Origin of the sequence: Paenarthrobacter sp. YJN-5 (assembly GCF_015040095.1) — a bacterium.
Classification (GTDB): domain Bacteria; phylum Actinomycetota; class Actinomycetes; order Actinomycetales; family Micrococcaceae; genus Arthrobacter; species Arthrobacter ureafaciens.
The window spans coordinates 3,829,440-4,060,125 of sequence record NZ_CP053544.1 but is presented as its reverse complement, the minus strand read 5'-3'; the positions used below and the strand labels follow the sequence as shown (position 1 = coordinate 4,060,125).

Here is a 230,686-nt window from a genome sequence, read left to right as displayed (position 1 = left end):
TGTGAATCAGATTGCCTTCTTCGTCGCCGGCGCTGACCTCACGGTTACCATGGCGGCGGACAACGGGCAGTTGCAGCTAAACGCCTTTGAACCATCCATTGCACACGCCTTGCTGCAATCCCTCGGATGGCTGGCCCAAGGCTGCGAGGTGCTTCGGAGTTTGTGCATTGAGGGGATAGAAGCGAACGAAGGGCATCTTAGGAAGCAAGCGGACATCTCTACTGCCCAGGCAACGGCACTGCTGCCGCTGATTGGTTATGCCGCGGCAGCGGATATCGCGCACAGGGCGTCCGCCAGCGGACAAAAGGTTGTGGACCTGGCCGTCAAGGAAGGGCTCCTGTCCGCATCGGATGCGGAACCTTTCCGGGCCACGCGGTAGCCGGGCAAAGCGTCGGGACTTAATCATCATCCCTCCCGCGGTACTTGGATAACCCGGATCCAAGTACCGCGGGTCCGGGGGTCCTAAGTAGACGTCCTGTCGATCACCGTCGACAAAGACAAAGCCGTGGTGATGTCCCGAACACCCGGAAAAGCCGAAACTTGCTCCCATATCTGCTGGATACGGCCGGCGTCAGTGGCCTCAACGCGGACTACCAAGTCAAGTTCGCCGCTGACCACATCACAAATTACTACTTCCGGAATCGCCCTGAGGCCGGCAATCACCTCCGAGCCCCGCATCCTGTCCTGCCGATACACAAGCATGACTGCGCTGACTCGCGGACGATCACCATCAACCGCTTCCCTGATGGTGTAGCCGCGAATGAAACCGTCGCGCTCCAACCGTTCGATGCGCTGCCGCACCGCGTTGCGTGAGAGGAGCACGCGTTCCCCGAGGCGGGCGAGGCTGATCCTTGCATTCTGACGAAGTTCCGCCAGGATCTGACCGTCTATGTCGTCGGTGGGACTCCGTCGCACTTGGTGTTCCTCTCTGACGAATAAATAGCTACCTGGTTTGAGAGCCGTTGGCACCGCACTGCGGGCAGTGAGAAGCTAGGAATGCATAAGGATTAGCTAAATCGTCGCTTTAGTAACATGTCGTTGGCTTATCATTTCCCTGTTTATACCATTGAATCAGCGAGCTGCCGGATGAGCGGCCGACCAGCCGCTCGGAACACCGCCCTGCGGAGAACCGCAGGTGCCGGAGCTACATACTAACGCCAGGTCGAGGCCCGGAGTCCGCCTGGGTCTCAGCGGATGAGAGACCACAATGCAAAGCCTCGCAGGAGCAACAGCAATGTCGAGCCACCTAGATGCAACTGATGAATTAATTCTGCAAATTCTCGAAGACGACGCACGCCTACCCCTGGAAGCACTCGCACTAAGGGCGGGCCTTGACGCCAACGCCCTGTCGAAGAGGATGGAAAATCTCCAGCGATCCGGCCACATTTCGGCGTTCACGATCGTCCGGGCCTACCCTGACAGTGACGCTGCTCCCATGTCAGCAATAGTGATCATCCGGCCCGACCCGCAGAGAAACGGGCAGGATCTGTACCGTGGTCTTGAATCAATACCCGAAGTCGTGACTGCAGAGAAGCTGGACAGCGACGGTTCGATCCTGATCAGGCTTCAGATCCATGATGGCGACCGCCTCGATGCAATCACTGCGCGACTCAGAAACCAAGCTTCCGTGCGTTCGTTGGAGATCACCACCACAACACCGCTCCTGACGCACTTGCCGTGGCGGCCCCCGATCGGAAGCTAGATCTCTGCGGTCGTCACACTGCCCGGTTTCCGCTTCATCAGGACTCGTCTTCCAAATCAGGACTCGTCTTCCAACCTGGTCTTAAGGAGCCGTTGCGCCGTGCCCTGAAGGATCTCCAAGGATTCCTTGATCAAGGGCGAGCCGATGCTGCCCCGTCGCACCGCTGCCACAATCCGGCGGGCCGGCTTTCCCTTGCCCGTGATGCGCAGTCGAACGACGTTCTCCGCGTTGTGCAGGGGTGCCAGCCGCGGAAGCAGGCCGACGCCCAGGCCGGCCCCCACAAAGGCGATCTGTGTCTCCCATTCAACGGCTTCATGGGCTATCCGCGGCGTGACTCCCACTGCGGTGAAGGCGGCGGTAAACAGTGCGTGGTAGGTGGATCCGGCAGTTTCGGTGATCCACGGCTCCGATGCCAGTTCTTCCAAGGTGACTGTTTCCCGGGAGGCCAACGGATGGTCGCCGGGAATGATGACGTCCAAGGGGTCATCCAACAGGAACGTTTGCTCGAAGCGCGGATCGTCCTCCCCGTAGCTATCGGATTGCATGGCGACGATCACGGCCAGGTCGATCCGTTCTGCCACGAGCAAATCAAAGCAACGCGACGGGTCTGCCTCGAGTACCTGGACTTCCAACAGCGGCCGCGTCGAGCGCAATGTCGCGGCGAGGGGCGCCAGCAACTGGGCTGCCGCCGTCGAAAACCCCCCGAGTCCAAAATGGGACTGGACCTGGTCGCCGGCGGCCATGGCGGCGGCACGCAGGCTTTCCCACTCGGCAACCAGGCCATCCGAACCGGCAACCAGGAAGCGGCCCGTGGCGGTGAGTCGCACCCCGCGGCCGTCCTTTGTCAAGAGCTGCATTCCCAGTACGCGCTGGAGCTCCCGCAACTGTGCGGAGACGGCGGAAGGGGAGTAGCCGGTGAGTTCGGCAGTAGCCCCCACGGTGCCGCAGCGGGCAAAGACGCGAAGGGTGTGGAGCCGTGGATCGATCATGAATCAATCATGCACAGAAAGTGCACGGTTATCTCCTAAATATTGCGCTTTTGTTGCAGTTCAATCGTCCCTAATCTCGTACTACGAAGACTTCGACAAAGGCGGTTGCGATGACGCACCGCGGTCCCCATGAACTACTTAATGACCCAGCCTCCCGGGAGGAAACCCATGACTGCTCCAGTGAACGTCGCTCCTGCATCACGCGGAAAGATCGTTTCATCATTGCCTGCCGATCAGCTGGCTGAAATCAGCGCGTTGTTTGAGTTCCGGCGCACGGGCTATTCCCTTGATGCCCCGTTCTACACGGATCCGACCATCTTCAAGGTGGACATGGAGGCCATCTTCGGCCAGCACTGGATCTACGCGGGCAGTGTTGCCGAACTGCCCGAGCCGGGCGACTACATCACCGTGGACTACGGACCCTACTCGCTGATCGTTCTCCGCAACGATGACGGCGAAGTCAACGTCCTGCACAACGTGTGCCGCCACCGCGGTGCGCGCGTCCTGACGGAGTCGGCTGGTTCCACCGGAAACCTGGTCTGCGGCTACCACTCCTGGACCTATTCGCCCGAGGGCAACCTGATCCACGCTTCCGCTCCCGGCGAGGCCAAGTTCGACAAGAACTGCTTCGCCCTCAAGCGCGCCCACAGCCGCGAGGTTGCCGGACTCATCTTCGTTTGCATCGCCGACGAGCCGCCAACAGACTTTGATGAGACCTCCAAGATCTTTGAGCCCTACCTGGCGCCGCACGATCTGTCCAAGACGAAGATTGCCTACCAGCAGAACATCATCGAAGAGGGCAACTGGAAGCTCGTCATGGAGAACAACCGTGAGTGCTACCACTGTGACGGCCACCCGGAACTTGCCTGCTCCCTGTTCCCCACCTGGGGCCTGACCGAGGGCCTTATCCCCACCCACCTCGAAGAAGTCTGGGACCGCAACAAGGAAGCTCAGGCCTCCCTCGAAGAGCGTTGCCGCCGCTACGGCCTGCCCTATGAGGTAGTGGAAGAGCTGGACACCCGCATTGCAGGTATCCGCATCTCCCGCGAATCCCTCGACGGCGAAGGCGAATCGTTCTCGGCCGACGGACGCCGCCTGTCCAAGAAGCTGCTCGGCGACTTGCCCGACTTCCGCCTGGGCCGTTGCTCGATGCACCTGCAGCCCAACAGCTGGTTCCACTTCCTGGGCGACCACGTCATCACCTTCGGCGTCTTCCCCATCAACGAACACCAGTCCCTGGTCCGCACCACGTGGCTGGTTGCCGACGACGCCGTGGAAGGCGTGGACTACGATCTGGACAAGCTCACCTACACCTGGAAGCAGACCAACCTCCAGGACAAGGCCTTCGTTGAGCTGTGCCAGACGGGTGCAGGCAGCCCCGCCTACGAACCCGGCCCGTACATGAAGAGCGAGTACCAGGTTGAGGCCTTCATCAACTGGTACGTGCAGCGCGTCCAGGAGCACTTGGCATGACGGAACTCCTCACCGAAACGGCCGTCCAGGAGCCACAGCGCATCCGCGGACTCGAGATGCCGTGGAACAGGGTGATGGGCAGCAGCGACGCCCCCGCCCGGGCAGCCCGCGCCCTGGGTCCCTGGCACCCCCAGGAGTTCACGGCCGAATGCGTGGAGACCATCCCGGAAGCGGGCGGCCTCATGACGTTCGTGTTCCGGCGCTGCGACGGCGCACCCCTTGCTTTCCGTGCCGGGCAGTACGTCAACATCGCGTTCCCCGTGAACGGCGAGGAGCACGAACCTGTGGACCGCAGCTATTCGTTGTCCAGCTCGCCTACCGAGCCGTGGACCTTCAGCATCAGCGTCAAGCGCGACGCCGGCGGCCTGGTCTCGCCGTGGGTGCATGAGAACGTCAAGCCGGGCACTGTGCTGGAGATGCTCGGGCCGGTCGGCGCCTTCCACTTGCCGGATGCGGACCGGCGCGCCCGTTACCTGCTGCTCGCAGCCGGGGCCGGCATCACGCCCATCATGTCCATGGTCCGGACCATCCATTCCCTGCCGGGCCACGCGGATGTCGTGGTGCTCTACCACGGCGCGGAAGCCGGCGGCTTCGCCTTCCACCGGGAGCTCGCCTACATCGCTTCCGTGGACTCGCGGATCCGGGTCTTCTACTCCCTGGGTGACCGCAGCAAGCCCGACGGTTGGGATGGCCTCACCGGACGGTTGACCTCGGCCATGATTGACGAGGTGGCCCCTGACGCCAACGGACGCCAGGTCTACGCCTGTGGTCCCGAGGGCTACCTGAACACCGCCACGGAGCTCCTGAAGAAGGTCGGCGTGGACGACACCTCCATCTACATGGAGTTCTTCTCCGGTGACCGCCAGACGCTCCTTGAATACGCGGCCGAAGTGGCCCTCGCCACGGACATCGCAGAAGAAATTGCCGAGGAAATCGCCGACTCCGCCGAGGATTACTTCGAGAGCCAGCCTGCGGCTTTCGGTCTCTACGAGCCGAGGTACGACGCAGACGGCACCTTGGAAGCCACGGGCCTGCCGCTCGAAGCGGTCGACGCCGACGCGACGTCCGGTGCGGAAGCCAACGACGGCGGTTCGGGCACCTCGCCGGAGGCCGAAGCGGAGACTCCCGATGCTTCGAGCTTCGACACGGTGGGAACCGGGAGCCTCACGTTGTCCTTCATGCGCACCGGCATCAACGTGCGGATCGACCCCACGGAGCCCATCCTCGAGGTGGCCCAGCGTGCGGGTGTCAGGATCGGCGCCAACTGCAAGGAAGGAATGTGCGGTTCCTGCAAGGTGGTCAAGTTGTCGGGCGACATCGACATGAACCACCAGGGCGGGATCCGGAAACGCGAAATCGATGCGGGCAAGTTCCTGCCCTGCTGTTCCACGGCCAAGACGGATATGGTGATCGACGCTTAGAGGGCTTGTCTCCTCAAGCTAGGCGGGTGCATCGCCCCGGTTTGCCGCATCACCGGAGCGATGCAGCGTGTCCGGCCGCCACAGTTGCGGCTGTTCAACCAACTCGGACATCCAGGGGCGTTGTCCGCGGTAGACAGTGAGGCCCTCGGGGATGCCGCGGACCGTGGCGTCGGTGCCTGAAGCATCGATCGTGATCCGCGCATCCCCCATGGGGGCGTTGCTGATGTGGACATCCCCGAAGTCGTTTGGCAGGACCGGATCCAGCCATATGCCGCCCAGCGAAATGTGGGTGTCGTACCGCATCAGGCTGGTCACTACGTGGATGGGCGTGGTCGCGGCCCAGGCTTGGGGTGAACAGGCGGTGGGGTAGGGCACCGGCTCGGTGAACCTGGCCCGGTCGAAGCCGCAGAAAAGCTCGGGAAGCCTGCCGTCCGAATACTCCGCGGCTTCCAGGAGTGCTGTGCCGATCCTCTGTGCTTCTTCGATGTAGCCGTAGCGCAGGAGCCCGGACATGATGATCGCATTGTCGTGCGGCCACACTGAGCCGTTGTGGTAGCTGGCCGGGTTATAGGCGGCCATGTCCGTGGCCAGGGTCCGCACGCCCCAACCGCTGAACATCTTCGGAGACATCAGGTGCTCCACGACCGAGGGAACCTTGTCTTCGTCCATGAGCCCGAACCACAGGCAATGGCCCATGTTCGAAGCGCAGGCATCCACTTGGCGCTTGTCCTTATCGAGGGCAACAGCGTAGTAGCCCTTGTCCGGCATCCAGAAGTCCTCATTGAATTTCTGTTTGAGCCGGTCAGCGCGTTCCCGCAGCTCCGAGGCCAAGGCGAGGTCGCCGTCGTCGTAAGCCATCCAGGCGCGCGCCACGTAGGCGCCGTGCACGTACGCCTGTACCTCGGCCAAGGCGATAGGCGCCTCAGCGAGGGTACCGTCAGCGAAGTTGATGCCGTCCCAGGAGTCTTTCCACCCCTGGTTGATGAGGCCGTGCTGGTTGGGGCGGCCATATTCCACATACCCGTCGCCGTCCCGGTCGCCGTAGTGACGGATCCAGTCGAGGGCGCGGTCGGCGTTGGGCAGGAGTTCGGCGATGGTGTCCTTGGCGAAGCCCCAGCGGCTCACGGACCCCACCGCAACCATGAAGAGGGGAGTGGCGTCGACGCTGCCGTAGTAGGCCGAACTGCCCCGCAAGGCCTGGCCGCTGCTGACGTCCAGGCGGACCTCGTGGAGGATCTTCCCGGGTTCCTCTTCCGTGTCAGTGTTTACTTCCTTGCCTTGCCGGTCGGCCAACGTGCGGAGCGTGCCCAGGGCGAGGGAAGGATCCACCGGCAACGCCATCTCCGAGGCCCACAAGGAGTCCCTGCCGAACAACGTCATGAACCACGGAGCTCCCGCAGCCACCACCACCCTCTCCGGGTGGTCCGGGTCCTGGATGCGCAGGGCCCCGAGGTCCTCATAGCTCCGGCGCAGGGTGCGCTGGATGGAACGGTTGCCAATCTGCAGGACGGGAATCTTGGCCACCCATTCCTGCCGGCGCCGGTCGCTGGGCGACAACTCACCCCGTGACGGATGGCTGAAAGGCTTGCCCTCTGCCGCCGGGAGCACGCTGACCCGGGTGTTCCATTGCCCGAACGCCGGGATGGTGACCCTGAAGCCGAGGGCCTTGGAACCGGCCCCGGCGCCTTCGCCCCGAATGATCACCGACTTCCGGAACCCTTCCCACTGACCCCTGATCTCCAGGGAGTCGTTCTCCACCCGCCGGGTTTCCTTCCATACGCGGGTGATACGGGCTTCCTTGACTTCGAAGAGGTCTGCGAAGTCCGCCTCTGCGGTGAGGGTGATGGTGCAGCGGGCAGGTTGCCTCGAGTAGTTCCGGACGGTGATTTCTTCCAGGATCCCCGCCCCCACTTCGCGCAGACGTTCCACCAGGAGCGGGCTGTCTGCGTAGCCGTCGGGACGGGGAACCCGGCAGGCGAAGAGGGCGCGGTACGGTTCCTTCAGTTCGGCCGCCAGCGGCTCCAAGGGCTGATCGTTGATGCGGAGCTGCCAGCGGGAAAGGATCCGGGTGTCCAGGTGGAAGACGCCTTGGGGCAGGTCCGGGTGGATGTCCCCGTTGGGTCCGGAGATGCAGAAGGACGAGCCTTCCACGAGCGTGATGGTCCCGGCGCCCAGCGGTCCGGCAGCCGTTTCCGTATTCCAACCGGTCATGGGATTGTCCTTCGAACAGCGCGGGCCGGGATGTAGTTGACGGTACGCCGGAGGGCTGTGGGACACCAGAGCCTGGGATGTCCGGCGCCGGTTGCGGCATCCACCCTGATGCCCGTCAGGCACCCGATCGGGCACCAGCCAGGCACCCGTCAGCCACCTGAAGTAAACCCGGAGTTCACCGTGAACCCTCTTATCCGAAGCGAATGGCGGTTACAATGAGAGTTGCAGTATTCGCTGATGCAGACCGGCGGTTGTAAAGAAGTACGCCGGAGGACTCTGTAATGACGGACACCCAGATCGGCGCGTTCCTTCGCGAATGCGTTATATACGAAGAAGACAGCGAAGAAGGCCTGGACTTCGAGGCCTTGTACGGCCTCTACATCAGTTGGTGCGTCCTTGGAAACAAGGTTCCCGTTCCGGACAGTGCATTCCGCACGTCCGTGCGCACCAGCGGAGTAAAACACGAGAAGCGCGATGGCGTGCGGTATTACCCGGGGCTCCGGATGATTGGCGACGCCGCCCGCGACTACGTACTCAACAGCATCCCGGACGAAGTAGTGGAAGTAATCGTTCCGCCGATTCCCGTGACGGAAGTCGAAGATGGCGGGGACGTCGTCCTGCCTGCCAAGGCCGTCTAGGTTTATCTTCAGCTGATGCCCTTAGGATTCGTTCCTAAGGGCATCAGCCATTTAAGCAGTCGGTGTACCGGCGGTAAGGGGCGCAAGTGAAACCATCCATCGTCTGGTTCCGCGACGACCTCCGGGTCAGGGACAACCCGGCCTTGCGGGCCGCCGTCGACGATGGAGCGGCAGTGGCGCTCTACGTCCTGGACGAGGAGTCGCCGGGCATCCGGCCGCACGGCGGAGCAGCAAAATGGTGGCTGCACCATTCCCTGCTCGCCCTCCGGCAGGACCTGGACGCGTTGGGAATACCCCTTCTCTTGCGCCGCGGACCCGCTGCTGAGGTGGTGCAGAAAACCACGACGGCGGTGGGTGCGGGCGCGCTGTTCTGGAACCGGCGGTACGGCGAGATGGAACGGACCATCGACGCCGGGATCAAGGGCTGGGCGGTTGAGGCCGGGCTGCACGTGGAGAGTTTCCAAGCCACCCTGCTCCACGAGCCGTGGAAGGTCAGCACCAAGACCGGCACCCAGTACAAGGTGTTCACCCCGTTCTGGAAGGCGGTGTCTGCTCAGGAATTCCGCGAACCACTGCCGCTTCCCGCTCGTGGCCATGGGTTCACCGGCACGCTTCCGCGGTACGACTCCCTGGAGAGTTGGCAGTTGCTGCCCATCAAACCGGATTGGTCCGGAGGGTTGGCCGCCCGGTGGACTCCCGGGTCCGCAGCCGGCCATGCCCGCCTGAAGGAGTTCGTGGGCAACGGGCTGGATTCCTACAGTGAAGGGCGGAACCGTCCGGACACCGATGGCAGCAGCAGCCTGTCGCCGTACCTGCGCTGGGGTGAACTCAGCCCCTTCGAGGTGTGGCAGGCAATATCTTCCAAGCGGTCCGAAAGTGCCACGATCTTCGCGTCGGAGTTGGGCTGGCGCGAATTCTGCTGGCACCAGTACTTCCACAACCCGACCTTGGCCACGGCCAACCTGCGCAGCGAGTTCGACAGGTTCCCGTGGGCTTGGCCTGGAGCGTCTACCGGCGCTTCTGTCGGAGCGTCTGCCGGCGCTTCTGCCGGCGACGACGCTCGGCACCCCGGGCATGAGTCGGCCCCGGAAGAGCTCCGGGCATGGCAAAAGGGGCGAACGGGGTTCCCCCTGGTTGATGCGGGACAGCGGCAACTGTGGGAAACCGGCTGGATGCACAACCGGGTACGTATGGTGGCCGCGAGCTTCCTTGTGAAGAACCTGGGGATCCATTGGCAGCTGGGCGAGCAATGGTTCTGGGACACGCTGGTGGATGCGGATCCGGCGTCCAACCCTGCCAACTGGCAGTGGGTGGCAGGCTCGGGGGCTGACGCCTCGCCCTTCTTCCGCATCTTTAACCCCGAGGCCCAGCGCGTGCGGTTCGACCCGCAGGGCAAGTACATCGCGCAGTGGATTAAGGAGTTCGGCACCCCCGATTACCCGGCGGAAATCGTGGATTTGAAAGCGTCGAGGCAGGACGCGCTGGATGCCTACAAGGAGCTGCGCGAGGTGCATTAGGCGGCCTCCAGGCCTGCGGGAGCATGCCTCGTTCCTTCCGCAGCGGCCCTCTGGAAATTAGTAGGAAGTCCGAGTATATTCGGCTGCAGAGATGATCTGGATCACATGCACGCAGGTGTTCCGGACGTGTTGTGCGGTATTGATCGGCACGGCAGTCACTAATGATGCAAAGGAGCATTTCCACTATGGTGCGCGAGCTTTCACACTACGTAGGCGGCCAAAGGATCGACGGTACCTCCGGGCGGTTCAGCGATGTCTACGATCCCTGCACCGGCGAAGTCCAGGCCCGCCTGCCGCTGGCCAGCGCCGAGGAGGTGCGCAACGCCGTCGCGAACGCCGAAAAGGGCCAACTCGAATGGGCTGCCATGAACCCGCAGCGGCGGGGACGCATCCTGCTGAAGTTCGTGGACCTCGTCAATGACAACATGGACGAACTGGCCAAGCTCCTCTCCTCCGAACACGGGAAGACTTTTGCGGACGCCAAGGGAGATATCCAGCGGGGCATCGAAGTGGTGGAGTTCTCCGCCGGGGCGCCGCATCTGCTCAAGGGCGAATTCTCGGACAGCGCAGGCCAGGGGATCGATGTCCACTCCCTGAGGCAGCCGCTGGGTGTTGTTGCCGGCATTACGCCCTTCAACTTCCCGGCCATGATTCCGTTGTGGAAGTCGGGACCGGCGCTCGCTGCCGGCAATGCCTTCATCCTCAAGCCGTCCGAGCGGGACCCCTCCGTGCCGCTGCGGCTCGCCGAGCTCTACAGCGAAGCCGGCGTTCCGGACGGCGTCTTCAACGTCATCAACGGTGACAAGGAAGCCGTGGACGCCCTTCTTGAGGACCCGCGGGTCAAGGCGATCGGCTTTGTTGGTTCCACGCCGATCGCCCAGTACATCTACGCTACGGCGGCCGCGCACGGCAAGCGCGCACAGTGCTTCGGCGGGGCGAAGAACCACATGGTGATCATGCCCGACGCCGACCTGGACATGGCCGCGGACGCCCTGATTGGTGCCGGGTACGGTTCCGCCGGGGAGCGGTGCATGGCCATCTCCGTAGCCGTCCCGGTGGGGCAGGAAACAGCGGACGCCCTTGTTGCCAAGCTCACCGAGAGGGTCAAGGAACTCCGGGTCGGGCACAGCCTGGACAAGGACGCGGACTTCGGGCCGGTGGTCGCGGCGTCTGCGAAGGAACGGATCGAGGGCTACATCCAGTCCGGCGTGGACGAGGGCGCCACCTTGGTGGCAGACGGCCGCGGCCTCACCGTTGAGGGATACGACGGCGGCTTCTGGGTGGGCCCCACCCTCTTCGACAACGTCACCAAAGATATGAAGATCTACAAGGAGGAGATTTTCGGTCCTGTCCTGAGCGTCCTCCGGGCGGCCGACTACGACGAAGCGCTCAGGCTCTGCAGCGAGCACGAGTTCGGGAACGGCGTCGCAATCTTTACCCGCGACGGCGACTCCGCCCGCGACTTCGCCAGCCGCGTGGAAGTGGGCATGGTGGGCATCAATGTTCCCATCCCCGTCCCGATTGCCTACTACACGTTCGGCGGGTGGAAGGCGTCCGGGTTCGGCGACCTCAACCAGCATGGCGCCGACGCCTTCCGCTTCTACACCAAGACCAAGACCGTCACCTCGCGGTGGCCCTCCGGCATCCGCCAGGGCGCCAGCTTCGTGATGCCGGCAGGCAGCTGATGGGAGAGCAGATCATCGAAGAAGTGCAGCAGGAAGAAGTTCTTTTCGAGCGGCGCGGTCACCTCGGCATCGTGACGCTCAACCGGCCCCGGGCAGTCAACGCCCTCAATGCCGGCATGGTGAAAGCCATGTTGCAGCAGTTGGCTGCCTGGGCTGACGACGAATCCGTTGCTGCGGTGTTGGTGCGAGGCGCCGGCGATCGGGGCCTCTGCGCCGGGGGAGACATCGTCGCCATCTACAAGGACATGCTGCACGGCGGCTCGGAAACCGCTGATTTCTGGGCCGATGAGTACCGCCTCAATGCTCTCATCGCCAACTATCCCAAGCCGTACGTCGCTTTCATGGACGGGTTGGTGCTGGGTGGTGGCGTAGGAGTTTCCGCGCACGGCTCAGTTCGCATCGTCACTGAACGGACGCGCACGGGGATGCCCGAAACCACCATCGGGTTCGTGCCCGACGTCGGCGGAACCCTGCTGCTCTCCCGCGCCCCCGGGGAAACCGGAACCCACGCCGCGCTCACGGGCGCGCACCTGTCCGGGGCGGACGCCCTGTTCCTGGGACTCGCGGACTACTTCGTCCCGTCCGAAAGCCTCCCGGCACTCGCTGAAGCGCTGGAAAGCTCGACGCCGGAAGACGCCGTCGTGCGCTTTGCCCAAGCTGCGCCGGACTCGGCTCTCGCGGCGCAGCGGGATTGGATCGATTCCTGCTACGCAGCAGACGACGCGGAAGAGATCGTGCACCGCCTGCGCGAGGCCGGAGGTGAGGCCGCCGACGCTGCGGACACCATCACGGCAAAGTCGCCGACGTCGGTGAAGGTCACCTTGGCGTCCCTGCGGCGGGTGCGGGGGCTGTCCTTGGAAGAGGCGCTGGACCAGGAATACCGGGTTGGGCTCCGCTGCCTCTCCGGCCCCGATTTCCGCGAGGGAATCCGGGCGCAAGTGGTGGACAAGGACCGGAATCCACAGTGGAAACCGGCCACCCTCGCCGACGTCCACGAGTCCGACGTCGAGGGCTACTTTGCCTCGCTCGGCGAGCATGAGTTGGGGCTTTCCGCTACGCCGGTCCAGTCGGGTTGAAGCCGGGCCGATCACGTTGAGGCTACTGCCGTCCAGTTGGAGGAGACGATCATGACAGAAAATGCAGCATCGGCAACGGGACTCATCGCCTTCCTGGGCCTTGGGCATATGGGCGGCCCCATGGCCGCCAACCTGATTAAGGCCGGGCATGAGGTGGTGGGGTACGACCCCGTTCCAGCAGCAGTGGAGGCTGCGGTGGCACATGGCATCCCCATGGCTGACACGGCCGCCGACGCCGTGCGGGAGGCTGCCGTGGTCCTGACCATGCTGCCCAGCGGGAAGCACGTCCTGGACGCCTACCGGGGAGTGGGAGAGCCGGGACTGCTCAGCGTGGCGCAACCGGACACGCTGTTCCTGGATTGCTCCACCATCAACGTTGACGAGGCCAGGGAAGCTGCGTCCCTGGCCGTGGCTGCAGGACACCGAAGCGTGGACGCGCCGGTGTCCGGAGGCGTGGTGGGTGCCGAAGCCGGGACGCTGACGTTCATGGTGGGCGCACTGCCCGGGGACTTCGAGACCGTGAAGCCGATCCTGGAGCTCATGGGCAAGCGGATTGTGCATTGCGGGGACCACGGCGCCGGCCAGGCTGCGAAGGTGTGCAACAACATGATCCTGGGAGTCTCCATGATCGCCGTGGCCGAGGCTTTCGTCCTCGGCGAGAAGCTGGGACTGACACACCAGGCGTTGTTCGACGTCGCTTCCAACGCGTCCGGCCAATGCTGGGCCCTCACAACCAACTGTCCTGTTCCGGGCCCGGTTCCCACCAGTCCCGCCAACCGCGATTACCAGCCCGGGTTCGCGGGGGCATTGATGGCAAAGGATCTCCGGCTGGCGGTGAATGCGCTGGAAAGTACGGGCGTTGCTGCCGAAATGGGGCCGCTGGCCTCCAGGATTTACGACGCCTTTGCCGCCGGGGAGGGTGCTGCCCGGGACTTCTCCGGGATCATCACGGATATCCGGGAGAAGTCGCAATCCCCGGGTGCTGCCGGCGGCGACGGTCCGGCGGGGGAATAGGGTGGCATGACGACTATTACGGAAACTACGACGACTACGGAAACTACGGAAGAAGGACGCGGAGTGACCCAGCACCACCAGGACGTAGCCCAGTACCGGAACATCATGGTGGAGCGCCGTGGCCGCGTTGGCCTGATAACGCTGAACCGGCCTTCGGCGTTGAACGCGCTGAACACGGCCTTGATGAACGAACTCGTTGAAGCCGTGACCGACATGGACCGCGATCCCGGGGTGGGGGCCGTGGTCATCACCGGTTCCGCCAAAGCCTTCGCAGCGGGGGCGGACATCAAGGAAATGTCCGCCAACACCTACATGGACATGTACGCGGCGGATTGGTTCCGGCATTGGGAAGACCTCACGCGCTTGCGGATCCCCGTCATCGCCGCCGTGTCCGGGTTCGCACTCGGCGGCGGATGTGAGCTGGCGATGATGGCTGACTTCATCATCGCCGGGGACAACGCGAAGTTCGGGCAACCGGAAATAAACCTGGGTGTTATCCCGGGGATGGGCGGTTCCCAGAGGCTTACCCGCGCAGTGGGCAAGGCCAAAGCCATGGACATGGTGCTCACAGGGCGTTTCATGGACGCGGAGGAAGCCGAACGCTCCGGGCTCGTTTCCCGGGTGGTTCCCGCTGCGGAGGTCGTTGAGGAGGCAATAAAAGCCGCCGAGACCATTGCATCGAAGTCGAAGCCGGCTGCCATGGTGGCCAAGGAAGCAGTCAACGCGGCGTTCGAAATGGGGTTGGCCCAGGGCGTGCTCTTTGAACGGCGGGTGTTCCACTCCCTGTTTGCCACAGAGGACCAAAAGGAAGGCATGGCAGCCTTCACGGAAAAGCGCGAACCGGAATTCAAACACCGCTAAAGGCCTGATTCGATCGTGTGACGCCTGATTCGATCGTGTGAGGCCCCTGGTCCGAGCGTGTGGGGCCCTGGTCCGATCGCGTGGGGCCGGCGTCATTTTTCGGGTGCGGGGCGCGCAGACCCGGGCCCGCAGCGCGGAATAGGTGGGGTGCCCGGATAGACTCCTGTTCACAAGAGGGCCTGCAACAGACCACATAGGGGAGAAACATGTCAACGGAGAACGTTCGCGCCGAATCGGTGGACCCTGCTGAGTCATCCGAAGCGGGCACACCGGTGAATACCCTTTCTATTGTGTCAGCCGGTATTGCAGCCCTTGCCGTGGTGGGGCTGTTCCTTGCCGGCATGGCCATCATCGCCGTCTTCGCCGTTGGCGCCGGGCACGTGGCCCTGAACCAGATTGGGCAGCGGCAAGAACGCGGGCGGGCGCTCGCGGTTTCTGCATTGGTGATCGGTTACGGAATTGCCGCCCTTTCGCTCGTTTCGGCGCTGATCTATACGCTCACGCGCTAACTTTCCGGCCGCTGCGGCGACACGAATCCACGCCGAACCCTTCTTCATAGACGGATCATCCCGACGACTGGAAGAAGGACGGCTGTGTCCTGGCAGTTCTGTGACAATTTTGCCTGCCCCAAAGAATGGCATTGGACCGACTTTTCGGAGGTCCCCGAAGCATGTGTTGACGAGAAGTGGTTGATTACTAAGCATGCTGATAATATGGTCGTGCCGTGACGGAGAAAGAAGCAAAGCTAGCCAATGGGGGTGGCGGTATGGCAGAGCGGAAGGTTCCGGAAGTGATCGATCAGGAAGTAATCCGGCGCGAGGCATCAAGTATCCTCGCCGCCGGAGACGTGTCGCTTACCGAGTTGTGGATTGAGTTCTTCGCCCGGGGAGGGATGGCAGGCCTCGAGGAATTCGAGGCCTTTGTGCGCGGACTCATGACTGTGGCCAACACCGACCTCCAAATTCTGGACCTGACGTTGGACGAACTCCGGAATCCCTAGGCCCTACGCTGGCCCGCACTCCGGATTCCGTCGTATGCTCTGGCCATGACGGACTCCAAACAAATAGTGGTTGGTTATGACGGTTCCACGGAAGCGAAGCAGGCCGTAACGTGGGCTGCCCGCCAAGCCGTGCTGCGTGGCTGCCAACTCCACCTGGTTCACTGCTCGCTCTGGATCCTTGTGACCTCCGACCTTGGCCCGGTTCCCGGCGTCGCCGACAGCGGGCTGGAACGGGCCGCCGAACGAGTCCTTGAAGAGGGCCTGGCGGTGGTGAAAGAATCCGAACCTTCCGTGGATGTGACCACCACCCTCCTTCACGGCATGCCCAGGGACCACATGGGCAAACTGTCCGTGGGCGCGGAGATGCTGGTGCTGGGGAGCCGCGGACTCGGCGGGTTCCTTGGCTTGCTTGTGGGTTCTGTCAGTCTGGAGATGGCGGCCACCGCGTCCTGTCCGGTGGCCGTGATCAGGTCCGTTGACCACCCGGATGGCCCGGTCGTTGTGGCTATCGACGACGCCGGCTCGCCCGAAGCGCTCGAGGACGCATGCACCATGGCATCAGTGACAGGAGCGGACCTAAAGGTAGTCCATGTGGTTCCCGAGCCTGCTGGCTTGCGGCGGTTGCGCGACCCGATCGACTCCTACCCGGCGGCCGAGGCCGTCGTGGATTCCGCCGTCCGCAAGGCACGTGAACTGGCACCCCAAACCACTGTGACCGGAGAGCTGCTGGCTAACCACTCAGTTCCCCGGGCCATCCTGCAAGCCGCGCCGGATGCCCGGATAGTGGTGGTTGGCACCAAGGGGCGCGGCCTCGTCAAGGGGACCATCGGCTCCACTGCGCACGCAGTCCTGCATCATGCTCCCGGCCCGGTCCTGGTGTCGCGGCGGAACGCCGGCTAGGACTTACCCGTCCGTGAAATCTCCGGCGTCCCTACGGAAGGTTCCCAGGACGCGGATGAGGTGATCGACGTCGTCGTCGGTGAAGCCCGACTTGCCGAAGACCTCGGCGTTCAGTGCCGCCGTCGCCCTCTTCGCCAGCGTCCGGCCTTCCGCGGTGAGCTCAATCAGCGTGGTGCGGCCGTCGGTGGGATGCGGCGACCGCGCCACGAGCGCGGCCTTCTCCAAACGGTCGACGGCGTTTGTCACCGACGTGGGATGCACCTGCAGCAGCGCGCTCGCCTTATTCATGGGCAGCGCGCCGCTGCGGGCGAAGCTGAGGAGTGCCAGTAGCTCGTACCGTGCGAAGGTCAGGCCGAAGGGCTTGAGGACCGTCTCGATGCGTGCGAGCAGTATCTGCTGCGTCCGCATGATGGCGGTGATGGCTGCCATGGGCGCCGCGACGTCGCCCCAGCCGTGCCGTTCCCAGTTGCGTTGGGCGTCGGCGATGGGGTCGCGGGGGAGTGGATTGCCCATGGGCCTCCTTCAGGTTTTGAGAGGTCAATCTTTCAGGTTCGGGAATTCTTCCTCCGTGTATTCAACCCCAAGACCTGCCGGGAGCGGACCGTCACTGTGCCTGGCCACCTCCGTGCCGCGCAATTCCACGCGGCGGATCTTGCCGGAGATCGTCTTGGGCAGCTCGCCGAATTCGAGCCGCCGGATGCGCTTGAACGGTGCCAGGTGTTCGCGGCAGTACCGCAGGATATCTTCGGCGATCTCCGGTCCCGGCTGATAGCCCGCAGCAAGGACCACGAACGCTTTGGGGACAGACAGCTTGACCGCGTCAGGGGAAGGAACGACGGCGGCCTCCGCCACTGCGGGGTGCTCGATCAGGACGCTTTCAAGCTCGAAGGGTGAAAGCCGGTAGTCCGAGGACTTGAAGACATCGTCGTCCCTGCCGACGTAGGTGATGACGCCGGCCTCGTCCCGGCTGGCCATGTCGCCGGTGTGGTAATAACCGTCCCGGAAGGCCTCCGCGGTTTTCGCTTCGTCGCCGAAGTAGCCCTTCATGAGCCCCACGGGCCGGGGGTCCAAGCGCAAGCAGAGCTCGCCGTCGTTGGCTTCCTGTCCCGTGAACGGGTCCACCAGTACGACGTCATAACCGGGCAGCGGACGCCCCATGGAGCCGATCTTCACGGGCTGGGCCGGGGTGTTGGCGATCTGGACCGTAGATTCGGTCTGGCCGAAGCCGTCCCGGATGGTGACGCCCCAGGCTTCCTCCACCTGGCCGATGACCTCGGCATTAAGCGGCTCGCCCGCCGATACCACCTTGCCTGGCGGGTTCTTGAGCTGCTTGAGGTCGGCCTGGATCAGCATCCGCCACACGGTGGGAGGGGCGCAGAAGCTGGTGACGCCCTCGCGGTCCATTTGTGCCATGAGGGCCGAGGCGTCGAAGCGTTCGTAGTTGTAGATGAAGACGCACGCCTCCGCGATCCACGGCGTGAAGACGTTGGACCAGGCGTGCTTGGCCCAGCCCGGCGAGGCGACATTGAGGTGCACGTCTCCGGGCTCGACGCCGATCCAATACATGGTGGACAGATGGCCCACCGGGTAGGAAGTGTGGGTGTGCTCCACGAGCTTGGCGCGGGAGGTGGTGCCGGAGGTGAAGTACAGCAGCAGCGTCTCGTCCCCACGGGTCGGGGCGTCGGGCGTGAAGTCCGTGCCGGCGTCGTACGAATCCGCATACTGCCTGGCGTCCGCAGCGGTACGTTGCGCGCCGATTTCGATAAGCGCGTAGTTACCCTCGACGGCGGCAAACTTGCCGATGTTGGCGCTGCCGACCGCAACCCAGGCGGCTCCGCCACGCTCCACGCGGTCCTGCAAGTCGCGGGGACCCATGAGCGTGGTGGTGGGGATCATGACGATGCCGAGCTTGATGCCGGCCAGCATGAGTTCCCAGAGTTCCACCTGGTTGCCGAGCATGATGATCATGTGGTCGCCGCGCTGAACGCCCTGGCTGCGCAGCCAGTTGGCGAGCTGGTTGGAGCGCTGTGAAAGTTCCCGGTAGGTACGGCGGGTGGAGCTGCCGTCCTGTTCGACGATCACCAGTGCGGGCTGGTCCTGGCGTGCCGGGTCCTGGGCGAGTTGGTCGAACCAATCCAGGGCGAAATTGAAGTGTTCAAACCGGGGCCACTGGAACTCGCTGTGCGCTTGTTTGTAGTCCTCGCGGAGCTCGAGAAGGCGGTTCCGGGCCGCGCGGAAGTCATCGGTGACTGTCATAGTCCGCCTTTCGTGGGGCAGTGTGCCCGCGTCTGGTAGAGGCATTTCTGCCACCTAGTGATCCACATCACCTTGCAATATACTAGGACATCCAAGGGTTTGGAAGAGCCCGCGCCGGACATGACGAAGGGGTCACATGCTCGACGAGAAAGCCGCATCCACCACAAGTGGAGCCGCTCCCGCTAACGCCCTCCCTCCCTACCCAGAGGCGGACCTGATGCACGTAGTAGACCTGCTTCCCGATGAGGAGCGGGCCCGCTACCGGGAGGTTCGGGAGTTCCTTCAAGCAAGCGTCAGGGCTGCCAGCATCGATTACTGGAACCGGGAGGAATTCCCGTTCGGGCTGCTGGCCGACATGGCGAAATTCGGGCTCGGAGGACTGCAGACCGATGGCTCCTCCACGCTGTTCAAAGGGCTCATGTACACCGAGATAGCGCGGGCCGACGTCTCCCTGTCGGCACTGGTCGGGATCCATAACGAGCTCATCGTCGGCATGATCCATGAGCTGGGTTCGCCCGAGCAGAAGCAACGCTGGCTTCCCGGGCTTGAGGCTTTTTCCGTGTTGGGAGCCTTCGCCCTGACCGAACCCGACCATGGCTCGGACATCGCCGGAGGACTTTCGACGACGGCGCGGCGCGACGGCGGGGAATGGGTCATCAACGGTGCCAAGCGCTGGATCGGGGCCGGAACCATCGCGGACTTCGCCTTGGTGTGGGCCCGGGATGAGGCTGACGGCCACATCAAGGGGTTCATCGTGGAGACTGACCGCGCCGGATACGCAGCTACCAAGATCTCGAACAAAATCGGTCTCCGGATCATGCAAAACGCGGACATCACCCTGGACGAGGTACGGGTTCCCGCTTCGAATCTCCTTCCAGGCGCCACCGAGTTCTCCCGGGCCAATGAACTGTTGCGGGATTCCAGGGCGTGGGTGGGCTGGCAGGCTGCGGGTATTCAACTGGCAGCGTTCGACGTCGCGCGTTCCTACGCTCTTGAACGCCTGCAGTTCGGCAAGGAACTGGCCAGATTCCAGCTGGTTCAGCAGCAACTCGCTGACATCCTGGGCAACGCCCACGCATCCTTGTCCCTGATGGTTGAGTTGGCCCGCATACAACAGGCGGGAAAACTGGAAATGGTGCAGGCCGCCATGGCAAAGGCCACAACGACGCGCCTCGCACGGTCTTCCGTGGCGATGGGCCGGTCCCTGCTGGGCGGTAACGGCATCACCACGGATTACGAGATGGGGAAGCTCTTCGGTGATGCCGAGATCCTCTACACCTACGAGGGCAGCTACGAGATCAACTCCCTCATTGTTGCCCGGGCGGTCACCGGGAAGTCGGCGTTCGTGTAGGGGCACCTGAGTGTAGTCAAGCACCGTTACTGATATCGGTTCTGAGTGACAGGATCCTTCGTGATTGCGGAGGGTCCTGTTGTTTTATTGCCCCAACGGCCCGGGCTCCCTGGCTGAAGACGCGGGGTGGCTGGAGGGGCGGCTGGAGGCGCGGAGGGGTGGCTGTGGGCGCGCCAGGTGGCTGGAGTGTGTCTGGGTGGCCGTGGGTGTTTCCTGTTTTGGGACAGGGTGTCATGTTCGTTGGGGTGTGTGGTGGTGGTTTCGTTGGGGTGTTTGGGTGGGGTCGATGTGGGGTGGTGGTGTGAACCATGGGATGCCTTGGTGGGTGGTGATTTTCCATTGTTCTTTGTGGATGAGGTGGTGGTGGTGTGAGCACAGGAGGGTGCCGTTGTTGGTGCTGGTGGTGCCTCCTTGTGACCAGTAGGTGATGTGGTGGGCTTCGCACCAGGGTGCGGGGATGGTGCAGTCGGGGAAGGTGCAGCCTTGGTCTCTGGCGGCGATGGCTTTGCGGATGTGGGGTGGGAAGATCCGGGTGGTGCGGCCGATGTCGAGGACTTTTGTCCGTTGGTTCCGAGGAGGACGGGCAGGATGTCGGCGTCGCATGCGATTTTGCGGATAGTGCTGGCGTGGATGGGGCCGGTGAAGGTCGCTGTTGCGCTGCCCGGCCGGGCTGAGGAGCCGCCCAGGTCTGGCTGGTGTGGTGGGTTTTGGAGTCGGGGGTAGAGGTCGTTGGCGTCGATGGTGACGGTGAGTTGGGGTTTGAGGCCTCCGTTGGCGGGGAGTTTGCCGGTGCGCAAGGCGTAGCTGCAGCCGGTGATGAGACCGTCGAGGAGTTTCTGGGCGCGGGAGCGGCGGTCCAGCTCGGGCCCGGATGTGCTGCTCCCGCTGACCCCGACGGCACTGACCGTGCTGGTGTTGCTGACGCTGGCGGCGCTGACGGTCTTGGCGCTTGTGGCGCTGGTGGCGGCGCTGACGGCGCTGGTGGTGGCGGTGTTGCCGGGTTGGTCGCGGTCCGGGGCGGGGACGCCGTCGGTGGTGGTGCTGTTGCTGGGGCTGGCAGTAGCGCCCCAGCCGCTGCCGGCGGCGCTGGGGAGGCTGGCAGTAGTGGTGGTGCTGGGGATGGCGGTAGTGCCCGCGCTGTTGGTGGTGTTGGGGTTGTTGTGTGGGGTTAGGTGTGGGTTGGTGGCGGTGTTCATGGTGGTGATGAGGGTCTCGTATTGTTCGTCGGTGGCGAAGATTTCGATGTGGTGGAGTCCGCGGCGGGGTTTGCGGATGAAGGCTCCTTGGATGGTGCGGAGTTCTTCTTCGGTGGGTTCGGGTCCGTCGTGGTCGATGCGGTTGATCCAGTGTTGGGCGGTTTTGGCCAGGAAGTCGGGGTCGTTGTGGGTGGCGGTGCGGGTCAGGGCGTGTTCCATGGTGGTGAGGGTGTCGGGGTGGGCGATGAAGGCGACGCGTTCGAGGGCTGTGGTGATGATGGTCGCTGAGCGGGAGGGCACGTCGGTGGCGGCGAACGCGGCGGCGAGGTGTTCGTGGCGTGGGGTGGTGGTCTCGCCGGTGAGGGTGGTCCCGGGCAGCAGGAGCGCGGCCTGGGTCAGGCGGCGGCGGGCTTCGCGGATATCGATCCGGAGCCTGGCGCGCAGGAACTCGGCGGCGTTGCGGTACCCGTCATCGAGGGCTTGTCAATACTTTTGTGTATGAGGGGTCTGGGTTCAGCCCAAGTAGGGTTCGATGCGTTCGGGGTATGTGATGGCGAGGATGCCTAGTGCTTCGTTCCAGCCTTGGCTTTGGGCACCTTCGATGAGTGTGTGGACGGTTTTGCTTTTGTTCTCGCGGGCCTGTCCGTGGATCTTCGCGCGTTCGCTGGCTCGTTTGTCTTCGATGTTGCAGATGGCCAGCCAGAGCAGTTTGACCGCGGCGGTGTCGTTCGGGAAATGGCCGCGGTTTTTGATGATTTTCCGGAGCTGGTAGTTCAGCGATTCAATGGCGTTGGTGGTGTAGATCACCCGGCGCAGCGGCGGCGCGAAAGCGAGGAAGGGAACGAACTTTTCCCAGCTGTTGCGCCAGGTATTGACCGTCGCACGGTACTTTTTGCCCAGCTCGGAAGACGCGAACGCCTCCAGTTCCGTTTGCGCGGCTTCAGCTGAGGAGGCCGTGTAGATCGGCCGGAGTGCGGCTGCGACCCGTTTCCTGTCGTTGTAGCCAATGAACCGCATCGACGCCCTGATCAGATGGACTACACAGGTCTGGACCGTGGCCAGGGGCCACGTCGCGGCGATGGCTTCGGGAAAGCCCGTCAGGCCGTCACAGCAGACAATGAGTACGTCCCGGACTCCTCGGTTGGCAAGTTCCGCGCAGACCCCGGCCCAGAACTTGGCCCCTTCGGTGGCCTCGACCCAGATACCCAGTACGTGCTTGATGCCGTCCATATCGACGCCCACGGCAATGTGCGCAGCTTTGTTCCGTACTTGCGCCCCGTCGCGGACTTTGACCACGATCGCATCCAAATAGAGAATCGGGTACATCGGATCCAGCGGCCGGCGTTGCCAGATCATCACCTCATCCAGAACGTCATCGGTGATCTTGGAGATCGTTTCGTGCGAAAGCTCGGTTCCAATCGTTGATTCCAGATGATGCTGGATGTCTCTGACCGTCATGCCACCGGCATAAAGACTGATAATCATTTCGTCCAAGCCACCCGTGCGTCGGGCACCCTTGGGCACGAGCCGCGGAACGAACGAACCATTCCGGTCCCGCGGGATGGCCAAGTCAACATCGCCGGCCTGACTGGCCAGCGTTTTCGGGTAGAACCCATTGCGTGAGTTGGGCAGCAAACGTGCCGCGGGATCTCCCTTTTCATAGCCGAGATGACCGGAAAGTTCGGACTTCAGTCCACGCTCCAGAACGGCCTTGATCATCTGGTTCAGGAAACCGTTCTTGCCATCAATCTGCAGTTCAGCCGAATCGATTTGTTCCATTAGCTCATCAAACGCACCGGACTCGCGCAGCTGCTCCATCCCCCCGGCAGCAGCGACCTTCGCGGCAAGCTCCGCGCTGAGCTCTTCACTAGAACCAGTCATGGTCACAGTTTTCTCCAATCAACCAGGGGACCGGAACTCCTACACAAACCATCTGACACCCCCGTCATCGAGTACCGAACCAGGCCCCGCAACAGAAGACCTCACGGGCCCGGACCCCACAACGGCCCCAAGCACGGCACCGGCAGCGGAGGCCGGTCGACCGGCCCGGGCAGTGGTGCCGGGTGTGTGCGGGTGGGCGGGGTGTGGGGTTTCGGTCCAGCCGGTCCGCCAGCCCGGGACGGGCTTTGCGGGGTTGTGTTTGGCTTCGGTGCGGGTGCGCTCGACCGCGTGGGCTGCGATGATCTGCAGGTAGCCGATGCTTCGGGAGAGATCCTCGACCCGGGCAGCGAAGTCTGCTGCTTCCTGAACATCGAACACCCGTCCTGCCGGTAACGCCAGGGCACGCGCAGTCTCCAACACCGCAGCCCCGTCCTCCAACGCCTCCATCACATCCTCAACGACCCCACCGCCGCCATCAGAAAGACCCATGCCTTCGGACAAGCCCACGTCACTGGAAGAACTGCCGACGCCGGTAGGCTCACCGCGGTCAGAACTGCCAACGCCGGACGGGTGAGCGGCGCCGGAACTGCCGGCGCCGGAAGGGCCACCGCCGTTTGCAGCAGCGAAACCGGGTGCCGTCCCCACGTTGTCTGCCCCCGCCGTCGTGATTGCCACACCAGCTCTACCCACACCAGCCCCGGCCTCAGCGTCCATGGCAGCCGCAGCACCGGGCGTACCCGCCCGTTCCACCACAACCTGCCCGCTCAAACCCATAAACCAAGCCTTCCACCCCACCCAAACCCTGTAACCAGCCCCCAGCCCGTATGTGGAAAAACCAGCCGGGAAACTGCGGGCAGGGTGCGCGAAAGAGTCCTGCCCCCGGTCAGAACCCCGAGGGGACGCGTACCGGAGGCAGGATGTTTCGAGGGAGGCTTACTTTTCGCAGGCCACTCCGTCTTTATCTCCGTCCAATCCCGCCCTGTACCCGGGCTGTCCGGCGTACAAGGGTGCAGCACCGGCAGCCCTGGCCGCCGCGCAGTTGGCGTAATACGCGGGTGCAGGTGCAGGTGCAGGTGCAGGTGCCGGGGCTGGGGGTACAACAGCGGGAGCGGGTGCCGGGGCGGGAGGTACAACAGCGGGAGCGGGCGCCGGGGCAGCAGGCGCAGGCGCAACAACAGCCGGGGGAGCAGGCGCTGCCGGAGCCGGCTCAACAACTGCGGGTGCTGCCGGAGACGGTGTCTCAACCGGGGCCTTCTCATTCGTGGGCGCCAGCTGTCCCGGGCAATCCGTCAGGATACCGACCATGGCGTCGTGCTCCGCCTGTGTCACCCAGAGGCTGTAGGTGGCTTTCACGGAAATCTGGCGGGCGACGTACTCGCACCGGAATGACTTGTGTGGCGGCAACCAGGTCGCTGCGTCGCCGTCGCCCTTTTGCTGGTTGGTAGGCCCGTCGGTGGCCTGCAGGTTCAGCGGATCATTCGCCAAAGCGGTGCGTTGTTCAAGGCTCAGCTGCTGGGCGCCTTTCTGCCAGGCGTCGCTTAGGGCAACAACGTGGTCGATCTGAACGGCAGCGCTGGTGCTGGCACCGCGCACAAAGCCAATGGTCCTGGCCGTGTACGGATCCGCGAGAGTACCGCTTTGGACTTTGCAGGGAACGCTGTTGGCGTACGCGATCTGTGTGAGGTCGCGCTTGAGGATGTCGTTGCGGGTGTCGCATCCGTTGCGGTCGACGTCGGCCCAAGCCTGCCCGAACTCATCGCGGTCGTAGCCGGTTTTCGGAGCGCGGCCCTTGATGGGCAGCGTGGCCAGGACGTCCAGCGCCTTTGAGGCGTACGCCGGCTGTGCGTGCGGAGCTTTGTATGACGCTCCGGCGGCGAGAGCCTTGGTGCCGTCGGGATCCAAGGGAGCTCCGGCGTCGGACGCGCTGAAAGTTGGCGTTGGCGTGGCTGTTGCCGACGGCGAAGCGGAAGCGTCCACCAGCTTCTGCGCCTCGGAAGCAGCTTTGGAAGCCTCCAGCGTTTCCCTCGGTTGAGCAGGGCTCAACGCGCCGCCGGCAACGAAGAAGACCAGAGCACCGGTCAGGACGATTGCTCCGGCGCGGCGACCGCCGGGCAACAACGCCCAGGAACGCCGGCCCGTGGCTACAACGTAGATTCCGGTCAGCAGGGCCAGCAGGCCAAGCATGATCAACATGCCGCCGAGTCCGGATGCGAAGGCGCTGATTATCAGCAAGAGAACAGCGATGATGCCCATGCAAATTGTTGAGGTGGGCAGCCGGAATGAACCCGTCCCGGGCGGGATGTGATTGGACACGAAGAAATCCCCATTTCGATATCGAACCGTGAGTCAGCGGCCGATGATGAGAGCGCTTGTGGCTGAACGCCCTCGGGGATTCTAGTATTCGAATTACAGGTTTGTGATTCCGCCCGGATTATGACGCCGGCCGAAGTGCAGGCGGGCCGTCATGGCCCGCCATAACCCGGGGATCGGGGCGCTTGCCGTCCCGGACGTGCGTTGCTCAGAGATTCGCCTCCGCGTAGATCCGCAGTGCGTCGCGGACGAACATCGCCCCTGCTTCTCCGCCGTAGTTCGCGGCGAACCGGGGGTCTGCCACATACATCTCGCCGAGGCCGATAACGTAGCCCTTCACATCTCCGCCCGGGGTGGCGGATGGTGTTCCCGGAACGCCGCGAAGCCATTCAACATGCCGCTGCGCGAGGTCCTGCGCTTCCGGGCTCTCCGGCGGGATGCCGGCGGAGGCCGCCGCTATCCAGTCGCTTCCCAGCTTCCCGGCCCGGCCCTTCCAGTCCTGCTTTTCTTCCGGGCTCATGCCACGCCACCACGAGTCGCTCTTGGCGTAGGCGTCCTTGCCCCATCGCTCCTCCACCTCGTCTTTGTATTGAGTGTGGTCGAAGCCGTCAAACATGTCCTGTGCCATGTAGTTTCCATCCCCTTTCAATGTCTTGATGGTTTGCTGAACGGAGGCCATCTGCCGGGCCAGCCGATCCCGCTCTTGGCTGAGCCACTCCAAATGGCTGCTGAGGGCCTTGACGGTGTCTGTCTCCCGAGCCAGCACTTCCGCGATTGCGGGAAGGCCAAGCCCGAGCTCCCGGAGCAACAGGATGCGCTGGAGCTGAACCAAGGCCGGACCGTCGTAGTAGCGGTAGCCGTTATGTCCGGTCCGGCTTGGTTTGAGCAGCCCGATGTCGTCGTAGTGCCGCAGCGTCCTGCTGGTGGTTCCGGCCATCTTGGCGATTTCCTGGATCGACCAGTCCATCCGTCCTCCGTCCTGTGCCTGTTCTTCGACAGTAGGCGTTGACGTTACGTCAAGGTCAACACCCCAAGGTCAAGGGATGGATCACTGTTAGTCAGCGAGGATCAGGTAGAGCGCCCGACGGGTTTCGTCGAGCTTCGCGATGGCTGCGTGCCGCTGTTCATCGGAGACTCCCGAGCGGAACTGGTGGATGACTCCCATCAGCTTGCCCACGCTCTGGTGGAAGGCGGCGCCGGTGGCGTCGGCTTCGGTGTTCCAGGCGTTGGCCAATTCCTCTTCGTGCTCGGCGACGTAGGCACGGCCTTCATCGGTGAGGGTGAATTCCGTTCGCTTGCCTTCGCCCACAGCAGCAATGAGGCCTTCGTCCACCAATTGCTGCAGGGTCGGGTAAACGGATCCCGGGCTTGGCCGCCATGCGCCGGAGGTCTTCTCCGCGATGGTCTTGATCAGGCCGTAGCCGTTGGATGGAGCTTCGGCCAGCAGCGAGAGGATGGCTGCCCGGACGTCGCCGCGGTTGCGGCGCGGACCGCCCGGTCCGAAGCCGCGGGGGCCAAAACCGCCCGGGCCGAATCCCGGGCCAAAGCCTGGACCGAATCCGCCGCCGTGACCACCAGGGCCGCGGCGTCCCCTGCCGCGGTTGAAGCGGCCGCGACCGCCCCCGTGCTCGGGGTGCCCATGGCCGTGCTCTGGAAATGCGTTGTTGTCGTGTTCGTTGATGCCTTTCATCGCAGCATCTTCCTTTCGGTTGTTAAGGTCGCCGAAGGATTATCGGCGATACTTAACGATATATCGGTAAGATCGAGTCGTCAACGGGATGTGATAGAGCGATCGGCCGGAAGGCGTGGGATGTGATAGAGCGATCGGCTGTTGGGGGTGGGACGTGATAGAGGGTTAAAGCACGACGACGGGTGCCGACTTCCGTACGGAAGCCGGCACCCGCCGTCGTGCTTGAGGCTGTCTGCCTAGGGCAGTGCGGTGACGCTGGTCAGGCGCGGTGGGCTATTTCCACCACGTGTCGAAAATCGTGACCGGGACGGTCCGCTTGTGGCGGGTCCGCAAGTACTTCTGCTCGATGAGTTCGGCGACACCCTCGGGTACGTCGCGGCCTTCGAGGTAGTCATCGATCTGGTCGTAGGTGATGCCCAGTTCGTCCTCGTCGGTCCGGCCCGGCTTGTCATCTAGCAGGTCAGCGGTGGGAACCTTCTGCCAGAGGCGCGCGGGTGCGCCGAGTTCGGCAAGCACTGCGCGGTTCTGGCGTTTGTTCAGTCCAAACAGCGGCAGGATGTCCGCGCCGCCGTCGCCGTATTTCGTGAAGAACCCCGTGACGGATTCGGCGCCATGGTCGGTGCCGATCACCAGGTAATTGTGCTCGCCCGCAAGGGCGTACTGCGCGATCATGCGTGCGCGGGCCTTGGTGTTGCCCTTGTGGAAGTCCGAGATCTCCGCGCCGGTGGTTTTCCGGAACTCGTCCTCGAAGCCGTCCACCGCGGCGGCGATGTTAAAGGTCCACTCGGTCTTGGCGTTGATGAAGTCCATGGCTGCCTGGGCGTCGTCCTCGTCATGCTGCACGCCGTAGGGGAGCCGCACGGCCACAAAGTTCGCGTCCACGCCTTCTGCCTGGAGTTCTTCCACCGCCAACTGGGCGAGCCTGCCCGCCAGCGTGGAGTCGAGCCCTCCGGAGATGCCCAGGACGAACCCCTTGGTGCCGGTCGCCTTCACATATTCCTTCAGGAATTCAACCCGTTTGCGGACCTCCCCCGCGGGATCGATCCGGGGCTGTACGCCCATTTCCTCAATGATTGTGGCCTGGAGTTCGCGCATGGGTTCAACACTAGTCAGCGGGATCGCAAAGCCTCAACCATCATGAAGCGGCGTGCCCAAGTAAGTCGCAGTTGTGCGCGTTCTGAGCCCGCTAAACGCGCTCTGCTGCTACCTACTTGGGGGCCGGGCCGGTGGAGCCGCGGACCGTGAGGTGCGTGGGCATGACGGCCAGTCGACGGCTCGAGGCCGCATGCAAAGGGTCCAGCTGTGTCAGCAGCATGGACACCGCCACCCGCCCCGCTTGCTCGATGGGCGAAGCGATGGTGGTCAGTGGGGGATTGCAGAAGTCGGCCCCGAAGATGTCGTCACAGCCAACGATGCTCATGTCCTCAGGGACGCGGATTCCGCGTTCCCGCAGCCTTTGCAGCATTCCGATGGCCAGGAGGTCGTTGAAAACGATGCATGCCGTTGCCCCGGTCCTGGCGGCAGCGTCAGCTGCGGCGGCCCCGGAGGTGGTTTTTGGAGCAAAAGGTCCCACCCGCGAGATGGTCAACCCCCGCTCGCGGCTCTCGTCCTCAAACGTCTTCCAGCGCTTGGCATTTGACCATGAGGAAGCGGGGCCTCCGACGTAGCAGATGCTGGAATGGCCGAGGGAGGACAGATGGTCGATCGCCTGGACTATGGCCCCGGGGGTGTCGATCATGACGGTCGGGGCGTTCGACGACGACCGGTTGATGGTCACGATGGCGTGGGCTGAGGCTGCCTCTGCGAGCTGGGCGTCCGTGAGGCGGGACGCCGCAAGGATAAATCCATCTGCTGTCCGCTGCATTTTTCGTAGGGTGTCCGCCTCCATTTCCGCGGACTCCTCGGTGTCCACCAGCAACTGTGTGTAGCCGGCGGCCTTCAACTGGTTCTGGGTGCCGCGGATGATGTCGAAATAGAACGGGTTGGTCACGTCGGGAACCAGGAGTGCTATGGCATTCGTGCGCCCGGAACTGAGGCCTCTTGCCTGGGAACTCGGCACGTAGTTGAGTGCAGCGGCAGCTTGCTCGATGCGTTCCCTGGTCACGCGGTTCACCCGTCCCGGATTGGAAAGGGCCCTTGAGACGGTAGATGTGGCAACCCCTGCCATTTCTGCCACGTCGCGAATCGTCGGAGGTGCCCCGGCCGGCCGGGTGCTCGAGTCTGCCATGTCAGGTCCTTTCCGGCCGTCGGCAAACCTGGTGAGGTGCCACCGAAACCATGTGTTGGAGCAATTGCAACAGTTTTGGCAACTTTTGGCAAACGCTTGCCGCAAAAATTGCCAACTCATAGACTCGTTGCCGAAAGCCCCTGTGACGTACACCACCATTTGCTGCCATATGGCACCGTCTACGGGCTGTATCCAAGGAGGAACAATGAGGTTTGCACCATCAGCGAAGTTCGCCGCCGTCATCGTTGCGGCAGGACTGGCCTTGACGGCCTGCGGGGGAAGCAGCGGGGGCTCGAGCAATTCGAGCGGCGCCGTGGACGGCACAGGGAAGAAACTCGCCGTCTTGACGGGCGTCAACAACCAGTATCCGGAGCAGCAGAAGGAGTGGTTCAAGGATATCGCGGCGAAGTTCAAGGCGGAGACCGGTGCCGAGGTGGAGTTCGAAACCTTTGCATCGGCCAACGACGAACTGACCAGGATCCAGACCTCAGTTGTTTCCGGACAAGGCCCGGATGTGTACAGCCTCGGAACCACCTTTACACCCACGGCCTACGCCACTAAGGCTTTCGTAACGCTCAGCGATGACGACTGGAACAAGGTAGGCGGCAAGGACCGTTTTAACCAGGCCGCGCTGGGAATCAGCGGACCGGACAAGGACCACCTGGCCGGCATCCCGTTCGTCAGCCGTCCGTTCGTCATGGCCTATAACAAGGACCTTCTCGCGGCCGCCGGCATAGAGAAGCCCGCAACCACCTGGGATGAGCTCGCTGAGCAAGCCAAGAAGATGACCAACGCCGGGGCAGGCACCTACGGGCTGGCTACCGGGTACAAGGACAACTTCGATCCCTGGAAGTTCATCTGGGCGATGTCGGTCCAGGCCGGCAACCCGCTCGTGGAAGGCGACAAGCTGAAGATGGATGACCCGACCGTCAAGAAGGCCTACGAGACCTACTTCGGCTGGCTGACAAAGGACAAGATCGTGGATCCGGCCGCCATCGGATGGAGCAACAGCAACGCTGTGGCAGCCTTCGCGTCAGGCAAGGCCGGATACCTGATGATGACCACTTCCAGCTCCGTGCCCACGCTCGACAAGTCCGCGATCGCCGGAAAGTACGCCTACGCCACCATGCCCACCGTGGCTCCAGGTGAAACGTCCCCCAAGGGTGACGGTGACAAGGCCGCCAGCATCCTCTCCGGCGACAACGTGGTGGTTGCCGACTATTCGCAGCAGAAGGACCTCGCCTTTGCCTACATCAAGCTCATCACGTCCAAGGAAGAACAGCTCAACTACCAGAAGATCTTCGGTGAGCTCCCGGCCAACGCAGAAGCACTGGCGTCGCTGACCGATCCGAAGCTCCAGCCCATCGCCGACGCCGCGGGCAAGTCGAAGGCGACGCCGTTCACCGGTGCTTGGGGCGACATCCAACTGGGACTCCTGAACGTCACTGTCCAGTCCATTCCCGACCTTGCCAAGGGCTCTGTGGACGACTCAGCCCTGGAAGCCCGCCTCAAGGACGCCCAGTCCAAGGGCCAGGCTTCACTCGACCGGGCCTCCAAGTCCTAGGCGGTAACCCCAAATGTCAACCGATTCCTTCCGGAAAATGAGGAGCGGCGGGGGGTCGCTTGCCGAGAGGCAACTGTCCCGCTCCGGCACCGTCGAAAACACGTCCGACGGCGGTACGCCGGCGAGCGCAGGCACAGGAACCAACCGGGGCCAGAGACCTTCGAAGAAGCCGGCGCGGCGCAGGAACATCAGCGAGCGCAACCGTCCGTTGTGGATGCTGATTCCCGGCGGCCTGCTCATGCTGGTCATCATTGTGGTGCCGCTGATACTCGGCATCTACATGTCCACGCTCAATCTTGACCAGTACTCGTTGCGCAAGTGGATCAGCGCGCCGTTTATCGGGGTGGAGAACTTCGTTGAAGCCCTGACGGACTCGCCCCTGCTGCACTCGGTGTGGCTGAGCGTCAGTTACTCCTTGATTGCCATGTTGGTCACTCTTCCCCTGGGCATAGCGGCTGCTGTTGCCACCCAGAACGCGTTCAAGGGCAGGGCGCTGATTCGTTCGATTTTCCTGATCCCGTACGTGCTGCCCGCGTTCGTGGTAGCAACGGTGTGGCGGACGATGTTCCAGCCCGGTGGCGTCGTGGACTCGGTCCTGGGCGGCATCGGCATTGAGGCAGGATTGTGGCTCAACGGGCCGCAAACGTACTGGACGTTGATCCTGGTTCAGATTTGGGCGTCGTGGCCGTTCATCTATCTGCTGGCGCTTTCCGGACTGCAGTCGGTAGACCATGAGGTGCACGAGGCCTCGGCGCTGGACGGGGCACTCTGGTGGAACAAGCTGAGGTACGTCATTTTCCCCTACCTTAAGGGGCCGCTCTCGCTTGCCTTCCTCATTGGGATGCTCCATCACATCAACAACTTCACGCTTCCGTTCGTCCTGTTCGGTGTTCCGGCACCGTCCGACGTCGAGGTCCTGCCGATCCTCACCTACGTGACCAGCTTCCAGAGTTTCCGTTTCGGCCTCAGCGCCGCCATGGCCTTTGTTTCCTTGGTCCTGATCGCCATCCCGTTGTTCATCTATCTGCGCGCCGTCAAACTGGACGACGCCGAGACGCCAGGAGGCAAGAAGTGAGTGCGTCAACTACTTCGGTCCGTGGGACGGCCGGAAGCGAGGCATCTGCCGCAGAATTCCGGCCTGGTTCCAAGCGCCAGCATGAGGTCACCCGGCTACTGCCGGGGCCAGCCCTCGCCATCATCCTGACTGTCCTGTGCGCCGCGGTCCTGATCCCGATTGCGTACATTTTCCTGGCGTCCGTGAATTCGGATATCGGCGTGGCCCGCGGCGAGTTCTGGCCGTCGACCTTCTCGCTGGAGAACTACTCCAAGATCTGGTCCAGCGTGGGCTTGGCCAAGGGCCTGGCCAACAGCGTCCTGGTGGCCGGAGCCACGGCCATCGTGTCTGCCGCCATGTCCATCTCCATCGCTTATGTGCTGGTCAGATACCAATTCCTGGGACGGCTCACCATACTGCGCGGCCTCTTGGCCCTCCAGTCGGTGCCGGGGACCCTCATGGTCCTGCCGGTGTTCGTCCTGTTCTCCTCGGCGGCCAGTTACCTGGGCATCCAGGTCATCGGTACCCAGTGGGGCCTCTTCATCACGTACCTGACGTTTGCGATGCCTTTCTCTACGTGGGTGATGGTCACCTACCTGCGCGGCCTTCCCCGGGAACTGGAAGAGGCGGCAAGGATCGACGGCGCCAGCAACCTTGGTGTCCTGACCCGCATCATCCTTCCGCTGAGCTGGCCGGGAATCGTCGTCTCCGGGATCTTCGCGTTCCTGTTGGGCTGGAACGACGTCCTGTTCGCATCGGTCATGACACGCCCCGACAGCCAGACCGCAGCCGTTGCCCTGCAGATTTTCGGGGCGTCACAGGAAGGCGGGGCCATCCCGATGTACGGGCAGATGATGGCTGCCTCGCTGGTCTGTGCAGCGCCAGTGGTGATTCTCTACCTGATTTTCCAACGTTACCTAGTGGGCGGCCTGACCGCCGGAGGAGTCAAATAGCAATGACCGGTTCAGCAAAAGTTGAGTGGACGCTTTCAGGTTTCGGCGACGAGATCAGCGATGATCCGGTGCTGCAGATCGCTGTGCTCCAGGCCTTGGGCGCGAACCACATTGAGGTCCGGAGCGCGTGGGGAACCAACATCGTGGACTTGGACGATGCACAGCTTGGGCAGCTCAAGGCGCTGCTGGACGATGCCGGCATGGGCGTTTCCGCCATCGCTTCGCCGATCGGCAAGGTTGACGTGACGCTGCCGGTGGAACATGAAGTGGAACGCCTGCGGCGCGCGGCCAACGCTGCGCACGTCCTTGGGGCGCGCTACATCAGGATCTTCTCCTTCTACTACGGGGAAGGAGTGGCCGTGGACAGCATCCGGGACGAAGTCATTGAGCGGATGCGGGCCCTCGCCGCTGTTGCCGAAGAACAGGACGTGGTCCTGCTTCACGAGAATGAGAAAGACATCTTCGGGGACACCCCGGACCGCGTCCTGGACATCATCGAGTCTGTGGATTCGCCGGCGTTGAAAGTGGCGTGGGACCCGGCCAACTTCGTGCAAGTGGGCGTCAAGCCGTTCGACGAAGGCTACGCGAAGCTCCGTCCCCACCTCGAGTACCTGCAGGTCAAGGATGCGCGGTTCGCAGACGGCGTCGTGGTGCCTTCCGGTGAAGGCGATGGCGATCTTCTCCGCACCGTGGAGGCGCTCAAAGCGGACGGGTTTGTTGGCTTCGCCAGCTTGGAACCCCACCTCGCAGGCGCCCACGGACTGGGTGGCTTCTCCGGACCCACCGCGTTCGGAATGGCGGCCCGTGCCTTTGCAAAAGTCGTGAACGAAGCTGGAGTAGAAACCAAGTGAGCACTGAGACGAACCAAAGCACCATCAACGTGGCCATCGCAGGTTGCGGCACCATCGGACGCACGCACGCCGCCGCCGTCGGGGAGTTCCCCGACTTGCGCGTGACGGCGCTCGTGGATGAAATCCCGGAAGCTGCTGCCGGCCTGGCGCAATACATCGAAGCCTCCGGTGCCACGCGGCCGGCAACCTTCAGTAGCCTTCAGGAAGCATTGGCCGGCTCCGACGTCGATCTTGTCATTATCGCCACACCAAGCGGGATGCACATCGAGCAGGCCTTGGAAGTGTTGGAAGCGGGCAAGCACGTAGTCATTGAGAAGCCGCTGGACGTCAACCTGGACCGGGCGGATGAGATCCTTGCCGCGGCAAAAACCGCCGAGGCGAAGGGCTTGGTGGCGAGCGTGATCAGCCAGCATCGCTTCGACCCCGCCTCCGTGGTGGTTGACCAGGCACGCCGCGCCGGCCGCTTCGGACGGCTGACGTCCGCCATTGCGTCGGTGAGCTGGTACCGGAGCCAGGGGTACTACGATTCCGGTGCATGGCGCGGAACATGGGCCATGGATGGCGGCGGCGCGGTGATGAACCAGGGCGTTCACACCGTGGACCTGCTCTTGTGGTTCCTGGGCCGGCCCATTGAGATCAGCGCCAGGACGGCACTCCTTGCCCACGCGGACGTCGAGGTGGAAGACACGGCCGTAGCTACTGTGACGTTCGAGTCCGGCGCGCTCGCAGTGCTGCACGCAACCACCGCCGCGTACCCGGGCCTGACCGTCCGGCTTCAGGTCATGGGCAGCAAAGGTTCTGCCGTGATCGACAACGACAATCTCGAGTATTTCCATGCGGGCGATCCAAATGGCCCGGACAGTGGGCCCATGGGAATCCGCGGCGGCGGCAACCAGGCCGAAGAGGAACTGGCCAAGTTCCCGGAAGCGCCGGTGGATTCCAACCTGGATCCCACCGTGTACCCGGCCGGACACATCCGCCAGTATCGCGATGTGCTTGAGGCCATCCGGACCGGCAGGCCCGCAGGCGTCAGGATCGAGGATGCCGTCACAGCCCTCGGCACCGTCCGCGCGCTCTACGTCTCAGCGACCCTGGGTAAACCCGTCTTGATCGCCGACGTTCTGGCCGGGAAATACAACGATGTCCAGGTCCACACCGGAAATGGCCACCTCGAGGAGGTCACGGCATGAAATTCTCTGTCTTTACCGCATCCACGCCGGAATGGACTCCGCAGGAGGCCGCCACGCAGCTGGCTGCCCAGGGCTGGCATGGAATCGAATGGCGGGTCACGGACCAGGCAGAGGCCCCGGAACCCGGATTCTGGGCCGGAAACAAGGCAACGTGGCCGATGACCGGGCTTGAGGACTCGGTCCCGGAGATTGCCCGGATCACCTCCGAGGCGGGTTTGGAGTTCTCCGGTCTTGGCGGCTATGCGCGCTGCGACAACCACGACGGCGTAGAGCGGGTTCTCGCTGCGACGGCCGCCTTGGGTGCCCGCCAAGTGAGGGTAAACGTCCTTCCCCTGGGCAACTCAACCATGGGCGGACAGGAACCCAGCGGCCTGTCCTACCCGGAGCTGTCCGCTGCGACGCGTGGGCACTATGAGTGGGTGGCTGAACGGGCAGCCCACCACGGAGTCAAAGCGCTTGTTGAGCTGCACCACGGCACGGTGACTGCCTCCGCCTCCTCCGCACGCCGGCTCCTTGAGGGACTGGACCCGCAGCACGTTGGGGTCATCCATGATTTGGGGAACTTGCTGATCGAGGGCTGGGAATCGCCGTTGCCTGCCCTGGAACTGCTGGGACCGTACCTTGCACACGTTCACGTCAAGAACGCCCGCTGGGTCCGCACCGAAGACCGTGACGAGGCCGGTGCTTCAGTTTGGGTCAACGAGTGGGCACCACTGGCCGAAGGCCAGGGCAGCGTCCTGGAGTACTTCAAGGCGTTGGCTTCAGTGGGCTACGACCACTGGGTCACGGTGGAGGACTTCTCCACCGAGGTGCCCCTGGCCGAACGCACGGCCGGAAACCTCCACTTCATCCGTCGCGCAGCAGACGCGGCCGGGCTGACCGTCAGCGGAACCCGCGCCGCAGGCTCACTGTCGAAAGGCTGAACTGATGTCCACTTCCATCGCCACCCACCCGGATCGGCTCCTCCCGGCGGACCCGGGAACGCGGGAGATTGCCCGCAACCTGCTGGCCCGTGTCCAGGACCTTCCCATCATTTCGCCGCACGGCCACGTGGATGCAGCCGTCATTGAGCAGAACACGCCCTTTCTGGACCCCGCCGCGCTGCTGGTCACCCCGGACCACTATGTCACCCGCCTGATCCATGCGTCCGGCGTCAGCATGGAGCAGCTCCAGCCGCAGAACGCCGGGGCGCGGGAGATCTGGCGGACGTTCTGCCGCTCGTGGCCGCTGTTCGAGGGAACCGCGTCCGGGTACTGGCTGAGGACCCAGTTCGAGACAGTCTTCGGCCTCCATGGGGAACTTAGCGCGGAGACAGCGGATGCCAGCTTCGATGCAATCTCGGCACGTCTTGCGGAGCCCGGCTTCCGCCCGCGCGAACTGTTCAAGGACTTCAACATCGAAGTCCTTGCCACCACGGATGATCCCCTGGACGATCTCTCCAGCCACAAGGCGCTCGCCAACGATCCTTCGTTCCACGGACGCGTCCTGCCAACTTTCCGGCCAGACGCCTACATCAACATCGCACACCCGTCATGGGGCACCAATGTTGAACGGCTGATCGCTGCCGCCGGCGACGGTGCTACGGGTTACGGCGGCTACATCGCAGCCTTGGAGAACCGCCGCCGGTACTTCGTGGACCATGGCGCGGTGTCTGCAGACCACGGCGTCCGGACCCCGGCAACCCTCAAACTCGATCCGGCGGACGCGGAGGCCCTCTTCGAGAGGGCCCGGTCCGGCAACGCGTCCTTCGAAGACCGGGAGGTCTTCGAAGCGCACATGACGTACCAGATGGCGCGGATGTCCGTGGAAGACGGCCTGGTGATGACCATCCACCCGGGCTCGTACCGCAACCATCACACGCCCACCTTTGAAGCGTTCGGGGCGGATACGGGCCACGACATTCCCTTTGCAGTGAACTACACCGAGGGCATCCGGCCGCTCCTTCAGGATTTTGGGACGGCCAAGGACTTCCACCTGGTGCTGTTTACCTTGGATGAGACGGTCTTCTCCCGCGAACTGGCACCCCTTGCCGGGTTCTACCCTTCGGTGTACTTGGGGGCACCCTGGTGGTTCCTTGATGCGCCGGATGCGATGCTCAGGTTCCGGTCTGCCGTCTCGGAGACTGCCGGGTTCTCCCGGTCTTCCGGATTCATCGACGACACGAGGGCGTTCTGCTCGATCCCTGCCAGGCACGATGCCTCCCGCAGGGTGGAGGCCTCGTTCCTCGCCCGCCTCGTAGCCGAACACCGCATCAGCGAGGACCGCGCACACGAGCTGATTGTCGACGTCGTGGATTCCGCACCCAGAAGGGTCTTCAAACTGTGACCGGCAACGCCACCCCGCGGCTGAACCGTGAAGTGGCAGCTGCGGGCCCCAAAGCCCCCGTACGCATTGTCCACTTGGGTCTGGGTGCCTTCCACCGCTCACACCAGGCCTGGTTCACCCAGCACGCCGGCGACGCGGGGGAGTGGGGCATCGCCGCATTCACGGGCCGTCGACCCGATGCTGCCGAGGTCCTCTCCGAACAGGATGGTGTGTTCACTCTGGTGGAGAGGTCCGACGCCGGAGATACGTTCGAAGTCATCGGCAGCATCGTTGAGGCTGTGGACGGTAACGACGTCGGACGGTTGGCGGAGCTGCTTGCCGCACCTTCAACCGCAATCGTCACGCTGACCATCACCGAGGCCGCCTACAGTACGGACGCGGCCGACGCAGAGCACTCCGCAACGCCCTTGGGACGCTTGGCCGTTGCCCTGGCAGCGCGCAAGGAAAATGGTGCAGGGCCATTGGCAATCGTCAGTTGTGACAATCTGGCCCATAACGGGTCGGTGACCCGTGAGGCGATGCTCTCCCTCGCGGAAACCCTTGACCCGGGTTTTGCTGACTGGGTGATGGCAAACGTCAGCTTCGTCAGCACCTCCGTGGACCGGATCACCCCACGAACCACCGCGGAGGACATTGCCGAAGTCGCGGCCGCCTGCGGGTACGACGACGCCGCGCCCGTCGTTGCCGAGCCCTTCCGGAACTGGATCCTCAGCGGCACCTTTCCAGCGGGCCACCCTCGCTGGGAAGACGCTGGAGCTGTCTTCGTGGAGGACCTCGAGCCGTACGAGAACCGCAAGCTCTGGCTGCTCAACGGGGCACACTCGATCCTTGCCTATGCCGGCCAGTTGCGCGGGCATGCCACGGTAGCTGAAGCATTGGCTGATCCGCTGTGCCGGGATGCCGTGGAGAAGTTCTGGGATGAAGCGGCACGGCACTTGCCTGACGAGCTGGACACACCGGCATACCGGGCAGCGTTGGTGGAACGCTTCAGCAACTCGAGGATCGCCCACCATCTGGCCCAGATCGCCGTGGACGGGACCACGAAGCTACGAATGCGTGCGCTGCCCGTCCTGGCAGCAGAAAGGGCTGAAGGCCGGCCCGGCGACGGGGCTGCCGGCATGATTGCGGCCTGGGTGGCTCAGGTTACTTCTCCCGCCGACGTCAAGGACCCGCTGGCTGCGGAGATCGCGGAAGCGAATACCCTCGACGGCGATCGCCGCACCCGCGCGTTACTGGAACTTCTGGATCCTGGGCTGGCCGCCGATCCCGGCGTCCTGGCGCAGGTACACCGCCTTCAAGACCGCTTCACGGCCTCATCCACAAGCGCTTCCCGCTAAACCTGACAGTCCTTCCGAAAGGATCTTTGATCATGAAAATTGTTGCTGCTGATGTCTTTGTGACCAGCCCGTCCCGTAACTTCGTCACCCTGCGGATCACTACCGAGGATGGTGTGACCGGTATCGGTGATGCCACGCTGAACGGTCGGGAACTCGCCGTCGCTGCCTATTTGAAGGAGCACGTGGCCCAGTTGCTGATCGGGAAGGACCCGCACCGGATCGAGGACACGTGGCAGTTCCTGTACCGGTCCTCGTACTGGCGCCGCGGCCCCGTGACCATGGCCGCGATTGCCGCCGTCGACATGGCCCTGTGGGACATCAAGGGCAAAGTGGCCGGACTCCCGGTCTACCAGCTCCTGGGCGGCGCTTCGCGCAATGGGCTGCGCGCGTACGGCCACGCCTCCGGTTCGGATATTCCGTCGCTGTTTGATTCGGTGCGGGAGCACCTGGAACTGGGGTACAAGTCGATCCGTATCCAGACCGCCGTCCCGGGGATCAAGGCCGTGTACGGTGTTGCCGCGCAGGCCCAGGCCTCGGGGGAGCGCTATGATTACGAACCCGCAGGCCGGGGCAACTTCCCGCTGGAGGAGGACTGGGACACCCGCGCCTACCTGCGCCACCTGCCCACCGTGTTCGAAGCCGTGCGGAACGAGTTCGGCCCCGAACTCCCGCTGCTGCACGATGGCCACCACCGCATGACCCCCATCCAGGCGGCCAAGCTCGGCAAAGCCCTGGAACCCTATGACCTGTTCTGGCTCGAGGACTGCACCCCGGCCGAGAACCAGGAAGGCCTGCGCCTGGTCCGCCAGCACACCACCACCCCGCTGGCCATCGGTGAAATCTTCAACACCGTGTGGGACTACCAGACCCTGATCAAGGAACAGCTGATCGACTACGTCCGTGCCGCATCCACCCACTTCGGCGGCATCAGCCCGTTGAAGAAGGTCATGGACTTCGCCGCGCAGTACCAGATCAAGTCCGGCTTCCACGGACCCACGGACATCTCCCCGGTGGGCTTCGCGGCGCAGCTGCACGTGGGCCTGGCCATCCACAACTACGGCATCCAGGAATACATGCAGCACTCGGACAAGACCAACGAGGTCTTCCAGCAGTCCATGACCTTCAAGGACGGCTACCTGCACCCGGGCGAGAACCCCGGCATCGGCGTCGAATTCAACGAAGAAGCCGCCGCGGCGTTCCCGTACCAGCAGGCCTACCTGCCCTACAACCGCCTCGTGGACGGCACCGTTCATGACTGGTAAACCAACTCACGTGGGGATCGCGTGCAGTGAGCTCAAACGCGCCTACCGCGACGCATGAACAAGGTGGACATCGAAAATCCCGTGGACCAGATCGTGGACCGCACCGCGGAGATTCTGCTCGGCGCACAGGGCCGCGATATCCAAAACGCCGCGGCCCGGTTTGCCGTGGGTTGAAGCTCCGGCTCTGATTTCCCGCTCGCAGCACTTCGATTTCCTGCTCCCGGCCTTACGTAGAATAGAAGCCATGACTTCCTCGCCTGAGACCTCAGTTGCCCGCGCCCGCCTTCTTGAACTCATCAAAGAACTGGCGGTGGTCCGCGGAAAGGTGATCCTCTCCAGCGGCAAGGAAGCTGACTACTACATCGACCTGCGCCGGATCACCCTCCACCATGAGGCATCCAAACTGGTGGGTCAGGTCATGTTGGCAATGATCGACGACGCCGGGATCCCGGTTGAGTGCGCCGGCGGCCTCACCATGGGTGCCGACCCCGTCGGTACCGCTGTGATGCACGCAGCCGCCGACGCCGGGCGCGCTGTTGACGCCTTCGTGGTCCGCAAGGCCCAGAAGTCCTATGGAATGGGCCGCCAGGTGGAAGGTCCGTCCGTTGAAGGCCGCAATGTTGTGGTTCTCGAGGACACTTCCACCACGGGCGGATCCGCACTGACCGCCGTCGAGGGTGTCCGCAAGGCCGGCGGCAACGTGGTTGCCGTTGCCGTGATCGTCGACCGCGACACCGGCGCGAAAGAGAAGATCGAAGCCGAAACGGGTGTCCCGTACCTCTTCGCTTTCGGCAAGGATGAGCTGGGACTCGACTAAGGACTTCATGCTTCGCCGGTGCCTTCAAAGGCGCATCCTAAAGGCACCGACGGGGCAGATTCCACAGGACTGTCAGGTGGAGCATTCGAAGCCTATGCTGGCTGCGTGGGCGTTCAGGTAGGGAAACTTCCGGTACCGCCGGAAGTGGAAGAAGACCTCCCGCTGCCCGCCAAGCCTGAACCGGGCCCTGAGCCCGGGGCAGGGACGGAGCCAGCGGAGGATCCGGGTTCGTGGGCCCGGATCCTGCCTTACGCTGCCCGCCTGAAGAAGTCGTCCCGCCGTAACTTCCTGGTGGCTGCGGGCGCGTCGGCGGCCCTGGCGGGCGACATGCTTTTCACCCGCCACGTGCAGGCTGAGCGGCGCGCACCCAAAATCCTCCGCATCCCGGATCAGTTCTCCGATCTGTACTTCCCCAAAGCCAGCTGGATCCTCTTTCCGGGCTACAAAACCAGCTGGGAAGAAGCGCAGTGGATCCTCAATTCGTTGCGCCCGGCACTCCACCAGCGCGGCCGCCTCGCTGCCGTGGGATATTCCAACCTGGGGCTGGACGTTGACGAGGTGGTCCGAGAGGTAATCCTCTACGTCCGTGAGCTGGGCCTCGAAAAGCTCTATTTTTACGGACACAGCTTCGGCGGAATGCTCGCGACGCAAGTGGCTGCCCGCCTCCTGGAGTTGCATGGCGTTGAGACGGAACTCATCGTCCTCGATTCAAGCCCGTTCAACCGTGCCGATGTGTTGGATAAGAGCTGGTTCGACGGTGTGGTGTTCCTCTATGAGAACGGCTTCAGGATTCCCTCCGTACTTCGCGGCGGCTACGAGCTGGGGGAGCGGGTGGTTCACAAGGATGAGCGTTCCTGGCGGCAGATCCTCGACCAAACGGCCGAACAGCTTTCGCCCATCGCGCCGTCCAGCGTTCTGATCCAGACCGAATCTGCCTACATTTACCACTTTGATGGCTTGCGCTTCGTCGGGAAGCTGGGTCCGGCCAAGATGGCGTACATGGGCAACTCGGCCGACGGGACGGTCAACTACCTCACTGCACGGGCCGGGTGGAGCAAAGTATTTGCGCAGAACATGAAGCTTCCGATCCTGAGCACCGCAGGCGCCCGGCCGGCACACGCCAGCCCCCAATGGAATCCCGACGTCTACCGGCCGCTGATTGAGCACATTCAGAACCAGCTCGATCCGTTACCGCCGGCACCCGAAGAACCGTCCTACCGGACGCCGGACGGGCGCATCATCCGGCCGGCTTGACGTGACCGGCGTCGGCTGAGCTGGGCTGGTTGGGGCTGGTCCGGTTGGGCTGGGTCCGGTTGATCTGAAGGGGGCCGTGCCTCAGGAACCGTCGCGAAGCCTCTCAACCTCGACGGCGGTCAGGCCGGCCTCGTTGAGGAAGGCGCGGGCATCGCCGAATTCCCTGGCGAATCCCACCAGGAAATGCCGGATGGCCGCTTCCGGGCTTTGCAGGATCATGAGGTCCGGACTGAAGTACTGGGCCGGGGTGGACGGAACGTGCAAGCGCCAGGTGTCCGCCATGACTTTCAGCACGTCGGGGAGGTTTGCAGTTGTGGCGGTGTAATCGTTCACGACGGCCTCATCCGACGCGCCTGCAGCCATGAGCGCCACTGCCGAGACCACCCCGGTCCGATCCTTGCCCAGGGAGCAATGAACCAGCGTGCGCCGGCCCTGTGCCACAGGCCGGAGGGCGTCGGCCACCCACCGCGGGCGGACCCGAAGCCAACCCAGGTAAAGCTCACCCAGATCCTCGGGTGTCTCCACCGCCTGCAAGGACCCTGCCACCGCATTAGGGTCCAACGGGTTATGAATGACTTCGACGCGGGACGGCGCCCCCGTTCCGACGCGGGACGGCGTCCCTGCAGGGGGAAAGGAGCCGTCCGCGCCCGAATCCACCAGCCAAGGCACAATGCTGCGCTCGAGGTCGCTGCGGAGGTCCATGATGGCTTGGATCCCGTGCTGCTCCAGGAAGTTCGACGTGCCGGCAGCATCGAGGCCGAAGGGCTGGCTCCCCCTGAGTATCCGGCCTCCAGCCAGGGGACGCAGATTGAGCACAGCCATAGTGATCTCCTAGATCTGACTCTTGAGATCGGCCACCGAGTTCAGGATTTGGTTGGGCCTGAACGGGAAGGACACGATTTCCTCACGCTGGGTGATGCCGCTCAGCACCAGGACCGTATGCAGGCCTGCTTCCATGCCGGCAACAATGTCCGTGTCCATGCGATCGCCGATCATTGCAGTGGTCTCTGAATGGGCATCGATCTGGTTCATGGCGGATCGGAACATCATGGGATTCGGTTTTCCTACGATGTACGGTTCACGACCCGTCGCCTTGGTAATCATGGCAGCTATTGCCCCGGTCGCGGGAAGGGGGCCGTCCTTGGAGGGACCCGTGGCATCCGGGTTGGTGGCGATGAAGCGGGCACCGGCCAGGATGTGGCGGACGGCCATGGTGATGGCTTCGAAGGAGTAGGTGCGGGTTTCGCCGAGCACCACGAAATCGGGATCGGTATCCGTAAGGATGAAGCCGGCCTCATGCAGGGCGGTTGTGAGGCCTGCTTCGCCAATGGTGTAGGCGCGGTTTCCGGAGTCCGAGGAATGAACTTGGTCTTTCAGGAATTGGGCGGTGGCAAGGGCAGACGTCCAGATGTTCTCTTCCGGGATCTCGAGGCCCGAGGCACGCAGCCGCGCCGCGAGGTCACGCGGAGTGAAGATGGAGTTGTTGGTCAGTACGAGGAAGCGCTTGGAGGTATCAACCCAGCGCTGGATAAGTTCGGCAGCACCGGGAATGGGCTGGTTTTCATGGACCAGGACGCCGTCCATGTCCGTCAGCCAGCACTCGATCTCCTTGCCGCTGCGGTACACCGATTTGGTTGTGGTGGGCACGGTTTCATCTGCCATATTCGCCTCCGGCTGGGGTTGGTCATTCACTGCATCCCAGTCTTTCATTTTTGGGGCGGCCAGACACCTTTGAATCTTTCTATGTGGGTAGAAGTACCCATCTCCGAAAGCCGTTTTGACTTGCGCGCAACACCTTGGACCTACCTACTGTTGGGAGGGCTCAGGCAATCCGGGGCCGGTCCCAGCGCTTGAAAGGCCTTGCATGAGCAACAACGGAACACCCCAGCCGCCGTACAACCCGGAGGGCGTTCCCCAGCCCCCGTACAACCCCGACGGCGTTCCCCAGCCGCCGCACGCGGCCAACGCTGATCAGTACCGGCAGTACCGGCCGGAGCAGACCCAGCCGATTTACCAGCCCGAGGCGGCCGAACCCAACTACGCTGCGCAGCCCGGCCAGCCGGCCCAGCCCAACTACGCTGCCCAGCCCGGATACGCTGCCCAGCACGGCCAGCCGGCCCAACCCAACTACACCGCGCAGCCCGGATATCCAGCACCCGGCGCCCCGTTCGACGGCAACCAATTCGGAGGCAACCAACCCGAACGCAACCCCAACAAGAAGCCGCTGTTGTTCATCCTCGGTGGCCTCGCCGTCGTCGTCATTATTGCCCTGGTGGTGGTCTTCACGTGGCTGGTCCCTTCGATGACCAAGCCCGTAGCCGCCGGGGACCCGTCGCAGGCGGAATCGGCGCCCGCCAGCGACCAGCCCGCAAGCGACCAGCCCGCCAGCGACGACGCTGCAGCAGAGGAACCATCGGAGGACTCGAACGCCTCGGGCATGCCCGATGGCGCCGTTGCACTCCCTTCGGTATGGGAAAGCTTCGATGGCCCGTCCAACGTCCCCGCGGACGGCGATCCGCAGTTCAGCAAGTGGGTCACGGGGGAGTCGTCTTTCCAGTACTTGGCTGAGTGGACGCACGATGAGTCGTTCGGCATCACGAAGGACCCCACCACGGGGGCTGAGATCCAGAAGAGGGCGCAGGGCACAACGGAAACGGACGGGGACGGAATTGCGCTCGCCTACGCGTTCTTCGCCGAGTCCGAAGAGGGCAAATACGGCAAGGACCCGGCAAAGGTAAAGGCCGCCATTGAGGAGATCGAAGCCAGGTTCAAGGGCATGACCGCAACGGAGCTGCCGCAGAACCTCGTTGGCCATAAGTGCGCCTCGGACTTCACAACCAGCATGCCGGAGATCCGGGAATTCCGCCGTGGCGCTGCTGTAGTCATCGGGTTTACGTGCACCAACGCCCGCGGTGAAGAGATCCAGGCCGTCAACCTCTTTTCGGTCACGCCCTGGGGAACGCCGCAGATGCTCGGAGTCAGCGGACACAAGGAGTACTGGGACGCCCACCCGGGACTGATACAGCAGCTGGCCAATTCCTACCGCATCAACAAGTGGAAGCTCGGTTAGGAGCGCCGAAGGGCGAAGCTAAAGTTGAGGGGTGACTGACCTTCCCCCCGAAGCAACCGAGCCCACCCCTGCCAGCGCCGCCACCGACGGTGAGGCGGAGGCGAAACCGGAGGTCGGCGTCGGGCCTTGGGAAGGTGACTGGCCCGAAGGCGACCATTGGGACCCGGACCTCCTGCGGGACGGCGACCGCCGCAACGTGGTGGACCAGTACAGGTACTGGAAGCACGAAGCGATCGTCGCGGACCTGGATTCCAAGCGTCATGCCTTCCACATCGCCATTGAGAACTGGCAGCACGACCTCAACATCGGAACCGTCGTCCGTACGGCCAATGCCTTCCTCGCCAAGGAGGTCCACATCATTGGTCGACGGCGGTGGAACCGTCGCGGTGCCATGGTCACCGACCGCTACCAGCATGTCCGGCACCACCCCACGGTGGAGGACTTCGTAGAGTGGGCCAAGGGGGAAGGGTTGGCGATCATCGGGATCGATATCTTCCCGGATTCGGTGCCGCTGGAGACCTACGACCTCCCGAAGAATTGCGTCCTCGTGTTTGGCCAGGAGGGGCCGGGCCTGACCCCCGAGGTGCACGATGCCGCGGTCGCAACCCTTTCCATTGAGCAGTTCGGCTCGACGCGTTCCATGAACGCAGCATCCGCAGCCGCGATCGCCATGCACGCGTGGGTCCGGCGCCACGTGTTCAACCAGCCCGTGTAGCCCCCGCCGAGATGACATTTGATGACAATGCAGGGCGGGCGGATTGTCATTAAGTGCCATCTCGACGCGGGGTGAGCAGTGCGAACTGTGGATAACCCGATCGAGGCACAGCTTGGGTAGCCAGAATGGGGCATGCGCAGAAAAGAACTACCGGAACATCTCACAACTGGTTCATTCTCTGTGCGCGCTTCGGACAAGGCGGGCGTACCGCGGTCGCGGACCCATGCCAAGGATTTGGTGCTTGTTTCGCGCGGCATACGCGTGCCCGCCGCGTCCGGTGCCGCCGGAACTGCCGCCCTGCGCGCTTATACGGATCTGGATGACACCTCAGTGCTGGCTTCGCTGAGTGCGGCGAGGATCTGGGATATGCCGTTGCCTGCCAACGTCAGTGGTGATTGGCGCATCCACCTCGCACGACGCCGGGGATTCAGTTTTCCGCGGAGGACCAACGTAGTGGGTCACCTCCTCACGCTTCTTCCCGAGGAGACGGTCGAGTACGACGGCGTCAGACTCACCTCGCCTGCGCGGACATGGCTGGACTTGGCCGCCGTCCTGAACGTGGAAGACCTCGTTGCCGCCGGCGACCACCTGGTGTGCTCCCACGGTCCCGACTTCCCTGTTCCTAAAGCCGCCATATGCTCTACTGATGAACTGGCGGAGATCGTGCGCCGCCACCCGGGCATGCGGGGAGTGCGAACGGCCCGGGCAGCTTTGGAACTCATCCGTGTGGGGGCTGATTCTGCTCCGGAAACCCTCATGCGGCTGGCACTGGTCGACGCGAAGCTTCCCGAGCCAGAGTTGAACCTTGTGGTGCGCAATCACCTTGGGCAAGCTGTGCTGTGGCCTGACGGAGCGTACCGGGAGCATAAGATCTCCCTTCAATACGACGGGCGGCACCATGGCGGCCTTGAGCAACATCTGAGGGACATCGAACGCCAGGAAAAGTCGCTGGCCCATGGCTGGCTGGAGGTCCGGATTTCCAAACGCGACCTTGAAGGCGACAGGCCCGCCGTCGTTCACAAGGTGCGTCGCGCGCTCCTGAACCGAGGCTGGGCACCGAGATGACATTTAATGGCAATCCCAATGGTCGGGATTGCCATTAAATGCCATCTCGCGCCATCGAAGCGGAAGTGTTACCAGCCCAAGTGACCCGAAACACGGCGCCCGGGCGGTTATCGCTAGGATGGTGCTAGCCGTAAGCGGTCTACTCCAGGGTTACCCGCCCACAGACGAATTCAGCATAGGAGTCACCATGCCCATTGCAACCCCAGAGATTTACTCCGAGATGATCGATCGCGCAAAGGCCGGCGGCTTCGCCTTCCCTGCGGTCAACGTGACGTCGTCGCAGACTCTGAACGCTGCGATCCGCGGTTTCGCCGAGGCCGAATCGGACGGCATCATCCAGGTTTCCACCGGTGGCGCAGCCTACTGGTCCGGCGCTTCGGTGAAGGACATGGTGGCCGGTTCGCTGGGCTTCGCCGCGTTCGCCCGTGAAGTTGCCAGGAACTACAACGTCAACATCGCCCTGCACACGGACCACTGCCCGCAGGACAAGCTCGAAGGTTTCGTCCTGCCGCTGCTGGCCGCTTCCGAGGAAGCAGTGAAGGCCGGCAAGGACCCGATCTTCAACTCGCACATGTGGGACGGCTCCCACGAGACCCTCACGGACAACCTGCGCATCGGCCGGGAGCTGCTGCAGCGCGCTGCTGCCGCGAAGATCATCCTCGAGGTTGAGATCGGCACGGTCGGCGGTGAAGAAGACGGTGTGGAGAACGAGATCAACGAGAAGCTCTACACCACCACCGAGGACGCCCTGGCCACTATCGAGGCCCTGGGTGCCGGCGAGAACGGCCGCTACCTGACCGCCTTGACCTTCGGCAACGTCCACGGCGTCTACAAGCCGGGCAACGTCAAGCTCCGCCCGGAACTGCTCAAGCAGATCCAGTCCGAGGTCGGCGCCAAGATCGGCAAGGAAAACCCGTTCGACTTGGTCTTCCACGGCGGTTCCGGTTCCACCGAGCAGGAAATCGCGGACGCTGTTTCCTACGGCGTGATCAAGATGAACATCGACACCGATACCCAGTACGCGTTCACCCGCCCTGTGGCCGGGCACATGTTCTCCAATTACGACGGCGTCCTGAAGGTCGACGGCGGGCTGGGCAACAAGAAGACCTACGACCCCCGTGTCTGGGGTGCTTCGGCCGAAGCCGGCATGGCAGCACGCATCGTCGAGGCTGCCCAGCAGCTCGGATCGGCCGGCAAGACCTTCTAATGTCCGACGAATTCCGCAAGAACCTGATGGGGCCGGAGCCTACCCTCCTGCCCGCCGAAACCGACGTGTACCAGCACCTCGCCCTCGGCAAGGAAGCGTTGGACCTGGTTGCCCGGAACCCGACGTCCTCCCTGTTGTGGGCCATCCTCGCCGAGGAAGCATGGGATGAAGGCCGGACCATCGAGTCCTACGCGTTCGCCCGTGTCGGTTACCACCGCGGGCTGGATGCCCTGCGCCGCAACGGTTGGCGCGGAGTAGGCCCCATCCCGTGGGAGCACGAGCCCAACCAGGGTTTCCTGCGCGCACTGTACGCGCTGGGCCGGGCGGCTGCCGCAATTGGCGAGGCTGACGAGCCGGAGCGGATCGAGAAGTTCCTGAACGACTCGGACCCGAACGCGAAAGCAGCTTTGGAAGCCCGCTAAGGCGCGTCAACAAAGTACAAACGACGACGGCGACCCTCACCTACATGGCGAGGGTCGCCGTCGTCGTTAAGCCGCCCAAGTAGCTGGCAGTAGCGGTTGCTCTGAGCGCTGAGAACAACCCCTAATGCCAGTTAGTTGGGGGAGGGGTGAAGACTAAGCCTTGCGGGGGATGCCCGTGCGGGCCATGGCCTCGGCGTAGGCGGCGTGGATGGCGTCCAGGTATTCCTGCTGGCGCTCGGGGGTTCCGGCGAAGGAACGGCCGCCCAGGGAGCGGACCTTGAACGTCTTGAAGCCACGGCGGGCGATGCTGGCCGGAGCTGCCTTCATGAGCTGATCGGCCAGTCTGTGGGCCTCATTGCCGTGCGCCACCAGCGCGGACGTGCGCGGGAGCAGCTGCAGGAGGCGCAGCAGGGGCTTGAGGCCTTCGGTGATGTTCGCGGGGGTGAGCTTGCCCGGCTCCTCGTTGGGTTCGATCCACGGGTAAGCGTTCCACGGAATGACGTACTCCGGACGCAGGCCAAGCTGCCACTGCATTCCGAGCATGCGGGTGGTGGCTTCCTCGTCGCCGGGACGGATGAAGCCCTCGCCGGAGGTGGTGCGCTGGTTGGAGAAGAGGCTCACGATGCGGCAGTCGTCGATGCTGTGCGCGGGGTCGATGTAGAGGACCTCGCTTCCGGGCTTCTGTTCCTTGAGCGAATCGCACAGCGAGTTGACCTCGGCGATGTGGTCTTCGTAACGGCGGTTCCAGAGGAGTTGTTCGGGTGAGTCAGTCGCCAGGTCTTGCATCGGAAGTTAGGTCTCCTAGGTGTTACAGCGCGCACACAAGAGTGTCGGCTGCGGGCATGCCGCTGCCGATGCTCAAAAGGGTGCTGGTGGGGGCTGGTTAACCTTACCGGACTGTTGGACGACCGGTGATATCCACCGGCGCGCCGTCCGTTCGCAACGGGGCGGCCTGCGCCGCGGGGTGTCCCTTAAAGCCGGACTTTGTATGCTGATCGGCTAAACTTGGCTGGTAAGAGCCCCGAACCTCTTGCGTTGCCGCCGCACGCGGCAGGCTGTGCCAAGTACTGTCGGGGCGTTCTCATGTACGGCGCCAGGCCATGCGGCCCGGCCCGAAAGAATGGGGGAGGATCCCATGCCCGCAATCGTGATCGTCGGAGCCCAGTGGGGCGATGAAGGCAAAGGCAAAGCAACCGACCTGCTCGGGGGCCGCGTTGACTACGTGGTCAAGCCCAACGGCGGCAACAACGCCGGGCACACCGTGGTGGTGGGCGGCGAGAAGTACGAGCTCAAGCTCCTTCCCGCAGGCATCCTGAGCCCCAACGCCATTCCGATTATTGGCAACGGCTGCGTGGTGAACCTCGAGGCCCTGTTCCAGGAAATCGATGGCCTCGAAGCCCGCGGCGCGGACACCTCCCGCCTCCGCGTCTCAGCGAACGCCCACCTCGTGGCTCCGTACCACCAGGTGCTGGACAAGGTCACCGAGCGTTTCCTCGGCAAGCGCGCCATCGGCACCACGGGCCGCGGCATCGGCCCGGCCTACATGGACAAGGTGGCCCGCCTGGGCATCCGCGTCCAGGACGTCTTCGACGAATCCATCCTCCGCCAGAAGGTGGAAGGTTCGCTCCGCCAGAAGAACGAACTGTTGGTCAAGGTCTACAACCGCCGGGACATCGAGACCGAAGAGATCGTTCAGTACTTCCTGTCCTTCGCCGAGCGCCTGCGCCCGTTGGTGATCGACAGCACCCTCGAACTCAACAACGCTTTGGATGAAGGCAAGGTTGTGCTCATGGAAGGCGGCCAGGCAACGTTCCTGGACGTGGACCACGGCACCTACCCGTTCGTGACCTCCTCCAACCCGACGGCAGGCGGCGCGTCGGTGGGCTCGGGCATCGGCCCCACCAGGATCTCCCGCTCCATCGGCATCATCAAGGCGTACACCACCCGCGTTGGCGCCGGCCCGTTCCCCACGGAACTCTTTGACGAGATGGGCGGCTACCTGCAGAAGACCGGTGGCGAGTTCGGCGTGAACACAGGTCGCCCCCGCCGCTGTGGCTGGTACGACGCCGTCCTGGCCCGCCACGCCTCCCGCGTCAACGGTTTCACGGACTACTTCGTCACCAAGCTGGACGTGCTGACCGGCATCGAGCAGATTCCCGTCTGCGTGGCCTACGACGTTGACGGCGTCCGCCATGACGAGATGCCCATGACGCAGACCGAGTTCCACCACGCGGTGCCGATCTTCGAGTACTTCGACGGCTGGACCGAGGACATCACCGGTGCCCGCACCCTGGAAGACCTGCCCGAGAATGCGCGCAACTACGTGCTGGCCCTCGAGAAGCTCTCCGGTACGCGCTTCTCGGCCATCGGCGTCGGCCCGGACCGCGACCAGACGATCGTTGTTCATGACTTGATCAACGACTAACCCTCGCTGAATTACGACGACGGCGGGTCGCCCTTGGGTTCGAAAGGAACCTTGGGGGCGGCCCGCCGTCGTCGTTGTTCCGGCCGCTTCGATCGGCGCCTTTCTTATTTCCAAACCCGGGACTAATTCCGCCACCTGCGGGGTTAGCTCAATTTGGGGTACCAGCACATTTGTGGGGCACCAGCACGCTTGTGGAGCACCAGCACGGACGCGACGAGTTGAGGACGGTTGAAGGGGTATGAGCACGGAGATCGAGGACGGCGTCGGCTTCCGTTCCAAGCGGGGACCGATTCTCATTGCACTGATGCTGGCTACGGGACTGGTGGCCATTGACGCAACGATCGTGGCAACGGCGGTCCCGTCCATCGTGGAAGACATCGGCGGCTTCTCCTCTTTCCCTTGGCTGTTCTCGGCGTACTTGCTGGCCCAGGCGGTATCGGTCCCGGTCTACGCAAAGCTCTCCGATGTCCTGGGCCGGAAGCCGATCATCCTTGCCGGCATCGGGCTCTTCCTGCTCGGCTCCATCCTGTGCGGCCTGGCCTGGAGCATGCCGGCCCTCATAGCCTTCAGGGTGTTGCAGGGCTTGGGCGCAGGTGCGGTGCAGCCGGTGGCGATCACGATTGCCGGCGACATCTACACGTTGGCCGAGCGGGCGAAGGTCCAGGGCTACCTTGCCAGCGTGTGGGCCGTTTCCTCCGTGGTGGGGCCGACGCTCGGCGGCGTCTTCGCATCTTTGGAGATCTGGCGCTGGATCTTCTTTATCAACATTCCCCTGTGCATCCTGGCGGGCTGGGTGCTCGTCCGGACGTTCCACGAGAACGTCGATCGCACCAACCACCGGATCGACTACCTGGGTGCTGCGCTCCTCACCACGGCACTGAGCCTCCTCATCCTCGGCGCACTTGAGGGAGGCCAGGCTTGGGCGTGGAACTCTCCCATCAGCATCGGTGTCTTCGTCGTCGGGGCCGTCCTCTTCTCCGCCTTCCTGCTGGTTGAGCGGAAGGCCGCGGAACCGGTCCTTCCGCCGTGGGTGGTCTCCCGCAGGCTGCTGGCCACGACGGCGTTGGTCGCGTTCGGGATCGGTGCCGTGATGCTTGGCCTCACCACGTACGTGCCGACGTTCCTTGAAGGCGCCCTTTCCACCTCGCCGCTCCTGGCCGGGCTGGCATTGGCGGCGCTGACGCTTGGTTGGCCCATCAGTGCATCCCAGGCAGGCCGCTTCTACCTCCGTATCGGGTTCCGGAACACGGCGATCATCGGGATCTTCATTACTGTTGCCGGCACCGGAATCCTGGCCCTCACGGCGTCTTCCCCCAGTGTCCTGCTGGTGGCGGCGGCCTGCTTCGTGGTAGGACTTGGTCTGGGGCTCGTTGCGACTCCGAGCCTGATCGCGGCCCAGACGAGCGTTGAGTGGAACGAGCGCGGCGTGGTCACGGGCACCAACCTGTTTGCCCGCTCCATCGGCAGTTCCATCGGCGTCGCGGTTTTCGGCGCCGTTGCCAACGCCATTTATGCCAGTAGCGGCGGGCCCAACCCGCAAAGTACCGGGGCGGCTTCGACGGCAGTTTTCTTTGCCGTGCTCGTCAGCGCTGCGTTGACCGTCGTCGCGGTCCTGGCCATGCCACGGGAAGCTGCGAAAGGCCGGCAAGCTGCGGAAGCCTCCGACCGTGACTCAGTGCCTGCGGATATTGGAGCGAAAGCAACCGAGTCAGAGCGCTAGACCGAAACCATTGGAAGGACACCGCGTGGAAGAGCTGATCACGGGCACCGTGGAGAAGTTGTTCGAGGGCACTCTTTGGGCAGAAGGGCCCGTCTGGATCCCGGCAACCCAAACCGTCCGCTGGAGCGACATCCCCAACAACCGGATCCTCGAATTCCACGCTGAAACCGGCCAAACCCGGGAATATGCCACCGGCGTCGAGTTCACCAACGGACGGACCCTGGACCGCGACGGCAGCGTCGTCCAGTGCAGCCACGGGAGGCGGCGGGTGGAACGGGACCACGACGGCGTGGTGACGCCTTTGGTGGATTCGTTCGGCGGGCACCGGCTCAATTCGCCCAACGATGTTGTGGTGGCCAGTGACGGCACGGTGTGGTTCACGGATCCGCCGTACGGCATTTTGCCCGGAACCGTGGAAGGCCATGAGGGCGATCAGGAGTATGGCGGTTGTTATGTTTTTCGCTTTGACCCGGCCACCCGTGAACTGACCCCTGTTGTCACCGACCTGATCCATCCCAACGGCTTGGCGTTCTCCCCGGATGAGTCGTTCCTTTATGTCGCGGACACCGCCGGCCCGGACCGCGGATCGCCGTACCGCATTGCGGCCTACCCGGTTGAGGACGGGACCTGCGGGGCCGGGACAACATTCGTCGAGCTCGAGGACGACCGCCCTTCGGACGGTTTTCGGGTGGACATCGAGGGAAGGGTGTGGACATCCGCCGGAGCCTCGGTCCGGGTGTACGCCCCCGACGGCGGTCTGCTGGCCGCCGTCGAACTTCCCGAGAAGGTGTCCAACCTCTGCTTCGGCGGGCCCGACGGGCAGGATCTCTACATCACGGCCACCACCTCGCTCTACCGCCTTCGGACGGGAACGACGGACTGCACGGTCAGTCGCAAGCAAGCCTGATCACATTCCATGGACAGGGTGCTGAGGGGAGGAGCATAATAGTTAGCGGAGCTAATTAGCACTGCTAACTATTATGCCGACCTCAGGAGGCGCCTCCCCTTGACCGGAACCAACGCAAGCGAAACCAACGCGACCGGATCCCATTTGACCGGAGCCATAGCACCAGCCGATCCAATAGCCGATCCGGGCATCCAACCGGATCTCCTAGCCATTGACCTTCGAACAGCCGTGATGCGCACCTCCCGGCGCCTGCGCATCGAAGCCACGGGTGACGTCATCACTCCGGGCCAATACACGGTCCTTGCCCACCTCAACACCGCATCGCAGACGCTGAGGGAGCTCGCCGATCGCGAGCACGTCCAGGCGCCCTCGATGACCCGCATCGTCAACGCGCTGACGGAACAAAGGTTCGTGTCGCGGCAGGCGCATCCCGCCGATGGCCGGCAGGTGCAGATCAGCATCACCCAAGCGGGCAAGGAAGTCCTTGCGGAGGCCCGCAGCCAGCGAACGGCATGGCTTGCCCAGCGCGTCGCAGGGCTTAGCGAAGAGGACCGGCTCACCCTGAGCCGGGCGGCACGCATCATGCAGGAGATGAGTGCCAAGTGAGCGCCATGTTCAAGGCCTTGGAAAACCCCAACTACCGGCTCTGGGCAGGCGGCGCGCTGGTCTCCAACATCGGTACGTGGATGCAGCGCGTGGCCCAGGACTGGCTGGTCCTGACCATCCTCACTGACCACTCGGGTACGGCGGTAGGCATCACCACGGCGCTGCAGTTCCTTCCCATGCTGTTGTTCGGTCCCTACGCCGGCGTGCTGGCCGATCGCTACCGCAAGCGGGTCATCCTGCTGTGGACGCAAGCTGCCATGGGTATCTGTGGCCTGGTCGTCGGACTTCTGGTGGTCACCGGAGTGGCGGAACTGTGGCACGTCTACATAGCCGCTGCCGCCTTGGGCCTGGCCGCAGCCATGGATGCCCCGGCGCGGCAAGCGTTCGTCTCTGAGCTCGTAGGGCCGGAGAAGCTCTCCAATGCCGTGGCCCTCAACTCGGCGTCCTTCAACAGCGCCCGCCTGACCGGTCCGGCGATCGCGGGCGTCCTGATTGCGTGGATCGGCACCGGGCCGGTCTTCATCCTCAACGCGGCGAGCTTCGTTGCCGTCATCATCTCCCTCCTCCGGGTCAAGGTCTCCCAACTGGAGCCGGCCACGCCGGTGGCACGCGGAAAGCACCAGTTCCTCGACGGACTGCAGTACGTGCGCCAACGCCCTGACCTCACACTGATCATGGTGATGGTGGGCCTGCTGGGCGCATTCGGCATGAACTTCCCGGTGACCAACTCCCTGATGGCCACAGCAGAGTTCGGCATGGGCCCGGAGGAGTTCGGTGCGCTGGGATCCATCATGGCCATCGGAACCCTGGCCGGTGCGTTGCTGGCGGCGAGGCGTTCGGGTCCCCGGCTGAGGTTCCTGCTGGGAGGGGCCCTGAGCCTGGGCATCTTCACCTTGGTGGCAAGCGTCGCGCCAAGCTTCTGGGTCTACGCGGTGGTGCTGATTCCTGTGGGCCTTGCCTCCATCACGTTCCTCAATAGCTGCAACACCACCATCCAGCTGTCCGTGGAGCCTCAGTTCCGTGGCCGCGTTCTCGCGTTGTACCTTGCGATCCTGCAGGGCGGCACGGCGATCGGGGCGCCCCTGATGGGATGGATCGGTACCGAATTCGGAGCACGGTGGTCGGTTGCGGCGGGCGGCGCGGTGGTCCTGGTGACCGGTGTGGCGTGCGTGATCCTGGTCAGCCGCCGCAGTGAGAAAACCCTCCGGCAGCACGTCCGCAACGTGTGGACGCGGCGGCGCCCTGCCGAGGCTTCCTAGGCGTGGCGAGCCCCAAAGTGAAGCCGGGTAACGGAACGCGTTGCCTGCCCGTGCCAGACTAAAGCCATGCGTTCACGTTCCCAGGCACCGCGCACACCGTCCGATTCCCTCGAAACCGGCCACCCGGCGTCGTCCGTCAAGGAGGGCAGCCGCCACTTGGCTGCAAGGCTCGACGACGCGTGGTTGCGGTTCCAGACCCGCCTCGCCATCCGGAGGGGCCACGTAGTGACGGTCGTTCCGCATACGGGGTATGGAACGACGTCCTGGGTGCGGGTGCTCGCCAGGGTGGTGCGAAGCGATCCACGGGACATCGGCAATTCGGGAAACGGCTCGAAGCGGCCCCTGACGGAGGGGATGCGCGGTTGGCGCAACTTTACGAGCGCGCCGGTAGCGCACGCTGCCGTCCGCATCACGGTGGGCGGAGAAGTCCACGACGTCGAGGCGGACCGCGGGGGAGTGGTGGACGCCCGCATTTCCGCTAACCTGGCGGCCGGTTGGCACAAGGTGAGCCTCCAATCGGGCGAATCCGACGTTGTGGAGGCTCCGGTGCAGATCGTTCCGGACGACGCTGATTTTGGACTCATTTCCGACATTGACGACACCGTGATGGTGACCGCCCTGCCCCGGCCCTTCCTGGCCGCCTGGAACACGTTTGTGCTCAACGAGCACGCCCGCACCCCGACTCCGGGCATGGCGGTGCTCTACGAAAGAATCGTGCGGAGCGCTCCCGAAGCTCCGGTGTTGTATTTGTCCACCGGTGCCTGGAACGTAGCCCCTACCCTTTCCCGCTTCCTCTCACGCAACCTTTATCCGGCCGGGCCTAAGCTGCTCACGGATTGGGGACCCACGACGGACCGGTGGTTCCGCAGCGGAAGGGAGCACAAGGAGGGAAGCCTGGAACGGCTGGCCGAGGAGTTCCCGCACATCAAGTGGCTGTTGGTGGGCGACGATGGCCAGCATGACGTTGCCATTTACACCGAGTTCGCCCAGCGGCATCCGGAGAATGTGTGCGCCATTGCCATCAGGCAGCTGTCAGTCGGCGAGGCGGTCCTTGCCGGTGGCCGGTCATCCGACGCCGGGCCGACCCCCGGTGTCCCGTGGATCTATGCACCCGACGGTGCGGGGATGTCCGACCAGCTGGAAGAGCTCGGCATCATTACCAGCGGCCCACGGCCAACAGAACTGCCGGGCGAGGACGTCCCGGGAGGCGCCGACTAGTCCTTGTGCCCCAGTACTGCCGTCCGCTTCACTTCTGCGCTATCCTTTAGTAAGGATACTTACTTTATGGAGGTGGAGGCGATGGGAAAGGCAGACGGTTTATCGGACGGAATGTCCCTGCCCCAGGGAGAGCGCATGTGGTGCTCCCGCTGCCAATCGGACGAGCATCTGGTGCTGCACTCCATTGATTCGGTCCACGCGCACAACGTCGGCCTGTTGGTGGCTGTGTCTTACACCTGCGCCGACTGCGGCCTTGCCCAGTCCCACTTCACTCCCTTGCGCGAAGTGGCTTCGAAGTTGAACACGAAGGAAAACCTTGAAGGGCTGATTGTTTTCGAAGACAGCTACCTTCATTGTGGCGATCCCATGGTTCCCATTCCCGTCGAAGTCCGGCGGAGCATCACCGCCAAGCCTGTTGGAGCGGAAGAGTTGCTGGATGTTCGGCTCGGCACCAAAGTCCTGCAGTGCATGGACTGCGGGTTCCGGCTGGAGTTGCCGGCGTAAGCACACACCATGAAAGGAGCCCCGGCGCGTTGCCGGGGCTCCTTTCATATCGAGTCCGGGTCAGGATGAGCTGCGAACAACCGCCCTAGGAGAAGCGGCCCGGGCGGAACGTGGCCAGCATCGGGTGCTTCCGGCCCGTCAGGATCTCCCCGGAGAGCAACTCGCCGGCGATCAGCCCCAGCGTCGCCCCCGAGTGCGTGAACGCAACAAAGCAGCCGGGTACCTGTCCCAGTTCGCCGAACACCGGCTCGCCGTCGCCCGGGATCGGCTTGTAGCCGATCTTCCACGACGCAGGCTTCAACTCCGGATTGCCGTCGATCAGCTTGGACGATTCATCCGCCAGTTCCTGGACGATGTCATCCGGGATCGTGAAGGAACCATCGGGGTGCTCGGTGATGTGCTCCTCGTACCAGTCATGGTCCAGGGCGAAGGTCCGTCCGGGGTTGGGGCGCACGGCGGCGCGGGGGGTGTTCATTACGGCGGTCACACGGTGCTCCACCGGTTTGGTGACAACCAGCATGGACACGGGCGAACCGTTGGGGATTTCCACTCCGAGGGGCTTCACCACGCCGGGAGTAGCCGCGCCGCACGCCACGAGGACCGCGTCCGCTGCGTAGGTGGCACCGCCGGAGGTTTCGACGCCGGTGGCCTTGCCGCCGTCGACCGTCACCGAAACCTTGCCCGCGTTAAGGACCAGCCGGCCGCCCAGGGCGTGGAATTCCTCCATGAGGAAATTCACCAGGTCCGGGAGGCTGACCCACCCCTCGCCGGGGTTGAAGATGGCGTTCTCAGGAACGGCGCCGGAATCGATGCCAGGGGTGACCTTGGCGATGTCTTCCGGTGCCAGGAGCTTCGAGTCGTAGCCGATCGACTCCTCGTAGGCGTGGCGTGCCTCGGTGGCTTCCTTGTGACCGGCGGCGTTCCACATGAGGCCCCCGCCGAACTGCAACCATTCACGGGTGGGATCGCTCGCGAACAGGGTGCGGTAACGGTCCACGCCGGCCACGCGCAGCTGGTGGTACGGCGTTGAGCGCTCGCCGGCCGAATTGAGCCAGGACAAGGAGCGTCCGGTGGCTTCGCTGGCCAGGCCCTGCTCGGTCAACAGGGTGACCGAAGCGCCCCCGCGGAGCAGGTGGACAGCGGTGGAAACACCCAGGATGCCGCCTCCGATGACGGCAACGTGCTTGGTGGAGGACATGGTTCTCCCTTTCATCTCAAGGTTGGAAAACTTGCGGGGTCAGGCGTAGGCGTGGATTGACTCGATGACCCGCAGGGTCTCAAGTGCTTCAGCAGCCTGGACAGGCAGTGGGCCTCGGCCGCTCAGCGCAGCGGCGAGTTGGGAATAGAAGCGCGGGTAGCTGCCCTTTTCGGGCGGAACAGGCACGGCGGAGCCGTCCACTCCCAGAAGCCCCCAAGACTCCTGGGGTTCGCTTCCGTAGGAAGGGTCCGACGGCGTGACGCCCGCTGCCAGGGCGGGTTCCTGACCGTCCAGTCCCCATTTGGTGTACCCGGCCTTTGAGCCAAGCACATGGAAGCGGGGGCCCACTTGGGCGGCCATGCCGTTCATCCACAGCCGGGACCGGACGCCCGATTCGTGACGCAGGGACACAAAAGCTTCAGTGTCGGCGGCCGCTGGATGCGGGCCGTGGTTGGCTGTTTCCCCGTAGCTCTCCGCAACGGGGCCGAACAGCTGGATGGCTTGGTCGATCAGGTGCGCTCCGAGGTCATGGAGGATTCCGCCGCCTTCGGCCAGCGTTGCCGAGTCACGCCAATTGCCGAAGCCTTCCGGGCGCCACCACTCGAACCGGGACTCAAAAGTTCGGACTTCTCCGAGGGCTCCCTCGTCCAGCAGCTTCCGCAGCGTCAGGAAGTCGGCGTCCCACCGGCGGTTCTGGAAGACCGTCAGCTGCACCCCGGCGTCGGACGCCCGTGCCAGCAGCTCCTCGCCGTGGGCCGTTGTGGTGACAAAGGGCTTGTCCACCACCAGGTTGAGCCCATGCGCGATTGCCGTAGCCCCCAGTTCCATATGGGTCAGTGGCGGGGTTCCGAGGACCACCAGGTCCAGCTGCCCGGACAAGGCGAACAATTCCTCAGCCGTCCCGACGATCCGTGCTTCCTGGTAGAGCCGTGCTGCCTCGGCAGCGCGCCGGGGATCCGCCGTCACGATTACATCCAGCGAGTAGGCAGGGTCCGCTGCAATCAGCGGTGCGTGGAAAACCTTGCCGGAGACGCCGAACCCGACGACGGCGGTGCGGATGGGTGCGTTGGTCGCGGGGCCCATCACAGGACTTCCGAAAGGAACCGCTGCAGGCGTTCGCTGCGCGGATTGTCGAACAGTTCAGTGGGCGGGCCCATCTCCACAACTTCTCCTTCGTCCATGAACACCACCTGGTCCGCAACCTTGCGGGCGAAGTTCATCTCATGGGTGACCACCAGCATGGTCATTCCGCGTCGTCCAAGTCCGGCCATCAGGTTCAGGACGCCTTTGACTAGCTCCGGGTCCAGGGCGCTGGTTGCTTCGTCGAAAAGCATCACCTCGGGTTCCATGGCCAACGCGCGGGCAATGGCGACGCGCTGCTGCTGGCCGCCGGAAAGGTCCCTCGGGCGGTGGTCCGCACGTTCAGCCAGGCCTACTTCCGCAAGCCGGCGCCGCGCCCGTTCCCTGGCCTCCGCCTTGGACATGCCCTTGACGCTCCAGAGCGCCAAGGCCACGTTGTCCAGCGCCGTGTGGTCAGGAAAAAGGTTGAAGTGCTGGAACACCATGCCGATCCTGGCACGGAGAATGTCCGGTTTGACCTGTAGAGCGCTTTTTCCGGCCAAGAGGACATCGCCGCTCTTTGGCTCATGCAGGCGGTTCACGCCCCGCAGGAGGGTGGACTTGCCGGAGCCGGAGGGGCCGATGATGCAGGTGGTGGTTCCCGGCTCGACCGTGAGGCTGACATTGCGGAGGACGTCCACATCGCCGTAGGCCATGGTCAGGCTTCGCAGTTCCAGGCTGGAACCGTGGAACTTTTCGATGTCCGGCGCGGTGGTGGCGCTTCTGCTGGTGCCGGCGCTGGTGCTGCTGGTGAGGTTCACGTATTGCTCCCGGAGATGAGCGGCGAAGCCGCGTCGAGTTCCTTGACTTCCTTCAGGCCGCTGGTCGGGGCTGTGGGACGACGGCGGCCGGTCCGGAACTTGTTGTCGAAGTAGTTGACGAGGTGGGTCAGGGGCACTGTGATCACCAAGTAGAAGATGCCTGCCATGACCAGTGGTGAGAGATTGCCGGACAGCACTGCGGCGTCCTGGCCAACCCTGAACAGTTCGCGCTCGCTGACCAGCAGCCCCAGGAAGTACACCAGGGAGGAGTCCTTCACGATGGCGATGAACTGGTTGACCAAGGCGGGGAGTACGCGGCGCACGCCTTGCGGAACCACAACCAAGGCCATGGACTTGCTGTAGCTCATGCCCAGGGCCCGGCAGGCTTCGCCTTGGCCCTTGTCCACGCTCAGGATGCCGGCGCGGAAGATTTCTCCGATGTAGGCACTGGCGATGAGGCTCAGGGCGATGATGCCCAGTGGATAGGGGGAGGGCCCGAAGACCGATTGGCTCAAACGGGCGAAACCCTGTCCGATCAGGAGGATGGTGAGGATGGCGGGCAGGCCGCGGAAGAGGTCGGTGTAGATCCGTGCGGGAATGCGGAGCCACTTTGAGCGTGAGATGCCCATGACGGCCACCACCATGCCCATCACTACGCCAAGGATGGTGGCTGCGATGGAGATGATGAGGGTGTTGAGGAGGCCAACTCCGAGGAGTTGGGGCAGTACTTCGACCATGGCGTTGAAATCGAAGAACGTGCGGCTGATGGTGTTGAGCCAATCCATTGAATGCTCTCAGACGGTAGTTGGATTTGTGTTTCTGCCGGGCGGGCCGCCATTGGCGTGCGCGATGGCGGCCCGCCCTGTTGAATTACTTGCTGCTGGCCGCGGGGGAGGGGCTGGAAGTCTGTTCTGCTTTGGGCAGGTACTGCTCCGGCATGGGAGATCCCGGGAACCACTTCTGGTACAGCTTCTTCCACGTGCCGTCTTCCATGGCTTCGGCGAGTCCCTTGTTCAGCGCTTCCTTGAACTCCGGCTTGTTCTTGGCGATCGCGAAGCCGGCAGGGGCATCGAAGGAAGGGATGTCCGCGGCGCTGACCAGACCAAATTGGTCCTGGTAGGACTTGGCGGCTTCGTAGTCCAGGAAGTGCGCGTCAACTGCTCCGCTGTTCACTGCCGAGATGGCCGTGTTGTTGTCGGGGAAGCGGACCAGCTGCGAGGAAGTGAAGTTCTTCACCGCGTAGGCTTCCTGGAGCGTTCCCTGGACTACGCCGAGGCGCTTGCCGTTGAGCCCGTCAACGTCCTTGATGCCCGAGGTCTTGGTGGTGATGACCGTGAGGTAGCCGGCCAGGTAGCCCTCGGAGAAGTCGACCGTTTCCTTGCGCTTGTCGGTAATGCCGATTGCTGCGACTCCGACGTCGAATTGGCCGTTGGCGACGGCAGCGAGCAGCCCGGAGAAGTCCTGTCCGGTGAAGACTACGTTGTCCACGCCGGCGCGGTGTGCCACGTCCTTGAAGAGTTCAACATCGAACCCCGTGAAGTTTCCGGAGCTGTCGGTGAAGGTGTAAGGCTTTGAGTCGCCAAGGCTTGCGACCCGGATGGTGCCGGGTTCGATCAGGCCGTAGGGATTGTTGGCGGAGGGGGAGCTCCCCGCGGAGGAGCCTCCGCAGCCGGAGAGGGCAATGACGGCCGCCATTGCTGCGGCTGCGAACGCAGCGGGGCGGAACTTCAGTTTGATCACAGCGTGTCCAATCGTGGGAGGGATGCGGTGCTGTCGGGGGCAGCCGGGAGATCTTGCTCGATGTTGAGTCTTGTTGAGTCCGGTCTCACCGCTTAGGATTGAGACCGGACTCACATCGTTTGAACGAATGTAGCGGAACTCACAAAGCCGCGTCAACACCCCCGTGAAAGGTGAACATGAGCACTGAAGGATCCCGACGGCGGGACGTAACGGTTGCCGACGTCGCCAGGGCCGCGCAAGTGTCCAAAGCACAAGCAGCGCGTGCTTTGGGGAACTATGGAGCCGTCAGCGATGACGTCCGCGAGCGTGTCCTTGCGGCTGCCGAAGAGCTCGGCTACCGTCCCAACGAGTTGGCCCGGAGCATGAACACGGGACGCTCGAACACCCTAGGGGTGGTGGTAGGCGACATCGAAAACCCGCACTTCGGCCTCGCCACCCGCGGCATCACGGACACGGCAAAAAAGAGTGGGTACAACGTCATCCTCATCAACACCGACGAGGAGAAGCAGGCCGAAGTGGATGCCGTCCGTGTACTGCTGGACAAACGAGTGGACGGATTGATCGTCGCGCCCGCTTCCTCCACGGATTTTCCGCACCTCCGGGAGGTCCAGGAGTCCGGGCGTCCGCTGGTCCTCCTGGACAGGGCGGCGGAGGGGTTGGAGGTTGAGACCTTCGCCGTGGACATGGGCCCGGTTTCCTATGAATCCACCAAGCAACTCATCGGGCTCGGCCACCTGCGGATAGCGTTCGTCTCCACCTTGAAAACGGAGCAGCCCTACCAGGAGGGAATGGTGCTGGAGTCTTCGCAGATCTCGGACCGCGTGGACGGTATGCGCCGTGCGTTCCAGGAGCAGGGGCTCCCTTTCCCCGCTGACTTGGTCCGCCTCAACGCCGGGGACGCCGGGTCCATCAAGGCCGTTGCCCGCGAACTTGTGACCGGTCCGGACCCCGCCACGGCCATCATCGCCTCAGACGGCCTGATCGCGCTCAGTGTTGTTGAAGCAATCCAGGAATCAGGCCTCCGGATTCCGGATGACATCTCCTTCATCATGTACGACGACTTCGCTTGGACCCGGCTCATCTCTCCGCCGCTCACAGTCATTGCCCAGCCGGTGTATGAGATGGGCAGGGCTGCAGCTTCGGCGCTGATCCGGAAAATTGAGGGGAGGCCAGCGGCGGCATCCGGCCCGGAGCTGCACCCGCGGCTCATCCAGCGCGGATCAGTTGGAGCTCCCCGAACGGCTTTGGAGGGGACTCTGTCCCTCAGCTGAACGGGCAGCGCCATCGGTGTGGAAGCAGCTTTTGCTTCCACACCGATGGCTTTGTTAGCGGACTTCTCTGTTACCGGCCTTCCTGGTTACCGGGCTTCGAGGTCCTCAAGGGTCTTGCCCTTCGTATCGGCGGAGAGCATCGTGGCGACGGCGGCAACAGCGCAGATGCCCAGTGTGGTCAAACCGATGACCATGGGGATGTTGCTGGAACCCGGAGGGGCGATTGCCGTGAAGAGGCTCGGGAAGAACGAGGCAATCATGAGTCCGATGTTCTGGGAGACAGCGAAACCAGTGACACGGATCCGCATGGGGAACTGCTCCTGGAAGAACGTGGCGAACGTGCCGTTCCACATTTGGAAGAAGATGCCCTGGACAATAACGACGCAAACGAAGACCAGAGGCAGGCTGCCCAGCTGGATCGCGTACAGGTAGCCCATGGTGAGCAAACCGCCCGCGAGTCCACCGGCAACCATCAGGGTTCGGCGGCCGATGCGGTCGGACAGCGCGCCGAAGAGCGGGATGGTGACGACGGCGGCGACGTTGGCGGCCATAGTGACCCACAGGAACTCGCTGCTGGAGAACCCGATGCCGTAGCCCTTTTGCGTTGCGTATGAGACGCCGAAGATGAGGGTTGCCATGCCGATCACGTTGGTAAAGGTCATCGCGATGCATCGGACCAGTACCCACGGGTGCGTGCGGAGCAGGTCAACCAGCGGGAAGCGGCGCTTGGCTGTCGCGTCGCCTGACTGCGCCACGTAGGCGGGGGGCTCCTGCACGCGGCGGCGAATGACGTAGCCCGCCACGATCACTAAGGCGCTCAGAAGGAACGGCAGGCGCCAACCCCAGGAGTGGAACTGCTCTTCGGGAAGCAAGGCAGCCAGCGGAATCAGGACTGCCGTGGCAAGGATGGAGCCCACCTGGGTGCCTTGGAGGCTGAAGCTGGCGAAGAAGCCGCGTTTCCCATCAGGGGAGTGCTCCACAATCATGGCGCTTGCGCCGCCGAGTTCGCCGGCTACCGCGAAGCCCTGGATGAGGCGCAGGATCACCAGCAGCAGCGGCGCAAGGAGTCCAACCTGTCCATAGGTGGGAAGCAGGCCCACGGCGAAGGTTGCGAAGCCCATGAGCAGCATGGCGAAGACCAGAACCTTCTTGCGCCCGTGCTTATCGCCATAAGCGCCCAGGACTACGGCTCCGAGCGGCCGTGAAACATAGCCGACGGCGTAGGTGGCAAGGGAGGCGATGATGCCCACGGTCGGGTTCTCCGTGGGGAAGAAGATAGTGGGGAAGAGGAGTGTGGCTGCCAGGGAGTACAAGGCGAAGTCGTAGTACTCAAGGGCGCTTCCGATCCAACCACTCATCGCGGCCTTCTTGGGATCTTTCCGGCCCGGGGTGGTGTCGATCGGGGTGTCTCCCGGGGTGGGAATTGTTTCCCTTCGGTGCATGACGCTCACGTGGATCTCCTTAGTCGTCATTGGCAAGGATGCTGCGGTTGAATCGATTCATAAATCATAGTTCGTGATCTGCGTTACGTCAAAAGGTGGACTCCCTGCAGTCGGCGCCCCGGATTCCGTGTAACCTCGTTAAACCGGATAAACCTTGATTCGCGAAATACACGGCTAGCTAGGAAAGTGGACATGAACCCGCGAAGCGTTTTTCAGGACGATTGGTTCGACCTCGGAAATCAGAAGGTGACGGGAGCGCATGCGCTGGCTTCCCTTCGTGACCTTCAGCGCGCCATTAACGAATGGCGTCGTCGCAATCGCTCGCAGAGCGGCGTCGGAGACACGGACATCGTTGCCCTCCAGATCATCTTCGACGCCGAAAAGGACGGACTGGCTGTCAGCCCCCGCGACTTGAGTGAGCGTCTGGGCATTACGTCTGCAGCCACCACCATGCTGATCGACCGGCTTGAAGCCTCGGGCCACATTCGACGCGAAAGGCATCCGAGTGATCGCCGTTCGGTTATTCTGCGTCCGGTTTCCCTCGCTCTTGAGCCGTACCCCGCACTTGCTGCGTTGAGGGATCTCATTTCGGCCGAAGCCGACGCCCTGACTCCGGACGAGGCGGGGGCGGTTGCATCCTTCCTGGGCAGGCTCGCTGACGGGGTGGGCAAGCTCGGCGTTGCGGAGCTTCGCAAATCCTGAATGGACACCCGGCTAAAAAAGCAATATAACTAGTTTATCGAGTTACTTTGCAGGTTAGCGAGATTGGGTGGTTGTTATGACAGCAGTACTGCATGGCCCCGGTGCGAACGAACGCCCAATGAATGAAGATGATGATGCCGTGGACGGCGTCATCGAACTGGTTTCCCCGGCGGAGCAGGCTGCCGAGGTGGAAACGTTGACGGAATCTTCGCACGTTTCCGGCGCGGAGCCGGCTGCCGAGGTTGGTTCCAGTCTGGTGCGCGAGGCGGGGCTGAGCCAAATGGCTGAGATGGGCCACGTCCCGGCGGCCGGAAGTCCCATGCACTGTGGAGCCGCAATGTCCCTCTCGGTGTCGCCCGGGCCCGTCACGAGCGGTCGCGCCGATGGTGAGGTCTGGCCGGCGTGGGCGTGCTCCTGCGGTTTCCGGATGGACGCGGAAGCCAGCGATTTCGTGGGCAGCGTCTGGACGGCTGCTGCCCTGGTGGAATCGCTGCAATGGGAGATGGACTCTGCAAAAGAGTCGCTGGGCCATGCAGTCCGGCAGGCCACCTTGGCCGGTGTTCAGGGCCGGGACCTCCAGTTGGCTTCAGGCTTGACCGAGCCTGACCTCAAGGAACTCCTGGGCTAGCAGGACTGCAGGGATACTCGCCTATCCAATGGCGATTTCAGTTTGTTGCTTCTAGGATCATTGCTGTGGAAACCGACGAGCAGAATGAAGATTTCCAACGCCTTCATCAGTTGATTGACGGCAAGGAAGACCTCAAGGGTTTCTTGAATGGAACCACCAAGTACGCTGCACGGGCCCTGACGCGGGCTACTGGTGTGCGGGTTGAGTGTGCGGTGACGCTGCACCGCCGGAAGCGGGCGGCAACAATTGCCGGCAGTAGTGATGATGCCATCCTGCTGGACGGGATTGAGCAGAGGCTCGACGACGGCCCGTGCATGGAGGCGCTCCGGACTGGAGTTCCCGTGGTAGTCAGCGATGCGGCCACCGAGGCGCGGTGGCCGGAGTACGCCCGCAACCTCACTCTCGCTGGTGCACGCAGTGCGCTTGGCGTCCCGATGGAACTGGGTGAGGATGCCTCTGCGGGGCTCAACTTCTTCTCTGACGTTGCCGGCCTCTTTACGGAGGGGGCCATCGAAGAAGCGGTGACTTTCGCCGACATGGCTAGCCAGGCCTTGAGGTTGGCGCTGCGTATAGCTACCGCGGATCTTTTGGCGAAGGATTTGAAGGCAGCCATGGAGCGCAGGACGGTCATCGACCTCGCAACGGGCATCGTCATGTCGCAGAACCGGTGCTCGCAGGAGGAAGCCTTTGCGATGATGCTGCGGGCGTCCCAAAACCGCAACCAGAAGCTTCACGATGTTGCCCGCGACATGCTTCGAAGTCTCGCGGGCAACACCGATGAAGCCAGGGCGCACTTTGACGACTAGTGCTGCACCAGTCCGGCGAGCACATTCTTAGGCCGCTGCATCTCGCCGTGCTTGGCACCTAGCACGATGACCCAGCCTGCAAAAGCTGGGATGGCCCACTGGAGCGCTTTCAACTGTTTCTGGGCTGCCTTCAGCTCATCTGATGCATCCGACCGCGGCTCGGTTGCGCCCCGGGCGCCCTCGTCGGCCAGCTTGTCAACCTTCTTGCCGAGGATGCCCGCGTAAAGGGTGACTGCGGCGCCGGCTACGGTGACCGCGGTCTTCAGGGCCGCGTCCCCCGCCACGCTGTCCTGCTTGGCGATCCGTCCCTTGTTTTCCCAGGCGATCGCGAGGTCGGACAACAGGTGTGCGGAGAAGGCCGCGGTCTGGATGGGCGCCCACTTCATCCAGCCCTTGCTGGAAAGGCGTGTCCGTTCGGCGGGATCGGTGGCCTCGGCGGCGGCGCCATTCAAGCCGATGGCTCCCATGAGGGATCCTCCGAACCATGCCGCTGCTGTCAGATCATGAATCGAGCGGGCCAAGAGATTTCCTGCCATGATGACCGTCCTTGCTTCATTGGGAAAGATTCGGGTGTGCCGATCAACAGCACGCCAACATAGTAAGCAGACTTAGTACTTTCTTTCCAGTCCCCGCGTCGATATCGGCGATGTAGTGAGCCGCGCCGGTGCCGTGAGATCCATCACTTTAGAGAATCACATAGCTAAGATATTTTGCACCAAGGCATATGTGCTGTTGCAGCTAAGGGATTACAGCTGTCGTGCCTTGCTTCTTCTTCGAAGCCCTCGAAACTCTAAGGATGTCCCATGGACACAATGAGCGAACACAAGATGCAGGATGAGGCCAAACCGAACTGGTGGGTACTTTGCCTAACATTTGCCGCTGTAGTGCTGGATGGATTCGACACTGTCGCACTAGGGGTGTCCATCCCATCCATGTCAAAGGAGTGGGGAGTTGAGCCCGCCCATTTCACCCCGGCCTTGGCATTAACCAGTGCCGGGGTGGCCTTGGGTTATATGGCGGTGGGGCGGCTGGTAGCAAAGCTGGGCACGCGGAATGTCATCTTTTACGTCGTTGCGCTCTTCACGATTGGCTCATTGCTGACGGCGTGGTCCGGTTCCGTAGTGGAGTTGACGATCCTTCGATTCGTGACGGGGCTGGGGTTGGGCGCGGTGCTGCCCGCGGCTGTCTCACATGCCACCTCCACCAATCCATCGCGTTTGCGTCAATCGGTTGCGGTGGTGGTGATGACGGGTATCTCGTTCGGGGCCCTGATCGCTGGACTCGGAGGAGGCATCCTCATTAGTGGGCCGGGGTGGGAATGGGTATTCATCCTCGGAGCCATTGCTTCGGGTGTACTCCTGCCGTTCCTGTGGATCGGACTATCGGGCCGACATGAGTCGATCACGCCCACAAATCATTCTGAGGCCAAGCATCACGCCGCAGTGTCCCGCCTATTCGACAAAGCTGTCCGCAGCAGAACGCTTCTGCTGTGGTCTTTCTCGTTCCTGATCTTCGCTGTTTACTACGTGTTCTCATCGTGGCTGCCCACCCTGCTCACCAACTACGGCTTTGGGCCGGGCATGGCCCCGTTGGGATCGGCGGCCTTGGGTGTAGGAAGCATTGTTGGCGCCGGTGTGCTGATCCTCGGATCCCGTCGCCGCCGGATGACTTCGGTCCTGGCTTGCACTTCAGCCGCAGCTGTCGTGTTCCTCGTAATTTCCGCATTCCTCGGTCCGGACAAAGCGCTGTTGCTGATTGTCTTCGGTGGCGTCGGGCTTGGGCTCCAGGCCGGCATGATCGGCCAGGCGGCTGTGGCAGTGACTCTTTACCCCCAGGCAACTGTGACTGCGGGGGTGGGGTGGGCAGCTTCCTTGGGGAGGCTCGGATCGGTGGTGGGCCCCATATTTGGCGGCATGCTGATCGGCCTTGGCGCAGGCACCGGCACCATTGTTTTCTCTGTTTGCATACCCGTGCTCGTGGCCCTGGTGCTGATGCTGGTCCTGGGGCGGATCACGGCTGGAAGGACTGCCGCCCTCGAAACGTCTCAGCTCAACAACGAACGCCTCACGGTCCCGCCTGGCAGGTAGTGGTTGCGCGGTCGGAAAGCGCTGTTCCCCCGCCCCGAGCAGATCAGATTCCCATCAGCCGCTGCATCTGCGCTCCTGCGTCGCTCCCCGGCGCCGGTGTGTAGACGACGATGTGCAGGTCAGGCCTGTCCGACGGCGAGACCTGGTGGTGCTCCATGTGCAGGACGCCAACGGCCGGGTGGTGAAACTGGCGCTCCCGGGATTCGAAGCCCAGGATGTCGTACCGGTCCCAGCTCTCTTGGAACTCCGGGCTGGCCTCCTTGAGCCGGCCCACCTGGTACGCGACATCCGGATCGCCCAGGCGTTGCCCCGTTTCAGCCCTGAATTCTGCCAGGAACCGCTTGCTGGTGACGTCCCAATCGGGGAGAAGATCGCGGATGAAGGGGTCGGTGAAGACCAGCCACAGCAGGTTCCGGTCCGAGGCGTCAAACGTGCCGATATTGGGATACAGCGCCTCGTACGCCGGATTCCAGCCGGCAATTCCCCAATCCGGGGACAAAGCGTAGGAGGGGTTGGGGTCCAAGGCGTCCAAAAGGCGCTGCACATGGGCGGGAGCGTCGGCCGCGACCGGCCCTTTAGGCAATGTAGATGAATAACCGCCTAGGGAAAGTACGTAGCTCAGCCCCGTGTCGGAGAGATGAAGGGCCCGGGCAATGGACTCAAGAACCTGCCGCGAGGGGCTGATGTCCCGGCCCTGCTCCAGCCACGTGTACCAAGTGACGCTGACGCCGGAGAGGAACGCGATCTCTTCCCGTCGAAGGCCGCGCTCGCGGGAACGCCCCACCGGCGGCAGGCCGTAGTCCGAACGAAGGGCTTGGTTGCGGCGGGTCCTGAGGAAGAGTCCCAGTTCCTTGCGTCTCTCATCTTTCACGAACTCAACACTATTACTCTGGTACTTTCACTACTAGTAGCATCACCGTCTTCCGCCGGTCCTGGAACAACAGCAGGATGGTAGACATGCCTGCACTTCGTTCAAAGACAGTTACCCATGGCCGCAACATGGCTGGAGCCCGCGCACTGCTGCGTGCCTCCGGCGTCGCCAACTCGGATATCGGAAAGCCGATCATCGCCGTGGCCAACTCCTTCACTGAGTTCGTTCCGGGTCACACCCACCTCGCCCCCGTGGGCCGCATCGTCTCCGATGCGATCCTCGCCGCCGGCGCAGTGCCCCGCGAATTCAACACCATCGCCGTGGACGACGGCATCGCGATGGGCCACTCGGGCATGCTCTACTCCCTGCCGTCCCGCGACCTGATCGCCGACTCCGTGGAGTACATGGTCAACGCGCACTGCGCCGACGCCCTGGTCTGTATCTCCAACTGCGACAAGATCACCCCGGGGATGCTCATGGCCGCATTGCGCCTGAACATCCCTGTTGTCTTCGTTTCCGGTGGCCCCATGGAGGCCGGCCGCGTGACCCTGACCGACGGTTCCGTGCGCTCCCTGGACCTGGTGAACGCCATTGCCGACGCCGTTGATGAGTCCATCTCCGATGAAGACATCAACCTCATCGAGGAAAACGCCTGCCCGACGTGCGGCTCCTGCTCCGGCATGTTCACCGCCAACTCCATGAACTGCCTCGCCGAGGCAATCGGCCTTGCCCTGCCCGGCAACGGCTCCGTGCTCGCCACCCACACGGCCCGCAAAGCCCTTTACGAGAAGGCCGGCGCCACGATCGTCGAGCTCGTGAAGCGCTATTACGACGGCGACGACGACTCTGTACTGCCGCGCAATATCGCCACCGCCGAGGCTTTTGACAACGCCATGGCGCTGGATATCTCCATGGGCGGCTCCACCAACACCATCCTCCACCTGCTGGCCGCAGCCCAGGAAGCGGGCGTGAACTACGGCCTGGCCGAGATGGATGCCAAGTCCCGCCAGGTGCCTTGCCTGGCCAAGGTGGCCCCGAACGTTGCCGGGAACAAGACCTATTACATGGAAGACGTCCACCGGGCCGGCGGCATCCCCGCCCTGCTGGGTGAGCTGAACCGCGGCGGTCTCCTGCACAAGAACGTGCACTCCGTACACTCCGCGGACCTGGATGGCTGGCTGGATGACTGGGACATCCGCGGCAGCAAGGCCACCGAGGAGGCAAAGGCGCTGTGGCACGCGGCGCCCGGTGGCGTACGCTCCTCCACGGCGTTCTCGCAGTCGAACGAATGGACCTCCCTGGACACTGACGCCGAGGGTGGCTGCATCCGCTCGGTGGAACACGCCTACTCCAAGGACGGCGGTCTGGCTGTGCTGCGCGGCAACATTGCCGTGGACGGCGCCGTCGTGAAGACCGCCGGCGTGGACGAGTCCATCTGGAAGTTCGAAGGACCGGCAATTGTCTGCGAGTCCCAGGACGAAGCAGTGGAGATGATCCTGAACAAGACGGTCAAGGAAGGCGACGTGGTGGTCATCCGCTACGAAGGCCCCCGCGGCGGTCCGGGCATGCAGGAAATGCTGTACCCGACGTCGTTCCTCAAGGGCCGTGGCCTCGGCAAGAAGTGCGCCCTCATCACCGACGGCCGTTTCTCGGGCGGCACGTCCGGGCTGTCGATCGGCCACATCTCCCCGGAAGCCGCTTCCGGCGGCGACATCGCCTTGGTCGAGTACGGTGACATCATCAGCATCGATATCACGCAGCGCTCTTTGCAGCTGCAGGTGTCCGAGGAGATCCTCGCCGAACGCCGTGAAAAGCTGCTGGTTAACGGAGGCTTCAAGCCCAAGAACCGGGACCGCCAGGTATCTCCGGCCCTGCGTGCCTACGCCGCGATGGCTCTGTCCGCGGACAAGGGCGCAGTGCGCGACGTCTCGCTGGTGGAAAACCTCTAGCGGTACTGCTTACCAGTAATGCACGACGGCGGCGGGCCGCCCGGGCTTCGAACGGAGCCTGGGCGGCCCGCCGCTGTGTGGGTCAAGGAATAGTGCAGGCGCCCCACCCGTTGGCCCTAACCATGAAGGCAATCACCTACAGCAAGTACGGAAATCCGGATGTCCTCGAGCTGACAGAACAGCCGCAGCCGAAGGTCGGGCCGGGCATGGTCCTGGTCAAGGTCAAGGCAGCCTCGGTCAACCCTGTGGACTGGAAGATCATGGCCGGTTACCTGGACGGCGTGATGGACCTCCAGTTCCCGGCGATTCCCGGTTGGGACGTGGCAGGCGTCGTCGAATCGGTGGGCATCGATTCGCGGCAGTTCGCACCCGGCGATGAAGTGATCGCCTACGGCCGGAAGGATTTCGTCCACGGGGGAAGCTTCGCCGAGTACATTGCCCTGCCGGAGCGGCTCTTGGCCCGCAAGCCGAAGTCCCTGGACTGGAACGAGTCGGCGGGGCTTCCGCTGGCCGGGTTGACGGCGTTCCAAGTGTTGAAGCGCTTGGAAGTGAAGCCCGGGGAGACCGTCCTGATCCATGGAGGGTCCGGCGGTGTGGGGTCCTTGGGGATCCAGATCGCTGCGTCCTGGGGTGCGAAGGTCATCGCTACGGCCTCGGAGAAGAACCATGAGTTCCTGCGGTCCTTGGGCGCCGAACCGGTTGCCTATGGTGAAGGACTTGCCGGGCGGGTCCGGGCGCTGAGTCCGGACGGGGTGGATGTAGTTGCTGATTTCGCGGGCGGAAACCTGGAAGCGACTCTGCAGGTATTGTCCGACGGCGGACGTCACGCCTCGATCGCGGACAGCGACGTTGAGGAGCACGGCGGCACGTGGATGTGGGTAAGCCCTGTGGCTGCGGATCTGCAGGAACTGGCGGACTTGGTTGATGACAAGAAGTTCCGCGTCGAGGTGGCCAAGGTTTTCCCCTTGGCAGAGGCCGCGGATGCTTTCAGGCTCAACATGGAGGGGCACACCCGCGGCAAGATCGTGCTTTCCGTGGACTGATAGCTTGCCGTGGACTGATAGCGGACGATTCGGGCCAGTCCCGGTGTTTTGACTGCTGCAGGGCTGGGTACGGCACAACATAAGCCGTCCCCAGCCCAAGCTGCAGCAAGGGAGAACCAATGTCAGGCACCAACCCGGACCCGTACGAAGAGAACATCACAGGCCTTGAGCCCGGAGGGGGAGTACCTCCGGGCGAAACCCCGCCCGGGGAAGCATCCACCGCCGGGCCGCAGGGGCACGAAGAGCACGGAACCAGGAAGTCCACCCAGGTCTTCTGGATTGCCGTGATCGGCGTCGTTGTCTTATTGTCCTTGCTCTACTTCATTGGCTACATCGTGGGATTTTTCGACTGATTGATTGACTGACTGGAGGACGGGTCAACATATCGCCCGAGCTCAGATCGGATTCCCGAACTCCCGGATGGTGATGCCCGAGAACGTCGCCGGACCGCCGTCAGCATAGAAGGAAATGCCTGTGTCGCCGTCGTCGAAATGGACTTGCTGCGACAAGACCGTGTGGCCGGCGTTGACGAACACCTCCACGCTTTGGGTGTCCACGAAGATGCGCAGATGCACTGACTTCGCGTTCGCATCGATCGGCGCGGCGGCCCGGGTGTAGGGCACCAGCGAATAGCTGGCCAGGTCCGACGACGCCCTGTCCACATACAGCTCGCCGCCGTACTTGCCGATGTTGGTGTGCCGGGATCCGTCGGCGGCCCGCCCTACGGACACTCCGACGTTTGCGGCGGTATCCCACGCAATGTCCAGCTCCAGTTCGTAGGCACGCCCGTTCCACGGCACCACGAAGCTGCCGTTGACGGTTTGGTCCGGAATGCTCGTGGTGCCAGTGACGTAGCCGCTTAGCGTAGAGACGGGATTGCTAAGGAGCGAATACCAGCCTCCGCCCTGGCGCTCCAAAGTAAGCTCCCGGGTGATGGAGTTCTGGCCGTTATAGCCGTCAGTGGCATCCGTGGGAACATCGCGTGCGGCATACTTCCAGTTGTTCATCCACGCCGTGGCGAACCGTTTGGTTTCCGGCGCCTCCACCGAAGGCCAGGTCACAGCCGCATACCAGTCCCAGCCCCAGTCCAGCCACTGGGGCGTCACGTCGTCCGCCAGGAAATTCGTTCCGTTCCAGCTGCCTGTCCAATACGCATAGGTCATGGGCAATCCGATGCTGTAGGCGTCCATACTGGCCGCGAAAATCCAGTGCCGGGTGCCGTCGTCGGCGGTCATTTCGAAGAGATCCGGACATTCGATGCCCCCAAGCGCGTGGTTCGGGTAGTCGAAGTTGGACCTCCATTGCCAGTCACGGAGATTCGCCGAGGTGTAGAACGCCGCGTACCGGGCCCGGCCAATGACGCACACCCACTCCCCGCGCGCGGCATCCCAATGAATCTTGGGATCACGGAACCACTCGGCGTTTTCAATTTCCGCCGCAGTGACGGCCGTCCGGCCGTCGGTGTTGACGATCACGGGATCTTGTAGGGGAGTGAACGTGTATCCGCCGTCCACGGACCAGTAGAGGTACTGCTCTTGATACTTGCGGATGCCGTCGGTCGGTTTGGTGGCCAGTACGACGACGGCCCCCGCACCAAAGCCCGCAGTGTTGGCGGAGTCGATTACGGCCGAACCGGACCACACGGGAAAATCCGGTGCCAGCGGGAGCACGGTGCCGTGGTGCGAGAACGCGACACCGTCCAGGGTGGTCGCGTGGTCCCAACCACCCTGGCCATTGTTGATGTTCGAGTGCAGGTAGTAGAGCTGGTAGGCGCCATTGGTATGAACCGGTCGCTGCGGATCACACAGCCATCCTGAGGGCGGTGTCATGTGATATACGGCGCGCAGCGAGGGTGTTGCGTGCGCGGCTCCAGCGGGAGTGCCGGACATAAAGAGCGCCAAAGCGCCGGCACCGGTTCCTTGCAGGACTGCCCGTCGTGAGAATTCGAAGGTCATTGACGTGGTTCCTCTCAAGCATTCATTGGTTGAGACCGCGATGGCTGCGAAACACGGCAGCGAGAAGCGTAGGGACGCGGCGGATGCAAGGGACACTAACGGCAACCGTGATGGCTGGTCAAGCGTTTTAGCTCATTTCCAGTTTCCTTGCTAAAACGCTTGACCAGAAGCACGCACCAGCGCTACCTTCATCGTGATCAAACGCTTTAGCAGAATGTAGGTCAGCGCAGATGAAACGCTCAGTGTTCTTCCAGCCCGACGATGCCTGGGTGGGGGACCTCATCCCTTTCGAGAAAGACGGAGAGTTCTGGCTCTTCTACCTTCACGAGGAACGGGTAATTCCCAAACCAGGTACGTCCTGGCACCTGGTCACCACCAAGGACCTCACCCAGTTCGAGTATCACGGTGCCGCGCTGCAGCACGGCAGCGAACAAGAACCGGACTTCAACGCCTACACGGGCAGTGTGGTGGTTGACGACGACGGCACCCATCACCTCTTCTACACCGGCCAGAACCCGTGCCGGCTGGGCCCGGACGGGACGCCGCTCCAGTTGGTCATGCGCGCAACCAGCAGCGACGGGATGCGCACTTGGACCAAACAGCCGGAGGATACCTTCGGCGCCCCGGAAGGTTATGAATCAGGCGATTGGCGCGACCCCTTTGTCTTCCGGGACGAGTCCAATCCGGCACAACCCGTGTGGCGCATGCTGATCGCAGCCCGGCACGCAACCGGTCCGGACCGGCGTCGTGGAGTCATTGCCCAATGCGTTTCCACCGATCTGGTGACTTGGGAGTACACCGATCCGTTCTGGGATCCCCGACGCTACATCACCCACGAATGCCCGGACGTCTTCCAATGGGGTGACTGGTGGTACCTGGTGTACTCAGAGTTCTCGGAGTCCTTCACTACCCGTTACCGCATGGCCAAGAGCCCGGACGGTCCTTGGGAAGTTCCAGCCCTGGACAGCATCGATGGCCGTGCGTTCTATGCCTCCAAGAGTGCTTTCCGCGACGGCCGCCGCTTCTTCTTCGGATGGATCGCCAGCAAGGAAGGCAACACAGACGACGGTCCTTGGCAGTGGGCGGGCACCATGTCCGTCCTGGAAGCCCGCCAAAACCCGGACGGGACGCTCGGCTTAGGTTTCGCCGACGAACTGGTGGACAGCTTCTGGGAAGAAATTCCCGTATCGCTGACCGCGGCTCTACCGGCCGAACTGAACGTGCCGGACAGCTACTCCGCGATCATCTCCGCGGAGGACCTGCCCTCGCGGTTCTATGCGAGAGCAGTACTGGACATCGCCCCCAACACCACCGAATGCGGGTTCCTGCTGCGTTCCAGCGACGACGGCGACCAGTCCTACGTCGTCCGGCTGGAGCCCCGGCGCGGACGCCTCGTCTTCGACCGCTGGCCGCGCGAGGTGACCGGCGACGCGCAGTGGCACGTCTCCGGAGACGTCCCTTACGACGTCGAACTGGAACGGCCCTGCGTCCTCGCCCCGGGCGAGCACACGCTCGAGGTGATGGTCGACGGCGACCTGTGCGTCGCCGTCGTCGATCGCCAGGTTGCGCTGAGCGCAAGGATCTATGACCGCCCCAGCGGGCGCATCGGAATTTTTGCCGGTGAAGGTTCCGCCACAGTCGTCGAACTCGACGTCCGTCAATGCACTGACAACTGAACATCCCCAACCCCAACCCAATCAAGGGAGATTGCCCCATGAAGAAGCTATTCCGACTTGCTGCAGTCGCGGCTGCCGCAGCCCTGGCGCTGACGGCCTGTGGTGGCGGTGGAAACGCCGGCAACCCTGCCGATGTGAGCCCGACAGGTGAAATCAAGCCCCGCGAGATCTCCTGGCTGCTGTCGCGCCCGGCGGATGGCGCCGTCATCAACATCATGAAGAAACTGGCCGATGACTACGCCAAGGACCACCCGGGGTTCTCGCTGAACCTCATCACCACCCCGGACCGCCCGTCCTACATCCAAAAACTCGAGACCCTGGCGGCAGCCAACAAGCTTCCGGAACTGTTCGACACCGATGCCACCCCGTTCGCGCAGCAGTTGGCCAAGCAGGGCAAGATGCTGGACGCTGACAAGCTGCTCAGATCCCTGGACCTCTACGACGATTACCGTCCTGGAGCTTTGGACTACCAACGCTTCGACGACGGTTCGCTGTACATGATTCCGTTCCAGTTCGAGCTTGAATTCATCTGGTACAACAAGGCCCTGCTGGAGAAAGCAGGAGTCTCCGTGCCGAAGTCGCTCGACGACATCCCGGCCATGTGCACGGCCCTGCGGAACGCCGGCATTACGCCGATCGCGATTGACGGGCAGGATCAGTGGCCGCTGGAGAGGTACGTTGCCTACCAGCCTTTCCGGGAAGCCGGCCCCGACTTCGTGCAGCAACTCAAGAAGGGCGAAGCCAAGTTCAGCGATCCCGCCGGGCAGAAGACCGTGAACTGGATGGCTGCACTCGGCAAGGCGAAGTGCTTCCAGGAGGGCTTCTCGGCGCAGGGCTACTCCGACGCGCAGAACCAGTTCACGTCCGGGCAGGCGGCCATGTACAACATCGGCACGTGGGAGCTTCCCAGCCTGGCAACCGACAAACTGAACCCCGCCGTGCGCAGCGACATCGACTTCTTCACGCTGCCCACCACCGCTAATTCCGTGACGGCGGCCAATGAGTATGTTTCCCCTTCCGGCATCGGCATGGCCGTGAACTCCAAGACCTACGATCCGCTGGTCAGCGACTTCCTCAAGTTCGCGTTGCAGAAGTACCCCACCGAATACGCGGCAACCGGTGCGCTGTCTCCCACAACCAACGTGCAAACCACCGTCCCTGCCAATGCCACACCGTTGTACAAGAAGGCCTTGGACGCCGCCAATGACCTGGGCTCGAAGCAAGCCATGCCCTGGGACACCCAGCTGGACCCAACCACCAACGGAAGGCTCCAGCAGGAACTCGTCCTCCTGGTGCAGGGCAACATCACGCCCGAGCAGTTCACCACCACCATGGACCAGACCATCGCGCAGAACGCACCAAAGTTCTTCAAATAGATCCCAGCGGCGGGGGACCGGCCGGTTCCCCGCCCGAAAGGCCACACCATGCTTCCCAACAGGTCCAAGACCTCAGTCCTGGTCTTCCTGCTTCCGCCGTTGCTTCTCTACGGCGCGGCAGTGCTCTTCCCGATCCTCCAGTCCCTGTTCCTGAGCTTCTTCTCCTGGAACGGCATCAGCGACATGGAGTTCGTGGGTCTCGAAAACTACATCCGGATGCTGACGGCGGACGACATTTTCTGGCGGTCCTTCGGGAACGCATTGATTTACCTGGCCATCTGCCTGGTGCTCCAGCTCGGCGGAGCGCTGGTAGTGGCGAGCCTGCTGCTGTCACTGACGCGGGGCAGGGAACTCATCAAGACCCTCTACCTTCTCCCGGCCGTCATCTCCACCGTGGCCATCGCTTTCCTCTTTGTCCGTATCTACTCGATCGATCCGATCGGCCTGCTTAATCAGCTGTTGCACTGGATCGGGCTGGGCAGCCTGGAAAAGGCATGGTTGTCCGACGTGAACACCGTCCTGGCCGCAGTTTCTGCACCGGAAGGGTGGCGGTTCACGGGCCTCTACATGCTGATCATCTACGCGGCCTTGATTGCCGTCCCCAAGGAGCTTGAGGAAGCCGCGGTCCTGGACGGGGCCTCGCGGTGGACGCTCTTCACCAAGATCCGCTTCCCGTACATCCGTCCGGTGTGGATCACCACCACCATCATGGCCACCACCTACGGGCTGCGCGGCTTCGACATTCCCTACCTCATGACCAACGGCGGTCCCGGCCAATCGTCCGAGCTGCTGACCACCTACATGTACAAGACCGCCTTCACCAGTACCGACTTCGGCTACGCCAGCACCATCTCGGTGTTCATCGTGATCGAGTGCCTGGTGGCCGTCGGCCTCATTCTGTTCATGCTCAAGCGGAAGGCTGACTCATGATCGCCCAGACAGCACCTGCCTCCCGACCGACGGCCACCAAGCCGCCGTCGCCGGTTCCAACACGACGGCGGCGCAAGCCGAACCTGTACCGGACGCTCTCCCGGGTGCTGATCATGCTGATCGTGATCGTCCAGGTCTACCCACTGGCCTGGCTGTTCCTTACCAGTTTGCGGACCGAGCACGACTTCGCGACGGGCGATCCGTTCGCCTTGCCGGGCGCACTGACCTGGGACAACTATGCCCGGGCGTTCCAGACCGGGGACCTTGGCAGGAACATCCTCAACAGCTTCATCGTGACCATGGGCGCCAACGTGCTGATCGTCCTCTTCGGCATGATGGCCGCCTATGCCATCCAGGTCCTCGGATTCAGGTTCAGCAGGTTCGTCCGCGGCCTGTTCCTGATCGGCATCATCGTCCCGGTACAGATCGCTTTGGTTCCGTTGTTCATTGATTACTCAGCGGTGAACCTGCTGGATACGTACCAGTCGATGGTTATTCCGCTGGCCGGGTTTGCCCTGCCGATGTCCATTTACCTGTTTTCCTCCTTCTTCGAATACATCCCGCGCGAAACCTATGAGGCTGCGTCCCTGGATGGCGCCGGGCCGTACCGGATCTTCGGCCTCATCACGTTGCCGCTGTCCTTGAACACGGTGGTTACGGTGGTGCTGGTCAACAGCATCTTCATTTGGAACGACTTCATCTTCGCCAACACGTTCGTCCTCTCCGAAGAGCTGAAGACCATCCCGCTCGGTCTGCAGAACTACATCGGCGCCATGGGCAAGGTGGACTGGACCGCCACCTTCGCCGCTGTCTGCGTCACCATCACCCCGTTGCTCCTGGTGTTCCTCGTCCTGAACAAAGCCATGATCCAAGGCTTGGAGAGCGGGGCGAACAAGGGATGACGCCTGCAACGCATGGATATACTCCTGATGGAGGGCAGATGATTTCGCAGGAGAAAGATCCAGGCACGCCGGCAACCCCCGACGCTCCTGTCGGAACCAGCCGCGCACATCCGGTGACCCTCCGCGAAGTAGCAGAAGCTGCAGGCGTTTCCACCGCCACGGTCTCCCTGGTCATCAACAAAAAGAAGAACGCCCGCATCGCGGAGGAAACCCGGGAACGCGTCAAAACGGCCATCCGCACCCTTGGTTACCGCCCCAACGCCATGGCCAAGACCCTGGTGAGCGGAACCTCGAAGTTCATCGGACTGGTGGCCGATGGTGTCGCCACCACGCCCTTCGCCGGACAAATCATCCACGGAGCACAGGACGAGGCCTGGAAACACGGTTACGCCCTGTTGATCGCCAACACCGAGGGCAACCTCGACCTCGAGAACGACGCCATCAACATGATGCTGGAGTACAAGGTCCGCGGCATCCTGTACTCCACCTGGTTCCACCGGACCACCGACATTCCGGAGACGCTCCGCGAGGCAGACTTCGTGCTGGTCAACTGCTTCTCGCCCATGCCCGGTGCGGCACGGGCAGTGGTGCCTGACGAAGCCCAGGGCGGACAATCGGCCACCGAAATCCTCATCCGTGGTGGCCACCGGCGCATCGCCTTCATCAACGCCACCACTCCGGCCCCGGCCAGGGACGGGCGGTTGGAGGGCTACCGGGCTGCGTTGGACGCGGCCGGAATCGCGTTCGATCCTGACCTGGTCCTTGAGGCGTACCCGGACCAGGAAGGCGGCTACGGCGCCACGGCGGAACTGCTGAAACGCGGCGTCACTGCCGTCTACTGCTACAACGACCGCATGGCCATGGGTCTCTACGACGGCCTCCGGGAGCAGGGACTGTCCATTCCGGACGACATCGCCGTAGTGGGCTTCGACAACCAGGAAGTCATCGCCGCCCACCTCCGGCCACCGCTCTCCACCGTATCCTTGCCGCATTATGAACTCGGCGCGGCGGGCGTGCGGCTCCTGCTCGGCCTGGATGAAGCGCCGGTGGACTCAGCCCTCAAAATCGAATGCCCCGCCATCGAACGCGCCTCGGTGGCCGTGCCGTCGAAGGCTTAGTCCCGCCAGCCACAGGTTCGCAACGCACGACGGCGGCTGGTCACCCAAGGTGACCAGCCGCCGTCGCGCTTCACTTCAGTTTCACTGCCGCCTTCCTACGTCACCGGCGGTTCCCCGAACGTGGGATCCGGATGGGGCGGGGGAGCAGCCGGTCCGGGATCCGGAATGGGCAGGGGGCCTGGCTCCGGACCCGGGTCCGGCATGGGTGGAGGGAACGGCTGCGTCGGGTCCGGCGGCGGCTGTCCCGGGCCGGGCTCCGACGGGGGCTGGGTGGGCCCGGGCTCGGGCGGGAACGGATCGGGTTCATGCTGTGGAGGAAGGGTCATCATCTCTCCTGGAACTCGTTGTTTTCGGTCCTCTTGCTGGAGGGGCCAGCCTACGCCTCTCTGGAGCGGCAGGCCATGGCAGCGGTGCGGGAAACCCCTTGACCGGTCCCCGAGAACCGGCAGATGCTGGTATTACCGCGCGTTTTCAGTGAGGGGACACGCATGCATCGGGGCGGGAGAGAATGACGGATCACGAGCACACACCGGCCGGTGACGTCGCCGACCACGAGGCAGCAGCGCCCGGAGACATTGATCTGACACTCCGCACGCCGGCGGAACGATCCAGGACCTTCATGGGAATCCTGGTCAACACCGCTGCGGCCAACATCACCACCAGCTACCTGTGGTTTGCGCTGACGTTCTGGGTCTACCTGGAAACCCGCAACGTCATTGCCACGGGTGTAGTGGGCGGTGCCTACATGTTGCTCATTGCCGTTTCCAGCATCAGCTTCGGCACCTTTGTGGACCGCTACCGCAAGCTGACCCTGATGCGTTTTGCCGCCGCCTTCACGCTGGTCATGTTCACCATCTCCGGCGTCGTGTACCTCCTGGTGCCCACTGCGTCGTTGCTGGACCTCGGACAACCTTGGTTCTGGGCGTTCACGCTGATCATCCTCATCGGCGCGGTGGTGGAGAACATGCGCAACATTGCCCTGTCCACCACGGTCACCATCCTCATCGAACCCGACCGCCGGGCCAACGCCAACGGTTTGGTGGGCATGGTGCAGGGGCTGATGTTCATCGTCACCTCCGTGCTTTCCGGCCTGTCCGTCGGGCTGCTGGGAATGGGATGGACGATCGTGGTGGCCCTGGGGTTCACGGCGCTCGCCTACGTGCATCTGCTGACACTGCGCATGCCGGAAGAACGGCGACCGGCCGCGACCGACGCGAAGGGCAGCTTTGACCTGCGGGGCTCCTATGCCGCCGTGCTTGCCATTGCCGGTCTCTTCGCCTTGATCATCTTCTCCACCTTCAACAACTTCGTTGGTGGCGTGTACATGGCGCTGATGGATCCGTATGGCCTCGAGATGTTCCCGGTGGAGCTCTGGGGCACCTTCTTTGCCGTCGGTGCTACCGGCTTCATTGTGGGCGGTGCGTTGGTGGGCAAGTTCGGCCTTGGCGCCAACCCGCTCAAGACCATGCTGATTGCCGTCGCCGTCATGGGACTCCTGGGGGCACTCTTCACCATTCGCGAGTGGCCGTGGCTGTACGTCCTGGGCATCTGGTTGTACCTGGCCCTGGTACCCATTGTGGAAGCTGCTGAACAGACCGTCATCCAGCAAGTGGTCCCCTTGCCGCGGCAGGGAAGGGTGTTCGGGTTTGCCATGGCCTTCGAGTCGGCTGCCGCACCCATCACGGCCTTCATCATTGCCCCCATCGCCCAGTTCTGGATCATCCCGTACGCCCGTTCAGAGGAAGGCTCTGCCCAACTGGCACCGCTCCTGGGCGAAGGAACGTCACGTGGCATCGCCCTGGTCTTCCTGGTGGCCGGCGTCGTCATGATTGTCGCTTCACTCCTGGCCTTCCTCACCCCCGTGTACAGGCGCGTCACGGAGTCTTACCGGGAGAAAGCTGTGCAGGAGAGGGCAGCAAAGGAGGGCTAGATACTCCTTTTGTCGCAGCCCTTCGCGCCGGGCGCACCCCCTGAGCACACACGTCGCCACCGTTTCGCGCGGGGCGCACCAGGTGCTACAGGTGCGCCGGGCGGGTTCGGGGGCGGCACGGGTTGAGGTGCACGCGAACAGCGCGCCAAAAAACTTTTCCAAAAAAATGTGAACCCTGCGTAACCCTTTGGGGCGCCCCGACGATTACGTCTTTGAAAGGGCCGAGCTGGAATTTGTCCCCCATCATGTTCCAGCCCGGTCCTTCCTTTTGTCCAAGGGCCGTTCCGACCACGCAGATCCGGGTGTCGGCAGGTTCCTGACGACATGCCGGTCCTGCCCTACAGGGGACCCGGACGAGCAGATACCCTAGGTGAGGATCGTTCGCTGAGCAGTGTGCGGACGATCCGGCTTCCAGCCGAGGACCTGCCGCCGATCGAAAGTCTCTTCAGTGACCGACGCATTGACCGACGAAGCGCTCCATGCGCTCAGGGGCAACAGCTCGGCACTGTTCGGCGCCGTGTACCAGGCCTACGCCGGCCCGGTGCTCGGGTACCTGACGGCCAAGGGTGTATCCGACCCGGAAGCTGTTACCCAGGACGTGTTCCTGGCTGTGTTGCCCCGGCTTGATGACCTCAGCGGGGGAGCCGACGGGCTACGGACTTTCGTGTTCTCGGTGGCGCACGCCCGCATGGTTGACGATCATCGAAGGCAGAGCCGGACTCCGGAGCAGCACGAGTTCGAACCGGAACGGGACACCAGGGAATCAGTTTCGGCCGAGTCCGAGGCGATGGACCGGTTGGCTCCGCAGGAACTCCTCCGGTTGATTGACCACCTTGGAGGAGATCAAAGGGAGGTCCTGGCACTTCGGATCGTGGCTGGACTGACGGTTGAGCAGGTGGCCGACATCATGGGGAAGTCCGCAGGAGCAGTCAAACAACTGCAGCGGCGGGCGCTGATTACGCTCCGTGAGCACTCGGTAGTAAAGGAATATGTGTCGCCATGACATACAGGGACAGGCCATCCAGGGAATCGGAGGGCACAGCCGCCGTTGACGAGCTCTTGCTCGAGGCGGATCTCTCCGATGACGCTGACATGCGGACGGTACTTCTTTCCCTGCGGACGCTCGGGAACCTTCCCGCTCCCGCCCCGGGTCCGGAACTGGCAGCGATGCTGGCCGGGCCGCATGACCAGCTTGCCAAGCGACGCTGGCAGCGTAAGCATCGCGCCGCCCTCGCCGGCGTTGCGGTTGTTGCCGCCATGGGACTGGGCGTCAGCGGTGTGGCTGCCGCCAGTTCCGGTTTCACGAAGACTCCCACCATTATCAGCGGGCTCTTCGGAAACCCGTCCCGGCAGGGGGACGCAGCACCTCAGGAATTGCCCCGCCCTGACGCCCCGAGGGTCATCACAGAGCCTGCACCCACGGAAGAATACGTACCGGGCGGAAGCCTTGCCGGAAACGGCGGGTCGAGTAGCCCATCCGCCCTGCCCGAAGCTCCTCGAACAACAGCACCCCAATCCGCCGCGCCGGCGCAGGCCGCGCCGGAACAGGCAGCGTCGGAACAGGCGCCGGATGACCAGGCGCCGGACGACCAGGCCCAGGGAACGACCCCTGGTTCAAAGGACCTTCCTGCTGTGGCTAACCAGGCAGCCAAGGACGCGCACAACAGCAAAGTCGACCAGGGCGCCGGCACCAGCCAGAAGGGGAAGCCAGGGGACGCACGCTGGACGGCACCTGGCATTATCGGTAAGCCCGGCAAGACCCCGGGAGTCGACATCGCCAACCCCTGGGGCACCGCCGAAAAGCTCCTGAGGCAAGCTCCCGCCGTTTCGAGGAAATAACCCCCGCATGAACAAAAATCGGCCGAATGTGCTCCCGAGGGTGGGCGGTAGGCTTGGTGAATGATGCATGTGAACGATCCGGCCGTGGTGGAGCGGTTGATGCGAACAAAAGGCACTTGGGCGATCGTGGGGCTCAGTACCAACGAGTGGCGCTCCGCTTACGATGTCTCCCTTTACGTGCGGGACAAGATGGGCATGGAGATCATTCCGGTCAATCTCAAGGGCGAGGACGTCCACGGCGAAAAGGGCTACAAATCCCTCGCCGATATTCCCGCTGATAAGCACCCCATAGACGTCGTTGACTGTTTCGTGAACTCCGGGCGCGTGGGCGCCGTCATTGACGAGGCCATCGCGGTGGGCGCCAAGGCGGTCTGGCTCCAGTTGGGAGTCTTTGACGACGAAGCCTGCCAGCGCGCCCGGGATGCAGGGCTCGACGTCGTGGTCAACTCCTGCCCGGCACGTGAAGGCTGGCATTACGGCCTTTAAGGCGCGCGCCGGTTCTGCTGCTACCCTGCAGCTGGACCATTCACTAATCCATGGGGGATAACGTGCCGAAGCAGCCTTCCGCTGTGCCATTTTTCTCGCCCGGCAGGAGGGCCGTCCTCGGGGCCTTCGGGGCTTCGGTAGTCGCTGGACTATCGGCGTGCAGCGCAGGGGAGAGTACGACGCCGGAGCTGCCGCCCGGTAGTGCGTCCGCTTCCCCGGCGGGGCCGGCCGGCAACGGAGCGATGGCCGCGGCCGGTGAGGTGCCGCCGTCGGGCACCCCCGCTCCTACGGCGACGCCGAAGCCTTCCAAGCGCATTCGCCGCAGCTTCATCCCCGACTACCAGCTGCCGCCCGTGGTGGGTGGCCTGGCTCCCGTGATCACCAAGATTCCTACGCAGCATCCGGTGGTCTTCCTGACGATTGACGACGGCAACATCAAGAGCCCTGAATCCGTGAAGCTCATGGCTGAGCACGACTACCCGGCCTCGTTGTTCCTTACCAAGGACACCATCGCCGAGAATCCCGCCTTCTTTGACGCCTTCAAGGCCCAGGGCAGCCTGGTGGAAAACCACACGGTCACGCACAACATCAACATGGTCCGGCAGTGGGGTTATCAGCAGCAGCTCGCCGACATGGTGGGCATGCAGGAGTACGCGCTGAAGCAGTACGGCCGACGTCCAACGCTTTTCCGTCCCCCGGGCGGCGCCTATTCAAACGTGATGCGCCAGGCTGTGGCGGATGCCGGCATGAAGGCGATCGTCACGTGGGAAGCGAAAGCCAACGCCGGAAAGATGGACTACCAGGTAGGAAATTCCCTACGCCCGGGGGATATTGTGCTGATGCATTTCCGGGCGGAGTTCGCCGCTGACCTGGCCGCTTTCCGTGCTGCCCAGCTCGCGGCGGGGTTGGAAGTGGTGTTGCTGGAGGACTTCCTGGGCGTCGCTTAGCTGATGGTCCGGGACACCGGCAGCGGTACCCTCGAATCATGGACGTGCCACGCCTCCGTGAGATCTGCCTCGGCTTTCCGGGTGCCTTTGAAGACTTCCCGTTCGGCCCGGAGTTGTCCGTTTTCAAGGTGAGGGCTGCGGTGTCCGGTGGCGTACGCCACGAGGCCAAGATGTTTGCCCTGTCGGCCATGGATCCCGGCAACTGGTCCGTCAGCCTCAAGTGCGAGCCTGCGCTTGCCGAGCAGTTGCGCGCTGCCCATCCTGAAATCACCGGTGCCTGGCATCTGAACAAGAGGCACTGGAACGGTGTGCGGTTGGACGGCGGGCTCCCGGACGACATGATCCGGGACATGGTGGAGGATTCCTACGACCTGGTGGTGGCCAGCCTGAGCCGGCGGCAACGGGAGCAACTCGGATGGGCGGGACTGCTCTAAAAAGATCACACTTTGACAAAAGTTGATCGAAACTGCCGGGAAATATTGATTTCCAATCACTCTTAGTGAAGTATGTCACACGAAGGTTGGTGCTGTAGGGCGTCAACCCGGACTGTCGGCTCAATGGTGCCCCAGACGCCTGAGTCGGCCTATACGAGTCACTTAAGGGGTATGAAAATGACCATTCAGCACCAGTCCCTTGGCCGCCGCGGATTCCTGCGCGGAGCACTTGCTGCGGCTGTGCTCGTCCCGATGGGCGGCACCATCGCGTCCTGTGCAGCCGGCGGAGGGGGAACCACGGCTGGTCCTTCCGGCACAGTGTCGGACACCAACCCGTTCGGGATGGCAGACAAATCCACCGTTGACGCAGTCATTTTCAAGGGTGGCTACGGCATCGACTACGTTGAATTTGCCGGTAAGGCGTTTGAATCTGCACACGCCGGTTCCACAGCGAAGATCGCCCCGTCAACGGATATTGCGCAGGAACTGCAGCCGCGCTTCGTCGGCGGCAACCCGCCGGACCTGATCGACAACTCCGGTGCCAAGGCAATCGGCTTCAGCACTATCCTTGCCCAGCTCGAGGACCTCACCAGCGTTGTGGAGGCCAAGAACCTGGAGGGCAAGGTCATCAAGGACACCCTCTACACCGGTGTGCTCGCACCAGGCACTTTTGACGGCAAACTGGCCGCCCTGAACTACGTCCTGACGGTCTACGCCATGTGGTACTCCGATTCCCTCCTGAAGGAGAACGGTTGGACCGTGCCCAAGACCTGGGATGAGATGTATGCCTTGGGCGAGCAGGCCAAGGCCAAGGGCAAGTACCTGTTTGTGTGGGGCAAGGAAGCCGCCACGTACTACCAGGAGATGGCAATCGCCTCGGCCATCAAGGAAGGCGGCGACGAGGTTCGGCTCGCCTTGGAAAACCTTAAAGCCGATTGCTGGTCCCATCCGGCCGTCCAGTCCGTGTTCACGGCCATGGACAAGATCGTGAAGGCAGGCTTCTTTAAGCCCGGCGGGTCCGGCACCCAGTTCACGGCAGCGCAGGCGCAGTGGAGCAACGCACAGGAGGCAGTGTTCTACCCGTCCGGTTCCTGGATTGAGAACGAGATGAAGGACCAGACCAAGGCTGACTTCAAGATGACGGGTGCGCCCGTTCCCGCAGTGAGCTCCAGCCCCAAAATGCCCTACGAGTCCTTGCACAGCGCGGCCGGTGAGCCGTACATCGTCCCGTCGCAGGGCAAGAACGTGGCCGGCGGCAAGGAACTGCTCCGCGTCATGCTCTCCAAGGAAGCCGCCACCAACTTCGCAAAGACCAAGCTCGCCCCCACGATCGTCAAGGACACTGTCCCCGAGGACGGCTTTGGTTCAACGGCACTGGTGTCCCAGACCAAACTCCTGAGCGATGCCGGCGAGAACATCTACACCTGGAACTTCATCGACCTCTACGGCACCAACAAGGACCAGCTGGTTGTGTGGAACACGTTCCTCGACGGCAAGTCGGACGTTGCCACGCTGACGTCGTCCCTGCAGAGCATCACGGACAAGGTCCGCAACGACAGCTCGGTCAAGAAGATTGAAGTGAAGTGACCGTAGTGGAACCACAGCAGAGCCGGAGCGGCGACGGTTTGGCCGCCGTCGTTCCGGCCATGGCTCCTCCGCCGCCGGCGTCCACCAAGCGGCGGCGCAAGCCCCTGACGTGGGACAAGGCCAGCTTCTTCCTCGTCTTCCTGGGCCTGCCCCTCGCTATCTATATCCTGTTCGTGATCTGGCCGTTCATCCAGGCCTTTGGCTACTCCCTGACAGACTGGTCCGGCTTCTCGCCGAACCAGAACTTCATCGGGTTGGACAACTACGCCAAAATTTTCACGGACGATATCTTCATGAAGGCCATGGGGAACAACATCCTCCTGGTCATCTTCCTGCCCATCATCACCATTGTCCTGAGCCTCGTCCTGGCCACGATGGTCACGGTGGGCGGCAGCAGCAAGGGCCAGATCAAGGGCTTGCGGAACTCCAGTTTCTACCGCGTGGTTTCTTTCTTCCCTTACACGATTCCTGCCATCGCCATCGGCATCATGTGGGGACAGATCTACGATCCTTCCGGCGGGTTGCTGAACGGGATCCTCACCGGGCTGGGCATGGAGCAGTTCAAGGACTTCGCCTGGCTGGGGAACAAGGACACAGCCATGATCGCCACCATGTTCGTGATCGTGTGGGGCTTCGTGGGCTTCTACATGGTGCTGTTCGTAGCCGGCATCAAGGGCATTCCCGCCGAACTGTTCGAAGCTGCCCGCATTGACGGCGCCGGGAGGTTCCGGACTGCGGTGTCCGTGACCATCCCGCTGATCCGCGACAACATCCAGACCGCCTACATCTACATGGGCATCCTGGCGCTGGACGCTTTCGTGTATATGGCGGCCCTCAACTCGGGCGGCGGGCCGGACAACTCGACGCTTGTCATGTCCCAACAGCTGTTCTTCACGGCGTTCAGCAAGGGCCAGTTCGGGCTCGCCAGCGCCATGGGCGTGGTCCTGGCAATCACCACCCTGATCTTCTCCGGGCTGGTGTTCGCTGTTAACAAGCTGACCGGCGGCGACAAGGATGTGAGCAACTGATGTCCACCAAGACAGTTATGCCGGAAAGGAAGTCCCTGCACTTCCAGCCGCGGACACCCGCAACTACTCCCGGCGACAAAGTGGTGGGGGCCATTTCCCACACCGCCCTGACCATATGGTCGCTCATCGTCATCCTGCCGCTCCTGTGGACGGTGATGTCATCGTTCAAGACCTCAAGCGAGATCTTCGCTTCTCCGTTCGCCCTGCCGTCCGAGTGGCGTTTCGACAACTACGTCAAAGCCTGGAGCGATGCCGGGATTGGAAGCTACTTCCTGAACTCGGTGATCGTGGTGGGCGGCGCGTTGGTGATCGTCATGGTGCTTGGAGCCATGTGTGCCTACGTCCTGGCAAGGTATGTCTTCTTCGGCAGCAGGGCCATCTACTACCTGATGCTCGCCGGGCTGACCTTTCCGATCTTCCTGGCCATGGTCCCGTTGTTCTTCGTCATGCGGAACATCGGGCTGCTCAATACACTGCCCGGGTTGATCCTCGTGTACGTCGGCTTTGCTCTGCCGTTCACGGTGTTCTTCCTGTTCTCCTTCTTCAAATCCCTACCCCACGAGATCACGGAGGCCGCGGCCCTGGACGGGGCAGGCGAGTGGCGGACCTTCTTCCAGGTCATGCTTCCCATGGCCAAGCCGGGCCTTGCCTCCGTTGCGATCTTCAACTTCCTTGGCCTGTGGAACCAGTTCCTCATCCCGGTCTCCATTAATGCGGCCGGACCCCGCGTGCTGTCCCAAGGCCTCGCGGCTTTCGCCGGGCAGATGGGGTATGCAGTGGACTTCGGCGCCTTGTTCGCGGCGGTCACTGTCACCGTGGTGCCGGTGCTGATCGTGTATGTCATCTTCCAACGTCAGCTTCAAGGCTCGGTGTCGCAGGGAACCATGAAATAGCCCCGGCCAGGCGGGACGTACGACGGCGGTGCGCGCCTTGTGGTGCGGGCCGCCGTCGGGCTTTAACTCTGAAAGGATGGAACGGCAACCGGCGCCGGGGCAGTACAGCCCCGGCAACTGATCGAAAGGCCGAATTACATGATTTTCATTGTGGTCAAATTCAAGGTGAAGCCCGACTGGTCGGAGCGTTGGCTGGACCTGGTGGCCGACTTTACCCAAGCCACGCGCGAAGAACCGGGCAATCTGTGGTTCGACTGGTCCCGCAGCGTGGAAGACCCGAACGAGTTCGTCCTGGTGGAAGCGTTCCAGGACGACGCCGCCGAGGCCCACGTGAACAGCGCGCACTTCAAGAAGGCGATGGCTGACATGCCCCAGGCCCTCGCCGAAACCCCGCACATCATCAGCCGCCAGCTCGAAGGCAGCGGCTGGGACCGCATGGGCGAGCTGACCATCGACTAGCTAGTCCTCGCTGTGGATTTCCCGCTGCCTGGCGCTGAGCAGCTCAAGCTCGGGCCGGGCAGCGACGAACCGTTCCACGGCGTCGAGTACTTCCCTGAGGTGCCCGTGGTCCGGTGCCACCAAAGCCGCGCCGATCAATGCCCTGCGGTGCTGGTCCTGAAGCCCGGTCTCCGAGGCCGATACGTCAAAGCGCCGCTTCAGCTCAGCCACCACCGGCCGCACAATCGAGCGCTTCTCCTTGAGGCTGTGAACATCTCCCAGCAGCACGTCGAATTCGACCCACCCAATCCACATATGCCCATTAAACAGGCGCAGGCGGCGATCTTGATCGAATCTTGAGGGAATGCCGCGAGGAGGTTGAGCGAGCCGGATCACACTGGAGTCACGATCATCCACGGGGGGAGACGAGCAGCATGGGCACACTGCGCGGCAGCACGGAAGAAACCCGCTTTGACAAGCATCCAGCCATGGTGGAGATTTGCGGGGGACCCAATGGCAGGAGCGAACCGTGATACTCGATGCGTTTTCCGCCAGGATGTCCCTCGGAGTCGTTACCCTCACGCTCTTCCTGCTGTTCTCAGCCTCCTACGGCAAGACCAGGTCCCCCTACACGGGGTGGTGGGCGCTGGCCCTCTTCGAATTCATGCTCGGCAATGCCGGCTTCCTGCTGAACGGAACTCCGCACCAGGTGTGGGCCAATCCCGTGGGCAACGTGCTGGTGGTAGCCGGTGCGTTCAGCATCTGGGCAGGCGCCAGGACCTTGCGTGACCTCAGGGCAGCCCCTTGGCTGCTCGCTTTGGGGCCCCTGGTTACGGGGGTCGCTTCCGCCCTGGAGGACCCGGCAAACAACATCTGGTCGGGTGGTGCAGTGTATCTGGCCATGATCACGGTTGGTGTTGGTTTGGCAGCCAGGGATCTATGGCACTTCAAGCCCACCCATTCGGAAATCTCCAAGGCGATGTCAATGGTCGCCTGGTTCGCCACGTTGTACTTCCTCGCACGCTTCATCGTCTTTGTGACATTTGGTCCAGACAGTTCCTCGTTCCAGGGCTATTTCGGCGCAGGCCCACTTGGCCTGGTGACCACTGTCCTGCTGGTTGCCGCCTCGTTCACCATGACGACGCTCAGCAACGATCAACTGATCAGGGGGCTCCGCGAACGGGCCAGCCGGGACCACCTCACCGGGCTCCTTAACCGGGGAACGTTCATGGACCTGGCCGGGGCGGAGCTCAAGCGCCTGCGCGCCGATGGTTCGAGTGTCGCCGTCGTCCTTGCCGACTTGGACCACTTCAAAGCCGTCAATGACGAACACGGCCACCGCGCGGGAGATGCAGCACTGAAGGCCTTCGCGGAGGCCTGCCGGGAAAGCGTCAGGTCCACGGACCTGGTGGGGCGCTACGGCGGGGAAGAGTTTGTTCTCTTCCTCCCCGGTGCCACGCAGAAAAGGGCAGAAGACATTGCCCTTGAAATAAGCAAACGGATGGCCACCATGGAAGTGCCCGGAGGGGGCGCTTTCCCCACGGTCAGCTACGGAGTCACATCCAGCACTCCAGCTACCGCAGACCTCACCTTCATGATCGAAGTTGCGGACGCAGCCCTTTACAGCGCCAAAGCGCAGGGCAGGAACCGAATTGTCGGAGCTAACCGCCTTGAGGCGGCAACTATCGCGGATGAGGCACGATCATGACCATCAACCAGCTGACCACCAAGATCCAGATCCAGCACAACCAGGAACTGGCCGCATTCCGGCAGGACATCACCAGCCCGCCCTATCAGGCCGGCACGCCCACCACCCTCAACACCGCGAGGCGCTCGGTCCGGATGAACCCCGTCCACTCCGTAGAGGATGCAAGCGCCAACCTGACCATCGTCGCAGATGTTCAGGGACTCGCCTGGCTCACGGCGGACAAGGGGCTGCAAGGAAGCTGCATCACTCTCTCGATCGCAGGCCACCGGCGCACCACGGGAACCCGGGTCCAGCTGCCCCTGGGGGAATGCGACGCATGGGTCGAAGCCATCCTCGGACGCTCCTGGCTGCACCAGGTCTACCGCGCCGGGACACCCGCGCAGCCCGACGGGAAGCTGGACATCGCTTCCTACCGTTTGTTCCTTGACGAACGGAACAACCCGGTCGCCAAGCCGAAGTCCGTGGTTGACGACACTTTGCGGTACCTGGACCTCTCTTGAAACAACCCCGCACGGCCGCGAGCGACCACCCGGAAACCGACCCTTTAACGGGCCTCGGCAATCGGCTGGTGCTCGAGGACGCCTTGCGGGATGCCCAGGCGGCCGCGTCAAACGGAACATCGCCGGCTGCCCTGCTGCTGCTGAACCTGGACGGGTTCAAAGCCGTCAAAAGCTCGGTTGGCCACGCCGCCGCGGACCTTATCCTGCAGACCATAGCCTCGCGTATCAGGGCGGCAGTGCAGGAGAACGACGTCGTCACGCGCCTGGGCGGCGACGAGTTCGGGATCCTTCTGCCGGCAACACCGCTGGCCCGGGCCGTGGCCGCGGGGAACCGCATCCTGGCTGCGGTCGAACCCGAGATCGATCTCGGCAGCGCGAACGTGCGCTGCACAGCGAGCATGGGGTTGAGGGCTGCCGATCCCAGCCGCACCCCTGCCGAGTTGCTGATGGAAGCAGACCTTGCCCTGGGGGAGTCCAAAGCCGAGGGCCGGAACAAGGTCAGGACGTTCGATCCTGCCACCCTCCTGGCGCGACAACTTGAGCGGCAGATCGTCAGCGAACTGGGACATGCCATCGAGTCGGACCAGCTTGTGCTCTTCTACCAGCCGATTGTGGAGCTGGCTACCGGCCGGCTCCAAGGCAGCGAGGCCTTGGTGCGGTGGAACCATCCCGAACGTGGACTCATCATGCCTGACAAATTCATTCCCGTTGCCGAGGCCACGGGTTTGATTGCGGAACTGGGCCGTTGGGTGCTGCGCAATTCCGTGGCCCAGCTGGCCGCATGGCGGCGGGACCCGGCCACCGCACACCACGATTTCTCCATGCGGATCAACGTATCGGCACCGGATCTGCAGAGCCTGGAGTTCGTCGATGATGTCCGGGAAGCCCTGTCCACGGCAGGCCTTCCGCCGGAGTCACTGGTGCTGGAGCTGACAGAAAGCGCCATCATCCAGAACAACGAACTGGACCGCTACACGCTGATGAGCCTCCACCGGCTGGGTGTCGGCCTTGAGATAGATGACTTCGGCACCGGAGACTCATCCATCGGCTACCTCCGCAAGCTCCCGGTGGACCACGTCAAAGTGGACCGGGAGTTCGTCCGCGACCTGGGTAAGGACGACACCCAGTTGCAGTTCCTCGCCGCCATCCAGAACGTGATCCGCTCCAGCGGACTGGACGGCATCTGGGAGGGAATAGAGACCGCCGAACAGGCCGAAGCGCTGCGGAGCATCGGTTGCACCAGCGGGCAGGGCTATTACTTTGGCCGCCCGGTTTCCGGGACCGAGTTCACAGCGCAGCTGAAGCGGCAGGAAACCTGGCCGGCTTAAACACAAAACGCGGGACCACATGAGTGGTCCCGCGTTTTTGCGTGCTAGCCGAAGTACTTCGGCAGAGTGCCTTCGTGGGCTTCGCGGAGGGCCTCCAAAGAGAGCTCGTCCACGCCGTTGATCTCCAGCTTTCCGCCGGCTGCGTCCACGACGCCGATCCGGAGGTGCGCGAAACCGCGGGCCGTGCACATGTCCTTGAAACGGACTTCCTCAGAGCGCGGAACGGACACGATCGCACGTGCCTGGGACTCGGAGAACAGTGCGGTGAAGAGGTCCACACCGTCGCGTTCCATGAGTTCCTCCAGCGCGATGCGGGCACCGACGCCGTAACGCAGCGAGGACTCCACGAGTGCGGCTGCGAGGCCACCCTCGGAGAGGTCGTGTGCGGCATCAACCATGCCGTCGCGGGACGCGTTGATGAGGATCTCACCAAGCTGGCGCTCAGCTGCAAGGTCAACCTTCGGAGGCTGGCCACCGAGGTGTCCGCGCAGGTTGGACCATTCGGAACCATCCAGCTCAGCCGCGGTGGTGCCCAGCAGGTAGATGGCCTGCCCGTCCTCGCGCCAGCCCGACGGCGTACGGCGGGCGACGTCGTCGAGCTTGCCCAGGACTGCCACCACGGGGGAGGGGTGGATGGGCGTTGTGCCGGTCTGGTTGTACAGGGAGACGTTGCCGCCGGTCACCGGGACGCCCAACTCCATGCAGGCATCGGAGAGGCCGCGAATGGCTTCGGCGAGCTGCCACATGACGTCCGGGTCCTCCGGGGAGCCGAAGTTCAGGCAGTCGCTCACAGCCATCGGAACGGCACCGGAAGTGGCGACGTTGCGGTAGGCCTCGGCCAGTGCCAACTGTGCGCCCTTGTAGGGGTCCAGGTAGGTGTAGCGGCCGTTGGCGTCGGTAGCCAGGGCCACGCCCAGGCCGGTTTCCTCGTCAACGCGGACCACGCCGGCGTCATCCGGGAACGCCATGGCAGTGTTGCCGCCAACATAGCGGTCGTACTGCTTGGTGATCCAGGACTTGCTGCACATGTTCGGGGAGGAAACCAGCTCGGTGACCGCCGCTGCCAGCTCCGAGGGAGCGGACGGACGGTTGGCGTCTTCAACGGAACCAGTGAAGGCGTTCGCCTGGACCGAGTCCTGCCACTCCGGGCGGGCGAACGGGCGGTCGTAGACCGGGCCGTCGTGCGCAACGGTGCGGGGGTCGACGTCGACGATTACTTCGCCTTCCCAGGTGATGATGAGGCGGCCGGTATCGGTCACTTCACCCAACCAGGAGTACTCCACGGCCCACTTGTCCATCACGGCCTCGAACGCTTCCACGTTTTCCGGCGTGACGATTGCCATCATGCGTTCCTGGGACTCGGACATGAGGATCTCGCCCGGGGTCAGCGTGGGGTCGCGCAGCAGGACGGAGGTCAGCTCAACCTGCATGCCGCCGTCGCCGTTGGAAGCGAGCTCTGACGTCGCGCAGGAGATGCCGGCGGCGCCGAGGTCCTGGATGCCCTCCACCAGGGAACCCTTGAAGAGTTCGAGGCAGCACTCGATGAGCACCTTCTCCGCAAAGGGGTCGCCAACCTGGACTGCGGGGCGCTTGGACGGCTTGGAGTCGTCGAAGGACTCGGAGGCAAGCACCGAGGCACCACCGATTCCGTCGCCACCGGTGCGGGCGCCGAAGAGGACAACCTTGTTGCCCTTGCCGGAGGCGTTGGCCAGGCGGATGTCCTCGTGGCGCATGACGCCCACAGCCAGCGCGTTCACCAGCGGGTTGCCCTGGTAGACGGAGTCGAAGACCATTTCGCCGCCGATGTTCGGCAGGCCGAGGCAGTTGCCGTAGCCACCGATGCCGGCAACGGCACCGTGCATGACGCGTGCGGTGTCCGGGTGGTCGATCGCGCCGAAGCGGAGCGGATCCATCACGGCTACGGGGCGGGCACCCATGGAGATGATGTCGCGGACAATGCCGCCGATGCCGGTAGCTGCGCCCTGGTAGGGCTCAACGAACGACGGCGAGTTGTGGGACTCGATCTTGAAGGTCACGGCCCAACCGTCGCCGAGGTTGGTCACGCCGGCGTTCTCGCCGATGCCCACCAGCATGTCCTTCTTCATTTCTTCCGTGACCTTCTCGCCGAACTGGCGGAGGTGGTTCTTGGAAGACTTGTAGGAGCAGTGCTCGCTCCACATGACCGAGTACATGGCCAGCTCGGCACCGGTGGGACGGCGGCCAAGGACCTTGACGATCTCGTCGAATTCGTTCTGCTTCAGGCCCAGTTCGGCCCACGGGAGTTCCGTGTCCGGGGTCTTGGCGGCGTTTTCAACGGTATCGATGTTGAACTTCTTGGTGGTTTCCGTGGTCACTTGTCGCCTCCCACAATCTTGGTCAGTACGGAGGTGAAGAAACCGAGTCCGTCGGTGTCGGACGCTGCTCCATCGAGTGCTTCGGGACCGAAGCCTGTCTCAACGGCGTGCTCGGGGTGCGGCATGAGGCCCACGACGTTGCCGGCGGCGTTGGAGATCCCGGCGATGTCACGGCGGGAGCCGTTCGGGTTGAAGCCCACGTAGCGGAAGACCACACGGCCCTCGGCTTCAAGGGCGTCGAGGGTCTTCTCGTCGGCGATGTACTGGCCGTCCTGGTTCTTCAGCGGCACAGTGATTTCCTGGCCCTGCCGGTAGTCCACGGTCCAGTCGGTGTTGGCGTTTTCGACGCGCAGCACCTGGTCGCGGCAAATGAACTTCAGGTGGTCGTTCTTGATCATGGAGCCGGGCAGCAGGTGCGATTCGGTCAGGATCTGGAAACCATTGCAAATACCGAGGACAGGCAGCTTTGCATCGGAGTTCGCGGCATCGATGATTTTTGACATCAGCGGCGCGAAACGCGAAATGGCGCCGGCGCGCAGGTAGTCGCCGTAGGAGAAACCGCCGGGAATGATGACGGCGTCAACGTCACCGAGGCTTTCGTCTGCGTGCCAAAGCGACACCGCCGTGCCGCCTGCAAGCCGTACTGCACGGGCGGCGTCGCGGTCGTCCAAAGTACCGGGGAAGGTGACGACGCCGATCTTGGCGCCTGCCAGGCGGGGTTCCGCGGCGACAGCCACGGCCTCGCCAATCAGGGGGATTGAAGTCATGTCAGGCCTCGACGACCTCGACGTTGACTACGTCTTCGATGACAGGGTTGGAGAGCAGAGTCTCGGCAGCTTCACGGGCCTGGGCCAGGATAGCGTCGGTCACCTCGCCGTCAACCGTCAGTTCGAAGCGCTTGCCCTGGCGGACTGCGCTGAAGCTGTTGAAGCCGAGGCGGGGCAGTGCACCCACAATGGCTTTCCCCTGGGGGTCCAGAATCTCGGGCTTGGGCATGACGTCAACGACGATCCGGGGCATCCGGTAACTCCTGTGCGTGAGTTGGGTGAACCTTTAAATAAGGCTGCCGCGGAGGGTGCCGTCTCACGCCGGTCAGCCGCATTCGAACTGTGTCCTGAAAACGGTGTCCTGAAACGGTGTGGGGGCGCTCCGCGAGCTTGCACATCTATCCTACCGGGAGTCGCGCGCATACCCTATTCAGTGCAATTGCGCGAGGAGCCCGGGCCGTTTCGGTGGAAATTCCCTGCGTTGGAGGGTCGAGCGGTGCTCAGGCAGGCTTCTAGTTCAGCGAGATCCTTAAGCGTCCCAAGCCTTCAGAACCTTCCGGCACGTTCGCCATGAGTTCGGGATGTTTGGCAAGGTGGCCCAACATGTTCGCCAAGTGGTCGCGTTCGGCAGGTCTGTAGGAGACGCCCTGCAGGTCTGAGGCCCGGATGACGGATGCCAAGGTGAGGAAGTCATCTATGTGTCGCTGCCGTCCGGGATCATCAATAATCGTCAAAGCTCCCGCCTTTCCGATCAGGCTGCCTAGGAGCGTTGGCCGGTTCACCCGCCCCGATGCCGAGCCTGCCTGCACTTTGACCGTCTCGGAGCGGTCGAGCGCTTGCTGACTAGCGGGTGCAGCAATTGTTGTCCCTCCAGTGGCACCACGCCGATTTCCTGCCCGCTCGCCCAGATGCCGCGGAATGAGAACGTCGACCACCGCTTCGCCCCGGGTCCAGCGATGCTGGTGGCCTTCCATGGATGCCCCGGCTGATTCGAAACCGAGCTTCAGAAGATGCGCAGTGAAGTCGTGGAGCATCCGGGGGTAAGCCCGTATGTCCAGGGCTATGTCGGCGTCCTTCGTTGCACGAACAACAGTGGCACCACGTTCAACCGCATGGAGAAAAACAGCCTGCCCGCCAACTAGTACCCATCCCTTGGGTACAGCGTCATGGATATCGAAAACCGCCCGCCACGCTTCCTGCTGTCTGACAAGCATTGCTGGAAGTTCAATGGACACTGAGGCTCCTGACGATCTCGAGGGCTGCTTGCTGCTCGCGAAACCCCGGTCTTTCGGCCAGATCCGCGGCAACGGCCAAGGGGGGAAGCACCTCGGGTACGTGCCCGGCGACGCGGAGCACGACGTTCGGTCTCTTGTGCGGAGACGGCTCGACCAAGAACCAGTCCCTAACGACGTCGTCAAAGCGGTCACGTTGTACGTATGCCTCAACTTCCGAGTTCGACAGCAAGCCGGCCGCGGGGTGGGAGATTCCCGAAAGGTGGATGCGTTTGTCTTCTCTCATTTCGGCGATGTCCGAGGGGCTCGACGAAAATTCATACTTCTCAGCTCGATTGACAAGCCAGACAGAAAGTAGCCCGAGCGGATCCGCAGCATTCTGTAGCCGATCGACGCGCTCGTGCAACCGATGCCTCTCCACGGCTGAAGGTACCAAACCCTCAAAGTAGAAGTCCCGGCTTAAGACATCTTCCCGGAAGCGCAACATCAGTTGCCATGCGCTGCGTTCGGACAGCGGCCGGCCGGCAGGCCTGCCTGGCCGATACTGGGCCGCGTCCGCCTCGTCAACGATCCAGCGGCCACCGACGCGCTGGCCACGGATTCGGCCAGAGCGGACGAGTTGCCTGGCTCGGCTCTCGTGAATGCCGAGGCGCTTTCCAAGTTCGGAGATGCTGAGTGCCATTTCACAATGGTATCGATCCCGCTATGAATATGTAACAGATGCCAGTCCGACGTCCGATTGCACATTGGTATCGGTGTCGATATGAATCTGCAATGCCTTGATGGAGAATCCGTCGCCTGTCCGCGACGGGAGGAGCTATGGAGTTTGGGTCACTAAGGTGCTAAGGGTGTGAAGACGCAAAAGGGGAGAGCATGAAGACATGCCTCGAATCGCGGTTGCGAAAGGATGGCGGCATGGCCGAGAAACCGAAGTCGATGGTGTTGGGCATTGTGGGTGCCGCGGTCTTTGCCGGGCTGGGGCGCATGGTCCTCCAAAAAATCAAGGCGGACAAAGCTGCACGAAGCCAGCGGGTCACCACTGCCCTGGACAAGGAGACGCGGGAACGGATCAGCCGGGCGATCAGGACGCCAGGCAAATAATGCCCGTCGGGCAGCACCGGCGGCTTACGGGTAGCGCTGCGCGGCAATAGCGAACGTACAAATGCGCTAATGCAACGGGTTAAACCCCTGAATTCCGGCGTAGTTTAGGTCCTACACGCCGGTCCCTTGCCGGGGCCACCAAGACCCGACCAGGAGGAACAATGACGGACCACATTGCAGAAGTATCCGCCTGTAGCGTTGGCAGTTGCGGATTCAATCATGACGGATGCACGGCATTCGGCATCACCATCGGTGGCACCCGGGACCACGCTTCCTGCGCCACGTTCATTGACACGAACGCCATGGGCGGACTTCCAAAGGTCCTGGCCCACGTCGGGGCCTGCCAACGTTCCGAATGCGTGCATAACAACAACCTCATGTGTGAAGCACACGACGTGAAGGTGGGACCCGGCGCAGATTCCGCGGACTGCCTGACGTACGAGCACACGTGATCCTTCGTCAAAAGAGCGGGCGCGCCCTTGCCGGGTGCGCCCGCTCTTTTTTGCGTCCAACGCAGGTTTGAATCAGCGAACCACGTTCTTCAGCTCACCGCCCTCGCGGAGCGCTGCGATGTTCGACAACACAAGGGCTGACCCGCCCTTGGGCCGGTTCCCGGCGACGTGCGGAGTGATGATCAAGTTGGGTGCGGACCATAGTTCCGACCCGGCCGGCAGGGGCTCTGTCTTGGTGACGTCCACTGCCGCCGCGCGGAGGCGGCCATCGCGAAGGGCGGACAGCAGGGCGTCTTCGTCCACGGTGGCGCCGCGTCCTACATTTACGAACACAGCTGTATCCGGCAGGGCATCCAGAATCTCTTCGTTCAGCGAATTTTCTGTCTCGGGGGTGGCCGGGAGGATGGAAATGAGCACGTCCGTTGTAGCCAGGACCCTGGGGAGATCTGATGTTGCGACCACGGGAAAGCCGTAGCGCTCGCCCGCAGAGTTCGCGACGCCGGTGACCTCGGCGCCGAGCGCGGCCAGCAGGGGAGCGAGGCGTCCGGCGATCGAGCCGAACCCCCAGATGGTGACCTTGGCGCCGTCGAGCGTGTAGAGCTGTTCTGTGTCCGGGGCGGACTGGGCCGCGTTGTACTCCCGGTCCCAGCGTGAGGACTTCTGCCCTTCGAACAGTACGTCCAAGCGGCGCACGGCTGCCAGGACCAATGCCAGTGCGTGTTCCGCCACCGGACCGTCGTGGAGCGAGCGGCCTGAGGTGACCTGCACGTTGTCAGCGAACCCGGCTGCGAGCACCGAATCGGGGCCAGCCGCCAGGGTCTGGACGAGACGCAGGTTCTTGAGCCGCCGGGCAGCGTCCTCCAGGTTGCCGCTGGTGTTCTGCCATGCCACCAGGACCTCGGCGTCAAGGTGCTCGTCCGGAACGGGCTGATCCACCTGGTAAGCCACCACCTCTTCGCCGGATGCTTCGAGGTCCAGTGCGATGGTGTTGGGGACGAGGATCTTCAAGGTGGAACTCCGTAACTGCTCGTGGGTTAGGGACTCAGCCCCGTGTCGAGGACTTGTGCTCGACGTTAGCGGCTTCGCGTACAGAAAACCCGATTCCACGTCATCGCTAGCAATGTGACGGCCAGCACTTTATGGTTGTAGGACGTTCGACGTGGCACGTAATACGAGGTATGAGTCTGCGCGAACGGTCCACCAGCACCTCCGCCGTGAGCGGAAAGAGGAAGGAACACGGATTTGAGATCCAAAAGCACCGCACCATCGCTAGCTCGAAGAGCCGCAACCGGCGTCCTGACCTGCGCGGTCAGCATCGGTTTGCTGGCTGGCTTGGGCCTGCCCGCCCAAGCGGCCCCCATCCCACCCAATTCGCCCACGCTTCCACCGGGCAGCTTCTCTGAAACCAATCTCGCGGCCGACCGCACGGCTGCGAACTTCTTCTACCGGATTCCGGCTCTTACCTATCTGGGCAACAACGTGGTCCTTGCCGCTTGGGACGGTCGTCCGGGGTCGGCGGCGGACGCCCCGAACCCGAACTCGATCGTCCAGCGCCGAAGCACCGACGGCGGCAAGACCTGGGGGCCGGTCCAGGTGATCGCCGCAGGCCACGTCGCCGATGCCAGCGGCCCAAGATACGGCTACAGCGATCCCTCCTACATTCACGACGAAGAAGCCAACAAGGTCTTCGCCTTCTTCGTCTACTCGAAGGACCAGGGATTCGGCGGCAGCCAGTTCGGCAACGACGACGCGGACCGAAACGTCATATCTTCCGCCGTCATCGAGTCCTCCGATGCCGGCGTGACATGGAGCCAGCCCCGCCTCATCACCAATGTCACCAAGCCGGGCACCAGCAAGACCAACCCGGCAGCCGGCGACGTCCGCTCCAACTTTGCCTCCTCCGGTGAAGGCATCCAGCTCAAATACGGCCCGCACAAGGGCCGTCTCATCCAGCAGTACGCCGGCGACGTGCGGCAAGCTGACGGAAGCAACAAGATCCAGGCCTACAGCGTCTATTCAGACGATCACGGCGTCACGTGGCACAAGGGCGCCAACGTGGGGGACCGGATGGACGAGAACAAGACCGTAGAGCTTTCCGACGGTCGGGTCCTGCTCAACTCCCGCGACAACGCCAACCAGGGCTACCGCAAGGTGGCCGTCTCCACCGACGGCGGAGCCACGTACGGCCCCGTCAGCCAGGACACGGAATTGCCGGACCCTGCCAACAACGGTGCAATCGCCCGCATGTTCCCCAACGCGGCACAGGGCTCCGCAGACGCGAAGAAACTGATCTTCACCAACGCAAACTCCAAGACCGGCCGCGAAAACGTCTCGGCCCGGGTCTCCTGTGACGACGGCGCAACCTGGCCGGGCGTCCGCACCATCCGTTCCGGCTTCTCGGCCTACTCGACAGTGACACGGCTGGCGGACGGAAAATTCGGTGTCCTCTACGAGGGCAACTACACGGACAACATGCCCTTCGCCACCTTCGACGACGCGTGGTTGAACTACGTCTGCGCTCCCTTGGCAGTACCGGCAGTCAACATCGCCCCGAGCGCAACGCAGCAGGTTCCGGTGACCGTCACCAACCAGGAAGCAACCACGCTTTCCGGTGCGACCGCAACTGTCTATACGCCGTCGGGGTGGTCTGCCACCACGGTGCCCGTGCCCGACGTCGCCCCCGGTGCGTCCGTCACCGTGACCGTTGGGCTGACCGCACCGGCGGTCGCCAGTGGCCCGCGCAGCCTCAACGCGGCATTCACGACGGCGGATGGCCGGGTTTCGCAGTTCACCTTCACCGCCACCACGCCCGTGGCTCCGCAAGTGGGCCTCACCATCACGGGCTCGGCACCTGCACGTGACGTAGCGGCCAACCCGTACCAGGCCGGTGACGTGTTGGGGTACACGCTCAACGTCAAGAGCACCGCGAATGTGGCGGCCAACTCCGTACCGTTGACCGGGACGTTCGACTCCGGCTTCCTGCCTCCCGCGGCCCCCAACTGCCGCTATAACAACCTTGCAGCCGGAGCCAGCTACAACTGCACCACGGCCAAGCACACCATCACGGCCGCCGATATGGAGCGGGGCTACTTTGTTCCGGAGGCCACCTTCAGCATCACTTCAACCACGACGCCGTCACTCACCAAGACGGTGCAGTTCACCGGCGCGGCGGTCGCCCTGCGGGATGGCCTGATTTCGGCGGACATCAGCGGTGCGCGCACCGACGTCGGACGCGACCTCGCAACGCGGCCGTACGCGGCAGGCGAGCTGGTTCCTTACGCCTTCACGGTCAAGAACACCAGCCCGTTCGTGGAGCAGGTGGTTCCTACAGCCGGCAACTTCAGCCCGTTCCTTCCTGCCGGAGCCGGAAACTGCCGCTACCTGTCCCTCCCGGCAGGCCAGAGCTATGAGTGCGCGACTCCCCGTCACACGGTGACGGCTGAAGAAGTGGAACAGGGCTTCTTTGTTCCCGACACCACGTGGGAGGTCAGCGCAGCGGGCCAGAGCACCAGGACGTATCGGATCAATGGGGGAGAAGTGGACCTGGTGGTCCGCGATGCTGCCTTGTCCGCCACAGTGGTGGCCGAATGGAAGGATGCGGACGGAGACCGCTTCGCCAGCGCCGGAGACCCTGTAACTTTCACCTACACCGTGGGCAACGCGGGCAATGTAGCGTTGACGGGCCTTGAAGCGCCCGACGCCGGGATATCGCTGCCCTTCCTTGCCGCCGGAGACACCGCCACGGCAACACGCGAGCACGTCCTGACCGCTGCCGACGTTGCAGCTGGATCGTTGGCTGCCTCCGCTTTTGAAGCCACGGCCCGCAACGGGTCCAAGGAAGTGACCGCAACTGCGGAAGGTCAGCCCCTGGAGCTGAAGGTGCAGCCGGTACAGCCAAGCAACGAGCCCGAACTGGCAGTTCAGGACCTTGAGGACCAGACGCCGCCGTTCGATCTCGGCACGGCCTTCAAGTACCGGACCGGACAGAAAGTGTCCCTCGCCGGGCTTGAGTACGGTCAGTGGTATTACGTGTACCTCAATAAAACCGGCTACCGCCCTGGCTGGATCTTCCCCACCACCGGGGACACCGTGGAATTCATCCTGCCGCCCGAGGTCAAGAATGGCCGGGATGACGTGGTGGTGCTGGACAAGGACGGCCGCCAGGTTTCCTTCGATCGGCTCCAAGTAACGCCGAAGGGGGAGAAGATCTAGCTTCCTGATGCTGGGGAGGACGGGCCCGATTGTGACAAGACAAAAACACAAAAATGTGCCTTATGTCATATGTCGCTCTCACTCTGTACTCTGTGACTCGGTTGGTAGTGCGCTTTTGACAGGAACTGTCAATGCCGCAACCAGCCCCCGTTTGAAAGGTCCAGGCGATGGCGCCCGGTCCTCCCCAGTGAAAGGTGCACTCACTCGTGAAATCCCAAGGAAAGAGCTTCGTCAGAAGCGAGGGCCTTCGGAAGGCGGCGGCCTTGGCTGTCGGTCTGCCGTTGCTGCTCTCTTCCATGGCGTTGCCGGCCCAGGCGGCTCCATCGGCGGAAAACGTTCCGGCTGTGGCCAAGAAGAACCTTGACCCTGCTGCCTATAAGGACGGCCGTTACATGGTGGTCCTCGCGGAGAAGCCTGCTGCGACCTACGACGGCGGCACGCCCGGCTTGGCGCCTACCAAACCGGAAGAGGGCAAGAAGCTAAAGGCCGACAGTGCCGAGGTCAAGCAGTATCAGTCGCACCTGCAGCGCAAGCAACAGGAAATCGCGAAGCAGGAAAACGTCAAGATCCAGCGCGATTTCACCACCGCTGTCAATGGCTTCAGCGCCAACCTCACGGCAGACCAGGCCATCAACCTGGCCAAGGACCCCGACGTCCTGCTGGTGGCGCCGGACACGCAACAGGCCCCTGACTACTCCACCACCGATTTCCTGAAGCTCAGCGGGCCCAATGGCACCTGGGCAACCCAGTACGGCGGGGTGGACAGCGCAGGGAAGGGCACCGTGGTTGGCGTCATCGACACCGGCTACACCCCCTCCAACCCGTTCTTCGCCGGCGAACCTGTAGGACCCCTCGTTGGCAACCCCCAAGTGGGCGTTCCCTACCGCACCGACGACGGCAAGATCGCGATGCTCAAGGCCGACGGAGACACCTTTGTAGGTGAGTGCCAGTCCGGTACCGGAACAGGCGCCGACTACGACGGCAGCGCCTGCAATTCCAAGGTCCTCAGCACCCACTACTTCGCGGACGCTTTCCTGGACACCGTTCCTCCGGAGAACCGCGCCCCCGAGGAACTCATTTCCCCCGTGGACGTGGACAGCCACGGCACCCACACAGCAAGCACCGCAGCCGGCAACGCCAACGTTGAGGCAACGGTTGACGGGCGCAGCTTCGGCGTCACCAGCGGCATAGCACCGGCCGCGAAACTCTCCATCTACAAGGTTTGCTGGGAAGACACCGACCCCTCCACGGGCGGCTGCTACGGATCGGCTTCCGTTGATGCGATCGAGCAGGCAATCCTGGACGGCGTGGACGTACTGAACTACTCCATTTCCGGCTCTGCCACGTCCACCACGGATCCTGTTTCCCTGGCGTTCCTTTCCGCCGCTTCGGCCGGCATTTTTGTGGCCACGTCCGTCGGCAACTCCGGCCCGACGCCCAGCACCGTCAACCACGGAGCACCCTGGCTGACCACGGTAGCCGCGACCTCGTTCTCGCAGGAACTGCAGGGAACCGTGGAATTCTCCGATGGCAGCAAGTTCCGCGGAGCGAGCATCATGAACAAAGAGGTGACCGGTGCCGGCGTCGTGCTTTCCACCGGTGCCGCCAGCGGCAACGGTGACGCTGCCCTCTGCGCTCCGAATTCGCTGGACCCGGCCAAGGTGGCGGAGAAGGTAGTTGTCTGTGACCGCGGCGTAGTTGACCGTACCGCCAAGAGCGCCGAAGTACTGCGTGCCGGCGGCGCGGGCATGATCCTTGTGAACCTGACTGCTTCCTCGCTGGACACCGACAAGCACGCGGTCCCCACCGTGCACGTCAACCCGCCGGCTACCGCCACCATCAAGGAGAAGGTCGCAGCCAACCCGGCCATCACCGTCTCCCTGCTGAACCGCGACACCACGGGTCTCCCGGCCGAAGCCCAGCCGCAAATTGCCGGGTTCTCCTCGCGCGGCCCGCTGCTGGCTACTGACTCCGACCTCCTGAAGCCGGATGTTTCCGCTCCCGGTGTCGCCATCCTCGCCGGCGTTTCCCCGATCGGAACCGGAGGGGACAACTTCGGCTTCCTGTCCGGTACGTCCATGGCCTCCCCGCACGTGGCAGGCTTCGGAGCCCTGATCCTGTCCAAGAACCCCACATGGTCCCCGGCAGCGGTCAAGTCCGCCATGATGACCACCGCAGGCCAAGTGAAACTGGCCAACGGCGCTCCGAACACGGACGTCTTCGCAACCGGAGCCGGCCAGGTGGACCCTGCCAAGGTCCTTTCCCCGGGCCTGGTCTACGACAACACCACGGAGGACTACCTCAAGTTCGTCCAGGGAACGGGCATGGACCTGGGCATTCCGGGCCTTGGTACCACGCAAGCCCGTGACATGAACGTGCCGTCCTTCGCGCTGGGCAACCTCGCCGGCAAGATCGAGGTCACCCGTACCGTCACTGCCTTGACGCCGGGTCTGTACCGGGCAACCGTTAACGTTCCCGGAGTCGACGTCAAGGTCACCCCGTCTGTCCTCAACTTCAGCCGCGCCGGTGAGAAGCGGACGTTCAAGGTGAAGTTCGAGAACAAGAACGCAGAACTGGGCAAGTTCGCCATGGGCTCGCTTTCCTGGCAGGGCGCCAACAACACGGTGACCTCACCGATCGCAGTCCGCCCGCAGTCGGTGATCGTGGACAAGGCTCTGGCCTTCACAGGTACGGGCCCCAACGGCTCGGGAACCATCAACATCACTTCCGGTACCGATCTTCCGGTGGGCGTCACGGTTGAGGGACTGTCCAAGGCTGACTCCTCTGCCGTGGAACTGGTCCCTGGCCCCTTTGGAATCGAGAGCGACGGGTCCAATTTCGTCAAGAAGGTGACTGTGGGTGAAGACCGTTCGCTGGCCAAGTTCTCGGTCATCTCCTCCGACGAGGCCGCAGACTTCGACATGCTGGTCCTGACACCCTCCGGGCAGCAACTCCCGTCCGCCACGGCTTCGGCCAGCGAATCGGTCACCGTGCCCAATCCCGCACCCGGCGACTACTTCATCTTCGCCAACCTGTACGCGAGCCCCAACAACCAGCCCACCAAGGCAACCGTTGATGCCGCCGTCCTCGGTGCAAACGAAGGCAACGCATCGGTGACCCCCAACCCGATCAAGCTGGCCAACGGCAAGAAGGGCACCATTGCGCTCAACTGGGAGAAGCTGGAACCCGGCTCCTACATCGGCCGACTGACCTTCGCTGGTACCAGCGAGCCCAGCTTCGTCACGGTAGTGGTGAACCCGGGCGGGGCAGTAGTTGTTCCTGACAACGAGAATCCCGGGAAGGACAAGAAGCACCGCGGTAAGATCCGCGGCGACGAGCCGACGCAGGAGAACAACGCGGGCTAGTCCCCGTCGCGCATCCACATCCGTGACGTAGAACGGGCTGAGGACACCTGGAACCAGGTATCCTCAGCCCGTTTGCGTTCGGCCCGTTGAGGTTGAGTCCGTCTGCGACAGGTAGGGCTCCTTAGGCGGCGCCCGTTGAACCCCCGAGGCCGCCGAACAAGGGAGCCAGGCTGCGCCACCGGGCGATTTCGCAGCCGTCGGTCCGGCTGAACTGGCTGTTGACCTGCCGTCCGCGGAACATCCCCTCCACAACTGCGATCTGCGGTCCACCGTACTGCTGCGTGCAGATCCGGTCCGGACGCGGTACCGGGAAGAAGGCCTCCTCGCCGAACTGTTCGACGGCGGCAAGTGCCGCGCGCGCGTCCGGCAAGTTGGATTCCACGGAACCTTCGTCCGGGGAGAGCACTCCGTCAGCGGAACGGAGGCGGAACGTCCTCGGCTCCGCGCCAGGTGCCTCGGTCAGCGTTACGGTCAGGTCGACGTCGTATTCGGTCTTTTCGGAAGAAACCATGGTTACCTTTCGCTGGTGCGGCGGGTGCTTCAAGCGTTGGCCGGCAGGGCCTCCAGTAACGGACCCACCGACTCAAGCACGCGGGCCCTCAACTTCTGCGACTCGGCTGCGAAAGCCCGCTGGTACTCAACGTACTCGGCTTTGCCCTCCGGTGTCTCAATCCTGATGGGCGGGTAACCCCATTCTTCGAGGTCGTAGGGCGAAGCCTGCATGTCCATGGCCCGGATCCGCCAGGACAATTCGAAACAGTCCATCACCAGCTCGCTGGGTAGCGCGGGAGCAAGCTTGTAGGCCCACTTGTAGAGGTCCATATTGGCGTGGAGGCAGCCGGGCTGCTCCATGGCCCGCTGGTTCTCCCGCGTAGGAGCGAGCTCATTGAGGGGGACAGCGTCCGGCGTGTAAAAGCGGAAGGCGTCAAAGTGGGAGCAGCGGATGCGGTTCTTTTCCACCACGGCATCCGTCCCCTCCCCTCCGAGCCTGAGCTGCAGGTACTCATGGCGCAGTTCGAACTTTTCCTGCCTGTACACCATGGCCCACTCGTGCAGCCCAAAGCAGCCGAACTGGGCGGGCCGCATCGCGGTGCCCTTGAGGATGATCCCGGCGAAGCGAACAGCTTCCGCGCGCTGGTCCAGGAACGGCTCGCGGTGGAAAGCTACCGCAGGCGTCCCGGGCGGCAGTCCGACGGCGGCGAGCTGGCCGTCGTCGAGCCTGTGATAGAACTTCCAGTCCGCGCGTTCCAGTGCGCGCTCCCCGCTGAGCGCAACGCCGTCCCCGGGGTGCCAGCGCAACAGTTGCCCGGGCTTCTGTGTGTAATACGTGAAGAGGAAGTCCTCCACAGGATGCTTCTGCCCGGCGGAACGGCGGGCGAGGTAGGGGTCGGCATAGCGGGCGACGCGCGCGTGATGGGCAGCCTCCAGCCCGAGCCACTGCTCCCGGGGGAGGTGCTGAAGCCTAGGCTCCACCACCACTGGCACCCAGGATGCTGCTGGCGGCGTCCCACAGGGCAATCTGGCACCCGTCGGTCCGGCTGAACTTCGCGTCCACCTCGGTGCCGTCAACGGCGCCCGTCACGGTGGCCGTCTCCGGGCCGCCAAACTGCATGGTGCAGGCCTGGTCGGTCTTTACCGGCGCGGGGTTGAGGAGCGCAGGGTAGTTCTTCAGGACCTCGCAGGCCGCGGCCGCGGTGGGGTGATTGCTCTCTGCAGCAGGGACCCCTCCCTGGCACACCAGGGTGTAATTCTTCGGGGCAGCGTCAGGAGACGCCAGGAAGGTAATGGACAGCTCCGCGTTGCCTTGGCCCGGAGTAGGCGTGGTGGCGGGAAGGCTGGGGTTGGGCGAAGTATCGCCGGGGCCAAGGGTAGTGGGAACCTGCGTGGGCGTTGCCCCTGTAGTAGCCGACGACGACGGCGACGGGCTGCTGCTGGAGGTGGCGCTGCTTGAGGTGGCGCTGCTGCTTGAAGTGGCGTCCGGTGTGGGGCCGCCGGTGCAGGCGGCCAGTCCGGCAACAGTCAGTACTGCGAGGGCGGACCGAACGAATCGCATGCGCATTGAATCTCCTTGGTTGCTGCCATTTTACGCGGTCCCCCGGTTTTGGACGCGGGGTGTTGTACCTGCCGGGGGATGCGGGGGCTGTTCATCCGGTTTACCCGATATATCCGACCTTGACTCCGCTTATCCGACCTTAACTCCACGTTGTGTCGCGGCGATCAGGCCCGTCATGGCTTGGTGCAGATCTGCCACTTCTTCGCGGCTTAGCTGCAGGCGCTCGCGGATCTGCCCGGGAACGGCGGTCGCCTGTTCACGGAGGGCCGCGCCCTTCGCCGTGAGGGTGATGGCGAGGGCGCGCTCGTTGCCTTGAACGCGTTCCCGCGTCACGAGGTCCGCTTCCTCCAAGCGGCGGAGGAGCGGTGAAAGGGTGGCGGGCTCGTGGAGGAGGGCATCGCTGAGGTCCTTGAGGGTGCGGGGACTCCGCTCCCACAGGGCCAGCATCACCAGGTACTGCGGATGCGTGAGCCCGAGCCGCTCCAAGACGGGCTTGTAAACCCCCACGACGCTGCGGGATGCCACGGTCAGGGCGAAACAGAGCTGGCGTTCAAGAAGGAGATCGTCGGCTTGCTCGTTGATGTCGGTTCCACTGGCTGTGGTCATGGCTTCCTTCCCGGGCTGTGGGCGTGGCTCGATCCGGCGGACGTGTTGTCGGCAACCCCGCAGCCAATTAGTTAGTGCACTAATTATTAGCCTACTATGGAGGTATTGATCCGTTGAAACAAGGAGTCGATCGCCGGTGGCCAAGGAATCATTAGCCCAGAAGTTCATGCGTGCAACTGGCAGGCTGCGGGTTATCTTTGGCCCCGCGCACAGCAGCTCCATCGATCATGAGATGACCGAGGCCAACCGCCGGCTGTTGGCCCAGCGCCAGGCAGAGACGCAGCAATGGGAAACCGTGCGGCGGGCCGACGGCAGCACCTACGTGGTTCCCCGCAACCCGGACGACAAGTCTCTGCGCTAAACCTTCGGTGCCCTCCCCGCGAGATGGCATTTGATGGCAGTCCGGGCGGGGAACATTGCGATTAAATGCCAACTCGCGGACTGACCATTGTGGCTCTCCGGGCGTAAAATTGCCTCACTGGAACGGCGCGCACCGGCCCTGCCGTTTTTCTTTCTCCTGCGGAAAGGGGGTGGAAGAAAATGGGACGCAAATTGGAAGGCTTCCAGCACGTAACCGAACGGCTGCAGTCCGTTTTTGGACCGGCCACTCATGGCTATTCGGACGCTCCTGTGGTGCACAAGCACGATGACTTTGAGCTCGCCTCGGAAGAGGACCTTAAGCATTTTGACGTGGAGACTGACTCCGAAGGGCATCATTATGCTGTCCGGAACAACGATCCAGGTCCAACAACCACCGATTACAGCCTTTAGGGCTGACGCGGGGACCGGGGTTCAGCTCCGGTCCTTCCCTTGGGTGCCCGCGGACTCCAGCGCCTCCACCGCTGACGCTTCCACGCGAGTGATCAGCATGCTTATTATGTGTTTACGGGATGAGAGTTGGAAACAGGATCAGTCCTGTTTGGGGAGAGGGGCCGTGAATGAGTTTCCAAGATGACGCCGGAAGGATCCCTGCTAACACAGGAAGCATGCCTGCGAACACGGGGCCGGCGAACACAGGAGCTGCCGCGAGGGCTCAGGGTATGGTGCCTGATTCCTCCCGTCCCACGCGTACGGCAGCCGTCTGGGTTGCGGTGGCGGTTGGCCTGGTGGTGCTGGTGCTGCTGATCGTCTTCTTCGTGCAGAACCAGGACATGGTGACGGTCAGGTTCTTCGGATTGGAAGGATCGCTTGCCCTGGGTACGACGCTCTTTATCGCGGCCGTCGGAGGGGGCGTGCTGGTTGCGTTGGCCGGAGGTGCCCGCATCCTGCAGTTGCGGATCATCAACCATCGCCGGCAACGCAGCCTCGCTGGGCACGGTACCGGTACGGGACCTGAAAACGCTTAGTTAAATGCGGAAGGACCAGTTCACAGTGAACTGGTCCTTCCGCATTTATCCCGACGGCGGCACTCCCTGACGACGATCAGACCGCCCGGGTTGTGGAGGTCCTAGCCCTCGCAGTCAGTGCAGTAGGCCACGCCATCTTTCTCGCGGGCGATCTGCGAGCGGTGGCGGACCAGGAAGCACGAGTTGCAGGTGAACTCGTCATTTGCCTGCGGGATGACCTGGATGACCAGTTCTTCGGCGACGATTTCGCCGCCGGGGCCGTTGGCGTCGAGGCCATCGGTCTCGTCGAGTTCCAGCACCACGCTCTTGGCCGTGGGGGCGCTGGCGGACTGGAGTGCCTGGAGGGACTGCTCCTGGTTTTCTTTGACGTCTGTGCGGAGTTCGTCGTAATCGGCTGCCACTTGTTTATTTGCCTCTTCAGATAGGGGAGTTACGGCTATGCAACGTACAGCATGCCATGAAAATTCCATACCATACCGTAAAGAGGCCACATGTGGGGAAAACCACGGTAACTAATGTCATGGAATGGACACGTTAGGGGTGTTCACCTGTCTCAGCGCAGCTCAACATCCAGCTCCTGGAAGTCGTCTGCGGCATGGCGACCCACCAACAGGGTAAACGTGCCCGGCTCGAACTGCCAGCCGCCGTCGTAATGGGCGAAGGCCTTGGCCGGGATCCGCACCTCGACGCTTTCAGTCCCGGACGGAGCCAAGTGCGTTCCCGCGTAGCCGGCCAGCCAACGGACGGGCCGTTCCACCGCTGTCTCCGGGCGGGACAGGTACACCTGGACCACCTCTCGGCCCGTGCGGTTTCCGGTGTTGCGGACCGGCACGTGGACCACCACGTCCTTACCCGCAGGCACGCACTGCGGCGCGTGGGCCGTGCCGAACTCTATGCTGGTGTATCCGAGGCCGAACCCGAACGGCCGGGCCGGTGCTGCGCCACCAGCAGCTTCCTGTTTGAGCCAGGCACGGTACCCGACGTGGATTCCCTCGGAGTACACCACCTTGCCCTCGACCGGCGTTGTACTGAGCACCGGAACGTCCTCCACCGCGGCCGGCCACGTGGTGGGCAGACGTCCTCCGGGCTCCTCCCTGCCCACAAGGATGTCCGCGGTCGCGTGGCCGAACTCCTGACCGCCGAACCAACCGAGCAGCACTGCACTGACCTTGTCCAGCCACGGCATCAGAACGGGTGATCCGGAGTTGACCACCACCACGGTGCGGGGATTGGCTGCGGCCACGGCGGACACCAGCTCGTCCTGGAATCCGGGGAGACCAAGGTCGGTGCGATCAAAGCCCTCGGACTCAATGGCTGCGTTGGTGCCAACCACCACAACGGCGACGTCGGAGGCGCGCGCGGCTTCCACCGCGGCGGCGATGTCGGCTTGCGGGTTGTCCACCACTGTTTCCTCGCCGATCAGGATGGCCGTGAGTGGAATGAACTGTTCCTCGGGCAGCCGGTACTCCGCTTCGATCCGAACCATTTGGCCGGCGGCGGTTTCGATGGCATGGATCGTGGAGGGCGGGTCGAACAGGGCCGCGCCGAGGACGTTGGTCTGATCCTCCAATTCGCCGTTGAAGACGTCTTTACCGTCCACGGCCAGGCGGATTTTGCCCACGGTGCCCACCCCGATGTGATGGGTTCCAGCCGTCCGTGCCGTCCAGTCCGTGACCATCCGGATGCTCGCTGTGCCCTCCGGGATCCCGACGCCGAACCAGATAAGGTGCGAGGCAAGCCGGTCCTCACCTGAAATCTCCGAACCGTCCGCAGCATGGAAGGTCACCCGTATGCCGGCAACTCCGGACACGGGATTGTGCAGGTCCGTCCGGCAAAAGGCCTGGATGCCCTCGGCTACCTTGGCCCCGCGCGCATAGGTGACCGTGACGTCGTCGGGCAGTGCCTTCCGCAACCCCTCCAGCGGCGAGACGGTGTGCTTGGGCATGACAGTAGCGCTGCCGCCACCTTGCGTGCGCGCCTCTTCGGCGTTGTGGCCGATGACGGCGACGCTGCGGATGCTGCCGGCGTCCAGGGGAAGCAGTCCATCGCGGTTGCGGACCAGTACCGCTCCGCGTACGGCAATGTCGCGTGCGACTGCGGCCCCGTCCAGTTCGGCCGGTAGCCGGGTAATTGCCGGTTTGAAGCCTTCCAGTACGCCGACGCGGGCCGCAAGCCGGAGGATGCGGGTGACCTTCTCCAGGATGGCTTCGCGGCTGACGCGGCCATCGTTGACCGCAGCTATGAGTTTGGGTCCCCAGTGGCCCACGGGGCCCGGCATTTCCAGGTCCTGGTGCGCGTTTGCGGCGTCAATGGAGCGCACTCCGGTCCAGTCTGAGACCACTACTCCGTCGAAGCCCCACTCCGTGGAGAGCGGTGTTTCCAGGAGGTCGTTTTCGCTGGCCGTGGTGCCGTTGATCGAGTTATAGGAACTCATGACCAGCCAGGCGCGGGCTTCCCGGATGGCGTCCTCGAACGCTGCGAGGTAGAGCTCGCGAAGGGGTTGCTCTTCAACCACTGAATCGGCGGTAAAGCGGTCAGTTTCCGCCTCGTTGGCGAGGTAGTGCTTGGGTGTCGCACCCACGCCCATGGACTGGACGCCCTCAACGTACCCGGCCGCAATGGTGGCAGTGAGGCGGGGATCCTCGCTCATGCACTCGAAGTGGCGGCCGCCCAAGGGTGAACGGTGGAGGTTGATGGTGGGGCCGAGCACCGCATGGACGCCCTTGCGCCGGGCTTCCTGGCCAAGGATCTGGCCGTACCGGCGTGCCATGTCAACGCTCCAGGTTGCGGCCAATGCTGTCGGGGAGGGCAGGGAAACGGAGTCGTGGCGTTCGTCGAAGTCCTCACCCCGGACGCCTGCCGGACCATCGGACAGGACGATCCGGCCCAGGCCGATGTCGGGAAGGGAATGGGTGGACCAGATGTCCGCGCCGGTGAGCAGCCGGACCTGCTGTTCGAGGCTGAGCCCGGAAGCAAGCTCGCGGATCCTCGCTTCGGCATCGTCGGTGCCGACGGTGAGGGCTTCCATCAGGCGGGGTTGATTCATGGTGACTCCCTTGTGCATGGCCTTTTCAGGACTTTCACCAAGGGTAACGCTAGAAATCTAGTGTGACTAGGTTTTTAGGGCAGAAGCCCGCAAATATAGACTGAACCAATGTCTACTTCGAGGGCACGCGGACAGTACGCCAAGGGCGCCGAGCGCCGGGAACAGATCATCCAGACAGCCACAGACGTCTTCGCCACCGAAGGATTTGAAGGTACAGCGCTCAAGCGGGTCGCCGAACTCGTAGGAGTCCGGGAAGCAACGCTGTTCCACTACTTCAAGGGCAAGCAGGAGCTCCTCACGGCGGTCCTCGCCGAGCGCGACCGCCGGGCAGCCGCCGTCGGGAATTCCGAAAAAGCGGGACTTGACCTGATGGCCCCGATCGCAGAGCGGAACCGCCAGGAGCCCGGGCTGACCACCCTGTACGCGGTGGCGTCGGCGACCGCCAGCCACCCCGGGCATGACTCCCACGAATACTTCCGCCAACGGTACGAAGCCCTGGTGGGGGACATCAGCGCTGATATTTCCCAGCGCCAGCACCTGGGGGAGGTTCGGTCCGACGTGGACCCTGGGCAGCTCTCCCGCCTGGTGGTGGCGGCCTTCGATGGACTCCAGCTGCAATGGCTCTACGACAAGGACGTGGATATGGCCCAGGGACTCCGGACCCTCATCGATGTCCTCTTGCCCCCGGCCGGATGACCTGCCGAAGCAGTTAACGGATAACGCCGCCCTGAAGCCTCAGGACGGCGTTATCTTTTTGGACCTGTCAGGGCTTGGGGCCCGGGGAAGTTCCTAGCGGCCGGTGCCGCCGTAGACGGTAGCCTCGGCGTCGCCGTCGAGCTCGAATGCGGCGTGGATGGCGCGGACGGCGTCATCGAGCTTGTCTGCGCTGGTAACCACCGAGATGCGGATTTCCGAGGTGGAGATCATGTCGATGTTGATGCCGGCGTCAGACAGTGCCTTGAAGAACGTAGCCGAAACGCCCGGGTGCGAACGCATGCCGGCGCCGATGAGGGACAGCTTGCCGACGTTCTCGTTGTACTCGATGCTCTCGAAGCCGATCTGGCCCTCAGCGGCGCGAAGGGCGGCCAGGGCGTCGGCGCCTTCAACGATGGGCAGCGTGAAGGAGATGTCCGTGCGGCCCGTCCCGTGGGTGGAAACGTTCTGGACGATCATGTCGATGTTCGAGTGGGCATCGGCGATCACCTGGAAGATCGCGGCCGCCTTGCCGGGGATGTCCGGAACGCCAACAACGGTGACCTTGGCTTCGGACCGGTCGTGTGCAACGCCGGAGATGATTGGCTGCTCCAAGGCAACTCCCTCTTGAATCGTGAACTTTTCATCGGCACCCGGGATGACCCATGTGCCTTCGTGGTTACTGAATGAAGACCGCACGTGCAGCGGCACGCCGAACCGGCGGGCATACTCCACGCAGCGCAGGTGCAGGATCTTGGCGCCGGACGCAGCGAGCTCCAGCATTTCCTCGCTGGAGATGCGGTCGATCTTCTGGGCGGAAGAAACCACGCGGGGATCGGCAGTGTAGATGCCGTCAACGTCCGTGTAGATCTCGCAAACGTCCGCCTCCAGCGCTGCGGCCAGTGCAACAGCCGTGGTGTCCGAACCGCCGCGGCCCAGCGTGGTGATCTCATTGGTGACGCGGGTCATGCCCTGGAAGCCGGCGACGATTGCGATGTGGCCCTTGTCCAGCGCCGTCCGGATCCGGTGCGGATCGACGTCGATAATTCGCGCCTTGCCGTGGATACCATCGGTAATCATGCCGGCCTGCGAACCGGTAAACGACTGGGCGGAAGCACCAAACTTGTTGATCGCCATTGCCAGCAGAGCCATGGAAATACGCTCGCCGGCGGACAACAGCATGTCCATCTCACGGGCCGGAGCGGAGTCGGTGACCTGGGCTGCGAGGTCGAGGAGCTCATCTGTGGTGTCACCCATTGCGGAGACGACAACGACTACCTCGTTGCCGGCCTTCTGCGCATCCACCACCCGCTGGGCAACCCGTTTGATGCCGTCGGCATCGGCAACCGAGGAACCGCCGAACTTCTGGACGATCAGCTGCTTGGTAATGGCAGCTCCGCCTGCGAGCTCTTCGATTTTCACTTCGGTAGTGGGCATAGTCATGCGCGCACCCTCACTGCAATTAATAGGGTTCGAATCCGGCGTACCAATATCCTCATTGGAGCACGCCGGCGTAGCTTATTTGCCAAGTTTATCGCCGGGTGCTCCCCACGCAGGAATTGTGACCACATGGCGGCATCATGAGGCATTTCGGCCTATGATCGCCCGGCGTACTATCCATTTATGACGTTCCAGGGCGGAGATTCCGACTATGAGGTGATCGGTGGGGGAGTCATTGATGACCGTCGTCCGCGCCGTGCCGGGACCGAGGCGGGACCGGCGGCGGCCCACGACGATGGGTCACCGGCCCATCCGCTCAATCCGGTGGGTTCAGCGGCCCGCGCTGCCTGGTCGGATGTGGTCGCGTCCCTTGGCTCGTGGCGGTACTGGACTGCATGCGTTCTGGAAATAGCGGCCGCCTGCGCCTTGACCGCGGCGCTGGTGGGATTCGGCGCAGCCAGCGGATGGTTCGAAACAGGCCTGTGGGAAGCCGTCCACCTGCTGCTGGGGGCTTGGTTGGTCCTTGTGGCTGCAGTCCATGGAGCCGTCCGAGGGTTCAGGCGTCCCGCGTCCGGCGTTCTTGCCGCCCTGTTCTCAGGAGTGCTGCATGGCCTGGTCCTGGCGCTTTTGTCCGGCGTTGTCCTGGCTGCGGTTGGCGCAGCAACCGGAGGGCCGATCGCGCTGGCGATTGCCGCCGTCGTAGTTGTCACTGTGGAGGTGGCGCTGTTCGGGCTGATCGGTGCCGGCAGCCGCGCTTGTTTCCGGAGGGCCTTGCCCGGAGGCGTGCTTGTGGCCGTGCTTCTGGCCTTCCTGTTGTTCGGAAACGTGGTGGCAACCCTCGCGCTGCTTCCGGGCACGTCCACCACTGCGCAAGCCTCGGTTCCGGTCAACGTGGAGCGCGACGAATCCGGACGCATGACCACTTATGAATGCGTGGGCCAAACGCGCCCGGTTGAGGTTGCGCACACCGATCGGGTGGCGTGGATCGCGGCGAGCAACCCGGCGATGGTCTTCGGGAGCACGGCAGGGGAGTTTGTTCCCAGGAACAGCGATTTAGCGTGGATACTCGCCGGGTTGCAATGGGCCGCCGATGGTCCGCAGCGGGACGTTCCCTGCCTCGGAGGCGAATCGAGTGACAGCCTGCCGCCAACGGTGCCGGTCGCGGTCACCGGCCTGGCGCTGCAGGGCGCCGTGGCCGCGTTGGTGGTGATTCCCGGGCGGATGCGGTTGCGCCGGAAGGCCTGAGCTATTCGGCGCTTGCGTTGGTCAGGGGCCCGCGGTCAGGCGAGGGCGTTGCGGCGGCCCTCGAAGGCACGGCCAAGCGTCACTTCGTCGGCGTACTCAAGGTCTCCGCCCACCGGCAGCCCGGACGCGAGGCGCGTGACCGTGATGCCGATCGTTTTCAGCATCCGTGCCAAGTAGGTGGCCGTCGCCTCACCTTCGAGGTTCGGATCGGTGGCGATGATGATTTCCTGGATGGCGCCGTCGTTGAGCCGCGTAAGGAGCTCGCGGATCCGCAGTTGTTCCGGGCCGACGCCCGCGATGGGGTTAATGGCGCCGCCCAGTACGTGGTAGCGCCCACGGAAGGTGCGCGTACGTTCAACGGCCAGGACGTCCTTCGATTCCTCCACCACGCAAATGACCGAGGGGTCCCGGCGGGGGTCGCGGCAAATGTTGCAGGTTTCCTGCTCAGTGACGTTGAAGCACACAGAGCAGAACTTCACGCGTTCCTTGACGGTGGTGATGGCTGCAACCAGGCGCTTCATATCCTCGGGATCAGCCTCGAGGATATGGAACGCCAGGCGCTGCGCCGATTTGGGCCCAACGCCGGGGAGCCGGCCGAGCTCGTCAATCAGCTCTTGAACTGCACCTTCGTACACAATGTCCTCGTTCGTTTCGTTGCAATGCCGCTGCGCCCAGGGTTAGGGCTGCGTGCCAGGCGCAAATGGTGGTCAGCGCATGTGGAGGGGAGAACCGTCCAACGACCGCTCTTCAATCAGCTTCCCGCCCAGAATACGCTCCACCGCGGCGCGTCCGAACACCCTCGATTCCTCGATGGTCTCGTCCTCGGGGCTGGGGATGTCCTCCGCCACGCTGGTCGGCTGGGCTTGGGGATGGGCAGGCGCCTGGACGCGGCCCCGCTGGGCCTCAGGGCTGTTGGTCAACCGCTGGTAGAGGCTCTGCTTGACCGCCGGACCGCCCGACGGCGCGTCCCCTTCGAGCGTGGCGACGGAACCGTGGGCCTCCTGCGGCTCCAGGGACGACAAGGGCCACGCCGGTGCCTTCTGCTGGGTTTGCGTCCTGCCGGTTCCGGGCCATTCCGACGGCGGTGCGACGTCCCAGCCTGAGGAACCGTTGTTCCCGGCGCTGGTTGGCTGGCCGTAGGTGGAGGGCTCGGCGGTTTCGCTGCCGATGTCAGGAGTCCCGGCCGTTGGAGCCTGTGCTGTTGCCGGTATCTGGGCTGTTTTCGGTATCTGGGCTGTTGCCGGTATTTGGGCTGCAGCTGGCTCGTACTGCGGGGCCGACTCGTTCTGCGAGGGCTGGGCCGCTTGGTGGTCGCTGCTGTTGCCGTTGGCTTTGGCTTTACCGCCAACGTTGGATTCCGTGCCAACAACCCACGTTCCCGGCGCATGTTCCACCGCACGTGACCACGGATCCTGGGCGGGATCCGGCCGCGAGGGGGTCTCGGTGGCATTCGTGGGTTTCGTGGCCTGCGTGGGCTGTGGGCTTGCCTGTGGGCGCGACGGTGTCCGGGGCCGTGCGTCGGCCTGGGCCTGCGCAGGGGCAGGGGCGGTCGGGGCCTCGTACCGGGGCGTCGGCTCCCAATCAGCCGGCGGTTCTTCCTCCAGCGGCGGGGCGTCCTCGTCGAGTGGTGGGCCCCAATCGTCATCAGGGTACGAGTAGTCGCCGGCCGTGTCAGGCGCGGATGCCTGGGGTCCGGCCTGGGGAGTTGCCTGCGGTCCAGCAGGTGGTTCTTCCGGCGTCTTCGGACCGGTCAACCAGACCGATTCCCGGTCCACCGGGGGAGCGGCCGGCCAGCTCGGAGCTTCCGCGTTCTCCGTACTGCGGGCGGAGGACTCTGAGGTGCTGGCAGTGTGATCCGTTGAAACGGGTTCCGGCGCTGTTGGCTCCGGGGCGTGGGTTTCCTGTGCAGGAGCTTTGTGGGGCGCGTCCTGTGCAGGATCTTTGCCGGCGGAAGATTCTTCTTCAGGGCGTGACTCCGGGGCAATGCCCCACGCTGCATCCACGGCGGTGGCAGCTGCCGGAGCTGGTGCTGGAGTAGCCGCGACTGGTGCCGGCACTGCTGGTGCTGGAGCTAGCGGAGCTGTATCCGATCCGCTGGTCAGGTGTGCAGCTCCGTCTGAAAGCGTGTTTCCGGCTCCTTGGGCGCCGGAAACCGGTTCTTGCGCGTTTGTTGCCGGAGTGTCCCGGCTAGTACGTGCTTTTGGGTTTGGTTCAGAGCTCGCTGAGCTGTTGGCGCCTGCCACTGCGACAATCTGGCAATCGATGCCGATGGTCTTGTGGATGGCCTGGCGCAGGTTCTCAGCATGATCGGCGCGTCCGAACGCCCCGGCAAGGCCACTGGTTGTGAAGGCCAGGGTAAGGACTTGGGCGTCGTACTGGGCCACTTGGGCGTTGGGTTCCACCAAGGCCCAGGTGCTGCGCTTGATCTTGGCCAACGTCTGCAGCACGTCCGGCCAAGCACGCCGGAGCGTTTCAACGTCTCCGCCGGAGGGGGTTGGGGCTGACGGAATGGCCGCGGGCCGAGCTTCCGGCGCAGGTGCGGACTGCGAGGCTGGAGCGGATCGCGTGGCTGGTGCAGGTTGTGAGGCTGGTGAAGGGTACGGCTGGTTCTGCTGCGCAGCCGGGCTTTGTGCCGCCGGTGCTGCCTGTCCCGTGGGCGCCGCCGGATTCTGCTGCGTCGCCGGAGTTTGCACAGGAGCTTGCTGTCCCTCAGCGGGACCCGTTGGGCGCCCGGAAGCGGACCGGTCCTCCACAGGCCAGTCGTTGGTGGAGACCCGTGGTGCCGTCAGGGACGTCCGGGCCTCGGCGGCCGGCTGCTGTGGCTCTCGTCGCTGGTGGTCCTGCGCTGGAGCGGTGGCAGGTGCAACGGGTGCCGACGGTGACGCGGGGGCAGCAGCGGTTTGGTGCTCAGCGGGACGTTCCGCTGATTGTTGGGGAGTCATGGGTGCCGTAGCAGCAGGGACAGTGAGGGCTGTTTGCTGAGCGGCAGGAGCCACGGGTTGAGCTGCCGGTGCCGGCTGAGCCTGCGAACCGGCGGCTGGTGCTGCCCCGGCCTGAGGTGAGGCTGAAGAGGCAGCCGGGATCCCGGCGTCGCCGGCGTAGTTGAGCCGACGTTCCACGCGGTCTATGCGCGCGGCGATCCCCCGCTCCGTCTGCTCCGCGCTCGGAAGGAGAATGCGGGCGCAAAGAAGTTCCAGGTGCAGCCGTGGTGACGTGGCACCGGTCATTTCGGTGAGGGCGGTGTTGGTGACGTCGGCAGCCCGGGACAGTTCAGCCGCACCCAGATTGGTGGCTTGGTTGCGCATGCGGGCGATCTGGTCCTCCGGCATGCCGCGGAGGATGGACTGGGCGCTTTCCGGCATGGCCTGGACGATGATGAGGTCCCGGAACCGCTCCAGGAGGTCCTCCACGAAGCGTCGCGGATCGTGGCCCGTCTGGATGACGCGGTCAACGGCACGGAACACCGTGGCGGAGTCCGCCGCGGCGACGGCATCGACGACGTCGTCAAGAAGGGAGGCATGGGTGTAGCCAAGCAGGGCAACGGCGAGCTCGTAATCGAGGCCGTTCGGTCCGGCTCCAGCCATGAGCTGGTCCAGCACGGAAAGGGAGTCGCGCACTGAGCCGCCACCGGCACGGATCACCAGAGAAAGCACGCCCGGAGCCACGGGCACATTCTCCTGGTGGCACAGCAGCTCAAGGTATTTGATGAGCGGCTCCGGCGGCACCAAACGGAAGGGGTAGTGGTGCGTGCGGGAGCGGATGGTGCCGATGACCTTGTCCGGTTCCGTGGTGGCGAAGATGAACTTGATGTGTTCCGGCGGCTCTTCGACGATCTTTAGCAGCGCATTGAAGCCGGCCGAGGTGACCATGTGGGCTTCGTCAATGATGAAGATCTTGTAGCGGTCGCGAACAGGGGCGAACGTGGCGCGTTCACGGAGATCCCGCGCATCGTCCACACCGCCGTGGCTGGCGGCATCGATCTCGATCACATCCAGCGAACCCGAACCGCCGCGGGCAAGCTCGATGCAGCTGGGGCACTTTCCGCAGGGAGTGTCCGTGGGGCCCTCGGCACAGTTCAGGCAGCGCGCGAGGATGCGCGCGGAAGTGGTCTTGCCACAGCCGCGCGGGCCGGAAAAGAGGTAGGCATGGTTCACGCGGTTCTTCCGCAGCGCCGTCATCAGCGGCTCCGTGACGTGTTCCTGCCCGATAACGTCCGCGAACGAATCCGGGCGGTACCTTCGGTACAGGGCAGTTGTAACAGTCACAGGGAAAACCTACCTATAGGGACTGACATTTAAATGAGAGACCCCTCATGCACCCGCCAGAGCCCATCTACCCTTGCTACCTTCCGGTCCTGGGGGAGTTCAACAGGATGACGCCACATGAGGGGCCGTCGACAAGCTTACCCGAACTTGGGGCACGGTTCGAATCGGCTGGAGGGGGCTGTGGAAACCGCTCGGCGGCGGGTGTTCCGCGCCGTCGAACCCGGCCGTCCCTCTATCAGGTCCCGCCCGTTTCCGGTCGTCCCTCTATCAGATCCCGCCCGTTTCCGGCCGCCCCTCTATCACTTATCGACCCGAGCTCTGTGCACCCGTTTCCGCTTGGCGCACCCGTTGTGGGTGGGCGGCGCACCGGTTGCCGCTTGGCGCTCCCGTTCTTATGGATGCGGATTGCGGGTAGGGGTGCGGCATCACGGCCGGCCCCGGCATTTGCCCGGGGTGGGGGCGTGCGGACGTTCTGAGTGGGCTGCGCACCTGTTTCCGCTTCGCGCACCCGTTGTGGGTGAGCGGCGCACCCGTTGCCGCGTGGCGCTCCTGTTCTTATGGGTGCGGATTGCGGGTAGGGGTGCGGTGTCAACGGCCAGCCCCAGCGGTGGGCGTCGGCGTCTGCCCGGGGTGGGGCCGTGCGGCCACCCTGTCTGGGGTACCCGTTTCCGCGTGGCGCACCCGTTGTGAGTGGGCGGCGCACCCGTTGCCGCGTGGCGCCCCCGTTCGTATGGGTGCGGATTGCGGGAAAGGGCGCGGCGTCAACGGCCAGCCCCGGCGGTGGGCGTCGGCGTCTGCCCGGCGTGGGGCTGTGCGGCCATTCTGTCTGGGTGCACCTGTTTCCGCGTGGCGCACCCGTTCTGAGTGGGCTGCGCACCCGTTTCCGCGTGGCGCTCCCGTTCGTATGGGTGCGGATTGCGGGAAGGGGTGCGGCGTCGGCGGCGGGTCAACGCCCAGCCCCGGCCCCGTGTGCGGGCCGGGCGGCGGGTCAGCGGCGCCACCCGTTGACCGGCCATGTCATGAAGGCCGGTTCCTCGTAGGGGTGCGCCTTCCGCAAAGCCAGCACCACGCCGTCGAGCAGTTCTCCGGCGACTACGCACTCAACGCGGACTTCCGGCACCTGCTCCGGTTCACCGACGTCGCCGATGAACGGCTGCGCTCCTGGAAGGGGAGTGAAGCGACCTGTGCCGGGCGAGGTGAATGCGCAATGGGAATAGTCTCCGATTCGACCGGCACCGGCGTCGCCGATCGCCTTCAGTACGGCGTTCGCGTGATCTTCCGGGACGTAGACAACCAAGGCATGCAGTTCGGTCATAAAGACATTTTGTCAGCAACTAAAGCCCGGAAGTGGCCCCAAGCATTGCATCCGGGGTGGTCGCAGCGGACCATAAGTATGTACACCGATTGGGGCAATCTCCGTCGATTGTGAGCCGCGGGGCCTGGGCAAGAGGGGCCGGACCCGGCGGCTCAACGGAAGTACCGTAGGAATGGGCGCGTTGGGGGCGTCCATTTTTTCGTTAAAGTCCTGTCGGGCAGGCTGCTGTCAACGGGCGGCGCCGCGGGCTTCGAACCCGCTCTGGCGCCCGATTGGGAGATGCCGAAGATCTCAGGTACAGTAGTATCTGCTTTCGAATCGGAAGCAAGGAGAATTCGCCTAGCGGCCTATGGCGCACGCCTGGAACGCGTGTTGGGTTAACGCCCTCGGGGGTTCAAATCCCCCATTCTCCGCGTTTGGCCCCGGTCCACTGGACCGGGGCCTTTTGCGTTCACCAGCCAAGCCCCGGGGCAGCCCCCACGAGACAGGGCGCTAGCTTTGCGCGGCCGCCACCCGCTCCAGCACCTCACGGCACGCGAGGATCGCCGGGTGGATGCGCCCGGCAGTGCGCGTGGACGTGAAGATGGTCCGCGCGGGCGAACCGGGCAGGTCAAGCAGCTGGACCGGCCGTTCCATCCCCGTCCAGACGAGGTCCGGCATCAGGGCTACGGCGTTGCCGGATTCGATGAGCCGGATCTGCGCCTGGAGGTCGGCGGTTTCATAGCGTACGTCGGGTTCGAATCCGGCTGAACGGCAGGCTTGCTCGGCCCAGTGCCGTGATGCGGCTCCACGGGGTTCCATGACCCACGGCATGGAGGCCGTGTCCGCGATGGATGCAACATGTTCCCCGCCGAGCCCCACCGGGGGAGTAGCCAGGCGAATGGCGTCGCTGGTCAAGGTCGCCCGGTCGAGGCCGGGGTGGTGCGGTGCTGCGTGCCCGGGGTACTGCTCGGCCACCACGATGTCGAAGTCCCTCGCCCACGTCTCGTAAAGCGCGGTTTCCGGCTCCCGTTGGGTCATCTCCACACGCACTTCCGGGTACTCCTGGCGCATGATCGTCAGGAATCCGGGGAGCAGCGCCAGCGCAGCGGACTGGAACACTGCCAGGCGCACGGTGCCGGTCACGGTGGAAAGAGACGCAGCGAGCTCCGTCTCGGCGCGTTCCAGCGTCTCGAGGAGGGCGGACGTGTGGGCTACGAGGATCTCAGCCTGGGGCGTGAGTTGAACGCGGCGCCCCGCTTTCCGGAGGAGTTCCACCCCGGCTTCCTTCTCCAGGAGGGTGAGCTGCTGGGAGACGGAAGACGGGCTGTATTGCATGGCGTCAGCCACCTCGGCGAGGGTGCCGCGGATCTTGAGTTCGTGCAGCAATCGCAGCCTGCGGACGTCCAGCACGGCAGCCTCCAAAACTTCGGGATGAGTAATGAATATTCGTCAGAAAAGGTCGCTTTTCCTAATGGGATTGTAGATCCATACTGATGGAAACAAACAAACTTCTCCGCCCCAGAAGGAGCCCACATGACCAGCACCCTCCCGGATGCGACCTCCCCGCGCACCCAGGATTCCGGGCAGTTCGACGCACTGGCACACGAAGCCATTGCGCTGGTTCGCCATTGGCTGACTGAAGCCGCCAAAATTCCTGTTGACGTGTCCGCGCAGCGTCTCGCCGGCGTCCTGAAGGACCCGCACGGCCTGGAGTTCACGGTCGGATTCGTCGACGGCGTCATCCGCCCCGAGGACCTGTCGGTCGCCGGCCGGAAACTCGCCGAACTGGCACCCAAGGTGCCCACGTTCCTTCCGTGGTACATGCGCGGCGCCGTCCGCGTCGGCGGGATCATGGCCCCGATCATGCCCCAGGTGGTCATTCCCATCGCACGCCGCGTACTCCGCGAAATGGTGGGCCACCTGATCGTCGATGCCACCGATGCCAAGCTCGGTCCGGCCATCGCCAAAATCAAGCAGGACGGCGTCCACCTTAACGTGAACCTCCTGGGCGAAGCGGTCCTGGGCGAGCACGAGGCCCAGCGTCGTCTGGACGGCACGTTGAAGCTCCTTGCCCGCGAGGACGTGGACTACGTGTCCATCAAGGAATCCTCCACCGTGGCCCCGCACTCCCCGTGGGCCTTCGACGAGGCAGTGGAGCACGTGGTGGAGAAGCTCACCCCGCTCTACCGCTTGGCAGCGTCGTTCCCCAAGCCCAAGTTCATCAACCTGGACATGGAGGAATACAAAGACCTCAGCATGACCATCGCCGTGTTCAAGCGGATCCTGGATATGCCCGAGTTCCTGAACCTCGAGGCGGGCATCGTCCTGCAGGCCTACCTCCCGGACGCACTCGGCGCCATGCAGGAACTGCAGGAGTGGGCCGCCGCACGCCGCGCCAAGGGTGGTGCGCCCATCAAGGTGCGTGTGGTTAAGGGTGCCAACCTTCCCATGGAACAGGTGGAAGCATCACTCCACGACTGGCCGCTGGCCACGTGGGGCAGCAAGCAGGATTCGGACACCAGCTACAAGAGCGTCATCAACTACGCCCTCACCCCTGAGCACATTGACGCCGTCCGCATCGGCGTCGCGGGACACAACCTCTTCGACGTCGCTTTCGCCTGGCTCCTGGCGAAGCAGCGGGGAGTCACTGAAGGCATCGAGTTCGAGATGCTGCTCGGCATGGCGACCGGCCAGGCGACCGCTGTCCGGAAGGACGTCGGCAGCCTGCTCCTCTACACCCCGGTGGTCCACCCGGGTGAGTTCGATGTTGCCATCGCCTACCTGATCCGGCGTCTCGAAGAGGGAGCCAGCCAGGAAAACTTCATGTCTGCCGTGTTCGAGCTCAGTGACAATGAACCGCTCTTCGAACGTGAAAAGCAGCGTTTCCTGAACTCCCTCGCGAACCTGAGCGAGGACGTGCCGGAGCCGAACCGCAAGCAGGACCGCCGCCTTCCGGCTGAGCCCGCCCCGACCGAGGGCTTCCGCAACACCCCGGACACCGACCCCGCCCTCCCGGCCAACCGGGCCTGGGGCCGCGACATCCTGGCGCGCATCCCCGGCTCCACGGCGGGTAACGCAATCGTCGAGTCCACCAAGGTATCCGACGCCGCCGAACTCGAACGCATCATCGCCGCAGCCCTCGAAGCAGGCAAGGCATGGGGTGCCCGCCCGGCAGCCGAGCGCGCCGCAATCCTGCACCGTGCCGGGGACATCCTCGAGTCCCGCCGGGCCGAGCTGCTCGAGGTGATGGCCTCCGAAACCGGCAAGACCCTGGACCAAGGCGATCCCGAAGTCAGCGAGGCGATCGACTTCGCGCACTATTACGCCGAACGCGCCAAGGATTTGGAAACGGTCGACGGCGCCACGTTCGTCCCGGCCAACCTCACCGTAGTGACACCCCCGTGGAACTTCCCGGTGGCGATCCCCGCAGGCTCGACGCTCGCAGCGCTCGCCTCAGGTTCCGCCGTCGTGATCAAACCGGCCAAGCAGGCCCGCCGCTCCGGTTCCGTGATGGTGGACGCGCTGTGGGAAGCCGGCGTGCCGCGTGAGCTGCTGGCGCTCGTGCAGCTCGAAGAGCGGGAGCTGGGCACGCAGTTGGTGTCGCACCCGAGCGTGGACCGCGTGATCCTGACCGGTGGTTACGAAACCGCAGAACTGTTCCGTTCCTTCCGCCAGGACCTTCCGCTGCTGGCGGAAACGTCCGGTAAGAACGCGATCATCGTCACCCCGAGTGCGGACCTTGACCTGGCCGCCAAGGACGTCGTGTACTCGGCGTTCGGCCATGCCGGCCAGAAGTGCTCCGCGGCGTCCCTTGTGATCCTTGTGGGTTCCGTTGCGAAGTCCAAGCGCTTCCACAACCAGCTGATCGACGCCGCGAGGTCCCTCACCGTGGGCTACCCGGACAACGCCACTACGCAGATGGGTCCCATCATCGAGCCCGCCAACGGCAAGCTCCTCAACGCCCTGACCACCTTGGGCGAGGGGGAAACCTGGGCCGTCAAACCCGAACGCCTCGACGGGACGGGCCGCTTGTGGTCCCCGGGCATCCGTTCCGGGGTCAAGCGCGGCTCCTACTTCCACCTGACGGAGTTCTTCGGACCGGTGCTCGGCGTCATGACCGCCGATACCCTGGAAGAAGCCATCGCCATCCAGAACGAGATCGAATACGGCCTCACCGCCGGGCTGCACTCCCTGGATTCCGCCGAAATCGGCACCTGGCTGGAGACCATCCAGGCCGGCAACCTGTACGTCAACCGAGGCATCACCGGCGCGATCGTCCAGCGCCAGCCCTTCGGCGGGTGGAAGAAGTCCGCTGTGGGTGCCGGGACCAAAGCCGGTGGCCCGAACTACCTCATCGGCCTGGGCAACTGGGTGCCCGCAGAGGCACACGCCAAGCGCGGCACCGTCCTGCAGGGTGCCGCTGCGGAGATTCTCGCCGCAGCGAAGTCCGTGGACGTCACCGGCGAGGAGCTCCGCGTCCTGGAGCAGTCGCTGTTCAGTGACGCCGACGCCTGGGCAAGCGAGTTCGGTACCCGCAAGGACGTCTCCGCCCTGACCGCGGAGCGGAACGTCTTCCGCTACCGTCCCATCCCGGTCACCATCCGCCTCTCGGAAGGCCAGCGGATCGCCGACCTGCTGCGGGTTGTCGCGGCCGGCGCGGTGGCCGGTTCGGCACTCAAGGTGAGCTCCGCCGTCGTACTTCCGGACGCCGTGGTGAGCGTATTCGCGAACCTGAATGTCAGCGTCCGGGTCGAGGACGACGCCGCGTGGCTGGCCCGCGCAGCAACGTTCGACGGCGGCCGCATCCGCCTGATCGGTGGCGACTTCACCGCGCTGAGCGCGGCGACCGGTGGCCGTCCGGACATCGCTGTGTACCACGGAGTGGTGACCCAGGCCGGGCGGATCGAGATGCTGCCGTTCCTCCGCGAACAGGCCGTGTCCATCACAGCCCACCGCTTCGGCACCCCGAACCACCTCTCGGACGGGCTGATCTAGCAGGTCACGCATCGAGGGGTTGGCTTTCGGTACAAAGTGCCCGTGCAAGGGTCGAGAGCCTCTTCTATATGCGGCCATACGCCGTGGCCTGACTCTGAGTCGACTGTGCAACATCCTGTTGCACAGTCGACTCACGGCCATATCGCTGTCCTCCAGGGCAAAGCCATCACCGCTGAAGAGCGCTACTGGTACTCCTCCGCTGGTACGCGTCCGCGGGAGTGGAGTGCGGACGGTCGCTCAATGTCCTGCTGAAAGTCGGATCCTCATTAGACGGTGCGCGGGATTCGCAAGCTAAGCCGTGTCCTCGAAAGGACAAACGTGACGTAACCTGCCAGCCACGGATGAATCGCCGGCAGCAGTTATGCGAAAAGTGAATCCAAAGGTGCCCGCAAGGCGGCGGCAGCTACCATCAAACCGCCCACGCCAATAAGGCCTAGACCCCAATCTTCGAGGGCGGCTGCCCGTTTGACAGTCGGGTCGTCAACCCCAAGGACACTCCGGCGGCGGCGATCGGAGAGACGCAACTTCCTCCATACGCCGTCACGGGGCTCTGCCTTTCGTCGACCTCGTTGGGAGGGTTCCAGGACCGCGTCGGCGGGGGCCTCGTTGATCTGGCTTTGCTGGAGCGCCCTGGCCTGTACCGCGATCACTTCCTTGCTGGTGAGTTCTGTCAGGCTCCCCTTCGTAGTCTCACACCAGGCGGGTTCCCCTGCCTTCCTGTGGTCATCAGGAAACCGGCTTGAAGGCCGATAAGCACCCTTCCGTCAACCTACGAGAGTGGTCACGATGCTGGCTGACTACCGTCGGCTCGAAAGTGCCATGTGGACCGCTAGCTCTAGGATCTCGAGGTGCCCAACGCGGAGAACTCCAAGCGGGAGTACGGAGGAGGTCAGGTCCAGCGATGGCCGAACCTGACCTCCTCCGTCACGGCCTAACGGTTCTGTTTTGCCCTTGATGACTTAATTGAGCCCATAATCAACAGAATCAGGCCGGCAATGGCCAGGCTGAGACCGCCGTAGAACATCACCTGCTCATGCACCGTGAAAGCTGTCAACTTTCGAAGAATCTCCGGATCGATGGAAGGGTCTACATCGAGACCCAGATCTTCAATGCGTGAGTAACGTGAAAAGGATGCCGTCCAAAGGGCGACTGCAACGGCTACTCCAACAACACCCATTAGCGCACCGGCAAACTTCAGTTTTTGGCTTTGAGTAATCATCTTTACCAACTCTGTCGTCTTGAGCGCATTAGGACCACTTACCATCGTATGGGTTGCACTGATAGCGAGTTAGAGACTCGGCCCAATTGATTGTGGGACGCCATGACTCCAGGTTGTACTCGGGTGCCGATGCTGGCCAACCCGCGATGTGGCAATATAGCTGCTCTTGGATCGAGTTGTTCCACCGCCACCCTTGGCTGCCGAGCTTGGAGACGATTTCGTCGCGGTGGGCCCACCATGTGTCGATGTATCGGTAAGTTGTTCCCCACGACGTCGGATATACGTTGATCTTGTACCCTTGGGAGACGAACTGAACGCCCGGTTGGTAGTACAGGTCAATGCCAAACCAAGGATCCGCTACCACTGGATAAAGCACGTTCGACGCCTTCGTGTGGTCTACGACCTGCACCAGTGAGCTGCCTACGATCTCATAGTGCGTCGCGATCTCCTTGCCCGAAGCGTCCTTAGTCCAAGGTGCTCCGACACCTGCTAGAAACTTTCCATCGGCATCTAGGATCTCGACAGTGCCCGATTCGAGCGTCCGCAAGGTTGATCCCGGAAGCAAATCAAGGGCGTATTCATACGTCGTTGGGGCGTCCGCACTCAAGATCGTCGTGGCAATCTGAAGCGACCCATCCGTTTTGGGCAGAATATTCGTCAAGCTGTCGTCGCGGTTATTGAACTGAACCTGTCCATTTTCGCCGACGATTGACTCTGCTCTCTTTTCGGGCGACGGAAGGTAGATATCCAAGCTGGTCTCATCCGCAGTGATCGTTGCAGGTTGTCCAGTATTGTCGGGAACTATCACGCTTTGCGCCCCCAGATCCTTCTCCAACTTCCCAGTATCGTTACGACTCAACTCTGCAGCCAAGATCGTACCCTGGAGCGTTTCGGGTGCTACTGCCGAAAGTGAGCTTTCCTCTGGCGCTTTCTCTGCGTGAGCTGGCGCTATTCCCGCCAACAAAACCATGGCCACGGTTCCGACAGTAACGGCTGTACGCCGTACTGGATGCTTCATATATTCCCCCAATTAAAGTCCGGATGTAATCCGGGACGTCCTCTCAACGGACGTCATGGAGACCGTCTCCGATGATGCGGGAATTAGTCAAGTCAATTGAAATTTGTAGGTTATACCTCGGGTCCGGAAGTGCTTGGTCGAACCTGAGCATGCGCCGCCGCGCAGGTCACACGGGGACAAAGTTGGCTTGACCTGAGGATCGAACCGTCGATGTGCGGGATGTCCGTTCTCAATCTAGTTGTCAGTCGCGACGTGGGAACTGACAGGTTGGATGAGAGAGATTCCAGCGGATCCTTCTCATTCATGTTGTCAGTTCCGTAAACCACCGAAGTGCTGCAGAGCGCGTGGCTCAAGGCCTTCGCCAGGCACGGCAACCGCAAACGCGAGCTGACAACTTGGCTGAGAAGCAGCCCGAATCCGTTAACTGACACGTTGAATGCGAAAACTGACAACTTCAATGAGAACGGACACGGGAGTTCTCGCAGCTACTGCCACTCCCGTTAGTTAAGAGCCGATAACGGATATTCCGTAAAGCTGTCCAATAGGGCTATGCAGGCGACCCTCCGGCACTTTTGCATTAGAGCTTGGAGCGCCGGTCCAAAGTTCGGAGAGCATGGACTGCCGACGCCGCTATCGCGCCAGTCCCAGAGGTAGAGTCCGTCTTCGCTGATCTCATGGAAGTTCCGGAACCCGAATCATCTTCTGTGCTGATTTCAGCCCGGTCACCCGCTCTAACAACAGGCATGTATAGACAGCGGTAGATGGCTAACCCCTCGACGTAGCCCACCCAAGCCGCTCAAGCCGACGCCGGGCAGCCAGCTCGCTGGGGCCGCGCCGGCCAAGGGCGAGGTGGACGAAGGCCAGGACCGCCTTGGCTGCCGTGATGGCAGGCAACGGTACGGGACCCAGGTGGGCTTTCCGTAAGCCAAGGAGCTCCCGGTACTTGGGTTCAAGGCTTGCGACGGCGGCGGCGAACAGAATGCGGTAACCCGGCCTCAGCATCGGGCTCAGGGGCGGCGTCCGGATGAAGTCGACCGTCTCGGCAAGGCGTTCGTCGGACCGCAAAACGCCGGAGGAGTACCAGCGGTCCAGCTCCCGCCGAACCTCCGTTTCCGTGACGGGCGGATCCTCCACACCCATGAGCCGGCCGGCCGATGCCCATTCACGGACATAGGCATCGGCCCCGCCGGGGATAGGGCCGCCAAAGATGTGGTGCGCCGCGAGGAACGAGTCGGCGTAGGTCACGTGGACCCAGCGGAGGAGCTCCGGATTGTTGGCTGCGTAGTCGCGCGGTGTTCCGTTCCCGTCGATGTACGTTCCCTGGACAAGCTGGTGCAGTTTCCTGACCCTGTTGGTGGCATCTTGCGCGGCTTCCGTTGAACCGTAGGTCACCGTGAAGATCCAGCGGATGGTGCTTGCGAGGCGGCCCAGGGGGTCTTCCTTGAACCCGGAATGCTCATACACGCCGGCAAGTGCGCCCGGGTGGAGTGCCTGCATCAAGAGGACCCGGATGCCGGCCACGATGGTGGACATGGAGCCGTGCACAGCCCACACCGCCGACCCCGGAAGGTGGTATCCGGCGTCGTTCCCTTCTGCGAGGCGAGGCACCCACTCAGGCGGTGTTCCGGACGTTCCGGTGAACGTGCGCTGAAGTTCGTGGCGGTACTCGAGGAAGTAGTTCCTCATGCGTGCCATTCTGTCCGAAAACCAAGGCTGCGCTCAAGGAATCCCTGGCTGTGGAGGGCAACCGCCAACCTCAAGGACCCTTGAGGAAAAACTGAGCCAACCTTTCGCTCGAAGTCAAGCTGGAAGCCTTTATTTTCATTGGCTTACCCGCAACAATGGTGCATGCACGCCAGGCTGGGGTTTGGTGCCGCTGGCTTTGGGGAGTGTTTTGTGGGCAAGCATCATGAATCAGACCGGGTAGCGATCCTGGTGCGCACCGAGGGTTTCCGCCGCGTTTTCATCGCAGGCGCCCTCGCCATAGCTGCGTTCTTCGCTTTTGGATTCCAACCGCTGACGTCCGGTCCGTCGTATTCGGTGGATGGCGCGTCGGCACAAGGAGTCGTCGGCCCGCTGGCACTGGGAACCTTGGTGCCGCCTGAGGCCGAAACTCTGGTGCTGGACAACATGCCCGAGCCTCCTCAGCAAGTGGCCGGCACGCCGATGGTGTATTTCGACCGTGCCTTGGTCCGCACCGTGGGTGCCGATGGTTCCGGCGCGTTGACGGTTGCCTCGGCAGGGCTGTCCCGTCCGCCGGCCGGTTACCTGTACTCACCCCTGGAAATCCTGAATCCCAGCTCTCCCTACGGCTACCGCTTCAGCCCGCTGACGGGCCTGCCCGGTGAATTCCACTGGGGCCAGGATTATGCGGCGGCTTGCGGTACCCGCGTTTACGCGGCGGACTCCGGGACGGTCAAGGCCGTGGGCTGGCACAGTTGGGGTGGCGGCAACCGCGTCGAGATTGAGCACGGCAACGGCTTGGTGACCACGTACAACCACCTGCAGGCCATCGGAGTTACCCAAGGCCAGTCAGTCCGGGTGGGCCAAGTGATCGCCGAGGTCGGCACCACGGGATGGTCCACCGGCTGCCACCTCCACTTCGAAACGATCGTCAACGGGCTGCACACCAACCCGAACCAGTGGCAGTTGCTGCCCATCAAGCAGATCGATCCGCTCCAGGGCATCACCATGGTGAACTACCAGCCCGGTGTCGGCACGGGATCCGGCACTCCGCAGTGGGCAGTGCCCATCACGGACGGGACCACCCGGGCAGTTATCGGTGGTGAGCATGAGGAAGATGTGGCGCCGCCTGTCACGCAGACACCGGTGAGCCCGGGGACGCCGTCGAACACGGCAACTCCGTCCAACCCGGGCGGCACGCAGACCACGACGCCGACTCCGACGCAGACCGCGACGCCGACTCCGACGCAGACGGCGACGCCGACGCCGACGCCCACCGGGACCGCAACGCCGACTCCGACGCAGACGGCCACGCCGTCGCCCACCGGGACTGCGACGCCGACTCCCACCGGAACGGCCGCGCCCACCACTCCGGCGCCGACGACGACGGCCCCCGTCACTACGGTTCCCGCCGCACCGACGGCTGAATCCGCCGTCGTGCCGCCTGCAACCACCGTACCGCCTGCAACGACAGTGCCGCCTGCAACGACAGCTCCGGAACCCGCACCCGTAGCACCTCCCGCGGTGACTGCACCGGAACCGGCTCCGGCAGTGGTCGCTCCGGCACCCGCCCCGGCTGTGGTGGCGCCGGCACCGGCAGTCGTTGCACCTGCGCCGGCTCCGGTCGTGACGCAGCAGGCTCCCGCCGCCCCCGCACCTGCACCAACGCCGGCTGCAACGCTGGCGACACTTCCCACGGTGGTCCTGCCGCCTGGATACATCCTGATCGCACCGGACCTCGTTCAGCGCCCGGATGGTGTGATCGTGCCGTTGTCCAGCCTGATCCTGCCCACGCCGTAGGTCGGTGCACCCCGGCGGACTCTGTGGAGAGCTCCGGCGGTGACCGCAGGGAGGAAGAATTTTCCAACTTTCCGCCCGAAATTAGCCGAATGTTCGCTTCCTATCTGGTTGGATTGGACCTACTGGATTGACACGGGAGTCGCCGGCTCCCACGGACGCTAAGGCAGCCATGGAGCTCATCGAGGCCGAATATCCGAAACCAGGTCACGTGCTGTTGCACCTGAGTGATCTGCACCTGCTGGGCGGAACGCGTGCCCTTCATGGCGCTGTTGACAGCACGGAGCGGCTGCGCGAAGTCTGCCAGCAGATCATCGATTCGAGGATCCAGGCCGAAGCCGTGATCTTCACCGGCGACCTCGCGGAAAAGGGCGAACTCGAGGCCTACGAACGGCTCCGCGAAGTAGTGGAACCGCTGTGCGCGGCCCTCGGGGCTACGCCGGTCTGGGCCATGGGTAACCACGACAACCGGGCTAATTTCCGCGCGGTTTTCCCGGAGGCCGCGAAAGGCAGCCGGCCCATGGATCCGATGGACCGGAGCTACTTCGTGAACGGCCTTCGGATCATCACCTTGGACACCACGGTTCCCGGACACCACCACGGCGAGTTGTCGGAGCAGCAGCTTGAATGGCTGGCCGATGAGCTCTCCACACCAGCCCCCGACGGCACCATCCTGGCGCTCCACCACCCACCCGTGCCCTGCGTCCAGGACCTCGCGGTGTTGGTGGAGCTGCGGGACCAGGGCCGCCTGGCCGCCGTCGTCGGTAACTCGGACGTCAGGGCCATCCTGGGCGGTCACCTGCACTACTCGACGTCGGCCACCTTTGCCGGCGTGCCGGTGTCGGTGGCTTCAGCCACCTGCTACACCCAGGACCTGGCAGTGGGCGCCGGTGGGCAGAGGGGCCGCGACGGCGCCCAAGCCTACAACATGGTGCACGTTTACGAGGACACGATCGTGCACTCCGTGGTGCCCCTGTCCGGCGGCGACACCGTGGGCGAAGAACTGGACGCCGAAGGAGTCCGGCGTCGCCTGGAGGCCGCCGGAGTCGCCATCCCCGGCCAGTCGCGCACACGCTTCAGGGGGAAGACCCGCTTGTCTACTTCTCCCAAGGTGCCTTGACCGGGAAGTACTTCTCCAGGAAGTCCGTCACCAGTTGGGCGCGTTCGTCCGCGTGGACCTCGGGGAAGCTGCCGTCATTGAGGCAGAAGAGGTCCATGTGGCGCTTGGCAAGGAGCTTGGGCAGGTAGTGCAGGCCGGACCATAGGGTGGTGTCCACGTACCGGACCCGGGCGTTCTCCTGAGTGACTGCGCGGCCGGTCAGGAGCGCGTAGTAGTGGTAGAACGAGTTGGTCACGGAGATGTTGTCCGCGGCCCGGAAACGGCTGGCCGCGGTCTTGGCGAACTCGCTGGGGAACTCACGTTCCATCCGGGCCACCACGCTCCGGCGGATCGGGGCGGCCGTGTGTTCCAGGTGCCTGGTGGTGATCCGGCCGAAGCGCTCCCACAGCAGCTTGCGGTTGACCCGTGCGGCGTTCTCGAAGCCGCTGCGTTCGGCGTCGTTCTCGCCGAGCCCGATCCTGGTGTCCGCTTCGATGAACTTGGTGATGCCGCCGGGCGTGAAAAACATCTCCGGTCCAACAGGCCTGCCGAAGAACATGTCGTCATTGGAGTAGAGGAAGTGCTCCGAAAGGCCATCGATGTGGTGGAGCTGGCACTCGACGGCCTGCGAATTGTGCGTGGGCAGCACGGAGGGATCGCTGAAGAATTCCTCGCTGCGGACAATGGTCACCTTGGGGTGGTCGGCAAGCCATGAGGGGGCGGGGGAGTCCGTGGCGATGAAGATGCGGCGAATCCACGGCGCGAACATGTACACCGAGCGGAGGGCGTACTTGAGCTCGTCGATCTGCCGGTACCGGGCCTCGTGGTCGTCACCCTCGCCCAGCACGGCATCTGCCTGCTGGGCGCGCCGTGCCGCGATGTACGCGGGATCGCTGCCGTCCACCCAGGAGAAAACGATGTCGATGTCGAAATCGATGTCGCTGGCGTGGTCCGCAAACATGTTTTCGATGGTCGGCCACTCCAGGCCGTGCCGGGTCACGGAACCGCGCACGGCGTCCTGCCGCAGCAGGGTCCGGCGGGTCAGTGAATTCTCCACGGGCAGTTCCAGGCGATCGCCATCAAAGCGCCAAAGTTCCAGCTGGACGCCCAGGGCAGGTCCGTACCAGAGCCCGCCGCCGGTTTCTACCCGGGGACGGTAGAGGCGGAAGATGCGGGACTTCCGGTTGGCGGACAGCTCCCCGTCCGCCACCAGTACCGAGACCTTCTTCTTGGCATCCACGGTCATCGAATAGAACGGCTCGTTCCGGAAAGCCTCCACCAATGCGTCCCGCACGGCCTTGCGCGATTCCCAGTCGACGGCGATGACCGGACGTTCGTCGTTGCCCCGCACCAGGATGAAGTCGACGCCGGCGGCGTCCAGCGCCGCGCGGATGTCAAGCAGATCCGCAACCATGGCCTGCTGTGGCGTGAGGTCGGTGTTAAGGAGGGCATAACGCCCGCGGTGGCGAACGACGTCGGACCTGTGTTTGAGGTGCGCAACAACGGACGCGGTGGCCGCCTCCGCAATCGAGTCCTCCTCGACCGTGGGGCTGCCGTGGTAAACCTGATCGACCTGTGCCTGCGTGATGGCTGTTCCTCCTTGCTGTGTTGAAGTGAAGCTGATGTTGAGGGCGCTGCCTTGCGGCGGAGCCGGAGCTAGATGTCCAGGGCTTCGCGCCAACTGCGGAGGAATGCTCCTCCGGCGTCGTCATGGATGACGTCAGCGGCGAGCTCGAGGTCCGCCGCGGTGAGGATGGTGTAGGGCTTCACGGGAACACCGTCCGCGGGCCGTACATCCACATGCTTGACGTCGTGGTCGTTGTGGTGGAGCCAGTCCGCCATGGCGTAGTCGGTGCGCGAATCGCCCACCGTTCGCCAGGAGAGCGGCGTAATGCCCTGGGCGGCCAGGAGTTCCACGGCACGGCTTGCACCGAGGTCCTTGCCCAAACGGACCGACTCTATGTCCGTGGAGATGATGGTGGGGTCCAGCCGGTAGTCCGCGGTGTCATCGGATCCGGGTGCGTGGTGGTCCAGGATGGCCGCGTTGAGGTTGTGCCGTGCCATGATGTCCAGCGCGTCCGCGTCGAAGAGTTTCTGTTCGGCGAGGTAGTCCTCGCTGGCAACGTCAAGGTGTTGCTCCACGGAAACCATGGCCCGCTTGGTTTCGTCGAAGAACATGTGTGAGGCGTAGTCTTCGGCCACGAGCCGGCGGATGTCGTCGCCGTAAGCCTTGGGCACCGCGAGTTCGTGGTCCACGTGGATGGGACCGGGACCCTCGGCGGTGTAGCTGAACCAGACCGCACCCTTCTCGCAGATGGCGTGGATGGTGGTGCCTGCAGGCATGCCCGCGGCAATCATGGGCTCCATGACCTGTTCGCTGATGAACGCATCGGAACGGCCGGTATTGAAGATGACCGGGATGCCCGCAGCGGCCAGGGCTACGAGGTCGGCGATGATGTCCGGCTTCACGTCCCGCGTGACAGGGCTGGCGATGGGACCGTCGACGTCGAGGAGCAGCGCGAGGGCCGGGTTCTCCCGGGTAACAGTCCGGCCGGGACTTTGGAGCGGTTGAGTCATGTCCCTATTCTGTCAGTCCGCGGGGCCCACTCCACAGCTGTGACGCCGCGGGCCCGATAATCACCATTTGGCTACAACCTGCCTGTGCCGGGGCTCACAAGTTCCGTTGGGGCTGTAACTTCCATAGGCTTGCAGGGTGATCTTCAAAGCTGTGGGCGAGGGACGCCCGTACCCTGACCATGGATACTCCGCGCCGCGGGATTGGGCTGCCCTGCCTCCCCGCCCGGTCCGGCTTGACGAGCTCGTCACCACCAAGCGCACCCTGGACCTGGAAGCGTTGCTGGCTGAGGATTCAACATTTTTCGGAGACCTTTTCCCCCACGTGGTCCAGTACCAAGGGGTCATGTACCTGGAGGACGGACTCCACCGGGCGGTCCGGACGGCACTTCATCAAAGGACGGCGATCCATGCCAGGGTGTTGGTGATCGATGGCTAGGCGTCCCAAGGATGTGACGCACCTCCATGGCCATCACGTGGTCACGGGCGAGGAACTTCGCGCCACGTTCGCCGACGACTCCGGGACGCCGCCCTCACGGTTCGGGAGGCGGCTTTTCCACGCTATCGTCCTGGTCCTCCTGGTGGGGGTCATAGCGGCCGGAGCCGTGGGGGCCTGGGCGGTCATGAACGGCGTGGTGAAAGTCCCCACCGCAGTAGCCAGCAAAGCTCCCACGAGCCTTTGCCCGGGAACCACCTTCGACTACGTTCCCAACGAAACCGTCAGCCTCAACGTCTTCAATGCCACATCCCGCAGCGGACTGGCCGGCACGGTCGCGGAGCAATTCGCCGCACGCGGCCATAAGGTGGGCGCCGTGGACAACAGCGACACCGCCTATTCGGGAGTCGGCGTCGTCATATCCGGCGTCAAGGGCCAGGCAGCCGCCTTCAACATCCAGCGCAACCTCGCCGGTACCGACTACTACGAGGACAACCGTGAGGACGAGTCCGTGGACGTCATCCTCACCCCGGGTTACGAGGGCCTGGTTGAACCGGAACAGGTTGACAAGACGCCAGGCAAGCTCAGCTGCCCCCGTGAGGACCTCCGCATCGCGGACAATTCCAAGTGGCCCATCATTCCCACGGATCCCGCTGGCAACTGAACTGCCACAGCGCTTCTACGCGTCGCTGGCCTGCAGGGTCCCCGCCGCGGCAGCCCGGACCGGCTTGCCGGCGTCGTCGAACTTCGCGCCCGCCCCGAGCTGGATGAACCGCGCGGTGAGCGCCGTGGCGGTTTCGACGTCGGTGAGCGGCGATGGCAGCGGCGCGTCGCCGTCGGGCGTCTTGTTGCGTCGCGCGGCGCTGGCGGAGAGGGTGCCGTGAATGAGGCGCGCCAGCTGCGCCACGTCCACGTCCGGGAGGTAACCCTGGCGGACTCCGTCCTTAAGGATGTCTTCAAGGAGGATGTTCAGCCCGCCCACGTGGTCTGCGAGTTTGGCGAAGGACTGGGGGGAGAGGACGGCTGCCATCGCCGGCCCGGGCGGCAGGTGGCGGCGGCTGAGGTCCTCCACCTGGGATCGGACGTAGAGGGCCAGCCGGTCCACCGGATTGTCCAAGGCTGCCAGGGAATCGCGCAGGTCCCCGATGAAACGTTCGGTCTCGTCCAAGGCATACGCGATGAGCAATTGCTCCATGTCCGCGTAGTAGTTGTAGACCGCAGTGCGTCCTACGCCTGCGTGGCGGGCGACGTCGGTCATGGTCAGGCCGGGAAGGCCGTGGGTGAACAGAAGCTCACCGAACGCGGTGAGGATACGACGTTGGGTCTCGGCGCGTTGGGCAGCGTTCGTGGCGGCCGTGATCCTTGGCATATAGACACTTTACCGTTATCTGTCAGCAAATACCCGTGGACCCGGCGGGTAGAGGCGGGCGGAAACTCGCGTAGCATCGAGTCAACCGGATTGATTTCACCAAGGGGGACTGTTGCGGGCAACGGTCAAGGATGTAGCGCGCCGCGCGGGAGTGTCTCCCAAGACCGTTTCGAATGTGATGAACGGCGTGGTGCCCGTCAGTGCGTCCACGCGCTTCAAGGTCGAGCAGGCCATGCAGGAGCTCGACTACGTTCCCAACCTCTCTGCGCGGGGACTGCGCAACGGGCGCTCGGGCGTCATCGGCCTGGCCCTGCCGGATCTGGCCACTCCCTTTTCCGCCGAACTTGCCCACCATGTGGTGGAAGTTGCCCACGAACAAGGGTGGAGCGTGCAGATTGAGGAGACGGGGTTGGATCCGCAGCGGGAGCAGGATCTGATGACACGTGCCCGGTCCAACCTGATCGACGGCCTCATCCTCAACCCCGTGGTCCTTCAGGAAAGCGCCGTCAAGGTGGGCGTTTCCCTTCCTCCGGTAGTGCTGCTTGGCGAAGTCACCCAGCACATTGCCGATCGCGTGTTCGTGGACAGCATGGCTGCAGCGCGGGACATGACGCTCGCCCTGGCGAAACCGGGGCGCCGGAGGATTGCAGTCCTGGGCATCAATGCCGCCCGGCCTTCGTCAACCGCCATTCACCGCGCGGCCGGCTACGAGTCAGCCCTGGAGGCCTTGGGCATAGCGCCTGATGATGACCTGCTGATCCGCTGCGAGAAATGGACGTCCGAGTCCGCAGCGGCAGCACTTGATTCCTGGCTTGATTCGCACCCTGTTCCGGAGGCTCTGTTTTGTTTTACGGACTCCATGGCGCTGGGTGCGCTTAACGTCCTCTGGAAGCGGGGCATCCGGGTTCCCGATGATATTGCGGTGGCAGGATTCGACGACGTCGCGGACGGGCGTTTTGCTGTTCCGCCCCTCACTACTGTTTCCTTCGACCGGCGACTGGTAGCCTCCGAGGCCCTGCGACTGCTGACTGATCGAATGACGGACCGCGACTCCTCCCAGCGCGTGGTGCAGGTGGGTTACTCCATTGTGGAGAGGGGCAGCAGTACTCCACGGGGGTAAGAGGCGTCGACGTATTTCTGTTTGCGCTAACAAATTTCTCTTGCCGCAATTATTACATCGTTGTAATGTGAGAGCTGCGTCACTCCGGCTCCACCCTTCTGCTGGACCTGACGCAAGGACACCGGGACTTTTTATGCAGTTGGCAGTGACTTTCAGCGGACCCATCCAAAGGAGTGACGGGTGAAGCAATTCGAAACCATAGCCGGGAGACAGGTATCCCGGAGGCAACTATTAGCCGGATCCGCGGCCCTCGGCAGTCTGGGCCTGATGGCCGGGCTGACTGGCTGCGGCGGAGCGGCCCAGGCGTCCCAGGCACGCGAGATCGGTTTTTGGCATCTGCTGTCCGGTGGCGACGGCATCAAAATGCAGGCGATGATCGCCGCTGCCAACCAAGCCAACCCCGGCTTCAAAGTTCACCCCACCGTCCTGGCGTGGGGGCCGCCCTACTACACCAAGCTGGCCATGGCATCGGCCGGTGGCCGGCCTCCGGAACTGGCCATCATGCACGCAAGCCGCGTGCCAGGCTACGCGCCGGGCGGACTCATAGAACCCTGGGACCTGGACCTCCTCGCGGAGAACGGTGTGCGGGCCGAAGACTTCGCCTCGCGCATCTGGGAGAAGAGCCAGCAGGACGGCAAGGTCTTCTCCATTGCGCTGGATTCGCACCCGTTCATCATGTTCTACAACACGGACGTGGCGGGCAAAGCGGGGCTCCTGGAAGCGGGCGGCCGGTTGAAAGAGGTCTCGACGCCGGATGACTTCAAGGCCATGGCGCTGGAGATGCAAAAGGTCACCAAAGGCCACGGTCTCTCTTTTGGATACCTCAACCTGGGCTCCCAGATGTGGCGCCTGTTCTACACACTCTACAAACAGCACGGCGCTGAGATCGTGCTGACTCCCGGCCAGCCCATGCAGGCCGACCGGGACGCTGCAATAGAGTCGCTGGAATTCATGGCCTCGCTCTTTGACGACACCATCGCAGCCAAGAGCGGTGACATCAATACCGGCATCGCGGAATTTGTCCGGGGTGATTCGGGAATGCTCTTCAGCGGTGGGTGGGAAATGCCCACCATGAAGAAGGCGAAACTCCCTGTGGACGCCGTCACCATTCCCACTCTCTACGGGACAACGGCTGCGTACGCCGATTCGCACTCCTTTGTCCTTCCCCGGCAGCTCGTCGCGGATGAACAGAGCCGCAGGGACGCCTACAAGTTCGTCAGTGATGTCCTCAAGGGTTCGTTGTCCTGGGCCGAGGCAGGCCACATCCCGGCCTACCAGCCCATAGTGCAGTCGCAGGCCTACCGGGAACTTAGTCCACAGGCCCATTACGCCAATGCCGCGGACATCATCGCCTACGACCCCGAAGCCTGGTTCAGCGGCTCCGGCTCGGATTGGCAGACCTATTTTTCCGAGTACATCCAGAACGTTCTCCTGGGGCGCAACAAAGCAGCAGCAGGGTGGGACGGCTTCGTAGCCCGCACCAACGACCTCCTATTCCGGCCCAACCCGGTCTGACCGGCGCCGACACCCGAGCGACAAAGGAGTCCTTCATGAGTTCCTCTACACTGTCCCGGCAGGCCCGGACAACACCTCCGTCCGGCGTCAAGGCCGGCCCTTCCCTGCGCCGAAGCAGGGACAACGTGAGCGGCTGGGCATTCGCGGCCCCGTTCCTCGTGTTCTTCCTGGTATTCCTTGTATGGCCCATCCTGTACGGCTTCTACATGAGCCTGACGGGCAAATCCCTCACAGGGGCCAACGACGCAGTCATTGGCTTTGCCAACTACTCCGAGGCTTTCGCCGACGCAGGGATGTGGCGTTCCCTCGGCAACACGCTCTATTTCACGGTGATCAGCACTGTTCCCCTGGTGCTGGTTGCATTGGCCATGGCGGCGCTGTTGAACATCGGCCTCCCGGCCCAGTGGTTGTGGCGCTTGAGCTATTTTGCGCCCTTCCTCCTGGCCTCCACGGTGGTGTCCATGTTCTTCGTGTGGATGTACAACCCGCAGCTTGGACTGATCAACGACTTCCTGTCCAAGTTCGGCATCCCGAAAGTTGGATGGCTCAACGACCCCAATGTGGCCATGTGGTCAATCGTGATCGCAACGCTCTGGTGGACTGTGGGCTTCAATTTCCTGCTGTACCTGGCCGCAATGCAGAACATCCCCTCGCAGCACTATGAAGCCGCATCGCTGGATGGCGCAGGAGCCTGGCGGCAGTTCTTCTCCATCACCCTGCCCCAGCTCACGCCAACAACGGTCATGATCGTGCTGCTCCAGATTCTGGCTTCCCTCAAGATCTTCGACCAGATCTACCAGATGACCGCCGGCGGCCCGGGCGGCTCCACCCGGCCCGTGGTCCAGTACATCTTCGAAACCGGGTTCACCGGGTACCGGCTGGGATACTCCGCAGCCATCTCCTACATCTTCTTCGGACTGATCGTGATGGTGTCCGTCATGCAGTTCGTCATTACCCGCCGCAGGAGCGCTTAGCCATGGCAACTACAACCCTCACCCGTACCACCCCGGCTGCAAGAGGCCAGGTCATCCGGCAACCGCGCCGGAAGCCCACCATCGGCAAGGCCGTCGCGGTCGCCGTCGCCGCCGTCCTCGCCCTCCTCTGGCTGGTTCCCTTCGCTTGGGCAGCGGTCACCGCTTTCAAGACCGAAGCGGATGCCTCGGCGCCCAAGGTCACCTGGATTCCGCCGTCGGGCTTTACCGCGGAGGCGTTCATCAACGTGTTCCAGGCTGGCAACATCCCGCTGTGGACGTGGAACTCGCTCTACACCTCGGCGGCAATCACGTTCGTCACGCTGGTGATCTCCGCCCTGATCGCCTACGCCTTGTCAAGGATCGAGTTCAAGGGCAAGAAAGTCCTGATGACGGCAATTATCGCCAGCATCATCGTCCCGCCGCCCGTGCTCATGATTCCGCTGTTCTATCAAATGCTCGCTTTCAAGATGATCGATACGCCATGGGCCATCATTCTCCCGCAGGTAATCCACCCGGCCATGGTGTTCGTGCTGAAGAAGTTCTTCGACCAGATCCCGCGTGAACTTGAAGAAGCGGCAGTGATGGACGGGGCCAGCCGGCTCCGGATCTTCATGACGATCATCCTGCCGTTGTCCCGGCCCATCCTGGCTGCCGTCGCCATCTTCACGTTTATCGGTGCCTGGAACAACTTCCTGTGGCCGTTCATCTCCACCAACGACGATTCGCTGCTGACCCTCCCCGTGGGCCTGCAAACCATCAAGAGCGCCTATGGCGTGCAGTACGCGCAGAACATGGCGTCCGCGCTGCTCGCGGCGCTGCCGCTGATCGTCGTGTTCCTCTTCTTCCAGCGGCAGATCATCAAGGGCATCTCAACGACCGGACTCGCCGGAACCTGACCCGGCACCTGCCGAGCACGCAACAACCGATAAACCCAAACCTGACATTCAAAACCCGGATAAGAAACACACCCAAGGAGATTCATGTCCCGCGCACGCATTACGCTCGATCGCGACTTCACCGTAGGCGAGGTACCCCGCCGGCTGTTCGGTTCCTTCGTGGAACACATGGGCCGCTGTGTCTACACCGGCATTTACGAACCAGGCCACCCGGAGGCCGATGAGAAGGGCTTCCGCCAGGATGTCCTCGAGCTCGTCAAGGAACTGGGCGCCACCGTCATCCGCTATCCCGGCGGCAACTTCGTTTCCGGCTACAACTGGGAAGACGGCATCGGTCCCCGGGAGGACCGGCCGCGCCGCCTGGATGGAGCCTGGCACACGGTGGAGACCAACGCGTTCGGCCTCCACGAGTTCGTGGACTGGTCGAGGCAGGCCGGCACCGAAATCATGGAGGCCATCAACCTGGGGACCAAGGGAGTTGACGCTGCCCGCCAGATCGTGGAATACGCCAACCATCCCGGCGGCAGCTACTGGTCCGACCTCCGGGCCAGGAATGGCCACAAGGACCCGTTCGACATCAAGCTGTGGTGCCTCGGCAACGAAATGGACGGGCCGTGGCAGATCGGGCACAAGACCGCCGAGGAATACGGCCGGCTGGCACAGGAAGCCGCCAAAGCCATGCGATTTGTGGATCCCACCATCGAATTGGTGGCCTGCGGAAGTTCCAACTCCGGGATGCCCACGTTCGGCGCGTGGGAGCAGACGGTGCTCACCCATACCTATGACGAGGTGGACTACGTTTCCCTCCACGCCTACTACCAGGAGCACGACGGCGACGTCGGCAGCTTCCTCGCTTCCGCCGTCGACACCGACTACTTCATCGAGTCAGTGGTGGCGACCGCCGACGCTGTCCGGGCCAAGGGCAAGCACAAGAAGCACATCAACCTGTCCTTCGACGAGTGGAATGTCTGGTACCAGCGCGGCCGGGACACCGAGGACCAGTTGAGCAACATCGTCAAGGGCCCGTGGGTTGAACACCCACGCGTGATCGAGGACAAGTACAACGTCACCGACGCCGTGGTGGTGGGGACTCTGCTCAACTCGTTGCTGCGGCACGGCGACCGCGTGAAGATCGCCAACCAGGCGCAGCTGGTCAACGTAATCGCGCCGATCTTCAGCGAGGCCAACGGCCCGGCGTGGAAGCAGTCCATCTTCCACCCGTTCGCACGCATGGCCGAGCTGGCCAAGGGGCAGATCCTGCAGCTGTCCGTGAACTCGGACAAGTACTCGAACGCGCGTTTCGGCGACACGGACCTGGTGGACGTCAGCGCCACGTGGAACGAGGAAACGGGCCGGGTTGCCTTGTTCTTCGCCAACCGCGGACTGGAGGAGGCCGCCGACGTCGAGGCAGCCCTGCACGGCTTCGACGCCCGCCAGGTTCTTCGGGCCGAGGTCCTGGAAATACCCGACGGCGGAGACCGCTTCACCATCAACAGCCAGTCCCAGCAGGACCGGGTGGGTCTGATGCCACTGGAAGGCGTCAAGGCCTCCGGTTCCGAGCTGCGGCTGACGCTGCCCGCTTTGTCCTGGGCCGTCGTCGAACTCGAGGTGGCGAAAGCCTAGCCCCCGTACCCAACCGGGCGGCACCCAACTGGGTCGCAGTTGAGCGCATTTTGAGTCGTGTCATGTCTCAGGACCTTGTAGACACTTCATGTCTCATGACTTCGTAGACACTTGATGTCTCATGGCTTCGTGGACAGTTCGTTCGATGGTTTGGGGTTCCGGTTTTTGAGCTGTGGGTAGATGGTTCGTTTGGCGCGTGTGCCTCGGGGGTCGGCTGCGACGCCTGAGGGTTTGCCGTTGCCGACGTAGGTGGTTCCTTGTGGTGGTCTGGGGTGTGTGATGATCTCGGTGCCTTGGGCTCCGAAGAACATGATGGTGGTGTCGTCGTAGAGGATGTGCACGGTGGTGCCGGTATGTTCCTTGCCCATTTTGAAATGGGTGCCCAGGATCGTCACTGAGCCGTTTCTGTTCACTGTCCGTTGTGCGCTTCGCCTGTCCGGACGGGGCGCAATCGGTTCAGGGGCCGCTGGCGGGGACGTCTTGGGGGTGGCGTTCCAGGCTTCACGGGGTGTCATTGCGTTGGGCAGGCCTTGGTGTTCGCGTTCGTTGTTGTAGTAGAGATCGAAGGCGTCCACCTGTGACTGGAGGGCGGCCATAGAGGTTGCCGGTGGCTGCCGGTGAAGGTAGCGGTGCAGGGTCCGGTGGAACCGTTCGTTCTTGCCTTGGGTGGTCGGTTTGTAGGGTTTGCCTGTGATCGGTTCGATGCCTTTGGCTTTGAGGAACTCCACAAGCGCACCGGTGCGACCGCGGCGTGTGGGATTCAGTGCCGCACCGTTGTCGGAGAGGAATCGTTGCGGTGTCCCGTGGCGTTCGATCGCTTGCGTGACAACGGCGATCGCAGCGGCGCTGGTTTCCCCGGCTGCGACCAGGGACGCCAGTGCCAGACGTGAATGATCGTCGACGAGCTGGAAGATCGCTACCTTCTGTCCGCCGGCGAGTTGCCATTCGGTCGAGTCGATCTGCCAACAGGCGTTCGGCTGGGGATAGACGAACCTTTTGTACGCGCTTCGTGGTTTCTTTCTGGGCTCGGGCACCACGACACCTGCCCTGACAAAGATCCTGGCCACGGTGGCACGCGAAGGCGGCTTGAAGCCCTGCCTTGCGAGCTTCGCGATAACGGAGAGCGGGCCGTAATCAAACCCGCTCTCCTGAAGTTCTGCACGGGTACCGAGCAGCAGTTCGATCATGACCGGAGCCGTGACAGTGGGCATGGACTTCGGAAGCGGGGGCTTTTTCTCCAACGCCTTCACTGGTCCCACTTCCGAAGCCGCTGCCCGGACCCGGTAAAACCACGCCCGGGAGACATTGTGCTTCCTGCAAAAAGCCGAGACCGCGCCCCTAGGCGAATCCTCGGGCCACGTCGCGACAGCATGCCGAATCCTGATATCCGGCTGGGATTTACTCATGAACAGCAGCAAACCCGCCAGCAAAGTGTCCACGATGTCATGAGACAGAGTGTCTACGAAGTCATGAGACAGAACTGTCTATTAAGTCATGAGACTCCACACGCATTTTGAGTCGTCAAAACGCGCTTAACTGCGACCTACTTGGGGAAGTACGACGGCGGGTGGTCAGTTGACGGCGCAACCGTCCGGGCCGCAGGCCTCGGCATCGGAGGATCCCACCGGGATAAGCGGGTTGGCTTCCTGCCACGCCTGGTTGAGGGCTTGGGAGAAGAGCTCGGCCGGCTGGGCCCCGGAGATGCCGTACTTGCGGTCGATGACGAAGAACGGGACGCCGGTGACGCCGATGGCGCGGGCCTCGTTGATGTCCATGGTGACCTCTTCGCTGAACTTGTCCGTGGTGAAGAGTTCAGCCACCTCATCGGCCGGAAGATCCAGCGCCGCACCCAGCCCGGTCAGGTACTCCTGGCTTCCGATGTCCTTGCCGTGCTCAAAGTGGTCGCTGAGCAGGCGCTCCTTCGCCAGGTCCTGCTTGCCGTGGGTCGCTGCCAGGTGGATGAGCCGGTGGGCCGTGAAGCTGTTGGCCACCACGACGTTGTCAAAGTGGTAATCCAGCCCTTCGTCCTTCGCAGTCTGCGTGACGTGGGCGAACATCTGCTTGACCTGCTCCGGAGCCATGCCCTTGCGCTTGCTCAGGTAGTCCAGCTCGGTGCCGTCGTAGTGTTCGGGGACGGAAGGATCCAGCTGGTAGCTCCGCCATTCCACCTCCACCGAATCGCGGTGCGGGAACTGTGCAAGGGCACTTTCAAAACGGCGCTTGCCGATGTAGCACCACGGGCAGGCGACGTCGGACCAGATCTCAATCTTCATGCCTGCGTCAACCGGGGCAGCACAGGGAGCATTCCGGCAACAGGCTGTTATTTTCCTCACGGGGCTAATAGCCTTGATCCGGGTTAGGAAGTCAGCCCGCTGTGTATGGGGGTTATGCGCGGAGGCATGGATGCGCATTGGACTTATTGTTGGACCCTGGTTCACCGTCCCGCCGGAGAAATACGGCGGAACCGAGCGCGTAGTGGATGCCCTTGCGCGGGCGCTCACCGACGCCGGGCACGACGTTCTCCTCGCGGCGTCGTCGGACAGTACCTGTCCGGTACCCCAACTGGACGGGCTGGGTCCCAGCCGTCCGGGCGAACTCGGGGAGACACTCAGCGAACTCAGCCACGTGATCAGGTCCTACGCCGGCATGCGGGGAATGGACATCATCCACGACCACACGTTGGCCGGCCCACTGTACGCCCACCGTTGGCCCGATATTCCCGTGGTCACCACCATCCACGGGCCGTTGACGGCGCAGTCGGCGGAGTTGTACCGGGCAATGGCAGGGGACACCGCCATTGTCGCGATCTCCCACAACCAGGGATCGATGGTGCCGGGGCTGCCGGTTTCGGCCGTCATCCACCACGGGCTGGATCTCTCAACCGTGTCGATGGGCAATGGCGCGGGTGGCTACGCGTGCTTCGTTGGCCGCATGTGCCCGGACAAAGGGCTCATGGAGGCGGTGGGGATCGCCCGGGAAGCCGGGATACCCCTGCGGATCGCCGCCAAGATGCACGCCAAGGACGAACAGCGTTTCTACCAGGAAGTGGTGAAGCCTGCGCTGGGCCCACAGGAGGAGTTCCTGGGTGAGCTGGCTGATCCGGAGAAGTACCAGCTGATGGGTGACGCCGCCGTCCTCATCAATCCGATTCAATGGCACGAACCGTTCGGGCTGGTGATGATCGAGGCATTGGCCACCGGAACCCCGGTCATTGCTACGCCCATGGGTGCAGCCCCGGAGATCATCCATCACGGCAAGACCGGATTCCTGGGCGACGTCCACCAGTTGGCCGGTTTTGTGGACGCCGCAACGAAGCTTAGCCGCGCCGATTGCCGGAGAGCCGTTGAGGGGTACTTCAGTGCAGGCCGGATGGCAGCGGAACATCTGGAGCTTTACGCGCGGGTGATCGAACAATTCAAGGGCAAGGGGGTTACGGGCGGGCCTTACGTGAAAGAGAATCAAAGGCAGGCCTTTTAAAACCGCAGCTAAGGAGCCCCACCGCCCATGACAGCCTGGAATGCAGATACAGAAGCAGGAGCGTCCGAACTGGGGGCGGTGACGGTCGTCGAAGGCTCTTCCTTCTGCATCTCATCCCATACAGGTGACGTCCATGCGGGGGGTTCGCAGGGCGCTTACTACCAGGACACCCGAATCGTCTCCCGCTGGGTACTGCGCATCAACGGCGAACCGCGCGAGCCATTGGTGGCCCGCAATCCGACGGCTTTCCAAGCAGAATATGTGGGCCGGGCCTGCACTGAGGACGGCCGGTTCGAGAGCCCGTTGCTGGTCCAGCACCAGCGCAGCATCGGCTCGGGACTTCGGGATGACATCACTATCCGGAACTACTCCAGCGAGCCGTCCAACTGCACCATCGAAGTGATCCTCGACGCCGATCTTGCGGACCTTTTTGACGTCAAGGGTGGTCGCGCCGGACACGTTGACGGGACTCTGAAGACCGCACATGAGGACCGGCTGTACATCGAGTCCCGCCACTCAAACGGACAGCAGCGGGGCGTTTCCTTCCACGCAGAGGGGGCAAAGGTCACCGAGGAAGGGCTGACGTTCAACGTCACTATCCCTGCCAGGACCGACTGGACCGCCACTGTGATTGCCCTGCCCATCACCAATGGGAAAGAACCGGAAAATCCCTTTACCGCGGCGACACCGCTCAGCCACAGCGTCGGCGCGCAACGCCATGAACAGTGGGAGGAGCACGTTCCCCGCATCAGCGTTACCGACATCAACGTCACCGGTGTCCTGGAGAAGAGCCAGCGCGACCTCGGCTCCCTGCGGATCTTCGACGCGAAACACCCCGACCGTGCTGCCGTAGCGGCCGGAGCGCCCTGGTTCATGGCGTTGTTCGGCAGGGACTCGCTGCTGGCCTCCTATATGTCGCTCATGGTCGACCCCAGCCTCGCCGCCGGCACCCTGCAAACGTTGGCAGGCCTGCAGGGGACCAAAGTGGACATCGACTCCGAAGAGGAGCCGGGGCGGATACCCCACGAAGTCAGGCTCGGGGTGACTGCAGGGCTCTCGCTCGGCGGCACGGCCTACTACGGGACAGCCGATGCTACCCCGCTCTTCGTCTCCACCCTGGGCGAACTCAGCCGCTGGGGACTGGGGTCGGACATCATCGAATCCCTGCTCCCGCATGCGGACCGGGCAATCGAGTGGATGGAGAAGTACGGCGACCGCGACGGCGACGGGTTCATCGAGTACCAGAGGCCGAACCCCCACGGCCTGATCAACCAGGGGTGGAAGGACTCATGGGACGGCATCAACTTCGCTGACGGAACCATGGCGGAGGCGCCGATCGCACTCTGCGAAGTCCAGGCGTACGCCTATGCGGCGTACGTGGGCCGTTCCCTGCTGGCACGCGCGGCTGGGGACACCGCCGTCGAACGCCGCTGCGCGGACCGGGCCGAGGCACTTAAGGAGGCCTTCAACAAGACTTTCTGGCTGCCGGACAAGGGCTATTACGCGCTCGCCCTGGACAAGGACAAGAAGCCCGTGGATTCGTGCACGTCCAATATGGGCCACTGCCTGTGGGTTGGCATCGTGGACGAAGACAAGGCGCCGCTGGTGGCCGAGCGGCTCATGTCGCCTGAAATGTTCACCGGCTGGGGGATCCGCACCCTCGCTTCGGACATGGGGGCCTACAACCCCGTCAGCTACCACAATGGTTCGGTGTGGCCCCACGACACGGCGATCGTCGCCACCGGATTGATGCGATATGGCTTCGTTGAGGAAGCCAGTCGCGTTGCCAGCGGATTGTTCGACGCCGCCAAGCACTTCGGCGGCCGGCTTCCGGAACTTTTCTGCGGCTTTGACCGCTCGGACTTTCCGGAGCCCGTTCCCTACCCGACGGCGTGTTCCCCGCAAGCATGGGCGGCTGCGGCTCCGGTGCAGCTCGCCAGGATCCTGCTGCGCTTCGATCCGGACTTCACCCGGGACGTGCTGCACCTGGCACCGATACTCCCCGCATCCTTCGGGACGTTCAGCGCTGACAACGTCTTGCTGGGTGACTCACGGATCACCATCGAAGCAGCCGGGCCTACGGGTTCGGTGGCGGGGCTGCCGGAAAGCCTGCGGCTGCGCAACGATCCGCGGCCGCCGTTGGCCGGGGACCTGTTCGGCTAGACCGCGTACTCCATGACGAAGTCGTGCTCCACGGTGTTGCCCAGCTGGAATGACTTGGTGCCCACCCGTTCGAAGCCGTTCTTCTCGTAGAAACGGATGGCCTTGGCGTTCTGGCTGTTGACTCCGAGCCACACACCGGCCGCTCCCTTGTCTGCCGCATCGGCAAGGGAGGCCTTCATGAGCCGGGCAGCTGCGCCGTGGCCGTGGTGTTCGGGAAGGACGTAGCACTTGCTGAGTTCGGTGGAAGGCTGGGCTGAGAGGACCGAGGCCACATCGGGGTCGCTGGTGGGCTTGGCGATGAGCATGGTGTAGCCGTTCAGTTGGCCGGCGTCATCGAGCACCAGGATGGTGATGTTCGCGTCCGCGAGGTACTCGACGAACCTTGCCTCACTCAGGTGCTTCTCCAGATGGGCCTGGATGTCCTCCGGGGAGGAGCCCGGCGGGCACGCCAGCGGAAAGGTGACGGCCGCAAGCTCAGCGAGCTTCCCGGCGTCGTTGCTTGTAGCGGTGCGGATAGTCTCGGTCAACGCAGTGTCCCTCCAGGAGTCGGGTACGGAAAATGCCCCCAAGAACGCATCTTAGGGGCATTTTCCGTGCGCAAAACTCCTAGTCGGCTTTGACTGCCAGCACCGGGCAGTCCGCTTCCAGCAGGATCCGTTGGGAGACGCTGCCCATGATGAGCTTTCCAACGGGGCTGCGCCGACGCAGTCCGATCACGATCAGATCCGCATGGTGTTCATCTGCGGCATCCAGGACCTCGGCTGCAGCGTCATGGCCACGAACCGGTTGCGTGATGGTGTGGCTGATGCCTTGCGTTGCAAGCCGTTGCTCGATTCCCTGGATGTCCGGCTCCTGGGCGTAGCGGTTGTCCACCAGGGCATCGCCCTTCGAGGAATTGATGACGAGGAGGTGGTTGTTGCTCTTCTTTGCCTCGGCGATGGCCTGCGTCAGCGCGGCCTCACCTTCCGGCGTGGGGACGTATCCCACCACGATGGTCATGGGTTCTCCTGTTTCTTGGTGTTAGTCGCTGTAGTCCGCAGCACCGGAATTGGCGGGAAGCAGCGGGTCCTTGGCTGGACGTTTGGGCCGGATGAGCTTGTACGCAAACGGCCAAACCAGCACGATCGCAACGATGATGTACACAACGATCGCGATCGGCTCGCTGAAGAGCCCGGCGGGGTCGCCGGCGCTCAGTTGCAGGGTCTTGCGGAGTTGGCCTTCGATCCGCGGGCCGAGGATGACGCCGAGGATCAAGGGCAGGACAGGTAGGCCGAAGCGGCGCATCATGAAGCCCAGGGCACCGAGGACCAGCAGGATCACCAGGTCGAACGCCTGCAGGTTCACCGAGTAGGCGCCCAACGTGGCGAAGAACAGGATTCCTGCGTACAGGTAGGGCCGCGGGAGTTGGAGCAGTTTGGCCCACAGCGGAGCCAGTGGCAGGTTGATGAGCAACAGCAGCAGGTTGCCGATGAACAGGCTGGCGATCAGGGCCCACACCAGGGGTCCCTGGCTGGCAAAGAGCTGCGGTCCCGGCTGGATGCCGTAGGTGGTGAAGGCTGCGAGCATGACGGCGGCCGTTGCGTTGGTGGGCAGGCCCAGCGCCAGCATGGGGGTCAGGGTGCCCGCCGCGGCTGCGTTGTTGGCAGCTTCCGGCCCGGCCACGCCTTCGATTGCGCCCTTGCCGAATTCTTCAGGGTGCTTGCTCAGCCGCTTCTCCGTGACGTAGGAGAGGAAGGTGGGGATCTCCGCTCCGCCTGCGGGAAGGGCGCCGAACGGGAAGCCGAACGCGGTGCCGCGGAGCCACGGCTTCCAGGAACGGCTCCAGTCCTTCTTCCCCATCCAGGGGCGGCCTACGGGAATGATGTGCAATGGGCTGCGGCGGAGGTGGGCGGCAACCCAGAGGGCCTCACCAACAGCAAAAATGGCGACGGCGACAACCACAATGTCCAGGCCGTCGGCCAGGAGCGGCTGGCCGAAGGTCAAACGACGCTGGCCGGTGACCGAATCGATGCCCACCAGGCCGATGGCCAGGCCGAGTGCCAGTGATGCGAAGCCGCGGAGCCTGGACGAACCAAGGACCGCAGTGACCGCCAGCAGGGCCAGGACCATGATGGCGAAGTAGCTGGGGGCGCCAAGGCTGACGGCGAACTTGACCACGATCGGCGCGAAGACGGCCAACAAGGCGGTGCCGATGGTGCCGGCAACGAACGAGCCGATGGCTGCCGTGGCCAGCGCCTGGGCGGCCCGCCCGGCCTTGGCCATCTTGTTGCCTTCAATCGCTGTGACAACGGAGGATGACTCACCCGGGGTGTTGAGCAGGATGGAGGTGGTGGAACCGCCGTACATGCCGCCGTAGTAGATGCCGGCGAACATGATGAACGCGCTGGTGGGTTCCAACGCGTACGTCACGGGCAGGAGCAGGGCCACGGTCATGGCCGGTCCCAGGCCGGGGAGGACACCAACTGCGGTGCCGAGGAGCACGCCGATCATGGCGTACAGGAGGTTCATGGGGGTCAGGGCGGTGGCAAAACCGTCCATCAGCGAGGACAGGACGTCCATCAGAGGATTCCTTCCAGAAGCCCGGCAGGCAGTGCGATGCCCAGGCCGAGGTAGAAGCCGTAGAAGGTCAGCAGGGAGAGTGCCAGGGCAATCAGGCCGTCACGGACATAGCGCCGGCTGCCCAGGGCCAAAACGCTGCCCCAGAAGAGGAGAGTTCCGGAGATCACCCATCCGGCCCAATCGATGAGCAGGATGTTCAGGATGAAGGCGCCGGCCAAGGGGAGGACCGTCTTCCAGTCGGCGGGGTGCGCCAAGTCGACGTCTTCGCCGCCTTCGGCTTCACCCTTGCCGCCGCGGAGGACGTTGATGGCCAGCAGCACGGCACAAACCAGCAAGAGGCCTGCGACGATGAACGGCACAGTCTTGGGCCCAACCGGGTCCGACTTGGAGTACGGGGTGGCCAGGCCGTTGGCGTCCAGGAAGACCAGGACCCCGGCCGCGCCGAGCAGGAGGGAAACTCCCAGCTCGGCGCGGCCCTTGAGGCCTTTTACTGCAGTGCTCACGCCAAGCCAAGCTTGGTGAGGACGTCGGCCACCCGCTTGTCCTGGTCGGTCAGGAAGGTCTGGAACTCGTCACCGGTGATGAAGGCGTCCGTCCAGCTGTGGGTCTTCAGGGCTTCCTTCCAACCCGCGGATTCGTGCATCTTTTCCAAGGCGGCGATCAGGGACTTCTTGTCGTCATCGCTGATGCCCGGAGGTGCCACAACGCCACGCCAGTTGGTGAACACGAGGTCGATGTTGGACTCCTTGAGCGTTGGAGCGTCCACGCCGTCCAACCGCTTCTCGCCACTGGTAGCCAGGACGCGGACTTCGCCGGACTTGATCTGCTCCAGGTACTCGCCGGCTCCGGACGCTGCGAAGCCCAGCTTGTTGCCGAGGATCGCCGGCAGGAGGTCCCCTCCGCCGTCGTAGGAAACGAAGTTCACCTTGGTGGCGTCGATGCCCACGGCACCGGCCAGCTGCATGGGCAGGAGGTGGTCCGGGCCGCCCGGCGAGGAGCCGCCGCCCACGGAAATGGAAGCGGGATCGGCCTTCCATGCCTTCACCAGGTCATCGATGGTCTTGTAGGGGGAGTCCTTGCTGACCATGATGGCGCCGGGTTCCTCGATCAAGCGTGCCAGGGGAGTGGTCTGGGTCAGTTTGGATTCCGACTTGTTGGTGTAGCTGGCTCCCACCACGCCCAGGCCCATGAGCATGGCCAGATCGCCGTTGCCCTTCTCGTTGACCACGCGCGCCAGGCCCACGGTGCCGCCTGCTCCGGCCAGGTTGAAGACCTCGGTGTTGCTGGCGATCTTTTCGTCGTCCAGGACCTTGGCCGCGGCCCGGGCGGTGGTGTCGTATCCGCCGCCGGGGGTGTTGGGGACCATGATTTGCAGACCGCTGATGGGTTTGGCCGCACCGGTGCTTTCGGTGCCGGTGGAGCTCTTGCTGGTGGCACCACAACCGGTAGCCATCAGGGCGATGCCGGCTGCAACGGCGGCAATGCGCAATGCGCGGATCTGGCGCATGATGTTCCTCTTCTCAGTGAAAAAAATTCTTCATCGAATCTCTGTGCAGGTTCCCTCGGGGTCCTGCCCTGCGGTCGATGCTAGGACGGCCGGTGACGTGGATCACTCTTGTGTTCGCAGTGATCTTTAAGTTCATTGCGTTCACGCAGTAAGAGGCAAAAAGACCCGCTCAAGGGTATAGTTCCGGTACTCCATGGCGGACAGCCCGTGAACGCATCGAAGCCCATCGGCATCCGGCAAATCTGGAAATCACCCAAAGGATCAAGCAGTGACTCGACTGGCTCGAAGAAGAGGCATGTCCCTCGCCGGACAGTACCTTTTGCTGCAGCTGTTGATCGTGCTCGCCGTGCTGGTGGCCGTCGCGGCTATATCGCTGGCTGAATCCGCCGCCGCCTTCGAGCGCACCGAGGGGCGCAGGGCCCTGTCGGCTGCCGAAGCGCTGGGGAACAACCCCACCGTCCGTGAACTGCTCCCGACGGCGGAACCGCGCGCCGGTTCCGCCCTTCCGGCCGTCGCCGAGTCGGTGCGGACAGTCTCCGGCTCGGGCCAGGTTGCCCTCGCGAAACTGGACGGAACGGTGGTCACCGCCTCCGATCCCGGGTTGGTAGGCAAAATCCTGCCCCTTGGCGACAGCCGGGTGAAGGAAGGCCGGGCCTGGACGGGAGTCCTCGCCGGGAGCACCGGCCCGGTCCTTTCCGCCCACGTACCGGTCCTGGATGATTCCGGTGAAATGATCGGCATAGCCTCCATCAGCCGTAACTACCCCTCAACCCTGGAAAGACTCGGCGACGCCGCGCCCAACCTCCTGACCTACCTCGGCGTTGCCAGCATCCTCGGCGTTGCGGGTTCGCTCTTGTTGTCCCGGCGCGTCAAGCGGCAGACCCTGGGCATGGAACCACGCGAGATCACCGGACTCGTGGAAAACCGGGAGGCCATGCTGCAAGGCCTGAAAGAGGGTGTGGTCGCTTTGGATCCCCACGGGCGGATCACGGTGGCCAACCAGAGCGCCCGGCAACTCCTGGGGCTTCCCGACGATTGCGTCGGACAGCGCCTCGCTTCGCTGCCCGTTGACCCGGCGCTCAAAGTGGTGCTGGCCAGGGACCAGGCGGACCCGGACCAGTTGGTTCTGGTGGGCGATCGGCTGGTGGTCATGAACAGGGTTGCGCTGACCTCCCGCGGAAGGGACATGGGTTCGGTCACGACGCTCAGGGACCGGACGGAAATGTCCTCCTTGGAGCGCGAGCTGGGGGCAACCCGGACGGTAACCAACACGCTCCGTGCCCAGGCCCACGAGTTCGCCAACCAGCTCCATGTCATCTCCGGGCTGCTTCAGCTGGAGGAATACGAATCCGTGATCCAGTTCGTCAACGGCGCCACCGTGGACCGCACCAGGCTCAACGATGAAGTGACCAGCAGGATCCAGGACCCGGCGCTCGCGGCCTTGTTGATTGCCAAGTCCAGCCTCGCTACGGAGCGCGGGGTGGAACTGCAGCTTGATCCGGGATCCGCGCTGCCGCGCGTAGCGGACGAACTTTCCCGGGACCTCACTACTGTGGTCGGGAATCTGGTGGACAACGCGTTCGACGCCGTCACCGGACTCCCCGGGGCAACGGTCAGCGTCTTGGTGGTCGAGTCCGGTGACGAGGTCAGGGTCACCGTCCGGGACAATGGTCCCGGGATTCCCGACGGCGATGCCGAACAGATCTTCTCGCAGGGCTTCTCCACCAAGGAGCCAGGGCCCGGGGATTCCCGGGGTTTCGGCTTGGCCATCTCCCGGGTTATTTGCAGGCGCAGCGGCGGCGATCTGTCGGTATCGAACCATAACGGTGCCGTGTTCGCTGCGCGTTTCATGAAGGAGGCAGTACGCCCGTGATCAAGGTCCTGATTGTCGATGACGACTTCATGGTGGCCAAAGTGCATGCCGGCTTCATCCAAAGGACTCCGGGATTTGCCGTTTTGGGAGTGGCGCATACGGGCGCGCAGGCCGTGCTGGAGACACAACGGTTGCAACCGGACCTTGTGCTGCTGGATATCCACTTGCCCGACGCCAACGGACTTGACCTCATGCACAGGCTACGGGAGGTGGCTCCGGACCTGGACGTCCTGGTCATCAGTGCAGCCCGCGAAGTGGAAACGGTGCGCAAGGCCCTCCGCGGCGGCATTGTCCACTACCTCATCAAGCCCTTCTCCCAGGCCGACCTCCAGGAGCGGCTCGAGCATTACCTGCACGCGTACCACGGCCTGGATTCTTCAAAAGCCGAAGCTGAGCAATCTGACGTCAACAGGGTTTTTGGGCTGGGAACCTCCGAGCGGACGCTGCCCAAGGGGTGCAGCGTGGAGACCCTGGAACGGGTGGAGGAAACACTGAAGGCGGCTTCCGGGGATCTGTCAGCCGCCGAAGTCGCAGAAGAACTGGGCACATCGCGGGTGAGCGCGCGGCGTTATCTTGAGTACCTCCACGATGCCGGCGCCGTTGACGTGAAGCTGAAGTACGGCGTCGGACGTCCGGAAAGGCGCTACGTGCTCAAGGGGCGTTGAGTGCTTCTACTTGCTCGCCTTGGCGATGCGGATCAACTCCGCGGCCGTCCCCTCCGGGCGTCGCTCGGGCAGCCAGACAGCCCGCAGTGAACGGGAGAGGTCCAGCCCTTGGACGGGCACTGCCACGAGTTGGCCGGTGGCAAGCTCCGCCGTCACCGCCAGTTCGCTCAACACAGCCACCGCCGAACCTTCAATGGCCGCCGCTTTGACCGCCACCGTGCTGGCAAGCTCCATGCTCGCCTCGGCCAACGGAGTGCCCGACCGTTCAAGTGCCCGGACCAGGGTGTCGCGGGTTCCGGAGCCGATCTCGCGAAGCACCAACTCCGCGGCGATCAGCTCGCCGGGCTCCGCGGGGGTGCGTCGCCGCGCCCACGGATGGCTTGTACCGACCACCACAACCAGCTCGTCACGGGCCACCGTGGTGGAGGCAACGCTCCGCGGCAGTACGGGAGTTTCCACGAAGCCCAAAGGGATTTTCCGTGTAGCCAGTTGCTCAAGGACTTCCCCCGAATTGCCCACCGCCAGGCTCACGTGCAGATCAGTGTGTGCCCTGCGAAAGCGTGCCATCCAGCGCGGGGCGAGGTACTCGGCGATAGTCAGGCTGGCAGCGACCGTGAGGTGGGCGGCCTGCTCCGCTGCCAGTGACCGGGCACCGAGGATCATCCGATCCATGGCACCCAGCGTCTCGCGGGCCCACGCCGTGACCACCTCGCCCTCGTTGGTTACGCGGGAACCCGCGGGAGTCCGTACCACCAGGGTGAGCCCGAGTTGGCGTTCCAGCCGGGCGAGGGCCCTGCTGGCGTTCGGCTGGGCCATGCCAACGCGCCTTGCCGCAGCCCCCAACGAGCCGGTCTCTGCCACCAGGACGAGGATCTCCAACGCGGTCAGGTCCGGGCGGCTGCTCATGCTTGGAAGATATGTGCAGCCTTCAGGTCATGTCAATTGCGCATGAGTTCAGGCCGGAAAGGCGTCTACCGCTGGGAGGGGATTCGGGGGATGGTGGAACCATGAGCACAACACGGCCGCGGACCTCCGCCGCATCGGAAGCCCCTGCGACCCCCGGGTGGGGCGCGCGCGGCGGACGTGGCGGCCGGCGTCGTGGGCCTGTCCTTTCCCTGGCGCCCGGGGTGGCCGCGTGCGTCGTGGCCTTGGCCCTGGCGTTCGGCATCCACGCCTTACTGCCGTCACTGCCCGCCATGACACTGGCGGTGGTCCTCGGCATCGCAGCGGCAAACCTGCCCGACGTCTCGGGATGGGTTGGCGGATCCTGGCAACCCGGCCTTCGATTCGCGGGCAAGCACTTGATGCGTGCCGGCATCGTCCTCCTGGGCCTGAAGCTCAGCCTCGGGGACATCGCGGCCCTCGGCTGGCAGTCCTTTGCGCTCATCGTCGCGGTGGTACTGCTCTCTTTCGCGGGTACGTACGCCTTGGGCAAGCTCTTCAAGCTCCCCGGCGACGCACCTCTTCTCATCGCCACGGGATTCTCTATTTGCGGTGCCTCGGCCATCGGTGCCATGGCAGCGGTCCGGGGAACGAAGCACCAGGACACGGTGCTGCCCGTGGCCCTCGTAACCCTGTGCGGCACCTTGGCCATCGGCACGCTTCCGTTGCTCATGCACCCCCTGGGCTTGGATGCCGTGACGTTTGGCCGCTGGGTTGGTGCATCGGTTCACGATGTGGGACAGGTGGTGGCTGCGTCCCAGACGGCCGGTGCTGTTGCACTCAGCGCCGCGGTGGTCATCAAATTGTCCAGGGTGGTCCTGCTGGCTCCGATCGTCGCCACCGCAGGTCTGTTTGAACGACGACGGCGGCGGGCAACGGCCGCTGCAGCGGACCATGCGGGCACGTTCCCGCCGATCGTCCCCCTGTTCGTGGTGGGCTTCCTGGCCATGATCGCCGTCCGCAGCCTCGGCTGGGCTTCGCCGGCGGTGCTGGACTTCGGAAACCTGGCGCAGGAGATCGCCCTTGGAGCAGCCCTCTTCGGCCTGGGTTCCTCGGTGCGCGTGCGCGAGCTCCTGAACGCCGGACCGCGGTCCTTGGTCATGGCTCTGTTCGCGTGGGCGTTGATTGCGGCCCTGGGCCTCGGGGCTGTTGTGTTGGCTGGTTAGCTGGGAAGGTGGGCCTGGTCTGCCAGCGAATATGGCCTTTCTTGCCGTAGATAATTCTGATGACGGGTCACTGGCTGGGTTGTACACCGATCCGAGCGCCCGACTGCTCCGAATCTCTATACATGACTAGGAACAGGCGCAGGATCCGGGATGCCAAAGGTATGGCCGCGTTGGCAGGGGTGGTATCGGCCGCGGTTGTTCTGGCAGTCGCGGAGTTGGTCGGTGCGTTCTTCACGGCCAGGGCAACGCCGTTGTTCGCTCTGGGGGCCACCTTTATTGATTTCACGCCGTCGTGGTTGAAGGATTTCGCGATCGCAACCTTCGGTACCAATGACAAGGCCGCCCTTTTGGTTGGGATGGGCCTGACTATTGCGGTTCTGGCGTGTGTGCTGGGTGTGGTTGCCTACCGGAAGTGGGCGTTGGGGGTCCTGGGCGTGCTGTTCATGGGTGCCGTGATCGTCGCCTGTGTCCTGACGCGGGCCGGGGTCCAACCCGCGGACGCTATCCCATCCATTGCAGGAACTTTTGCCGGACTGGCGGTCCTGCGCCTGCTTCTCCTGCCGGTGTGGCGGTTGAAGGTTTGGCCGGAAATCCCGGCCGATATGGCAATCGACGCCGGCACTCCCGACGGCGGCCGCGTCACCAGCCGCCGTCGTTTCTTTGCCGCTGCCGGTGTGACGGCGGCGGCGGCCGGTATCGCTGCTACCGGTGGCCGGTTGCTGAGCACTGCCCGGAATAACATCGCCCAGGCCCGGGATGCACTAAGGCTTCCTGTGCCCTCCAAGCCAGCTGCCCCCGTACCGGCGAATGTCCAGGCGCCGGTGAAGGGTGTGTTGCCATGGTTGACGCCAAACAAGGATTTCTACCGGATCGATACAGCCTTGAGCGTTCCCGAGATCAACGTCGAGGACTGGGAACTCCGGGTCCATGGGATGGTCGAAGAGGAGGTCACGCTGACTTTCCAGGACCTGCTCGACGCGGAGCTGATCGAATCGCACGTCACGCTCACCTGCGTCTCCAACCCGGTGGGCGGAAAATTGGTCGGTAACGCGAAATGGCTGGGCATGCCCCTGCGCGATGTCCTGGCCAAAGCCCGCCCGAAGGAGGGCGCGGACATGGTCCTGTCCCGCTCCATTGACGGGTTCAGCGCCTCCACTCCGTTGGAAGTCCTGCAGGATGATGACCGGGATGCAATGCTGGCCATCGGCATGAACGGCGAACCCCTGCCTCTTGAGCACGGCTATCCCGTGCGGATGGTGGTTCCGGGACTGTACGGCTTTGTCTCCGCAACCAAGTGGGTCGTCGACCTGGAAGTCACCCGCTTCGCAGACAGCAAGGCCTACTGGACCGAGCGGGGCTGGTCCGAGCGTGGACCCATCAAGACCATGGCGAGGGTGGACGTCCCGGCGTCCTTTGCGAAACTGCCGGCCGGGAAGGTCGCTGTCGGTGGCACCGCCTGGGCCCAAACCCGGGGCATCACCAAAGTGGAGGTGCAGATAGACGACGGCGACTGGGTGGAAGCCACGCTGTCGGACGAAGCGTCCACCATCACGTGGCGGCAGTGGTCGTACGAGTGGGACGCAACGCCCGGCAACCACTATGTCAGAGCCCGCGCGACGGACGGCACCGGCGAAGTGCAGACAGACAAACGCGCCGATCCCGTACCGGATGGAGCCTCCGGCTGGCCCTCAGTCATGGTCACTGTGGAATAGGGCGCATGAGGCACCCCTTGCTGCTTGGTCTACGTCCTTGATTCATTGTGAATCAAGGACGTAGACTCCAAGTGATGAAAGGGAGCAATCATGATCGTCATGGACAACCACATTGCGGCTCTGCATCGCGGGGCGTTACAGCGCCAGGCGCGCCAGCGGGTGGATCTGCTCGATGAGTTGCGGGCCGTGCAGAACGCGTCCTCCCGGGGGATGAATCAGCGAGACATCGCGGAAGTTCTGGTGACCAGCCAGGCCAAGGTCCATCGCATGCTCAAGGCCATTGAACGACGCCCGGACATTCTCTCTTCCGACCAACCTGAAGAGCTCATTCTGCGCGCCTTCGCGTACGACACGCCACGCAGGGAGCTGATCGAGAAGCTGAAATCGATCAGTTACACCGATGGCGAGGAGGCTCCCTACCCGGACGAAGGGCGGATCCCCGGAACGTGGGACCAGGTGGTGGGCGCCTATGCCCAGGAACTCTTGACCGAGTCCGAGTTCAATGAGGTCAGGGCGGCCGTTGGCCGCTGACAGGGACACCGTTCATGCCGCACTGACCGAGCTCTACGCACCGGGTAATGACCTGGAGAAAGCCCCACCCTTGCTGCTGGCCTACTTTGACGACGCCGCAGGGGTCCGTCTGGCGAGGACGTTCATGGGCCGACAGCAGGACGTGGTGGCGGGTGGCCGCGCCGTCGTCATAGCCGCCGGTCCGCCCGGTGCAGGCAAGACCGAAGCGTTGAAGACACTGGACCTGCGTGGTTTCCGTTTGATAGACCCTGACGATGCCAAGGACATGATCCTTGACGAGGCCGAGCGCCACGGGCTGCTGAGCTATCGACTCAACTACACCCTGCCTGACGGAGGGCCGGTGGGAGTACGGGAGGTGGCCTCCCACGTGCACGTCATCTCGACCAGGACAACTAATTTGGTGCGGCAACTTGCTTTGGCTGCAGGCGAGAATGTCATCCTCGACGGCACTCTATCTTGGGAGAAGTTGCCCGCCCAGTACATCGATGAGCTGTACCTGTCCCGGTACGAGGAAGTCGATGTAGTCGATGTAGAAACCCACCGGGCCAGTGCCATTGAACGAGCCCGGCAACGATGGTGGACGGGCCGGCTGAACGATCCGGCCATGGGTGGCAGGTTCGTGCCGGACGCCGTCATCGAACACTGCTACCAGACAGACACCTCTTCCATCTGCGCCGCCAACGCACTCAAGCTGGCGCAGATGGCCGCCGAGGCCGTCGGGCGGGGAACACTGCGACGTTTCGACGTCGATCAGGCAACCGGCGAAGTCCACGCCAGCGCTGTCACCACATTCGAATAACGCTGAAAGGCCCCCGCCCCTCTCTTCCTAGCCTTGGTTGAACGCTGCGTCGAAAGAGGTTTGCGAGGCAGGGAAGTCGAACTTCTTGAGTGCGGCGAGGGCTTCGGGGGCGCCGTGGAGGCGGTCCATGCCGGCGTCTTCCCATTCAACGGAGATGGGTCCGTTGTAGCCGATCGCGGACAGGGCGCGGAAGGACGCTTCCCAGGGCACGTCGCCGCGTCCGGCGGAGACGAAGTCCCAGCCGCGGCGGGGGTCGCCCCAGGGCAGGTGGGAGCCCAGGACAGTGTTCCGGCCGGTTTGGCGGACCTTGGTGTCTTTGCAGTCCACGTGGTAGATCCGGTCTTTGAAGTCCCAGATGAAGGAGACGGGGTCGATGCCTTGCCACATCATGTGGGAGGGGTCCCAGTTCAGGCCGAACGCTTCGCGGTGGCCGATCGCTTCGAGGGTTCGGACGGTGGTCCAGTAGTCGTAGGCGATTTCGGAGGGGTGGACTTCGTGGGCGAATCGGACGCCGTTTTCGTCGAAGACGTCCAGGATGGGGTTCCAGCGGTCGGCGAAGTCCTGGTAGCCGGCGTCGATGACTTTTTCGGGGACGGGCGGGAACATGGCGACGTATTGCCAGATGGAGGAGCCGGTGAAGCCGACGACGGTGTCCACGCCGAGTGCTTTGGCGAGGCGGGCGGTGTGTTTCATTTCTTCGGCGGCGCGTTGCCGGACGCCTTCGGGGTCGCCGTCGCCCCAGACTTTGGCGCCGACGATGGCCTGGTGGCGGAAGTCGATGGGGTCATCGCAGACGGCCTGGCCTTTGAGGTGGTTGGAGATGGCCCAGACCTTGAGGTTGTACTTGTCCAGGATTTCGAGTTTGGCGTCGACGTAGCCGGGTTCGTCCCAGCGCCAGGCGTCCAGGTGGTCCCCGGAGACGGCGATTTCGAGGCCGTCGTAGCCCCAGCCGGAGGCGAGTTTGGCGACTTCCTCGAAGGGGAGATCGGCCCACTGGCCGGTGAACAGGGTGAACGGGCGGGGCATGGTCAGGCTCCTTCGGTGGTTGGTGCTGGTTCGGTGGTGCTGGACAGTTGGATCAATGAGCTTTTGGCGGCTGCGGACTCTTCGATGGCGGCCAGGACGTGCTGGACGTTCAGGCCCTCCTCGAACGACGGCGACGGCTGGGTTCCGTCCTGGATGGCCAGGAGGAAATCGCGGACCTGGTGGGTGAAGGTGTGTTCCCACCCGATGATGTGCCCTTGTGGCCACCATGCCTCAAGGTACGGGTGTTCGGGTTCGTTGACCAGGATGCGCCGGAAACCCTGTTCCCGCACGGGAACGGTGGCGTCCAGGAAGCCGAGCTCGTTGAGGGCTTCGAGGTCGAACAGGATGGTGCCCTTGTCGCCGTAGATTTCCAGCTTCAGGGAGTTCTTCTGGCCAGTGGCAACCCGGGATACCTCCACCGAGGCGATTGCTCCGGAGGTGAGGGTCAGCGTGGCCCAAGCGGCGTCGTCGACCGTTACTTCTTCCGGCCCGTCAGGTCCGGGGCGGTGGTCAACGAACGTGTGCAGGCGGCCCGTGACCTCTGTGACGGCGTCGCCGAGGAGGAAAAGGACCTGGTCGATGGCGTGGGAGGCGATGTCCCCGAGTGCCCCCGAGCCCGCCGTCTCCTTGCGGAGCCGCCAGGTCATGGGGGATTGGGCGTCGCTGAGCCAATCTTGGAGGTACGCGGCGCGGATGTGGCGGATGGTGCCGAGGCGGCCCTCCGCTATCAGCTCGCGGGCAAGGGCCAGGGCGGGAACGCGTCGGTAGTTGAATCCGATCATCGACTGGACGCCTTTGGTCCGGGCCTTCGCAGCCGCTGCGGTCATGAGCTCGGCCTCGGCCAGGGTGTTGGCCAAAGGCTTTTCCACCAGCACGTGCTTCCCGGCCTCCAGGGCGGCGACGGCGATTTCGGCGTGCATCCAGCCGGGAGCGCAGATATCGACGATGTGGATATCGTCCCGCTCAATGACTTCACGCCAATCCGTTGCCGATTCGGCCCAGCCGTACTTGGCGGCGGCTTCAGCCACCTGGGTGGCGTCCCGGCCTACGAGGACTTTCTGCTCGAAGGCCGGGACGTCGAAGAAACTGGCCACATTCCGCCATGCATTCGAGTGGGCCTTCCCCATGAAGGCGTAACCGATGGCTGCCACGCCGAGGGGGCGGGCGGTGCTGCTGTCCTGCGACAGCGCTGGCGTATGCGCCGTGTTCATTGTGATGCTCCTAAAGAAGGGCCGGATGGCCGGGAGGGTTCCCGGCCCCGGAAACGGTAGGTTCTACTTGACGGCGCCCGCTGAGAGGCCGGCCACCAGGTGCCGCTGAACCAGGATGAATCCGATGAGGACCGGCAGGCTGACCACAACCGATGCGGCCATGAGCTGGTTCCAGAACACATCGGATTCGCTGGCATAGGCCTTCAAACCTAGGGACAGGGTCTTGGTGGCCTCATTGGTCAGGACCGAGGCGAACAGGACTTCGCCCCATGCCGAAATGAATGAGTAGACCGCGACCGCGATGATGCCCGGCTTGGCCACCGGAAGGATGACGCGGAAGAGCGCGCCCATCCGTCCCGTGCCATCGATCATGGATGCTTCCTCCAATTCTTTGGGAATGGAAGCGAAGTACCCGCTGAGCATCCAGATGGCGAACGGCAAGGTGAACGTCATGTAGGTGATGATCAGCCCGAGGTAGGAACCCTGGAGCTGCAGTCCGGTGATGTTCCGGATCTGGGTGAAGATCAGGTACAGCGGGAGCAGGAACAGGATGCCGGGGAACATCTGGGTCGACAGGACGGTGAGGCTGAAAACGCGCTTGCCCTTGAACGGCAACCTCGCGATCGCGTAGGCCGCCAGCACAGCGACGGTCACGGAGAACGCCGTGGCGGCAACGGTGATGATGAGGCTGTTCTGGAAGTACTTGGCCAGGGGCACGGTAGTCCAGATGTCAAAGTACGGAGCAAGCGTGATCTCGCGGGGAATCCACTGGAAAAGACCGGAAACGTCCTTCAGGGGCTTCAAGGAGGTGGATACCACCACGAACAGGGGTACGGCCACCCAGAGGGACAGGATGGTCAGGACCACGTTCCTCAGGATCCGGAAGTTGCGGGTCTCAATCATTGTCGGCCCCCTTGGGCAGCACCATGCGGATGTAGAAGACAGAAGCGATGAACAGGGCGATCAGCAGCAGGACGCTCATTGCTCCGCCGAGGCCGAAGTTCCAGCTGCCGAACGAGTTCTGGTAGATCAACGGCGAGATGAGCGTGGCTTCCTTCGGTGATGTGGCGCCGAAGAGGACGAACGGAATGTTGAACTGGTTGAAGGTCCACAACGACATCACCATCAGGAGCACGCCGTTGGCCGGGCGCACCATGGGCAGGGTGATGGTGCGGAACTGCTGCCACAGGGTTGCGCCGTCAATGGCTGCTGCCTCGTAGACGTCGTTCGGAACATTTTGCAGGGCGGCCATGAGCATCAGGAACGCGAACGGCCACAGCTGCCAGACGTTGACGATCACCATGGCGCCGAAGGAGTTCTCGCCGAGAAGCCAGAAGGGGCGTTCGTCGCCGAAGAGATGGAGGGTGTCCACCAGGATCTGGTTCACGGCACCGTCACGCTGGTTGAACATGAAGGCCCAGGCAATGGTTCCGACGTACGCGGGAAGGGCGTAGGGGACCAGGAAGAAGGTCCGCAGGATGGCGCGGCCCTTGAAGTTGGAGGAAAGGAAAACGGCGCCGGCCATGCCCAGAACCCAGGCAAAACCAACCACCAGGATGGTGTAGACCAGGGTGCGGCCCACGGTGCTGAAGAAGGCCTGCCCAATGGTGCTTTCCGGGTTCAGGCCGTTGATGAAGTTCTGCAGGCCGACGAACGGTGCGTTGAGCCAGTTGGTCAGGTTCAGCTGGGTCAGGGAAATGAAAGCGATCCAAACACCCAGGAGCATGGGGCCGATGTGGATCAGGAGTTCAAGGAGGGCGGCCGGGGCGATCAGGCCGTAGGGGAGGAAGGAACGGCGCCGCTTCCGGGGCGCAGGCGCGGCGGTGGCTGGCCCGCCGGGCTCAGGATTGGCAGCGTTGGTGCTGCCTGCAGCGGTCTTGCCGCTGTCCAGCGTTGAGTGGGACATCGAAACTCCTTTGCCGGAGCGGGGGCACCACCGGCAGTGGTGCCCCCGCCCGCGAGGCGTCGTTACTGGGCCGCGGCCATCTGGTTATTGGCGTCCTTCAGGGCCGCCTTGATGTCGTCTTCGGAAACAGTTCCGGTTGCTGCCTTGGCAAAGAGGTTCTTGATCGCGGTACCCGTGAGGGTCTCCATCTGCCCTTCCTTCGCGATCAGCGGCATGGGCAGGGAGTGGTTGGCCAGGGCATCGTTCTTGGCCTTGACCTCCTCGGTCTGGAACGCAGCGTCCTTGGAGGCTTCGGTCACCACCGGGAGGGAGGAGTATGCCTTGTTCAGGGCAACCTGCTCCTCATCGCTGGTGAGGAACGCGGCGAGCTTGATGGCGTTCGCCTTGTTCTTGCTGTTCTTGAACACGCTCAGGTTGATACCGGCCACGTGGCTTTGGGTGGCGCGGTCGCCCGTCGCGTCGGCGGTCATCATGGGGACCGGGGCTACGCCCCAGTCCTTGAAGTCGCGTGCGGCGAAGTTCTTCAGCGGGCTCTGGTCGAACATCATGGCTGCTTTGCCGTTGATGAGGTTGTCCACCTTCTGGGCGCCCTGGCTAAGTTCGGCGTCCGACGGCGACATCACCTTGTCCACTGCCATCAGGTCCACCCACTGCTTGACACCAGCCACCTGCGGATCGCTGTCGAACGTCGGCTTGCCGTCCTTGTCGAAGAGCGTGCCGCCGTTCTGCAGGCCGCGGATAAAGGCCTGGTGGGAGTTGGCGGAAACGGATGCGCCGGCGGCGGTGAAGCCCCACTGGTCCGGCTTGCCGTCACCGTTGGTGTCCTTGGTCAGCTTCTTGGCGTCTGCGACGAACTCTTCCCAGGTTGCAGGGGGCTTTTCAATGCCTGCTTCCTGGAACATCTTCGTGTTGTAGTACATGTTGTACGCCAAGCCGTAGAGCGGGATGGAAGTGGGCGTCTTGCCCTCGGCTCCACCGGTAGACCAGCTGGTCTGCAGGAAGCGGTCCTTGCCGCCGATAGCGTCCAGGAGTTCACCTTCCACCGGTTCGAACGCGCCCGTCTCCTGCAGCGTCACTGCCCACGTGTTGCCGATGTTCAGGACATCCGGGCCGTCCCCGCTGGTGACAGCGGTCAGGATGCGGTTGTAGAGGTCGGTCCAGCCGATGACTTCCAGCTTGACCTTGACGCCCGTCTTCTCCGTGAAGCGGTCAAGGGTGGGCTTCAGTTTGGCTGCGGTGTCGTCAAGGCTGTTGCCCTGGTCAGACGCCCAGTACGTGATCGTGTCGGAAGAGGCCTGCGTATTGTCTCCGCCGCCACACGCGGTCATGCCCAGCGCGAGCGCGGCCGTGGCCGTCAGCGCCGATAGGACTTTCAAGGGATTCTTCATTGTTGCTCCGGTTTTCTCGTCGTCGAGTTGCCTGAAAGATGGGTCAGGCCGAAAGGGTTGCTGCGGTGGGGTCCCAGTCCTCGGGGAGGGCCGGTACCTTGGCTGCGGAACTTTCCACATCCACAAAGGCGCGGTTATCGATCGACTCCGAGATGGAAGCCATGGTGTCCAGGATGTGGAACGCGAGTTCACCCTGGGCGCGGTGGGGACGGCCCTCGCGGATTGCCCGGGCCATTTCCAAAACTCCCGCACCGCGGCTGGCGGTGGAACCCACGGAGGGCACTACCGTCCAGTCGTCAGAGCCAAGGGTGCAAATCCTGACGTCGCCGTCGAACATGTTCGGGTCCGGGAACGCGATGGTGGCTTCGGTGCCCGTGATCTCGACGAACCCGGCGCGCTTCAGGGGGGAGTCGAAGCTGAAAATGCTTTGGGCCGACTCGCCGCCCTCGAACTCCAGAATGGAGCTGACATGAGTGGGAACCGTGACGTCGAAGGCTTCCCCGGCCTTGGGTCCGGAACCGATGATGCGCGATTCGCGGGACTTGGATCCGAAAGCGGCCACGCGGCGGATGCTGCCGAAAGTCTGCACCAGCGTTGTGAGGTAGTAAGGGCCGATGTCGAAGAGGGGCCCGGCGCCGTCCTGGAACAGGAACGCGGGGTTCGGGTGCCATGACTCCGGGCCGGGTGACTGCATGAGGGTCAGGGCAGTAAGCGGGGTGCCGATGTCTCCGCGCTCGATCATCCGCCGTGCAGTCTGCAGCCCGGCCCCAAGGAAGGTATCCGGAGCGCAGCCCAAGCGGACACCGGCAGCGTCTGCCAGCTTCAGCAGGCCAAGGCCGCTTTCCCGGTCCAGGGAGAAGGGCTTCTCGCTCCACACATGTTTGCCGGCGTTGACGGCGAGCGTAGCGACCTCAACGTGGGCAGCAGGAATGGTCAGGTTGATGACGATTTCAACCTCCGGATGGCCGAGGACTGCGTCCACGCCTCCGTGGGTGGGGATGCCGTACTCGGCGGCCCGGGCTGCCGCAGCTTCCTCGAACAAGTCGCCGATGGCGAGGACCCGCACGTCGGGAAAACTGGTGAGGTTGTCCAAGTACTGCTTGCTGATGACACCGGCACCGATGATGCCGACACCCACGGGGCCCGAACCCAGTGGACCGAACGCTGCTCCTGCGGCGTGGCTCATGCGGAGACCTTTCCTGCGCTGAGGTAGTTGTAGCTGTCGCGGACAGCCTCGAACATGTCGCCCTGGAAGTCGTCGAGTTCAACGACGCCGGCTTCCAGGGAACCTGCTGCGGCCAGGACGTCCCAGATGGGCATCTTGCCGTCGCCGACTGCCAGTTGACTGGAGGGATCGGAGGTGACGGGACCGTCCTTGATGTGGATGAACTTCACACGGTCACCGAGCCGGGCCAGGAGTTCGGCCGGATCCTGTCCACCAACCGCGGCCCAGTACGTGTCCAGTTCCAGGACAACCTCGGGAGCGAGGTTGTCGGCAAGGTGTTCAATGGCTGTCTTTCCGTCAATGACGGACTCAACTTCCCACCAGTGGTTGTGGTAGCCCACGCGCACGCCGTATTCAGCCCCCTTGGCCGCGGCGGCGTTGAGCTGTTCGGCGGTGGCCTTGATGTCCTCGATGCTGTTCCAGCGCTCGATCGGAACGTGCGGATCGATCACTGTGCCGATTCCCAGCTGCTGCGCCGCTTCGAAGATGGCGTCCTGGTCATCGCTCAGCAGGGGAGCGTGCCCGGAGGGGGCGGTCAGGTTGTTCTCGGCAAGTGCTTTCTTGAGCTCCGCTGCCTTGGCAACGAACCGGTAGGGCTCCACCATGGTGAACCCGATGTCAGCCAAACGGTGGATGGTTCCAGCAAGATCCTCTTCCAGGGCCTTTCGGACCGTGTAGAGCTGGATCGAGTATGACACTGTCTCTCCTCGTCGTTGTGGGATGCGCGCAGATCGACCTTGGTGATAACCACCATTGACGGTCGTGATGTGCTGTACCTCACAACCTAGGGGGACTTTTGCCGAGCGTCAAGCAAAAGTTGAAAATGTGTTGGAATTCTTTTGCTGCGTGACACGCATAACCATCCGTGCTATCACTGGATGCATGACATCAGCCCCCGGAAACGACGCCGGCAAAGACACCTCTGCGCAGGAGGCCGGCAGTCTTTCGCGCGCTGGTGATTTGTTCCAATTGCTCCGTGATGGACAAGCCAGGACCCGCGCCGAACTCGCGCTGACTACCGGCCTGGCACGCTCCACGGTCGCCTCCCGGATCGACGCCCTCATCAGCTCGGGACTGGTAGGTCCCGCAGGCGAGGCCAGCTCCAGTGGCGGCAGGCCGCCGTCGCGCTTTGCCTTCAACCCGGCCGCCCGGGTGGTCCTGGCCGTCGATGTGGGCGCCACGCACGTGATCGTTGCTGTCACGGACCTCGGCGGGAAAATCCTCGCCGAGCAGCGGCTCAAGCAAGACGTCTCCGACGGCCCGGACGTTGTGCTGGGGCGCGTCATAGCCGCAGGCAAGGAACTGCTCGCCGAGGCGGGACGGGAAATGGGCGACCTCGCCGGCATGGGCATTGGCTTGCCCGGACCCGTGGAACACGACACCGGCCGGCCGGTGAAGCCGCCGATCATGCCGGGTTGGGACGGGTTCGACGTCGTCCCTTACGTCCAGCGCTCGCTGCCCGTTCCGGTTTTGGTGGACAACGACGTGAACATCATGGCGCTCGGCGAACGGACCGCTTACTGGCCGGAGCACGAGAACTTCCTGTTCATCAAGGTGGCCACGGGCATCGGTGCCGGCATCATCAGCAGCGGAGAGCTGCAGCGCGGCGCCAACGGAACCGCCGGGGACCTGGGCCACGTCCGCGTACCCCGCGGCGACGAGGTGCTGTGCCGTTGCGGCAACTACGGGTGCCTCGAAGCGCTGGCCTCAGGTCCCGCCGTCGCGCGCCAACTCCACGAGCTTGGGCTGGAAGCGTCAACCGGCGTCGACGTGTTGCGGCTGGTCGGGGAGGGGAACCTGCAAGCGATCCAGGCCCTGCGGCAGGCGGGGCGAGACGTCGGGGATGTCCTGGCCACGGTGGTCAACCTGCTGAACCCGTCCATGATCGTGATCGGCGGCAGCGTCGGCGAGGCCGGGGAACATCTCGTGGCCGGTATCCGCGAGGTCGTGTACAGGCGTTCCCTGCCGCTGGCCACCACCCACCTGCGGATCGGTATCTCCATGGCCGGGGACCGCGCTGCCATCCTGGGCGCGAGCCAGATGGTTACCCAGTACGTCCTGTCGCCCTCGGTGATTGAAGCCACGCTGCAGGCAACGGGCTGAGCCGTCTTTTTTCGGGGCTGGGCGGCGTCGTGATAGCAATGAAACTGATGAAAACGTTTCCTGAGATCCTGCGGCCCGCTCCGTGAACCAATTGCTTGCCAAAGTTCCGCGCGGGTGGCTGATCCTTGCCTGCATCGGACTCATCGCCCTCAACATGCGCGGGCCGTTCGTTGCCGTTGCGCCGGTGGTGGACTCGCTGCGCATGGACCTTGGATTCTCGCCGGTCGAGTTGGGCTTGCTGACCGGCATTCCCGTGCTGTGCTTCTCGCTCGCATCCCCGCTGGCATCCCTCGCCGGACGGCGGTTCGGGGCCGAATTCGCCGTCATGCTTACCCTGCTGGGAGTGCTGGCCGGCGTTGTGGTGCGCTCCAGCGGGGGAGGCGTGCCGGTCATGGTGGGGACAGTGCTCATCGGCGTCGCCATCACCATCGGCAACATTGCAGTGCCCTTGATCATCCGTCGCGACTTCGCCCCACGCAGGCAAGCCACGGCCATGGGCGTCTACACCGCGGCGTTGAACATCGGCTCGTTCCTGACGTCCGTGATCACTGCGCCGCTCGCGGATCTGCTGGGCTGGCGGTTGTCCCTCGCCGCCAGCGCCCTGCTGGCGCTGGCTGCGATCGTGTTCTGGATTCCTACCGTTGGTGTCCGCCGCGCCCTGGTTCCAGCGCCCGTGCCTGCTGCTCCGCCGTCGGGTTCCGGACGGGTGGCCGGTGTCCGATGGCTGATAGCCGGGCTGACTGTTGGCTTCGCCGGGCAGGCGTTCTCCTACTACGGCGTCACGGCGTGGCTGCCCAGCTTCCTGTCCGATGAACTCGGGATGGGCACCGCCGAGGCCGGCGCAGGGTCCTCACTGTTCCAGATCTTCGCGATTGTGGGCGGCCTCGGCGTTCCGCTCCTGGCCCGCTTCACCAGTACGACGACGGTCGCCGTCACCTTGAGCGCGCTGTGGCTGAGCGTTCCCGTGGGCCTGCTGCTGGCCCCGCATCTGTGGTGGCTCTGGTCCTCGATGGGCGGAGTAGCCCAGGGTGGCGGCATCACGGTGATCTTCATTGCCGTCATCAGGTTCGCCCGCGACCAGGCCTCGGCCGGCAAGATGTCCGCCGTCGTGCAGGGCGTTGGCTACTGCTTTGCCGCACTGGCTCCCACAATCGTGGGCTACGTCCATGACGTGTCCGCAGGGTGGACCGCGCCGCTGCTGGTCATCCTCGGCTCGGTCCTCGCGTTCTGCGTGTGCACCACGCTGTCGGTGCGCTGGGTCGCCCGTCAGCCTTAACCCAACTGGGTCGCAGTTAAGCACGTTTTGAGCCCTCAAAACGTGCTTAACTGCGACCCAGATGGGTGGTTTTTCCGGTGCTGGGCTGCCTCCCCGGCCTTCGGGGTCACTTGTTGCGAAGAGTGCAGGCAGCCCAGCGTCGGGGCTTTCGGTTTGTCGTTCCCAGGCGTTGCTGCTCCTAGGCGGCGACGAGTTCTTCAGCCGTCGCTTCTTCCCGGGCTTCGGTGAGGTAGCGGGCGTAGGCGGGGATGGTCAGGAACGTGGGGAACTCTTCGGTGAGGGTGACTTCTTCGAAGATGCTGCGGGCGTCCGCGAAGCGGTCTCCGTCGAAGCGTTCCAATCGGGCGAATTCCTCATCCAGCATGTCCTGGACCCATTCGCGGGAGATGATATCGCCGTGTTCGGTGATGGCGTGGGAGTGGATCCACTGCCAGAGCTGGGAGCGGGAGATCTCGGCGGTGGCGGCGTCTTCCATGAGGTTGTGGATGGCCACTGCGCCGTTGCCCCGGAGCCAGGACTCGATGTAGCGGATGCCCACCTCGATGTTCTGGCGGATGCCGGCCTCGGTGATGGTGCCCTGGGTGCTGGCGATGTCGATCAAAGCGCGGTCATCCGGGGTGACGTCTTCGCGGCTCTTGGTGAGCTGGTTGGGCGCCTCGCCGAGCACCGAGTCGAAGACTTCGCGGCACACCGGTACCAGGTCCGGATGGGCCACCCAGGAACCGTCAAAACCGTCGTTGGCTTCGCGGGTCTTATCCGCACGGACCTTCTCGAAGGAGGCTGTGTTCGCTGCCTCGTCCTTACGGTTCGGAACTGCTGCAGCCATGCCCCCAATTGCCATGGCGCCGCGGCGGTGGCAGGCCCGGACCAGCTGTTCGGTGTAGGCGCGCATGAACGGCTGGGTCATGGTCACCTGGCCGCGGTCCGGCAGGACGAAACGCGGCCCGCGGGTGCGGAAGTTCTTGATCAGGGAGAAGATGTAGTCCCACCGGCCGGCGTTGAGCCCGGACGCGTGGTCGCGGAGTTCGTAGAGGATCTCCTCCATTTCGAACGCTGCGGTGATGGTTTCGATCAGCACCGTGGCCCGGATGGTTCCTTGCGGGATGCCCAGCAGGTCCTGGGCCAGGATGAAGATGTCGTTCCAGAGCCGTGCTTCGAGGTGGTTCTCGATCTTGGGCAGGTAGAAGTACGGGCCCTTGCCCTGGGCGAGCAGGCGGCGGGCGTTGTGGAAGAAGTAGAGCCCGAAGTCCACAATGCCGCCGGCGATCGGCTTGCCGTCGATCAGCATGTGCTTCTCCGGCAGGTGCCAGCCGCGGGGGCGGACCACGATGGTGGGCAGGTCCTCGGCGGCCTTGAGCTTGTATTCCTTGCCTTCGGGGGTTGTGAAGTCGATGCGGCGCTCCAGGGCGTCGGTCAGGTTCAGTTGGCCCTGGATGACGTTGCGCCACGTCGGAGTGGAGGAGTCTTCCATGTCCGCCAGCCACACCTTCGCCCCCGAGTTCAGGGCGTTGATGGTCATCTTCTTATCCACTGGTCCGGTGATTTCCACTCGACGGTCCTCCAGCCCCGGTGCCGGGGGAGCCACCCGCCAGCTTGGGTCGTTCCGGATGGCCTCGGTCTGCGGCAGGAAGCGCGGGTCGTGGCCACTGGAAATCTGGTTGCGACGTGCGTGCCGTGCCTGCATGAGTTCCTGCCGGCGCTCGGCGGTGGCCCGGTGCAGCTTGCCGACAAACTCAAGCGCGTCCGGAGTCAGGACCTCGCCCTGCCGGCAAATGGGCTGCGCAGTCAAAGTGATGCCGTTGATGGTGAAGTTGTCGGTGAAGCTGTTCATTGGAATTGTCCCTTCAGGAACCAACTGACTGGCGGTAGTGGTTGTTCTGAACGTTCAGAACAACCACTACTGCCATCTAGTTGGGAAAGATCTAGTGGAATTGGCCTTCTTCGGTCGATCCGACCAAGGCGAGGGTGGAAGCGTTCGGGTTGAGCGCTGTGGCGATGTCGTCGAAGTAGCCGGTGCCGACTTCGCGCTGGTGCTTGGTAGCGGTGTAGCCGCGGGATTCGGAGGCGAATTCCTTTTCCTGGAGCTCGACGTAGGCGCTCATGCCTTCGCGGGCGTAGCCGTGGGCGAGGTCGAACATCGAGTAGTTCAGGGCGTGGAATCCGGCCAGGGTGATGAACTGGAACGTGAAGCCCATGGCGCCGAGTTCGCGCTGGAACTTGGCGATGGTGGCGTCGTCCAGGTGCTTGCGCCAGTTGAACGACGGCGAGCAGTTGTAGGAGAGCATCTGGTCCGGGTACTCGGCCTTGACGGCTTCGGCGAACTTGCGGGCCAGTTCCAGGTCCGGGGTGCCCGTCTCCATCCAGATCAGGTCCGAGTACGGGGCGTAGGCCTTGGCACGGGCGATGCAGGGCTCGATGCCGTTGCGGACCTTGTAGAAGCCCTCGGCCGTGCGTTCTCCGGTGATGAATTCGCGGTCACGCTCGTCAACATCGGAGGTGATGAGCGTTGCGGCCTCGGCGTCGGTACGGGCAATGACCACCGTGGGGGTGCCGGCGACGTCGGCAGCCAGGCGGGCTGCGTTGAGGGTCCGGATGTGCTGCTGGGTGGGGATCAGGACCTTTCCGCCGAGGTGGCCGCACTTCTTCTCCGAGGCGAGCTGGTCTTCCCAGTGAACACCCGAGGCGCCTGCGGTAATCATGGATTTCATGAGTTCGTAGGCGTTCAGCGGGCCACCGAAACCGGCCTCGGCGTCGGCCACGATCGGGACCAGCCAGTCCTCAACCGTCTTGATGCCCTCGGCGTACTCGATTTGGTCGGCACGCAGCAGCGCGTTGTTGATCCGGCGCACAACCTGCGGAACCGAGTTGGCCGGGTACAGCGACTGGTCCGGGTAGGTGTGACCGGAGAGGTTGGCGTCAGCGGCAACCTGCCAGCCGGAGAGGTAGATCGCGCGGAGGCCGGCCTTGACCTGCTGCACCGCCTGGTTGCCGGTCAGGGCACCGAGGGCGTTGGTGTAGCCGCCGGTGGGGGCTTCTTCGGTGAGCTGCTTCCAGAGCTTTTCCGAACCGCGGCGGGCCAGGGTGTGCTCTTCGGAGACGCGACCACGGAGGCGGACGACGTCGGCAGCCGAGTAATCACGGGTGACGCCCTCCCAGCGCGGGTTGGCGGACCATTCAAGTTCCAGCGCCGCGGCCTGCTGCTCAGCGGTCAACTCTGGTTCAAACGATGCGGTCATTGCATGTCTCCTCATATCCAAGCGGCTCCCGGGCCGGCCTCCGCTGCGTCCTTGCTGCTTCGGCCGGCTCACCCGGGCTTGTATTTCTTTTCGTGAGAACTACTTTTCTGCACTTTCCAAGCTCTTTCTAGAGAAAAGCTCTGGAAAGAAATGCAGTTCTTCGCGTATTCTCAAGAAATGTCGCCTGTGAGCTGGAGCCGCGAAGTCGCGTCGCCGTCGTCATCCCCTACGTCCCCCGAACTGGACGTCATCAGCCTTGGCCGCCGCGTGCGCCACCTGCGCAAGCAAGCCGGCCTGACGCTCGATGACCTGAGTGCCGCCGTCGGGACCGCGCCGAGCCAACTGAGCCTGATCGAAAACGGCAAACGCGAGCCCAAACTGGGGCTGCTGCAACACCTTGCCTCCGCGTTGAACGTGAGCATCGACCAACTGCTCGGAGCTGAGCCGCCAAGCCGCCGCGCCGCCCTGGAAATCGAGCTGGAGCGGTACCAGCGCGGACCGCTGTACGAGTCCCTGAACCTGCCGAAAATCCGCATCAGTTCGCGGCTTCCGTTGGAGGTTCTGGAGGCGCAGGTCGGGCTGCTTCAGGAACTCGAACGCAAGCTGAACGAGCAAGCCGCGACGCCGGAAGAAGCCCGCCGCGCGAACGGCGAGTTGCGTGCCATGATGCGCGAGCGCGGTAACTACTTTCCCGAGTACGAGGCCGAGGCGCAGAAGGTCCTCAAGGGTGTGGGCTACACCTCCGGGCCGTTGAGCCAGCACGTCATTGCGGACATTGCCGAGAACCTGGGTTTTTCGCTGCACCACGTCAGCGACCTGCCGCATTCCACCCGGTCCGTGACCGATTTGAAGAACCGCAGAATTTACCTGACACAGAACCAGCGGCAGGACCACGATCCCCGGTCGGTCCTGCTGCAAGCGCTGGGGCACTACGTCCTGGGGCACGGGACTCCCAAGAACTACGGGGATTTCCTGGCGCAGCGAGTGGCCACCAACTACTTCGCGGCGGCATTGCTGCTGCCGGAGCAGGCAACGTTGGATTTCCTGCTGAAGGCCAAGGCCGCCAAGGAGATCGCCGTGGAGGACATCCGGGACGCTTTCGCGGTGTCCTACGAAACTGCGGCCCACCGTTTCACCAACCTGGCCACCCAACACCTGGGCATCACCACCCACTTCCAGAAAACCCACCAGTCCGGGATCATCTATAAGGCCTACGAGAACGACGGCGTCGCCTTCCCCCAGGACCACACTGGCGCCATTGAGGGGCAGCCGTCGTGCAAAGCGTGGACGTCCCGCGCCGTGTTCGACGTGCCGGACAAGTTCAGCGCCTACAGCCAGTACACGGACACTCCCTCCGGCACGTACTGGTGCACGGCGCGGACCGAGCGTTCCGCCGCCGGCGAGTTTTCGCTCAGCATCGGGGTGCCCTACCAGCACGTGAAATGGTTCCGCGGGCGGGAGACCACGGCCAGGGCCACCTCCAATTGCCCGGATCCGAACTGCTGCAAGCGGCCACCGGCCGAACTGGCCAACGAATGGGCGGGCAACGCCTGGCCGTCCGCCCGGGCCCATTCGCACCTGCTGGCCGCCATGCCTCCGGGCGCGTTCCCGGGCGTGGATGAGACCGAGGTGTACAGCTTTCTGGCGGCGCACTCCGCGCGCTGAGCGGGGCTTCGGCGTGCTAACGGGACTCCGGCGTGCTGAGCGGGACTCCGGCGAGTTCGCGGCAACCGTGCGGTGACGCTGGAAGTTTCCGGGGGTCCTTGGCGGTTTCCCGCGATCACGGCGCAGGACGGCGGTTTCCCGCGATCACGGCGCAGGACGGCGGCTAACGAACCAGCCGCGCCACCAGGACTGCCGCAGCATCAACGACGTCGTCCGCTTCCTTCTTGGTGGCACTCAAGGCGACCTCGTGGCCGGCAACCGTGATGATGTCGGTGATCACCGCGACGGTAAGGCGGCCCAAGGTGTCCTCGGCGGTTCCGAGGAGGACCGAGTTCTGGCGCACCCATTCCCGCCCGCGCTCGCGACGCAGGACCTCGAAGCCGGGGGGAGCATCGCCCTCGAAGAAGACGCGTTCCAGCGCGCGGTGCTTCCAGGTGTAATCGAAGTACGTGCGGCTGCCGACGTCGAAGAGCGCCAAGGGATCGTTTTCGCCGGATTTCCGGGCCTTGGCGACGGCGGCCGCCACCAGCCGTTCGTGCTCGTTTTGGTAGTCGTCCCAGAGGGCAAGGAAGAGCTCTGTCTTGCCACCGAAGTGATGGTAGAGGCTTCCGACACTGGACCCGGCCCGCGTGACGATGTCCGAGATGCCGGCGTCCGTGAAGCCCAGTTCGCTGAAAACCGCAGCGGCCGCGTCCAGCAGCTTGCGTTGGGTGGTCGCTGTGCGGGACCACTGCCAAGAGCCGGAATGGACTGCGGCGTCGGAGGTTTTCCGAACCATCGAGCCTCCCCGGGACAGCCTGAATCCTTGACCAAGCCCAAATTACAGTAAATAATTCTGGAAGTCCGTTCTAGAAAATAAGTATTGCGCTATGTGTCCGAATGCTGCGATTTTTAACGCCCAAGGCGCCCTGCGGGCCAGGCGCCGTTTTCGCCGTCGGGCAGCAACTGGTTGAATCGCTATGAGAGCGCCAACTGGTCGCACGCCAACAAGCCAGAGAGGAACGCGGCCTGATGTCCGTTTCAAGCAAGTCGTCCGGGATCACGTCGAACAGGTGGTTCAAGCCCGTCGCCGTCACCGTGGGGGCTTTGGTCATCGCGCTGATCCTGGTGCTCGTGGCACAGTGGCTCCGCACGCTGGAACCGGTGAAACAGTTCCTGACGGACTATCCGGGACACTCGGAGCTGCCCAAGGGCGCACCGACGGGGCTCCCGGCGTGGCTGGGCTGGCAACACTTCCTCAACATGTTCTTCATCGTCCTGATCATCCGCTCCGGTTGGCAGGTGCGCACCACTACGCGGCCGCCGGGTTACTGGACGCGGAACAACAAGGGCTTCATCAAGACAAGGAACGCTCCCACCAAGATCAGCCTGGACCTGTGGTTCCACCTGACGCTGGATGCGCTGTGGGTGCTCAACGGCCTGATCTTCATAGTGCTGCTGTTCGCCACAGGCCAGTGGATGCGGATTGTGCCCACCAGCTGGGACGTCTTCCCGAACGCGGTTTCGGCCGGCCTCCAGTACGCCTCGCTGAACTGGCCGCTGGAAAACGGCTGGGTCAACTACAACGCCTTGCAGCTGCTGACCTACTTCATCACGGTCTTCATCGCGGCGCCGCTGGCCATCATTACCGGCATCCGCATGTCCGGGGCGTGGCCCAAGAAGGCAGCGGTCAACAAGTTCTACCCCATTGAAGCCGCGCGCAAGGTCCACTTCCCGGTGATGATCTACTTCGTAGCGTTCGTGATCGTCCACGTGACGTTGGTCCTGGCCACGGGAGCCCTGCGGAACCTCAACCACATGTACGCCTCCACGGACGACGCCAACAGTTGGTGGGGCTTCGCGATCTTCGCAGCGTCCATCGTGGTCACGGCTGCGGCCTGGTTCCTTGCCCGGCCCCTGTTCCTTCGCCCGATCGCGTCGCTGATGGGCAAGGTTACCAACCGCTAGGCCGGCGCTAGCTCAGCGCACCGCCCTGCCACAAGGCATCAAACGGCGCCCCGGACGCTACGCGGTTGCGGATTCCCTCGGTCACGAACGCCTTGGCAGTACGGGCCGCCTCGAGCGGCGACGCACCCTTGGCCAGCTCCGCCGTCACGGCGGCGGCCAGCGAACAGCCCGCACCGGATACCGCGACTTCGCCCACCTTCGGTGCACGCAGGACTTCCAGCGTCCGGCCGTCGTAGAAAACGTCGACGGCGTCAGCACCTTCCAGCCGCACCCCGCCTTTGGCGAGCACGGCGGCGCCGCTGAGCTCATGGATGCGGATGGCGGCGGCCTTGAGGGACTCTTCGTCGGTGATGGTGAGGCCGGAGAGGGACTCGGCCTCGAAGTGGTTCGGCGTGACAAACGTGGCCAGCGGGAGGATCTGTGCCTTCAAGGCCTGGTCCGTGTCCAGCGCGTGTCCGGGCTCCTGGCCTTTGCAGATCAGGACCGGGTCCAGGACGATGTTGCTGAATGCGCCGTCGGACAGTGCCTTCTCCACGGTGCTGATGGTTGCCGGGCTTCCCAACATGCCGATCTTCACGGTGTCCAACACCGAAGGTGCGCCGGACGCGGCACCGTAGGCCGCCGTCGTGGCTTCCAACTGGTCCGCAATCACTTGCTGGTCCACCGGGACAAAACGGTGGTTCCAGTTGTCCTTGGGATCGAACGAAACGATGCACGTCAGGTTGACGATGCCAAAAACTCCGAGTTCCTGGAACGTCTTGAGGTCGGCTTGCGCACCGGCGCCGCCGGTCGCTTCCGAGCCGGCGATGGTCAATGCAATGGCAGGGGCAGCGGCAGAAGTCATGGTTTCCATTTTGCCAGCTTCCTGATGGTGCGCGATTTCCTAGCCGTGGAGGGACCTGTACGCAGCGGCCGCGGCCGGGTGCAGCGGAACCCCGGCTGTGTTGATGAGCGTCTCCGGACCGAGGAACTGCACGCCCGTGCTTGATGTGGGAATAAGGTCCTGCGCCCGTTCCACCAGCAGGCGCACCGTACGCCGCGCCAGGGAATCGGGGAGGTCGCTGCGGCACAATAGCAGGTTGGCTACGCCCACCGTCCAGACAGCGGGGGCGTCGCCGTAGGTACCCGCCGGTATGAGCACGCGGTCGTAGTAATCACCATGTTCTGTGCGCAGGGCAGGGATGTGCCGTGAGAGGTCCAGGAGCCGGACTCCCAGCACCGAGGCTGCTGCTGCGATGGCCGCGGTGGGGACCCCGCCGGACCAGAAGAGGGCGTCGATGGACCCACCCCGGAGCGCGGACAGCCCTTGGTTGAGGCCCAGATTGACCTGTTGCGGCGCGGGTTCAAGCACGGCGGAAGCGATGATCCGGGGAGCCGTCAGGGAAGTGCCGGACCCCGCTTCGCCCACCCCCACCACTTTTCCGGCCAGATCGGCGAACGTCCCGATGCCGCTGTCCGCGCGGACTATGCAATGAACATAGTTCTCGTACACCTTGCCAAGCGCCACCAGGCTTGTACCGGCCGGGGTTGTGCCCGCAGCGGCCGGGGTTGCGCCCGTGGCGGCAGGGCTTGGGCCGGGCACTGCGGGGCCCGGGGCCGGAAGTGCTGCCGTGTCGGCAAGTGCGACGGCGAATGTCGCCTCGCCGGACATGACCCGCCGGATGTTCTCGAGGCTTCCGCCAGTGACCAGAGGCTCTGCCGTTTCCGCCACGCCCTCGCGTTGCAGCAGACCTGCCAGCAAGGTGGCGAACTCCAAGTAGAAACCGCCCGATTCACCACCAGCCACCGTCAGTTTCTCGGGTTTCGGCTCCGGTGTGCAGGCAGCGGAGGACATCAGCAGCCCTGCACTTCCCAGGATCAGCCCGGACCTCAGCACGGTACGGCGGGACAAGGGCCTAGTCATTCGCGCCACCGCCGAACTCCAGGCGTCCTATCAGCCCGTGCGGGACACGCTCCCGCAACACCAACCGGCCCCCGTTGGCCTCGGCCAGCCGTTCCACGATGGTGAGGCCCAAGCCGTTGCCGGGAATTCCGCTGTGTTGGGGCGCCCGCCAAAACCGCGACGTGGATGCCAGACGCTGATCAGTGGACAGTCCCGGGCCGTCGTCGGAGACCTCGATCGCCAGGCCGTCCCGAGTAGCTTCGGCCGCCACGGCGATGTGACCGCCGGGGGAGTATTTGATGGCGTTGGCCAGCAACTCACCCACCATCTGGGCCAGTTCCTCGGGGTCGCACCGGAGCTCCAACGCGTGCCCGGTGTGGTCTTCCAAGGTGATGGTGGAGCCGGCCAACCGTGCCGCGGGGGCTGCCCTTTCCACCTCGCCTTGGAGTACCGGGAAAGGGTCAATGACGCTTTGGCGCCGATGCTCGGACGACTGCGCTGCAGCAGCCCCGGCCACGGCGCGATGCTCCGCGGTCGCAAGCTTCAGCACGCCGTCGAGCATTTCCTCAACGCGCTCCAGTTCGTCCACCACGCCGGCCGCCGCCGCCTTCGCCGGGCTGTTTTGCAGTTCAAGCTGCAGCAGGTCGATTCTCAGCCGCAGGGCGCCCACCGGGTTGCGCAGCTGGTGTGAGGTGTCCGCGATGAGTTGCCGCTGTGATTCCATGCTTTCGCTGACAGTGTTGGCCATGGCGGAGAACGAACGGCTCAGTTCCCGCAGCTCGGGCGGACCTGCCTCGGGAAGCTTGCTGGTCTTGCCCGTGGTTTCGAGTTGGTGCACCGCTTCGCTCAAGCGGTGCACCGGCCGCAATACCCAGCCGGTGAGGCGGGCAGCGACCAGCAGCAGCACCGCGCCCATCACCAAGGCGGCGAGCCCGACGACGACCCACCGTTCGCGCAGTTTCGCCCGGGCCGCGTCGAGGTTGACTTCCAGGACGGCTTCTCCGAGCACCTGGCTGGCCGTTCCGAAAGAGCGCGAGATGACCTCCGTCCCGGATTCGAAGGGCCGGACCGTGCCGATGGTGGTGTCGCTGAGGTTGAGGCTGGCCCGGGCCAGGGCATCCTGAACGTCCCGTCTTTGCTCGCTCAGACCGCCGGAGGCCAGGGTTTGCTGCTGGAGGCGGATCAGGATGCCTTCGCCATAGAGTTCGGTGTACCGGTCCATTTCGCGCTGGAGCTGGGTGGTGTCGCCATCAGCGGAGGCATCGTTGGCGAGCTGGGCAAAACGGTTCAGTGCCGATACCCGGTTGATCTGCACGTCCTGGGTCAGTTCCCGCGCGGCTGAAGTGAGGATGACGCTGGAAACCGTGACAACAATGAGCACGGCGATGACACTGAGGATCCCGAGGACGCGGACCTTCATCCCTGCTCCACGCGATACCCGACGCCCCGCACGTTGATGATGAACCCGGGCAGTTGCAGCTTGGACCTCAGGCCGGTCAGGTGGACATCCAAGGAACGGGAGTGGGCCACGAAGGCGTCGCCCCACAGGGCATCCAGGATCTGCTCACGGGTCACCACGGAGCCGGCGTTGCGGACCAAGAGGCTGAGAAGGTCGAATTCGGTAGCGGTGAGGCTGAGTTCCCTGTCGTCGACGGCGGCGAGGCGGCGGTCGAGGTCTACGGTCAACGGCCCCACGGTGACCTCATGGGGTGTGCTCCGGCCGGAGCGGCGGGCCCTTCGCGTCACGGCCTCGATCCGGGCGAGCAGTTCCACCAGCTTGACCGGCTTGACCAGGTAATCGTCCGCACCCGAGCGCAGGCCCAGGACCACGCTGCGTTCATCATCGCGCGCCGTGAGGATCAGGATGGGGATGTGCGTGACTTGGCGGAGCTTCCTGAGCACTTCCAACCCGTCCAGGTCCGGGAGGCCCAGATCCAGGAGGATGACCTCGTGGTTGCGGTGGTCCAGGAGTGCATCTTCACCGCGGGACACCCTGGTTGGTTTGTGGCCCGCCGACGTCACGGCAGCCCCCAGTGCCGACGCCATGGCGTCGTCGTCCTCGACGATGAGCACGTGCACTGTTGATCCTTCTGGTAGCCCGGCGGGTGTTTTCCGCTACTTGAGCTTAACGTTGCGAGGCCCGCCCTGCGGCCTTCGCACTCAGCGAAGGGCGCAGAACGGGCCTCAGAGGGGGTGTTAGACGTTGACGAGGTCCTTCTTGTCGTCGTCTTTACGGTTTTCCCAAGCATGTCCCTGCTCGGTATCGAGGTGCGTAGCCTTCTTGTTCTTGAGGGCGAAGACGTACACCAACAGCGAGATGAAGATGGCCGCGGTGACGTAGGTGAAGAACATGTCCACCTGGCCGGCTTTCTGCAGGGCAGCGCCGATCAGCGGGACCGTGCCGCCGAACAGCGAGTTGGCGATCGCGTAGCCCAGGCCAACGCCCAGCGCACGGATGGATGCCGGGAAGAGTTCAGCCTTCACCAGCGCATTGATGGACGTGTAGCCGCCAACCATCAAGAGGCCGCCCATCATGAGCAGGAAGGCGACGAACGGATCCTTGGTTCCGGCCAGGGTGGAGAGCAGCGGCCAAGTGAACAGGACACCGGTGACGCCGAACCAGATCAGCAGCGGCTTGCGGCCGATCTTGTCCGACAACATGCCGTACACGGGCTGCAGCAACATGAAGATGAACAGTGCCCAGAAGTTGATGACGGAGGTATCGGTCTTTGCGATGCCGGAGGTATCGTTCATGAACTTCAGGATGAAGTTGGTGTAGGTGTAGAACGCCACCGTGCCGCCGAGGGTGATACCGATGCAGATCAGCAGCGGCTTCCAGTGCTTGGTGAACAGGAGCTTCATGCTGCCCGGCTGGGCCTCGCCCTCAACCTTGACGTGCGCTGCACGGATCTGGTCGGCGGAGACGGTCTCTTCCATGGAGCGGCGGAGCCACAGGACAACCAGCGCTGCGACGCCGCCGATTGCGAACGGAATGCGCCAGCCCCACTCGGTCAGGTCTTCCTTGCTCATGGTGTTCTGCAGGATCACGAGGACCAGGAGGGCCAGCATCTGGCCGCCGATGAGCGTGACGTACTGGAAGCTGGAGAAGAAGCCGCGGCGCTTGGCCGTTGCTGCCTCGGACATGTACGTGGCGCTGGTCCCGTACTCGCCGCCGACGGAGAAGCCTTGGACCACGCGGACGAAGACCAAGAGGATCATGGCCCACAGGCCGATGACGTCCTGGGTAGGCAGGATCGCAATGGCGAACGAACCCGCGGACATCAGGGTCACGCTCAGCGTCAGGGCGGCCTTCCGGCCCTTACGGTCCGCGTAGCGGCCGAAGAACCAGCTGCCGATCGGACGCATGAGGAACGACGTCGAGAAGACCGTCATCGCTTCCAGGCCAGCCTGCAGTTCGTCCTTGGAGTTGAAGAAGTGCGACTGGAAGTACGCGGCAAAAACGGTGTACACGTAGAGGTCGAACCACTCCACGAGGTTGCCCGCAGAGCCCTTGAGGATGTTGCTCACGGCCTTGCGTGTCTGTGCCGCCTCGCTCAGAGGCGCGGCTTGTTGGGTGCTCATCAATGAACCTTCCTGGACGGCTGCGCACATGGCAGTCGTGTCTTGCATGAGTTCGTTCTGTCCATGAAGCTCGTGCTCATGGCTTCCTTGCACATGGCTTCCTTGCACATGGCTCTTCGTCGACTGAGAAAGGTCCTCTTGGGGGTGAAGAGGACATGTTCCAAGCTATGGGTGATGCACGGCACAGCCAACGTCGGAGGGGATTTCCTAACACTTCCTTAGGTTTCCGAGAGGAAAACCCCGGTTCCGCGCCCCCCGTTCCTCTATCACCTCCCGTTGGGTTTCCCGCGTTGCTCTATCGCTTCCCGTCGGCTTTCCCGCGTTCCTCTATCACCTCCCGTAGCGCCACACCCTTCGCGGGTTTATGGTTCTGGACATGAGCACACTCGCACGGCTGGCCGGCGCGGTGAAACGGGAAGCGGCCGGCATCCCTTTGCCACCCGGGCAGGTGCTCGGGTTGGTTTTGGACTCGGTCCTACAACGGATACACCCACTCCCTGCTGCGCCCGCCCGACGCGCCCGCAGGAGCGCCGGGACGCTGTTGGTGCTGACCGGCGTCGGAATTACCGTTTGGGCGGTGGCGGAACGACGGCGGCACACCACCGGAAGCTTTGCCTTGGGCCGTCCGGAAGCGTTGGTGACCAGCGGTCCGTACGCCGCGAGCCGGCATCCGATGTACCTGGGCTGGTGGTTGATCCACGCAGGGGTTGCGGTGTACAAGGGCTCACGCTGGGCGGCGGCAACGCTGCCCGCGGGCATGGCCGCGGAACACTTCGGCGCGTTGTGGGAAGAGAAGGCCCTCCAGAAGGAGTTTGGTCCGGCGTATAGCCAGTACATGGGCAACGTCCCGCGTTACGTCGGGTTCCCTGCGCGGACGCCCGACGGCGGTGAGCGGAGTTAGCCCCATAGCCGCCGTTATGCGGTGGGTGGGCAGATCTTGACCAGCCTCCAGACCGACAACCTGCCGACCGCCGCACCCTGTCCTGCCGGTTGGGGGGTGGGATGTGGCAGAGGGGTGGCCGGTTGGGGGTGGGATGTGGCAGAGGGATGGGGGTGGGAGAATGTAACGTGGTGCCGGGCCAAACGTGCCCGCCACCCACAGTGCTAATACAGCGGGGCGCTCTCCGAAAAGGATGAGGCGCCTGCGCGAACCACTACGAATGGATGACCCATGCCCTCGCCTTCCGGCAGTACTTTGAGCAAGCCCGCGCCCCGTTTCGCTTCGATCGGATCGCCTTATTTCGGCATCATGCTGGCCGTTATGGCGGTGGTGTTGATCCTGTCCAACATCGGCGCTTCCAAGGGTGTGGTGCTCGGGCCGATCATCACCGACGGCGGATTCTTCCTTTTCCCTCTCGCGTACATTCTGGGCGACGTCATGAGCGAGGTCTACGGCTTCAAAGTCGCCCGAAAGGCGATCATCACCTCGTTCGCGTTGTCGGTGTTTGCATCTCTTTGCTACTGGGTGATCATCATTCTTCCGGGCTTCGACGACGACTACGGTGTGGCCAAGCAGGCAGCCATCGAAGGCGCGTTGGGACCCGTCCCGCAGATCGTCCTCGCCTCATTGCTTGCGTTCCTGGCGGGACAAACCATCAACTCGTGGATCCTCGTGAAGATGAAGGAACGCAGGGGTGAGAAGAGCCTGTGGGCCCGGCTCATGGGCTCGTCGGTGGTGGGCGAATTCGTGGACACGCTGATCTTCTGCAGCATCGCCGCGTCCGTCATCGGCATCTCCGACGTCGGCTCTTTCGTGAACTACGTCCTGGTCGGCTTCCTGTACAAGACCGCCGTCGAGTTCCTGTTCGTGCCCGTCACCGTCCTGGTGGTGGGCTGGATCAAGAAGCGTGAACCGAGCTACGGAGAAGTCGCAGCCTAGGTCCGTCGCGAGTTCGCCGGAAGCCTGCGGTAGACCCCGAACGTTCCGCACGAACGAGCAGCTTTCCGGCGAACTCGCCGCAGCGACCCCCAGCTAGGAGTAATACCGCCCCAACGTCTCGGCCTTGAACTCGAAGAAGTCCCCGGATTCGATGGCCAAGCGCGCGTCGTCCACCATCTTCACCACGAAGCGCTCGTTGTGGATGGAGATCAGCGTGGCGGAGACCATTTCCTTGGCCTTGAACAGGTGGTGGATGTACGCGCGGGAGTAGTTGGTGCAGGTGTAGCAGTCGCAGCCGTCCTGCAACGGACCGAAGTCCTTCTTGTACTTGGCTCCGGAGAGGTTGAAGCGGCCGAACGGCGTGTAGAACGCGGAGTTCCGGGCAACGCGGGTGGGGGAGACGCAGTCGAACGTGTCGGCACCGTTTTCGATGGCGGTGAAGATGTCATCAGGTTCGGAGATGCCTAGGAGATGCCGGGGCTTGTCCTCAGGGAGCTCCTCGTTGCACCAGCGGACGATCGTCCCGAGGTTTTCCTTCTCCAGCGCTCCGCCGATTCCGTATCCATCGAAAGGCATGGCGCCAAGATCGCGGCAGGCCTTGCGCCGCAGGTCCTCGTACTGCGCGCCCTGGATCACGCCGAACAGCGCCTGGTACGGCTTGCCCACCCGCGAGGCCGTCAGAGCAAAGTGCTCCTCCAGGCACCGCAACGCCCACAACCGGGTGCGTTCCAAGGATTCTTCCTGGTAGCCGCGGGAGTTCTGCAGGGTGGTGAGCTCGTCGAAGGCGAACATGATGTCCGCGCCGATCTGGTGCTGGACCTGCATGGAGATCTCGGGGGAGAACCGGTGTTTGTCCCCGTTGAGGTGCGACTTGAACCAGACGCCGTCGTCATCGATGTGCGCCAGGCGCTCCTTCCCGGGAGCAACAGCGTCGTCAGGGCCTGAGGTGTCAACATTCTTCATGTCGATCACTTTCTTGAACCCCGAGCCCAGGCTCATCACTTGGAACCCGCCGGAGTCGGTGAACGTGGGGCCCTGCCAGTTCATGAACGCGCCCAGACCACCCGCGGCATCGAGGATTTCAGGCCCGGGTTGCAGGTAAAGGTGGTAAGCGTTGGCAAGCACGGCTTGCGCGCCAAGTTCGGCGATCGACTCGGGCAGGACGGCCTTGACGGTCGCTTTGGTCCCGACGGCGATGAACGCGGGGGTCTGGATGGTCCCGTGCGGCGTGGTTATGGTGCCGGTCCGGCCCAGGAATTCGCCCCCGTTTGCCTCTACAAGGGAGGACGACGGCGACGTCGTTTCCGTCAGGCGACGGCCCACCGTGAAGCCGAATTCGGTTTGCTCCGCCGGAAGCGCCCCGTTGGAATGAGGCGCGGCGGTAGGAAGCGGGGAGGACTGGGAAACAGAAGCTGGCACGCTACCAAGTGTGCCAGCTTTACCGAGGGTAACTTGACGTGGCGGCCGTCAGGAACCGTAGTTCGACTCTTTCCATTTGTCCCACGAGGACCGGATGTCCGCCAAGGTGTGGGCCCCCAGATCGTACGTTGAGGCAATGACGATCGCTCCGCCGTCGGGCCTCTTCTCCGGTATGGGCAGTTGCTCGGCAACGATCAGCAGCCCGTCCCCGTGTTCAGCGTAGCTGTGGACCGTGACGCCTACTTGGTGGCGGCTCTTGAACCAGACCTTCCCGGAAATAGCCTCACCGGTGCCCAGCGTCAGCGAGTACTCGTCGCCGACGGGTGGCAGGTCGCCCAGCCCCAGCTTTTCTATGGCCGATCCACTCCCGGAGACCGACAGGAAGTGGGTCCGCCGCTTGCCATGCGGGTGGCGCTCCAAGGCGAAACGCAGCTGGTTGATGAACGTGAGCCAGCCTTGGGTGATGTCCTCGTCCCATTCCGCCCACTCGGAGTTATGGTCCAGGGCCGCCCGGGTGACCTTGAGCTCGGTGCCCCCGGACACGGGATGCAGTTCGAAGACATCGCCGCCGTTGACGGTCAGGCTGGTGTGGTCCGGACCCTCCACGACGTCGGTGTTGAAGTAGATCTGTTTGATTTCGTCATTCAGGTCATCGGCTTCCCAGCCGTGCCATTGGGCCACCAGCGACGGTTCACGCAGCATATTCCAAACCTGCGGCGCATCAGCATTAATCACAACGCTCAGATTGTTCGTCATGGCCCCGAATTTACCGCCGTTTAGGCGCCCGCAACAGACCTTGTCGCCATGGTGCGGAGCCCGGCCGGGGATCAGGCCCGGACTGCCTCGAGTTCGTTGCCGATCCGGCGTCCCAGTTCGTCCTCGTCGATAGTCTCGGAGCCGCCGTGGGCGCGCAGGAACAGCAACGCTTCGAGCCGCAGGAACCGCCACTCACGTTCGGCTTCCTGGTTTCCGTTGTCGATCGCGCGGAAGATTTCTTTGTCGTAGAGGTTGGGTTCGTTGAGGGCGCGCTGCCGCACACGGGCGTTGATCCGGGCCCTGAACGGGTCTTCTTCCTGCGATTCCGGCGCACGGAGGAGTTTCTCGTACACCGCGGCCCGTTCAGTCTGGCCCGACTCGCGGCAGATGAAGCTGGAAAGCGCGAGCGCACGTTCAATTGACGCCCAGCGGTCCAGGTTGCCGTCGAACGGCAGGATATTCAGGAGGTCGGCGACGGCAAGCGAACCGTCCGGATCCTTAAGCACCACGCAAAGGTTGAAGGCCAGGTCGCTCAGGTCCCGCAGGCAACTGCCGGACTTGGTGTTGATGCCCTTGGCGAGGCGATCGGCCAGCACCTGCACGCCGTTCTTGCCCTTGTGGTTGGACGCAGCAGCCAGCACCACGGACTCGGGCGTGCCCGCCGGCTCCGGAATCAACGCCATCTCTTCGGCGCTGGGTCCGGTGTACGCGGGCGGGGCTTCCGGGCGGGGAGGTACGACGACGGCGGGTTCAGCAGGGGCGGGAGCGTCCGGAGCCGCCGGGCTGCTGGAGTCCGGGGTGCTGGAGTCTTCGACACCGGAGTCGGCGGCGCTGGCACCGGCGGCGCCCGCATCCGGGAGGCTGGAGCCGGCACCGGCTGGAACTCCGTCACCGACAGGAACACTGGACCTGGCAGCGATCCGTACGCTGCCGCCGTCGTGCGTTGTCACCAGCACCAAAGCCGGGACGCCGTAATCGTCATTCTGGACGTCGACGGAAGCGATTTCTTCGGCCGGCCCGTCTCCGGGCAGGTACACAAAGTCTCCGGGCTGCAGGTCCCCAGCCTGCTTTTCGCGGTATTGCTGAGTAGCTGGGCTGTGAGTCATCGGAAGTCCTTTGGTTCTCTTGCGGTCCGCCGTCCAGTCTACAAAAGGGGACCGCTCCAAGCCGGGGGACCCGCTAGACGACGATGCCCGAGTATGCCAGTGCCTGGCGCACGAGGTTCCCGCGGCCACCTTCGAACTCCTGCTGGACACCCTCGCTGAGGACGTCCTGCGGGGTCATCCACGTGAGTTCGAGGGCATCCTGGCGCGGTTCGCATTCGCCCGTGACGGGAATGACGAAGACCAGCGACACAGCGTGTTGGCGTTCATCCGTGAAACCGGTCTGCGAGGGGGCCGGGAAGTATTCGGCCACCGTGAAAGGAACCGGGCTGATGGGAAGCTGCGGGAAAGCCAGGGGACCGAGGTCCTTTTCCATGTGCCGCAGGAGGGCTGCCCGGATGGTTTCGCGGTACAGGACGCGACCGGAGACGAGGTAGCGCACCATGTTGCCGTCGGCGTCGCCCTGCAGGAGTGAGCCGACCTCATTGACGTACCCGAGCGGATCCAACCGGACGGGAACTGCTTCCACGTAGACCATGGGCAGCCGCCCGCGGGCCTCGAAGAGGTCTTCGTCGGAAAGCCAGCCGGGATACGGATCAGGTGTACGTACGCTCATGGTTAAGTTCTACCCCATCCCCGGACCAAGTTCGCTTGTGGCGCAGCAGGTGGCCGCCCGCGCCCCTGTGGTGTTACAGGGCAAGGATCGATTCGAGCGGTTCCCCGGCCGCGATGCGGGCCAGGATGGCGGGCTCGGCCTCGTCGGAGGCCAGCGCCCGGGGGAGGACTTCCTGCGCAGCTTCGGGTGCGAGCACTATCAGGCCATTGTCATCACCCAGGACGATGTCGCCCGGATTCACCTGCACGCCTCCACAGTGGACGGGAACGTTGACCGCCGACCCCGCTCCGCGCACCCTTTTGGTGGTGAGGCACGACGTCCCGCGGGCAAACACCGGCAGCCCGGCCTCGCGGAGTTCCCGGACGTCGGTCGCCACGCCATCAACAACGACGGCGGCAGCACCTTGGGCGATCGCCGCCGCGGCGGTCACGGCTCCCACAGGCGCGTGACGGTTGTCGCCGAGCATGTCCACCACCAGTACGTCGCCGGGCCGGAGTGCCAGGAGCGCCCGATTCATCGCGATTGCGTCTCGGTCAGCGATGCGCACGGTAACGGCCGGCCCTGCGATTTTGACGCCGCCCGGGACGTGCCCCATGAGCGAGCCGATGCCGGGATCAACGAACCCCTCCTCGAGGAGATGGCCGATCGTGGGGTAGCTGGTCCTGGCGAGGTCCTCAAGCAAAGTGGTGATCACAGGGAACCCTCCTTGACGGGTATTTCAGGGCCGTTCTTGGGCGCGAGCACTGCCACGCATTCAATCTCCAGTGACACGCCCCAAAGACTGACGCACACCGTGGTCCGGGCGGGCTTGGCCGTGCCGAAGTACTCGACGTAAACGCGGTTGTACTTTTCCAGTTGCTCAGGGCTGGTGAGGTAGGTGTTGACCTTGACCACGTGCTCCAGGCCGGATCCGGCTGCCTCCAGCACCCCGGCGAGGTTTCGGATTGTCTGCCGGACCTGCCCCTCGAAGGTGTCCGGCTGGTGGTCGAGTCCGGTGATCGCGGGGATCTGGCCGGAGGTGAAAACGAAACCGTTGGCAATGACCGCCGGGGAGAAGGGCCCGACGGCGGGCGCCTGGCCGGGGATACCGGCCAGGCGCTCGATGTGGGTGGCGGTCACTTCGCTGCCGTGGCTTCCGTTGAACCTGCAGTTGCGGCACCGGCCACGGCGGGTGCCTCGTCCACGGCATCGATGTTGCCGTGGCGGGTTTCCGTCAGGACGAACAGTGCTGCCAGGGAGGCGAGGGCTGCTGCGAGGATGTACCAGGCGATTGAGGAACTTTCACCGGTCAGGCCCAGGAGCCACGTGGTGATGAACGGGGTTGCCGCGCTGCCCAGGAGGCCGGAGAGCATGTAGGCCACCGAGAGGCCGGAGTACCGGACCTTGGATCCGAACAGTTCGGCAAGGAAGGTCGCGATGGGGCCGTAGTTGGCCGCGAAGGCAGTCATCATGGCCAGGTAGGCGACAAAGAGCAGGGCCACGGACTTGGTGTCCATGAGCCAGAACATCGGGAACGCGAGCGTTGCCTCGGCAATGACGCCGGCGTAGATGATGGGCTTGCGGCCGTGCTTGTCGGAGAGCTTGCCGAAGAACGGGATCAGCACGAAGCAGAGGGCGCACGCAGACAGGACCACCCACAGCATGAGGCTTTCCGAATGGCCCAGTTCCTTCTTGCCGTAGGCCACGCCGGAGGCTACCAGGAGGGTGAAGGTGCTGCCGGTGGACAGGGTAGCGACGCCGCCCAGGACAACCTGCTTCCAGTACTTGGCCATGAGGGCGGCGAAGGGCATCTTGGCCTTTGCCCCGGCGGTCTTGACGGCCTGGAAGGAGGGCGTTTCCTCGATGTTGAGGCGGATGTAGATGCCGACGGCCACCAGGAGGCAGGAGGCCAGGAACGGTATCCGCCAGCCCCAGGCGAGGAGGTCCTCGCTGCTCATGGAGGAGGCCACGATGAGGAACGCGACGTTGGCGATCAGGGTTCCGGCGGGCACGCCTACCTGGACCAGGGAACCGTAGAAGCCCCGGCGGGTGGACGGTGCATGTTCCACGGTCATGAGCACGGCTCCACCCCACTCGCCGCCCAAGGCAAGGCCTTGGATCACGCGGAGCAGGAGCAGCAATAGCGGTGCCATGATGCCGATCGCTGCGTAGTCGGGAAGCAGACCGATGGCGAAGGTTGCGGCGCCCATGGTGAGCAGCGACACGAGGAGCATGGACTTGCGGCCGAGGCGGTCACCGAAGTGGCCGAAGACTATGGCTCCGACCATGCGGGCAATGTATGCGGAGGCGAAGGTTCCGAAGGCCAGCATGGTGCCGACGATCGGATCGAAGCTGGGGAAGAAGATCTTGTTGAAAACGAGTGCCGAGGCGGTTCCAAAAACAAAGAGGTCGTACCATTCGACGGTGGTGCCAATAACGCTGGCGAGGGCAATCTTGCGCATTTTGGCGAGGTCTAGCCTGGCTGTGGATGCGGCGGCGGTATCTACCGTGTGGGCCATCAGAATCTCCGGATGGGGTGCGGGGACGAGTGTCCGGTACAAGGTAGCTACAACTATTCTGTGTTGCCGATCACACGTTCAATGGCAAAAATCCCAGCAAAAATCCGGCGAAAATGTGTGAACACACATCGGGCGTCATGCCCACGCAACTATCAGGCGGGCCGACTTGGCCGGTACGGCAAGGTCTATGCCCGTCAGTTCCTCGAACCGGTTGAGACGGTTAAGGATGGTGTTCCGGTGACAGAACAACTGCTCCGACGTGACGGTGATGTTGCCGGTGCTCAAATAATGGCGGACGGTTTCGAGCAGGCGTTCCCGCTCGCCGCCCCTGCATTCAGCCAGGGCTTCTTCGATCTCGGCGGCGAGGTCCATGCCGGAATCCTGGAGGGCCTGCCGGGCGAGGCGGGGCCATGCCGAGTCGGCGGAAAGCGGCCGGGTATCGCGGGGCCTTAGCAGTGCGGCCAGGCTTTCGGCAGTGCGGGCCGCTGCCGGAAGGGCCCGAAGCCCGAGGACCTCAGGGACGTAGCCGCAGGGAAGGTCTGCCAGCGGTGGGGGCAGTTGGTCCTCGCTGTCTGCGCTGCGGGTGCGGGTAGCCGGCAGCGCCCAGAACGCATAGGTGTTTCCGCCTGATTCGTGGAGGAAGAGCTTCTGCCTGGCGGTGGTGTTCGAGGTGAACCGGGATACGGCGGTCCGCAGCCGTGCGCCCGGCTCTCCGCTGGCGGCCACGAGTGCAAAGCGGGAGTCGGCGTTGATGCCCAGGGCTGAAGCGACCTGGGCGGAGGTTTCCACGGACGGCGTGCTTTGGTTGAAGAGCCGGGCAACGAACTCGCGCTGGATGCTCGATTCCTCCTGGGCCATGCGCACCCGTTCGGTGAGGTAACTGGTGTGCGTGCGGGTGGCGAATTCGTCCACGACACCCCACACCTTGTCTACCCGGGATGCTAGCAATATGGCGTCCTCCGGTGACGCGATTTCCAGCAGTTCGGCCCAGAGGATGCTGAAGTCCAAGCGCACGGCCGTGGTCAGGGATTCCGGGGGAATACCTGCCTGGGCGCGCTTGGCACCCAAGTCCGAGGCGAACTCGAGGAGGCCGTCCCGGCTGTCCGGATGTGTTCCTTTCAAGCCCCGGATCAGGCGCCGGAAGGTTTCCCTGGCTGTGTCCCGGATCTCCTGGACAGTGACCTGGCTTTCGCCGTACTCCGGTATTTCCCGGACCTTGGTGGTGAAAGCCTGCGCCAGTTCATCAAGCCGCTCTTCGAGCTGATCAACCAGCCGGGACCAGCGTGCCTGTTGGTCCGGCGATTCAACATTGTGCATTCACACATTCTAGGGGCATCAATGCGTGGTGTATCGCTAGTTATTTTGGGAGAAGCTACTGGCAGTATGGAGTGAGTCACAAAATGTTCGGGCTGTCCAGATGCCCGGCCCTCGTTCTCGCACCTTGGAGCACTTATGGCATGCACGGTCAGCCCAGACACTGACACCAATCCCGCGGCAGGACACGTCGTTGACGAACGCGTCACCAAGAAGGTGGCCCTGGCTGCCCTTGTGGGCACGGCGCTGGAATGGTACGACTTCTTCCTTTTCACCACGGCAGCGGCTCTGGTGTTCAACGCGCAGTTCTTCGTCTCGCAGGACCCGTTCGTTGCGGCCATGGGCTCCTTCGCAACCCTCGCAGTAGGGTTCGTGGCCCGCCCGATCGGTGGCTTCATTTTCGGCGCCCTCGGCGACAAGGTGGGGCGGAAGAAGATCCTCATGGTCACGATCGTCGGGATCGGCATCGTCACCGGACTCATTGGCTTGCTTCCCAATTACATGAGCATCGGCATCGCGGCTCCCATCCTCTTGGTAGCCCTCCGCATCGTCCAGGGCCTCGCAGTCGGCGGCGAGTGGAGCGGCGCGGTGATCATTGCCGTCGAGAACGCACCCGTGGAAAAGCGCGCCCGCTACGCAGCGCTGCCGCAGATCGGTTCGCCGATCGGCACTATCCTGTCCTCCGGCGGCTTCTTCGGCATGCTGTTCCTGGTAGGCCAGACGAACTTTGATTCCTGGGGTTGGCGCATCCCGTTCGTCGCCGCCATCCCGCTGCTCGCCATCTCCCTGTGGATCCGCAGCCGCCTCAGCGAATCGCCCGAATTTGAAGCACTCATGGAATCCGGCGAGACGGAGCACGCTCCCATCCGCGGTGTCCTGAAGAACAGCTGGCGCCAGATCCTGGTCGGCATGTGCTCGGCTCTGCTGGGCATCGGCGGCTTCTACCTCATCACCAGCTTCGTGGTCTTCTATGGCACCAAGGTCCTCAAGATGCCGTCCGAACTCCTGCTCCTGGGCACGCTCCTGGCAGCCGCCCTGGAGATCGGTGCCCTCGTCTGGGCAGGCCGGCTGGGTGAAAAGTTCGGCGCCAGCAAGGTGATCCTCTGGGGCGGCGTAGCTTCTGCGTTGATTGCCGTACCGGTCTTCCTGGCCATTGACAGCCGCGTCCCCGTCCTGGTGGTCCTGGCCATGATGATCGGCGTCGCCGTCCTGTCCATTCCCTACGCTGTCTCCGGCACCGCGCTGACAGCTCTCTTCGCTACCAAGGTCCGCTACACCGGCGTCGCCATCACCTCCAACACCGCCGGCGTAATTTCGGGCTTCGTTCCCCTGATCGCCACCGCCCTTGTTGCGGCCAACAGCTCCTTCTGGCCGGGCGCCATCATCCTCCTGGTGATCTCCGCACTGACCGCACTTTCCGGACTGTTCCTCCCCAAGCTCTCCATCGCAGAAAAGGGTATGAAGCATTGAGCACCACTACCGCCGGCCACCTGATTGTCCGCCAGCTCGAACGCACCGGAATCCAGCGGGTCTACACCGTCCCGGGTGAGAGCTTCCTGGATGTCCTCGACGGACTCCATGGCTCGCCCATCACCAACGTGGTCGCCCGACAGGAGGGTGGCGCCGGATTCATGGCGCTCGCAGAGGGGCGGCTCACCGGGCTTCCCGGCGTCGCGATGGTTACCCGGGGCCCGGGCGCGGCCAATGCCTTCATCGCCGTGCATACTGCTTATCAGGACGCCACCCCGCTCATCCTTTTCGTGGGGCTGATCCCCGTAGCTGACCGCGGCCGCGAGTCCTTTCAGGAGTTCGACATCAACGCCTGGTTCGGCAGCACCGCCAAGAAGGTTCTCACCCTGGATGACGCGGCCTCGGCCGCCCGGGTGGTGGATGACGCCGTCTTCACTGCCCTGAGCGGACGTCCCGGTCCCGTGGTCATCGGCCTTCCTGAAGACGTCTTGGTCCACGTCGTCGAGGAAACCACGGTGGAACCGCGCGCGGTGGCCAGTCCGGAACCTGCCGCCGCGGACCTTGAAGGCTTGAAGCAGAAGCTGGGCAACGCACGCAAGCCGCTGATCGTCGTCGGCGGCGAAGGCTGGACGGAAGAGTCCGGCGGTCAGCTTGCCGCCTGGGCCGCCCGCCACCATATCCCCGTCGTGGCCGACTTCCGTGCCTACGACGCCGTCCCACACAGAAGCGAGGCCTACGCAGGCTATCTGGGGTACGGGCGGAGCGACGCCAACGCCCAGCGCCTGGACGACGCCGACCTGCTGGTCTTCGTCGGATGCGTCCGCAGCGATGTCCTTTCCGACGGTTATAAGCGGGGACTCGATGCCCACACCGTGGTGGTCAACGCCGATGCCAACCTCCTGGGGCACTTCGGACGCCTGGACCAGCACATCATTGCCGACGTCACGTCGTTCGCGGGCGCCGTTGCCGCCGTCGAGGTGACCACGGAACGCGAAGAGGGTTGGTTCGCCAGCGCCCGCGCCGACCACCTCGCGTTCTCGACGCCAACGCCCGACGGCGGAATCGGCGTGGACCTCGGCGTCGCCATGGAAGTGCTTAAGAAAGAGCTCGACGACGACGCCGTCATCACCTTCGGCGCCGGCAACCACGCCATCTGGCCAGCCCGCTACTTGGAGCACAACTCCGCAAACTCCCTGGCAGCACCGCGAAACGGTGCCATGGGCATGGGGATACCGGCAGCCGTGGCTGCATCGCTCGCCTACCCGGGCCGGCAGGTCGTCTCCGTGGCCGGTGACGGTTGCTTCATGATGAATGGCCAGGAACTCGCCACCGCCATGGGCTACGGCGCAAGGCTCATAGTGCTGGTAGTGGACAACGGCATCTTCGCCACCATCCGTGAACACCAGGAAAACCATTACCCGGACAGGCCCTCCGGAACACACATGACCAACCCGGACTTCGCAGCCCTGGCCCGTTCCTACGGCGCCTACGGGGAGCGGGTGGACCGCACGGAGGACTTCGCAGCCGCGTTCCGCCGCGCCGTCGACTCCGGCCTGCCCGCCTTGCTGCACCTGCCGCAGGACCCCGCGACCCGTTCGCCCAAGACTTCCATCAACTGACCGGAGCCCCACCGTGATCCAGCTTCAGAACATCATCAACGGAGAATCCGTACGCGCCGGGCAGACGTTGCCGTTCTTTGACCCCGCTACCGGTGAACAGATCGGCACCGCCCCGGACAGCGACGCCGGCGTGGTGGACTCCGCCTTCCAGGCTGCTGCCGCCGCATTCAAGAGCTACAAACGAACGACGCCGGGAACCCGCCAGTCGCTGCTGTTGCAGCTTGCCGACCTCATCGAGGCCAACGTCGACCGGCTGCTGGAAGCCGAGGTTGCCTGCACGGGCAAACCGGCCGCGCTGACCAAGGAGCTCGAAATCCTGCGCGGCGCAGACCAGCTGCGCTTCTTCGCCGGTGCTTGCCGTGTGGTTTCAGGAACTGCCCAGACCGAGTACGTGGAAGGGTTCTCCTCCACCATTCGCAGGGAGCCGCTGGGCGTCGTCGCCCAGATCACGCCGTGGAACTACCCGTTCATGATGGCCATCTGGAAGATCGGCCCGGCTTTGGCAGCGGGCAACACACTGGTCCTCAAGCCAGCCGACACCACCCCGTGGTCCACAGTGATCCTCGCTGAACTGGCACAGAAGGTGTACCCCGCCGGTGTAGTGAACGTGGTCTGCGGCGGACGCGAAGCCGGGGCAGCGATGGTGGACCACGAAATCCCGGAAATGGTCTCGATCACCGGGTCCACCCGGGCCGGCGCCCAGGTTATGTCGGCGGCGTCGAAAACCCTCAAGGACGTTCACCTGGAGCTCGGCGGCAAGGCCCCTGCAGTGGTGTTTGCCGACGTCGACATCCAGCGGACCGCCCGCGAAATCGCCCTTGGTGCCTTCTTCAACGCAGGCCAGGACTGCACGGCCGTTACCCGTGTGTTGGTCCACCGGGACATCCACCCGGAGTTCGCAACGGCCCTTGCCGATGCTGCCTCCGCCCTGCGGTTTGGGGAGGATCTGGGGCCGCTCAACAGCGCCGCACAGCTGGAGCGCGTGGAGGGTTTTATGACCCGCCTCCCGGCCAACGCCACCGTGCTGACCGGCGGCAAGCGCACCGGCACCGGGTACTACTTTGAACCGACGGTCATTGACGGTGTTTTCCAAAGCGATGAAGTGGTCTGCGACGAGATCTTCGGACCCGTGCTGACAGTCCAGCCCTTCGGAACCGAAGACGAGGCCTTGGAACTCGCCAACGGCACCAAGTATGCCTTGGCCTCCAGCGTATGGTCCGAGAACCACGGCGTGGTGACGCGGGTTTCCAACGAACTCGACTTCGGAGCTGTGTGGATCAACTGCCACCAGGTGATCCCGGCGGAGGCACCCCACGGAGGTTTCAAGCATTCCGGCACGGGCAAGGACCTCTCCGTATTCGGGCTTGAGGACTACACCCGCATCAAGTCCGTCACCACGTCCCACCGCTAGGGACACGCCATGAAACTGGATCTCCTGCTACAGAACGCAGACATCATCACCATGGAGCCGGACCGTCCCACGGCCGGGTCCATGGGGATCTGGCAGGGCCGGATCGTGGGCTTCGACGAGGACCTGTCCGGCCTCGAAGCAGCCCGGGTCCTGGACCTGGGTGGCGCCACGATGACGCCCGGCTTCATTGATGCGCACTGCCACACAACCTGGTTTGGCTTGGGCCTGGCGGAGCTGGATGTCTCCGGGGCCCGGCGTTTGGAAGAACTCTACGAGCTTCTCAGCGGTGCCGTTTCAAAGGGCGAAGGCGAAGCTGACCAAGCGTGGCTCTTCGCTACCGGCTTCAACCAGGCCCACCTTGACGGCGCCTTCCCGGACATCGACGAACTCGACCGCATCACCGGCAACCGCCCCTTCTTCATGCGCCACACTTCAGGCCACATGGCGGTGGTCAACACAGCCGCGCTGCGGCTGGCTGGTGCCGAGTCGCCGTCGTTCCCCGATCCCGACGGCGGAGAAATAGTCCGCGATGCAGCGGGACGTCCCACGGGAGTTGTCCAGGAGACGGCGCAGGAACTCATCCAACAGTTGATCCTGCCGTATTCGCTGGAGGACATCGAGGCTGCACTGGAGCGGGCCACCAAGTACTACGCGTCCGAGGGAATCACGAGCTTCACCGAAGCCGGCGTGGGAGGCGGCTGGATCGGCCACAGCCCCGCCGAGCTGGCTGCCTACCAACGCGCGGCGTCCAACGGACGTTTGCATGCCCGTGCACAGGTGATGCCGGTCCTGGATGTCCTGCATGGCTTGAACGGCCACGCTGCCGACAGCCCCGCCACGGCCCCCATCGGCCTGGATCTGGGGATAGCCACCGGATTCGGGGAAGACTACTTGTCCCTGGGGCCCGCCAAGGTATTCATGGACGGCTCGCTCCTGGGCGAAACCGCAGCGGTCAGCCACGAGTTCTGCAGCCACGGACACAAGGACAACACCGGCAACAAAGGCTACTTCCAAGCCGAACCGGACCAGCTGCGCGAACGCATCGAGGCTGCCTATGCGGCGGGGTGGTCCATTGCGGCCCATGCAATCGGTGACCGTGCCATTGACCTGGCCCTGGACATCATCACCGAATGCCAAGCCACGTACGGTCCCCGACGTATCCCCAACAGGATCGAGCACGCGTCCATGACGCGGCCAGAGCAACTGCCCCGATTGGCCGGGGCGGGCATCGCGGTGACTCCGCAATCGAGTTTCTTCCGCGACCTCGGAGACGCGATGACCGAATCCCTTGGCCCGGACCGGCTGGCCTGGGCCTACCGGGCGTCAAGCTTCCTCGAGGCCGGAGTGGCACTTGCCGGAAGTTCTGACCGGCCCGTCGCCGACGGCAACGTCCTGCGCGGCATGCAGGCATTCGTGGACCGCATGACGGAATCCGGTGCCGTCTTCGGTAATCCGGCCGAACGGCTCACGCCCCGCCAGGCCTTGGCCGCGTACACCTCCGGGGCCGCGGCGGCCACCGGTGCCCTGGCTGACAAAGGAACGTTGACACCCGGCAAGCTCGCCGACTTCACCGTCCTGTCGGGGTCACCGTTGCAGGCACCTGACATCAGTGAACTCCGTGTCCTGGCCACCGCCGTCGGCGGCCGCTTCACGTACCAATCAACCGACTTCCAGGCCGGACTTTCCCCGGAAAGCCCGGTCCTGGCCCGCATCTCTGCAAGCCACAGCGCATAGGGGAAACCATGACCACCACAACCAGCTTCACTGCCCGGGACGCCGTCTTCGTGCAGGATTTCCACACCATGAGCGAATTCGGCGCCACCGAAAACGGCGGCGTGGACCGCCAGGCAGCCACCATCCCGGACGGCGAGCAGCGGCGGTGGCTCACCGCGCTCCTTGAGGAGCACGGTTTCACCGTGAAGTTCGACCGCGCGGGCAACCAGTGGGGCCTCTACGAGGCAGTACCGGGTGCTCCGTTCGTGGTGGTCGGTTCGCATATGGATTCGCAGCCGACGGCGGGACGATACGACGGCGCGTACGGTGTGCTCGCTGCGGCCCACGCCGCCTTCCGTCTGGTGGAGCGCTGGAAGGCTGGCGATCCGGCACCGAGGTTCAATCTCGCCGTCGTGAACTGGTTCAACGAGGAAGGCAGCCGCTTTAAGCCGTCCATGATGGGTTCGTCCGTCTACACGGGCAAGCTCGATCTCAACGAAGCGCTCAACACCCGGGACGCTGCCGGGGTCACGGTACGCGATGCCTTGGACGCGATTGGCTGCCGCGGTTCGTTCGAAGGGCCCCAGGCCGCTTACTGCGCCGAGATCCATATCGAACAGGGGCGCAGCATGGAACGCGAAGGGATCACCATCGGCCTGGTGAGCTCCAACTGGGCCGCCAACAAGTACGAATTCGTGGTCCATGGTGAACAGGCCCACACCGGTTCCACTGTGATCGAGGACCGCAAGGATGCCCTGTTGGGAGCCTCCATGCTGGTGGTGGCGGCCCGCGAATTGGCCGATCGTTTCCCCGGAGTCCTGCACACCTCGGTCGGTCAGCTCAACGTCTACCCGAATTCGCCGGTGGTGGTGCCCTCCCGCGTGAACCTGCTCCTTGACCTGCGCAGTGCGGACGAAAGTGTCCTCGCCGAGGCCGATGCGCTGCTGCACGCACGTATTGCGGGCATCGAACGGGCAGCCAACGTCACGGTGGAGCAGCACCATTCGCACTCTTGGGCCGTCACGCCCTACCAGCCCGAAGGCGTGGAGCTGGCAGCAAAGGTCGCGGCAGATCTGGGGCTCTCCAACAAGGAAGTCATGACGTTGGCCGGGCACGATTCCACCAACATGAAGGATCTTGTTCCCACGGTGATGCTTTTTGTGCCCAGCGTGGACGGCATCTCCCATAACGAACACGAGTACACCAAGGACGAGGACATCGTGGCCGGACTTGCCATGCTCACCGAGGTCGTCGGCAGGCTCTGCGACGGGGCACTGGAGGAGTAGCTTTATTTACCCGGTGCCGGTTTCCGAATCACAATGGACGCCGGCGCGGAGCCGCCCACGGCATCCGGGTTGGCGACGTACAGGACATCGTCTTCGATCCTGGCGTCGATGCCCGCATTGTGGAGCCGGCCCAGCAGCGGTTCCAGTTCGCCGTCGTACTCGAAGGCCAGGTCCCCGGACTCCGGGGCCGTTCCATGGACTACCTGCAGGATCCCGCCGTTCTTGGTGGTGAAGGTGGCGGATTCGTCGTCGGCTGTCCGGGGCCGGGCACCGATGTTGGCGAGCTCCTGGGCGGAACCGTCGACGTCGGGACTCACCCATGTGGCCACTACCGCGAGTGCCGGGTCGGCTTTGTCCGAGGTAGCCCAACTGCCGTCGGCTGCCCGTTGGGCCTGGCCGGCGAAGAAGCTGAAACCATCCCTGCCGGTGACGTGGACGGTCTCGCCCTGCGCGGATTCGGTGACCGTGGCACGGGTGCCGTCGTCACGGGTGCGTCGGGCGAATTCTTCCAGCACGCCGACCTCCACACCGAACGCGGTGCTGCTGTCCCGGGGTTCGGATTGCTGGTGGCCGACCCTTTGCAGCGCAAGGCGACCGGATCCGGCGTCGAACTCCACCCGGTCCCGGGCCTCGGACGTGGCTACCAGCCCCAAAGCTTCCAGCAGCTCAACCCATGGTTCAAGCCGGGACGTGAAGTGGATCGGGCGGGCACGCAGCATGGCTCCTCCTTGGGCGCGGCAGGGTCTCTGCGGTTCAGCCTATGCCGTGGAAGCTGTTTTGACTCGGCTTCCGCGTGTGGGGCTGTTCCCAGCAGAATAGGGCCATGGCTGTTGAGCTTGAAGAACTGATGGTTGCCGATGCTTCCGAATGGCGTGACTGGTTGTCCAGGAATGCCGCTGACAGCCCGGGTGTATGGCTGATCCTGCACAAGAAGGGCGGGAACGTCACAGAGCTTAACTACGACGCCGCGCTGGATGAGGCCCTCTGCTTCGGCTGGATCGATGGGCAATCCAAGAGCCGCGACGCCGAAAGCTACTTTCAACGCATGACGCCCCGGGGCCGCCGAAGCATCTGGTCGGCGCGCAACGTGGGGCACATTGCCCGGCTCGAATCCGAAGGCAGGATGACAGACGCCGGGCGTGCCGCCGTCGACGCCGCCAAAGCCGATGGACGCTGGGAGGCCGCGTACGCAGGCCCCGCCGATTCGGTGGTTCCGGACGATCTTGCCGCGGCCATCGCCGCCGTGCCCGAGGCGCAGGCGATGTTCGAGGTACTGACCTCCCAGAACCGCTTCGCCCTCATTCACAGGACCAACCACGTCAAAGGGGCTGACACCCGGGCGCGGAAAATCACAGGCTTCGTGGAGATGCTGGCCCGCCACGAAACTCCGTACCCGCAGCGCAAAAAACCGGCCACCCCACCCAGGCTCCAAACCCCACCCAAGTAAGTCGCATTTGTGCGCGTTTACAGGGCTCAGAACGCGCACAAATGCTACCCAGTTGGGCTACTCGATGGGGAACGCCACGCCTTCGCCTATGACGCGGAGGCTTAGCTCGGTCCCGGGCTTGGTGATGGACGCGTTCCAGTGGCGGATGGTGATGATCTCTCCGCCGCCGGGGTACCGGTGGCTGTTGCCCGAAGCGCTGCCGTCCGGTGCCCGGTAGTCTCCGAGCTTGATGCGAACGGTGGTTTCAGGCCCGAAGTAGTCAGTGTCCACAACTACGCCGCGGATAGGACCCTCCGGGGCGATCCGGATCTGTTCCGGCCGGAGCATGAGCTGGACCTTGCCCTGGGCCGGGGGCCGGCGTACCGGAATTCCACCCAGGGAACAGGTGGCCAAGGAGCCTTCCATCCACGCATCGAGGAAGACTGCATCTCCAAGGAACTCCGCTGTGGCCCGGTCCGCGGGGCGGGTATAGACGACGAAGGGGTTGCCGATCTGAGCCAGCTTGCCGCCGCGCATGATGGCCACCTGGTCGGCGAAGGAGAGGGCTTCGGCTTGGTCGTGGGTGACCAGGATAGTGGTCACGCCCGCCTCGTTGAGTACCTTGGCGACGGCCCGGCGGGTAGCAACGCGCAAGCCGGCATCCAACGCAGAGAAGGGCTCATCCAGCAACATCAGTTCAGGCTCGCGGGCCAGGGCACGGGCAAGGGCCACCCGTTGCTGCTGGCCGCCGGAAAGCTGGTGCGGCCGGCGCTTTGCCATGGCCGGGTCAAGGGAGACCATGTCGAGCAACTCGGCGACCCGTTCCTTGACCACACGGCGGCCGCCGTCGAGCTTTCCGGCATCCAGGCCAAAAGCGATGTTCTGCCCCACGGAAAGGTGCGGGAACAGGGCACCGTCCTGGGCCACGTAACCAACTTGGCGCTTGTGGGCGGGAACCCAGACGTTGCCGTCCGCCACCGGGGTGCCATCAAGTTTGATGGACCCGGTGTCCGGATGCTCGAACCCGGCAATCAAACGCAGCAGTGTGGTCTTCCCGGAACCGGAGGGCCCCACGATCGCCGTGGTCCCGCCCTTGGCGACCGAAAGGTTGACCCCTTTCAGCACTGACTGCGAACCGAAGTTCTTGGTGACCTCCGCAATGTCCAAGTGTGGGTTGGTGGAGGAAGCCACCGAGGGTGCCACACGCGGCGCGGGGAGTCGGGAAGGGGATTGTTCGGTCACTGTCCGGCAACTTTCTTGGACTGTTGGAAAAGCAGGTAGGTCATGGGTGCCGAGAGCAGGATCATCAGCAGTGCATAGGGGGCTGCGCCGGTGTAGTCGATCTCGCTGCTCTTGCTCCAGAACTCCGTGGCGAGGGTCCTGGTGCCGTTCGGCGACAACAGCAGAGTGGCCGTCAGTTCGTTCACGATGGCCAGGAACACCAAGGCCGCACCGCCGGCAGCTGCCGGTGCCGAAAGCCGGAGGGTGACCCGGAAGAAGGAGACCAGCGGCGCCTTACCCAGGGACTGCGCGGCTTCGTCGAGCTCCTTGGGCGCCTGGGCGAGCCCGGCCCGCAGGTTCACAAGGGCCCGGGGAAGGAACAGCAGCACGTAGGCGGCGATCAGCACCCCGGCGGTCTGGTACACGCCCGGCAGCACACGGATGCTCACCGTGACGAAGGCCAGGCCCACCACGATTCCCGGAAGGGAGCTGGTGATGTAGTTGGAAAGTTCCAGCATCTTGCTGAACCAGCTGGGGCGCCGCACCGCCAGGTAGGCCATGGGGAACGCCACGATGGTGGTGACCAGGGCCCCGACCGCACCGTACATGAGCGTTTGCAGCAGCGCCGGAATGAACTCATCCGCGGCCCAGACGTCCAGGCCGCCGGCCACAATCCAGCGCAGCACGAACCACACCGGAACTCCGAACGCCAGGACGGTAAGCGCCAGGAGAGCCAGCTGTGCAGGAACCTGGTAGAGGCCCAGGGGCATGCGGGTTGCCTTGGCCTGCGCCCCGGAACCGATGCGGGCGTAGCGTGCTGTTCCGCGGCTCCGGACCTCCACGAGCAGCAGGATCAGGCACAGGAAGACCAGGACGCTGGCCAGCATGTTTCCCGCGGTGCCATTGAACGTCGACTGGAACTGAACCATGATCGCCGTCGTAAAAGTATCGAAGCGGATCATCGCAAAGGCGCCGTATTCGGCCAACAGGTGGAGTGCCACCAGGAGCGCCCCGCCGGACATGGCAATCCGGAGCTGCGGCAGGACAACCCGGAAGAAAACAGCCCACGGGCCCAAACCCAGCGATGCAGCGGACTGTTCGATCGCCGGATCCAGGCGGCCGAGCGTCGCCGCGGCGGGAATGTAGACCAGCGGGAAGTAGGAAAGCGTGGCGATCAGGACGCCGGACCAAATCCCCGCCAGGGACGGCACGGCGGACACCCACGAGTAGCTGTTCACGAAGGCCGGAATGGCCAGCGGGGCAGCCAGTGCCACCGCCCACCAGCGGTGGCCGCGCAGCTTGGTGCGCTCCACGAGCCATGCTCCACCCACGCCAAGAACCAGGCAGGCGGGGACCGTAATCACCATCAGCAGGATGGTGTTGAGCAGCAGTTCCGCGACGCGGGGCCGGAAGATGAGTTCGACGGCGGTGTCCCAGCCTGTCGCGGCGGTCATGTAGACCACGTAGCCCAGCGGCAGAAGTGAAAAGAGCGCCGTCAGGATGGCCAGGACGGACACCGTTGAGACGCCGAAAGGCGGGCGAGGGCGCTTGCCCTTGCCCGCCGTCGTCGTGCTTCCTGCCGGGGTGCCGGAAGCCGAAAGGTCGGTACTCACGTAGTTACAGCAGTCCTGCCTTGGTCATCATGTCGGTGACCTTTGTGGAGTTGAGCTTTGCGGGATCAACGGTGGGAGCCTGGAGTTCCTTGATGGGGACCAGCTTCTCGTTGGCATCAACCTCGGAGGCGATGGCGTACTCGAAGGAGGTGCCGTTCTTCAGGATTTCCTGGCCCTTCTTGCCGGTGATGAACTTCAGGAATGCCTGCGCGTCCTCAGCGTGCTTGGAGGACTTCAGGACACCGCCGCCGGAAACGGACAGGAAGGCGCCCGGATCCTGGTTCTTGAAGTAGTACGGGGTGACGTTCTTGGAGTTCTCGCCCGTCTTGGCCTGATCGCCGTAGTAATAATAGTGGTAGATCAGCGCGCCATCCACTTCACCGGCGTTCACGGCCTTCATGGCGGTGCTGTTGCCCTTGTAGGCCTTGAAGTTTTCCTTCATGCCCTTGAGCCACTCTTCGGTAGCGGCCTCGCCCTTCAGTTCGAGGAGGGCTGAGACGATTGCCTGGAAGTCGGCGCCGGTGGGGGAAGCCGCCCACTTGCCCTTCCACTCAGGGTTGGCCAGGTCCAGCATGGACTTGGGCAGCTTGTCTTCGCTGATCTTGTTCTTGTCGTACACGAAGACGGTGGAGCGGGCTGCGATGCCGGTCCATTTGTTGGTGGAGGGGCGGAACTCGGCGGGAACCTGGTCGACGGTTGCCTTGTCGACGTCGGCAAAGAGACCGGCGTTCTCAACCTGCGCCATTGCGGGTGAGTTCTCGGTCAGGAACACATCGGCCGGGGAAGCTGCACCTTCCTGGATGATCTGGTTGGACATTTCTGTGTCCGAGCCCTGGCGGAGGGTGACCTTGATGCCGGTCTCCTTGGTGAAAGCGTCGATCCATTCCTTGGTGAGGCTTTCGTGCTGGGCGTTGTAGACCGTGATGCCTTCGCCGGAAGCGGATTCGGAGGCGGCCGGGGTGCCGGAGTTGGAGCCACAGGCGGCGAGGCCGAGTGCGGCAGTGGCGGCGAGAGCGATTCCTGCCAGCGCGTTCTTGCGGAGCTTCATGCGGACTTCTTTCTGCGAACAGATGTGGGTGCCCGGAAGACGGTCCGGGCCTCTGCGGGCGGCGGGGATTTGGGGGTGCCCGCTGTGAAAAGCGTAGGTTAGGCAACCCTTCTTTACGAAGCCCTGAAGGCCTTATGTGACAAGGATCACGTCAATTACACAAGTATTGCGTGACGTAATTCCCCTAGCCCAGCGTTGCGGCCGCTTCCAGCGCCATCCAGGCCTGAAGTTGGGTGGAAAGTTCGACGGCGGACCCCGCCGGATACGTTTCGCCGGCCGGGCGCTGTGGATCGGAAGAGAAGATGAGGCGGGGACTGGATGCTTCCTGGCCGCGAGGGGTCCGTTCCAAGCGGCCGGTCCACAGGGCTTCGGCGGTAGACAGGACGAGGTCCCTTGCCGCCGAGCGGGTCGACTCAGGGAGCCTGGCGTCCCGGACGGCCAAGGCCAGGTAGCGCAAGAGTATCCCGGTGAAGAGGCCGCCATCCCCGGCGCCCTCGCTGCGGACGACGCCGGTACCCGGAAGGGTCAAGCCGCGGCCGATTGCCTCGATCAGCCTGGACGCCCGTTCCAGTTCGACTGCTCCGCCCAGTTCCAGAAGCGCGCCGAGCACCGGGCCTTGGTTATAGGTGTAGACCGCGCTCTCAAGAACGGGCTCGCCGTTCCTGATCCGCAGTCCATCCATGTACAGGCCCGTGTCCTGATTTAGAAGCCTGGTGTTGAGCCATGCCACCAGTGCTTTCGCTTTGTCCCTCTGCCCTGTCCTGGCAAAATACAGCGCGATCGGGGCCGTGGCGGGCGTGTTCTTGAAATCCCTCGCGGTACTCCAGTAAGTTCCGCCGCCCAGGTCTTCCGTGGCCGCAGAATCGAACTGCAACGTGAGGCACCTGCGAACGTATGCATTGCGGCGTCGCCCGGGCTTGCGGGTCTCCCGGGCCAGTTCCTCAAGCCTGAGCGTCGACAGTGCGAGCCAAGCCATGTCGTCATAGAAATGGTTGACGAATCGGAAGCGGTTCCGGAACCGGATGGTCGTCACCAGCCGGGAAGCGAGCCTGCCCGCGCTGGGGCGGGAGGCGCCGTCGAACCTTGATCCCGAGGCGAGTTCCCTGCGGCCCGCGTCCACCAGGCAATCCACGTAATGGGCCTGCCACCAGTAGTGCCACGGGCGGAAGAGGCTGAACCTGCCCGGAAAGCTGACGGCGCCGATATGGGTGCCGGGCAGGAAGAGGAGCCGCTTTCCGAAAGTTCGCGTCACGGAACGCGCTGCAGCGTCGGCCCGTTCTCCCCATACTGCGGCCGGTACTGCGGACAGGGGTGGTTCTGCGCTCGTGCTGGGCATGGATCAAGCCTAGCGGGGAGGAAGTGACGTGCGCCGGGCCGGGATTCCAGTTAACATGCATTAACGGATTTGGGTCTGCATCAAGGAGGATGGATGGACATCAAAGGCACGGTTGCGCTGGTAACAGGGGGAGCCTCGGGGCTGGGAGCGGCCACCGCGAGGAGGCTATTCGACGCCGGAGCTTCGGTGGTGCTGGTGGACCTGCCCCAGTCAGCCGGGGAAGAATTCGCTGCTGAATTGAACGCCACGTCCTCCGGGCAGCAAGCAGTTTTCTCGGCTGCCGACGTCACCGACGAAGCCCAAATCCAGGCCGCCATCGATGCCGCGGCGGCCCTGGGCAAACTCCGGATCGTGGTCAATTGCGCCGGAATCGCAACGCCCGGCAAGGTCCTTGGCCGCGACGGCGTGCTACCCCTTGAAGCTTTCAACAAAGTCATTCAGGTCAACCTCGTAGGGACCTTCAACGTGGTGCGGCTCGCTGCCGCCGCCATGGTGCAGAACGAACCGGTTACAACGGAGCTTGGTGGCCCGGAGCGCGGAGTCATCATCAACACGGCCTCCGTGGCGGCATTCGAAGGGCAGATCGGGCAGCCGGCTTACGCGGCGTCCAAGGGCGCCGTTGCCGCAATGACACTGCCCCTCGCCCGCGAATTCGCGCGTTCGCTGATCCGGGTCGCATCGATCGCGCCCGGCATCTTCGAGACGCCCATGATGGCCGGCCTGCCGCCGGCAGCACAGGAATCCCTGGGCCAGCAGGTGCCCCACCCCGCCCGGTTGGGCCGGCCCGCCGAGTACGCCAACCTGGCCGCGCACATCGTGGAAAATGCCATGATCAACGGCGAAACCATCCGGCTCGATGGCGCCATCCGCATGGGGCTCAAATGATGGGCGAGGAACTGCCCGCGGCCGACTTCTTTGACTTCGAATCGCTCCTCAGTGTCCAGGAACAACGCAAGCTCAAGGAGCTTCGGGCGTTCCTCGACACCGAGATCGCACCCTACGCCGGCCAGTGGTGGGACCGTGCGGAGTTCCCTGAGCACATCCTCCCCAAGCTGGCGGCGCTGCGTCTGAGTGCACCCGCCCAGCGCGGTTACACGCACCTCTTCGCTGGGCTGGTCATCGCGGAGATGACCCGTGTTGACACCTCGATTGCGACGTTCTTCATGGTGCATCACGATCTCTTCGTGGAGTCGCTCTACGACTTTGGCAGTGACGCCCAGCAGGACCGCTACCTCGACGACGCCTCCAACCTCCGCACCACCGGCGCCTTCGCCTTGACCGAGCCGGACCACGGATCCGACGTCGCCGGAGGCATGGAGACCACGGCCCGGCGCGTCGCCAGGCCAGAGTCCGACGGCGGCGACTACTGGGTGATCAACGGCGCCAAGCGCTGGATCGGCAACGGGACGTTTTGCGACTACATGCTGGTGTGGGCCAAGGACGAGGGGGACGGTTCGATCCGGGGCTTCATTGTGGACGCCTCACTGCCGGGAATCACTCGGACCCGCATCGAAAACAAAGTGGCCCTGCGAACCGTCCAGAACGCCGACATCCGGTTCGAGGATGTGCAGGTCCTGGAAGCCGACCGGTTCGAAGGCATCAGTAGCTTCGCCGACACCAACCATCTCCTGAGGGGCTCCCGGATCATGGTGGCCTGGCAGGCTGTTGGGCAGCAGTTGGCTGCCTTCGACATCGCCCGGCAGTACGCCGTGGAACGCACCCAGTTCGGCAGGCCTCTCGCAAGGTTCCAACTCATCCAGCAACAGCTCGTGAACATGCTGGGCAACGCCACCGCCAGCATGGGAATGATGGTCCGTATTGCCCAACTCCAGGAGGGGATCTTCACTGACGCCCATGGCCTGCGGCACGGTGGGGCTGACATGGCACAAGTTGCCCTGGCCAAGGCATACTGCAGCGCACGGATGCGGGAAACCGTCGCGATGGGCCGGTCCATCCTGGGTGGAAACGGTATTGTGACCGATTTCGGCATGGCCAAGGTCTTCGCGGATGCCGAGGCGATCTTTACCTACGAAGGTTCTTTTGAGATCAACTCTTTGATTGTGGGCCGTGCCGTGACGGGACACTCGGCGATCGTTTGACGGAGTGGTCCGGCCGGCGTTGCGGGTCTGCGGGTTCGCTGCTGGCCTGCGGTTAGTCCGCGTTGGTCTGCGCTGGTCCGCTGCTGGCCTGCGGTTAGTCCGCGGGGAGCTTTTCGCCCGCCTCAACGCGAACATCGATCGAGTTGCCACGGACGGGCATGGGGCAGGTGCCATAGGGCGTGAACGCGCTGGGGTAGTTGATGGCACGGTTGAAATCGATGATCACCGAACCGTCCGGGCGAGGCTTGGGAATGAAGACCTTGCGCCACTCGTCCGTGGTGTCTCCATTGGTCTCGTCGTGGAAGGTCACGTTGAGGGCACCCAGCTTCTCGGCTTCTGCATGCAGCCTGACCTCGTGCGCTATCCCGGGCACGTGGAACACCACTTCGCCAACGGACACATGCACACCGTCTACCAACGGGTTTGCTGTGCCGATGGGAACCTCCACCGGATTCTCATACGCCTCGAACCTCCCGCTGATCACCCATTCCGGGTTGAAGGGGTAGGTGGGGACGCCGGAGAACTCCGTGTAGACGGCGGAGCCGTTGTCACGCGTGCGGATGGCGTACTTGTCCGCACGCATGGCCAACTCCACGACCACCTGAGTGCCGTCCAACCCGCCGTACTGAACCCAGTTCAGCGACTCCTCGTCCTGGAGAGTTTCTGAGTAGGTCCCGATCACAGGTTCACCCGAGGAAACGAACGTCAACCCGTCTTCCGCCGCGGCCGTCAGCGTTGCGGAGGTCCCGTCAGTTGACCACAACCCCGGGACCAGCTCAAGGGGTTCGGGGGCTGACCCCAACCACTGGAAGGACGTGAGCGTCAGCCACCCGTGGTCGGCTGCCAACGCGGCGTTACGACCTGCCCGGAACCTCTCCCAGCGTGCCAGTTGTTGATCAGCCGTGGTGGTGGGCGCGCTCATGGTTCTCCTCAGTTCCTTGACTGTTCTCCATGGATTGGAGGACTTCAACCGTAGGGACAAACCGTGGTGCAGGGGTAAAAATTCCTCCATGCCGGGAAAGCCGGCTTAAAAATGGAGCGGCTCGCGCTGGCCCCCAATACATGCCAGCGCGAGCCGGATCGTGGCAACGCCCTTAGTGCGTACGACGCTGCGACGACCGCCGTGCTGCGCCGAAGGCGAGCAGTGAGCCCAATGCCAACAAGGCGGCTGCGGCGAAGACAAAGGCCGGACCGTTGGCTCCCGTGGTGGCCAGCTCAGTGTCGTCCTCGGCCTTCTTTGGCTGTTCCGGCGTTTGGCTCGGAGCCTCGACTGCGGGTGTTGTCACCGGCGTGGAGGGCGTTGGAGCCGAGGTGCTGGGCTCGGGTGTTGCGGTTTCCGTCACGGTGGGCGTGGGCGTGGGCGTGGTCGGCGTAGGCGTCGGTGTCGGCGTGGCGGTGGTGGGTGTTGGTGTGGGCGTGGGTGTGCTGCTGGAGCGCGTCGGCGTAGGCGTCGGCGTGGCTGTGGCCGGCGTGGGCGTGGGCGTCGGAGTGGCGGTGCCGTCGCCGGTTCCTTCCGCGCTGGTCCGTCGGGTTTCTGCGCCGACAGCATTTTCGATGCCGTCGATCGTCACGGTGCCGGTGTTCGTGTAGGCATCCAACGTTGCATCCGTAACGTCGGTGACGACAAAAAGCTCAACGCGTTCCCCTCTGGGAAGACCCGTCCACGTCACCGTTACTTCCTGCGGTGTGCACTCGATAACAGCGGGGTAGCGGTCGGTTTCCATCGGGTCGGTGATGTTGCCGTTTGCATTGACGGTTCGGCCAACGCGCGGTGTGACGTCGTCACAGTCGATTTCCATCCCTGCGGAAGGAGTATCCGTCACCGTCACATCATTCGTACGGGAGGGCATGGGCGGCATGTAAATGATGGACTCGAGCCGTGTCTGACCCGCATCAGCCCACCACATGGCCTTGCCTGCAGATTCCGGTGCCGGCGTGCAGTCGGTTACGCAGGGGGTGACGGTTACGGGTACACGGACAACACGATCGCCAACGATGAATTCCAGTTGCTCGCGTTCCTCGTCACCCGGAACCTCCGCGTAGCGCGTGGAGAAGTTGCACGTGCCGCCCACCTTGAGCGGGTGCGTGGCAACAAAGTCAGTCAGGGTAAAGACCACCAAACCCGAGTCATCGGCCACCGCGGTGGCAACAGTTTCGCCTTCGGGATTGTCCAGGTCAAAGGCTGCGGTGCCGAACCAGCGAAGCTCCTGCGGCAGCTGCATTTCGAAGGTGTCCCCGGGCTTCGAGTGGTCCGGAACGCTCCACTCGCAGGTCAAATCGACCTGGTCCCATTGGCTTGTCACTACGGAATTTGTGCTGATGCTGATGCTGGCTCCGGGGATATTTGCAGCAGTTGCCGGCTGCGCAGCCCAGACCAGCCCTAGAGAGGTCAGGAAGACAGCCAGGAATGCGGCCATCAACGCGGTGGTCTTCATATGAAGCGGTTTATTCATTTTTTGGGGAAGTCCTTAGCATCCTCGAAAGATTTTCGTCATTAATGAGTGGCCGCTCGAGGAGGATCGTGACGCTAAGTTCCGGGCATTGCCTACATCGACTCCGGGCGGGTGCTCCTGGACCCGGCCGCTCCGGCATCAACTGAGAAAGGCAGGAACTTCACCTTTGCCGGGCTAAGGACCCCTTCCCCGAGGGACTCCACGGCGATCTTGCAGTTAAGCAGGCGTCCCAGGCTGAAGGCGGAGAGCGGCAGCAGTACGTGGACCGAGAAATCCTGGTACATCGCGGTGGCGCCCGTTCCCTTGAGTTCGGCCTGGACCGTGTCGCCAAGGAGGGCCAGCAGGGTCCAGCAGTGGCTGCGGCCACCCTGCGGCTCGGGGAGGTGGATGACGGCCAGGGCGTGGGGTCCTGAACCGGGGTCTTCGACGGAGACTTCGTGGATCCGGCGCTGAAAGTGGGCAGGCGTGGCGAGCCCCGTGTAGACGTCGGTGCACGAGATGGGCGGGACGGTTTCGGCGACCTCCGCCCAGCCCTCTGCCAGGGACTGAAGTGCGTCGATGTCCAGTGTTTGGTCGGCAGCCACGAAGAGGGCGCGGAAGTCAGTCATGGTTTCACTGATCCCCACACCGTTCCTGGCCCTGGCCGCACCCAAAGACCTGGCGGTCATTGCGGGGACCGAATAACACGTGGCCAGGGATGTGACCACCGTGCGCACTTCAGGCAACAACCAATCCGCCCGGAACCGCCAGCCCCTCTTGTAGCTGGCTGTCTGCCACCGCCGGAGGAGCACATGGCGCGGAAATGAACATTCGGCGAGAGATTTGTTCCGGAACGATGTCATATGCGGATAGTGCCCCCTTGTTCCCGATCGTGACGTAGTTTTCCAAGGCAACGTTTTTAAAGTCTTTGGAAAAACTCGCGTCACATCTTGTGGCCCGCCATCACTGCATTTATATGGGCGCAATTCTCTATGTTGTGTGGATGCCATAGTGGCTTCCAGGAAAAACACAAACAATAATTCCGGCGCGGATGTTCTGAGCGACGGGCACTATATCGAATTGGTACGCGGCGGCGACATGTCAGCCTTCGACCACCTCTACGAAAGGCATATATCCATCGCCGCCGCGGTTGCCCGGCGAAACGTGGACAACCCCAGCGACGCAGAGGACGTTGTGGCCGAAGCCTTCCAGGCTGTGCTGCAAAACCTGGTCGCAGGGAAAGGGCCCAACAACTTCTTCCGGGCCTATCTCCTGTCCACCGTCACCAGGCTGTCCCACCACCGCAACCGCAAAGCGGGAAGCACCCTGCCCAGTAGTGACGACGCCGTACTGGACCGCCCGCTGTCGGAACCGGATGCCGCTATCAAGGCTTTTGAATCGGATGCCGTCGCCAAAGCGTTCCAAGCTCTGCCCGAGCGCTGGAAGGCCGTCTTGTGGTATCTCGACGTGGAACGGATGAAGCCCGCTGCCGTGGCACCCATCCTGGGACTCTCACCCAACGCAGTATCAGCGCTGGCCCTGCGCGCTCGAGAGGGCTTGCGTCGGCAGTACTTACAGGCCCACATTGCTGAGGAACATGATGATGAATGCGTCATGTATGCCTCCAAGCTTGGGCATTACATCCGTGGTGGGCTGTCCCGTGCAGCATCACGGAAGGTGCGCCAGCACCTGGGCGGGTGCTCCAAGTGCACCCTCGCCCTCTCCGAACTGAAGGACGTACAAGGGCGAATGCGGGCTGTGCTTCTCCCTCTGGTCACCGGAGTCCCACTGGCATTGTGGGCAGGAAAGGGAGCCGGCCTGGGGGTATTGGGCGGACTTGTCCCGGTAAAGGCGGCCATCGTGGCCCCCGCCATCAGCCAACCGGTAGTGATGGCCGTCGTTGCTGCGGCAGGCCTGGGCCTTGCTTTGGGTGCTTCGGGGGTTGGCGGCCTTCTTATCCCTGACGCTCACGTCGTTGACCATCCGGACTCCACGCATCCCGAGGCCCAACCTTCCATCACCGTGTGGCCACCGCCAACGCCTTCCCACCAAACACCAGAGAGCCCTTCGCCGGCACAGACGGGCCCGGATCTATTGCCCCCTTCCGGGCCGGACCCTGCGCAGGAGGAACCCCGGGAGCAAGAGAAGCAGCCATCCGATGGAAGGGAAGTGGCCGAACCCGCCGAGGTTCAAGGAGGTGCCCCTGCAACGGAGGTGCCGCCAGGAACTGCGCCGGAACCGCCGCCGACTCAGCAGGAGCCGGACCCTGCGCCGTCCGCCCCCGAAAAACCGACGACACCTACTGCGGTGTCGACGTATGTTTGGGCTGCACAGGACATAGGGGCGGGGCTGACGGCGATGCAAGTTGACTTCATTCCACGAGGGGCTCCACCCGTCGGGCCTGGCACGGCTACCTTCTCTTTCAGTCCTGATGCTCAGATTCAGGAGAAGTCGCTCGTTGTCCCACAAGGCTGGTCATGCTCTTTTCAAGGCCCAAGGGCCATCACGTGTTCCACTGGCTCCATTCAGGCCGGCAACCTGAACTTCCACATGACCGCAGAAACCGGGAAAAGTGCTGCCCCCGGCGTTCTCACGTACTCCTTCCGTGGCAGTGGATTCAGTACGGGCAAGCTTCGCTACGACTACTGACAGCGGGCGCGGAAACTGAGCGCCGCATCACACCGCCCGGTACGTCATGAAGGGCAGACCCCTTGCACTGCTTGATAGCAGCACCCGAAGTGGGGGGCTGCTAAACGCGAACTTAGGGGAAGAATGAAAGCGACGCTGTTCGTCGTTGCGGGCCCGCTTGGTGCCTTGGCGGTGGTTGGGGCCATCACTCCCGCCGGAAAGAACTGGATAGTCCGCAGGTTCAGGACACCACACCGATTGAGGTGGGCCATGGCCTGCGCCGGGGGAGTGCTGCTTACCGCGTTGGTTATAAGCCTGCTGACGCCACTCCTCCGCTCATTGCTTGAGGGCCTCGTCCTGCTGAGCGGAGCCTCGCTGTTGGTGGGCTTCCTCGTGTCCCCGGCATTGAGGATCGATCACGGCGTTGCGACTGCGCCGCGCCGCGTACTGGCTATCGGAGCGCATCCGGATGATCTTGAATTGGCGTGCGGGGCTACCTTGGCGAAGCTCGCTGATGCCGGGCACGAGGTCCGGACGTTGGTGATGAGCGCGGGAAGCCAAGGCGGCGACAGCACCGTACGCGCCGTCGAGGCTTCGTCCGGTTCGGAGTTCATGGGCGCCGCGGAAGTACAGGTTCACGACTTCAAGGACACCCAACTGTCCCGGCAGGGCCAGGAGATGGTTCAAACCATTGAGGCCTTCATCAAGGATTTCAATCCGGATGTTGTGATGACCCATTCAGGGCATGACTACCATCAGGACCACTTGGCGGTGCATCAGGCCACCATGCGTGCGGCCCGTCAGCACTCATCAATCTTGTGCTTCGAAAGCCCCTCTGCCACGAGGCAATTCAATCCGAGCGTCTTTGTGGACATCGCCGGCTACGTGGACGTGAAGATCCATGCTGTGTCCATGCACCGCGACCAGAAGGGGAAGCCCTACATGAGCCCTGAGCGGATCCGCAGCCTTGCAGCGTTCCGGGGCTCCCAGGCCAAGCAGAACTACGCGGAGGGCTTCGAGCCCGTCCGTTTGCTCGGTTCAGCAGTGGGGGAGTTCTGATGGCACGGTTCCTGGTAACGGGCGTAGGGGGTCCGGCAGGATCGTCACTGGCGCAGCAACTCCGGTCGCGGGGGCATTGGGTGCTCGGTGTTGATATGGATGATGTTGATCCTTCCCTTGCGGACGTCGTCGCGCGAGTATCGCGTGCCGACGCTCCGGAATACCTCTGGGAACTGCGTGGGCTTGTGGCTTCACTCGGCGTAGAGACAGTCATCCCGACAGTCAGCGACGAATTGGTTTTGGTTGCCCAGGCCCGTGATGATTTTGCGCGGGGCGTCGGCGTCGTGATCGGACACCCCGCTCCCGTCCACATCGCCAACGACAAATTCCTCACCATGACCTGCCTGGACACCGCAGGTGTGGGTGTCCCGGACTTCGCACTTCCCGGCAGTTTCGGTTCCGCGGAAGAAGCCATGGATTTCCTGGGCGGACCCATCGTGGTCAAGCCGCGCGTCTCCCGGGGAGGACGTGGAGTCCGCGTCCTTGAGAAGCTGGCGGACCGGGGACGGCACGCCGCACGAATATGGTCCACGATCGACGACTCATGGATCGTCCAGCGCTTCGCACCCGGAACCGAATTCGCGCCCGTCGTCCACCGGGCGGAAGGACGGGACGCCGTCGTCGTGGTGCTTGAGAAGACCGAGCTCAAGGAGGGGCGGATTGGCAACGCCGTGACGGTACGCCGGACCGGCAGCCCGGCCAATGCCGACGTAGCCGAGCTGGCCCTGGATGCAGTCGACGCCCTGGCCCTGGTGGGACCCGTGGACCTGGACATCAGGCGCATGCCGGACGGAACTCCCGTCGTGCTGGAAATCAATGCCCGTTTCGGGGCCAACAGCGCACATGCACCGGAGCTTTTGGACAGCGTGTTGGCTGCCCACGTTCCGGGTCTGCCTTCGGGGCTGGCAGGGTGACGCTGACCGACGTCGCGCTTGCCTTTGTGCAGATCGGAGGCCTGGTGATTCTGGCGTTTGGCGCCGTCAAGATCCTCTACGTTCCCTTGGCGTTGTACTTCAACCGCATCCACCGGCCCCGGGGGGTCAGGCACAAGTACTCCCTGGCCGAGGGCAGGCCGTTGGTTTCGGTCATCGTTCCCGGCTACAACGAGGCAGTGGTGATCACCAACTGCGTAGAGTCCATCCTGGCCAGCCGGTATCTTCGGCTGGAAATTATCCTGGTGGACGACGGCTCAACGGATAACACTGCCGGCATCATGGCCGGACTTGCGGATCAGCATGACCGGGTCCGTTTCATTTCCAAGGCCAATGGCGGAAAAGGTGCCGCGCTCAACACCGGAATCGCTGCCGCGCACGGGGATGTCCTGATGTTCGTGGATGCGGACGGCATCTTCGCCCCGGACACTGTCCTGTACATGTTGGAGGGCTTCGACCATCCCAAGGTGGGCGCCGTGTGCGGCGATGACCGCCCGGTGAACCTGGACCGGATACAGACCAGAATGCTCGCCATCCTCAGCCATGTGGGTACGGGGCTCGTCAGGCGGGCTTTGTCGCTGATGCACTGCCTTCCGATCGTTTCCGGCAACATCGGCGCCTTTCGCACGGACCTGGTACGGCAGGTCGGCGGGTTCTGCGAAGACACCCTCGGTGAGGACCTTGAGCTGACGTGGCGCGTCTATGGCGCAGGCTATCGGGTCAACTTCCAACCGAAGGCACTCGTTTATGCCGAGTCGCCGTCCACCATGGGCGGTCTGTGGCGGCAACGCGTGAGGTGGTCGCGTGGCCTCCTGCAGACCCTGCGCATGCACGCCAGGATGCTGGGCAAATGGGATCACGGGCCCTTTGGGCTGTTTCTGGTTTTCAACGCCGCCACCATGGTGCTCATCCCTGTCCTGCAGCTGTTCATCCTGGGCATACTGCCTTTCCTGTATCTCGCCGGCAAGGGACCCATCCCTGGGGAGGTGCTCGCCATCCTGGGGTGGCTGGGCCTTTTCGTATCCTTGCTGTTGATCGTCTTCTCCATCGGCTTGAACAAGTCCTGGCGCGATCTCCGCTACGTGTGGACGGTGTTTCTGTGGCCGTTTTACTCAGTCTTTGTGGGGCTGGCGTTGGCGAGTGCGATCGTCAAGGAATTGCGGGGCAGCCCCGCCCGGTGGAACAAGCTGCAGCGCACAGGCGTGGTCTCAGTCAGTGCAACGGACGGCGACCTCGCCACTGGATCTCCAACATGAAGCGAAAGGTAGCGGCCGCCGTGGCGGCGCTTGCGGTAGCGGCGACATCGGTGGTGATGACATCGTCGACTTCGGCGCAATCTTCGCGGCCCGCCGACCGAATGGTCAACCTCGGGTTCGAGGATATTGTCACCGATGATCCCGGGTATCTTCCCCGGCTTGCGGAGCAGCTTGATGCCGTGGATGCCACAGCGGTTTCCCTTGCCGTGGGCCGTACCGACTGGACGGCATTTCCGTCCTCCGGCAATCCCAACGCTGTGTCCGGTGCCGTTGCGGCGACAGGCCGGGATTATGTTGCCGAGGCCATCAAGGCCGTAGGTCCTTCAGCGGGAGGGCGGAAGCGGGACATTGTGCTGACCATCGATGTCCTCCTGGGCAGAAGCCTTGAAGAGGATCCCTCACTTGCAGGGCGGAATGCAGCCGGTCAACGGTCGTCGTCGTTCGCGAGCGTCAGTGCCCTCCGTAACGGGGAGGCGGGTGAGCGTGTGGCCGCCCTGGCATCGGAAGTCGCCGAACGGTACCGTCCGACGGCGGTGGACCTCACCGAGCTGATGTTTGACGACTTCACATTCGGCGCTGATGACCTTGACGATTTTAACGCGACTACCGGGCTGAAGGACTGGCCCCGCAACAGCAGCGGTTCCATCGACGCCGCGGACGCCCACCTCCGCACGTGGCGCAGCGAGGCAGTGGCGGACATCGTCCGCAAGGTGCGTGCCGCCGTCGAGCCTTATGGTGTCCGGACCGAGACCGACGTGCGCTCGCCGCTGGTGCTGGCCGCCGGGGATCGCGCGGACAGTGGGCACGACTACGACCTCCTCCTCAAACAGCTCGATCGTCTCCATGTCTGGCAGTATGTTGGGCTGAACGATGCCGCCGCACCCCCAACCAAGGAACTGGTCCGGGCCATGAACCGGCGTGCCGGTTGGCGGATGTCGCTGTCGTTGGGCCTGTGGTCCTCGGAAGGGGTCATCACGCCTGAGCGGCTTGGGCGGGAACTCCGGGACGCCGCCCGCGGTGGTGCCGCCTCGGTGTCGGTGACGCCGGCAAGCTTGATGACTGACGAGCATTGGGAGGTCCTGAAGAAGGCCTGGTCGGGGCGGTAGAAGGCCCTGTCCGTGTATGTGCGGCGGGCGTACCCTGATTGGCATGGGGATGGAAGGCGTGATTTCCGCAGTTGTCAGCTTGGGGCTTGTCCTCACGTCGATCTGGGCGGGGGTGCGTTTGGTGGGCAGGGGCGTCCCGGCGAAAGGGGCTACCGGTACGCTCGGCAGTGTTCTGTCCATGATCGAGCCGGCCACCGGGGCGCCTACGCGGTTGGAGTCGGCGGCTGCCGTTGAGGAGATGCGGCAACGCAGGCACGAGCACTTGACCGCGGGACCCCGCGTACCGGGCGGCGACCCCTACGACGGCAGGATCGTGCTGGGCTGCGGACCCACCATCAAGGACGACGGGCGCTTCACGGAAACCAATATTTGAGACGCATTCCCGCGGTATCCCGGGCTGCCGGTAATATCCCTTGGGAAACATTAGTAATCCGGCTCACAGTATCCAGCGCAGTGTACGGGCCACACCCGATTCCGAAGGTAATACTCCATGGTTCACACTGCCCAGCAATCCACTGATCTCGCCGCGGAACTGCGAGCCGACGTCCGCAGGGTTTCAACCCTGCTGGGCGAGTCGTTGGTCCGGCAACACGGTCCCGAATTGTTGGAGCTGGTGGAGCAGGTCCGCCTGCTGACCAAGGAGTCCAAGGAAGCGGCGCGTGGCGGCGCCGATGCCACCGGACCGTGGAGCGCGCACGACGTCGTAGCCCAGGTCCGCGAATTGCTCGCCTCCCTGCCGCTGGAGCAGGCAACCGACCTGGTCCGCGCTTTCGCTTTCTACTTCCACCTCAGCAACGCTGCCGAACAGGTCCACCGGGTGCGGGGGCTGCGGACCAGGCAGGAGAAGGACGGCTGGCTGGCCAAGGCCGTTTCCGAAATCGCGGGTCAGGCAGGTCCGGAGATCCTGCAGGACGTAGTCAACGAACTCGATGTCCGCCCGATCTTCACCGCCCACCCCACCGAGGCCTCCAGGCGTTCGGTCCTGGACAAGATCCGCAAGCTTTCCGATGTGCTGGCACAGCCCACTGCGGAAGGCACCTCGGCCAGGCGCCGTCAGGACCGCCAGCTCGCCGAAATCATCGATCAGATGTGGCAAACGGACGAGCTCCGGCAAGTGCGGCCGACTCCCGTGGACGAAGCGCGCAATGCCATCTACTACTTGAACAGCATCCTCACCGATGCCATGCCGGAGATGCTCACGGATCTTTCCGAGCTCCTGGCAGAACAGGGAGTCAAGCTCCCCACAGGCGCCGCGCCCTTGCGCTTCGGCTCCTGGATCGGTGGTGACCGGGACGGCAACCCGAACGTCACGGCGGCTGTTACCCGCGAGATCCTCCAGCTCCAAAACCAGAATGCGGTCCGGATCAGCATTGCCCTGATCGATGAGCTGATTTCCGTCCTTTCCAACTCCACCGCACTGTTCGGCGCTGACCAGGAGTTGCTGGACTCCATCGAGGTGGACCTCAAGAACCTGCCCGGCCTGGACAAACGGGTGCTGGAGCTCAATGCGCAGGAGCCGTACAGGCTCAAGCTCACATGCATCAAAGCCAAGCTCATCAATACGGGGCGTCGCATCTCGGCGTCGACGTATCACGAGCCGGGCCGCGACTATGCCACGACCTCCGAACTCCTCGCCGAATTCGGGCTCCTTGAAACGTCGCTCCGCAACCACGCCGCCGGGCTTGTGGCAGACGGTGCCCTGGCCCGTGTCAGGAGGGCGCTCGCAGCGTTCGGTCTGCATTTGGCCACCTTGGACATCCGTGAACATGCCGATTACCATCACGACGCCGTGGGCCAACTCGTCGACAGGCTCGGGACGGAGAAGCCGTATGGCTCCCTCACCCGCGAGGAGCGCCTCGCGTTCCTCGGCGAAGAGCTGGCGTCCCGCCGGCCGTTGTCCGGCCACCCCATTAAGCTCGACGGCGCCGCCGACGGTACGTACGACGTCTTCCGGAGCATTCGCCAGGCCCTGAATACCTACGGGCCGGACGTCGTGGAAACCTACATCATTTCCATGACGCGCGGTGCCGATGACGTGCTGGCAGCCGCCGTGCTGGCACGCGAAGCCGGGCTCATTGACCTATTCGGGGCGAATCCGCACGCAAGGATCGGTTTCGCTCCGCTGCTTGAGACAGTGGAAGAACTGCGTGCTTCTGCGGAAATTGTGGACCAGCTTTTGTCTGATCCGTCCTACCGTGAGCTCGTCCGCCTGCGCGGGGACATCCAGGAGATCATGCTGGGCTACTCGGATTCCAACAAGGAATCGGGCGTGCTCACCAGCCAGTGGGAAATCCACAAGACCCAGCGGAAGTTGCGCGACGTCGCTGCGAAGCATGGAGTCCGCGTGCGGCTCTTCCACGGCCGAGGGGGTTCCGTGGGGCGTGGTGGCGGACCAACCTACGACGCCATCATGGCCCAGCCCAACGGTGTGCTTGAGGGTGAGATCAAGTTCACCGAGCAAGGCGAGGTTATCTCGGACAAGTACTCCTTGCCGGAGCTTGCACGCGAAAACCTGGAACTGTCGCTGGCGGCGGTGATGCAGGGCTCGGCCCTGCACCGCACGCCGCGTACGTCCGAGGACCAGCGTGAACGCTACGGCAACGTCATGGAGACCATTTCCGACGCCGCGTTCGCACGGTACCGCGCTCTGATTGACGATCCCGACCTTCCCGCCTACTTCCTGGCATCAACGCCCGTGGAGCAGTTGGGCTCGTTGAACATCGGCTCCCGTCCGTCCAAGCGTCCCGATTCCGGTGCAGGCCTGGGCGGCTTGCGCGCAATCCCGTGGGTGTTCGGATGGACCCAGTCCCGCCAGATTGTTCCCGGTTGGTTCGGCGTCGGTTCAGGCCTGAAGAGGGCCCGCGAGTCCGGCAACACGGAGCAGCTGATGGAGATGATGGAGCGCTGGCACTTCTTCCGTTCCGTGATCTCCAACGTCGAGATGACGTTGGCCAAGACGGACATGGAAATTGCCGGGCACTACGTGTCCTCCTTGGTGCCGCAGGAACTCCACCGGCTCTTCCACATGATCCGGGACGAGTACGAACTGACGGTCGCCGAGGTCGAGAGGCTCACCGGGGAACTGGAACTGCTGGACGCGCAGCCAACGCTCAAGCGTTCACTGGAAATCCGGGACCAGTATCTTGACCCCATCAGCTACCTGCAGGTGGAGCTCCTTCGTCGCGTCCGCGAAGAATCAGTGTCCGGAGCCGAAATTGATGAGCGGCTCCAGCGGGCCATGCTGATCACGGTCAATGGCGTTGCTGCGGGCCTGCGGAACACCGGCTAGGAGAGCGACCCCCGGGGGACCTGGCGGGATGTGATAGAGCGTCCGGGGAAACCCGTCGGGAAGTGATAGAGCGTCCGGGTGGGGCCGGCGATAGGGTGGTGGGATGCCTTCGTTCCAGACCAAGCTGAAGATCACCGGCCTCAAGCCCGGCAGTGCACCGGAGTCCGTGATGGCCGCAGCTGTGGAGGCCCTGGGCACCCGCCACCACGTGGAATCGAACCAGCTGGACATTGTGGGCGGTGTGCCCCAGATCAGTCTTCGGTTCACGGTGGATGCCCAAGACTACGCGGGTGAGAACGACGCCGCCCGGACGTCCGCTGCCATGGTGCGTGACGCCGTCGAACGCGTGGCTCTGACCGGTGCCCTCTATGTGCTGCGGCGCAGCCGGGGGCGCTGGTCGCCGATCTAGCGGAGGTGGGGCATCATTCGGGCTGCGGCAGGTCGCCGTCGAACGGTTCATCCACTGGCGAGGCGCTACCGCGTCGACGCGTCGCGATCAGGCCCACCACGACGCCGATCAGCAGGCCCACGGCCACGCCGATCAGGGAACTCGCCCAAAACGGCAGCTTGGTGGCTGATCCCGCAAAGTATCCCAGGCCAACCTGCCATACCGCCCACAGGATGGCACCAAGCCCGGCGCACAGGCTGAATCCCCGGATGGATACGTTGGCAATTCCTGACGCGGCCGACGTCGCCAATCGCCCGGCCGGGATGAACCGCGCACCGATGATGGCCCCGTACGTTGAGGACCGCCCGGCCTTGGCGATGGCTTCGTGGATGGCCAAGTGGGTTTTCCTTCCCCAGGACCACCGGTCCAGCACGTGGCTGATGCGCCGTTTGAAGAGCAGGTAGACGGCCATATCGCCAAGCCATGAGGCGAACGCGGCCAGGAACAGGATCAACCAGAAGTTGGCGTGGCCGTCAGCTGCGAGGGCGCCGCCGGTGATGACCACCATCTCCGACGGAACGGGCGGAAAAATGGCATCACCAAGCACCACGGGAACAATCCACAGGTAGATGGCCGATCCCCACGAATCGGGCGAGATGAAGTCCACCCGCACAAGGTACCGCACTTGCCGTGCCCGCCGCTTCCCTTGCCGTTGCCCACCCGCGACGGAAGACTGGCGGCATGCGTATAAAGATCCTGCAAGGCGATATCACCACGCGTAGCACGGACGCGATCGTGAACGCCGCCAACTCATCGCTGCTCGGCGGCGGGGGAGTGGACGGTGCCATTCACAGGGCGGCCGGGCGCGAATTACTGGAGGCTTGCCGGGAACTGCGGCGGAACGAACTGCCCGGTGGCCTGGACGTGGGGAAAGCCGTGGCGACTCCCGGGTTCGGGCTTCCTGCGCGGTGGGTGATTCACACCGTGGGGCCCAACCGGCATGCCGGGGAAACGGACCCGGGGCTGCTCGCCTCCTGTTTCCGCGAAAGCCTCGCGGTTGCCTCGCAGTTGGGCGTCGGCAGCGTGGCATTTCCCGCGATCAGTGCCGGGATCTACGGTTGGGATGCGCGCCAGGTTGCGGAGGTGGCGTACGACGTCGTCACCGCCTTGGGGGACTCCGCTCCGGAAAGTGGCGGTTCAGGAAACAGCGGCCCGGGAAGTCCGCTGGAAATAGTGGAGTTCGTGCTGTTTTCGGAGCAGACGGCGTCCGTCTTTCAGTCCGTTTTTGAAGGTTAGGGCCGTGTTTGAAGGTTAGGGCCGCGTTTGTTGGATAGGGCCGCGCCGGAACGTCAGACGCGGGCTTCGCTGAGCTCCAAGCGGCTGCGGTACTCCACTGGCTTCTTACTGATGGGGTCAACAAAACGGATGCCCCTGGCCAGGAGTTGCAGCGGCTTGCTGTAGTCGTCCGGCGCCTTGTCCAGCAGGTCCGGGTAGAAGGCATCGTGGAGGATGCCCAGTCCCAGTGAGGCCATGTGAACCCGCAGTTGGTGGGTCTTCCCGGTGTGTGGTTCCAAACGGTACAGCGCGCGGCGCTGCGCTCCGGCGTCGAAGGTCCTGATCTGTTCAATCCGGGTCTCCGCATTCGGTTCGCCGTCAACCACTTCTGCCAGGAGATAGCTGCGGGATTTGGTCATGCGGTTGCGGACCACCGCGGGGAATTCGACGGCGGGGTACCCTGCGGCCGGGGTCGCGGCGGAGACGCACTCGTAGTCCTTCCGGACTTGGCGCTTTTCGAACAGCACTTGGTACTTGCCGCGTGTTTCCGGGTTGGTGGACAGGAGGAGGATACCGGCCGTCATTCTGTCCAGGCGGTGCATGGGGATGAGGTCGGGCAGGTCCAGGAGGTTCCGCAGCCGGACCAGTGCCGATTCCTGGATATAGGTGCCGCCGGGGGTGGTGGGCAGGAAGTGCGGCTTGTCCACCACCAGGATGTGCTCGTCCTGGTGGAGGATGTTGATTTCCACGGGCAAGCGGGTCTCCGGCGGGAGCGTGCGGTAGTACCAAATGAAGGTGTGGTCCTCCAGCTTGGTAGCCCGGCTCAGCGGGATTCCGCCTTCGCCCACAATTTCGCCGGCGTCGAAGCGGTCCTCGATGCCTTGGGGGTCGATGTGCCCCCAGCGATGCATCATGTAGTCCATTGCGGTCTCCCAGGGACCCTCATCCGGAAGCCGGAGGCGGGTTGCGTTCACGCCGTCGCGCACGGGGAGGGGGGATTGCATCACCGAACAATTCTACGGTGCCCAGCGGACACGTCCCCTGTACCCGGGGAGAGGCTGCCGAACACAAAAAAGTTCTTGACAAAAAAAGTTGTCGGTGCTGATACTTAAGGCATGTTGGACATCGAAGTGATCGAGGATCCCGCCGCGGCGGAAGCATCGCTGGATCCGATCCGCACCCGGATCCTGCAGGAACTCACTCAGCCCGCAACCGCAACGCAGCTGGCGGCCAGGGTGGACATGCCGCGCCAGAAGGTCAACTACCACCTCAAAGCCCTGGAGCAGCATGGCTTGGTGGAACTGGTGGAGGAACGGCGCAAGGGCAACGTCACCGAGCGCGTCGTGCGTGCTACGGCTGCGTCCTACCTCATTTCCCCGAGTGCGCTGGCTTCCGTGGCGCCCGATCCCCGCCGCTTTGTCGATAGGTTCTCGGCCTTCTGGCTCCTCTCCCTGGCTTCGCGCACTGTGCAGGAAATGGGCAAGCTCATCTCCGGCGCAGCGGCGGCCAAGAAGAAGCTCGCCAGCTTCGCCATTGACGGGGAAATCACCTTCCGCTCCGCAGCCGAGCGGGCCGCCTTCGCCGAGGAACTCGGCGTCGCCGTGACGCGGCTCGTGGACAAGTATCACGACGGCGGTGCTGCCGCGGTGGCGGGCGGCGCACGGAAGCACCGGCTCGTCGTCGTACTTCATCCGGCACTGAAGACACGCTTACCGGAACAAACAACAGAACAAACAGCGGAACAAACAACGCACGCACCAGCAGAAAAGGACCAGAGCAATGACTGACAACCGCGAATTTGAGATTGTTCACGACAGTGAAGTTCCGGGAACTCCTGAGCGCGTCTGGGAAGCCGTCACCAAGGGCACCGCGGCCTGGCTCTTCCCCAACGACGACTGGGAGTCCGTCAATACAGTTGAGGAGTACCCGCGGCACCTCGTGAACCGCATGGAGGGGCCGGGTGGTTGGTTCAACCAGATCGAAACCGTCATGGAACCGCTTGAAGGTGGCCGGGCCAAGCTGCACTACGTACACAGTGGCATCTTCGCTGATAACTGGGACGAACAGTACGACGGCGCCAGCAAGCACACCGAGTTCTACCTCCACACCCTGGGCCAGTACCTCCGCTACTTCGACGGACAACCGGTGGTCTTCACCGACGTCCAGGCACCTGCGGCATCCCGGACGCCGGATGGCTTCATCAAGTTGAAGGAGGCGTTGGGAGTGGAAGGCGCTGCCGCCGGAACTTCCATTGATGTGGACCTCGACGGTGTGGGACGGCTCAGCGGGGAAGTGGACTTCTCGAACGAGAACTTCCTGGGCATCCGCACGTCGGACACGATGTACCGCTTCTTTGGCCGGAACGCTTTCGGGGCGCCGGTGGGCATGACCGTCCACGAGTTTGGCGGCAGCGGCGACTCCGAGCTCACAGCCAAAACCTGGGGCGCCTTCCTGGAGCGGGTCTACTCGTCCAACTAACTAGCACTAGGGGCTGTTCCCAGTGCTGGGAACAACCCCTACTGCCAGTCAGATGGGGTCAGGCTACGTGGAGGTCAGGCGACGGCGGACCTCTCTTCAGCTTTTAGGCTCCGGCGGAGTTGCGGGGAATCGCTCAGCTTGTCCTGTGCCGCCCGGAGGGCCTTGACCGCGGTTTCCAGTTGCGCGGGCGGAAGTGTGTAAGGCACCCGCATGTAGTGCTCGAACGCCCCACCGACGCCGAACCTTGGGCCGGCAGCCAAGCGGACGCCGAATTCCGGTGCGACCACCGTCAGTGCGGTGCTGCCGGGTGTGGGGAGGCGACACCAGACAGTCAGGCCGCCTTGCGGTCGCTCCACTTCCCACTCCGGCAGATGTTCGGCCAGTAGTTCCAACAGTGAGGCGCGGTTGTCGCGCAGTTCTTCCAGCCGGGACCCAAGCGGCTCGGCGTAGGAGCGCACCAGCCGTGCCGCTGCGAGTTGCTCCACCACCGGCCCGCCGAGGTCCATGGTCGTCCTGGTGGTCACAAAGCGGGTGATCAGTGGTGCGTCGGCGCGGATCCATCCGGTCCGGAGCCCTGCCCAGTGCGACTTGCTGAGCGACCCTATCGAAACCACGGCGGGACTGAAAGCTGACATCGGTGCGGCAGTGCCGCCGTCGAGGTTCAGTCCCCGGAGCGTCTCATCCACAACCAGCACGGTGCCTGACGAGGCCGCGGCGCGTGCCAGGCGTTTTCTGTAATGGTCGGGCATGAGCCGGCCGGTGGGATTGTGGAAATCCGGGACCAGGTAAGCCATGGCCGGCCGTTGTTGGTGCATGGCAGCGACCATCCCATCGATGTCCCAGGAGTCCGGAGCGTCGGGGGAGGGCAGCGCGACGGGCAGGGGGCGGGAGCCCGCGGCGCGGATGGCGTCGAGGGCGTTCGGGTAACTCGGGTGCTCCACCAACACTTGGTGCTGTTTGCCGGCCAGTGTACGCAGAATGATGTTGAGTGCGTGTTGCGCGCCGGAGGTCACGAGGATTTGGTCCGGGGTGGTGGGGACGCCGTCGGCCGTGTACTTCGCGGCGATGGCCTCCCGGAGGACTGGAATGCCCAAGGCGTCGTAGCCGAATCCCGGCAGGAGCGCCGGCAACTCGGTCAATGCGTCCGCAAAGGCACGGTGGACCACCTCGCCGGCCGCGGGCAACGATGCGTAGGCCAGGTCCAGCAGGCCTTCGGGTGCGGCGAGGCCCGGCATGCTGACGGGAGTACTCCGGTGCGGAATGCTCGTCCGCCCTCGACTGCCTTGGCCACCGGTCAGGAACCCTTGCTCGCGCAGGCTCGCATAGGCGGCGGTGATGGTGGTGCGGCTGAGTCCCAGGGTGGACGCCAGCGACCTCTCGCTCGGCAAGGCGACGTCCAGAGGAATGCGGCCATCCATCACCAGCAAACGCACGACGTCGGCCAGCTCACGGTAGGCGGGCAGCGCGCCGGAGTTCCACGACCCAAGGAGTCGGGCCAGGGCGGTGGGGTTCAGTGAACTCGGCATCAGTCCAGTATTTCAAACTGGCTATGGATTACAAGGCCAGTTTTCGTGAATTATGGGATTCATGATGACCCGAAGACTCACCCAACTCCTGCTCGGACTGGCCATGTATGGCATATCTCTGGCGATGTTCATTCGAGCCGGCCTTGGCCTTGATCCTTGGGATGTGTTCCATCAAGGACTCTCGGAGAAGACGGGCCTCAGCATTGGGATGGTGGTGATCGTGGTGAGTTTCCTGGTGTTGCTCCTCTGGATCCCGCTGCGGCAGATGCCCGGTATTGGAACGCTGGCGAACGCGGTCCTGGTGGGCCTCTTTGCGGATCTGGGCTTGTGGCTGATCCCGGAGTTCTTCCATCTTGGCGGCCAGATCGCCCTGCTGGCGGGAGCGGTGGCGCTCAATGGCATCGCTTCGGCCTGCTACATCGGAGCCCGTCTGGGGCCCGGCGCCCGCGACGGCCTCATGACCGGCCTCGTGCGGCGGACGGGATGGTCCGTCCGGCTGGTGCGCACCGGAATCGAGGTCACCGTGTTGGCGATAGGTTGGCTGCTTGGCGGATCGGTGGGTGTTGGCACGGTGGTTTACGCCCTGGCCATCGGTCCACTCGTTCAGTTGCTGCTGCCGAGGTTCATGGTCCCGGAGGGCAAGACTGATGCGGAGCCGGGTGTCGCCGCAGGGGCGGTGCTGACGCAGTCTGCGGCGTCGTTTCAGGGCGCCGGCTGGCACCGCGGGCAGAAGTAAATGTCCCGCTCTTCGGTACCGTCGGGTCCCGCGAGGAGGCCGTGCCGGATCTGCGTACCGCAGCGCCGGCAGGGCTGGCGGGTCCTGCCGTACACCCAGTAACCGGGACGCATGGCACGCGGGCCCAGCGTAGTCCGACGCCCGGGCCCAAGGTTCTCACCGAGGAGGCGCTTGGCATCCGTGACGATCTTTGCAAGGTCAGGGACCTCGCCCACGGGTAGCGCTGGATGGACGCCGGACAGGAAACAGGAATCACAGCGGTAGATGTTGCCGATTCCGGCCAGCTTGCGTTGATCCAGCAAGGCG

General features: G+C 63.7%; 207 protein-coding genes, 1 tRNA gene, 1 other RNA gene and 1 pseudogene (2 of these 210 only partly in view). 117 read left to right on the top strand and 93 right to left on the bottom strand.

The genetic code is table 11. From position 1 onward, the window contains the following. Positions 1-379: the 3' end of an aspartate ammonia-lyase gene (locus HMI59_RS18745; protein WP_193592175.1), read on the top strand. The gene continues 1,001 nt to the left of window position 1, outside the view; 379 of the gene's 1,380 nt are visible here — the last part of the coding sequence; the start codon falls outside the window, past its left edge; the stop codon is at positions 377-379. 83 nt (positions 380-462) lie between these two features. On the opposite strand, the gene HMI59_RS18740 is transcribed toward HMI59_RS18745, so the two are convergent. Continuing rightward, complete coding sequence (locus HMI59_RS18740; RefSeq protein WP_193592174.1) at positions 463-915, bottom strand: Lrp/AsnC family transcriptional regulator; 453 nt, start codon at positions 913-915, stop codon at positions 463-465. A gap of 319 nt (positions 916-1,234) precedes the next feature. On the opposite strand from HMI59_RS18740, the gene HMI59_RS18735 reads away from it, so the two are divergent. Beyond that, positions 1,235-1,702 (top strand): Lrp/AsnC family transcriptional regulator, encoded by a 468-nt coding sequence (locus tag HMI59_RS18735; protein ID WP_193592173.1) that lies wholly within the window; start codon positions 1,235-1,237, stop codon positions 1,700-1,702. Between the two features lie 56 nt (positions 1,703-1,758). Here HMI59_RS18735 and HMI59_RS18730 read toward each other — a convergent pair whose 3' ends face one another. Further along, a complete protein-coding gene (locus HMI59_RS18730) occupies positions 1,759-2,691 on the bottom strand; it encodes a LysR family transcriptional regulator (RefSeq protein ID WP_021471066.1) in 933 nt (310 codons plus the stop codon). Between the two features lie 168 nt (positions 2,692-2,859). Here HMI59_RS18730 and HMI59_RS18725 point away from each other — a divergent pair, with 168 nt between their 5' ends. Further along, positions 2,860-4,164 (top strand): SRPBCC family protein, encoded by a 1,305-nt coding sequence (locus HMI59_RS18725; protein ID WP_021471065.1) that lies wholly within the window; start codon positions 2,860-2,862, stop codon positions 4,162-4,164. Next, positions 4,161-5,585, top strand: coding sequence for a ferredoxin reductase (locus HMI59_RS18720; protein ID WP_193592172.1), 1,425 nt, complete (start codon positions 4,161-4,163; stop codon positions 5,583-5,585). Before HMI59_RS18725 ends, HMI59_RS18720 begins: the two co-directional genes overlap by 4 nt. 18 nt (positions 5,586-5,603) lie before the next feature. Here HMI59_RS18720 and HMI59_RS18715 read toward each other — a convergent pair whose 3' ends face one another. After that, entirely contained in the window at positions 5,604-7,796 is a 2,193-nt protein-coding gene (locus tag HMI59_RS18715) for an amylo-alpha-1,6-glucosidase (protein ID WP_193592171.1), read from the bottom strand. Between the two features lie 281 nt (positions 7,797-8,077). On the opposite strand from HMI59_RS18715, the gene HMI59_RS18710 reads away from it, so the two are divergent. The 9 genes from HMI59_RS18710 to HMI59_RS18670 all read left to right on the top strand — a co-directional run bounded on the left by HMI59_RS18710 (position 8,078) and on the right by HMI59_RS18670 (position 16,487). Beyond that, positions 8,078-8,434, top strand: a complete 357-nt coding sequence (locus tag HMI59_RS18710; protein ID WP_166186694.1) for a hypothetical protein — start codon at positions 8,078-8,080, stop codon at positions 8,432-8,434. A gap of 86 nt (positions 8,435-8,520) precedes the next feature. After that, positions 8,521-9,951 carry a deoxyribodipyrimidine photo-lyase gene (locus HMI59_RS18705; RefSeq protein ID WP_193592170.1) on the top strand — a complete coding sequence of 477 codons (1,431 nt, stop codon included), beginning with the start codon at positions 8,521-8,523 and terminating at the stop codon, positions 9,949-9,951. 185 nt (positions 9,952-10,136) lie between these two features. Continuing rightward, the gene (locus tag HMI59_RS18700) at positions 10,137-11,636 is read left to right on the top strand and encodes a CoA-acylating methylmalonate-semialdehyde dehydrogenase (RefSeq protein ID WP_193592169.1); all 1,500 of its coding nucleotides are present in this window, start codon (positions 10,137-10,139) and stop codon (positions 11,634-11,636) included. Next, positions 11,636-12,712, top strand: a complete 1,077-nt coding sequence (locus HMI59_RS18695) for an enoyl-CoA hydratase/isomerase family protein (RefSeq protein WP_193592168.1) — start codon at positions 11,636-11,638, stop codon at positions 12,710-12,712. The genes HMI59_RS18700 and HMI59_RS18695 overlap by 1 nt, the downstream gene beginning before the upstream one ends. A gap of 51 nt (positions 12,713-12,763) precedes the next feature. Beyond that, the gene (gene mmsB / locus HMI59_RS18690; RefSeq protein WP_193592167.1) at positions 12,764-13,726 is read left to right on the top strand and encodes a 3-hydroxyisobutyrate dehydrogenase; all 963 of its coding nucleotides are present in this window, start codon (positions 12,764-12,766) and stop codon (positions 13,724-13,726) included. Positions 13,727-13,789: 63 nt separating this feature from the next. Beyond that, positions 13,790-14,587: an enoyl-CoA hydratase gene (locus tag HMI59_RS18685; RefSeq protein WP_370583526.1), complete on the top strand. Its 798-nt coding sequence runs from the start codon at positions 13,790-13,792 to the stop codon at positions 14,585-14,587. A 206-nt stretch (positions 14,588-14,793) separates the two neighbouring features. Further along, entirely contained in the window at positions 14,794-15,096 is a 303-nt protein-coding gene (locus HMI59_RS18680) for a DUF4190 domain-containing protein (RefSeq protein WP_193592166.1), read from the top strand. Positions 15,097-15,311: 215 nt separating this feature from the next. Continuing rightward, entirely contained in the window at positions 15,312-15,587 is a 276-nt protein-coding gene (locus HMI59_RS18675) for a hypothetical protein (protein WP_193592165.1), read from the top strand. Positions 15,588-15,632: 45 nt separating this feature from the next. Then, the gene (locus HMI59_RS18670) at positions 15,633-16,487 is read left to right on the top strand and encodes a universal stress protein (RefSeq protein WP_193592164.1); all 855 of its coding nucleotides are present in this window, start codon (positions 15,633-15,635) and stop codon (positions 16,485-16,487) included. Positions 16,488-16,490: 3 nt separating this feature from the next. On the opposite strand, the gene HMI59_RS18665 is transcribed toward HMI59_RS18670, so the two are convergent. Both HMI59_RS18665 and HMI59_RS18660 read right to left on the bottom strand, forming a co-directional pair. After that, positions 16,491-17,000 (bottom strand): MarR family winged helix-turn-helix transcriptional regulator, encoded by a 510-nt coding sequence (locus HMI59_RS18665; protein WP_021471053.1) that lies wholly within the window; start codon positions 16,998-17,000, stop codon positions 16,491-16,493. Positions 17,001-17,024: 24 nt separating this feature from the next. Continuing rightward, positions 17,025-18,743 carry an AMP-binding protein gene (locus HMI59_RS18660; protein WP_166186702.1) on the bottom strand — a complete coding sequence of 573 codons (1,719 nt, stop codon included), beginning with the start codon at positions 18,741-18,743 and terminating at the stop codon, positions 17,025-17,027. Between the two features lie 136 nt (positions 18,744-18,879). Between HMI59_RS18660 and HMI59_RS18655 the strand changes: the two genes are divergently transcribed. Continuing rightward, complete coding sequence (locus HMI59_RS18655) at positions 18,880-20,094, top strand: acyl-CoA dehydrogenase family protein (RefSeq protein WP_193592163.1); 1,215 nt, start codon at positions 18,880-18,882, stop codon at positions 20,092-20,094. A 231-nt stretch (positions 20,095-20,325) separates the two neighbouring features. Here the strand turns inward: HMI59_RS18655 and HMI59_RS18650 are convergent. The 8 genes and pseudogenes from HMI59_RS18650 to HMI59_RS18615 form a co-directional block, all read right to left on the bottom strand. Then, positions 20,326-21,767: pseudogene (locus tag HMI59_RS18650) on the bottom strand (DUF222 domain-containing protein); the annotation flags it as partial. 36 nt (positions 21,768-21,803) lie between these two features. After that, positions 21,804-23,108 carry an IS256 family transposase gene (locus HMI59_RS18645; RefSeq protein ID WP_166186724.1) on the bottom strand — a complete coding sequence of 435 codons (1,305 nt, stop codon included), beginning with the start codon at positions 23,106-23,108 and terminating at the stop codon, positions 21,804-21,806. A gap of 102 nt (positions 23,109-23,210) precedes the next feature. Beyond that, positions 23,211-23,945, bottom strand: coding sequence for a hypothetical protein (locus HMI59_RS26050; RefSeq protein ID WP_193592162.1), 735 nt, complete (start codon positions 23,943-23,945; stop codon positions 23,211-23,213). A 159-nt stretch (positions 23,946-24,104) separates the two neighbouring features. Further along, the gene (locus HMI59_RS18635) at positions 24,105-25,424 is read right to left on the bottom strand and encodes a DUF1524 domain-containing protein (protein WP_227471446.1); all 1,320 of its coding nucleotides are present in this window, start codon (positions 25,422-25,424) and stop codon (positions 24,105-24,107) included. Between the two features lie 265 nt (positions 25,425-25,689). Then, a complete protein-coding gene (locus tag HMI59_RS18630) occupies positions 25,690-26,448 on the bottom strand; it encodes a MerR family transcriptional regulator (RefSeq protein WP_193592161.1) in 759 nt (252 codons plus the stop codon). Positions 26,449-26,535: 87 nt separating this feature from the next. Next, positions 26,536-27,171, bottom strand: a complete 636-nt coding sequence (locus HMI59_RS18625; RefSeq protein ID WP_193592160.1) for a PadR family transcriptional regulator — start codon at positions 27,169-27,171, stop codon at positions 26,536-26,538. A 273-nt stretch (positions 27,172-27,444) separates the two neighbouring features. Then, the gene (gene nadE, locus HMI59_RS18620; RefSeq protein WP_166186706.1) at positions 27,445-28,266 is read right to left on the bottom strand and encodes an ammonia-dependent NAD(+) synthetase; all 822 of its coding nucleotides are present in this window, start codon (positions 28,264-28,266) and stop codon (positions 27,445-27,447) included. Between the two features lie 112 nt (positions 28,267-28,378). After that, complete coding sequence (locus tag HMI59_RS18615; RefSeq protein ID WP_166186707.1) at positions 28,379-29,398, bottom strand: LacI family DNA-binding transcriptional regulator; 1,020 nt, start codon at positions 29,396-29,398, stop codon at positions 28,379-28,381. A gap of 205 nt (positions 29,399-29,603) precedes the next feature. Here HMI59_RS18615 and HMI59_RS18610 point away from each other — a divergent pair, with 205 nt between their 5' ends. The 11 genes from HMI59_RS18610 to HMI59_RS18560 all read left to right on the top strand — a co-directional run bounded on the left by HMI59_RS18610 (position 29,604) and on the right by HMI59_RS18560 (position 42,005). Then, positions 29,604-30,962, top strand: coding sequence for an ABC transporter substrate-binding protein (locus HMI59_RS18610; protein WP_193592159.1), 1,359 nt, complete (start codon positions 29,604-29,606; stop codon positions 30,960-30,962). Between the two features lie 13 nt (positions 30,963-30,975). Then, complete coding sequence (locus HMI59_RS18605) at positions 30,976-32,037, top strand: carbohydrate ABC transporter permease (RefSeq protein WP_193592158.1); 1,062 nt, start codon at positions 30,976-30,978, stop codon at positions 32,035-32,037. After that, positions 32,034-32,969: a carbohydrate ABC transporter permease gene (locus tag HMI59_RS18600; protein ID WP_193592157.1), complete on the top strand. Its 936-nt coding sequence runs from the start codon at positions 32,034-32,036 to the stop codon at positions 32,967-32,969. Before HMI59_RS18605 ends, HMI59_RS18600 begins: the two co-directional genes overlap by 4 nt. Before the next feature lie 2 nt (positions 32,970-32,971). Continuing rightward, positions 32,972-33,820, top strand: coding sequence for a sugar phosphate isomerase/epimerase (locus HMI59_RS18595; RefSeq protein WP_193592156.1), 849 nt, complete (start codon positions 32,972-32,974; stop codon positions 33,818-33,820). Beyond that, positions 33,817-35,010, top strand: a complete 1,194-nt coding sequence (locus tag HMI59_RS18590; RefSeq protein ID WP_193592155.1) for a Gfo/Idh/MocA family protein — start codon at positions 33,817-33,819, stop codon at positions 35,008-35,010. The genes HMI59_RS18595 and HMI59_RS18590 overlap by 4 nt, the downstream gene beginning before the upstream one ends. After that, positions 35,007-35,933: a sugar phosphate isomerase/epimerase gene (locus tag HMI59_RS18585; RefSeq protein ID WP_193592154.1), complete on the top strand. Its 927-nt coding sequence runs from the start codon at positions 35,007-35,009 to the stop codon at positions 35,931-35,933. Before HMI59_RS18590 ends, HMI59_RS18585 begins: the two co-directional genes overlap by 4 nt. 4 nt (positions 35,934-35,937) lie before the next feature. Then, positions 35,938-37,335 (top strand): glucuronate isomerase, encoded by a 1,398-nt coding sequence (gene uxaC, locus HMI59_RS18580; protein WP_193592153.1) that lies wholly within the window; start codon positions 35,938-35,940, stop codon positions 37,333-37,335. Beyond that, complete coding sequence (locus HMI59_RS18575; protein WP_193592152.1) at positions 37,332-38,672, top strand: mannitol dehydrogenase family protein; 1,341 nt, start codon at positions 37,332-37,334, stop codon at positions 38,670-38,672. The genes uxaC and HMI59_RS18575 overlap by 4 nt, the downstream gene beginning before the upstream one ends. 32 nt (positions 38,673-38,704) lie before the next feature. Beyond that, positions 38,705-39,934, top strand: coding sequence for a D-mannonate dehydratase ManD (gene manD / locus HMI59_RS18570; RefSeq protein WP_193592151.1), 1,230 nt, complete (start codon positions 38,705-38,707; stop codon positions 39,932-39,934). Between the two features lie 244 nt (positions 39,935-40,178). After that, on the top strand, positions 40,179-40,751 hold the full coding sequence (gene pyrE / locus HMI59_RS18565) for an orotate phosphoribosyltransferase (RefSeq protein ID WP_021471731.1): 573 nt from the start codon (positions 40,179-40,181) through the stop codon (positions 40,749-40,751). A gap of 105 nt (positions 40,752-40,856) precedes the next feature. Next, positions 40,857-42,005, top strand: coding sequence for an alpha/beta hydrolase (locus HMI59_RS18560; protein WP_193592150.1), 1,149 nt, complete (start codon positions 40,857-40,859; stop codon positions 42,003-42,005). 81 nt (positions 42,006-42,086) lie between these two features. Here the strand turns inward: HMI59_RS18560 and HMI59_RS18555 are convergent, their stop codons facing one another. Together HMI59_RS18555 and HMI59_RS18550 are read right to left on the bottom strand one after the other, a co-directional pair. After that, complete coding sequence (locus HMI59_RS18555) at positions 42,087-42,827, bottom strand: tyrosine-protein phosphatase (RefSeq protein WP_193592149.1); 741 nt, start codon at positions 42,825-42,827, stop codon at positions 42,087-42,089. A 9-nt stretch (positions 42,828-42,836) separates the two neighbouring features. Next, on the bottom strand, positions 42,837-43,667 hold the full coding sequence (locus HMI59_RS18550; RefSeq protein WP_031216301.1) for an HAD-IIA family hydrolase: 831 nt from the start codon (positions 43,665-43,667) through the stop codon (positions 42,837-42,839). Positions 43,668-43,869: 202 nt separating this feature from the next. Between HMI59_RS18550 and HMI59_RS18545 the strand changes: the two genes are divergently transcribed. From HMI59_RS18545 to HMI59_RS18525, 5 genes are all read left to right on the top strand, one after another. After that, positions 43,870-45,075, top strand: coding sequence for a hypothetical protein (locus HMI59_RS18545; RefSeq protein ID WP_193592148.1), 1,206 nt, complete (start codon positions 43,870-43,872; stop codon positions 45,073-45,075). Between the two features lie 31 nt (positions 45,076-45,106). Beyond that, complete coding sequence (locus tag HMI59_RS18540; protein WP_166186720.1) at positions 45,107-45,790, top strand: RNA methyltransferase; 684 nt, start codon at positions 45,107-45,109, stop codon at positions 45,788-45,790. 237 nt (positions 45,791-46,027) lie between these two features. Beyond that, a complete protein-coding gene (locus HMI59_RS18535) occupies positions 46,028-46,855 on the top strand; it encodes a hypothetical protein (protein ID WP_227471445.1) in 828 nt (275 codons plus the stop codon). A 187-nt stretch (positions 46,856-47,042) separates the two neighbouring features. Then, the gene (gene fbaA / locus HMI59_RS18530) at positions 47,043-48,062 is read left to right on the top strand and encodes a class II fructose-bisphosphate aldolase (protein ID WP_193592146.1); all 1,020 of its coding nucleotides are present in this window, start codon (positions 47,043-47,045) and stop codon (positions 48,060-48,062) included. Next, a complete protein-coding gene (locus HMI59_RS18525; protein WP_021471721.1) occupies positions 48,062-48,484 on the top strand; it encodes a DUF3151 domain-containing protein in 423 nt (140 codons plus the stop codon). Before fbaA ends, HMI59_RS18525 begins: the two co-directional genes overlap by 1 nt. A 153-nt stretch (positions 48,485-48,637) precedes the next feature. On the opposite strand, the gene HMI59_RS18520 is transcribed toward HMI59_RS18525, so the two are convergent. After that, positions 48,638-49,270, bottom strand: a complete 633-nt coding sequence (locus HMI59_RS18520) for a hypothetical protein (RefSeq protein ID WP_021471720.1) — start codon at positions 49,268-49,270, stop codon at positions 48,638-48,640. A gap of 349 nt (positions 49,271-49,619) precedes the next feature. Here HMI59_RS18520 and HMI59_RS18515 point away from each other — a divergent pair, with 349 nt between their 5' ends. The 7 genes from HMI59_RS18515 (at position 49,620) to HMI59_RS18485 (ending at position 57,123) form a co-directional block, all read left to right on the top strand. Beyond that, positions 49,620-50,909, top strand: coding sequence for an adenylosuccinate synthase (locus HMI59_RS18515; RefSeq protein ID WP_193592145.1), 1,290 nt, complete (start codon positions 49,620-49,622; stop codon positions 50,907-50,909). A 238-nt stretch (positions 50,910-51,147) separates the two neighbouring features. Then, entirely contained in the window at positions 51,148-52,629 is a 1,482-nt protein-coding gene (locus HMI59_RS18510) for an MFS transporter (RefSeq protein WP_193592144.1), read from the top strand. A 25-nt stretch (positions 52,630-52,654) separates the two neighbouring features. Further along, positions 52,655-53,536: an SMP-30/gluconolactonase/LRE family protein gene (locus HMI59_RS18505; protein ID WP_193592143.1), complete on the top strand. Its 882-nt coding sequence runs from the start codon at positions 52,655-52,657 to the stop codon at positions 53,534-53,536. 156 nt (positions 53,537-53,692) lie between these two features. Next, positions 53,693-54,142 carry a MarR family winged helix-turn-helix transcriptional regulator gene (locus HMI59_RS18500; protein ID WP_227471646.1) on the top strand — a complete coding sequence of 150 codons (450 nt, stop codon included), beginning with the start codon at positions 53,693-53,695 and terminating at the stop codon, positions 54,140-54,142. Next, positions 54,139-55,401: an MFS transporter gene (locus tag HMI59_RS18495; protein ID WP_166186946.1), complete on the top strand. Its 1,263-nt coding sequence runs from the start codon at positions 54,139-54,141 to the stop codon at positions 55,399-55,401. Before HMI59_RS18500 ends, HMI59_RS18495 begins: the two co-directional genes overlap by 4 nt. 66 nt (positions 55,402-55,467) lie before the next feature. Further along, complete coding sequence (locus HMI59_RS18490; protein WP_193592142.1) at positions 55,468-56,619, top strand: App1 family protein; 1,152 nt, start codon at positions 55,468-55,470, stop codon at positions 56,617-56,619. Between the two features lie 81 nt (positions 56,620-56,700). Further along, positions 56,701-57,123, top strand: a complete 423-nt coding sequence (locus HMI59_RS18485) for a hypothetical protein (protein WP_193592141.1) — start codon at positions 56,701-56,703, stop codon at positions 57,121-57,123. A gap of 85 nt (positions 57,124-57,208) precedes the next feature. Here HMI59_RS18485 and HMI59_RS18480 read toward each other — a convergent pair whose 3' ends face one another. The 5 genes from HMI59_RS18480 to HMI59_RS18460 all read right to left on the bottom strand — a co-directional run bounded on the left by HMI59_RS18480 (position 57,209) and on the right by HMI59_RS18460 (position 61,896). After that, positions 57,209-58,321: an FAD-binding oxidoreductase gene (locus HMI59_RS18480; RefSeq protein WP_193592140.1), complete on the bottom strand. Its 1,113-nt coding sequence runs from the start codon at positions 58,319-58,321 to the stop codon at positions 57,209-57,211. Between the two features lie 39 nt (positions 58,322-58,360). After that, positions 58,361-59,404, bottom strand: a complete 1,044-nt coding sequence (locus tag HMI59_RS18475; RefSeq protein WP_193593821.1) for a Gfo/Idh/MocA family oxidoreductase — start codon at positions 59,402-59,404, stop codon at positions 58,361-58,363. After that, positions 59,404-60,201, bottom strand: coding sequence for an amino acid ABC transporter ATP-binding protein (locus HMI59_RS18470; protein WP_276522948.1), 798 nt, complete (start codon positions 60,199-60,201; stop codon positions 59,404-59,406). The genes HMI59_RS18475 and HMI59_RS18470 overlap by 1 nt, the downstream gene beginning before the upstream one ends. After that, positions 60,198-60,986, bottom strand: coding sequence for an amino acid ABC transporter permease (locus HMI59_RS18465; protein WP_021471708.1), 789 nt, complete (start codon positions 60,984-60,986; stop codon positions 60,198-60,200). The genes HMI59_RS18470 and HMI59_RS18465 overlap by 4 nt, the downstream gene beginning before the upstream one ends. Before the next feature lie 85 nt (positions 60,987-61,071). Continuing rightward, positions 61,072-61,896, bottom strand: coding sequence for an ABC transporter substrate-binding protein (locus HMI59_RS18460; RefSeq protein WP_193593819.1), 825 nt, complete (start codon positions 61,894-61,896; stop codon positions 61,072-61,074). A gap of 221 nt (positions 61,897-62,117) precedes the next feature. Here HMI59_RS18460 and HMI59_RS18455 point away from each other — a divergent pair, with 221 nt between their 5' ends. Beyond that, positions 62,118-63,212 carry a LacI family DNA-binding transcriptional regulator gene (locus HMI59_RS18455; protein WP_193592139.1) on the top strand — a complete coding sequence of 365 codons (1,095 nt, stop codon included), beginning with the start codon at positions 62,118-62,120 and terminating at the stop codon, positions 63,210-63,212. 86 nt (positions 63,213-63,298) lie between these two features. Here HMI59_RS18455 and HMI59_RS18450 read toward each other — a convergent pair whose 3' ends face one another. Further along, complete coding sequence (locus tag HMI59_RS18450) at positions 63,299-64,663, bottom strand: MFS transporter (protein ID WP_370583523.1); 1,365 nt, start codon at positions 64,661-64,663, stop codon at positions 63,299-63,301. Positions 64,664-64,846: 183 nt separating this feature from the next. Between HMI59_RS18450 and HMI59_RS18445 the strand changes: the two genes are divergently transcribed. From HMI59_RS18445 to HMI59_RS18435, 3 genes are all read left to right on the top strand, one after another. Continuing rightward, positions 64,847-65,356: a MarR family winged helix-turn-helix transcriptional regulator gene (locus HMI59_RS18445; protein WP_193592138.1), complete on the top strand. Its 510-nt coding sequence runs from the start codon at positions 64,847-64,849 to the stop codon at positions 65,354-65,356. A 118-nt stretch (positions 65,357-65,474) separates the two neighbouring features. Beyond that, positions 65,475-65,984, top strand: a complete 510-nt coding sequence (locus HMI59_RS18440; protein ID WP_193592137.1) for a hypothetical protein — start codon at positions 65,475-65,477, stop codon at positions 65,982-65,984. Positions 65,985-66,049: 65 nt separating this feature from the next. Next, positions 66,050-66,790 (top strand): GAF and ANTAR domain-containing protein, encoded by a 741-nt coding sequence (locus HMI59_RS18435; protein WP_193592136.1) that lies wholly within the window; start codon positions 66,050-66,052, stop codon positions 66,788-66,790. On the opposite strand, the gene HMI59_RS18430 is transcribed toward HMI59_RS18435, so the two are convergent. Then, on the bottom strand, positions 66,787-67,326 hold the full coding sequence (locus tag HMI59_RS18430; RefSeq protein ID WP_193592135.1) for a hypothetical protein: 540 nt from the start codon (positions 67,324-67,326) through the stop codon (positions 66,787-66,789). The genes HMI59_RS18435 and HMI59_RS18430 overlap by 4 nt on opposite strands. A 267-nt stretch (positions 67,327-67,593) precedes the next feature. Between HMI59_RS18430 and HMI59_RS18425 the strand changes: the two genes are divergently transcribed. After that, positions 67,594-68,877, top strand: coding sequence for an MFS transporter (locus HMI59_RS18425; RefSeq protein ID WP_193592134.1), 1,284 nt, complete (start codon positions 67,594-67,596; stop codon positions 68,875-68,877). Positions 68,878-68,920: 43 nt separating this feature from the next. Here the strand turns inward: HMI59_RS18425 and HMI59_RS18420 are convergent, their stop codons facing one another. After that, on the bottom strand, positions 68,921-69,748 hold the full coding sequence (locus tag HMI59_RS18420; RefSeq protein ID WP_193592133.1) for a helix-turn-helix transcriptional regulator: 828 nt from the start codon (positions 69,746-69,748) through the stop codon (positions 68,921-68,923). 86 nt (positions 69,749-69,834) lie between these two features. On the opposite strand from HMI59_RS18420, the gene ilvD reads away from it, so the two are divergent. The 3 genes from ilvD (at position 69,835) to HMI59_RS18405 (ending at position 73,093) form a co-directional block, all read left to right on the top strand. Next, positions 69,835-71,697, top strand: coding sequence for a dihydroxy-acid dehydratase (gene ilvD / locus HMI59_RS18415; RefSeq protein WP_193592132.1), 1,863 nt, complete (start codon positions 69,835-69,837; stop codon positions 71,695-71,697). A gap of 122 nt (positions 71,698-71,819) precedes the next feature. Beyond that, positions 71,820-72,740 carry an NADP-dependent oxidoreductase gene (locus tag HMI59_RS18410; protein ID WP_193592131.1) on the top strand — a complete coding sequence of 307 codons (921 nt, stop codon included), beginning with the start codon at positions 71,820-71,822 and terminating at the stop codon, positions 72,738-72,740. 119 nt (positions 72,741-72,859) lie between these two features. Beyond that, positions 72,860-73,093, top strand: coding sequence for a DUF6480 family protein (locus HMI59_RS18405; protein WP_193592130.1), 234 nt, complete (start codon positions 72,860-72,862; stop codon positions 73,091-73,093). Between the two features lie 42 nt (positions 73,094-73,135). Here HMI59_RS18405 and HMI59_RS18400 read toward each other — a convergent pair whose 3' ends face one another. Then, positions 73,136-74,695 (bottom strand): glycoside hydrolase family 32 protein, encoded by a 1,560-nt coding sequence (locus tag HMI59_RS18400; RefSeq protein WP_193592129.1) that lies wholly within the window; start codon positions 74,693-74,695, stop codon positions 73,136-73,138. 230 nt (positions 74,696-74,925) lie between these two features. Between HMI59_RS18400 and HMI59_RS18395 the strand changes: the two genes are divergently transcribed. The 15 genes from HMI59_RS18395 to HMI59_RS18325 all read left to right on the top strand — a co-directional run bounded on the left by HMI59_RS18395 (position 74,926) and on the right by HMI59_RS18325 (position 90,300). Then, positions 74,926-76,371, top strand: coding sequence for a GH32 C-terminal domain-containing protein (locus tag HMI59_RS18395; protein WP_193592128.1), 1,446 nt, complete (start codon positions 74,926-74,928; stop codon positions 76,369-76,371). 38 nt (positions 76,372-76,409) lie between these two features. Then, positions 76,410-77,747: an ABC transporter substrate-binding protein gene (locus HMI59_RS18390; RefSeq protein ID WP_193592127.1), complete on the top strand. Its 1,338-nt coding sequence runs from the start codon at positions 76,410-76,412 to the stop codon at positions 77,745-77,747. Between the two features lie 48 nt (positions 77,748-77,795). After that, positions 77,796-78,677: a carbohydrate ABC transporter permease gene (locus HMI59_RS18385; protein WP_193592126.1), complete on the top strand. Its 882-nt coding sequence runs from the start codon at positions 77,796-77,798 to the stop codon at positions 78,675-78,677. Further along, a complete protein-coding gene (locus HMI59_RS18380; protein WP_193592125.1) occupies positions 78,674-79,579 on the top strand; it encodes a carbohydrate ABC transporter permease in 906 nt (301 codons plus the stop codon). Before HMI59_RS18385 ends, HMI59_RS18380 begins: the two co-directional genes overlap by 4 nt. 38 nt (positions 79,580-79,617) lie before the next feature. Continuing rightward, the gene (locus tag HMI59_RS18375) at positions 79,618-80,697 is read left to right on the top strand and encodes a LacI family DNA-binding transcriptional regulator (RefSeq protein ID WP_193592124.1); all 1,080 of its coding nucleotides are present in this window, start codon (positions 79,618-79,620) and stop codon (positions 80,695-80,697) included. Positions 80,698-81,205: 508 nt separating this feature from the next. Next, entirely contained in the window at positions 81,206-82,627 is a 1,422-nt protein-coding gene (locus HMI59_RS18370; RefSeq protein ID WP_166185822.1) for an MFS transporter, read from the top strand. A gap of 448 nt (positions 82,628-83,075) precedes the next feature. Then, positions 83,076-83,630: an RNA polymerase sigma factor gene (locus HMI59_RS18365; RefSeq protein ID WP_193592123.1), complete on the top strand. Its 555-nt coding sequence runs from the start codon at positions 83,076-83,078 to the stop codon at positions 83,628-83,630. Then, the gene (locus HMI59_RS18360) at positions 83,627-84,466 is read left to right on the top strand and encodes a hypothetical protein (protein WP_193592122.1); all 840 of its coding nucleotides are present in this window, start codon (positions 83,627-83,629) and stop codon (positions 84,464-84,466) included. The genes HMI59_RS18365 and HMI59_RS18360 overlap by 4 nt, the downstream gene beginning before the upstream one ends. Before the next feature lie 60 nt (positions 84,467-84,526). Next, positions 84,527-84,952: a CoA-binding protein gene (locus HMI59_RS18355; RefSeq protein ID WP_166185824.1), complete on the top strand. Its 426-nt coding sequence runs from the start codon at positions 84,527-84,529 to the stop codon at positions 84,950-84,952. 83 nt (positions 84,953-85,035) lie between these two features. Further along, positions 85,036-85,899, top strand: coding sequence for a polysaccharide deacetylase family protein (locus HMI59_RS18350; RefSeq protein WP_227471444.1), 864 nt, complete (start codon positions 85,036-85,038; stop codon positions 85,897-85,899). A 38-nt stretch (positions 85,900-85,937) separates the two neighbouring features. After that, positions 85,938-86,333 carry an MmcQ/YjbR family DNA-binding protein gene (locus HMI59_RS18345; RefSeq protein ID WP_021471684.1) on the top strand — a complete coding sequence of 132 codons (396 nt, stop codon included), beginning with the start codon at positions 85,938-85,940 and terminating at the stop codon, positions 86,331-86,333. A 177-nt stretch (positions 86,334-86,510) separates the two neighbouring features. Beyond that, positions 86,511-87,920, top strand: coding sequence for an N-acetylglucosamine/diacetylchitobiose ABC transporter substrate-binding protein (gene ngcE / locus HMI59_RS18340; protein ID WP_021471683.1), 1,410 nt, complete (start codon positions 86,511-86,513; stop codon positions 87,918-87,920). Next, positions 87,917-88,948: a carbohydrate ABC transporter permease gene (locus HMI59_RS18335; RefSeq protein ID WP_227471443.1), complete on the top strand. Its 1,032-nt coding sequence runs from the start codon at positions 87,917-87,919 to the stop codon at positions 88,946-88,948. The genes ngcE and HMI59_RS18335 overlap by 4 nt, the downstream gene beginning before the upstream one ends. Continuing rightward, positions 88,948-89,841 carry a carbohydrate ABC transporter permease gene (locus HMI59_RS18330; RefSeq protein WP_021471681.1) on the top strand — a complete coding sequence of 298 codons (894 nt, stop codon included), beginning with the start codon at positions 88,948-88,950 and terminating at the stop codon, positions 89,839-89,841. Before HMI59_RS18335 ends, HMI59_RS18330 begins: the two co-directional genes overlap by 1 nt. A 138-nt stretch (positions 89,842-89,979) precedes the next feature. Next, positions 89,980-90,300, top strand: coding sequence for a putative quinol monooxygenase (locus HMI59_RS18325; RefSeq protein ID WP_021471680.1), 321 nt, complete (start codon positions 89,980-89,982; stop codon positions 90,298-90,300). On the opposite strand, the gene HMI59_RS18320 is transcribed toward HMI59_RS18325, so the two are convergent. Beyond that, positions 90,301-90,594, bottom strand: coding sequence for a DUF503 domain-containing protein (locus HMI59_RS18320; protein ID WP_166185827.1), 294 nt, complete (start codon positions 90,592-90,594; stop codon positions 90,301-90,303). It lies immediately after the preceding gene. 214 nt (positions 90,595-90,808) lie between these two features. Here HMI59_RS18320 and HMI59_RS18315 point away from each other — a divergent pair, with 214 nt between their 5' ends. The 3 genes from HMI59_RS18315 to HMI59_RS18305 are packed head-to-tail and all read left to right on the top strand — an operon-like array spanning position 90,809 to position 93,815. Then, a complete protein-coding gene (locus HMI59_RS18315; RefSeq protein ID WP_193592120.1) occupies positions 90,809-91,987 on the top strand; it encodes a GGDEF domain-containing protein in 1,179 nt (392 codons plus the stop codon). Then, positions 91,984-92,487, top strand: coding sequence for a hypothetical protein (locus tag HMI59_RS18310; protein ID WP_193592119.1), 504 nt, complete (start codon positions 91,984-91,986; stop codon positions 92,485-92,487). The genes HMI59_RS18315 and HMI59_RS18310 overlap by 4 nt, the downstream gene beginning before the upstream one ends. Then, entirely contained in the window at positions 92,484-93,815 is a 1,332-nt protein-coding gene (locus tag HMI59_RS18305; RefSeq protein ID WP_193592118.1) for a bifunctional diguanylate cyclase/phosphodiesterase, read from the top strand. Before HMI59_RS18310 ends, HMI59_RS18305 begins: the two co-directional genes overlap by 4 nt. A gap of 44 nt (positions 93,816-93,859) precedes the next feature. Here the strand turns inward: HMI59_RS18305 and purL are convergent, their stop codons facing one another. The 5 genes from purL to HMI59_RS18280 all read right to left on the bottom strand — a co-directional run bounded on the left by purL (position 93,860) and on the right by HMI59_RS18280 (position 98,850). Next, entirely contained in the window at positions 93,860-96,169 is a 2,310-nt protein-coding gene (purL, locus tag HMI59_RS18300) for a phosphoribosylformylglycinamidine synthase subunit PurL (RefSeq protein WP_021471675.1), read from the bottom strand. Next, positions 96,166-96,936 (bottom strand): phosphoribosylformylglycinamidine synthase subunit PurQ, encoded by a 771-nt coding sequence (gene purQ, locus HMI59_RS18295; protein WP_193592117.1) that lies wholly within the window; start codon positions 96,934-96,936, stop codon positions 96,166-96,168. Before purQ ends, purL begins: the two co-directional genes overlap by 4 nt. 1 nt (position 96,937) lies before the next feature. Next, positions 96,938-97,189: a phosphoribosylformylglycinamidine synthase subunit PurS gene (gene purS / locus HMI59_RS18290; protein WP_011773385.1), complete on the bottom strand. Its 252-nt coding sequence runs from the start codon at positions 97,187-97,189 to the stop codon at positions 96,938-96,940. Between the two features lie 259 nt (positions 97,190-97,448). After that, positions 97,449-98,171, bottom strand: coding sequence for a hypothetical protein (locus HMI59_RS18285; RefSeq protein WP_193592116.1), 723 nt, complete (start codon positions 98,169-98,171; stop codon positions 97,449-97,451). Further along, on the bottom strand, positions 98,161-98,850 hold the full coding sequence (locus HMI59_RS18280; RefSeq protein ID WP_193592115.1) for a helix-turn-helix domain-containing protein: 690 nt from the start codon (positions 98,848-98,850) through the stop codon (positions 98,161-98,163). Before HMI59_RS18280 ends, HMI59_RS18285 begins: the two co-directional genes overlap by 11 nt. 233 nt (positions 98,851-99,083) lie before the next feature. Between HMI59_RS18280 and HMI59_RS18275 the strand changes: the two genes are divergently transcribed. Beyond that, positions 99,084-99,269: a hypothetical protein gene (locus HMI59_RS18275; RefSeq protein WP_021471673.1), complete on the top strand. Its 186-nt coding sequence runs from the start codon at positions 99,084-99,086 to the stop codon at positions 99,267-99,269. Positions 99,270-99,430: 161 nt separating this feature from the next. Then, positions 99,431-99,721: a DUF1540 domain-containing protein gene (locus HMI59_RS18270; RefSeq protein ID WP_193592114.1), complete on the top strand. Its 291-nt coding sequence runs from the start codon at positions 99,431-99,433 to the stop codon at positions 99,719-99,721. A gap of 72 nt (positions 99,722-99,793) precedes the next feature. Here HMI59_RS18270 and HMI59_RS18265 read toward each other — a convergent pair whose 3' ends face one another. Next, on the bottom strand, positions 99,794-100,729 hold the full coding sequence (locus HMI59_RS18265; RefSeq protein WP_193592113.1) for a phosphoglycerate dehydrogenase: 936 nt from the start codon (positions 100,727-100,729) through the stop codon (positions 99,794-99,796). A gap of 234 nt (positions 100,730-100,963) precedes the next feature. On the opposite strand from HMI59_RS18265, the gene HMI59_RS18260 reads away from it, so the two are divergent. Together HMI59_RS18260 and HMI59_RS18255 are read left to right on the top strand one after the other, a co-directional pair. Next, a complete protein-coding gene (locus HMI59_RS18260) occupies positions 100,964-103,933 on the top strand; it encodes an exo-alpha-sialidase (RefSeq protein ID WP_193592112.1) in 2,970 nt (989 codons plus the stop codon). Positions 103,934-104,229: 296 nt separating this feature from the next. Continuing rightward, on the top strand, positions 104,230-107,298 hold the full coding sequence (locus tag HMI59_RS18255) for a S8 family peptidase (RefSeq protein ID WP_193593816.1): 3,069 nt from the start codon (positions 104,230-104,232) through the stop codon (positions 107,296-107,298). A 121-nt stretch (positions 107,299-107,419) separates the two neighbouring features. Here HMI59_RS18255 and HMI59_RS18250 read toward each other — a convergent pair whose 3' ends face one another. The 4 genes from HMI59_RS18250 to HMI59_RS18235 all read right to left on the bottom strand — a co-directional run bounded on the left by HMI59_RS18250 (position 107,420) and on the right by HMI59_RS18235 (position 109,957). After that, complete coding sequence (locus HMI59_RS18250; protein ID WP_166185838.1) at positions 107,420-107,809, bottom strand: serine protease inhibitor; 390 nt, start codon at positions 107,807-107,809, stop codon at positions 107,420-107,422. Between the two features lie 29 nt (positions 107,810-107,838). Further along, a complete protein-coding gene (locus tag HMI59_RS18245) occupies positions 107,839-108,777 on the bottom strand; it encodes a 3-methyladenine DNA glycosylase (RefSeq protein WP_370583522.1) in 939 nt (312 codons plus the stop codon). After that, on the bottom strand, positions 108,761-109,357 hold the full coding sequence (locus HMI59_RS18240; RefSeq protein WP_193592110.1) for an SSI family serine proteinase inhibitor: 597 nt from the start codon (positions 109,355-109,357) through the stop codon (positions 108,761-108,763). Before HMI59_RS18240 ends, HMI59_RS18245 begins: the two co-directional genes overlap by 17 nt. 123 nt (positions 109,358-109,480) lie before the next feature. Beyond that, complete coding sequence (locus tag HMI59_RS18235) at positions 109,481-109,957, bottom strand: MarR family winged helix-turn-helix transcriptional regulator (protein WP_166185841.1); 477 nt, start codon at positions 109,955-109,957, stop codon at positions 109,481-109,483. A 136-nt stretch (positions 109,958-110,093) separates the two neighbouring features. On the opposite strand from HMI59_RS18235, the gene HMI59_RS18230 reads away from it, so the two are divergent. From HMI59_RS18230 to HMI59_RS18220, 3 genes are all read left to right on the top strand, one after another. Beyond that, complete coding sequence (locus HMI59_RS18230; protein WP_193592109.1) at positions 110,094-110,318, top strand: hypothetical protein; 225 nt, start codon at positions 110,094-110,096, stop codon at positions 110,316-110,318. A 179-nt stretch (positions 110,319-110,497) separates the two neighbouring features. Further along, entirely contained in the window at positions 110,498-110,728 is a 231-nt protein-coding gene (locus tag HMI59_RS18225) for a hypothetical protein (RefSeq protein WP_021471661.1), read from the top strand. A gap of 215 nt (positions 110,729-110,943) precedes the next feature. Further along, the gene (locus HMI59_RS18220; RefSeq protein ID WP_227471442.1) at positions 110,944-111,303 is read left to right on the top strand and encodes a lipopolysaccharide assembly LapA domain-containing protein; all 360 of its coding nucleotides are present in this window, start codon (positions 110,944-110,946) and stop codon (positions 111,301-111,303) included. Positions 111,304-111,404: 101 nt separating this feature from the next. On the opposite strand, the gene HMI59_RS18215 is transcribed toward HMI59_RS18220, so the two are convergent. Together HMI59_RS18215 and HMI59_RS18210 are read right to left on the bottom strand one after the other, a co-directional pair. Continuing rightward, the gene (locus tag HMI59_RS18215; RefSeq protein ID WP_018778105.1) at positions 111,405-111,704 is read right to left on the bottom strand and encodes a DUF4193 domain-containing protein; all 300 of its coding nucleotides are present in this window, start codon (positions 111,702-111,704) and stop codon (positions 111,405-111,407) included. Positions 111,705-111,856: 152 nt separating this feature from the next. Beyond that, positions 111,857-114,349: a glycoside hydrolase family 3 protein gene (locus HMI59_RS18210; protein ID WP_193592107.1), complete on the bottom strand. Its 2,493-nt coding sequence runs from the start codon at positions 114,347-114,349 to the stop codon at positions 111,857-111,859. 108 nt (positions 114,350-114,457) lie between these two features. On the opposite strand from HMI59_RS18210, the gene HMI59_RS18205 reads away from it, so the two are divergent. Further along, the gene (locus HMI59_RS18205) at positions 114,458-115,045 is read left to right on the top strand and encodes a TetR/AcrR family transcriptional regulator (RefSeq protein WP_166185845.1); all 588 of its coding nucleotides are present in this window, start codon (positions 114,458-114,460) and stop codon (positions 115,043-115,045) included. Positions 115,046-115,138: 93 nt separating this feature from the next. Here HMI59_RS18205 and HMI59_RS18200 read toward each other — a convergent pair whose 3' ends face one another. Then, a complete protein-coding gene (locus HMI59_RS18200; protein ID WP_021471657.1) occupies positions 115,139-116,485 on the bottom strand; it encodes an aspartate kinase in 1,347 nt (448 codons plus the stop codon). A gap of 180 nt (positions 116,486-116,665) precedes the next feature. Here HMI59_RS18200 and HMI59_RS18195 point away from each other — a divergent pair, with 180 nt between their 5' ends. After that, positions 116,666-117,727, top strand: coding sequence for a hypothetical protein (locus HMI59_RS18195; protein ID WP_193592106.1), 1,062 nt, complete (start codon positions 116,666-116,668; stop codon positions 117,725-117,727). A gap of 35 nt (positions 117,728-117,762) precedes the next feature. Here HMI59_RS18195 and recR read toward each other — a convergent pair whose 3' ends face one another. From recR to HMI59_RS18175, 4 genes are all read right to left on the bottom strand, one after another. Then, entirely contained in the window at positions 117,763-118,362 is a 600-nt protein-coding gene (recR, locus tag HMI59_RS18190; RefSeq protein WP_021471655.1) for a recombination mediator RecR, read from the bottom strand. A 72-nt stretch (positions 118,363-118,434) separates the two neighbouring features. Beyond that, a complete protein-coding gene (locus HMI59_RS18185; RefSeq protein ID WP_193592105.1) occupies positions 118,435-121,992 on the bottom strand; it encodes a DNA polymerase III subunit gamma and tau in 3,558 nt (1,185 codons plus the stop codon). Positions 121,993-122,025: 33 nt separating this feature from the next. Then, positions 122,026-122,122, bottom strand: an RNA gene (ffs, locus tag HMI59_RS18180) — signal recognition particle sRNA small type. A gap of 858 nt (positions 122,123-122,980) precedes the next feature. Then, the gene (locus tag HMI59_RS18175) at positions 122,981-123,307 is read right to left on the bottom strand and encodes a hypothetical protein (protein ID WP_193592104.1); all 327 of its coding nucleotides are present in this window, start codon (positions 123,305-123,307) and stop codon (positions 122,981-122,983) included. 328 nt (positions 123,308-123,635) lie between these two features. On the opposite strand from HMI59_RS18175, the gene HMI59_RS18170 reads away from it, so the two are divergent. Continuing rightward, positions 123,636-123,720: transfer RNA gene (locus tag HMI59_RS18170), tRNA-Ser, on the top strand. Between the two features lie 79 nt (positions 123,721-123,799). On the opposite strand, the gene HMI59_RS18165 is transcribed toward HMI59_RS18170, so the two are convergent. After that, positions 123,800-124,699 carry a LysR family transcriptional regulator gene (locus HMI59_RS18165; RefSeq protein ID WP_021471652.1) on the bottom strand — a complete coding sequence of 300 codons (900 nt, stop codon included), beginning with the start codon at positions 124,697-124,699 and terminating at the stop codon, positions 123,800-123,802. Between the two features lie 123 nt (positions 124,700-124,822). On the opposite strand from HMI59_RS18165, the gene HMI59_RS18160 reads away from it, so the two are divergent. Next, positions 124,823-128,284 (top strand): bifunctional proline dehydrogenase/L-glutamate gamma-semialdehyde dehydrogenase, encoded by a 3,462-nt coding sequence (locus HMI59_RS18160; RefSeq protein ID WP_193592103.1) that lies wholly within the window; start codon positions 124,823-124,825, stop codon positions 128,282-128,284. Positions 128,285-129,215: 931 nt separating this feature from the next. Here the strand turns inward: HMI59_RS18160 and HMI59_RS18155 are convergent. From HMI59_RS18155 to HMI59_RS18145, 3 genes are all read right to left on the bottom strand, one after another. After that, a complete protein-coding gene (locus tag HMI59_RS18155; RefSeq protein ID WP_193592102.1) occupies positions 129,216-129,503 on the bottom strand; it encodes a hypothetical protein in 288 nt (95 codons plus the stop codon). Positions 129,504-129,531: 28 nt separating this feature from the next. Then, entirely contained in the window at positions 129,532-130,338 is an 807-nt protein-coding gene (locus tag HMI59_RS18150) for a DUF2599 domain-containing protein (RefSeq protein WP_193592101.1), read from the bottom strand. Between the two features lie 948 nt (positions 130,339-131,286). Beyond that, on the bottom strand, positions 131,287-132,216 hold the full coding sequence (locus HMI59_RS18145; RefSeq protein ID WP_193592100.1) for an oxygenase MpaB family protein: 930 nt from the start codon (positions 132,214-132,216) through the stop codon (positions 131,287-131,289). 201 nt (positions 132,217-132,417) lie between these two features. Here HMI59_RS18145 and HMI59_RS18140 point away from each other — a divergent pair, with 201 nt between their 5' ends. Both HMI59_RS18140 and HMI59_RS18135 read left to right on the top strand, forming a co-directional pair. Continuing rightward, entirely contained in the window at positions 132,418-134,004 is a 1,587-nt protein-coding gene (locus HMI59_RS18140) for a M23 family metallopeptidase (protein ID WP_193592099.1), read from the top strand. A gap of 169 nt (positions 134,005-134,173) precedes the next feature. Next, positions 134,174-135,121 carry a phosphodiesterase gene (locus tag HMI59_RS18135; protein ID WP_166185852.1) on the top strand — a complete coding sequence of 316 codons (948 nt, stop codon included), beginning with the start codon at positions 134,174-134,176 and terminating at the stop codon, positions 135,119-135,121. On the opposite strand, the gene HMI59_RS18130 is transcribed toward HMI59_RS18135, so the two are convergent. Next, the gene (locus HMI59_RS18130) at positions 135,099-136,628 is read right to left on the bottom strand and encodes a stealth family protein (RefSeq protein ID WP_370583590.1); all 1,530 of its coding nucleotides are present in this window, start codon (positions 136,626-136,628) and stop codon (positions 135,099-135,101) included. The genes HMI59_RS18135 and HMI59_RS18130 overlap by 23 nt on opposite strands. Before the next feature lie 128 nt (positions 136,629-136,756). After that, on the bottom strand, positions 136,757-137,677 hold the full coding sequence (locus HMI59_RS18125; protein ID WP_062095081.1) for a hypothetical protein: 921 nt from the start codon (positions 137,675-137,677) through the stop codon (positions 136,757-136,759). A 136-nt stretch (positions 137,678-137,813) separates the two neighbouring features. On the opposite strand from HMI59_RS18125, the gene HMI59_RS18120 reads away from it, so the two are divergent. Further along, positions 137,814-138,113, top strand: coding sequence for a type II toxin-antitoxin system VapB family antitoxin (locus tag HMI59_RS18120; protein ID WP_021471645.1), 300 nt, complete (start codon positions 137,814-137,816; stop codon positions 138,111-138,113). 13 nt (positions 138,114-138,126) lie between these two features. Beyond that, entirely contained in the window at positions 138,127-138,774 is a 648-nt protein-coding gene (locus HMI59_RS18115) for a LytR C-terminal domain-containing protein (RefSeq protein ID WP_062098996.1), read from the top strand. Positions 138,775-138,789: 15 nt separating this feature from the next. On the opposite strand, the gene HMI59_RS18110 is transcribed toward HMI59_RS18115, so the two are convergent. Continuing rightward, a complete protein-coding gene (locus HMI59_RS18110) occupies positions 138,790-139,479 on the bottom strand; it encodes a TetR/AcrR family transcriptional regulator (protein ID WP_193592097.1) in 690 nt (229 codons plus the stop codon). A gap of 112 nt (positions 139,480-139,591) precedes the next feature. Here HMI59_RS18110 and HMI59_RS18105 point away from each other — a divergent pair, with 112 nt between their 5' ends. The 5 genes from HMI59_RS18105 to HMI59_RS18085 all read left to right on the top strand — a co-directional run bounded on the left by HMI59_RS18105 (position 139,592) and on the right by HMI59_RS18085 (position 145,607). Continuing rightward, positions 139,592-140,599, top strand: a complete 1,008-nt coding sequence (locus HMI59_RS18105; RefSeq protein ID WP_166185855.1) for a LacI family DNA-binding transcriptional regulator — start codon at positions 139,592-139,594, stop codon at positions 140,597-140,599. Positions 140,600-140,779: 180 nt separating this feature from the next. Continuing rightward, positions 140,780-142,114 (top strand): extracellular solute-binding protein, encoded by a 1,335-nt coding sequence (locus HMI59_RS18100; RefSeq protein WP_193592096.1) that lies wholly within the window; start codon positions 140,780-140,782, stop codon positions 142,112-142,114. A gap of 35 nt (positions 142,115-142,149) precedes the next feature. After that, positions 142,150-143,088, top strand: a complete 939-nt coding sequence (locus HMI59_RS18095) for a carbohydrate ABC transporter permease (protein ID WP_021471640.1) — start codon at positions 142,150-142,152, stop codon at positions 143,086-143,088. A 2-nt stretch (positions 143,089-143,090) separates the two neighbouring features. Continuing rightward, entirely contained in the window at positions 143,091-143,984 is an 894-nt protein-coding gene (locus tag HMI59_RS18090) for a carbohydrate ABC transporter permease (RefSeq protein ID WP_166185857.1), read from the top strand. Positions 143,985-144,068: 84 nt separating this feature from the next. Next, complete coding sequence (locus tag HMI59_RS18085) at positions 144,069-145,607, top strand: alpha-N-arabinofuranosidase (RefSeq protein WP_193592095.1); 1,539 nt, start codon at positions 144,069-144,071, stop codon at positions 145,605-145,607. 119 nt (positions 145,608-145,726) lie between these two features. Here HMI59_RS18085 and HMI59_RS18080 read toward each other — a convergent pair whose 3' ends face one another. Both HMI59_RS18080 and HMI59_RS18075 read right to left on the bottom strand, forming a co-directional pair. Then, on the bottom strand, positions 145,727-146,818 hold the full coding sequence (locus HMI59_RS18080) for a DDE-type integrase/transposase/recombinase (protein WP_227471417.1): 1,092 nt from the start codon (positions 146,816-146,818) through the stop codon (positions 145,727-145,729). A gap of 360 nt (positions 146,819-147,178) precedes the next feature. Continuing rightward, on the bottom strand, positions 147,179-147,880 hold the full coding sequence (locus tag HMI59_RS18075) for a DsbA family protein (protein WP_166185859.1): 702 nt from the start codon (positions 147,878-147,880) through the stop codon (positions 147,179-147,181). 130 nt (positions 147,881-148,010) lie between these two features. On the opposite strand from HMI59_RS18075, the gene HMI59_RS18070 reads away from it, so the two are divergent. Continuing rightward, complete coding sequence (locus HMI59_RS18070; protein WP_193592094.1) at positions 148,011-149,084, top strand: glycosyltransferase family 4 protein; 1,074 nt, start codon at positions 148,011-148,013, stop codon at positions 149,082-149,084. Between the two features lie 27 nt (positions 149,085-149,111). After that, on the top strand, positions 149,112-151,247 hold the full coding sequence (locus HMI59_RS18065; RefSeq protein ID WP_166185861.1) for an amylo-alpha-1,6-glucosidase: 2,136 nt from the start codon (positions 149,112-149,114) through the stop codon (positions 151,245-151,247). Here the strand turns inward: HMI59_RS18065 and HMI59_RS18060 are convergent. From HMI59_RS18060 to HMI59_RS18040, 5 genes are all read right to left on the bottom strand, one after another. Continuing rightward, positions 151,244-151,774, bottom strand: coding sequence for a GNAT family N-acetyltransferase (locus HMI59_RS18060; RefSeq protein WP_166185862.1), 531 nt, complete (start codon positions 151,772-151,774; stop codon positions 151,244-151,246). The two genes, HMI59_RS18065 and HMI59_RS18060, sit on opposite strands and share 4 nt — an antisense overlap. Before the next feature lie 79 nt (positions 151,775-151,853). Next, the gene (locus HMI59_RS18055) at positions 151,854-152,246 is read right to left on the bottom strand and encodes a universal stress protein (RefSeq protein ID WP_166185863.1); all 393 of its coding nucleotides are present in this window, start codon (positions 152,244-152,246) and stop codon (positions 151,854-151,856) included. A gap of 21 nt (positions 152,247-152,267) precedes the next feature. Then, positions 152,268-153,806 (bottom strand): tripartite tricarboxylate transporter permease, encoded by a 1,539-nt coding sequence (locus HMI59_RS18050; protein WP_021471632.1) that lies wholly within the window; start codon positions 153,804-153,806, stop codon positions 152,268-152,270. Continuing rightward, on the bottom strand, positions 153,806-154,309 hold the full coding sequence (locus HMI59_RS18045; RefSeq protein WP_021471631.1) for a tripartite tricarboxylate transporter TctB family protein: 504 nt from the start codon (positions 154,307-154,309) through the stop codon (positions 153,806-153,808). Before HMI59_RS18045 ends, HMI59_RS18050 begins: the two co-directional genes overlap by 1 nt. Further along, positions 154,306-155,313 carry a tripartite tricarboxylate transporter substrate binding protein gene (locus tag HMI59_RS18040; RefSeq protein ID WP_193592093.1) on the bottom strand — a complete coding sequence of 336 codons (1,008 nt, stop codon included), beginning with the start codon at positions 155,311-155,313 and terminating at the stop codon, positions 154,306-154,308. Before HMI59_RS18040 ends, HMI59_RS18045 begins: the two co-directional genes overlap by 4 nt. A 295-nt stretch (positions 155,314-155,608) precedes the next feature. On the opposite strand from HMI59_RS18040, the gene HMI59_RS18035 reads away from it, so the two are divergent. Both HMI59_RS18035 and HMI59_RS18030 read left to right on the top strand, forming a co-directional pair. Continuing rightward, positions 155,609-157,186, top strand: a complete 1,578-nt coding sequence (locus HMI59_RS18035) for a sensor histidine kinase (protein WP_193592092.1) — start codon at positions 155,609-155,611, stop codon at positions 157,184-157,186. Continuing rightward, positions 157,183-157,851, top strand: coding sequence for a response regulator (locus HMI59_RS18030; protein WP_021471628.1), 669 nt, complete (start codon positions 157,183-157,185; stop codon positions 157,849-157,851). Before HMI59_RS18035 ends, HMI59_RS18030 begins: the two co-directional genes overlap by 4 nt. Before the next feature lie 6 nt (positions 157,852-157,857). Here HMI59_RS18030 and HMI59_RS18025 read toward each other — a convergent pair whose 3' ends face one another. Next, complete coding sequence (locus tag HMI59_RS18025; RefSeq protein WP_193592091.1) at positions 157,858-158,757, bottom strand: LysR family transcriptional regulator; 900 nt, start codon at positions 158,755-158,757, stop codon at positions 157,858-157,860. A 101-nt stretch (positions 158,758-158,858) separates the two neighbouring features. On the opposite strand from HMI59_RS18025, the gene HMI59_RS18020 reads away from it, so the two are divergent. The 4 genes from HMI59_RS18020 to HMI59_RS18005 all read left to right on the top strand — a co-directional run bounded on the left by HMI59_RS18020 (position 158,859) and on the right by HMI59_RS18005 (position 163,001). Then, positions 158,859-159,959, top strand: a complete 1,101-nt coding sequence (locus HMI59_RS18020; protein ID WP_193592090.1) for a YeiH family protein — start codon at positions 158,859-158,861, stop codon at positions 159,957-159,959. Positions 159,960-160,081: 122 nt separating this feature from the next. Then, positions 160,082-161,671: a molybdopterin-dependent oxidoreductase gene (locus HMI59_RS18015; protein ID WP_227471441.1), complete on the top strand. Its 1,590-nt coding sequence runs from the start codon at positions 160,082-160,084 to the stop codon at positions 161,669-161,671. 90 nt (positions 161,672-161,761) lie between these two features. Next, a complete protein-coding gene (locus HMI59_RS18010; protein ID WP_193592089.1) occupies positions 161,762-162,202 on the top strand; it encodes a hypothetical protein in 441 nt (146 codons plus the stop codon). Then, a complete protein-coding gene (locus HMI59_RS18005) occupies positions 162,192-163,001 on the top strand; it encodes a zeta toxin family protein (RefSeq protein WP_193592088.1) in 810 nt (269 codons plus the stop codon). Before HMI59_RS18010 ends, HMI59_RS18005 begins: the two co-directional genes overlap by 11 nt. A 27-nt stretch (positions 163,002-163,028) precedes the next feature. On the opposite strand, the gene HMI59_RS18000 is transcribed toward HMI59_RS18005, so the two are convergent. The 7 genes from HMI59_RS18000 to HMI59_RS17970 all read right to left on the bottom strand — a co-directional run bounded on the left by HMI59_RS18000 (position 163,029) and on the right by HMI59_RS17970 (position 170,455). Further along, on the bottom strand, positions 163,029-164,027 hold the full coding sequence (locus tag HMI59_RS18000; protein WP_166185869.1) for a sugar phosphate isomerase/epimerase: 999 nt from the start codon (positions 164,025-164,027) through the stop codon (positions 163,029-163,031). Positions 164,028-164,029: 2 nt separating this feature from the next. Beyond that, on the bottom strand, positions 164,030-165,238 hold the full coding sequence (locus tag HMI59_RS17995; protein ID WP_193592087.1) for a Gfo/Idh/MocA family protein: 1,209 nt from the start codon (positions 165,236-165,238) through the stop codon (positions 164,030-164,032). A gap of 63 nt (positions 165,239-165,301) precedes the next feature. Continuing rightward, positions 165,302-166,141, bottom strand: a complete 840-nt coding sequence (locus HMI59_RS17990) for a carbohydrate ABC transporter permease (RefSeq protein WP_193592086.1) — start codon at positions 166,139-166,141, stop codon at positions 165,302-165,304. After that, positions 166,134-167,144: a carbohydrate ABC transporter permease gene (locus tag HMI59_RS17985; RefSeq protein WP_193592085.1), complete on the bottom strand. Its 1,011-nt coding sequence runs from the start codon at positions 167,142-167,144 to the stop codon at positions 166,134-166,136. The genes HMI59_RS17990 and HMI59_RS17985 overlap by 8 nt, the downstream gene beginning before the upstream one ends. Before the next feature lie 62 nt (positions 167,145-167,206). Beyond that, entirely contained in the window at positions 167,207-168,532 is a 1,326-nt protein-coding gene (locus tag HMI59_RS17980; protein WP_193592084.1) for a sugar ABC transporter substrate-binding protein, read from the bottom strand. Between the two features lie 43 nt (positions 168,533-168,575). After that, on the bottom strand, positions 168,576-169,718 hold the full coding sequence (locus HMI59_RS17975; protein ID WP_193592083.1) for a Gfo/Idh/MocA family protein: 1,143 nt from the start codon (positions 169,716-169,718) through the stop codon (positions 168,576-168,578). Then, the gene (locus tag HMI59_RS17970; RefSeq protein WP_166185875.1) at positions 169,715-170,455 is read right to left on the bottom strand and encodes a sugar phosphate isomerase/epimerase; all 741 of its coding nucleotides are present in this window, start codon (positions 170,453-170,455) and stop codon (positions 169,715-169,717) included. Before HMI59_RS17970 ends, HMI59_RS17975 begins: the two co-directional genes overlap by 4 nt. A 184-nt stretch (positions 170,456-170,639) precedes the next feature. On the opposite strand from HMI59_RS17970, the gene HMI59_RS17965 reads away from it, so the two are divergent. Together HMI59_RS17965 and HMI59_RS17960 are read left to right on the top strand one after the other, a co-directional pair. Continuing rightward, on the top strand, positions 170,640-171,860 hold the full coding sequence (locus HMI59_RS17965; RefSeq protein WP_193592082.1) for an ROK family transcriptional regulator: 1,221 nt from the start codon (positions 170,640-170,642) through the stop codon (positions 171,858-171,860). An 82-nt stretch (positions 171,861-171,942) separates the two neighbouring features. Beyond that, a complete protein-coding gene (locus tag HMI59_RS17960; RefSeq protein ID WP_193592081.1) occupies positions 171,943-173,136 on the top strand; it encodes a CynX/NimT family MFS transporter in 1,194 nt (397 codons plus the stop codon). 178 nt (positions 173,137-173,314) lie between these two features. Here HMI59_RS17960 and aceB read toward each other — a convergent pair whose 3' ends face one another. Beyond that, positions 173,315-174,967, bottom strand: coding sequence for a malate synthase A (gene aceB / locus HMI59_RS17955; protein ID WP_193592080.1), 1,653 nt, complete (start codon positions 174,965-174,967; stop codon positions 173,315-173,317). 91 nt (positions 174,968-175,058) lie between these two features. Continuing rightward, a complete protein-coding gene (gene aceA, locus HMI59_RS17950) occupies positions 175,059-176,372 on the bottom strand; it encodes an isocitrate lyase (protein WP_021471614.1) in 1,314 nt (437 codons plus the stop codon). Positions 176,373-176,522: 150 nt separating this feature from the next. Between aceA and HMI59_RS17945 the strand changes: the two genes are divergently transcribed. Continuing rightward, positions 176,523-178,037 (top strand): XRE family transcriptional regulator, encoded by a 1,515-nt coding sequence (locus tag HMI59_RS17945; RefSeq protein ID WP_021471613.1) that lies wholly within the window; start codon positions 176,523-176,525, stop codon positions 178,035-178,037. A gap of 163 nt (positions 178,038-178,200) precedes the next feature. On the opposite strand, the gene HMI59_RS17940 is transcribed toward HMI59_RS17945, so the two are convergent. Then, positions 178,201-178,815 carry a TetR/AcrR family transcriptional regulator gene (locus HMI59_RS17940; RefSeq protein ID WP_193592079.1) on the bottom strand — a complete coding sequence of 205 codons (615 nt, stop codon included), beginning with the start codon at positions 178,813-178,815 and terminating at the stop codon, positions 178,201-178,203. 233 nt (positions 178,816-179,048) lie between these two features. On the opposite strand from HMI59_RS17940, the gene HMI59_RS17935 reads away from it, so the two are divergent. Continuing rightward, positions 179,049-179,984 (top strand): cytochrome b/b6 domain-containing protein, encoded by a 936-nt coding sequence (locus tag HMI59_RS17935; protein WP_193592078.1) that lies wholly within the window; start codon positions 179,049-179,051, stop codon positions 179,982-179,984. A gap of 7 nt (positions 179,985-179,991) precedes the next feature. On the opposite strand, the gene HMI59_RS17930 is transcribed toward HMI59_RS17935, so the two are convergent. The 5 genes from HMI59_RS17930 to HMI59_RS17910 all read right to left on the bottom strand — a co-directional run bounded on the left by HMI59_RS17930 (position 179,992) and on the right by HMI59_RS17910 (position 185,448). Further along, positions 179,992-180,828, bottom strand: a complete 837-nt coding sequence (locus HMI59_RS17930; RefSeq protein ID WP_193592077.1) for a hydroxymethylpyrimidine/phosphomethylpyrimidine kinase — start codon at positions 180,826-180,828, stop codon at positions 179,992-179,994. A 39-nt stretch (positions 180,829-180,867) separates the two neighbouring features. Next, complete coding sequence (locus HMI59_RS17925) at positions 180,868-181,887, bottom strand: TAXI family TRAP transporter solute-binding subunit (RefSeq protein ID WP_193592076.1); 1,020 nt, start codon at positions 181,885-181,887, stop codon at positions 180,868-180,870. Further along, positions 181,880-183,286, bottom strand: a complete 1,407-nt coding sequence (locus HMI59_RS17920; RefSeq protein WP_193592075.1) for a HAMP domain-containing sensor histidine kinase — start codon at positions 183,284-183,286, stop codon at positions 181,880-181,882. The genes HMI59_RS17925 and HMI59_RS17920 overlap by 8 nt, the downstream gene beginning before the upstream one ends. Further along, positions 183,283-183,945 carry a response regulator transcription factor gene (locus tag HMI59_RS17915; protein WP_193592074.1) on the bottom strand — a complete coding sequence of 221 codons (663 nt, stop codon included), beginning with the start codon at positions 183,943-183,945 and terminating at the stop codon, positions 183,283-183,285. Before HMI59_RS17915 ends, HMI59_RS17920 begins: the two co-directional genes overlap by 4 nt. 117 nt (positions 183,946-184,062) lie before the next feature. Next, positions 184,063-185,448, bottom strand: coding sequence for an MFS transporter (locus HMI59_RS17910; protein WP_193592073.1), 1,386 nt, complete (start codon positions 185,446-185,448; stop codon positions 184,063-184,065). A 376-nt stretch (positions 185,449-185,824) separates the two neighbouring features. On the opposite strand from HMI59_RS17910, the gene HMI59_RS17905 reads away from it, so the two are divergent. Both HMI59_RS17905 and HMI59_RS17900 read left to right on the top strand, forming a co-directional pair. Beyond that, on the top strand, positions 185,825-186,349 hold the full coding sequence (locus HMI59_RS17905; protein ID WP_193592072.1) for an isoprenylcysteine carboxylmethyltransferase family protein: 525 nt from the start codon (positions 185,825-185,827) through the stop codon (positions 186,347-186,349). A 270-nt stretch (positions 186,350-186,619) separates the two neighbouring features. Then, positions 186,620-187,327: a queuosine precursor transporter gene (locus HMI59_RS17900; protein ID WP_193592071.1), complete on the top strand. Its 708-nt coding sequence runs from the start codon at positions 186,620-186,622 to the stop codon at positions 187,325-187,327. Between the two features lie 93 nt (positions 187,328-187,420). On the opposite strand, the gene tgt is transcribed toward HMI59_RS17900, so the two are convergent. The 8 genes from tgt to HMI59_RS17860 form a co-directional block, all read right to left on the bottom strand. Beyond that, positions 187,421-188,650, bottom strand: a complete 1,230-nt coding sequence (tgt, locus tag HMI59_RS17895; RefSeq protein WP_227471644.1) for a tRNA guanosine(34) transglycosylase Tgt — start codon at positions 188,648-188,650, stop codon at positions 187,421-187,423. Between the two features lie 144 nt (positions 188,651-188,794). Further along, a complete protein-coding gene (locus HMI59_RS17890) occupies positions 188,795-189,502 on the bottom strand; it encodes an SRPBCC domain-containing protein (protein ID WP_166185890.1) in 708 nt (235 codons plus the stop codon). A 71-nt stretch (positions 189,503-189,573) separates the two neighbouring features. Next, positions 189,574-190,608 (bottom strand): DUF6707 family protein, encoded by a 1,035-nt coding sequence (locus tag HMI59_RS17885; RefSeq protein WP_193592069.1) that lies wholly within the window; start codon positions 190,606-190,608, stop codon positions 189,574-189,576. A 73-nt stretch (positions 190,609-190,681) separates the two neighbouring features. Next, on the bottom strand, positions 190,682-191,221 hold the full coding sequence (locus HMI59_RS17880) for an NUDIX hydrolase family protein (RefSeq protein ID WP_166185892.1): 540 nt from the start codon (positions 191,219-191,221) through the stop codon (positions 190,682-190,684). Between the two features lie 73 nt (positions 191,222-191,294). After that, positions 191,295-191,915: an RraA family protein gene (locus HMI59_RS17875; protein WP_193592068.1), complete on the bottom strand. Its 621-nt coding sequence runs from the start codon at positions 191,913-191,915 to the stop codon at positions 191,295-191,297. Beyond that, positions 191,912-192,340 carry a RidA family protein gene (locus tag HMI59_RS17870; RefSeq protein ID WP_193592067.1) on the bottom strand — a complete coding sequence of 143 codons (429 nt, stop codon included), beginning with the start codon at positions 192,338-192,340 and terminating at the stop codon, positions 191,912-191,914. Before HMI59_RS17870 ends, HMI59_RS17875 begins: the two co-directional genes overlap by 4 nt. After that, a complete protein-coding gene (locus tag HMI59_RS17865; protein WP_062095132.1) occupies positions 192,337-193,719 on the bottom strand; it encodes an MFS transporter in 1,383 nt (460 codons plus the stop codon). The genes HMI59_RS17870 and HMI59_RS17865 overlap by 4 nt, the downstream gene beginning before the upstream one ends. Before the next feature lie 135 nt (positions 193,720-193,854). Further along, positions 193,855-195,036, bottom strand: a complete 1,182-nt coding sequence (locus HMI59_RS17860; RefSeq protein WP_193592066.1) for a CdaR family transcriptional regulator — start codon at positions 195,034-195,036, stop codon at positions 193,855-193,857. 135 nt (positions 195,037-195,171) lie between these two features. On the opposite strand from HMI59_RS17860, the gene HMI59_RS17855 reads away from it, so the two are divergent. From HMI59_RS17855 to HMI59_RS17835, 5 genes are read left to right on the top strand one after another with little or no spacing between them, the layout of a single operon-like run. After that, entirely contained in the window at positions 195,172-196,503 is a 1,332-nt protein-coding gene (locus HMI59_RS17855; protein ID WP_193592065.1) for an MFS transporter, read from the top strand. Next, positions 196,500-198,122, top strand: coding sequence for a thiamine pyrophosphate-dependent enzyme (locus HMI59_RS17850; protein ID WP_193592064.1), 1,623 nt, complete (start codon positions 196,500-196,502; stop codon positions 198,120-198,122). Before HMI59_RS17855 ends, HMI59_RS17850 begins: the two co-directional genes overlap by 4 nt. A 13-nt stretch (positions 198,123-198,135) precedes the next feature. Continuing rightward, positions 198,136-199,533 carry a gamma-aminobutyraldehyde dehydrogenase gene (locus HMI59_RS17845; protein ID WP_193592063.1) on the top strand — a complete coding sequence of 466 codons (1,398 nt, stop codon included), beginning with the start codon at positions 198,136-198,138 and terminating at the stop codon, positions 199,531-199,533. A 9-nt stretch (positions 199,534-199,542) separates the two neighbouring features. After that, entirely contained in the window at positions 199,543-201,267 is a 1,725-nt protein-coding gene (locus HMI59_RS17840; protein WP_166185900.1) for an amidohydrolase, read from the top strand. An 8-nt stretch (positions 201,268-201,275) separates the two neighbouring features. Next, positions 201,276-202,532 carry a M20 family metallo-hydrolase gene (locus HMI59_RS17835; RefSeq protein ID WP_193592062.1) on the top strand — a complete coding sequence of 419 codons (1,257 nt, stop codon included), beginning with the start codon at positions 201,276-201,278 and terminating at the stop codon, positions 202,530-202,532. A gap of 2 nt (positions 202,533-202,534) precedes the next feature. On the opposite strand, the gene HMI59_RS17830 is transcribed toward HMI59_RS17835, so the two are convergent. Further along, positions 202,535-203,251 carry a hypothetical protein gene (locus HMI59_RS17830; RefSeq protein WP_193592061.1) on the bottom strand — a complete coding sequence of 239 codons (717 nt, stop codon included), beginning with the start codon at positions 203,249-203,251 and terminating at the stop codon, positions 202,535-202,537. Between the two features lie 104 nt (positions 203,252-203,355). Here HMI59_RS17830 and HMI59_RS17825 point away from each other — a divergent pair, with 104 nt between their 5' ends. Continuing rightward, on the top strand, positions 203,356-203,979 hold the full coding sequence (locus HMI59_RS17825; protein ID WP_193592060.1) for a YdeI family protein: 624 nt from the start codon (positions 203,356-203,358) through the stop codon (positions 203,977-203,979). A gap of 57 nt (positions 203,980-204,036) precedes the next feature. On the opposite strand, the gene HMI59_RS17820 is transcribed toward HMI59_RS17825, so the two are convergent. The 4 genes from HMI59_RS17820 to HMI59_RS17805 all read right to left on the bottom strand — a co-directional run bounded on the left by HMI59_RS17820 (position 204,037) and on the right by HMI59_RS17805 (position 209,176). Beyond that, positions 204,037-205,200 carry an ABC transporter ATP-binding protein gene (locus tag HMI59_RS17820; RefSeq protein ID WP_193592059.1) on the bottom strand — a complete coding sequence of 388 codons (1,164 nt, stop codon included), beginning with the start codon at positions 205,198-205,200 and terminating at the stop codon, positions 204,037-204,039. Then, positions 205,197-206,792 (bottom strand): iron ABC transporter permease, encoded by a 1,596-nt coding sequence (locus tag HMI59_RS17815; RefSeq protein WP_193592058.1) that lies wholly within the window; start codon positions 206,790-206,792, stop codon positions 205,197-205,199. The genes HMI59_RS17820 and HMI59_RS17815 overlap by 4 nt, the downstream gene beginning before the upstream one ends. Before the next feature lie 4 nt (positions 206,793-206,796). Then, positions 206,797-207,840: an iron ABC transporter substrate-binding protein gene (locus tag HMI59_RS17810; RefSeq protein ID WP_021471583.1), complete on the bottom strand. Its 1,044-nt coding sequence runs from the start codon at positions 207,838-207,840 to the stop codon at positions 206,797-206,799. Positions 207,841-208,024: 184 nt separating this feature from the next. Continuing rightward, positions 208,025-209,176 (bottom strand): glycoside hydrolase family 76 protein, encoded by a 1,152-nt coding sequence (locus tag HMI59_RS17805; RefSeq protein ID WP_193592057.1) that lies wholly within the window; start codon positions 209,174-209,176, stop codon positions 208,025-208,027. Positions 209,177-209,269: 93 nt separating this feature from the next. On the opposite strand from HMI59_RS17805, the gene HMI59_RS17800 reads away from it, so the two are divergent. Next, positions 209,270-210,061 (top strand): SDR family NAD(P)-dependent oxidoreductase, encoded by a 792-nt coding sequence (locus tag HMI59_RS17800; protein WP_193592056.1) that lies wholly within the window; start codon positions 209,270-209,272, stop codon positions 210,059-210,061. Beyond that, positions 210,058-211,275: an acyl-CoA dehydrogenase family protein gene (locus tag HMI59_RS17795; RefSeq protein ID WP_193592055.1), complete on the top strand. Its 1,218-nt coding sequence runs from the start codon at positions 210,058-210,060 to the stop codon at positions 211,273-211,275. Before HMI59_RS17800 ends, HMI59_RS17795 begins: the two co-directional genes overlap by 4 nt. A 94-nt stretch (positions 211,276-211,369) precedes the next feature. Here HMI59_RS17795 and HMI59_RS17790 read toward each other — a convergent pair whose 3' ends face one another. The 3 genes from HMI59_RS17790 to HMI59_RS17780 all read right to left on the bottom strand — a co-directional run bounded on the left by HMI59_RS17790 (position 211,370) and on the right by HMI59_RS17780 (position 214,336). Continuing rightward, entirely contained in the window at positions 211,370-212,197 is an 828-nt protein-coding gene (locus HMI59_RS17790; RefSeq protein ID WP_021471579.1) for a DUF1684 domain-containing protein, read from the bottom strand. 172 nt (positions 212,198-212,369) lie between these two features. Then, a complete protein-coding gene (locus HMI59_RS17785) occupies positions 212,370-213,728 on the bottom strand; it encodes an Ig-like domain-containing protein (RefSeq protein ID WP_193592054.1) in 1,359 nt (452 codons plus the stop codon). A 92-nt stretch (positions 213,729-213,820) separates the two neighbouring features. Continuing rightward, the gene (locus HMI59_RS17780) at positions 213,821-214,336 is read right to left on the bottom strand and encodes a hypothetical protein (RefSeq protein WP_227471440.1); all 516 of its coding nucleotides are present in this window, start codon (positions 214,334-214,336) and stop codon (positions 213,821-213,823) included. Between the two features lie 469 nt (positions 214,337-214,805). On the opposite strand from HMI59_RS17780, the gene HMI59_RS17775 reads away from it, so the two are divergent. The 8 genes from HMI59_RS17775 to HMI59_RS17740 all read left to right on the top strand — a co-directional run bounded on the left by HMI59_RS17775 (position 214,806) and on the right by HMI59_RS17740 (position 224,386). After that, positions 214,806-216,356: a sigma-70 family RNA polymerase sigma factor gene (locus tag HMI59_RS17775; RefSeq protein WP_193592052.1), complete on the top strand. Its 1,551-nt coding sequence runs from the start codon at positions 214,806-214,808 to the stop codon at positions 216,354-216,356. 123 nt (positions 216,357-216,479) lie between these two features. Continuing rightward, positions 216,480-217,394: a PIG-L deacetylase family protein gene (locus HMI59_RS17770; protein WP_193592051.1), complete on the top strand. Its 915-nt coding sequence runs from the start codon at positions 216,480-216,482 to the stop codon at positions 217,392-217,394. Continuing rightward, complete coding sequence (locus HMI59_RS17765) at positions 217,394-218,308, top strand: ATP-grasp domain-containing protein (protein WP_021471574.1); 915 nt, start codon at positions 217,394-217,396, stop codon at positions 218,306-218,308. The genes HMI59_RS17770 and HMI59_RS17765 overlap by 1 nt, the downstream gene beginning before the upstream one ends. Then, complete coding sequence (locus HMI59_RS17760; RefSeq protein WP_193592050.1) at positions 218,305-219,582, top strand: glycosyltransferase family 2 protein; 1,278 nt, start codon at positions 218,305-218,307, stop codon at positions 219,580-219,582. The genes HMI59_RS17765 and HMI59_RS17760 overlap by 4 nt, the downstream gene beginning before the upstream one ends. Beyond that, complete coding sequence (locus HMI59_RS17755; RefSeq protein ID WP_193592049.1) at positions 219,579-220,688, top strand: hypothetical protein; 1,110 nt, start codon at positions 219,579-219,581, stop codon at positions 220,686-220,688. The genes HMI59_RS17760 and HMI59_RS17755 overlap by 4 nt, the downstream gene beginning before the upstream one ends. A gap of 43 nt (positions 220,689-220,731) precedes the next feature. Then, positions 220,732-221,061, top strand: coding sequence for a hypothetical protein (locus HMI59_RS17750; protein WP_193592048.1), 330 nt, complete (start codon positions 220,732-220,734; stop codon positions 221,059-221,061). A 117-nt stretch (positions 221,062-221,178) separates the two neighbouring features. Next, a complete protein-coding gene (gene ppc / locus HMI59_RS17745) occupies positions 221,179-223,977 on the top strand; it encodes a phosphoenolpyruvate carboxylase (protein WP_193592047.1) in 2,799 nt (932 codons plus the stop codon). Between the two features lie 103 nt (positions 223,978-224,080). Then, positions 224,081-224,386, top strand: coding sequence for a hypothetical protein (locus HMI59_RS17740; protein ID WP_193592046.1), 306 nt, complete (start codon positions 224,081-224,083; stop codon positions 224,384-224,386). Positions 224,387-224,399: 13 nt separating this feature from the next. Here HMI59_RS17740 and HMI59_RS17735 read toward each other — a convergent pair whose 3' ends face one another. Further along, positions 224,400-225,032 (bottom strand): DedA family protein, encoded by a 633-nt coding sequence (locus tag HMI59_RS17735; RefSeq protein ID WP_164888685.1) that lies wholly within the window; start codon positions 225,030-225,032, stop codon positions 224,400-224,402. Positions 225,033-225,106: 74 nt separating this feature from the next. On the opposite strand from HMI59_RS17735, the gene HMI59_RS17730 reads away from it, so the two are divergent. Beyond that, complete coding sequence (locus HMI59_RS17730) at positions 225,107-225,661, top strand: O-acetyl-ADP-ribose deacetylase (protein WP_193592045.1); 555 nt, start codon at positions 225,107-225,109, stop codon at positions 225,659-225,661. A 53-nt stretch (positions 225,662-225,714) separates the two neighbouring features. Here the strand turns inward: HMI59_RS17730 and HMI59_RS17725 are convergent, their stop codons facing one another. Beyond that, positions 225,715-226,644: an RluA family pseudouridine synthase gene (locus HMI59_RS17725; RefSeq protein ID WP_193593814.1), complete on the bottom strand. Its 930-nt coding sequence runs from the start codon at positions 226,642-226,644 to the stop codon at positions 225,715-225,717. 111 nt (positions 226,645-226,755) lie between these two features. Here HMI59_RS17725 and HMI59_RS17720 point away from each other — a divergent pair, with 111 nt between their 5' ends. Both HMI59_RS17720 and HMI59_RS17715 read left to right on the top strand, forming a co-directional pair. Then, positions 226,756-227,427, top strand: coding sequence for a helix-turn-helix domain-containing protein (locus HMI59_RS17720; RefSeq protein ID WP_193592044.1), 672 nt, complete (start codon positions 226,756-226,758; stop codon positions 227,425-227,427). Then, a complete protein-coding gene (locus HMI59_RS17715) occupies positions 227,420-228,118 on the top strand; it encodes an SRPBCC domain-containing protein (protein ID WP_193592043.1) in 699 nt (232 codons plus the stop codon). The genes HMI59_RS17720 and HMI59_RS17715 overlap by 8 nt, the downstream gene beginning before the upstream one ends. A gap of 74 nt (positions 228,119-228,192) precedes the next feature. Here the strand turns inward: HMI59_RS17715 and HMI59_RS17710 are convergent, their stop codons facing one another. Next, complete coding sequence (locus tag HMI59_RS17710) at positions 228,193-229,644, bottom strand: PLP-dependent aminotransferase family protein (RefSeq protein WP_193592042.1); 1,452 nt, start codon at positions 229,642-229,644, stop codon at positions 228,193-228,195. A 61-nt stretch (positions 229,645-229,705) separates the two neighbouring features. Between HMI59_RS17710 and HMI59_RS17705 the strand changes: the two genes are divergently transcribed. Further along, positions 229,706-230,380 carry a YitT family protein gene (locus HMI59_RS17705; RefSeq protein WP_227471439.1) on the top strand — a complete coding sequence of 225 codons (675 nt, stop codon included), beginning with the start codon at positions 229,706-229,708 and terminating at the stop codon, positions 230,378-230,380. On the opposite strand, the gene HMI59_RS17700 is transcribed toward HMI59_RS17705, so the two are convergent. Further along, positions 230,347-230,686 carry the end of an Fpg/Nei family DNA glycosylase gene (locus tag HMI59_RS17700; RefSeq protein ID WP_193592041.1) on the bottom strand. Its footprint extends 491 nt past the window's final position, so 340 of the gene's 831 nt are visible here — the last part of the coding sequence; its start codon lies beyond the right edge, outside the window; its stop codon occupies positions 230,347-230,349. The two genes, HMI59_RS17705 and HMI59_RS17700, sit on opposite strands and share 34 nt — an antisense overlap.

Bases quoted from the DNA above. Each gene is read 5' to 3' on its own strand.
- HMI59_RS18695 (WP_193592168.1), top strand. From the start codon at position 11,636: ATGGGAGAGCAGATCATCGAAGAAGTGCAGCAGGAAGAAGTTCTTTTC.
- HMI59_RS18615 (WP_166186707.1), bottom strand. From the start codon at position 29,398: ATGGCAGACTCGAGCACCCGGCCGGCCGGGGCACCTCCGACGATTCGC.
- HMI59_RS18510 (WP_193592144.1), top strand. From the start codon at position 51,148: ATGAGCACGGAGATCGAGGACGGCGTCGGCTTCCGTTCCAAGCGGGGA.
- HMI59_RS17835 (WP_193592062.1), top strand. From the start codon at position 201,276: ATGACCACCACAACCAGCTTCACTGCCCGGGACGCCGTCTTCGTGCAG.
- HMI59_RS18630 (WP_193592161.1), bottom strand. From the start codon at position 26,448: ATGGACTGGTCGATCCAGGAAATCGCCAAGATGGCCGGAACCACCAGC.
- HMI59_RS18270 (WP_193592114.1), top strand. From the start codon at position 99,431: ATGACGGACCACATTGCAGAAGTATCCGCCTGTAGCGTTGGCAGTTGC.
- HMI59_RS18610 (WP_193592159.1), top strand. From the start codon at position 29,604: ATGAGGTTTGCACCATCAGCGAAGTTCGCCGCCGTCATCGTTGCGGCA.
- HMI59_RS18345 (WP_021471684.1), top strand. From the start codon at position 85,938: ATGGACGTGCCACGCCTCCGTGAGATCTGCCTCGGCTTTCCGGGTGCC.
- purS (WP_011773385.1), bottom strand. From the start codon at position 97,189: ATGCCCCGGATCGTCGTTGACGTCATGCCCAAGCCCGAGATTCTGGAC.
- HMI59_RS18325 (WP_021471680.1), top strand. From the start codon at position 89,980: ATGATTTTCATTGTGGTCAAATTCAAGGTGAAGCCCGACTGGTCGGAG.
- HMI59_RS18010 (WP_193592089.1), top strand. From the start codon at position 161,762: ATGATCGTCATGGACAACCACATTGCGGCTCTGCATCGCGGGGCGTTA.
- HMI59_RS18205 (WP_166185845.1), top strand. From the start codon at position 114,458: ATGTCTACTTCGAGGGCACGCGGACAGTACGCCAAGGGCGCCGAGCGC.
- HMI59_RS17795 (WP_193592055.1), top strand. From the start codon at position 210,058: ATGATGGGCGAGGAACTGCCCGCGGCCGACTTCTTTGACTTCGAATCG.
- fbaA (WP_193592146.1), top strand. From the start codon at position 47,043: ATGCCCATTGCAACCCCAGAGATTTACTCCGAGATGATCGATCGCGCA.
- HMI59_RS17910 (WP_193592073.1), bottom strand. From the start codon at position 185,448: ATGAGCACCCAACAAGCCGCGCCTCTGAGCGAGGCGGCACAGACACGC.
- HMI59_RS18430 (WP_193592135.1), bottom strand. From the start codon at position 67,326: ATGGCAGGAAATCTCTTGGCCCGCTCGATTCATGATCTGACAGCAGCG.
- HMI59_RS17805 (WP_193592057.1), bottom strand. From the start codon at position 209,176: ATGCCCAGCACGAGCGCAGAACCACCCCTGTCCGCAGTACCGGCCGCA.
- HMI59_RS18595 (WP_193592156.1), top strand. From the start codon at position 32,972: ATGACCGGTTCAGCAAAAGTTGAGTGGACGCTTTCAGGTTTCGGCGAC.
- HMI59_RS18395 (WP_193592128.1), top strand. From the start codon at position 74,926: ATGAAACGCTCAGTGTTCTTCCAGCCCGACGATGCCTGGGTGGGGGAC.
- HMI59_RS18200 (WP_021471657.1), bottom strand. From the start codon at position 116,485: ATGACTATGCCCACTACCGAAGTGAAAATCGAAGAGCTCGCAGGCGGA.
- HMI59_RS18660 (WP_166186702.1), bottom strand. From the start codon at position 18,743: ATGACAGTCACCGATGACTTCCGCGCGGCCCGGAACCGCCTTCTCGAG.
- HMI59_RS18085 (WP_193592095.1), top strand. From the start codon at position 144,069: ATGTCCCGCGCACGCATTACGCTCGATCGCGACTTCACCGTAGGCGAG.
- ilvD (WP_193592132.1), top strand. From the start codon at position 69,835: ATGCCTGCACTTCGTTCAAAGACAGTTACCCATGGCCGCAACATGGCT.
- HMI59_RS18050 (WP_021471632.1), bottom strand. From the start codon at position 153,806: ATGGACGTCCTGTCCTCGCTGATGGACGGTTTTGCCACCGCCCTGACC.
- HMI59_RS18730 (WP_021471066.1), bottom strand. From the start codon at position 2,691: ATGATCGATCCACGGCTCCACACCCTTCGCGTCTTTGCCCGCTGCGGC.
- HMI59_RS17995 (WP_193592087.1), bottom strand. From the start codon at position 165,238: ATGAACACGGCGCATACGCCAGCGCTGTCGCAGGACAGCAGCACCGCC.
- HMI59_RS18310 (WP_193592119.1), top strand. From the start codon at position 91,984: ATGACCATCAACCAGCTGACCACCAAGATCCAGATCCAGCACAACCAG.
- HMI59_RS18490 (WP_193592142.1), top strand. From the start codon at position 55,468: ATGCGTTCACGTTCCCAGGCACCGCGCACACCGTCCGATTCCCTCGAA.
- HMI59_RS18585 (WP_193592154.1), top strand. From the start codon at position 35,007: ATGAAATTCTCTGTCTTTACCGCATCCACGCCGGAATGGACTCCGCAG.
- HMI59_RS17790 (WP_021471579.1), bottom strand. From the start codon at position 212,197: ATGAGCGCGCCCACCACCACGGCTGATCAACAACTGGCACGCTGGGAG.
- HMI59_RS18035 (WP_193592092.1), top strand. From the start codon at position 155,609: ATGTCCCTCGCCGGACAGTACCTTTTGCTGCAGCTGTTGATCGTGCTC.
- HMI59_RS18135 (WP_166185852.1), top strand. From the start codon at position 134,174: ATGGAGCTCATCGAGGCCGAATATCCGAAACCAGGTCACGTGCTGTTG.
- HMI59_RS18320 (WP_166185827.1), bottom strand. From the start codon at position 90,594: ATGTGGATTGGGTGGGTCGAATTCGACGTGCTGCTGGGAGATGTTCAC.
- HMI59_RS18425 (WP_193592134.1), top strand. From the start codon at position 67,594: ATGGACACAATGAGCGAACACAAGATGCAGGATGAGGCCAAACCGAAC.
- HMI59_RS18110 (WP_193592097.1), bottom strand. From the start codon at position 139,479: ATGCCAAGGATCACGGCCGCCACGAACGCTGCCCAACGCGCCGAGACC.
- HMI59_RS17770 (WP_193592051.1), top strand. From the start codon at position 216,480: ATGAAAGCGACGCTGTTCGTCGTTGCGGGCCCGCTTGGTGCCTTGGCG.
- HMI59_RS17705 (WP_227471439.1), top strand. From the start codon at position 229,706: ATGATGACCCGAAGACTCACCCAACTCCTGCTCGGACTGGCCATGTAT.
- HMI59_RS18440 (WP_193592137.1), top strand. From the start codon at position 65,475: ATGAATGAAGATGATGATGCCGTGGACGGCGTCATCGAACTGGTTTCC.
- HMI59_RS18160 (WP_193592103.1), top strand. From the start codon at position 124,823: ATGACCAGCACCCTCCCGGATGCGACCTCCCCGCGCACCCAGGATTCC.
- HMI59_RS18280 (WP_193592115.1), bottom strand. From the start codon at position 98,850: ATGGCACTCAGCATCTCCGAACTTGGAAAGCGCCTCGGCATTCACGAG.
- HMI59_RS18625 (WP_193592160.1), bottom strand. From the start codon at position 27,171: ATGAAAGGCATCAACGAACACGACAACAACGCATTTCCAGAGCACGGC.
- HMI59_RS18605 (WP_193592158.1), top strand. From the start codon at position 30,976: ATGTCAACCGATTCCTTCCGGAAAATGAGGAGCGGCGGGGGGTCGCTT.
- HMI59_RS17725 (WP_193593814.1), bottom strand. From the start codon at position 226,644: ATGCAATCCCCCCTCCCCGTGCGCGACGGCGTGAACGCAACCCGCCTC.
- HMI59_RS18385 (WP_193592126.1), top strand. From the start codon at position 77,796: ATGCTTCCCAACAGGTCCAAGACCTCAGTCCTGGTCTTCCTGCTTCCG.
- HMI59_RS18220 (WP_227471442.1), top strand. From the start codon at position 110,944: ATGCCTGCGAACACGGGGCCGGCGAACACAGGAGCTGCCGCGAGGGCT.
- HMI59_RS18550 (WP_031216301.1), bottom strand. From the start codon at position 43,667: ATGGCAGATGAAACCGTGCCCACCACAACCAAATCGGTGTACCGCAGC.
- HMI59_RS18655 (WP_193592163.1), top strand. From the start codon at position 18,880: ATGCTCGACGAGAAAGCCGCATCCACCACAAGTGGAGCCGCTCCCGCT.
- HMI59_RS17780 (WP_227471440.1), bottom strand. From the start codon at position 214,336: ATGACTGACTTCCGCGCCCTCTTCGTGGCTGCCGACCAAACACTGGAC.
- HMI59_RS17930 (WP_193592077.1), bottom strand. From the start codon at position 180,828: ATGACTTCTGCCGCTGCCCCTGCCATTGCATTGACCATCGCCGGCTCG.
- HMI59_RS18735 (WP_193592173.1), top strand. From the start codon at position 1,235: ATGTCGAGCCACCTAGATGCAACTGATGAATTAATTCTGCAAATTCTC.
- HMI59_RS18475 (WP_193593821.1), bottom strand. From the start codon at position 59,404: ATGGGCCCCGCGACCAACGCACCCATCCGCACCGCCGTCGTCGGGTTC.
- HMI59_RS18175 (WP_193592104.1), bottom strand. From the start codon at position 123,307: ATGACCGAACTGCATGCCTTGGTTGTCTACGTCCCGGAAGATCACGCG.
- HMI59_RS17810 (WP_021471583.1), bottom strand. From the start codon at position 207,840: ATGAAGCTCCGCAAGAACGCGCTGGCAGGAATCGCTCTCGCCGCCACT.
- HMI59_RS17785 (WP_193592054.1), bottom strand. From the start codon at position 213,728: ATGAATAAACCGCTTCATATGAAGACCACCGCGTTGATGGCCGCATTC.
- HMI59_RS18070 (WP_193592094.1), top strand. From the start codon at position 148,011: ATGCGCATTGGACTTATTGTTGGACCCTGGTTCACCGTCCCGCCGGAG.
- HMI59_RS17860 (WP_193592066.1), bottom strand. From the start codon at position 195,036: ATGCACAATGTTGAATCGCCGGACCAACAGGCACGCTGGTCCCGGCTG.
- HMI59_RS17865 (WP_062095132.1), bottom strand. From the start codon at position 193,719: ATGGCCCACACGGTAGATACCGCCGCCGCATCCACAGCCAGGCTAGAC.
- HMI59_RS26050 (WP_193592162.1), bottom strand. From the start codon at position 23,945: ATGGGTTTGAGCGGGCAGGTTGTGGTGGAACGGGCGGGTACGCCCGGT.
- HMI59_RS18125 (WP_062095081.1), bottom strand. From the start codon at position 137,677: ATGACTCAACCGCTCCAAAGTCCCGGCCGGACTGTTACCCGGGAGAAC.
- HMI59_RS18080 (WP_227471417.1), bottom strand. From the start codon at position 146,818: ATGCCCACTGTCACGGCTCCGGTCATGATCGAACTGCTGCTCGGTACC.
- HMI59_RS17765 (WP_021471574.1), top strand. From the start codon at position 217,394: ATGGCACGGTTCCTGGTAACGGGCGTAGGGGGTCCGGCAGGATCGTCA.
- HMI59_RS17830 (WP_193592061.1), bottom strand. From the start codon at position 203,251: ATGCTGCGTGCCCGCCCGATCCACTTCACGTCCCGGCTTGAACCATGG.
- mmsB (WP_193592167.1), top strand. From the start codon at position 12,764: ATGACAGAAAATGCAGCATCGGCAACGGGACTCATCGCCTTCCTGGGC.
- HMI59_RS18445 (WP_193592138.1), top strand. From the start codon at position 64,847: ATGAACCCGCGAAGCGTTTTTCAGGACGATTGGTTCGACCTCGGAAAT.
- uxaC (WP_193592153.1), top strand. From the start codon at position 35,938: ATGTCCACTTCCATCGCCACCCACCCGGATCGGCTCCTCCCGGCGGAC.
- HMI59_RS18000 (WP_166185869.1), bottom strand. From the start codon at position 164,027: ATGCCCCGCCCGTTCACCCTGTTCACCGGCCAGTGGGCCGATCTCCCC.
- pyrE (WP_021471731.1), top strand. From the start codon at position 40,179: ATGACTTCCTCGCCTGAGACCTCAGTTGCCCGCGCCCGCCTTCTTGAA.
- HMI59_RS17720 (WP_193592044.1), top strand. From the start codon at position 226,756: ATGTTGGACATCGAAGTGATCGAGGATCCCGCCGCGGCGGAAGCATCG.
- HMI59_RS17980 (WP_193592084.1), bottom strand. From the start codon at position 168,532: ATGAAGAATCCCTTGAAAGTCCTATCGGCGCTGACGGCCACGGCCGCG.
- manD (WP_193592151.1), top strand. From the start codon at position 38,705: ATGAAAATTGTTGCTGCTGATGTCTTTGTGACCAGCCCGTCCCGTAAC.
- HMI59_RS18025 (WP_193592091.1), bottom strand. From the start codon at position 158,757: ATGAGCAGCCGCCCGGACCTGACCGCGTTGGAGATCCTCGTCCTGGTG.
- HMI59_RS17710 (WP_193592042.1), bottom strand. From the start codon at position 229,644: ATGCCGAGTTCACTGAACCCCACCGCCCTGGCCCGACTCCTTGGGTCG.
- HMI59_RS18480 (WP_193592140.1), bottom strand. From the start codon at position 58,321: ATGTCCTCCACCAAGCACGTTGCCGTCATCGGAGGCGGCATCCTGGGT.
- aceA (WP_021471614.1), bottom strand. From the start codon at position 176,372: ATGACCGCATCGTTTGAACCAGAGTTGACCGCTGAGCAGCAGGCCGCG.
- HMI59_RS18065 (WP_166185861.1), top strand. From the start codon at position 149,112: ATGACAGCCTGGAATGCAGATACAGAAGCAGGAGCGTCCGAACTGGGG.
- HMI59_RS17940 (WP_193592079.1), bottom strand. From the start codon at position 178,815: ATGGTTCGGAAAACCTCCGACGCCGCAGTCCATTCCGGCTCTTGGCAG.
- HMI59_RS18355 (WP_166185824.1), top strand. From the start codon at position 84,527: ATGATGCATGTGAACGATCCGGCCGTGGTGGAGCGGTTGATGCGAACA.
- HMI59_RS18240 (WP_193592110.1), bottom strand. From the start codon at position 109,357: ATGCGCATGCGATTCGTTCGGTCCGCCCTCGCAGTACTGACTGTTGCC.
- HMI59_RS18485 (WP_193592141.1), top strand. From the start codon at position 56,701: ATGGGAAAGGCAGACGGTTTATCGGACGGAATGTCCCTGCCCCAGGGA.
- HMI59_RS18360 (WP_193592122.1), top strand. From the start codon at position 83,627: ATGACATACAGGGACAGGCCATCCAGGGAATCGGAGGGCACAGCCGCC.
- HMI59_RS18380 (WP_193592125.1), top strand. From the start codon at position 78,674: ATGATCGCCCAGACAGCACCTGCCTCCCGACCGACGGCCACCAAGCCG.
- HMI59_RS18700 (WP_193592169.1), top strand. From the start codon at position 10,137: ATGGTGCGCGAGCTTTCACACTACGTAGGCGGCCAAAGGATCGACGGT.
- HMI59_RS18225 (WP_021471661.1), top strand. From the start codon at position 110,498: ATGGGACGCAAATTGGAAGGCTTCCAGCACGTAACCGAACGGCTGCAG.
- HMI59_RS18210 (WP_193592107.1), bottom strand. From the start codon at position 114,349: ATGAATCAACCCCGCCTGATGGAAGCCCTCACCGTCGGCACCGACGAT.
- ngcE (WP_021471683.1), top strand. From the start codon at position 86,511: ATGACCATTCAGCACCAGTCCCTTGGCCGCCGCGGATTCCTGCGCGGA.
- HMI59_RS17775 (WP_193592052.1), top strand. From the start codon at position 214,806: ATGTCAGCCTTCGACCACCTCTACGAAAGGCATATATCCATCGCCGCC.
- HMI59_RS17755 (WP_193592049.1), top strand. From the start codon at position 219,579: ATGAAGCGAAAGGTAGCGGCCGCCGTGGCGGCGCTTGCGGTAGCGGCG.
- HMI59_RS17840 (WP_166185900.1), top strand. From the start codon at position 199,543: ATGAAACTGGATCTCCTGCTACAGAACGCAGACATCATCACCATGGAG.
- HMI59_RS18020 (WP_193592090.1), top strand. From the start codon at position 158,859: ATGAGCACAACACGGCCGCGGACCTCCGCCGCATCGGAAGCCCCTGCG.
- HMI59_RS17925 (WP_193592076.1), bottom strand. From the start codon at position 181,887: ATGACTAGGCCCTTGTCCCGCCGTACCGTGCTGAGGTCCGGGCTGATC.
- HMI59_RS18015 (WP_227471441.1), top strand. From the start codon at position 160,082: ATGACTAGGAACAGGCGCAGGATCCGGGATGCCAAAGGTATGGCCGCG.
- HMI59_RS17855 (WP_193592065.1), top strand. From the start codon at position 195,172: ATGGCATGCACGGTCAGCCCAGACACTGACACCAATCCCGCGGCAGGA.
- HMI59_RS17800 (WP_193592056.1), top strand. From the start codon at position 209,270: ATGGACATCAAAGGCACGGTTGCGCTGGTAACAGGGGGAGCCTCGGGG.
- HMI59_RS18255 (WP_193593816.1), top strand. From the start codon at position 104,230: ATGGCGTTGCCGGCCCAGGCGGCTCCATCGGCGGAAAACGTTCCGGCT.
- HMI59_RS18275 (WP_021471673.1), top strand. From the start codon at position 99,084: ATGGCCGAGAAACCGAAGTCGATGGTGTTGGGCATTGTGGGTGCCGCG.
- HMI59_RS18095 (WP_021471640.1), top strand. From the start codon at position 142,150: ATGAGTTCCTCTACACTGTCCCGGCAGGCCCGGACAACACCTCCGTCC.
- HMI59_RS18155 (WP_193592102.1), bottom strand. From the start codon at position 129,503: ATGATTACTCAAAGCCAAAAACTGAAGTTTGCCGGTGCGCTAATGGGT.
- HMI59_RS18090 (WP_166185857.1), top strand. From the start codon at position 143,091: ATGGCAACTACAACCCTCACCCGTACCACCCCGGCTGCAAGAGGCCAG.
- HMI59_RS18375 (WP_193592124.1), top strand. From the start codon at position 79,618: ATGATTTCGCAGGAGAAAGATCCAGGCACGCCGGCAACCCCCGACGCT.
- HMI59_RS17825 (WP_193592060.1), top strand. From the start codon at position 203,356: ATGGCTGTTGAGCTTGAAGAACTGATGGTTGCCGATGCTTCCGAATGG.
- HMI59_RS18665 (WP_021471053.1), bottom strand. From the start codon at position 17,000: ATGGGCAATCCACTCCCCCGCGACCCCATCGCCGACGCCCAACGCAAC.
- HMI59_RS18330 (WP_021471681.1), top strand. From the start codon at position 88,948: ATGTCCACCAAGACAGTTATGCCGGAAAGGAAGTCCCTGCACTTCCAG.
- HMI59_RS18250 (WP_166185838.1), bottom strand. From the start codon at position 107,809: ATGGTTTCTTCCGAAAAGACCGAATACGACGTCGACCTGACCGTAACG.
- HMI59_RS18040 (WP_193592093.1), bottom strand. From the start codon at position 155,313: ATGCGCCAGATCCGCGCATTGCGCATTGCCGCCGTTGCAGCCGGCATC.
- HMI59_RS17905 (WP_193592072.1), top strand. From the start codon at position 185,825: ATGAGCACACTCGCACGGCTGGCCGGCGCGGTGAAACGGGAAGCGGCC.
- HMI59_RS17935 (WP_193592078.1), top strand. From the start codon at position 179,049: ATGTCCGTTTCAAGCAAGTCGTCCGGGATCACGTCGAACAGGTGGTTC.
- aceB (WP_193592080.1), bottom strand. From the start codon at position 174,967: ATGAACAGCTTCACCGACAACTTCACCATCAACGGCATCACTTTGACT.
- HMI59_RS18195 (WP_193592106.1), top strand. From the start codon at position 116,666: ATGACGTTCCAGGGCGGAGATTCCGACTATGAGGTGATCGGTGGGGGA.
- HMI59_RS18455 (WP_193592139.1), top strand. From the start codon at position 62,118: ATGAGCACTGAAGGATCCCGACGGCGGGACGTAACGGTTGCCGACGTC.
- HMI59_RS17990 (WP_193592086.1), bottom strand. From the start codon at position 166,141: ATGATTGAGACCCGCAACTTCCGGATCCTGAGGAACGTGGTCCTGACC.
- HMI59_RS17715 (WP_193592043.1), top strand. From the start codon at position 227,420: ATGACTGACAACCGCGAATTTGAGATTGTTCACGACAGTGAAGTTCCG.
- HMI59_RS17740 (WP_193592046.1), top strand. From the start codon at position 224,081: ATGCCTTCGTTCCAGACCAAGCTGAAGATCACCGGCCTCAAGCCCGGC.
- ppc (WP_193592047.1), top strand. From the start codon at position 221,179: ATGGTTCACACTGCCCAGCAATCCACTGATCTCGCCGCGGAACTGCGA.
- HMI59_RS18680 (WP_193592166.1), top strand. From the start codon at position 14,794: ATGTCAACGGAGAACGTTCGCGCCGAATCGGTGGACCCTGCTGAGTCA.
- HMI59_RS18720 (WP_193592172.1), top strand. From the start codon at position 4,161: ATGACGGAACTCCTCACCGAAACGGCCGTCCAGGAGCCACAGCGCATC.
- HMI59_RS18235 (WP_166185841.1), bottom strand. From the start codon at position 109,957: ATGACCACAGCCAGTGGAACCGACATCAACGAGCAAGCCGACGATCTC.
- HMI59_RS17920 (WP_193592075.1), bottom strand. From the start codon at position 183,286: ATGAAGGTCCGCGTCCTCGGGATCCTCAGTGTCATCGCCGTGCTCATT.
- HMI59_RS18075 (WP_166185859.1), bottom strand. From the start codon at position 147,880: ATGAAGATTGAGATCTGGTCCGACGTCGCCTGCCCGTGGTGCTACATC.
- HMI59_RS17750 (WP_193592048.1), top strand. From the start codon at position 220,732: ATGGGGATGGAAGGCGTGATTTCCGCAGTTGTCAGCTTGGGGCTTGTC.
- HMI59_RS17730 (WP_193592045.1), top strand. From the start codon at position 225,107: ATGCGTATAAAGATCCTGCAAGGCGATATCACCACGCGTAGCACGGAC.
- HMI59_RS18465 (WP_021471708.1), bottom strand. From the start codon at position 60,986: ATGGATTGGCTCAACACCATCAGCCGCACGTTCTTCGATTTCAACGCC.
- HMI59_RS18410 (WP_193592131.1), top strand. From the start codon at position 71,820: ATGAAGGCAATCACCTACAGCAAGTACGGAAATCCGGATGTCCTCGAG.
- HMI59_RS17885 (WP_193592069.1), bottom strand. From the start codon at position 190,608: ATGACTCACAGCCCAGCTACTCAGCAATACCGCGAAAAGCAGGCTGGG.
- HMI59_RS18515 (WP_193592145.1), top strand. From the start codon at position 49,620: ATGCCCGCAATCGTGATCGTCGGAGCCCAGTGGGGCGATGAAGGCAAA.
- HMI59_RS18390 (WP_193592127.1), top strand. From the start codon at position 76,410: ATGAAGAAGCTATTCCGACTTGCTGCAGTCGCGGCTGCCGCAGCCCTG.
- HMI59_RS18525 (WP_021471721.1), top strand. From the start codon at position 48,062: ATGTCCGACGAATTCCGCAAGAACCTGATGGGGCCGGAGCCTACCCTC.
- HMI59_RS17965 (WP_193592082.1), top strand. From the start codon at position 170,640: ATGACATCAGCCCCCGGAAACGACGCCGGCAAAGACACCTCTGCGCAG.
- HMI59_RS17945 (WP_021471613.1), top strand. From the start codon at position 176,523: ATGCAGTTCTTCGCGTATTCTCAAGAAATGTCGCCTGTGAGCTGGAGC.
- HMI59_RS18725 (WP_021471065.1), top strand. From the start codon at position 2,860: ATGACTGCTCCAGTGAACGTCGCTCCTGCATCACGCGGAAAGATCGTT.
- HMI59_RS18370 (WP_166185822.1), top strand. From the start codon at position 81,206: ATGACGGATCACGAGCACACACCGGCCGGTGACGTCGCCGACCACGAG.
- HMI59_RS17985 (WP_193592085.1), bottom strand. From the start codon at position 167,144: ATGTCCCACTCAACGCTGGACAGCGGCAAGACCGCTGCAGGCAGCACC.
- HMI59_RS18645 (WP_166186724.1), bottom strand. From the start codon at position 23,108: ATGGAGCAGCTGCGCGAGTCCGGTGCGTTTGATGAGCTAATGGAACAA.
- nadE (WP_166186706.1), bottom strand. From the start codon at position 28,266: ATGCGCGAACTCCAGGCCACAATCATTGAGGAAATGGGCGTACAGCCC.
- HMI59_RS18635 (WP_227471446.1), bottom strand. From the start codon at position 25,424: ATGGGCATCATCGCTGTTCTCTTGCTGATAATCAGCGCCTTCGCATCC.
- HMI59_RS18555 (WP_193592149.1), bottom strand. From the start codon at position 42,827: ATGGCTGTGCTCAATCTGCGTCCCCTGGCTGGAGGCCGGATACTCAGG.
- HMI59_RS18055 (WP_166185863.1), bottom strand. From the start codon at position 152,246: ATGACCATCGTGGTGGGATACGTCCCCACGCCGGAAGGTGAGGCCGCG.
- HMI59_RS18405 (WP_193592130.1), top strand. From the start codon at position 72,860: ATGTCAGGCACCAACCCGGACCCGTACGAAGAGAACATCACAGGCCTT.
- HMI59_RS18715 (WP_193592171.1), bottom strand. From the start codon at position 7,796: ATGACCGGTTGGAATACGGAAACGGCTGCCGGACCGCTGGGCGCCGGG.
- HMI59_RS17880 (WP_166185892.1), bottom strand. From the start codon at position 191,221: ATGAGCGTACGTACACCTGATCCGTATCCCGGCTGGCTTTCCGACGAA.
- HMI59_RS18545 (WP_193592148.1), top strand. From the start codon at position 43,870: ATGAGCAACAACGGAACACCCCAGCCGCCGTACAACCCGGAGGGCGTT.
- HMI59_RS18145 (WP_193592100.1), bottom strand. From the start codon at position 132,216: ATGGCACGCATGAGGAACTACTTCCTCGAGTACCGCCACGAACTTCAG.
- HMI59_RS17900 (WP_193592071.1), top strand. From the start codon at position 186,620: ATGCCCTCGCCTTCCGGCAGTACTTTGAGCAAGCCCGCGCCCCGTTTC.
- HMI59_RS18520 (WP_021471720.1), bottom strand. From the start codon at position 49,270: ATGCAAGACCTGGCGACTGACTCACCCGAACAACTCCTCTGGAACCGC.
- HMI59_RS18670 (WP_193592164.1), top strand. From the start codon at position 15,633: ATGACGGACTCCAAACAAATAGTGGTTGGTTATGACGGTTCCACGGAA.
- HMI59_RS17890 (WP_166185890.1), bottom strand. From the start codon at position 189,502: ATGACGAACAATCTGAGCGTTGTGATTAATGCTGATGCGCCGCAGGTT.
- HMI59_RS18460 (WP_193593819.1), bottom strand. From the start codon at position 61,896: ATGGCGGCCGTCATTGCCCTCTCCGGCTGCGGAGGCTCCTCCGCGGGG.
- HMI59_RS17975 (WP_193592083.1), bottom strand. From the start codon at position 169,718: ATGAGCCACGCCGCAGGAGCAGCGTTCGGTCCACTGGGTTCGGGCCCC.
- HMI59_RS18710 (WP_166186694.1), top strand. From the start codon at position 8,078: ATGACGGACACCCAGATCGGCGCGTTCCTTCGCGAATGCGTTATATAC.
- purQ (WP_193592117.1), bottom strand. From the start codon at position 96,936: ATGACTTCAATCCCCCTGATTGGCGAGGCCGTGGCTGTCGCCGCGGAA.
- HMI59_RS18400 (WP_193592129.1), bottom strand. From the start codon at position 74,695: ATGACCTTCGAATTCTCACGACGGGCAGTCCTGCAAGGAACCGGTGCC.